192 protein-coding genes, 4 pseudogenes, 2 riboswitches and 1 other annotated feature (1 of these 199 only partly in view) are annotated in these 230686 nt (G+C 47.0%); of the genes and pseudogenes, 135 read left to right on the top strand and 61 right to left on the bottom strand.

Annotation, left to right across the window (positions count from 1 at the left end; translation table 11 throughout):
• The 9 genes from I2H74_RS11305 to ehuB form a co-directional block, all read right to left on the bottom strand.
• Nucleotides 1–1068, bottom strand: a 1068-nt coding sequence (locus I2H74_RS11305) for a hypothetical protein (protein ID WP_229106589.1), incomplete at its 3' end; no start/stop codon positions are given.
• Nucleotides 1069–1344: 276 nt separating this feature from the next.
• On the bottom strand, nucleotides 1345–2244 hold the full coding sequence (thpD, locus tag I2H74_RS11310) for an ectoine hydroxylase (RefSeq protein WP_195574093.1): 900 nt from the start codon (nucleotides 2242–2244) through the stop codon (nucleotides 1345–1347).
• Nucleotides 2245–2364: 120 nt separating this feature from the next.
• A complete protein-coding gene (locus I2H74_RS11315) occupies nucleotides 2365–2748 on the bottom strand; it encodes an ectoine synthase (RefSeq protein ID WP_195574094.1) in 384 nt (127 codons plus the stop codon).
• A gap of 51 nt (nucleotides 2749–2799) precedes the next feature.
• A complete protein-coding gene (gene ectB, locus I2H74_RS11320; RefSeq protein ID WP_267490732.1) occupies nucleotides 2800–4113 on the bottom strand; it encodes a diaminobutyrate--2-oxoglutarate transaminase in 1314 nt (437 codons plus the stop codon).
• A gap of 54 nt (nucleotides 4114–4167) precedes the next feature.
• Nucleotides 4168–4671, bottom strand: coding sequence for a diaminobutyrate acetyltransferase (gene ectA / locus I2H74_RS11325; RefSeq protein ID WP_195574095.1), 504 nt, complete (start codon nucleotides 4669–4671; stop codon nucleotides 4168–4170).
• A gap of 60 nt (nucleotides 4672–4731) precedes the next feature.
• Complete coding sequence (gene ehuA, locus I2H74_RS11330; RefSeq protein ID WP_229106625.1) at nucleotides 4732–5538, bottom strand: ectoine/hydroxyectoine ABC transporter ATP-binding protein EhuA; 807 nt, start codon at nucleotides 5536–5538, stop codon at nucleotides 4732–4734.
• Between the two features lie 47 nt (nucleotides 5539–5585).
• A complete protein-coding gene (gene ehuD, locus I2H74_RS11335; protein ID WP_195574096.1) occupies nucleotides 5586–6248 on the bottom strand; it encodes an ectoine/hydroxyectoine ABC transporter permease subunit EhuD in 663 nt (220 codons plus the stop codon).
• Between the two features lie 7 nt (nucleotides 6249–6255).
• Nucleotides 6256–6942 carry an ectoine/hydroxyectoine ABC transporter permease subunit EhuC gene (gene ehuC, locus I2H74_RS11340; protein ID WP_324254052.1) on the bottom strand — a complete coding sequence of 229 codons (687 nt, stop codon included), beginning with the start codon at nucleotides 6940–6942 and terminating at the stop codon, nucleotides 6256–6258.
• The gene (gene ehuB, locus I2H74_RS11345) at nucleotides 6908–7789 is read right to left on the bottom strand and encodes an ectoine/hydroxyectoine ABC transporter substrate-binding protein EhuB (protein WP_195574419.1); all 882 of its coding nucleotides are present in this window, start codon (nucleotides 7787–7789) and stop codon (nucleotides 6908–6910) included. Before ehuB ends, ehuC begins: the two co-directional genes overlap by 35 nt.
• Nucleotides 7790–8530: 741 nt before the next feature.
• Nucleotides 8531–8640, top strand: a riboswitch (TPP riboswitch).
• 85 nt (nucleotides 8641–8725) lie between these two features.
• Here ehuB and thiM point away from each other — a divergent pair.
• The 3 genes from thiM (at nucleotide 8726) to thiE (ending at nucleotide 11161) form a co-directional block, all read left to right on the top strand.
• Nucleotides 8726–9535 carry a hydroxyethylthiazole kinase gene (gene thiM, locus I2H74_RS11350; RefSeq protein WP_195574097.1) on the top strand — a complete coding sequence of 270 codons (810 nt, stop codon included), beginning with the start codon at nucleotides 8726–8728 and terminating at the stop codon, nucleotides 9533–9535.
• Nucleotides 9536–9632: 97 nt separating this feature from the next.
• Nucleotides 9633–10481 (top strand): bifunctional hydroxymethylpyrimidine kinase/phosphomethylpyrimidine kinase, encoded by an 849-nt coding sequence (gene thiD, locus I2H74_RS11355; RefSeq protein ID WP_195574098.1) that lies wholly within the window; start codon nucleotides 9633–9635, stop codon nucleotides 10479–10481.
• Nucleotides 10478–11161 (top strand): thiamine phosphate synthase, encoded by a 684-nt coding sequence (gene thiE, locus I2H74_RS11360; protein ID WP_195574099.1) that lies wholly within the window; start codon nucleotides 10478–10480, stop codon nucleotides 11159–11161. Before thiD ends, thiE begins: the two co-directional genes overlap by 4 nt.
• 161 nt (nucleotides 11162–11322) lie before the next feature.
• Here thiE and I2H74_RS11365 read toward each other — a convergent pair whose 3' ends face one another.
• From I2H74_RS11365 to I2H74_RS11385, 5 genes are all read right to left on the bottom strand, one after another.
• Nucleotides 11323–12009, bottom strand: coding sequence for an ABC transporter permease (locus I2H74_RS11365; protein WP_195574100.1), 687 nt, complete (start codon nucleotides 12007–12009; stop codon nucleotides 11323–11325).
• Nucleotides 12002–12925, bottom strand: coding sequence for an ABC transporter ATP-binding protein (locus I2H74_RS11370; RefSeq protein WP_195574101.1), 924 nt, complete (start codon nucleotides 12923–12925; stop codon nucleotides 12002–12004). The genes I2H74_RS11365 and I2H74_RS11370 overlap by 8 nt, the downstream gene beginning before the upstream one ends.
• A 143-nt stretch (nucleotides 12926–13068) precedes the next feature.
• Nucleotides 13069–14004, bottom strand: coding sequence for a sensor histidine kinase (locus I2H74_RS11375; protein ID WP_195574102.1), 936 nt, complete (start codon nucleotides 14002–14004; stop codon nucleotides 13069–13071).
• A gap of 1 nt (nucleotide 14005) precedes the next feature.
• Nucleotides 14006–14716, bottom strand: coding sequence for a response regulator transcription factor (locus tag I2H74_RS11380; RefSeq protein ID WP_195574103.1), 711 nt, complete (start codon nucleotides 14714–14716; stop codon nucleotides 14006–14008).
• Between the two features lie 169 nt (nucleotides 14717–14885).
• Nucleotides 14886–15062: a hypothetical protein gene (locus I2H74_RS11385; protein ID WP_195574104.1), complete on the bottom strand. Its 177-nt coding sequence runs from the start codon at nucleotides 15060–15062 to the stop codon at nucleotides 14886–14888.
• Between the two features lie 152 nt (nucleotides 15063–15214).
• On the opposite strand from I2H74_RS11385, the gene I2H74_RS11390 reads away from it, so the two are divergent.
• Nucleotides 15215–16042 carry an SPL family radical SAM protein gene (locus tag I2H74_RS11390; protein WP_195574105.1) on the top strand — a complete coding sequence of 276 codons (828 nt, stop codon included), beginning with the start codon at nucleotides 15215–15217 and terminating at the stop codon, nucleotides 16040–16042.
• A gap of 67 nt (nucleotides 16043–16109) precedes the next feature.
• Here the strand turns inward: I2H74_RS11390 and I2H74_RS11395 are convergent, their stop codons facing one another.
• Genes I2H74_RS11395 through I2H74_RS11410 form a run of 4 tightly spaced genes read right to left on the bottom strand, consistent with a single transcriptional unit; the run spans nucleotide 16110 to nucleotide 20212 of the window.
• Nucleotides 16110–17213: a GerAB/ArcD/ProY family transporter gene (locus tag I2H74_RS11395; protein ID WP_195574106.1), complete on the bottom strand. Its 1104-nt coding sequence runs from the start codon at nucleotides 17211–17213 to the stop codon at nucleotides 16110–16112.
• 1 nt (nucleotide 17214) lies between these two features.
• Nucleotides 17215–17466 (bottom strand): hypothetical protein, encoded by a 252-nt coding sequence (locus I2H74_RS11400; RefSeq protein WP_195574107.1) that lies wholly within the window; start codon nucleotides 17464–17466, stop codon nucleotides 17215–17217.
• Entirely contained in the window at nucleotides 17463–18677 is a 1215-nt protein-coding gene (locus tag I2H74_RS11405; protein WP_195574108.1) for a Ger(x)C family spore germination protein, read from the bottom strand. The genes I2H74_RS11400 and I2H74_RS11405 overlap by 4 nt, the downstream gene beginning before the upstream one ends.
• Before the next feature lie 17 nt (nucleotides 18678–18694).
• Complete coding sequence (locus I2H74_RS11410) at nucleotides 18695–20212, bottom strand: spore germination protein (protein WP_195574109.1); 1518 nt, start codon at nucleotides 20210–20212, stop codon at nucleotides 18695–18697.
• A gap of 206 nt (nucleotides 20213–20418) precedes the next feature.
• Between I2H74_RS11410 and I2H74_RS11415 the strand changes: the two genes are divergently transcribed.
• Together I2H74_RS11415 and I2H74_RS11420 are read left to right on the top strand one after the other, a co-directional pair.
• Nucleotides 20419–21303, top strand: coding sequence for a helix-turn-helix domain-containing protein (locus I2H74_RS11415; protein WP_195574110.1), 885 nt, complete (start codon nucleotides 20419–20421; stop codon nucleotides 21301–21303).
• A 203-nt stretch (nucleotides 21304–21506) separates the two neighbouring features.
• On the top strand, nucleotides 21507–22223 hold the full coding sequence (locus I2H74_RS11420; RefSeq protein WP_195574111.1) for an AAA family ATPase: 717 nt from the start codon (nucleotides 21507–21509) through the stop codon (nucleotides 22221–22223).
• A gap of 90 nt (nucleotides 22224–22313) precedes the next feature.
• Here the strand turns inward: I2H74_RS11420 and I2H74_RS11425 are convergent, their stop codons facing one another.
• Complete coding sequence (locus I2H74_RS11425) at nucleotides 22314–23711, bottom strand: sensor histidine kinase (protein ID WP_195574112.1); 1398 nt, start codon at nucleotides 23709–23711, stop codon at nucleotides 22314–22316.
• A 1-nt stretch (nucleotide 23712) separates the two neighbouring features.
• Nucleotides 23713–24417 (bottom strand): response regulator transcription factor, encoded by a 705-nt coding sequence (locus tag I2H74_RS11430; protein ID WP_195574113.1) that lies wholly within the window; start codon nucleotides 24415–24417, stop codon nucleotides 23713–23715.
• Nucleotides 24418–24576: 159 nt separating this feature from the next.
• Here I2H74_RS11430 and I2H74_RS11435 point away from each other — a divergent pair, with 159 nt between their 5' ends.
• From I2H74_RS11435 to I2H74_RS11455, 5 genes are all read left to right on the top strand, one after another.
• Entirely contained in the window at nucleotides 24577–25191 is a 615-nt protein-coding gene (locus tag I2H74_RS11435; RefSeq protein ID WP_195574114.1) for a hypothetical protein, read from the top strand.
• A gap of 289 nt (nucleotides 25192–25480) precedes the next feature.
• Nucleotides 25481–26347 carry a carbohydrate ABC transporter permease gene (locus tag I2H74_RS11440; RefSeq protein WP_195574115.1) on the top strand — a complete coding sequence of 289 codons (867 nt, stop codon included), beginning with the start codon at nucleotides 25481–25483 and terminating at the stop codon, nucleotides 26345–26347.
• 18 nt (nucleotides 26348–26365) lie between these two features.
• On the top strand, nucleotides 26366–27229 hold the full coding sequence (locus tag I2H74_RS11445; protein ID WP_195574116.1) for a carbohydrate ABC transporter permease: 864 nt from the start codon (nucleotides 26366–26368) through the stop codon (nucleotides 27227–27229).
• A gap of 53 nt (nucleotides 27230–27282) precedes the next feature.
• Nucleotides 27283–28416: an efflux RND transporter periplasmic adaptor subunit gene (locus tag I2H74_RS11450; protein WP_195574117.1), complete on the top strand. Its 1134-nt coding sequence runs from the start codon at nucleotides 27283–27285 to the stop codon at nucleotides 28414–28416.
• Between the two features lie 88 nt (nucleotides 28417–28504).
• On the top strand, nucleotides 28505–29845 hold the full coding sequence (locus tag I2H74_RS11455) for an ABC transporter substrate-binding protein (RefSeq protein ID WP_195574118.1): 1341 nt from the start codon (nucleotides 28505–28507) through the stop codon (nucleotides 29843–29845).
• Nucleotides 29846–29984: 139 nt separating this feature from the next.
• Here the strand turns inward: I2H74_RS11455 and I2H74_RS11460 are convergent, their stop codons facing one another.
• Nucleotides 29985–31196: a GNAT family N-acetyltransferase gene (locus I2H74_RS11460; RefSeq protein ID WP_229106627.1), complete on the bottom strand. Its 1212-nt coding sequence runs from the start codon at nucleotides 31194–31196 to the stop codon at nucleotides 29985–29987.
• A 304-nt stretch (nucleotides 31197–31500) separates the two neighbouring features.
• On the opposite strand from I2H74_RS11460, the gene I2H74_RS11465 reads away from it, so the two are divergent.
• Nucleotides 31501–32502: an N-acetylglucosamine kinase gene (locus I2H74_RS11465; protein ID WP_195574119.1), complete on the top strand. Its 1002-nt coding sequence runs from the start codon at nucleotides 31501–31503 to the stop codon at nucleotides 32500–32502.
• 108 nt (nucleotides 32503–32610) lie between these two features.
• Nucleotides 32611–34785 carry an aminodeoxychorismate synthase component I gene (pabB, locus tag I2H74_RS11470; RefSeq protein ID WP_195574120.1) on the top strand — a complete coding sequence of 725 codons (2175 nt, stop codon included), beginning with the start codon at nucleotides 32611–32613 and terminating at the stop codon, nucleotides 34783–34785.
• A 169-nt stretch (nucleotides 34786–34954) separates the two neighbouring features.
• Here pabB and I2H74_RS11475 read toward each other — a convergent pair whose 3' ends face one another.
• The gene (locus I2H74_RS11475) at nucleotides 34955–35539 is read right to left on the bottom strand and encodes a DUF3238 domain-containing protein (protein ID WP_195574121.1); all 585 of its coding nucleotides are present in this window, start codon (nucleotides 35537–35539) and stop codon (nucleotides 34955–34957) included.
• Between the two features lie 200 nt (nucleotides 35540–35739).
• On the opposite strand from I2H74_RS11475, the gene I2H74_RS11480 reads away from it, so the two are divergent.
• On the top strand, nucleotides 35740–36171 hold the full coding sequence (locus I2H74_RS11480) for an N-acetyltransferase (RefSeq protein ID WP_324254054.1): 432 nt from the start codon (nucleotides 35740–35742) through the stop codon (nucleotides 36169–36171).
• A 145-nt stretch (nucleotides 36172–36316) separates the two neighbouring features.
• Here I2H74_RS11480 and I2H74_RS11485 read toward each other — a convergent pair whose 3' ends face one another.
• Both I2H74_RS11485 and I2H74_RS24590 read right to left on the bottom strand, forming a co-directional pair.
• Complete coding sequence (locus I2H74_RS11485; protein ID WP_229106590.1) at nucleotides 36317–37420, bottom strand: helix-turn-helix domain-containing protein; 1104 nt, start codon at nucleotides 37418–37420, stop codon at nucleotides 36317–36319.
• Between the two features lie 209 nt (nucleotides 37421–37629).
• Nucleotides 37630–37788: a hypothetical protein gene (locus I2H74_RS24590; protein WP_229106591.1), complete on the bottom strand. Its 159-nt coding sequence runs from the start codon at nucleotides 37786–37788 to the stop codon at nucleotides 37630–37632.
• A gap of 316 nt (nucleotides 37789–38104) precedes the next feature.
• Here I2H74_RS24590 and I2H74_RS11495 point away from each other — a divergent pair, with 316 nt between their 5' ends.
• From I2H74_RS11495 to I2H74_RS24595, 5 genes are all read left to right on the top strand, one after another.
• A complete protein-coding gene (locus I2H74_RS11495) occupies nucleotides 38105–38842 on the top strand; it encodes a PIG-L deacetylase family protein (RefSeq protein WP_195574123.1) in 738 nt (245 codons plus the stop codon).
• Between the two features lie 403 nt (nucleotides 38843–39245).
• Nucleotides 39246–40865 (top strand): Na/Pi cotransporter family protein, encoded by a 1620-nt coding sequence (locus I2H74_RS11500; protein WP_195574124.1) that lies wholly within the window; start codon nucleotides 39246–39248, stop codon nucleotides 40863–40865.
• 414 nt (nucleotides 40866–41279) lie between these two features.
• Nucleotides 41280–42785 carry a glucose-6-phosphate dehydrogenase gene (gene zwf, locus I2H74_RS11505; protein WP_195574125.1) on the top strand — a complete coding sequence of 502 codons (1506 nt, stop codon included), beginning with the start codon at nucleotides 41280–41282 and terminating at the stop codon, nucleotides 42783–42785.
• A gap of 60 nt (nucleotides 42786–42845) precedes the next feature.
• Complete coding sequence (gene gnd, locus I2H74_RS11510) at nucleotides 42846–43739, top strand: phosphogluconate dehydrogenase (NAD(+)-dependent, decarboxylating) (protein ID WP_195574126.1); 894 nt, start codon at nucleotides 42846–42848, stop codon at nucleotides 43737–43739.
• Between the two features lie 249 nt (nucleotides 43740–43988).
• Entirely contained in the window at nucleotides 43989–44096 is a 108-nt protein-coding gene (locus I2H74_RS24595) for a hypothetical protein (RefSeq protein ID WP_229106629.1), read from the top strand.
• Here I2H74_RS24595 and I2H74_RS25135 read toward each other — a convergent pair.
• Nucleotides 44068–44244, bottom strand: a complete 177-nt coding sequence (locus I2H74_RS25135) for a hypothetical protein (protein WP_195574127.1) — start codon at nucleotides 44242–44244, stop codon at nucleotides 44068–44070. The genes I2H74_RS24595 and I2H74_RS25135 overlap by 29 nt on opposite strands.
• 348 nt (nucleotides 44245–44592) lie before the next feature.
• On the bottom strand, nucleotides 44593–45279 hold the full coding sequence (locus I2H74_RS11525; RefSeq protein ID WP_195574128.1) for a transposase: 687 nt from the start codon (nucleotides 45277–45279) through the stop codon (nucleotides 44593–44595).
• Between the two features lie 1054 nt (nucleotides 45280–46333).
• Between I2H74_RS11525 and I2H74_RS11535 the strand changes: the two genes are divergently transcribed.
• Nucleotides 46334–46975 carry a hypothetical protein gene (locus I2H74_RS11535; RefSeq protein ID WP_195574130.1) on the top strand — a complete coding sequence of 214 codons (642 nt, stop codon included), beginning with the start codon at nucleotides 46334–46336 and terminating at the stop codon, nucleotides 46973–46975.
• A gap of 55 nt (nucleotides 46976–47030) precedes the next feature.
• Nucleotides 47031–47828 carry a hypothetical protein gene (locus I2H74_RS11540; RefSeq protein ID WP_195574131.1) on the top strand — a complete coding sequence of 266 codons (798 nt, stop codon included), beginning with the start codon at nucleotides 47031–47033 and terminating at the stop codon, nucleotides 47826–47828.
• Nucleotides 47829–47971: 143 nt separating this feature from the next.
• On the opposite strand, the gene I2H74_RS11545 is transcribed toward I2H74_RS11540, so the two are convergent.
• From I2H74_RS11545 to I2H74_RS11550, 3 genes and pseudogenes are all read right to left on the bottom strand, one after another.
• On the bottom strand, nucleotides 47972–48865 hold the full coding sequence (locus I2H74_RS11545; RefSeq protein WP_420707447.1) for a transposase: 894 nt from the start codon (nucleotides 48863–48865) through the stop codon (nucleotides 47972–47974).
• An 18-nt stretch (nucleotides 48866–48883) separates the two neighbouring features.
• Nucleotides 48884–49231: pseudogene (locus tag I2H74_RS25280) on the bottom strand (transposase); the annotation flags it as partial.
• Between the two features lie 698 nt (nucleotides 49232–49929).
• A complete protein-coding gene (locus I2H74_RS11550; RefSeq protein ID WP_195574132.1) occupies nucleotides 49930–50274 on the bottom strand; it encodes a hypothetical protein in 345 nt (114 codons plus the stop codon).
• A 391-nt stretch (nucleotides 50275–50665) separates the two neighbouring features.
• Between I2H74_RS11550 and I2H74_RS11555 the strand changes: the two genes are divergently transcribed.
• The 29 genes and pseudogenes from I2H74_RS11555 to I2H74_RS11690 all read left to right on the top strand — a co-directional run bounded on the left by I2H74_RS11555 (nucleotide 50666) and on the right by I2H74_RS11690 (nucleotide 83765).
• Nucleotides 50666–51649: a metallophosphoesterase family protein gene (locus I2H74_RS11555; RefSeq protein ID WP_195574423.1), complete on the top strand. Its 984-nt coding sequence runs from the start codon at nucleotides 50666–50668 to the stop codon at nucleotides 51647–51649.
• A 699-nt stretch (nucleotides 51650–52348) separates the two neighbouring features.
• On the top strand, nucleotides 52349–54010 hold the full coding sequence (locus I2H74_RS25140) for a discoidin domain-containing protein (protein WP_324254055.1): 1662 nt from the start codon (nucleotides 52349–52351) through the stop codon (nucleotides 54008–54010).
• On the top strand, nucleotides 53991–54254 hold the full coding sequence (locus I2H74_RS11565) for an acyl carrier protein (protein WP_195574134.1): 264 nt from the start codon (nucleotides 53991–53993) through the stop codon (nucleotides 54252–54254). The genes I2H74_RS25140 and I2H74_RS11565 overlap by 20 nt, the downstream gene beginning before the upstream one ends.
• Before the next feature lie 39 nt (nucleotides 54255–54293).
• Entirely contained in the window at nucleotides 54294–55562 is a 1269-nt protein-coding gene (locus I2H74_RS11570) for a hypothetical protein (protein WP_195574135.1), read from the top strand.
• A 26-nt stretch (nucleotides 55563–55588) separates the two neighbouring features.
• Nucleotides 55589–55975, top strand: coding sequence for an acyl carrier protein (locus I2H74_RS11575; protein WP_195574136.1), 387 nt, complete (start codon nucleotides 55589–55591; stop codon nucleotides 55973–55975).
• Nucleotides 55976–56026: 51 nt separating this feature from the next.
• Entirely contained in the window at nucleotides 56027–57319 is a 1293-nt protein-coding gene (locus tag I2H74_RS11580) for a twitch domain-containing radical SAM protein (RefSeq protein ID WP_195574137.1), read from the top strand.
• Nucleotides 57319–58071 (top strand): SDR family NAD(P)-dependent oxidoreductase, encoded by a 753-nt coding sequence (locus I2H74_RS11585; protein WP_195574138.1) that lies wholly within the window; start codon nucleotides 57319–57321, stop codon nucleotides 58069–58071. The genes I2H74_RS11580 and I2H74_RS11585 overlap by 1 nt, the downstream gene beginning before the upstream one ends.
• Nucleotides 58072–58113: 42 nt before the next feature.
• Nucleotides 58114–59388 (top strand): beta-ketoacyl-[acyl-carrier-protein] synthase family protein, encoded by a 1275-nt coding sequence (locus tag I2H74_RS11590; protein ID WP_195574139.1) that lies wholly within the window; start codon nucleotides 58114–58116, stop codon nucleotides 59386–59388.
• Complete coding sequence (locus tag I2H74_RS11595) at nucleotides 59378–60604, top strand: beta-ketoacyl-[acyl-carrier-protein] synthase family protein (protein WP_195574140.1); 1227 nt, start codon at nucleotides 59378–59380, stop codon at nucleotides 60602–60604. The genes I2H74_RS11590 and I2H74_RS11595 overlap by 11 nt, the downstream gene beginning before the upstream one ends.
• 28 nt (nucleotides 60605–60632) lie before the next feature.
• Nucleotides 60633–62132: a class I adenylate-forming enzyme family protein gene (locus tag I2H74_RS11600; RefSeq protein ID WP_324254056.1), complete on the top strand. Its 1500-nt coding sequence runs from the start codon at nucleotides 60633–60635 to the stop codon at nucleotides 62130–62132.
• Between the two features lie 12 nt (nucleotides 62133–62144).
• Nucleotides 62145–62597 carry a hotdog fold domain-containing protein gene (locus tag I2H74_RS11605; RefSeq protein WP_195574142.1) on the top strand — a complete coding sequence of 151 codons (453 nt, stop codon included), beginning with the start codon at nucleotides 62145–62147 and terminating at the stop codon, nucleotides 62595–62597.
• A 19-nt stretch (nucleotides 62598–62616) separates the two neighbouring features.
• The gene (locus I2H74_RS11610) at nucleotides 62617–63813 is read left to right on the top strand and encodes a glycosyltransferase (protein WP_229106593.1); all 1197 of its coding nucleotides are present in this window, start codon (nucleotides 62617–62619) and stop codon (nucleotides 63811–63813) included.
• On the top strand, nucleotides 63800–64213 hold the full coding sequence (locus tag I2H74_RS11615; protein ID WP_195574144.1) for an acyl-CoA thioesterase: 414 nt from the start codon (nucleotides 63800–63802) through the stop codon (nucleotides 64211–64213). Before I2H74_RS11610 ends, I2H74_RS11615 begins: the two co-directional genes overlap by 14 nt.
• Complete coding sequence (locus I2H74_RS11620; protein ID WP_195574145.1) at nucleotides 64210–64668, top strand: 3-hydroxyacyl-ACP dehydratase FabZ family protein; 459 nt, start codon at nucleotides 64210–64212, stop codon at nucleotides 64666–64668. Before I2H74_RS11615 ends, I2H74_RS11620 begins: the two co-directional genes overlap by 4 nt.
• Nucleotides 64669–64676: 8 nt before the next feature.
• Nucleotides 64677–64970: pseudogene (locus I2H74_RS25285) on the top strand (4'-phosphopantetheinyl transferase family protein); the annotation flags it as partial.
• The gene (locus tag I2H74_RS24605; protein WP_324254057.1) at nucleotides 64971–65387 is read left to right on the top strand and encodes a 4'-phosphopantetheinyl transferase superfamily protein; all 417 of its coding nucleotides are present in this window, start codon (nucleotides 64971–64973) and stop codon (nucleotides 65385–65387) included.
• 2 nt (nucleotides 65388–65389) lie between these two features.
• Entirely contained in the window at nucleotides 65390–66313 is a 924-nt protein-coding gene (locus I2H74_RS11630; protein WP_195574147.1) for a serine hydrolase domain-containing protein, read from the top strand.
• A 13-nt stretch (nucleotides 66314–66326) separates the two neighbouring features.
• Nucleotides 66327–68114, top strand: a complete 1788-nt coding sequence (locus I2H74_RS25145; protein WP_324254058.1) for an ABC transporter ATP-binding protein — start codon at nucleotides 66327–66329, stop codon at nucleotides 68112–68114.
• The gene (locus I2H74_RS11640) at nucleotides 68111–69904 is read left to right on the top strand and encodes an ABC transporter ATP-binding protein (protein WP_195574148.1); all 1794 of its coding nucleotides are present in this window, start codon (nucleotides 68111–68113) and stop codon (nucleotides 69902–69904) included. The genes I2H74_RS25145 and I2H74_RS11640 overlap by 4 nt, the downstream gene beginning before the upstream one ends.
• Before the next feature lie 55 nt (nucleotides 69905–69959).
• Nucleotides 69960–70607 (top strand): PIG-L deacetylase family protein, encoded by a 648-nt coding sequence (locus I2H74_RS11645; RefSeq protein WP_195574149.1) that lies wholly within the window; start codon nucleotides 69960–69962, stop codon nucleotides 70605–70607.
• A 19-nt stretch (nucleotides 70608–70626) separates the two neighbouring features.
• Complete coding sequence (locus I2H74_RS11650) at nucleotides 70627–71592, top strand: NAD-dependent epimerase/dehydratase family protein (RefSeq protein ID WP_195574150.1); 966 nt, start codon at nucleotides 70627–70629, stop codon at nucleotides 71590–71592.
• Between the two features lie 39 nt (nucleotides 71593–71631).
• Complete coding sequence (locus tag I2H74_RS11655; RefSeq protein ID WP_195574151.1) at nucleotides 71632–72951, top strand: nucleotide sugar dehydrogenase; 1320 nt, start codon at nucleotides 71632–71634, stop codon at nucleotides 72949–72951.
• Nucleotides 72952–72966: 15 nt separating this feature from the next.
• Nucleotides 72967–74481, top strand: a complete 1515-nt coding sequence (locus I2H74_RS11660) for a class I adenylate-forming enzyme family protein (protein ID WP_195574152.1) — start codon at nucleotides 72967–72969, stop codon at nucleotides 74479–74481.
• 28 nt (nucleotides 74482–74509) lie between these two features.
• Nucleotides 74510–75223 carry a class I SAM-dependent methyltransferase gene (locus I2H74_RS11665; protein WP_195574153.1) on the top strand — a complete coding sequence of 238 codons (714 nt, stop codon included), beginning with the start codon at nucleotides 74510–74512 and terminating at the stop codon, nucleotides 75221–75223.
• A gap of 156 nt (nucleotides 75224–75379) precedes the next feature.
• Entirely contained in the window at nucleotides 75380–76339 is a 960-nt protein-coding gene (locus I2H74_RS11670) for a helix-turn-helix transcriptional regulator (protein ID WP_195574154.1), read from the top strand.
• 170 nt (nucleotides 76340–76509) lie between these two features.
• Nucleotides 76510–78823 (top strand): annotated as a pseudogene (locus tag I2H74_RS11675) (ATP-binding cassette domain-containing protein).
• 294 nt (nucleotides 78824–79117) lie between these two features.
• A complete protein-coding gene (locus I2H74_RS11680; protein WP_195574155.1) occupies nucleotides 79118–80419 on the top strand; it encodes an alpha-glucosidase/alpha-galactosidase in 1302 nt (433 codons plus the stop codon).
• A gap of 103 nt (nucleotides 80420–80522) precedes the next feature.
• Nucleotides 80523–82052, top strand: a complete 1530-nt coding sequence (locus tag I2H74_RS11685) for a glycoside hydrolase family 31 protein (protein ID WP_195574156.1) — start codon at nucleotides 80523–80525, stop codon at nucleotides 82050–82052.
• Between the two features lie 699 nt (nucleotides 82053–82751).
• Nucleotides 82752–83765 carry an SH3 domain-containing C40 family peptidase gene (locus I2H74_RS11690; RefSeq protein ID WP_195574157.1) on the top strand — a complete coding sequence of 338 codons (1014 nt, stop codon included), beginning with the start codon at nucleotides 82752–82754 and terminating at the stop codon, nucleotides 83763–83765.
• Nucleotides 83766–83974: 209 nt separating this feature from the next.
• Here I2H74_RS11690 and I2H74_RS11695 read toward each other — a convergent pair whose 3' ends face one another.
• Together I2H74_RS11695 and I2H74_RS11700 are read right to left on the bottom strand one after the other, a co-directional pair.
• A complete protein-coding gene (locus I2H74_RS11695) occupies nucleotides 83975–84874 on the bottom strand; it encodes a phytanoyl-CoA dioxygenase family protein (RefSeq protein ID WP_195574158.1) in 900 nt (299 codons plus the stop codon).
• 153 nt (nucleotides 84875–85027) lie between these two features.
• Nucleotides 85028–85810 carry a helix-turn-helix domain-containing protein gene (locus I2H74_RS11700; protein ID WP_195574159.1) on the bottom strand — a complete coding sequence of 261 codons (783 nt, stop codon included), beginning with the start codon at nucleotides 85808–85810 and terminating at the stop codon, nucleotides 85028–85030.
• 173 nt (nucleotides 85811–85983) lie between these two features.
• Between I2H74_RS11700 and ssuE the strand changes: the two genes are divergently transcribed.
• The 5 genes from ssuE (at nucleotide 85984) to I2H74_RS11725 (ending at nucleotide 90753) form a co-directional block, all read left to right on the top strand.
• Nucleotides 85984–86508 carry an NADPH-dependent FMN reductase gene (ssuE, locus tag I2H74_RS11705; protein ID WP_195574160.1) on the top strand — a complete coding sequence of 175 codons (525 nt, stop codon included), beginning with the start codon at nucleotides 85984–85986 and terminating at the stop codon, nucleotides 86506–86508.
• A 295-nt stretch (nucleotides 86509–86803) separates the two neighbouring features.
• On the top strand, nucleotides 86804–87481 hold the full coding sequence (locus I2H74_RS11710) for a response regulator transcription factor (protein WP_195574161.1): 678 nt from the start codon (nucleotides 86804–86806) through the stop codon (nucleotides 87479–87481).
• On the top strand, nucleotides 87478–88857 hold the full coding sequence (locus I2H74_RS11715; protein WP_195574162.1) for a sensor histidine kinase: 1380 nt from the start codon (nucleotides 87478–87480) through the stop codon (nucleotides 88855–88857). Before I2H74_RS11710 ends, I2H74_RS11715 begins: the two co-directional genes overlap by 4 nt.
• A gap of 85 nt (nucleotides 88858–88942) precedes the next feature.
• Nucleotides 88943–90049 (top strand): ABC transporter permease, encoded by a 1107-nt coding sequence (locus I2H74_RS11720; protein ID WP_195574163.1) that lies wholly within the window; start codon nucleotides 88943–88945, stop codon nucleotides 90047–90049.
• Nucleotides 90049–90753: an ABC transporter ATP-binding protein gene (locus tag I2H74_RS11725; protein ID WP_195574164.1), complete on the top strand. Its 705-nt coding sequence runs from the start codon at nucleotides 90049–90051 to the stop codon at nucleotides 90751–90753. Before I2H74_RS11720 ends, I2H74_RS11725 begins: the two co-directional genes overlap by 1 nt.
• A gap of 183 nt (nucleotides 90754–90936) precedes the next feature.
• Here the strand turns inward: I2H74_RS11725 and I2H74_RS11730 are convergent, their stop codons facing one another.
• On the bottom strand, nucleotides 90937–91320 hold the full coding sequence (locus I2H74_RS11730; protein ID WP_195574165.1) for a glyoxalase: 384 nt from the start codon (nucleotides 91318–91320) through the stop codon (nucleotides 90937–90939).
• Nucleotides 91321–91507: 187 nt separating this feature from the next.
• Between I2H74_RS11730 and I2H74_RS11735 the strand changes: the two genes are divergently transcribed.
• The 12 genes from I2H74_RS11735 to I2H74_RS11790 all read left to right on the top strand — a co-directional run bounded on the left by I2H74_RS11735 (nucleotide 91508) and on the right by I2H74_RS11790 (nucleotide 104595).
• Nucleotides 91508–92251, top strand: coding sequence for a YheC/YheD family protein (locus I2H74_RS11735; RefSeq protein WP_195574166.1), 744 nt, complete (start codon nucleotides 91508–91510; stop codon nucleotides 92249–92251).
• Between the two features lie 107 nt (nucleotides 92252–92358).
• A complete protein-coding gene (locus tag I2H74_RS11740; RefSeq protein WP_195574167.1) occupies nucleotides 92359–92898 on the top strand; it encodes a glycerol-3-phosphate responsive antiterminator in 540 nt (179 codons plus the stop codon).
• Between the two features lie 138 nt (nucleotides 92899–93036).
• Nucleotides 93037–93750 (top strand): glycerophosphodiester phosphodiesterase, encoded by a 714-nt coding sequence (locus I2H74_RS11745; protein ID WP_195574168.1) that lies wholly within the window; start codon nucleotides 93037–93039, stop codon nucleotides 93748–93750.
• A 17-nt stretch (nucleotides 93751–93767) separates the two neighbouring features.
• Nucleotides 93768–94586 carry an HAD-IIA family hydrolase gene (locus I2H74_RS11750; RefSeq protein ID WP_195574169.1) on the top strand — a complete coding sequence of 273 codons (819 nt, stop codon included), beginning with the start codon at nucleotides 93768–93770 and terminating at the stop codon, nucleotides 94584–94586.
• Nucleotides 94587–94616: 30 nt separating this feature from the next.
• Nucleotides 94617–95474: a metallophosphoesterase family protein gene (locus tag I2H74_RS11755; RefSeq protein ID WP_195574170.1), complete on the top strand. Its 858-nt coding sequence runs from the start codon at nucleotides 94617–94619 to the stop codon at nucleotides 95472–95474.
• A 23-nt stretch (nucleotides 95475–95497) separates the two neighbouring features.
• Complete coding sequence (locus tag I2H74_RS11760; RefSeq protein WP_195574171.1) at nucleotides 95498–96586, top strand: ABC transporter ATP-binding protein; 1089 nt, start codon at nucleotides 95498–95500, stop codon at nucleotides 96584–96586.
• Entirely contained in the window at nucleotides 96583–97455 is an 873-nt protein-coding gene (locus tag I2H74_RS11765; protein WP_195574172.1) for a carbohydrate ABC transporter permease, read from the top strand. The genes I2H74_RS11760 and I2H74_RS11765 overlap by 4 nt, the downstream gene beginning before the upstream one ends.
• Nucleotides 97456–97469: 14 nt before the next feature.
• The gene (locus I2H74_RS11770) at nucleotides 97470–98300 is read left to right on the top strand and encodes a carbohydrate ABC transporter permease (RefSeq protein WP_195574173.1); all 831 of its coding nucleotides are present in this window, start codon (nucleotides 97470–97472) and stop codon (nucleotides 98298–98300) included.
• 25 nt (nucleotides 98301–98325) lie between these two features.
• Entirely contained in the window at nucleotides 98326–99642 is a 1317-nt protein-coding gene (locus tag I2H74_RS11775; protein WP_195574174.1) for an ABC transporter substrate-binding protein, read from the top strand.
• A 330-nt stretch (nucleotides 99643–99972) separates the two neighbouring features.
• Nucleotides 99973–100509, top strand: a complete 537-nt coding sequence (locus tag I2H74_RS11780) for a CueP family metal-binding protein (protein WP_195574175.1) — start codon at nucleotides 99973–99975, stop codon at nucleotides 100507–100509.
• Nucleotides 100510–101011: 502 nt separating this feature from the next.
• The gene (locus I2H74_RS11785; protein ID WP_229106636.1) at nucleotides 101012–102367 is read left to right on the top strand and encodes an MATE family efflux transporter; all 1356 of its coding nucleotides are present in this window, start codon (nucleotides 101012–101014) and stop codon (nucleotides 102365–102367) included.
• 215 nt (nucleotides 102368–102582) lie between these two features.
• Nucleotides 102583–104595, top strand: coding sequence for a Na+/H+ antiporter (locus tag I2H74_RS11790; RefSeq protein WP_195574176.1), 2013 nt, complete (start codon nucleotides 102583–102585; stop codon nucleotides 104593–104595).
• A 130-nt stretch (nucleotides 104596–104725) separates the two neighbouring features.
• On the opposite strand, the gene I2H74_RS11795 is transcribed toward I2H74_RS11790, so the two are convergent.
• From I2H74_RS11795 to I2H74_RS11825, 7 genes are all read right to left on the bottom strand, one after another.
• Nucleotides 104726–104941 carry a DUF2536 family protein gene (locus I2H74_RS11795; protein ID WP_195574426.1) on the bottom strand — a complete coding sequence of 72 codons (216 nt, stop codon included), beginning with the start codon at nucleotides 104939–104941 and terminating at the stop codon, nucleotides 104726–104728.
• 84 nt (nucleotides 104942–105025) lie between these two features.
• Nucleotides 105026–107086, bottom strand: a complete 2061-nt coding sequence (locus tag I2H74_RS11800) for an acyltransferase family protein (RefSeq protein WP_195574177.1) — start codon at nucleotides 107084–107086, stop codon at nucleotides 105026–105028.
• A 552-nt stretch (nucleotides 107087–107638) separates the two neighbouring features.
• Complete coding sequence (locus I2H74_RS11805; RefSeq protein WP_195574427.1) at nucleotides 107639–108022, bottom strand: DUF350 domain-containing protein; 384 nt, start codon at nucleotides 108020–108022, stop codon at nucleotides 107639–107641.
• Between the two features lie 97 nt (nucleotides 108023–108119).
• A complete protein-coding gene (locus I2H74_RS11810; protein ID WP_195574178.1) occupies nucleotides 108120–109436 on the bottom strand; it encodes a glutathionylspermidine synthase family protein in 1317 nt (438 codons plus the stop codon).
• 5 nt (nucleotides 109437–109441) lie between these two features.
• A complete protein-coding gene (locus I2H74_RS11815) occupies nucleotides 109442–109858 on the bottom strand; it encodes a YgdI/YgdR family lipoprotein (RefSeq protein ID WP_229106594.1) in 417 nt (138 codons plus the stop codon).
• 1 nt (nucleotide 109859) lies between these two features.
• Entirely contained in the window at nucleotides 109860–110345 is a 486-nt protein-coding gene (locus I2H74_RS11820) for a hypothetical protein (RefSeq protein WP_195574179.1), read from the bottom strand.
• On the bottom strand, nucleotides 110342–111370 hold the full coding sequence (locus I2H74_RS11825; RefSeq protein ID WP_195574180.1) for a potassium channel protein: 1029 nt from the start codon (nucleotides 111368–111370) through the stop codon (nucleotides 110342–110344). Before I2H74_RS11825 ends, I2H74_RS11820 begins: the two co-directional genes overlap by 4 nt.
• A 273-nt stretch (nucleotides 111371–111643) precedes the next feature.
• Here I2H74_RS11825 and I2H74_RS11830 point away from each other — a divergent pair, with 273 nt between their 5' ends.
• The 3 genes from I2H74_RS11830 (at nucleotide 111644) to I2H74_RS11840 (ending at nucleotide 114825) form a co-directional block, all read left to right on the top strand.
• Nucleotides 111644–112465, top strand: a complete 822-nt coding sequence (locus I2H74_RS11830; protein WP_229106595.1) for a GTP pyrophosphokinase — start codon at nucleotides 111644–111646, stop codon at nucleotides 112463–112465.
• Between the two features lie 145 nt (nucleotides 112466–112610).
• Nucleotides 112611–113540 carry a manganese-dependent inorganic pyrophosphatase gene (locus I2H74_RS11835; protein WP_195574181.1) on the top strand — a complete coding sequence of 310 codons (930 nt, stop codon included), beginning with the start codon at nucleotides 112611–112613 and terminating at the stop codon, nucleotides 113538–113540.
• A gap of 151 nt (nucleotides 113541–113691) precedes the next feature.
• The gene (locus I2H74_RS11840) at nucleotides 113692–114825 is read left to right on the top strand and encodes a GNAT family N-acetyltransferase (protein WP_195574182.1); all 1134 of its coding nucleotides are present in this window, start codon (nucleotides 113692–113694) and stop codon (nucleotides 114823–114825) included.
• Nucleotides 114826–115006: 181 nt separating this feature from the next.
• Here the strand turns inward: I2H74_RS11840 and I2H74_RS11845 are convergent, their stop codons facing one another.
• The gene (locus I2H74_RS11845; protein WP_195574183.1) at nucleotides 115007–116203 is read right to left on the bottom strand and encodes a Calx-beta domain-containing protein; all 1197 of its coding nucleotides are present in this window, start codon (nucleotides 116201–116203) and stop codon (nucleotides 115007–115009) included.
• Nucleotides 116204–116565: 362 nt separating this feature from the next.
• Nucleotides 116566–117867 carry a serine--tRNA ligase gene (serS, locus tag I2H74_RS11850; RefSeq protein WP_195574184.1) on the bottom strand — a complete coding sequence of 434 codons (1302 nt, stop codon included), beginning with the start codon at nucleotides 117865–117867 and terminating at the stop codon, nucleotides 116566–116568.
• A gap of 660 nt (nucleotides 117868–118527) precedes the next feature.
• Between serS and I2H74_RS11855 the strand changes: the two genes are divergently transcribed.
• From I2H74_RS11855 to I2H74_RS11875, 5 genes are all read left to right on the top strand, one after another.
• Nucleotides 118528–120597: a bifunctional aldolase/short-chain dehydrogenase gene (locus I2H74_RS11855; RefSeq protein WP_195574185.1), complete on the top strand. Its 2070-nt coding sequence runs from the start codon at nucleotides 118528–118530 to the stop codon at nucleotides 120595–120597.
• A 244-nt stretch (nucleotides 120598–120841) separates the two neighbouring features.
• On the top strand, nucleotides 120842–121612 hold the full coding sequence (locus tag I2H74_RS11860; RefSeq protein WP_195574186.1) for a DeoR/GlpR family DNA-binding transcription regulator: 771 nt from the start codon (nucleotides 120842–120844) through the stop codon (nucleotides 121610–121612).
• 108 nt (nucleotides 121613–121720) lie between these two features.
• Nucleotides 121721–122464, top strand: a complete 744-nt coding sequence (locus tag I2H74_RS11865) for a (Fe-S)-binding protein (protein ID WP_195574430.1) — start codon at nucleotides 121721–121723, stop codon at nucleotides 122462–122464.
• On the top strand, nucleotides 122451–124052 hold the full coding sequence (locus tag I2H74_RS11870; RefSeq protein ID WP_195574187.1) for a LutB/LldF family L-lactate oxidation iron-sulfur protein: 1602 nt from the start codon (nucleotides 122451–122453) through the stop codon (nucleotides 124050–124052). The genes I2H74_RS11865 and I2H74_RS11870 overlap by 14 nt, the downstream gene beginning before the upstream one ends.
• Nucleotides 124036–124803, top strand: a complete 768-nt coding sequence (locus tag I2H74_RS11875) for a LutC/YkgG family protein (RefSeq protein WP_195574188.1) — start codon at nucleotides 124036–124038, stop codon at nucleotides 124801–124803. Before I2H74_RS11870 ends, I2H74_RS11875 begins: the two co-directional genes overlap by 17 nt.
• A gap of 402 nt (nucleotides 124804–125205) precedes the next feature.
• On the opposite strand, the gene I2H74_RS11880 is transcribed toward I2H74_RS11875, so the two are convergent.
• Nucleotides 125206–127305: a DUF2325 domain-containing protein gene (locus I2H74_RS11880; protein WP_195574189.1), complete on the bottom strand. Its 2100-nt coding sequence runs from the start codon at nucleotides 127303–127305 to the stop codon at nucleotides 125206–125208.
• A 343-nt stretch (nucleotides 127306–127648) separates the two neighbouring features.
• Here I2H74_RS11880 and I2H74_RS11885 point away from each other — a divergent pair, with 343 nt between their 5' ends.
• The 6 genes from I2H74_RS11885 to I2H74_RS11910 all read left to right on the top strand — a co-directional run bounded on the left by I2H74_RS11885 (nucleotide 127649) and on the right by I2H74_RS11910 (nucleotide 137722).
• Nucleotides 127649–130351: a putative bifunctional diguanylate cyclase/phosphodiesterase gene (locus I2H74_RS11885; RefSeq protein ID WP_195574190.1), complete on the top strand. Its 2703-nt coding sequence runs from the start codon at nucleotides 127649–127651 to the stop codon at nucleotides 130349–130351.
• A gap of 63 nt (nucleotides 130352–130414) precedes the next feature.
• Entirely contained in the window at nucleotides 130415–131383 is a 969-nt protein-coding gene (locus I2H74_RS11890; protein WP_195574191.1) for a glycosyltransferase family 4 protein, read from the top strand.
• 275 nt (nucleotides 131384–131658) lie between these two features.
• On the top strand, nucleotides 131659–134046 hold the full coding sequence (locus I2H74_RS11895) for a helix-turn-helix domain-containing protein (protein ID WP_195574192.1): 2388 nt from the start codon (nucleotides 131659–131661) through the stop codon (nucleotides 134044–134046).
• A gap of 106 nt (nucleotides 134047–134152) precedes the next feature.
• Complete coding sequence (locus tag I2H74_RS11900) at nucleotides 134153–135052, top strand: ABC transporter permease (RefSeq protein ID WP_229106596.1); 900 nt, start codon at nucleotides 134153–134155, stop codon at nucleotides 135050–135052.
• A gap of 51 nt (nucleotides 135053–135103) precedes the next feature.
• Complete coding sequence (locus I2H74_RS11905) at nucleotides 135104–135991, top strand: carbohydrate ABC transporter permease (protein ID WP_195574194.1); 888 nt, start codon at nucleotides 135104–135106, stop codon at nucleotides 135989–135991.
• A gap of 48 nt (nucleotides 135992–136039) precedes the next feature.
• Entirely contained in the window at nucleotides 136040–137722 is a 1683-nt protein-coding gene (locus I2H74_RS11910) for an ABC transporter substrate-binding protein (protein ID WP_195574195.1), read from the top strand.
• A 152-nt stretch (nucleotides 137723–137874) separates the two neighbouring features.
• Here the strand turns inward: I2H74_RS11910 and I2H74_RS11915 are convergent, their stop codons facing one another.
• Complete coding sequence (locus I2H74_RS11915; protein WP_195574196.1) at nucleotides 137875–139089, bottom strand: MFS transporter; 1215 nt, start codon at nucleotides 139087–139089, stop codon at nucleotides 137875–137877.
• 212 nt (nucleotides 139090–139301) lie between these two features.
• Here I2H74_RS11915 and I2H74_RS11920 point away from each other — a divergent pair, with 212 nt between their 5' ends.
• Nucleotides 139302–140225: an AEC family transporter gene (locus tag I2H74_RS11920; RefSeq protein WP_195574197.1), complete on the top strand. Its 924-nt coding sequence runs from the start codon at nucleotides 139302–139304 to the stop codon at nucleotides 140223–140225.
• 26 nt (nucleotides 140226–140251) lie between these two features.
• On the opposite strand, the gene I2H74_RS11925 is transcribed toward I2H74_RS11920, so the two are convergent.
• A complete protein-coding gene (locus tag I2H74_RS11925) occupies nucleotides 140252–140989 on the bottom strand; it encodes a TIGR02206 family membrane protein (RefSeq protein ID WP_195574198.1) in 738 nt (245 codons plus the stop codon).
• Between the two features lie 310 nt (nucleotides 140990–141299).
• Here I2H74_RS11925 and I2H74_RS11930 point away from each other — a divergent pair, with 310 nt between their 5' ends.
• The 3 genes from I2H74_RS11930 to I2H74_RS11940 are packed head-to-tail and all read left to right on the top strand — an operon-like array spanning nucleotide 141300 to nucleotide 143606.
• On the top strand, nucleotides 141300–141995 hold the full coding sequence (locus I2H74_RS11930; protein ID WP_195574199.1) for a response regulator transcription factor: 696 nt from the start codon (nucleotides 141300–141302) through the stop codon (nucleotides 141993–141995).
• Between the two features lie 2 nt (nucleotides 141996–141997).
• The gene (locus I2H74_RS11935; RefSeq protein ID WP_195574200.1) at nucleotides 141998–142990 is read left to right on the top strand and encodes a sensor histidine kinase; all 993 of its coding nucleotides are present in this window, start codon (nucleotides 141998–142000) and stop codon (nucleotides 142988–142990) included.
• Between the two features lie 19 nt (nucleotides 142991–143009).
• The gene (locus I2H74_RS11940; protein ID WP_195574201.1) at nucleotides 143010–143606 is read left to right on the top strand and encodes an AAA family ATPase; all 597 of its coding nucleotides are present in this window, start codon (nucleotides 143010–143012) and stop codon (nucleotides 143604–143606) included.
• A gap of 107 nt (nucleotides 143607–143713) precedes the next feature.
• On the opposite strand, the gene I2H74_RS11945 is transcribed toward I2H74_RS11940, so the two are convergent.
• On the bottom strand, nucleotides 143714–145759 hold the full coding sequence (locus I2H74_RS11945; protein ID WP_229106597.1) for a methyl-accepting chemotaxis protein: 2046 nt from the start codon (nucleotides 145757–145759) through the stop codon (nucleotides 143714–143716).
• A gap of 289 nt (nucleotides 145760–146048) precedes the next feature.
• Between I2H74_RS11945 and I2H74_RS11950 the strand changes: the two genes are divergently transcribed.
• The 8 genes from I2H74_RS11950 to I2H74_RS11985 all read left to right on the top strand — a co-directional run bounded on the left by I2H74_RS11950 (nucleotide 146049) and on the right by I2H74_RS11985 (nucleotide 158897).
• Nucleotides 146049–146819: an ABC transporter ATP-binding protein gene (locus I2H74_RS11950; RefSeq protein WP_195574203.1), complete on the top strand. Its 771-nt coding sequence runs from the start codon at nucleotides 146049–146051 to the stop codon at nucleotides 146817–146819.
• On the top strand, nucleotides 146794–148716 hold the full coding sequence (locus tag I2H74_RS11955; protein WP_195574204.1) for an ABC transporter permease: 1923 nt from the start codon (nucleotides 146794–146796) through the stop codon (nucleotides 148714–148716). The genes I2H74_RS11950 and I2H74_RS11955 overlap by 26 nt, the downstream gene beginning before the upstream one ends.
• 482 nt (nucleotides 148717–149198) lie before the next feature.
• Nucleotides 149199–150587, top strand: a complete 1389-nt coding sequence (locus I2H74_RS11960; RefSeq protein ID WP_195574205.1) for an alpha-L-fucosidase — start codon at nucleotides 149199–149201, stop codon at nucleotides 150585–150587.
• 630 nt (nucleotides 150588–151217) lie between these two features.
• Nucleotides 151218–152996 (top strand): proline--tRNA ligase, encoded by a 1779-nt coding sequence (locus tag I2H74_RS11965; protein ID WP_195574206.1) that lies wholly within the window; start codon nucleotides 151218–151220, stop codon nucleotides 152994–152996.
• Nucleotides 152997–153180: 184 nt separating this feature from the next.
• Nucleotides 153181–155097, top strand: a complete 1917-nt coding sequence (locus I2H74_RS11970; protein ID WP_195574207.1) for a beta-N-acetylhexosaminidase — start codon at nucleotides 153181–153183, stop codon at nucleotides 155095–155097.
• A 295-nt stretch (nucleotides 155098–155392) separates the two neighbouring features.
• Nucleotides 155393–155595, top strand: a binding site (T-box leader).
• Nucleotides 155596–155692: 97 nt separating this feature from the next.
• Nucleotides 155693–157108 (top strand): Na+/H+ antiporter NhaC, encoded by a 1416-nt coding sequence (gene nhaC, locus I2H74_RS11975; protein WP_195574208.1) that lies wholly within the window; start codon nucleotides 155693–155695, stop codon nucleotides 157106–157108.
• Complete coding sequence (locus tag I2H74_RS11980; protein WP_195574209.1) at nucleotides 157105–157971, top strand: MBL fold metallo-hydrolase; 867 nt, start codon at nucleotides 157105–157107, stop codon at nucleotides 157969–157971. The genes nhaC and I2H74_RS11980 overlap by 4 nt, the downstream gene beginning before the upstream one ends.
• Before the next feature lie 299 nt (nucleotides 157972–158270).
• On the top strand, nucleotides 158271–158897 hold the full coding sequence (locus I2H74_RS11985) for a DsbA family oxidoreductase (RefSeq protein WP_195574210.1): 627 nt from the start codon (nucleotides 158271–158273) through the stop codon (nucleotides 158895–158897).
• 185 nt (nucleotides 158898–159082) lie between these two features.
• On the opposite strand, the gene I2H74_RS11990 is transcribed toward I2H74_RS11985, so the two are convergent.
• Nucleotides 159083–161539: a glycosyl hydrolase family 18 protein gene (locus I2H74_RS11990; RefSeq protein WP_420707444.1), complete on the bottom strand. Its 2457-nt coding sequence runs from the start codon at nucleotides 161537–161539 to the stop codon at nucleotides 159083–159085.
• A gap of 232 nt (nucleotides 161540–161771) precedes the next feature.
• Between I2H74_RS11990 and I2H74_RS11995 the strand changes: the two genes are divergently transcribed.
• From I2H74_RS11995 to I2H74_RS12010, 4 genes are all read left to right on the top strand, one after another.
• The gene (locus I2H74_RS11995; protein ID WP_195574211.1) at nucleotides 161772–162374 is read left to right on the top strand and encodes a GNAT family N-acetyltransferase; all 603 of its coding nucleotides are present in this window, start codon (nucleotides 161772–161774) and stop codon (nucleotides 162372–162374) included.
• 65 nt (nucleotides 162375–162439) lie between these two features.
• Nucleotides 162440–163198: an alpha/beta hydrolase gene (locus I2H74_RS12000; RefSeq protein WP_195574212.1), complete on the top strand. Its 759-nt coding sequence runs from the start codon at nucleotides 162440–162442 to the stop codon at nucleotides 163196–163198.
• Nucleotides 163199–163359: 161 nt separating this feature from the next.
• Entirely contained in the window at nucleotides 163360–163977 is a 618-nt protein-coding gene (locus I2H74_RS12005) for a CmcI family methyltransferase (protein WP_195574213.1), read from the top strand.
• Nucleotides 163978–164114: 137 nt separating this feature from the next.
• Nucleotides 164115–165398, top strand: a complete 1284-nt coding sequence (locus I2H74_RS12010; RefSeq protein ID WP_195574214.1) for a globin-coupled sensor protein — start codon at nucleotides 164115–164117, stop codon at nucleotides 165396–165398.
• Nucleotides 165399–165620: 222 nt separating this feature from the next.
• Here I2H74_RS12010 and I2H74_RS12015 read toward each other — a convergent pair whose 3' ends face one another.
• The 3 genes from I2H74_RS12015 to I2H74_RS12025 are packed head-to-tail and all read right to left on the bottom strand — an operon-like array spanning nucleotide 165621 to nucleotide 168876.
• Entirely contained in the window at nucleotides 165621–166703 is a 1083-nt protein-coding gene (locus I2H74_RS12015; RefSeq protein WP_420707445.1) for an ABC transporter permease, read from the bottom strand.
• Nucleotides 166700–167716 (bottom strand): ABC transporter ATP-binding protein, encoded by a 1017-nt coding sequence (locus I2H74_RS12020; protein ID WP_229106598.1) that lies wholly within the window; start codon nucleotides 167714–167716, stop codon nucleotides 166700–166702. Before I2H74_RS12020 ends, I2H74_RS12015 begins: the two co-directional genes overlap by 4 nt.
• Nucleotides 167716–168876, bottom strand: coding sequence for an NEW3 domain-containing protein (locus I2H74_RS12025; protein ID WP_195574215.1), 1161 nt, complete (start codon nucleotides 168874–168876; stop codon nucleotides 167716–167718). Before I2H74_RS12025 ends, I2H74_RS12020 begins: the two co-directional genes overlap by 1 nt.
• Nucleotides 168877–169143: 267 nt before the next feature.
• Here I2H74_RS12025 and I2H74_RS12030 point away from each other — a divergent pair, with 267 nt between their 5' ends.
• The 4 genes from I2H74_RS12030 to I2H74_RS12045 all read left to right on the top strand — a co-directional run bounded on the left by I2H74_RS12030 (nucleotide 169144) and on the right by I2H74_RS12045 (nucleotide 172110).
• Nucleotides 169144–169728, top strand: a complete 585-nt coding sequence (locus I2H74_RS12030) for an RNA polymerase sigma factor (protein ID WP_195574216.1) — start codon at nucleotides 169144–169146, stop codon at nucleotides 169726–169728.
• Nucleotides 169721–170548 carry an anti-sigma factor gene (locus I2H74_RS12035; RefSeq protein ID WP_195574217.1) on the top strand — a complete coding sequence of 276 codons (828 nt, stop codon included), beginning with the start codon at nucleotides 169721–169723 and terminating at the stop codon, nucleotides 170546–170548. The genes I2H74_RS12030 and I2H74_RS12035 overlap by 8 nt, the downstream gene beginning before the upstream one ends.
• A 319-nt stretch (nucleotides 170549–170867) precedes the next feature.
• A complete protein-coding gene (locus tag I2H74_RS12040; protein ID WP_195574218.1) occupies nucleotides 170868–171341 on the top strand; it encodes a hypothetical protein in 474 nt (157 codons plus the stop codon).
• Nucleotides 171342–171408: 67 nt separating this feature from the next.
• Complete coding sequence (locus I2H74_RS12045; RefSeq protein ID WP_195574219.1) at nucleotides 171409–172110, top strand: AIM24 family protein; 702 nt, start codon at nucleotides 171409–171411, stop codon at nucleotides 172108–172110.
• 100 nt (nucleotides 172111–172210) lie between these two features.
• Here I2H74_RS12045 and I2H74_RS12050 read toward each other — a convergent pair whose 3' ends face one another.
• Nucleotides 172211–174028, bottom strand: a complete 1818-nt coding sequence (locus tag I2H74_RS12050) for a glycerophosphodiester phosphodiesterase (RefSeq protein WP_195574220.1) — start codon at nucleotides 174026–174028, stop codon at nucleotides 172211–172213.
• A 240-nt stretch (nucleotides 174029–174268) separates the two neighbouring features.
• Between I2H74_RS12050 and I2H74_RS12055 the strand changes: the two genes are divergently transcribed.
• Nucleotides 174269–175129: a VOC family protein gene (locus I2H74_RS12055; RefSeq protein WP_195574221.1), complete on the top strand. Its 861-nt coding sequence runs from the start codon at nucleotides 174269–174271 to the stop codon at nucleotides 175127–175129.
• Nucleotides 175130–175200: 71 nt separating this feature from the next.
• On the opposite strand, the gene I2H74_RS12060 is transcribed toward I2H74_RS12055, so the two are convergent.
• The gene (locus tag I2H74_RS12060; RefSeq protein ID WP_195574222.1) at nucleotides 175201–175827 is read right to left on the bottom strand and encodes a nitroreductase family protein; all 627 of its coding nucleotides are present in this window, start codon (nucleotides 175825–175827) and stop codon (nucleotides 175201–175203) included.
• Nucleotides 175828–175965: 138 nt separating this feature from the next.
• Here I2H74_RS12060 and I2H74_RS12065 point away from each other — a divergent pair, with 138 nt between their 5' ends.
• Nucleotides 175966–176868, top strand: coding sequence for a hypothetical protein (locus I2H74_RS12065; RefSeq protein ID WP_195574223.1), 903 nt, complete (start codon nucleotides 175966–175968; stop codon nucleotides 176866–176868).
• A 169-nt stretch (nucleotides 176869–177037) separates the two neighbouring features.
• Here the strand turns inward: I2H74_RS12065 and I2H74_RS12070 are convergent, their stop codons facing one another.
• Nucleotides 177038–177514, bottom strand: a complete 477-nt coding sequence (locus tag I2H74_RS12070) for a glutathione peroxidase (protein ID WP_195574224.1) — start codon at nucleotides 177512–177514, stop codon at nucleotides 177038–177040.
• A 207-nt stretch (nucleotides 177515–177721) separates the two neighbouring features.
• Between I2H74_RS12070 and I2H74_RS12075 the strand changes: the two genes are divergently transcribed.
• The 3 genes from I2H74_RS12075 (at nucleotide 177722) to I2H74_RS12085 (ending at nucleotide 181714) form a co-directional block, all read left to right on the top strand.
• Complete coding sequence (locus tag I2H74_RS12075) at nucleotides 177722–179851, top strand: DNA topoisomerase III (RefSeq protein ID WP_195574225.1); 2130 nt, start codon at nucleotides 177722–177724, stop codon at nucleotides 179849–179851.
• Nucleotides 179852–180174: 323 nt separating this feature from the next.
• The gene (locus I2H74_RS12080) at nucleotides 180175–181038 is read left to right on the top strand and encodes a polysaccharide deacetylase family protein (protein ID WP_229106599.1); all 864 of its coding nucleotides are present in this window, start codon (nucleotides 180175–180177) and stop codon (nucleotides 181036–181038) included.
• A 19-nt stretch (nucleotides 181039–181057) separates the two neighbouring features.
• On the top strand, nucleotides 181058–181714 hold the full coding sequence (locus I2H74_RS12085) for a YkyA family protein (RefSeq protein WP_195574226.1): 657 nt from the start codon (nucleotides 181058–181060) through the stop codon (nucleotides 181712–181714).
• A gap of 337 nt (nucleotides 181715–182051) precedes the next feature.
• Here I2H74_RS12085 and I2H74_RS12090 read toward each other — a convergent pair whose 3' ends face one another.
• A complete protein-coding gene (locus I2H74_RS12090; protein WP_195574227.1) occupies nucleotides 182052–182261 on the bottom strand; it encodes a hypothetical protein in 210 nt (69 codons plus the stop codon).
• A 273-nt stretch (nucleotides 182262–182534) separates the two neighbouring features.
• On the opposite strand from I2H74_RS12090, the gene I2H74_RS12095 reads away from it, so the two are divergent.
• The 10 genes and pseudogenes from I2H74_RS12095 (at nucleotide 182535) to sdaAA (ending at nucleotide 194476) form a co-directional block, all read left to right on the top strand.
• Complete coding sequence (locus tag I2H74_RS12095; protein WP_195574228.1) at nucleotides 182535–183512, top strand: ROK family protein; 978 nt, start codon at nucleotides 182535–182537, stop codon at nucleotides 183510–183512.
• Nucleotides 183513–183641: 129 nt separating this feature from the next.
• The gene (locus I2H74_RS12100) at nucleotides 183642–184274 is read left to right on the top strand and encodes a bifunctional 4-hydroxy-2-oxoglutarate aldolase/2-dehydro-3-deoxy-phosphogluconate aldolase (protein WP_195574435.1); all 633 of its coding nucleotides are present in this window, start codon (nucleotides 183642–183644) and stop codon (nucleotides 184272–184274) included.
• A gap of 265 nt (nucleotides 184275–184539) precedes the next feature.
• Nucleotides 184540–184650 (top strand): annotated as a pseudogene (locus tag I2H74_RS12105) (BclA C-terminal domain-containing protein); the annotation flags it as partial.
• A gap of 160 nt (nucleotides 184651–184810) precedes the next feature.
• The gene (locus tag I2H74_RS12110) at nucleotides 184811–185944 is read left to right on the top strand and encodes a glycosyltransferase (RefSeq protein WP_195574229.1); all 1134 of its coding nucleotides are present in this window, start codon (nucleotides 184811–184813) and stop codon (nucleotides 185942–185944) included.
• Nucleotides 185941–187593, top strand: coding sequence for a glycosyltransferase family 2 protein (locus I2H74_RS12115; RefSeq protein ID WP_195574230.1), 1653 nt, complete (start codon nucleotides 185941–185943; stop codon nucleotides 187591–187593). Before I2H74_RS12110 ends, I2H74_RS12115 begins: the two co-directional genes overlap by 4 nt.
• A gap of 208 nt (nucleotides 187594–187801) precedes the next feature.
• Entirely contained in the window at nucleotides 187802–190129 is a 2328-nt protein-coding gene (locus tag I2H74_RS12120) for a helix-turn-helix domain-containing protein (protein ID WP_195574231.1), read from the top strand.
• Between the two features lie 185 nt (nucleotides 190130–190314).
• On the top strand, nucleotides 190315–191481 hold the full coding sequence (locus I2H74_RS12125) for a M20 metallopeptidase family protein (protein ID WP_195574232.1): 1167 nt from the start codon (nucleotides 190315–190317) through the stop codon (nucleotides 191479–191481).
• Between the two features lie 77 nt (nucleotides 191482–191558).
• Complete coding sequence (locus I2H74_RS12130; protein WP_195574233.1) at nucleotides 191559–192755, top strand: MFS transporter; 1197 nt, start codon at nucleotides 191559–191561, stop codon at nucleotides 192753–192755.
• A gap of 80 nt (nucleotides 192756–192835) precedes the next feature.
• A complete protein-coding gene (gene sdaAB, locus I2H74_RS12135) occupies nucleotides 192836–193498 on the top strand; it encodes an L-serine ammonia-lyase, iron-sulfur-dependent subunit beta (RefSeq protein WP_195574234.1) in 663 nt (220 codons plus the stop codon).
• An 84-nt stretch (nucleotides 193499–193582) separates the two neighbouring features.
• Nucleotides 193583–194476, top strand: coding sequence for an L-serine ammonia-lyase, iron-sulfur-dependent, subunit alpha (gene sdaAA, locus I2H74_RS12140; RefSeq protein WP_195574235.1), 894 nt, complete (start codon nucleotides 193583–193585; stop codon nucleotides 194474–194476).
• Between the two features lie 136 nt (nucleotides 194477–194612).
• Here sdaAA and I2H74_RS12145 read toward each other — a convergent pair whose 3' ends face one another.
• Complete coding sequence (locus I2H74_RS12145) at nucleotides 194613–195338, bottom strand: HAD family hydrolase (protein ID WP_229106600.1); 726 nt, start codon at nucleotides 195336–195338, stop codon at nucleotides 194613–194615.
• A 434-nt stretch (nucleotides 195339–195772) separates the two neighbouring features.
• On the opposite strand from I2H74_RS12145, the gene I2H74_RS12150 reads away from it, so the two are divergent.
• The 3 genes from I2H74_RS12150 to I2H74_RS12160 all read left to right on the top strand — a co-directional run bounded on the left by I2H74_RS12150 (nucleotide 195773) and on the right by I2H74_RS12160 (nucleotide 201040).
• Nucleotides 195773–196693 carry a transglutaminase domain-containing protein gene (locus I2H74_RS12150; protein ID WP_195574237.1) on the top strand — a complete coding sequence of 307 codons (921 nt, stop codon included), beginning with the start codon at nucleotides 195773–195775 and terminating at the stop codon, nucleotides 196691–196693.
• 413 nt (nucleotides 196694–197106) lie between these two features.
• The gene (locus I2H74_RS12155) at nucleotides 197107–198357 is read left to right on the top strand and encodes an alpha-L-fucosidase (protein WP_195574238.1); all 1251 of its coding nucleotides are present in this window, start codon (nucleotides 197107–197109) and stop codon (nucleotides 198355–198357) included.
• 229 nt (nucleotides 198358–198586) lie between these two features.
• A complete protein-coding gene (locus I2H74_RS12160) occupies nucleotides 198587–201040 on the top strand; it encodes a glycosyl hydrolase family 95 catalytic domain-containing protein (RefSeq protein WP_195574239.1) in 2454 nt (817 codons plus the stop codon).
• 111 nt (nucleotides 201041–201151) lie between these two features.
• Here I2H74_RS12160 and I2H74_RS12165 read toward each other — a convergent pair whose 3' ends face one another.
• A complete protein-coding gene (locus I2H74_RS12165; protein WP_195574240.1) occupies nucleotides 201152–202603 on the bottom strand; it encodes an amino acid permease in 1452 nt (483 codons plus the stop codon).
• A gap of 129 nt (nucleotides 202604–202732) precedes the next feature.
• Nucleotides 202733–202923: riboswitch (Lysine riboswitch) on the bottom strand.
• 344 nt (nucleotides 202924–203267) lie between these two features.
• Between I2H74_RS12165 and I2H74_RS12170 the strand changes: the two genes are divergently transcribed.
• Nucleotides 203268–205250 (top strand): methyl-accepting chemotaxis protein, encoded by a 1983-nt coding sequence (locus I2H74_RS12170; RefSeq protein ID WP_195574241.1) that lies wholly within the window; start codon nucleotides 203268–203270, stop codon nucleotides 205248–205250.
• A gap of 105 nt (nucleotides 205251–205355) precedes the next feature.
• Here the strand turns inward: I2H74_RS12170 and I2H74_RS12175 are convergent, their stop codons facing one another.
• Nucleotides 205356–206492, bottom strand: a complete 1137-nt coding sequence (locus tag I2H74_RS12175) for a virulence factor (protein WP_195574242.1) — start codon at nucleotides 206490–206492, stop codon at nucleotides 205356–205358.
• A 500-nt stretch (nucleotides 206493–206992) separates the two neighbouring features.
• On the opposite strand from I2H74_RS12175, the gene I2H74_RS12180 reads away from it, so the two are divergent.
• Nucleotides 206993–207160: a hypothetical protein gene (locus I2H74_RS12180; protein ID WP_195574243.1), complete on the top strand. Its 168-nt coding sequence runs from the start codon at nucleotides 206993–206995 to the stop codon at nucleotides 207158–207160.
• Between the two features lie 193 nt (nucleotides 207161–207353).
• A complete protein-coding gene (locus I2H74_RS12185) occupies nucleotides 207354–208502 on the top strand; it encodes an MBL fold metallo-hydrolase (protein WP_195574244.1) in 1149 nt (382 codons plus the stop codon).
• Nucleotides 208503–208789: 287 nt separating this feature from the next.
• On the opposite strand, the gene rsgA is transcribed toward I2H74_RS12185, so the two are convergent.
• Entirely contained in the window at nucleotides 208790–210004 is a 1215-nt protein-coding gene (gene rsgA, locus I2H74_RS12190) for a ribosome small subunit-dependent GTPase A (RefSeq protein WP_229106601.1), read from the bottom strand.
• Between the two features lie 565 nt (nucleotides 210005–210569).
• Here rsgA and I2H74_RS12195 point away from each other — a divergent pair.
• Nucleotides 210570–212186, top strand: coding sequence for an ABC-F family ATP-binding cassette domain-containing protein (locus tag I2H74_RS12195; protein WP_195574245.1), 1617 nt, complete (start codon nucleotides 210570–210572; stop codon nucleotides 212184–212186).
• A gap of 545 nt (nucleotides 212187–212731) precedes the next feature.
• Here the strand turns inward: I2H74_RS12195 and I2H74_RS12200 are convergent.
• On the bottom strand, nucleotides 212732–213724 hold the full coding sequence (locus I2H74_RS12200; protein ID WP_195574246.1) for an ABC transporter substrate-binding protein: 993 nt from the start codon (nucleotides 213722–213724) through the stop codon (nucleotides 212732–212734).
• Nucleotides 213725–213900: 176 nt separating this feature from the next.
• On the opposite strand from I2H74_RS12200, the gene I2H74_RS12205 reads away from it, so the two are divergent.
• From I2H74_RS12205 to I2H74_RS12240, 8 genes are all read left to right on the top strand, one after another.
• Nucleotides 213901–214911 carry a FecCD family ABC transporter permease gene (locus tag I2H74_RS12205; protein ID WP_195574247.1) on the top strand — a complete coding sequence of 337 codons (1011 nt, stop codon included), beginning with the start codon at nucleotides 213901–213903 and terminating at the stop codon, nucleotides 214909–214911.
• Entirely contained in the window at nucleotides 214908–215948 is a 1041-nt protein-coding gene (locus I2H74_RS12210) for a FecCD family ABC transporter permease (protein WP_195574248.1), read from the top strand. The genes I2H74_RS12205 and I2H74_RS12210 overlap by 4 nt, the downstream gene beginning before the upstream one ends.
• Nucleotides 215949–215975: 27 nt before the next feature.
• On the top strand, nucleotides 215976–216776 hold the full coding sequence (locus I2H74_RS12215) for an ABC transporter ATP-binding protein (RefSeq protein ID WP_195574249.1): 801 nt from the start codon (nucleotides 215976–215978) through the stop codon (nucleotides 216774–216776).
• Between the two features lie 449 nt (nucleotides 216777–217225).
• Entirely contained in the window at nucleotides 217226–218326 is a 1101-nt protein-coding gene (locus tag I2H74_RS12220) for an amidohydrolase/deacetylase family metallohydrolase (protein ID WP_195574250.1), read from the top strand.
• A complete protein-coding gene (locus I2H74_RS12225) occupies nucleotides 218304–219416 on the top strand; it encodes a DgaE family pyridoxal phosphate-dependent ammonia lyase (RefSeq protein WP_195574251.1) in 1113 nt (370 codons plus the stop codon). The genes I2H74_RS12220 and I2H74_RS12225 overlap by 23 nt, the downstream gene beginning before the upstream one ends.
• Nucleotides 219409–220164 carry a 2-dehydro-3-deoxy-phosphogluconate aldolase gene (gene dagF, locus I2H74_RS12230; protein WP_195574252.1) on the top strand — a complete coding sequence of 252 codons (756 nt, stop codon included), beginning with the start codon at nucleotides 219409–219411 and terminating at the stop codon, nucleotides 220162–220164. The genes I2H74_RS12225 and dagF overlap by 8 nt, the downstream gene beginning before the upstream one ends.
• Nucleotides 220157–221173 (top strand): sugar kinase, encoded by a 1017-nt coding sequence (locus tag I2H74_RS12235; protein WP_195574253.1) that lies wholly within the window; start codon nucleotides 220157–220159, stop codon nucleotides 221171–221173. Before dagF ends, I2H74_RS12235 begins: the two co-directional genes overlap by 8 nt.
• 9 nt (nucleotides 221174–221182) lie before the next feature.
• A complete protein-coding gene (locus I2H74_RS12240) occupies nucleotides 221183–221896 on the top strand; it encodes a GntR family transcriptional regulator (protein ID WP_324254060.1) in 714 nt (237 codons plus the stop codon).
• 567 nt (nucleotides 221897–222463) lie between these two features.
• Here I2H74_RS12240 and I2H74_RS12245 read toward each other — a convergent pair.
• Nucleotides 222464–222928 carry an ArpU family phage packaging/lysis transcriptional regulator gene (locus I2H74_RS12245; RefSeq protein WP_195574254.1) on the bottom strand — a complete coding sequence of 155 codons (465 nt, stop codon included), beginning with the start codon at nucleotides 222926–222928 and terminating at the stop codon, nucleotides 222464–222466.
• A 325-nt stretch (nucleotides 222929–223253) separates the two neighbouring features.
• On the opposite strand from I2H74_RS12245, the gene I2H74_RS12250 reads away from it, so the two are divergent.
• Nucleotides 223254–223916 (top strand): HD domain-containing protein, encoded by a 663-nt coding sequence (locus I2H74_RS12250; protein WP_195574255.1) that lies wholly within the window; start codon nucleotides 223254–223256, stop codon nucleotides 223914–223916.
• Nucleotides 223917–224238: 322 nt separating this feature from the next.
• Here I2H74_RS12250 and I2H74_RS12255 read toward each other — a convergent pair whose 3' ends face one another.
• Entirely contained in the window at nucleotides 224239–224961 is a 723-nt protein-coding gene (locus I2H74_RS12255) for a MerR family transcriptional regulator (RefSeq protein WP_195574256.1), read from the bottom strand.
• Nucleotides 224962–225207: 246 nt separating this feature from the next.
• Here I2H74_RS12255 and uvrA point away from each other — a divergent pair, with 246 nt between their 5' ends.
• Nucleotides 225208–227718, top strand: coding sequence for an excinuclease ABC subunit UvrA (gene uvrA, locus I2H74_RS12260; RefSeq protein ID WP_195574257.1), 2511 nt, complete (start codon nucleotides 225208–225210; stop codon nucleotides 227716–227718).
• 107 nt (nucleotides 227719–227825) lie between these two features.
• Here the strand turns inward: uvrA and I2H74_RS12265 are convergent, their stop codons facing one another.
• Nucleotides 227826–229025, bottom strand: coding sequence for an alpha/beta hydrolase (locus I2H74_RS12265; protein ID WP_229106602.1), 1200 nt, complete (start codon nucleotides 229023–229025; stop codon nucleotides 227826–227828).
• A 223-nt stretch (nucleotides 229026–229248) separates the two neighbouring features.
• Between I2H74_RS12265 and I2H74_RS12270 the strand changes: the two genes are divergently transcribed.
• On the top strand, nucleotides 229249–229848 hold the full coding sequence (locus I2H74_RS12270) for a class I SAM-dependent methyltransferase (protein ID WP_195574258.1): 600 nt from the start codon (nucleotides 229249–229251) through the stop codon (nucleotides 229846–229848).
• Nucleotides 229849–229995: 147 nt separating this feature from the next.
• A protein-coding gene (locus I2H74_RS12275) for a sugar-binding protein (RefSeq protein ID WP_195574259.1) crosses the window boundary here: on the top strand, nucleotides 229996–230686 show its 5' portion. 281 nt of this gene lie beyond the right edge of the window; 691 of the gene's 972 nt are visible here — the first part of the coding sequence; it begins with the start codon at nucleotides 229996–229998; its stop codon lies off the right edge, out of view.

Below are 230686 nucleotides of genomic sequence, written 5' to 3' on the forward strand. Positions count from 1 at the left end.
GCCCGTATCTCCAGTGGCCCCAGTCGCTCCTGTGACGCCCGTGTCGCCTGTGCTGCCAGTTGCCCCAGTAGCGCCTGTCGTTCCAGTGGCCCCGGTACTGCCAGTCGTTCCGGTTACCCCCGTTGCACCTGTATCACCTGTGGTACCCGTGCTTCCTGTCGTGCCTGTGCTGCCCGTGTCACCCGTCACACCCGTCGCTCCAGTCGACCCTGTTGCGCCGGTATCTCCAGTCGTGCCTGTACTGCCTGTGATACTAGGCCCAGTAGTTCCTGTAGGTCCGGTCGCTCCGGTCGCTCCTAACAGACCTGCGGTTCCGGGTCTACCGATTCCCGTCTCACCCGTCGCTCCCGTTGGACCTGTTGGGCCAGTCGTCCCTGTCGCTCCCGTACCACCGATATATTCTCCAGTAAATCGGTAGAAATCTGCTACAAAAGCAAGCCCAGCAGTGTTAATCGCACCAAGATCCAAGTAGTTGCTGACTTCAAAGGAAAGAACAAACCGAATGAGACGGTCGGACGGAATCGCCGTCAACGATACGGGAATGGAATAATATCGGATCTTTTGCCAATTGTACGGATTCTTCGTGTCTGTAGTGATCCCGGTGACCGGATCAAGTGAGCCGTCCAACAAGCTGATGCTTGTTGTAGAAGAAGGGATAATGGTCAGGGTAAGGGCATCCACAATGTCAATTCTCGCGGTATGCGCATTGTCTGCGAAGACAGCCAAGGAAATGACGAAGTCCGCTTCCGTATCCTCTTCAATAAGAAGAGGGGACGTCATGGAAGCAAAGCCTAATATCTCGCCTGGAGTGGGGGTTAGATTGTTCCATATAAATTGCGGCTCTGGAACGTCGCTAAATGGAAGCTCAGGTAAAGTAGTAAAGGCGGGAGCATTGTTATTATCATTGGTGTATTTATTTAATGAAGGCCAAATAAGAGGAGCATTCCCAACATTCACTACGTTGGGCGGCGCCCCTGATAAGATGCTCGATATTGCTTCAAGCTGTGTGGATCCGTACACGGTATTATGGGTTTGGCTAGTAATGCGCTGCAGATTGATTATAGACAATCCAATTCCTCCTATCCTTTATTCGTATCCTATATCCTATAGCCATCCTATGCTGGATGTATCGCGTTCATTTAACCTCGGCTAAAATAAGTCCTCTTTCCTGTAATCTGATCGTTTAGAATCAGAACAGTAGGTCAAGGGTGTTTGCAGGAACTACCCTATCGTGAAAACAAAAAAACTGCGCCAACTATCCGAAGATAGGGACGCAGTAACAGCGTTAACAGATAAATATGATCAGTGATCTGCTATAAAGCGAATGAGATAGGATTGGGGATGTTAGGTGTTTCGACTTGCAATATATGGTGGACGCGGCTGTTGTCCTGAGAACGGTGCTGCAAGCGGATTCTCCACACTATTGTAAACCATGAATACATTGCTTCTTGGGTATGGTGAAATATTGCTGCCTGATCCATGCATGATGTTGCAGTCGAAGAGGAGCACGGAACCAGCTCTTCCGATTGGCATCTGTATGCCGCCTTCTTCGGCAAGCTTTGTCAGGCTGTCTGGGTCAGGTACCCCATATTCCTGCTTGCGAAGCGAGTCCTCGTAATGGTTTTCCGGTGTAGCTCCTACACAGGAGACGAAGGATTTGTGAGACCCGGGAATGACCATGAGTGCACCGTTAAAAGGGTTGTTGTCTTCAAGCGCGATTGAGCAGCTAAGCGCTCGCATGAGCGGCATTCCATCCTCGACATGCCAGGTCTCAAAGTCGGAGTGCCAGTAGAACTCTTTTCCCTTGAATCCGGGCTTGAAGTTGATTCTGGACTGATGAATGTATGTCTTGGAGCCAAGCAGGTATTCCACGATCGCAGTCAGTTTCTCGTGCTTGGCTAATGCCTTGAAGACAGCATTGTTCTCGTGGACGGCGAAGATGGAGCGTACTTCATGGCTTCCTGGCTCGCGTATGACGTGGTCTTCGTCCTGTTTTTGATAAAGGCTTTGAAGCCGCTTAAGCTCGGACTTCCACACATGAACCTCTTCTTCAGTGAAATACTCCTCCAAGAAAAGATAGCCATTTTTCTCATAGAAGTCGGTTTGCTCTTTGGTCAGTGGACTTGAATCCGTCCATGGGTTGTAGACCACAGGATCTTTACGTGTCGCGATACTTGGTGTATCAGCTACTCGAGATGGATACATATCGTTTGCCTTAGGGGTAATGCTCGCTTCGACTTTCATTTGCAATGACCTCTCTTTTATGGAAATGGGATGGATTCTACCAATCTTCTACCTTTGCAGGAGTCTGAAATCATCCATTGCTAGTGGGTATGCCTCTACGAATATAGGCAACTTGCAAGCTTACCGCTCGATGAGCGGGTATACGCCTTCTGCATCATGAACCTCTCTTCCGGTTAACGGCGGGTTAAACACACAAACCATGCGCATTTGGCTTTTCGCACGAAGCAAATGCTTCTCATGTCCATCCAGAGCGTACAACGTTCCTGGACGAATCGGATAAGTCTCGCCATCGACAACTTCAATCTCTCCTTCACCTTCCACACAATAGACAGCTTCTATGTGGTTGCGATACCAAATCAATGTTTCGGTGCCTGCCTTGATTAACGTGTCATGCATCGAAAAGCCCAACTGGTCTTTCCTTAACAGCAAACGGCGGGAATTCCACGTTTTTGTATCGATATCATCCTGGGTATTTACAATTTGGTTGAGATGCTTCACGATCATGGTTCAAATTCCTCCTTGAATATTTATAGATAGGGGAGTCAACGGTTTAATTTACGCGTTTGCCGAAACTTTCCCTTTCATCTTAATTGAGCTGAACATCGAATGAAGAGCGTCTTCGATCCGTTCGAGCCCTTCATGCAGGAGCTTCTCTTCGATTGTAAGAGGCGGCATAATCTTGGCTACTTCATCACGAGGGCCAGATGTCTCCAGTATCACGCCGCGGTCGAAGGCTTCAGCACTGAGCATACCGGCATGAGCAGGTTCAACAAAGGCAAGTCCTTGGATCAGTCCCTTGCCTCGGACTTCACTTAGCTGATGGGGGTAGGCTTTCAACATCCGCAAGAGAAAACTTCTGATGATCTCTGATTTCTTCGTCAGCTGCTTCGTGAAATCGTGGTCAGTCCAATACTCCAAGGCCTCGCTTGCAGCAATAAACCCAAGATTATTGCCCCGAAACGTGCCATTATGCTCGCCTGGTTCCCATTGGTCATATTCCGGCTTGATAAGAGTCAACGCCATTGGCAAGCCATATCCGCCAATGGATTTGGATAAGCAGATCAGATCGGGATTGATTTGAGCCTCTTCGAAACTGAAGAAGGTGCCCGTTCGTCCACAGCCCATCTGCACGTCATCGACGATAAGCAGCATGCCATGCTTGCGGCAGATGTTCTCTATCTTTTGAAGCCAAGCTGTACTAGCTGCATGTAATCCGCCTTCGCCTTGAAGCGTTTCGAGGAGCACGGCAGCAGGCTTATCGATACCGCTTCCCGGATCATCAAGGAGCTTATCCAGCATTTCGGATGTATCGATGGAGGAGCCAAAGTATTGGTCATAAGGCATAAAGGTGGTATTGCCCAGTGTTACACCTGCACCTTTGCGCTTGAAGGAGTTGCCTGTTGCGGATAAGGAACCGAGGGACATGCCATGGAAGGCATTGGTGAAGCAGATTATATTGGTGCGTCCCGTAACCTTGCGAGCGATTTTTAACGCGCTCTCGACAGCATTTGTGCCTGTTGGACCGGGAAACATGATCTTGTAGGACATGCTGCGCGGCCTCAGAATCAGATGGTGAAAGCGCAGCAGGAAGTTCTCCTTGGCCTCTGTAGCCATATCGAGACTGTGGGTGACGCCGTCCTCTAGCAAATATTGAACAAGCTTCTCACGAATGCGAGGATTGTTGTGACCATAATTCAGAGCCCCTGCTCCCGCAAAGAAATCAATATAGGCTTTATGATGTTTATCCCATAAGATCGCATTGCTTGCTTTGCTAAATACTGTTTGGAAGCTTCGGCAATAGCTTCTTACTTCAGATTCCATTTGATTAAAGACATCCAATTTGGGGTGTTTCCTTGCAGTTTGCTTCAATAGAGCGGCCTCCTCGTTAATCGTTTTTGGCAAACACTTCGAATGGCTTATCTTCTATGACAGCAATGGCCCGATGCGATACAAGAGCTCAGCATCGTGGGGAGTATCCGCAGGGAACCAATTCGGTTCATAGTGATTTGCAACAAAGCAAGGGGTGTCTAGTTCATCAGCTAGACGTAGAAAGAGCTGTCGTGATGCGGTGTTGTTAGGACTAATTGTAGCCTCTACATAATGAATGCGATGATGTTTCTCCTGCTGGATTACGTTCTTAAGCAGCTGTTTGCCAATTCCTTGCCCCCGATAGACAGGGTCAATGCCAATCTGCCATATAAATAGAGTATCTGGGTGCTGTGGCTTTCTGAATCCTGTTGCAAACCCGACTACATCGTCATCTACACAAGCGACGGCACTGGTGTCGGCGAACATTTCACAGGCCATCAGGTATGCATAGGGGGAGTTCAGATCAAGCGACCCAGCATGTTTGACGAGCTGCCAGACGGCGGCTCCATCTTGTGGAATGGGCTTGCGAATTGTAATCTTACTAGAACATGAATGCATAGCTTACTCCTTTCAAAAGCGCTGGTCCATAGCCGTGCTCTCGTAACCACCCCGATAGATCTAGCGAAATCGTTTGAGAAACGACAGGAGCCTTTCACTTTTTGGCTGTTCAAAAATGTCTTCTGGCGAGCCTTGTTCCACGATGCATCCCTCTGCACCAAAGATCACACGATCCGCCACATCTCTTGCAAAGTCCATCTCATGGGTAATCAGCATCATCGCCATATCGCTGTCAAAGGCAATTTCCTTAATCACCTCAAGCACTTCTCCAACGAGTTCGGGATCAAGTGCCGAAGTGACCTCGTCGAAGACCATGACCTTTGGCTGCATGACGAGTGCTCTTGCGATGGCGACCCGCTGCTTCTGCCCGCCTGATAATCGCGAAGGAAATTCGTCAAGCTTATCTCTCAGTCCTACCTTGGAAAGCATCTCAACAGCACGCTGATAGGCTTCCTCCTGTGATAGCCCAAGCACCGATATCGGCGCCAAGGTGACATTGCGGAGCACACTGAGGTGAGGAAACAGATTGAAATGCTGAAATACCATTCCGATTTTCTGGCGCATCCTGCGAAGATGCTTTTCATTTGCCCGAACAAGCTTGCCAGAAGAGGTCTTCATCTGCCACAGCGGCTCGCCATCGATAAGAATGGTTCCGGTCGTAGGCTCTTCTAAGGTCATAAGCATACGGCCTAACGTTGTCTTGCCGGAGCCGCTCGGGCCGATGAGGGCCATTTTCTCGCCAGGATACAGATCCAACTCGATGCCCTTAATGACTTCCAAATCACCAAAAGTCTTTGTGACGTCTTGGTATTGAACAATTGGTATGCCTGGCGATTTCGGTTTAACTGATTCTATTGGCAGTGTCATGATAGCGTTTTTTTCTGTGCTCGATTCACTCATTTATGATCCCTCCTTTAGGTGGTATGACGGCGGTGAAGCTGCTTTTCAAGCCTTGCCATGCCAAAGGACAGGATTAAGCTGATGACTAGGAACAAGATCCCTGTTAGGGTATAGGGCTCAAATACCCGATACGATGCAGAAGCTGTATTTTTTGCAGTCAGCAGCAGTTCGACCAAGGTAATGGCGGACAAGGTCGGTGTTTCCTTTAGAATGACAATGAGGTAATTGCCCATGATCGGAATAATCGGCGGCACCGCCTGGGGCAATATCACGCTAAACCAAGTGCGGGCAGGGGATAAATCAAGTGCCGCTGCTGCCTCCCACTGCCCTTTAGGAACAGCGTCAATACCTGAACGATACACCTCTGACAAATAGGTGGCGTAGTGAAGCCCGAGCCCGATGACACCAGTGGTGAAAGCAGATAGAGATAGGGGGAGAAGCATTGGCAGACTGTAGTATAAAAAGAATAATTGTACAAGCAAGGGGGTACTCCGTATAAAGTTGATGATCCCTTGCAGCGTGAATCGAAGGATCGCAAACCTTGAACGTCTGCCCAGCGCCAGAAGAATCCCCAATACGGAAGCCAATGTAAATCCGGATAGGGCTGCTCCAATCGTAACGAGAAGCGCGTTCAGCAGCGCAGGCAGAATGTCGGCTGCGTAACTCCAATTCCACATGACGTGCTCACCTCCATGCCGTTAATTTGCGCTCTAGGATGCGCATCGTGATCGAGATTGAGGAGGATAGCACAAAGTAAATCCCAAGCAGCAAGCCAAAAATGTAAGGGGTATAGCTATAATAGTTGTTGCGGATAATCATCGCCTCGTAGGTGAGGTCTGACAGCGTGATGAAGTACACAAGCGAGGTCGATTTCAACAGTTCTATCAACAGGTTGCTCATGGGAGGAATCATTCGGACGACCGCCTGAGGGATGATGATCTTCCACGTTCTCTCTGTCGATGTTAGATTGAGCGCCAAGGCTGCTTCATATTGCCCCTTAGGAACCGCCAAGATGGAACTTCTAACAATCTCTGCACCGTAGGCGCCGATATTCAGTCCGATTGCAAGTACGCCCGCCCACAGCTTTGACAGTTCCACACCGACAAAGGGGAGGGCAAAATATACCCAGAACAAGAGAACAAGCAGCGAGCAAGCGCGAAACAGCTCGATGTAGGTTCGACTGGCGAATCGAACGATGGTGATCGATGAAGTGCTTCCTAAGCCTGCAATAGCGGACAAGCACAGAGCTACTGCAATCGAAAGCAAGGCGACTTTGATTGTGATGAGTGTTCCTTCCCCAAGCAGCGGCAGCCAATCCAGCCAAGGGATATTCATCTTAGCTTCCGCAAAGCTCAGCTGTAGTGATATCACCTGGAAGCTCCTGCTCGGTGAAGCCGAATTGCTGTAGAATCAAGAGCAGCTCTCCAGATTGTTTCATCTTAGCGAGTTCCTCGTTGAAGGCGTCGCGAAGGGAGGCATCTTCCATGCGGAATGCAGTTGCACCATACCCGCGGACGCTTTTTCCATCCACGCTCGGCTGCTCAAAGTCCATCACACGCTCAAGGGAATCGTCGCCTGCGGCATCTAGTCGCGATTGAAGCGCTGGGCCTGTCATCGTAATGGCATCGGCGCGATCCGACTGCAAGGCACTGATGGCTGCATCCTGATCAGGCACGATGACCATTTGATTATCTGAGACGCCGGATGCCTTCAAATATTCGATCTCAACGGCCCCAGCCATAACGGCGATCTTAGCGTCCTTGTTCTCCGCGATGGAAGCGTAGCTGTTCAGCTTCAGCGGATTGCCCTTCTTGACAGCGATTCCTTCTCCGATGCTGTATTCCGGATTAGCGAAGAGAACAGCCTCGCAGCGATCTTCTTGAATAAACATGCCGGCAGTAATAAGGTCAAAGCGCTTTGCTTGCAGCCCAGCAATCAAGGACGAGAATTCGGTCAACTCGCCTCTTACCTCGTTGATTCCAAGCCGCTTCAAGATTACTTTTGCAATTTCGACGGCCTCACCCGTCAGCTTGCCGTCTGCTGTCTTGTAAGCATAGGGGTTCTCATTCGCAAAGCCCACGGTTGCATAACCTTGAGCCTTCAGCTTCGCAAGAGTGTCTTCTTGTCCACCTTGTTCGACAGCTGCCTTGTCTCCCGCATTGCCGCTTCTCCCGCTTGATTCTTGCTGTGAGCAAGCACTCAAGATGAGGATGGGCATTAGCAGGAGGATCACCCAACTACGTTTCACTCATTCTCACGACCTTTCTTTTGTTTTTTACACCTAATAGGCTAACATCAAATGGATGGGAGGTCATTTCCAGTATTCTGGGATTATCATGCATATTTATGGATATTTTTGGATCGATAGGCGTGACTGACGGGGTCCATCCTTTTCCTTCCATATCCTGCAAGATAGTCTGGAATGGTCAGGTTTACAGATGGTGCAGATGTATGATATATAAATTAACCTTATATATGTTGAGCGATATGTTAAGGCTCTTATTACGCTTTTTAATTTTATTGACTGATAGAAAATTAGTTATGTTGGCAGAAGTAACAAGGTTAAGATGCGGCGTGAAAGTCGGCGCGTTCATTTCCCACAGTCTGACAATAACAAGTTAGGGAAAATGGGAATCCTTTATGCAGCAAGAGATTTGTCTGAAAATGTCGTATCCCCATTCTTTTTGAGAAATATTTTTCATTATTAAAAGTGAGCAATAGAACCCTTGTAAGGAAGATAAACTCCTGAGTAAGACTTATTATGGACACATTGGATAAGTAGAAATGTAAATATAAGATTCATTAATAAATGTGGTTAATTTTCGGGTAATAAATCTACACTTGATTCGAAGCTATAGTTCAGGGGAATGAGAACCAGAAGAACTTCAGATCGTTGCTTGGGAATGCTCCTTTACAAAGCAGCATCGTGGAGGTAGTATGGTATCAAACCGAATAGATGTTGATCTACTAGGGGGGCCCATGCTTGGGCTGAGAGGGAGGCAAGGAGCCTCTTGACCCTTTGGACCTGATCTGGCTAGCACCAGCGTAGGAAAGTAGGGGCACATTCATTAGATTGTTAGCGGGAGTGAAGCCAGGTCCAGACATGGATTTGGCTTTTTTTGCATGCATCGAATTCTCATTTAGGAGGCGGATTATGAACTACACCGTGATTGGACAACGATTAGAGCAGTTAAGAGAACAAAGACCTTTGGTGCACAATATTACAAATGCTGTTGTCACAAACTTCACCGCAAATGGATTGCTGGCATTGGGGGCTTCCCCAGTGATGGCTTATGCTCCGGAAGAGGTTCACGATATGGCGAAGATCGCAGGTGCATTGGTGCTTAATATCGGTACGCTGACAGAGGCAGAGGTGCGTTCTATGCTGATTGCAGGTCGATCTGCCAATGAGCACGGTGTCCCGGTCATTCTCGATCCTGTTGGAGCAGGAGCAACGGCTTATCGTACAGAGACGGCGCAAATGCTCTTGAACGAAATTGATATTTCAGTCGTCCGAGGAAATGCTGCCGAGATTGCTAATGTTTATGGCGAAGAGTGGGAGATCAAGGGTGTAGAGGCAGGAGCAGCGACTGGAAGTCCGGTTGAATTGGCGTCTCAAGCTGCGAAGGCATGGGGGACAATAGTCGTGATTACAGGCAAGGAAGATATCGTTAGTGATGGTACAACGACCTATGCTGTTCACAACGGTCACGAATTGCTGACACGGGTCACGGGAGCAGGTTGTCTGCTTTCGTCGATTGTTGGCGCCTTTGCGGCTGTGACGGATGAGCTTGTTGAGGCAAGTGTCGCTGCCGTTTGCGTGTATGGCGTGGCTGCCGAGAAAGGCGCTCGGCTAACTGCAAAGCAAGGTCCGGGATCTTTCCAAATGGAGCTGTTGAATCAACTGTATCAAATGACGGCAACGGATGTTGAGAACCAAGGGCGTGTGAAGAGGCTTTCTTAAGCATAATTTAGGGTGAAACGTTCGTATCTTACAGAGGCTGCGCTTTTGCCTGAGCTTTCACACGATACATCTATCTTCTAAGGAAGTGAGCCTTACGATGACGACGAGTCAGGTGTTTAAAGCATTAACAATCGCAGGATCAGACAGCGGCGGCGGTGCGGGCATCCAGGCGGATCTTAAAACCTTTCAGGAGCTTGGGGTATTCGGCATGTCCGCGATCACGGCGATTACCGCACAGAATACACTTGGCGTTCAGGCTGTCTATCCGATGTCGGCCGAAGCTGTTACAGCCCAGATTCATTCCATTGGAGAGGATATCGGTACGGACGCCGTGAAGACGGGGATGCTGTTCAGTGCTGACATCATACAAGCGGTAGCGGAGCAGATTCGACATTATCGATGGAATCAGGTTGTCATTGATCCTGTTATGATTGCTAAGGGAGGGGCTTCTTTGCTGCAGCAGGAGGCGATCACCGCGCTGCTTACGCACTTGCTTCCACTGGCAACGGTTATTACGCCTAATGTTCCTGAAGCAGAAGAATTAACGGGGTTAACGATTCATTCTGTAGAAGATAAAAAGGAAGCGGCCCGGATATTAAGCGGCTATGGAGCAAAGGTTGTGATTATAAAAGGCGGACATGATGCCCATCCTGAGGAGTCAGTCGACCTCCTGTATGATGGCGAGGCCTTCCATACCTTTGTTGGCACTCGGATTCCAACTAAAAATACACATGGCACGGGATGCACCTTTTCATCCGCAATTGCGGCAGAGCTTGCGAAGGGATCTGATGTGATTGACGCGGTACATACCGCAAAGCAATATATCCAGGCTGCTATTGAGCACCAGCTTGAGATTGGACATGGTCATGGACCAACCAATCATTGGGCGTATCGGTCACAAGCTATGGCGGCTAATCGCGATCAAGGAGGTGTTCCGATAGTATGACACGCCTTGTTCAAGAAGACTTGCGCCAGCAGTTAAGAACGTATCTTGTGATGGGAAGTGCTAACTGCTTGGTAGATCCGGCCGCGGTGCTGGAAGAGGCGATTCGGGGCGGCATCACGATGTTCCAATATCGTGAAAAAGGCAGCGGTGCTCGCCAAGGATCGGAGCGGCTTGCGCTAGGGTGGGAGCTGCGTGAGCTGTGCCGCACGCACGGCATCCCTTTTATCGTCAACGACGATATCGAGCTGGCACTTGCGCTCGAAGCGGATGGCGTTCATATCGGGCAGGAGGATGAGCCTGCTGCGGATGTGCGGAAGAGGATAGGACGCCTCATTCTGGGCGTATCCGCGCATACGGTTGACGAGGCCGATCGAGCCATACAAGATGGCGCGGATTATCTTGGTCTTGGGCCGATCTATCCGACAAGCACAAAGCTTGACGCTCGGCCTGTCCAGGGGCTTGAGCTTATTCGCAAGCTAAGGCAGCAAGGCATCACGATTCCGCTTGTAGGCATAGGCGGGATTACACCGGACAATGCTAGTCCCGTTATTGCAGCGGGAGCGGACGGTGTTGCTGTTGTATCTGCGATTACGCAGGCTGCCAATGTAAGGGAGGCTGCAGGATTGTTAAATGAGCAAGTTATGCGTGGAGCATTAGAGCATCCGGCAAACTTGAACTAAGGCTCATCACTATAAGAGATTGGATCTTGCTGAGTTGAAAATTTGGATACAGCTCTTTTAGCTTCTTCCTAGAGTTTAATTCATAAAATAAAGCGTGGTGAAGGACGAGCAACAATGGCTCGCTTTCAGCACGCTTTTTCAATGTATGGCCAGTAGAAGTGCTACAGAACATCGCGCTCCTCAATATTTTTGACACTCAAGTAAGCAATGCTTGCACCGATCACTGCTAAGGTGATGGGGATGAAGATAATGGTGTTTAACGAGAAATCGCCAAAGTTCTGACACACCAACAGTACAATAAGCAGCGAAGATGAGATCGTTGTCGTTGTGGAATACTTCTTCATCCCAAAGTACAACGGAATAAGACTCATGAGGCTTGCCGATAGCGCGTTCATGAAGATGCTAGGAAGTTGGTTTAGAATCATCTCGGCCGTTACGTTTACCGAGAACGTGGTTATAAATGAGCTAATCAGCGAGTATAAAGTCAACACGATAAGCTGGGATGCGATAATGGAGCAAAAGGCGAACAGAACGATGATGATGAGCTTGGCTATCATTAGCTTCTTGCGATTGACCGGATATGTGAACATCAAGGTGATCGTCTTGCTCCTGAATTCCTCGATGACAAATTTGGAGATGAGAACAGATGCAAATACGATAAATGTAGCTCTGACCATCGTATCAGTAAAGAGAAGCACCATATCCTCTGTAAAGATTTCATTTTCGAAGGCTGCGATATATCCCATCGAAGTGATTAATCCTAAAATGAGGAGGGTAGCAATAAGTGCGCCTCTAATAAACCATCCAGCTTTAAACTTTTGCATTTCCAGCTTGATCAGCTTAAGCATCGAACTCACCTCTATTCAGCAAGGTTAGGAAATAATCTTCCAATGAACGATTTTTCTTTGTGATTGATTCGATGTTGACCTCATTCAGGATTAATGTCTTGGTTACTTCACTTTGAGAAATGGATGTATCATAGATTCGAATCGCGTGATCATCCATGATTTTCATATTGGATATGTTCAAATGATGAGACAGGATGTAAGAGGCTTTCCGACAGTTATCCGTCAAGAGTTCCATGTATTCGGCATTCTGTTCCATCACCTGCTTCATCGATACCTCTTGAATGAGCTGGCCATGATTGATGACGCCAATGGTATCAGCTACCAGCTCAACCTCGCTTAATAAATGACTCGATATGAACAAGGTAATGCCGTACTCTTTGCTTAACATATTGAACAAATCCCGTAGTTCCTTGATTCCTAATGGATCAAGTCCGTTGATCGGCTCATCCAAGATCAGCAGCTCTGGCTTTGTGGTTATTGCTCTTGCAATGCCAAGGCGCTGCTTCATGCCGAGTGAGAATTCTTTGATCGTTTTTTTTTCGATATTGGTTAGCTTTACTAGCTCCAGTGCATCGTCGATCGACTTTTTGTTATGGAAGCCCATGTATTCGCAGTGCAAATTCAGATTCTCTCTTGCGGTTAGCTTCTCATAGAAGATCGGGTACTCAATGATGGAGCCCATTCTTCCAAGCAAGGCGTATGAGTTGCTCGTTAATTTCTCTCCAAAGATCTCGATCTCGCCGCTCGTTGGCTTGACGAGGTTCGTAATCATTTTCATGATGGTCGTCTTTCCTGCGCCGTTTGGCCCTAGAAATCCATATATCTCGCCTTTTCGAATGTTTATGTTGACGTTTGAGACGACTTCTTGGCCCATAAAGGCTTTAGTTAGTTGATGTGTCCTTAGCACATAGCTCATTGCAAGTATCCTCCCGTTTGTTGATACCTTTATTCTAGAAGCCAAAATACGCCTTTTTCCTTACACAGTTCTTACTTCTTTCTTAAGTTCCCGCTTCAAATGAAAAAGCCTATAGCTCGGACATGGTCCCGAATGCCTATAGGCTAAAATTGCAGGCGTTTGAAACGAACTGCAAAGACGGTACGCTCGTTTGGCGGGCTAGTTACATGGATGGTACCACCCATTTTTTCAACGAGACGCTTCGTAATGGTAAGGCCAAGACCGCTGTTCTGATAAGAGCGATGTCTTGAATCCTCCATCGTATATAAACGTTCAAAGATACGATCCTTATGCAGCTCGTGAATGCCTTTTCCATGATCCCATACTTCTATAATGACTGCTTCTTCATCAGGCTTTAGGGATAAACCGATCAAGTATCCATCACCGCCATGCTGAATAGCATTTGAGATGAGATTGTTTAAGATACGGTTTAGGGCTTCTTCATTTCCGAGGATAAAAACGGGTTCATCCGGAATCTCGATCTTAACCTGAAAGTTCTGGGCGGTAAGGATATCGTAGAAGGATAGAATATTATGCCTGCAAATCTCGTTGACATCGATTTGAGCCAATGGAATCTCCTGATCGCCCGATTCCAACTTTGAAAGATCAAAGAATCTGCGCATCAATTCCAAGACCTCCAGCGTCTTGTTGTATACTTTGCCGAGCAAGATGGTCCGTTCTGACGCGTCCATCAGCGGGTTCATATGGATGGTCTCGATATAGCCGAGAATGACCGTAAGCGGGGTCTTCAGGTCATGGGACATGTTGGCGATCATTTTCTTAGTTGCGATTTCCATTTTCATATGATCGGCGGCTGTTGTCCGGCTGTAATCCAGCAGATGATTGATCTCAATCAGCATGTTCTTCAGCTCTTTATCGTCCGTGATCATCAGTAAATGTTCATCGGTTTGGTCGTTCATGATGCGATGTAATTGATCATGAAGCTGCTGCAGCTGCTTGCTTCTTGACCGATTCAAAGCATATTGATACAAAATAACGACTAGCAGCAAGATGATGATGGTGAAGAGGAACCAGCCCATATTAGTGCCACTCCCACTTATAGCCGATTCCCCACAATGTCTTTAAGTATTGAGGACTAGAGGGCTGATCTTCGATCTTTTCACGCAGTCGCCGGATATGGACATTAATGACATTTTCATCGCCATAATAATCATCCTGCCATACAAATCCATAAATCTGTGCCTTGGTGAACACTCTTCCTGGGTTTGTGGAAAATAGCTTCAGCAATTCAAATTCCTTTGACGTCAGCTTGATGTCCAGGCCATTTTTCACTACTGAAAAGTTGTCCAGATCAATGCACAGGCTCTGATTGGCTATCACTTGTGATTCATGTTTAGGCGATGCATTCGCTTGGGCTGCTGGCGCCGCATATTGGGTTGCTCGTCTTATTACGGCTTTCACTCTCGCGGACAATTCGATTAACGAAAAGGGCTTGGCAATATAATCATCAGCCCCGAAGCCAAGTCCGAGCGCTTTGTCAACCTCGCTGTCCTTTGCGGATATGACGAGAATCGGAATATGGCTTCTTTCTCGGATCCACTTGATCACTTCGATTCCATCCAGCTTTGGCATCATGATATCGAGTACAATAAGATCAAAAGAATCATGGAATGCGGCAATGCCTTCCTCACCATTCTGTGCGGTTGTAACATGGTATCCGTCTTTGGCCAAATGGACTTGGACCATTTCAATGATGGAGGGATCATCCTCCATGAGTAGAATCTTCTGCATCTCGATCGAACCTTTCTAGAAATCATGGGTAGTATTTGGTTTAAGATGTAGGGATCAAAGGCTATTATAGCTCGTTTTGCAAGGTCTGGAAATGTTTGAGACAGCATCTCATGCGTTGAAAATAAAAATAGCCGCTAGCTTCAATTACTGAAGCGCGGCGCTCATTCGCTTATTTTTTTCGTGCCATCGTCATGCTAACACCTGAAATGGCGCCGATGACGATGGAGCCTAGTATATTAATTAATTTCTCTGGATGGCCAGTTATCCCATACAGAATGAAGTTAAGAATAAGACTAGCTAAGCAGATTATAAAAATCCATTTCATGACATGATGTAACGACATCATCCACTTCCTCCTTGTGATGAAAAATATTAGATTAGGTTGGTTATTCTCTTTTACTTAAGTTAAAGCATGAAATGTTCTATTTTTCTTACTCGTTTCTTACAAATCTCTTAAGTTGAGCTGGCGGGTTCCGCCAGGAAAGAGGGGGATCGTTGATGCCAGAATTACAATACAAGCAGCCCAAAAGCTTATTGAACAAGGGGACAGGCTTTTTGAATGGTTATACCTATTCTCTAAATCCTTATGGGGGCTGCAGCTTCGGCTGCTCCTTCTGCTACGTCAGACAGATGCCGATCCAGCTGTTTCGTAAGCAAGAGTGGGGCACATGGATAGATGTAAAGCAGGGGGCAGCTTCATTGTTGAAAAAGGAGCTGATGAAGGCGAAGAGCAAGGGGCCGGTGACGATCTTTATGTCGTCTAGCACGGATCCTTATCAGCCTGTGGAACACAAGGAGCGTCTGACTCGTTCGTTGCTGGAAGTGATGGCAGAGGATGAGCCAGACTTTCTATTGGTGCAGACAAGAAGCCCGCTTGTGACGAGAGATATTGATTTGCTACTGCAATTAAAGGATAAGGTTCGCGTCAGTATGACGGTTGAAACCGATCGCGAGGATATTCGCAGGCACTTTACACCTGGTGCGCCTCCGATTGGAGGGCGCATGCAGGCCCTTCAGCGATTGCGTGAGGCAGGGGTACCCACACAGGCCACGATTGCGCCCGTGCTGCCAAGCAGCGAGCAGTTTCCTGAGCTTCTGTCCAAGGCAGTAGACCGCGTATGCATCGATGATTACTTTATGGGAGACGGAAGTGGAGGGAAGCGCACCGCTCGCATGGGGTTAAAGGCTAAGTATGAAGAGCTGCAACTGCTGGAGTGGTACGAACCGTCAGCTTACCGGATGGTTTATGAGCGGCTTAGAGCCTATTTTTCAGCAACCCAGATCGGCATTAGTCAGGAAGGCTTCAGCAGGGCTTTCACCGAATGATAGGAGCTGGCCCCCCATTTTCCACCAGGAAAGAAGTCCCGACATGCGAACATGGGGGTTTTTGGTGCTATATAAGCCTTCTCATTCTGCCAATAAGCAGGACGAGAATCGGGATGCCGATCAGGAACACAAGCGAAATCATGGGCCACAGGGTGTTCTCCCATTCAATCCAATCCGAAGTATTCGGAAAGATATAGAAGGATAATATGAGCAGGATCAAGGAGAAGGGAATCGTTAGAAGCTGCTCATTTTTGATACGAAATACGTGGGCCAGCCCACTAAGACTGAACTTAAAATAAAAAATGAGCTTGATGTAGATGGTAATGAACCAGCTGGCAGCCATTAATACCTCGACTCTCGTAAAAAAGTTGCCTAAGTTGATCCGCTGTGCGAGTGCATAGCTTGGATAAAGGGTTGTTGCTGTTAATTCATATCCCATCACTAAGGTACAGAAAAAGACTATGATGAAGAGATAGGAACTGCCTAATATAGCACTGAAGACCAATGTTTTGCTTGCCTGCTTGGGCTTGCTCATGTACTTTGGAAAGAAAGCAAGCAGCGCAATGAGCGAAAAGCCCGTAATGCCGCAGTAATTCCAGACGGAATACAGCATAGGCTTCCAGCCCACCTCGAAAAAAGGCGCCAATTTGATTGCTGAAGGATCTTCCTTCATCTGGGGAATCACCGACAAGATTAGGGTGAAAAAGAGAATGTTGAAGATGTAAAACAAGATTTCTCCTGCTCGGGCTAGAGTCTTAAGACCAAGCTTTACCCCAACGACAACGACAATAATAAACATGAGCCCAAATGTCCATTCGGGCGTCTCAGGCATGATCTGCGTAGTAATAAAGCCTTGGGTAAAGTTGAGTAGACTGGCAAAGGCGATAAAAGCAACGATCCAAACCAGCACGAGAATCAAAACAGTGCTCAGCCATCGCCCTAGGATGAGATCCATGAGTTCAAACAAGGAGAGCCCAGGATGCTTTCGAAACAGGTGCATAAGCAAATAGGAGGCAAGTATGCAAACGAGAGTGCCAATGATGACAGCCTGCCAAGCCTGCTGTCTCGCCGTATGAGCCAAGAATCCAGGAATAAGCACGACACCGTAGCTGATCATATACATCGTAGCCAGAAGCATGAATGGTTTGGATTCTATCGTTTCGGTTCGCATTTTAGTTGGTTTCTCCTGTCAGCGAGGTATAGGCCAGTTGTGCAAGTGGATATAACCAAGACGTAAAGGCTTGGTAAGGGCTTGGTATGGCTGCTTTATAGACGTATAGATAACACATGGCCAAAGCGATGCATAGTGTTGCACCGTATAGGACCACTTCTTTTCGCGTACATTTCAGATACAGCTTAGGCAAGTCCCAGAATACAAGACCTAGGCACAAGAGAGTGATGAAAAAAGATGCAACGATCTTCATGATTGAACCTCCCTTAATTGTTCTTCGTACCGCCATTTCATAGAATTGACTTGTGTACCGATTTCCTTAATATGAACGTTGACATGGATGATGACTTTTAGCGTTGGGAAAATGTCATCCCAGTGACGCGCGTTCTTCTTCCAGTACTTATGATCAGCGCGTCGTATCGCATTCCCAAAGCCTAGGATGTCAGAGTTGTACTTTTTCTGAGCTGCCACTACAGTACTGTGCAGCACTCTAGAGATAGTTTCTGAGCCTTTTTGCTCTAGATTCATAATGACGTCTTTGTCAGCCAGATCCACTTTGCAGTTAATTTCTGAGATTTTTGTTTCGATTTCGTTATAAATATGGATTTCCGGCTTTCCGTTCACGACTTTCCCCTTCATCTTTGTGCCCGAATGAATGATTTCAAGTGTCGCGTTTCCGTCTTTGCAAGAAACGACTCCAATTGTGGATTTGACGGTATTGAGAATATAGTTATAGCCTTTGCTTTCCGATTCATTAAGATACCCAATGAGCTTATCCTTTTTAAATACGGCTATGGACGGGATTTTGATATAGGGAACCCTGAATGTTTTTTTATACATATCTATGGAAGTGCCTGCTTCGGGCGCACCGATAATTTTGACGCCGGTTGCAACAGGCTGTCTCCCGAGACTAATGGCTCCTTTAATGAAATTATCCAAATGGACACCGATTGTAGGCGCCCAGTTGGCTTGAGACATCTCGATTGACTTGAAGAGCTTATTGGCAGGCACCTCTTCCAAACGAGGAATGATGCCTAGGATTTTATTAGCTCGACCCTGTTCCGCAATGACCATGAACGTGTCTCCTCGCATTTCATGATCCCTAACCAGAAAGTCGATAATATCCACTAGCCCCCCTCGGGCTACGTCTTCACCAAACACTACCATGCGCAAATGGGCCAGATAGACCTTGCGCGGAATTTGGGTCGTCATGCGTCGAAGGGCTTCTTGGATGGTTTTTCCACGCTCCTCAACGACATATACCGGGGCTTCACCGGTTCCTTTCTTGCTGCTGATAGCCACAGGGTTGACGATCTGCACGGAGACAAGATATTCCTGTTCGGATAATTTATCAATTCCTAATGCTGCGGCAATGCCTAGCGTATCAAGCTCCGTACGATTCCAGCAGCCAGTAGTGACGAGGAACGAAGCGATACATAAGAAAAATAGCATGGATCTTCTCACAACACTCCGCTCCTTTGTTAAGAGTCATTTCTAGATGCAGATGCGGGCTCTTCCTGACTAGGACGTCGCCAATCACGCATCCGCCATGGCATTCTAAGGACATTATCTCGCTGAGCATTCCAACTTACGGGAGCAAAGGGAGAGGTGAAAGGATAGCCAAACGATTCTAGATGTGAAAGATGCAAGATAATCAGAATGATCCCAAAAAACATGCCGATTAGCCCAAACGATGCGGCAAGCCCCATCATACCGAATCGAAGAATTCTTAAAGAGATGCCGACTTCAGGATTCGGGAAAATCTGGCTTGTAATTGCTGTTATCGATACAATAATGACCATAGCGGCAGAGATTAGGTTCGCCTCAACCGCAGCCTGTCCGAGGACGAGCGCGCCCACAATGGAAATTGCGGAACCTACTGCTCTTGGCAGTCGAATCCCTGCTTCATACAGAAGAAGAAATGTCAGTTCCATGATCAAGGCCTCGATAAAAGCAGGAAACGGAATTCCTTCACGTTGTGCAGCGATGCTAATCAATAGCGTCGTTGGCAACATTTCCTGATGATAGGTCGTTAACGCAATGAACAGGCCAGGTGTAAGCAGGGTAATCATGTAAGAAAGGTAACGCAGCAATCTTGTTAAACCAAAATCATATCGATGATAATAATCATCAGGCGACTGAAAGAATTGAGTGAGAAGTGCCGGAACCATCAAGGCAAAGGGAGTGCCATCCACCAAAATGACGACCCTGCCTTCCAATATGGCTGATGCCGCCACATCGGGACGTTCTGTGTTGTTCACGGTCGGAAAGATGCCGAATGTGCTGTCTTGAATGGATTCCTCGATATAATTACTTTCTAGAATAGCTTCAAGCTTCATATTTTGGAGGCGTATGCGTACTTCCTGAAGCAGTTCAACCTTTACCTTGCTTTTCAGGTACATGAGTGTAATATTCGTATGTGTCTCACTGCCAAGCACCATGGATTCCGCCCAAAGGTTAACATTTCGAATGCGTTTGCGTATTAAGGCGATATTAATTTGAAGGGTTTCTGTAAAGCCCTCCTTTGGTCCACGAATCGTGGTTTGGGAGGTAGGCTCGGACACAGCGCGGTGCTCGCCTCCGCTTGTATTGATCACGAGGCAGCCTGAAGCTTCTCCTTCTAAAAATAGAATGGAGCTGCCGTTTAGGATGCTGGACAGCATGCGATCAAGGGAGGACTCTACCTTAACATCTCCTGATTGAATGCCGATCTCATATACCCAAGAGGGGACGGTAGTGCCGTCAAAAGCTCGCACATTGGTTTCAGCCACCTCTTTTCCTCCTGTTTGCAGAGATAAGATCAGTCGATATATTTTCTTGTCATCCACAAGGCCATTGAAATAGATCACTCCGACGCCAATCTTATGGTCTCTGCCTAAGGTCAAGCGTCGCACGATCAGATCGGAGCTTGATCCAAAGATCTGAACGATCTGCTCAAGTGTATAGTCTAAGGATGGGGGTGTTTGATCTTGATTGCTGTTAGTTGAATGGTCTGTCATGACGTAACCTCATCATTCGATGTTCTTAGTTTCCTTTGGTATGCCCCTAAAAATGGAAAACTATCCGAGTTCCGGCTCTTGCTGTTAATGGCATATCTCGCTTGCGTGCACCAAATCCTGCTTGTGAGGCTCATAAATACCGCAAAAATGATCAAAACGCGCTCCTTTCGATTCGCTATGCTTGACACAAGGAGGTGATCCTGACGATGCAAGATGAATGGCTCATTCAGAAGACGATTCGATGGATAGAGCAGCGGCTGCATGAACCCATTTCTCCAAGAGAGATTACGAAGGTAACGGGGTTATCCAAATACCATTTTCACCGCATCTTCCAGGCACACGTCGGCATATCCACGGCAGCCTACATAAGAAATAGGCGGCTCGCGAAGGCGGCAGGGGATTTGCTTTATACGAAGGAGCGGATTCTCGATATTGCGCTGCTGTACCAATTCGAATCACAAGAGGCCTTCACACGAGCGTTTAAGAGAAGGTATCACCTGCCGCCAGGACAGTATCGGAAGCTGATGACTTCCGCTGCGAATCAAAGCCGTAAGGAGGCGTATACGATGGTAACAAAGGTAAAGGGATGGATATTAAGCGGCAGTCACCCGTTTCATTATGAAATGGGGGTAGATGGGGAGCAGGTTCATGAGGGGAAGGTGTCCGGTTATCTAAGATCTCGGACGGTAGAGCAGCAAGGGGAGTTTGCTACTATGATGCAGCAGTTCAAGGCAGATAAGTACAGGGGCAAGCGGATGAAGCTGTCCTGCTTCATAAAAGCCGAGCAAGTAGAATCCTTTGCAGGCTTATGGATGAGAGTGGATAGTGCGTCTGATGAGGTGCTTCAATTTGACAATATGAGCAATCGCCCGATCAAAGGCACGCAGGAATGGAATCATTATTCTGTAGTGCTTGATGTGTCAGCACATAGCGCAGTTATCTCGTTTGGCGTCCTTCTCACGGGTACGGGGCAGGTATGGATGGATCAATTTCGCTTTACAGAGGTAGATTTAAGCGTTCCTACAACGAATCTGGATACGACTGCGGATCTCCATGAAGAGCCTGTTAATTTGTCCTTTGAAGACGTTTAAAATGATGGATTATTAGAAAGAAGAAGCGGTTCCCGAGAAACAGGGAGCAGCTTCTTTTTGGTTGGACATCATAGGTGTATTTCCATGTTATAACTAGCTTTTTTATCCTTGAAGAGTGAGGGAATTGGCTTTCCTTTCCTTTATGATTCGAGTATGGTGGAACATGTAGTGCAATGTATAGAATAACAGCTGGAGTTGATGATATGTTTTTACGAGGAATTGAATTGCTGCGTCGCGAGGGAATCTCTTACAAGGAGTATCCGTATTCCATCCCGACCATTGCACACCTCTCGAGAGTGGAATTCCGAGGAAACGTCACCTTCCTGGTTGGAGAGAATGGATCTGGGAAATCGACGCTGTTGGAGGGAATTGCTGATCAATGCGGGTTTCATACTGCAGGCGGAAGCAAGCATAATAGGTACGAGGTGGATGCCGCCGAATCGGCTCTAGGCGAACATCTTAGACTCTCTTGGCTGCCTAAGATTACGAACGGCTTTTTCCTGCGCGCAGAAACGTTCTATCAATTTGCCTCTCACTTGAATACGATGCCCGAGAGTTTAAGATATTATGGAGGACGTTCCCTTCATAAGCAGTCTCATGGTGAAGCGTTTCTATCCCTATTCGTCCACCGCTTTGGGAAAAAGGCTATCTATTTGTTAGATGAGCCTGAAGCCGCTTTATCGCCAGCTAGGCAGCTCTCTCTCCTTCGCATTATTAAAGAGCTTGAGCATGAAGCACAGTTTATTATTGCGACGCATTCTCCGATTCTACTTGGATATCCTGATGCACAGATTCTGAACTTTGATTCTGCGCCCATAGAGGAGATTCGATATGAAGATACGCTGCACTATGTGCTGACGAGAAGATTTCTTGAGAATCGAGCGGCTGTACTGCGGGAAGTGTTTGAGAATGATGAATAATAACTTGCTTGCAGATGAACAAACGGGGCTGTACCTACTATCATCACCATGCTGATGATGTAGGTACAGCCCTCGTTTCATATAATGGGCCTATGCTTGACACACAGGAAAGTCAAAGTCCAGCTTGGCGCCGCCTTGCTTGTGATTGCTTGCGGAGATTTGCCCTCCGCAGCGCTCGACGATCGCTCGCGCGATGGCTAGTCCTAAGCCAGATTCGCCGCCTTTGCCTTTGACAAAGCGATGGAACAAAGTAGGGAGCAGCTGCTCTGGAATGCCATTGCCATCATCCTGCACGGTAATCAGAACCCGATCCTGTGCTTTACGGACATATACATGAATGTCTTTCTCGGCATAACGTGTTGCATTGGTTACCACATTCAGCAGGGCTTGCAGCAGCTTATCTCGATCAGCTCGGATGTATAAAGCTGTATGTTCCTTCATTAGATAGTGAACATGAAGCTTCAGTTTCTTTTTAACGAGGATAGGATTGACTCTCTCTTCCGTTTCAAGCAGCATGTCCCTTACAGGAACCTCGTTAAAGTGGAAGATGTCCTCCTCGCTGTCGAGCTTCGCCAGCAGGGTCATCTCGGTCACGAGCTTCTTTATGCGATTGCTCTCACTCGTGATGATATCTAGTCCTCGCCGCATACTTTCGCCTTCAAATACACCGTCCCGAATCCCCTCAGCATAGCCAGAGATGGACATTAGCGGGGATTTGAGCTCATGAGAGGCATTTTGAAAAAATTGCTTTTGCACTCGGTTGTAGCGATCCAGCTCTCCTGCCAGATCATACACCGTCTCTGCTACGACTCCAATCTCTCCGCCAGCCTTGATCAACTGCACTTCGGAGAATTGTCGGTTCTTCACTTTCTTCAGCTCTTCTCTTAATCTCATGAGAGGATTAATAAGGCGCTTCGTAATGAAAAGACTAAGCAGGAATACGAGCACAAAGCCGATGCATAGCACAATGATCAATTGGGCAAACAGCTTTTGTTCAATTTCTTTGATTTTGTTTACCGGAGACAGCAAGGTGATATAACCGTCCTCCGTTGTTGTCGTGCTTGTAAGATAGCGATCATCTGTGCCATCTACGATCTTTTGCATCGCTTTGGATAGGGGAATGGCAGCTATAGCAGCTTCATTCTCGATTATCTTTGTAAATGGTATAGCTTCCAGTTTGGTTATCGACAGCTCCTCCATAGGGACAAGCTGATACTGCTTATCGGTCACAATGGCGCTTATATTGCTTGCCACAGGTAAGGCAGACATTCGAATCAATACCCCGTCTGACCTATTCAACGGTGTAGCTTGTCCCGTTTGAACCGTGTTGATAGATTGTGAGATAGAGGCACTGAGGTTATGCAGCTCCTCTTGCTGGGTTCCCATAAAATGATCCAGCAATACGTTATGAATAATGACGGCGGTGACCGCGAAAACAAGTGCAAGCAGGACGCCGAAGGCAAGGTTGATTTGGTGTATGAGCTTCATTCTAGCATTCCCCTCCATTCATCCGATAGCCATGCCCCCATACCGCCTCAATAGGCAGCTCCTCCATTTTCTTACGAAGCCGCTTTACAAGGTGGTCTACAGCACGATCGCTTCCAAAGTAATCTTCTCCCCATATAAGATGGAGAATTTCATCCCGTGCAAAGGCTCGATTCGGCCGCTCCACGAATAGCTTCAGGAGATCGAACTCCTTGCTGGTCAGATCGATCTCTGCTTCATGCCAGATCGCACGCCTTTCATTCAATAAGAGACGAAGCCGACCAAGCTCGATATAATCATCCACGTTATCCAGAGTTGAGGCATCCTCTCTAGGCTGAAGCTTCTGCATGCGCTGCAGCTGCCGCTTCACGCGAGCTACGAGCTCTCGCGGGCTAAAGGGCTTAACCAGATAATCATCACTGCCAAGCTCGATCCCAAGAATCTTGTCCACCTCATCATCTCGAGCAGAGATCATAATGATTGGAATCTCTGCGACGCTCCGAATTTTTTTGCAGAATTCAAAGCCGTCCATACCAGGCAGCATAATATCCAGCACCCACATGTCCGGAGGCTGATTGCTCCACAGCTCCCATGCTTCCTCTGCTGATTCTAGTCCAATCGTCTCCATGTTTTCCTTTTGTAAATAGGTTTCTACTAATTGTCTAATATGTTGATCGTCATCGACGACGGCGATTCGATATGGATTCATTCCTCGACCTCCTCCAATGTTGAGGTCATTATAGCAGAAGGAGCTTAAGGAAAGCTGAGTTGCCATTCTTTTTACATAATTACGGACATGTCATGCCACACTTCCTGTCCATAATGGGTTTTGTAAACAACAAGCCATCAAACAAGGAGTGTATGGAATATGAAAAAACGTATGATTCAAGGTGCTGTATTATCTGCTTTGCTGTTAACTTCTGTTGCTGCCCCTGCTTATGCTAGTCCACAAGAAGGTGTGACTGCAAAAGAAACGATAAAAACAGAGCTTGTCACATCTGAAGCGAAAACAGCCTCCTTCTATCCGCTTGAGCTTGCGAAGAAATACGCCCCAGAGACAGTAAAGGACTGGGAGGAAGTCTTAAAGAACATGAACATAACGGTGGCATTCACGGTTGAGCCTTCAAGTTCTAGCGAGAAAGGGGAACATCAAAAGCTTGAAATGAAGGTTATTTCCGAAGAAGATATCGATTGGTCCAAGGTTAAAGACGCGGCTGAGGGAAAAGGTCAAACCAAGGGCATGATCGCCATTACGAAAATTGCTGAAGCCGTGCCAACAGAAGCTTCAGATAAAAAAGAAGCGGCCCTTGTAAAAGTCGTTGATTCCGAGATCAACGATCCGCAGGCTAAAGCTTTCATGGAGACCTATAAGGAGCTCAACGCCGCTGTAGACTCCAAGGATACAGATGCGATCAAGACAAGCCTAGCGAAGCTTCTTAAGCTGTATCAAGAGCAGGGGCTGCCAACATTAGATACCAAGTAAGCGGATAGGCAGGGAGAATTCGAAATATATGATAAGGATCAAAAGGGCCCAGATACACGGCTAAGTGTATTTGGGCTTCATCATTTTTCTTGAGCTGAGAGAGCGTCGGGATTGGCAGATATTGCAGGACGAATAGCTGAGCGGCATATGAGAAGCTGCTGCTGCCATACTTTTTCCACACTTTTGCAGTTGTTTTGACGGAGACATTTCCTATTCTATCAATAGCTTAATTATGTCTGGACGCGGCATGAAAGAAGAGCGAAGGCTAATGTACTGGAGGATAGGCAAGATGCAGCATATACGCATGGCTCAAAAGGAGATCGTTGTCGCGCTTTGCTTTCTCGCCCCGAGCTTGATCGGTTTTTCTTTGTTCTACGTCATACCCTTTGGACAAAGTATCATTCTATCTCTGCAGGATCGTGCTGATCAGCACTTTACCCTTATGAATTATCAGGAGCTCTTTCAAAGCGGCTCCTTTCACAAGGCAGCTGCTAATACAGCCTTGTTCACGCTGATCGGTGTTCCCATCATCGTATTGCTGTCTTTGGGGATTGCTTTAATGCTGAATCAGCGAGTATTTGGCAGAAAAGCGATGCGAACCGCTTATGTGTTGCCGCTTGTTGTGCCGGTGGCTTCCTTAGTATTGCTCTGGCAGATTCTATTTGATTGGAACGGCACAGTAAATACCATTCTTCAGCACTTTGGCAGCAAGCGGGTAGATTGGATGCAGTCTGACGCCGCCATATGGGTCGTCATCCTCATGTATGTATGGAAGAATCTCGGCTATAACGTCATTTTATTTTTAGCAGGGCTTCAGAATATCCCGGACCAGTATTATGAGATCGCGAATATGGAAGGCGCGGGTCCCATACGAAGATTGTTTGGCATTACGTTTATCTATTTGACGCCAACAACCTTTCTCGTACTGCTGATGTCCATCGTGAACTCCTTTAAGGTGTTCCGTGAAACGTACCTCGTAGCGGGTGCTTATCCGCATGACCGAATCTACATGCTTCAGCACTATATGAACAATATGTTTTTATCCCTTGATGTACAGAAGCTGTCAGCTGCAGCCGTGTTGATGGCTGTTGCCATTCTCTTTTTGGTTCTCGTGCTGTTCCGGGGGGAGCGAGCATTTCGATCTTTCATGGAGTAGGAGCTTAAGGAGGAACTTATGAAGCATACCAAAAGTCTCGTACTTGCCCTGATCCGCACCATTCTGCTAGGGCTGATTGCTGCGCTCGTCTTAACCCCCGTGCTGCTTGCGATCATCAACTCTCTTATGACGGAGCAGGAGATTGTTGCAAACTACGGCTCGCTTGGCAAGACGGATACCAATATCTTTGTGAATTTGAAGTTAATACCCGATTGGGTTTCCTTCGAGCAATATTACCGTGTTCTTATCGCAACGCCTGTATTTCTTCGGATGTTTTGGAACTCAGCAGGCTTAGTCGTGCCCATCATTGTCGGACAAGTCATTGCCGCGACACTGGCTTCCTTCGCGCTTGCAAGGCTTCGGTTTCCTGGGAGGGATGCACTGTTCTTTGTGTATCTCATGACGATGATGATGCCCTTTCAAGTTACGCTGGTTCCGAACTACATGATGGTTGAACGGCTGGGGTTAATGAATACACCAGGAGCAATAATATGGCCTGGCGTCTTTAGTGCCTTCGGCGTATTCCTTCTGCGGCAATTCATGCTTCACATTCACTCTGCATACATAGAGGCGGCCAAGATGGATGGAGCGGGCTATGTCCGAATTTTTGCTTCAATCGTGCTCCCTATGGTGAAGCCGGGAGTCGCAGCACTTGTCATTCTACTATTCGTTGATTATTGGAACATGGTCGAGCAGCCGCTTATCTTTTTGCAGGAGGCAGCCTATCAGCCGTTGTCTGTCTTTTTATCTGTCATTCAAAAGGACATGCTGGGAATTTCATTTGCCGCATCGGTAATTTACATGATTCCTATGATGCTCTTGTTTCTGAGTGCAGAGCATTACCTGATTGAAGGCATCCAGCTGTCAGGGGTAAAGGGCTGAATCGGATCAGTGGAACAACGATTATTCGTGAAACTGAAGAAGGGGTTATCAAGATGAAGACATCGCAAAAAAAGATTATTTCCATTCTGTCCATATGCTTTCTCGCGATTATGGTTCTCTTAACGCTGCTTAGCAATACCATTGAAACGGCTCTTCTGCCAAAGGTAACGACAGAACTTCCTTCAACAAAGGTATTGACTCACTCCTTGGAAGGCAGAGGGGTTGTTACCCCTCGCAAGAAGAAAGAGCTGGTGAATGAAAGCGGATGGAGTGTGGAGAAGGTGCATGTAAAGAAGAATGAACGCGTCAAAAAGGGGCAGGTGCTCATCACTTTTGACCACTCATCCGCGGAGCAGCAGATCGAGGAATTGAAGCTTCAATTGAAAAAGCAGGAGCTCAATCGCATCGCCATAAAGGAGCAGTACGTGGAAGCAAAGCGGATGGGAGATGAGGAGGCGATCAGAAAGGCAAAGCGTGCGCTCGAAAGCGATGATCTGGATCGGATAGGGATAGAAAACAAAATCAAGCAGCAGCGAGAAGAGATAGACAAAAAGAAGACGCTTAAAGCGCCTTATGAAGGGAAGGTAACAGAACTAGTTGCGGAGGATGGCATAGCAGTCGCGATGGGACAGCCATTATTAACACTTGTTAATACCTCTGAAGGCTTTGAATTCACCTTTACCGCTCCAGATCATGTCGCCTCCTTTTTGAAGTTGAATGAACGCTTGCAGGTAGAGATACCCGAATCGAAGATGAGGCTTGAAGGTAAGATCGAGGAGATCAAGTCGGTATCCGAGCCTGGTGGAGCAGGTGGTGGCACCATGGGAACTGGAGGTTCTGATTCCGATACGCCAATCTCACAAAGACAAGTTGTAGTCACCCTAACCGATCCTAAGCTTCAGGGAGGAGAAGAGGCAGCCGTTCATATGGAGAAGCAGGCGGAACAGCAGGGCTTGGTGATTCGAAAAGAGCTCTTGAAGAAGGATGGAAGCGGCAGCTATGTGTTTGTCGTACAGGAGAAAAGAAGTCCGCTCGGCAACACGTATACGGTCCAGAAGCGGTCTGTGAAGACAGGAGACGAGAGTGAAGAGGAGATTGTGATTCTAGACGGCTTGTATCCGCAAGACAAGATGATTTCGGAATCCAGCGAGCCGCTGCAGGATGGCAATCGCATCCGCTTACAGTAGCACCTCATCCGGCAAGGAAAATAAAAAGATCGTGCTTGCAGGATAAGTCTGTATGACCCAAACCTATAACTTATGAAGGATGATGAGGATGAAAAAGAAGCTTTCATTTATACTGTTAACCGTGTTTCTGCTGCTTAGTGCGTGCAGCACAGGGAATTCGAACTCTGCCTCGGAAGATGGAGAGGCACCCTCTGGGGGGCAAGTCGATATTACCGTTTCTGTTATGAGGAAAATGCCATTTCTTGAAACGGCCGCGCGCAAATTTCATGAGAAGCATCCTAATGTAAACATTCACTTTAAAGAAAATATCGCCGTGACTGAGGTAGAAGGTGAAGGGGGCATGATGGCTGCCGTTTCTACGCTGGATATTGAAAAATACATTCAGACCGTAACGACCGAAATTCTAGCAGGAAAGGCATCGGATATGATCTTGATGGATAGCTTGCCTCAGGACAAGCTTGTACAGAAGAATGCTCTTGTAAACTTGTACGATTGGATGGAGAAGGACGTGACATTTGACAAGTCTCAATATTACGGCAATATAATGAAGGCGGCTCAAGATAGTGAGGGGCTTTATGGCCTGCCGCTTAGCTTTTACTTAGAAGGTATGATTTCAGGAAATGAGAAGCTGCTGAAGGAAGCGAATATTACGATTGATGATGAACACTGGACCTGGGACCAATTCAAGGATATCGCGAAAAAGCTGAGAGAGGTGACGGGAGAGGATACAGAGGTGCTCAGCAATGCGTTTCCAGGCGTCTTGCTCTCAGATTTTATTGAGGGTAATTATGCAAAGCTCGTTAGCAACAACCAAGCAAACTTTGATTCTGAGCTGTTCCGTGGCATGATGAATCAGATCAAGGCGATGTTTGACGAGGGGATCTTGACGGAGAATTTTTCTTATGATCAGAATGCTGCCCTCTTCACTCAAGGCGGGTATACAGAGCCGGAAACAGCTATTCAAGATATGCTTCGAGAAGATGCTGTTTTCTATAAAAAGCCAACGTATGATGGTCAATCCAATGGCATTTCCTATCGATCGGGACTTACTTTGGCAATAAATAGCAAATCCAAGTTCCAAAAAGAAGCATGGGAATTCTTGAAGTTCCTGCTGTCTGACGAAATGCAGGCCTCGACAGAATTGGGCGGATACCCGATTAATAAAGCGCAGGCTGCAGCAAAGCTTGAAGCCACTCGCAAGTCGGTGGAGAAAGAGCAAGGCATTGATGATAAGAAATCGAAGGCGCTGGACGAAGGCATCAAGCAGTTGAATGAAATGCTGGGGCAAGCGGGCACGAAGGCAACAAGCGATATGAAGGTTATTATGACAGCCATGAATGAGTTCCAAGCATTTATAAGCGGTCAAAAGTCGGCAGAAGATGTAAGCAAGCTTATTCAGAATAAGGTGAATACGTATTTGAATGAATAAGCAAGCATATATAGAAGATATCGAATAAGGTTAAAAAACAGAATGTGCTTGAACGGAACAAAACCGCCTCGTTCTATCGGGAAAGTCCCAACGAACGGGGCGGCTTTTTATATTAGGCTTGATGCAGCTCTATTGCACCTTAGAAGTAATCAGCGAACCAAGGGACAGCATCAGGAATGATTTTTTCCAAAAAGCGCACATCATGACGATTCCCGTTTATTCGGCCAATCTTGTGCAGGTACAACGGGCGTTTATAGCTAAGCAGCATCGTCGTGAGCGTCTGAATCGTTAATGAAAGATCAGGCTCAGCCTCTCCTTGGGTTATCATGAGCTGGCCATTCGAATCGGAAGCGATCGTAAAGCTGCCGTTGTTCCAATCCAGCAAGGGGTCTTGAACATGCAGCACGATCTGCTGACCTGGCTTTAGGTTAAATGGATATCGCTCTAGGAACGGCTTAACATCTACAATTCGTCCCATATAATACGGAGAAATGCGCTGCTCGATCTCTCCATCTTCCAATAGAAAGGCCAGTGTCTCGCTGTTATAGAGCCGCCCCTTAACGTGGTAAACCATCGATAAGTGGGCGCGAATAAAGTTCCAAAGGCCCCTGCGCGCATCCTCGCTTAGGTAAACCATTTCCTTAATATATAGAATTTCGTCTTCAACTTTGTAGAAGAGGTACCCTGCAGGTGTATCGACTGCTTCGTAGTAGATGGCTGCTGCTAAGTCCTCGCTTTCCCAGCGGAATCGCTCTTCCCATGCGAGCTTATCCCGATACAAAGCAGCGTTTGCTGTAGAGGCAAATTGCTGATACACCTTTCGAATGTCCTCATGGTCGAGATCTTCCCGAATAGTTCTGCCATGCACAGGCATGATCTTCGGCAGTTGTGTATCTCTTACCTTGAAGTCGATGACGTCCGAGATGATCTCCCATCCCTTTTTACGATAAAAAGGAATCGAGTAAGGAAATAGGTAAGCGATCGTCTGACCACGTTCCTTCATCCGAGTCAAGCTCTCGAGGATTAAGGAAGACACCAATCCGTAGCCGGAGTATTCCGGATAGGTTCCTACTCCCGTTACGCCGCCCATCGCGTATTTAACACCATGAATATTAACCTCAAACGGATAGGTCATCACTTGGGAGACCAGCTTCTGCTTATCGAACCAACCGATAACGTCACAGGCAGAAAGCAGCAAGCGCTTCTGGGTATGGACATAGTCATCGCCAAGCTCTTCAATATCGGCATTCGTCACTTGAAATACATAATTCATCAGATCATAAAATTGCTCAATATCGGAGTCAACAACCTCACGCATTTGAAACAGATTGCGAAAATTCGTCGGTGCCATCATCTAAGCTCCTAACCATCATTTGTCTCTTACCAATGTGCCCGCGTCGTCATTCAGCTATTCTTCTATAAAGAGGTGAAATGGAATATAATATGTGAATATATTCACGATATAGTCCTGTTATTGTTTCTTTGTTGGCTGAAGGGCCTCCTTAATTATACAAGAATGTGAGATCACGGAACAAATACATGCCTTTTCAATAAGATTCGCGTAAACTGGAGTCAAGAAGAATGAGAGTAACTCGTTATCATCTCTATCTCAACATTATGAATCAAGCCATAATCAATAGAGGAGGCTTAATGAAATGAAGCATATGCATATCGCTTTTACACACCAGGATTCTAAGCGCATTGTGATCGGTATCGATGGGGGAGGTACGCACACACGCGCTATCGCTGCGCGAATGGATGGGACGATTATTGGTGATGTACAAACGGGCTGTTGTAATCCGAACAAAGATGAACGAGCTGAGGAGCATGTAAAAGACGCGATTGTTTCCGTTCTAGAGAGAGCTGACGCAGTAGCTGAGGATGTGGCTGGCTTATGCGCTGGTCTTGCTGGTATTGAAACAGAAGAGGATTTGTCTTGGGCAGAATCGTTTACGAGCGTTCCAGGCATTGCCTGCCCTAAGAAGCTGGTAAACGATTCTTACGTTGCTCATGCTGGCGCATTCTTAGGCGAAGCAGGGATCATGGCGATTTCCGGGACAGGCTCCGTTGTATTTGGACTTAATGAGCAAGGGCGGTTGCTTCGTAATCAGGACTTTCACCATTATGCGGGTGCGGCAAGGCACCTTGCCTTTGACTGCGTATATCGAATACTGGCGGGGTATGCAGGCGAGGAGGATCAAGGCTTGGTAACAGAAGTTCTGCACTACTGGAAGGTGGATAGCGTAGCGCAGCTTTATGAACAGGGGATGGAAGGCTTTGCCCTTGGCGTTCATGAGCAGATGCGCATGTTTGGGAAAATGGGCCCTATCGTTACGCGTGCTGCTAAAGAAGGAAGTCCCTTGGCTATGCACGTATGCACGCAGCTTGCAGACGCACTGGATATTGGCGTTCGCCTTATTGGAGCGGGCTTTGCCGAAGAGCAGGTTCAGGTAGCCTTTATGGGAAGCGTCATTCAAGACGATTACATAGCTGGGTTATTGACGGAGAGGCTAATTCGGCATATTCCAGGTTCCAAGCAGTATCAAGTTGTCCAGCCTTGTCTGTCACCAACGATTGGCGCTGTGTGGCTCGCCCTTAAGGAATGCGGTGCTTCGATTGATGCTTCTGTTATGAATCATCTGGAGCAGGGATGCTGACCTAATGAAAAAAGATTTCCACTTCTAATGATAAATACCATTAATGAATGATTGTTTCTCACAGAGATGGTAGAATACGATTCAGAATCATCTCGTCTGGGGGAGCACATGAAGACCTTAATTCTCGATAATTATGATTCCTACACATACAACTTGTATCAATTGATTGCGAAGATCAATGGGATAGAACCGATTGTGATATACAACGACGCTTACACTTGGGAGGAAGTAAAGGCGAAGTTTCAATTTGATAATGTGGTGATTTCACCTGGACCGGGCAGTGCCGATGTAGCGAAAGACTTCGGGATCTGCAGGGATGCGCTATTGGAAAAGTCGCTTCCTATTCTAGGCGTTTGCCTTGGTCACCAGGGGCTTGGATATGGGCTAGGAGCTTGTATTGTTTCATCGCCTGAGATTGCCCATGGGAAGATCAGTCGCATTCAGCATCAAGGAGACCGTCTGTTTGAAGGAATACCCTCTCCGTTCTCAGTGGTGCGCTATCATTCTTTGCTGCTTGATGCCGATCTTCCAGATGGGCTGGAGCCGATTGCCTGGACAGAGGAGGGGCTGTTAATGGCCATTCGTGCTCTAGATAGACCACATTGGGGCGTTCAGTTCCACCCTGAGTCGATAGCAAGCGAGTATGGAGAAGCGCTGCTGAGAAATTTTATGGCGTTAACGAAAGAAGCAATGCTTCAATCTGATCACAATCAGTCTGCATCAGGGAAGGAATTGCTTGATTCCGAGGATGGAACGGTCCGTGAACCATTAGAGATACAGCAAGTGGTTGCATCTGCTTCGACTGCTTCGAACTCCGCTTCACGAGTGATGTTCCGTAAACTATCCAATTGGTATGATGCGGAGCAGGTATTTATGGAGCTGTATCGTTATGCTGAACCTGCCTTCTGGCTGGACAGCAGCCGTGGCGATGGAAATATGTCTCGCTTTTCCTTTATGGGAGATACCAGAGGGCCGCTAAGCAAGCTCGTCACGTATGACGCAGTAAGCGCCAGCGTTACCGAGATATCGAGCAATGGAACGCGAACGGTCTCCACAGATATATTTGCTTATCTGGATCAGGAGCTTGCGCGTTATGCAGCAGTGACGCCGGAACTGCCTTTTGACTTCAACAGCGGGTTTGTGGGTTATTACGGCTATGAGGCGAAAGGGGATATGGGGGTTACAGGACCACGAGCATATCCTGATGCCATATTCATGTTGGCAGATCGTTTTATTGCTTTTGATCGTGAGACAAGGGAAGTATTCCTTGTATGCCTGACGGAGAGTGAGCTGGATGCGCTGCATTGGTTTGATTCTATCGAGCAGGAGCTCGAGCACCTCGCTAATAAAAGGCAGGCACAACAGGATGAGTTGGCCGATTCCCAATTGATCGATGATGTGGAGTCTGCTGAGTTCCAGTATCATATCCCTTACGAAGAGTATTTGAAGAGCATCGAAGCTGTAAAAGCTTATTTGCGCGAAGGGGACAGCTACGAGATTAACCTGACCAATGAGCTTCGGACTGAAGCAGATCTTGATCCGGTAGAGTTATACCGAAATGTTAGGCGTATGAATCCAGCGCCATACTCCGCTTACCTGACGTTTGGGGAGGATCTGCAGCTGATCTGCTCCTCGCCAGAGCGCTTTATTCGAATCGGGCGTGAGCGGCAGATCGATGCCAAGCCGATCAAGGGAACGATTCGCAGGGGCCATCATCAAGTGGAGGATGAGCAGCTAAAGGAGCAGCTTCGAGCAAGCGAGAAAGACTTTTCCGAGAATCTTATGATCGTGGATTTATTGCGCAATGACTTGGGGAAGGTATGTGAAGTCGGAAGTGTTGAAGTGCCGAAACTCATGGATATTGAATCCTTTGAAACGGTGCATCAGCTTGTGTCTACGATTACAGGACAGCTCAAACGAGAGGTAACGGTGAATGCGTGCATTAAGGCGGTATTTCCTGGGGGTTCCATGACTGGCGCACCGAAAAAGCGGAGCATGGAGATCATTGAGAAGCTGGAGAAGCGTCCACGCGGCGCCTATGCGGGAGCGATTGGCTTCTTGGGTCTAAATGGAACGGCGGATCTGAATATCGTTATTCGAACGATCGTAAGACAAGGGCGGCAGCTTTCGATCGGCGTTGGGGGAGCAATTGTTATGGATTCCGATCCTGAGCTCGAATTCCAAGAGATTCAATTGAAGGCAAGAGCGTTAGTCGAAGCCATTCAATGTACGTTGTCAGTTAAAGCACAATCGGCAGCGCTGTGCAGCACGGGGTTGAGATAGATGGGGAGCCGACTTTAAAAATGGCTTAAAGTGGCCGCCGGACATAACCGGAGGCCAGTTGTGCGATTTCTCAAAGGAGCAGTCAAGACATCTTCGCATCATTCAGAGCGGCAACCAAGTTGCAAACAAAGCTGATCCTTCTTCCATTGATCTTCTCGTTGATGTTATGTTACTTCGTTAATTCAAAGCTGTATTCCATATCGCCAGCCATAGCTGCTGGAGTATTGCCCGTTGCCGCATAATCATGCTGATACAGCGTCTCGAAGTCGCCAAAGTCGATCTGCTTATAGAATTCGAAGCAGGGGAATCCATCATGGGCGCCTTTTAGGGTAACATTCCCGTCAGGATACACTGTCACTTGTACCTCATAATCCACAGGCGGTGCTTCCGCACGAAGCGGGTTGCGGGCGCTTGCTCTCATCAGAAAGCTCACCTGATCATTCGTCCAAGTCTCATGCAAGACTTGAACCGTGTCAGGGCTTGCTTTTCCTTGCTCATAGCTCACCGTTCCATCTATTGTCTTCTTCATCACCGTTGTTCCCGTATCAGCATACGCAACGATCCTTCGCTTTACAAAGTCCACGGTGACCTCCTGCTCTACGCGGGAACGTCCAGTGTGGGCGGTGTTGGGGTGGAACCCACGTGCATCACCTTGATAGGAAATCATGGCCTGCTGTTTAGGATCAAATACGGGCTCGAGCCATAGGATGTGACCAATGAAAACACTTGCTCTAATCTTTACGAGTTCAGCCATTGCCAATACGCTCCTTTTAAATGGAATGTGTAATCTTATAAGTGTGCAAGGTGCAGTATTTATCTAATCTTAAACCATAGGAAAGTTGTGGTTTTCTATATAAATAGTAACATAATTCTAGAAGCAGCAACGTTTAAAAAGGAGCAGAGAAAAGATAAAGTATCTAGTCCAAAACGTTGTCCTTGAAAGGGGAGGTTTCCGTGATCATTAGAGAATTTCAAGCAGAAGACATGCCGGTAGTCATGGATGTATGGCTGCGTTCCAATATGAGCGCCCATTCCTTCATACCCGAAGCGTATTGGAGAAGGAACCAAAAGACGGTAGAAGAAGTGTATATGCCTGTTGCGAAGACGTATGTAACAGAGCAGGACGGACGAGTCATGGGGTTCATCAGTATCATTGAAGGCAATTATATTGGTGCCTTATTCGTTGACCCCCATGAACAGGGGAAAGGGCTTGGAAAAGCACTTCTTCAATATTGCCAGGAACGATATGCTCGACTTGAGCTTGGTGTGTATGCGGATAATGAGCGGGCGGTTCAGTTTTACAAGCATTGCGGCTTTACCATTAAAAGCGAGCAGCCAAATGAAGACTCAGGACACATGGAATATACCATGTACTGGGAAGCATAGTCATTCATTGAGCGTTCAAATGCCGTATATCGTCATTCCACTGCACATGAAATGACGACATACGGCCAATAAAAGCACCCCGGCTATAATTGAGCAGGGGTGCTTTGCTGTAAGCTAAAGAAATATGCGTTTAGCAATGGTCTTGCTATGACTTTTTAATGAAGTTAAGAATAACCTTGCTTAACATATCTTCTCCTGCAAAAGGCGCAAGCTTGACGACGAGATCAGAGTTTATCGTACCGTCTTGAGCTTTGGCCAGCAGCAGTTCAAGATGTTTATCCTCAAGGAATGGAGCGAGGCTTACGATTTGGTTGGCTTCTATCTCCCCTTCGACTGTCTGCTCGACAAGCCATCCCAACGTTTCTTCCTCTAAGAATGGTGCGAGCGAGACCACCACATTCCAATCGAGCTTATCCTTAACAGAATGCCTTACAATATGATCAAGATGCTCCTCCGACAGGAATGGCGCAAGACCGACTAGGAGCTTCGGCTCTAGCGTCTGATTTATGGCTTGTTCCACTAACCATTCTAAAGTATCGTCTTCCAAGTGCGGCGCGAGTGACATAACAACATTCCAATCCAATTTATCAGTTACCGCATAACGTACTAGTTGATTTAAATGCTCAGCCTCAAGGAACGGTGCGATGCTATGAAGCTGGTTCGGGCTTATGCTTTCCTTCGATAAACGATTCACGATTAGATCCAAAGAACGGCCGCTTAGAAACGGCGCAAGGGAAGATAGCTGCTTCCAAGGGAGCTCTTCCTCCGTTCCTTCCAGCATGTCGGTAACAAGCAAATCCAGATCCTTGTCGCTAAGGAATGGCGCAAGACCGATCAGGTGCTCGAAGTTCAATCGCTTCGCATCCATTCCTTTCACGACCTCGTGCAGGGAACTGCTTTTTAGCATTGGAGCTGCCTCTAGCAAGGCTTCCGGCTCTACCTGACCTTCGTTCATCATCTGTGTAATATGTTCAGGCTTATTATCCGCCATTTCCTTTACAATCGTACCAACCTGATGTGTCTTCGTTCGTTTGGGCTCTTGGCCTGCATGAAGCAAGTCGTCAATGGTGACATTGAAGCGCTCCGCAAGCATGGGGAAGATGCTGATGTCTGGCAGGGATTCTCCACGCTCCCATTTGGATACGGCTTGATGACTGACATTGCAGTACTCTGCAAGCTCCAGCTGGGTCATATCTTGTTCTTTCCGCAGTCTTGAAATATATGCACCGATCTTTTGAATATCCATCATTCATTCCTCCTGTTGGGTAAGGTGGCGGGCCCGATATCAAAAGCATAGCATAGGATCTTCGTAGAGACGATCAAGTATTGGTTGAATCGCTAATAAATCGCGATATCGGTCATTCAACCAGTTGTTGAATGAGGGATCATGCTGCGGCAGTAGCATCAGGCCCTTATCGTTTTGCTCATATTGATTTGAAGCGTGTAATGCCATTTATATTATTGAAAGGGATAAAAGTACTTCTGGTATTCATATTGATCCTTGTTTTTCGAATCTTGACATGGTGGTGCATGAACCACTTCAACATGATTCCATATCGCTGGCTGTTCTTCCTTCTGCAATCCCAAAATGAGAGCGGCGATCTTCCATAATCCCATCTCGACTTCCTCCAAATAAATGAACTTGCGGGCCCGATGAAGAAAGCTTAGCATGGGAAGGTCTGAAAAACGATCAAGCGTTAGTTGAACGACAGGGAATCTTGCTTTATCCTCATTCAATCATTCATTGAATCTCGTGCATCTCCTCATGAGACTAGGAATAAGGCAGCTCTTTTTCAAGAAAAGCCATGTTTTTTGTGAAAGTCCTAAATGTTGGTGTGATAACTAGGTGATTGGGTAAATATGTCTATGATATAGTATTACCAAGGGGAAAGCGTTCAGGATAGATGCCCCTTCAGGAGAGGAGCGGCTTTGTATGAAGAAGCTATTGTTTGTATATGCCCACCCGGACGATGAAACGTTCGGCAATGGGGGAACCATTGCCAAGTTACATGAGCAGGGAGTCGAGGTATCTTTGATTAGTGCCACGTCAGGCTGCAAAGGGAAGTCGGGGGAATATACGTTTGAAACGAGGGAGCAGTTGGCTCAGCACCGCGAAGGAGAGCTTCGCAATGCCTGCGATATATTGGGTGTAAAGAATCTTATTCTGTACCGTTATCCCGATGGGGGTCTTAAGGATGTGGATCAGGATGAACTCGCGGAGAAAGTGTATCAGGACATCATCAAGCTAAAGCCAGATATGGTGGTGACATTCCCGCCGGATGGCGTTACGGCTCATCTCGACCATATTGCGATTTCCTCAGCAACCGATAAAGCTTTTCTGCGTGCAGAGCAGGAATATCCGGCTGATGCGCTGCCAACCTACTATTATACGGCTGTGCCAGAACGCGCGAGACAGCTCATGGGACTTGCTCCAGGTTTGCCGCCGACTGCGCGAGTAGATATGACTGCCTATCGCCACGTCAAAGCCGAGGCGCTTCGTCAGCATCGGACGCAGGTCTTCTCTGTGAATCGCGGGTATCCGGGTGTGATGGAGGGGGATGATTCCTCAATTGGCAATGAAGAATACTATACGCTTGTACGAATGAATGGACAGCAGGTAAATATTCCGAGCAAGGAAGCCTCGGATCTTCCTTATCTTGATATTTTATAAATGACCCTTAATGAATAGCCCAGATGAAGCATACAGCTGGTTCGCATGATGTTTCTTTCTTGTAGAAGGGAAAGGAATCATGCGAGCAGCTGTTTTTTTTTGTATGGAATGACAGAAATGATGGTATATAGCTGAAAAATATGGATCGGTAATTTATGGGGAGGAACGGAAGGGTGGAGCCAGTTTCTTCATTACAAGGGGATATGAAGAAAAGATTAAATAATAACTTACATAACAAGTGCAAAACGATATATGAATACTTACATAATAAAAGAAATTGGCTATTTTTTGTCATAATGATGTGAGGAATGTAAATGAACGCTTCCCTGCAAGTTGTCTATATTTATAGCTGGACATTTTTACACTTGCACAATCGATAGACAACAAGGGGAGGAATTACAGCTTGGATTGGCAGGATATTTTGTTTAAATTTGTTGGAGGTCTGGGTATCTTCTTATTCGGCATTAAGTATATGTCGGACGGTTTGCAGAAGACGGCGGGAGACAAGATGCGGAATCTGCTAGCAACTTATACCTCTAACCCAATCAAAGGCATTATTGTTGGTATTGTCGTGACCATCTTGATTCAGACCTCAACCGGGACGACCGTTATGGCGATCGGCTTGGTCAACGCAGGCTTAATGACACTGCGGCAGGTAATTGGTGTCATATTAGGGGCCAACATTGGAACGACGATGACTGCTTTTATTGTAGGGATTAAGATTGAAAGATTTTCTCTGCCTATTATCGCGATTGGTGCGATCTGCTTGTTTTTTATCAGCAAGAAAAAAGTGCAGTACATCGGTCAGATTATTTTTGGATTTGGGATGCTGTTCCTCGGCTTATCTACAATGGGAGGCGGCTTGAAGCCGCTGCAAGGACTGCCCGTCTTCAGTGATTTTATCATTCAAGTATCGGAATATCCGGTTCTTGGTGTACTGGTAGGTACCATCTTCACGATGATTGTGCAAAGCTCCAGTGCAACGATTGGTATTCTACAGACCATTGCGGATGAAGGAATGATCGATCTGTTGGGAGCTTTGCCTGTCCTATTCGGTGACAATATCGGAACGACGATCACAGCTGTGCTCGCAGCGATTGGCGCTTCGGTTGCAGCGAAGCGGGCAGCGCTCGTTCATGTAATCTTTAACGTGGCGGGGACAATCTTGTTCACGCTGGCGCTTCCAATTGTACACCAAGCGGTATTATGGCTCGGTCAAGACGTCAACATTCGGATGCAAATTGCGTATGCTCACGGTCTGTTCAATGTAACGAATACAATCATTTTTATCCCTCTTATTCCTGTGCTTGCTTGGATCGCAACCAAGGTGATCAAGGGGACAATGACGGAGATTGAGTTCAAGCCGAAGTTTCTTGATAATCGCTTCCTCGCTACGCCAGCCGTTGCGCTCGGACAAGCTCAGCATGAGATTCTGCGCATGGGGGCATATGCACGCGAGATTCTGCATGATGCTTCTGAATATTTTTTCCATAAGGATGACAAGGTGGCGAATCTTGCCCTGCAGAAGGAACAGCTTGTTAATGAACTGGAGAGCAAGATCACAGAATATATGGTCAAAATTCAGCAGAATGGCTTGCCAGAAGGCGAGTCCAACAAGGCTTCAACGCTGATGCATACCATTAATGATATTGAGCGGATTGGGGATCATGCCGAGAATATCGTGGAGCTGTCAGAGCTTCGTATCTCGAACAAGGTGGACTTTTCAGAAGACGCGGAGAAAGAACTCAAGGAAATGCTGGAGCTTGCAGATCGGACGGTCGAACGAGCGCTGTTCGCGCTTGAGCACAGTGATGCGGAATCAGCCTCTGAGGTGCTTGTGTATGAATCGAAGCTGGATCAAATGGAAGAGAGCTTCAGAAAGAATCACATTATGCGTCTGAATCAAGGCCTGTGCACGGGAACATCTGGTGCTATTTACCTTGATATTTTGAGCAATCTGGAGCGTGTAGGGGATCACTCGAAAAATATTGCGCAGTTTATTATTCAAGAGGAACAGCACTAGTTTATAGCGATGAGCCGTCCTGCGGGGCGGCTTGTCATGCGTGTCCATCTGGGAAGTAGGTAAGGCATGAACGATGAAACTTCAAGAAACTCCTTCTGAATATCCGGAAAATGACAAAATTTTCAGTTATTCAATGAAAAAGATCATATAGATTTCAAAATCTCCATTTACTTTACTAACTTTCTGTAATAATCTAAAAGTATCGTTTTTAGCCCTCCTAATGTGTTCGTTATAACATGCGACTGGGGCGCAGACATAAGCAGCTTGATATGCCTGAATCCTTGAATTCTGTATATAGGAATACAGGGGGTTATGTTTATACATCGATAGGGCTGTTCCGAGAAATCGGGATGGCTTTTTGTTTATTACCATACAAAGAGTTTCTCGTGGAGATAACGGATAGGAGGAAGAGAGATGGAAGCAGCAAGCATAGTTTTGTTTGGAGCGACAGGAGATCTTGCAATGAGAAAGCTGTATCCTGCGCTTTATAATCTATACACGGATGGGAAGATACCTTCCACCTTCTCCGTTATTGGGCTCGGAAGAAGAGAGTGGTCGGATGATTACTTCCAGGAGCACATTGCGAAGGCACTTCATGCCTTCTCTAGACGCAAGCCTGACGAGAAGCTCGTGCGTCAGTTTGTACAAGCTTTTCGTTACTGTGCGCTCGATGTGAATCGTCCGGAGGATTATGTTCGTTTGAACCAGTTGGTTGCAGAGAGAGAGAACCAACTAGGTCTTCCAGGCAACCGCCTGTTTTATTTGTCCGTAGGACCAGAATATTTTGCTACCATTGCGGAGCAGCTTATAGAGAGTGGGCTTGGCGAGACAAAAGGCTGGAAGCGCCTTGTCATTGAAAAGCCATTTGGCCGCGATCTTGCTTCAGCTCGCGAGCTGAATGAGAAGCTGAGCCAATACTTTGCGGAAGAGGAAGTTTATCGTATTGACCATTATTTGGGCAAGCCGATGGTACAGAATCTGGAGGTGCTGGAATATTCCAACCCTGTGATTCATGCGCTGTGGTCCAATCGATATATTGCAAATGTGCAGATTACGGCTGCTGAGACAGTTGGTGTTGAAGAGCGTGCAGGCTACTATGACAAGACGGGCGCGATTCGGGATATGTTCCAAAACCATATGCTGCAGCTGCTGATGATGACAACCATGCACCTGCCTAACCCAAGTACGCCAGATGAAGTGCGACGAAACAAGAAGAGCGTGCTTGAATCGCTTCGTCCGCTTCACAAGGAGGATCTTGCGCAGCACGTCATCCGTGGTCAGTATGCGGAAGGTGAACTAGCAGGAAAGCCGGTTAAAGGCTATCTGGAGGAGCCAGGCATTGAGCTTGATTCACAAAATGATACATTTATCGCAGCAAAGCTCTGGATCGACAATCATTTCTGGAAAGGCATTCCGATCTATATTCGTACCGGCAAGAGAATGCAGGAGAAATCCACGCGCATCGTGGTGCAGTTCAAGGATCCGATGGAATCCTATAATGATCCAAGGCACGTATCCGCTGAACCGAACCTACTCGTAATTGAGATCAACCCGAATGAAGGCATTTCGCTTCAGCTGAATACAAAGGATGCATCCAATCCGGGTCAATATGTGCCTGTGCGAGCGAACTCGATGACGGATGCAGCCGATATGCCAGAAGCGTACGAGAACTTGATCTATGACGCGCTGCGCGGAGATGCGACCTTCTTCGCACATTGGGACGAGGTAGAACTGTCTTGGGAGTGGGTACAGCCGATTCTGGACGCCTTTGAAGCAAACGAGGTGCCGCTCCATCGCTATCCAGCAGGCTCCAACGGTCCAGAAGCCGCACATGAGCTGCTTGGTGATGACAAATGGTGGTTGGATAAGGACCCGCAAGCGGAAGCGAAGAAGGATCAGGACCAGCTTGTACAAGTGTAAGCAGAAGTAACATGGAAATAAACAGACAACTAGAGAACGTTAGCGGAGGGAATAAACAACATGAAAGTCGGTTTAATTGGACTGGGTAAAATGGGTTTGAATTTGGGACAGAATCTGCTCGATCATCAGCATGAGGTGGTCGCCTTTGACCTGAATGAGAAGGCCGTAGAGGAGATGAAAGGATACGGAGCTGCTGGTGTGAACAGCCTTCAAGAGCTCGTTCAAGCGTTGCCGACTCCTAAGGTTCTGTGGTTGATGATTCCCCATACAGTCGTCGACAAGGTCATGGAGGAACTCATTCCGCTGCTGTCACATGGAGATATCGTGATTGAAGCAGGCAACTCTCATTACAAGGAGTCTATTGCACGCTACAATCACCTGAAGGAGATTGGCATTCATTTGATGGATGTGGGTACTTCTGGCGGTATGGCTGGCGCTCGTCATGGAGCCTGCTATATGGTTGGCGGAGACCAAGAGGCCTGGGCGCAAGTGGAACCGCTGTTCCGCGATACATCCGTGGAGAACGGGTATTTGTATGCAGGCCGTGCGGGCTCCGGCCATTTTCTTAAAATGGTTCACAACGGCATCGAGTACGGCATGATGGCTGCAATCGGTGAGGGCTTCGAAGTGCTTGAGAAGAGCGACTTTGACTTCGATTATGAGCAGGTAGCGAAGGTGTGGAATCATGGTTCGGTCATTCGCTCATGGCTGATGGAGCTTACGGAGAATGCATTCTCGAAGGATGCTAAGCTTGATGAGATCAAAGGCGTCATGCATTCGTCCGGTGAAGGGAAATGGACCGTAGAGACGGCTCTTGATCTTCAAGCAGCCACTCCAATCATGGCACTGTCCCTGATCATGCGCTATCGTTCGCTCGAATCCGATACGTTTACTGGGAAGGTCGTTGCTGCGCTTCGCAATGAATTTGGCGGTCACGCTGTTGAGAAGAACTAGGCTGCGACAATCGATGTAATAAGTGTTATATGAATATTTGAAAAAGGATGTCTCTAGTTAGTGGATGCTTCTGCTTGCAGAGCATCCTTTTTTTGAAATGCAGGTCTTGAGAGTTCTTGAGTGAGGAGTTTTTGAACATGGGGAGTATAACCAAATCTCGAGCGGTGCTGCTCATCGCTTTTCTTGTGACCGTGTGGGGGAATTAACTGGCCGCTGTCCAAGATTGCGCTTTCGTATACGCCGCCAATCCTGTTCTCCAGCATGCGAACGCTGCTTGGAGGGCTTATGCTGCTTGCTGTCGCCTTGCGTCATCGTGAACGACTTCAATTCAAGCGGGTCTGGAAATATCCAGCTTGACCTTTTTTCCGTTTACGTCTGTGGTTCTCTCTCCTTCATGCAGCTTGACTGTTTTCGTATTGTCTTTGGTATGAAACATGACCTCACGTGTCTTTGGATCATATGCGAATACAAGCCATGTAGGGTCCGTTAATGCACGTATTTTCACAAGTGTACGTCCTTCAACGATAATGCCGTTGTCTTGATACTGCCCATTGACGAAGATAGCTGAAGCGGCAGATGCGATTAATGGTAGCGCTAATCATAAATTTTTACCAAAACTTCAATATAGTCACATCCCCTAGTTCCATGAATTTGTTCTAATAGAGCCTGTTCAAAAAGGCTAGTCATGAATGTAAATGCTAATGCCTAACTCAGCAAGATGAGCTCCAGAATTGGAAATGAGAGGAGGAAGTGATGTCATATGCATCATGTCTTCACTGGATATGTCTTCCACAGCTTAATTTAGACAGACTTATCCCGTGTACGAGGGGACTCTCTTTTTTTGAGTTAGCCTTTAAGCGACCAGCGGCAGTGATAACTGCTCCACTTGCATCTCCTGCTGTCTTTTGATGTTAGCTACGTGGTTCACCGGCATCACGATTACCCGAACATGCTTGATCATTCGCTCGATTAAGCGGAATGCATCGCTAAGGATGAACCACTTCTCGACACGTACTGTTGTGCGAACCGGTACCTTCTTATGTTTCATGACCGAGGTTAATTGATGTGACTCTTGCTCAAACACCAGTTCAACTTGCTTTCGGAATTTCAGCATCCCCTCTTGCAGCACGCTATCTTGCGGCATCGGTCCATAGAAGAAGTGATTTTCTTCAAAGGGATAACCAAATTGCTTATTGCAAAGCTCTTGCAAGGGACAGGTGGAACATTTCGTATCGTCCCCGCGAAACCATGCCGTGTACGTATCTTCATCGAATCCATCAAACACAAGGACATGGCCCTGCTCACATTCCGGTTTTCCTTCCGGCGGGCAGTGCTCAGGTACAAGGGTATTTTTCTTGATTTCCGTGACGACGGCCACATCATGTGCCAGTAGGGCTGTCTTTTGATCTTCAGCATCGAAGTAACCCAAGTCAGCCACCAAATCATCAACCTTCAGCCCTTCGATTTTCTTCATCATTTCTATGAGCGGCAGCATCACCTTCACATCTGCTGTGTTATTAGGCAGGATGATCGAGAACAAGACGATGGTACCCTTAGGACTTGGACAGACAATGGAATGCTACGATAACCGATGAAAAACTTGTTCTGATTCGCCTTCGTTCTCTGCACGCCACAAGTCGCATTGGGATCGGAATAGGTTTTTTCGCAAGCACAAGCCCTTTGATCCGCACAGTCGCAACGTTTGTGTTTATAGTCGTTGACGTTAGCCCATACGGGCTTGGAATCAATACCCGTGAGCATCGGCAGAAAAAAGTCCTTTAACTTTAAAGCTTGCGCGATAAGATCGAATAGAATCTCATAAAACCATTCAGCTGTGACTTTGTTTCTGAAAAGATTCAGAGTATTATGCACAGGCACCTTTTCGATGTTAGGGACACCAATGAAATTACGCCGAGCCAGATTTTTAGGCTCCTTTAACTGTCTCACCAATTCTCGAAATGAGGAACTCTCAGGGCGGGTGAAGTACAAATAGTGCATCTGAAAGCAGACTCTTGAGGATGACCGCCATTCTTGTACAGTGGCGCAATTTTCTCCAGCACAATAGCGTCATCGACGTGATTGATATAATCGATGAGTTCAGGATCGAAGACAAGTGTGTTATAGTAGTGATAGGGTAGCAGTTCTAACTGCAACTCCATGAAAATGCACCTCGCATATTGGTATTTTGGTGGTCGGGACACCTCCATTTTACCATTTAATGCATCGGTGCATTTTTGTTTTTTATCTGAAATTGAGAGCTTATTGAACAGGCTCTTAAAGTATTAAGAACAGTAAGAGTACTAAAAGTTTTAAGTGAAGAAGGGTAAGAGAGTAATAAGTGCATGAATAGTAACTCAAAGAGTGTTAAAGAGAATATCTCGCGGAGCCTTTCCAATAAATTATTATGCAGATGACTTCGTCAGATGCTTGGATTTTCCTGTAAGCTAAAACAAATAATCCCCCATAAGATAGAAACTTAAGTATCAAATATTTCCTTTATTTACTGATATTTGATTCTCTAGCACTATTGCAAGTAAATTATTAATATTGTTAGGATTATTATGTAAATATATAAAAATCTAGGAGGTGTTCTTTTGAAGAACTGTTTAAAAGTCGTCGCTTTATCTGCAGTTATGTCTGTATTTTTCTCAATCCCAGCATTTGCATCAAGTGCTCAACCTCAAGATACGGTTAATAACCGTCCCCCTGTAGAAAGCTATAAAGATGGGCGGTTGTATTTGGACGGAATTCCAGTACTCACCGACCAATACCTCCAAGAAGTGGACGCAAAAAATGCCGTACCAACGTATGTCCCTAAAGCCAACCAGAGTGGCATCGGTCCATATGGAGTTAATTCATGGACAAAAGTGGCTGAAGCTAATCAATACTCCGGCCACGACTGGGATCGGTACACTAATAGTGGTGCATCTTCTGTAGAGAGAACTCTTTCGACCACTTCTAAGTTCACCATTTCTATAAGTGGCGAAACGAAGTTTGGCTTCAAGGATTTTGTAGAAGTTAAACTTGCTGGTAGTGTTGGGCAGGAGTTTACCAAAAGTAAAACTGAGAAGTACACCATTCCTGCTGGATGGATATACGAACAGAAATCGGCAATAAAAGTCCTTCAGGAAGATTATCGTTATACAGACACAGGCATCTTCTGGGATACTCAATATAACGCCTCATCTTTTGACTACAGAGGGCTTGAAACTTGGCTGTGGTCTAATCCTATTTAAATTTTTCAGGGCGGGTATATCCGCCCTGAATTTTATTATTTTCTTGGAGGAATACATGCGGAAATTCACACTCGTTTTTATTCTTCTTGTCTTTGTATTAGTTGGTTGCGATACCCTGAAGGAAAAAGACCCAACGAGCAAGTCAGAACTAACACCGTTGTTTAATGAAAGCACTGACTATACAAAACAATTAGAGCAATTAGAAAAAATTAGTATTCATGAGGAGTATCATTACTACCCTGTAAAGGAACTGTCGATTTTCTTTACCCATGCAATTGACCTTATTCAAATACAAGAAGTCGAACTACTTTCTGAAGAATCTTCTGTTGCCGTAATAACTGGGTCTGATAACATTTCCGTAAAAGATAAAAATTTATTGATTTTAAAAAATACGCCCCTCTTAAGCCATTTTGATACGGTGGTTATCAAAGAAGGTCGGACTCAAAAGAAAATTAAGATTTTTGTAGGGGATTACTATTTTTCGGGTCATGCTTACCAAGATCAGCTTGTGACAGGCAAAGAGATGTTCGTAAGAAAAAACCATTACAAACAATCGAATGGTAAAATTACCTATAAAATTAGTTTTAATAATATTCCTGAAAGTGATATTCAATTTACCGTCCCTGATTCATTAAGTCGAATTGCGACTACAGAACAAAAGTTAATTTCAAAAGATTCAAGCCTTATTACCTATCAATATGAGGTCTTCATTCCTAAGAGTTACTTTGAAAAACAGAAGATTTCTGGATTTAATTTTTCTCTCCATGCTGACCAGGTTAATTCAAATTCAAGAAAAACTATTTTTGAAGCTTTTATCCCTTTAACAGCAGCTGATTATTTAGCTGAAGACTGAGTGTTATATATTTCCTGGATTTGTGATAACTGTATATACTATGCCATTTTTCCTTGAAAAGCTCGTTTAATTCGTTAGGTCAGTTTGTATTTGAGCAATTTGCATAATTCCGTTTTTGAAAAATACGCTGTAGAATCCCTGTCTTAGTAGAGCAAATTTTTCAGTTTTATTGACTTGAAAGATAAAAATGAGCAGACTTGCAGAATTTTCTGGTGAATCAAAAAATTAAGCTGTAGAGCCATAGCTAGCGCAGAAGTGAGTAATACAATGGCGTTCAGGTATTGGTGTGTTGTCACCTTCTGAATGCCCCAGACGTGCAAAGCATCTGCGGTTAGATAGGTTTTCAATCGGGAATTACAGCGTTCCACACTTGTTCTTTCGTTATAGAGTTCCTTCCAGTATTTCGTGTCCCGATGTGGGCTCGAATAGCGCCGTAAATCACTCTTCGTATCGACCTTGACGACCATTCCATAGTTGGAAGCTGAGCATGACGCCATACCGAGCGGACAGTCGACCTTACCTGTGGCATGGGGACATCGAAATTTCAGGTGATCTCCATCAGCCCCCCAATAGGTCATCGGGAAACTCATCGAGCAGCAAGGCGTTCCATTGGATGTCATGCTTGCAGGAGGCTCCTTCTCATTGCGGAGATTCATCGGAATAATGGCTTGAGCCTTGACATTCCGTGCTGCTTCATAATTTTTCAGTTGGTCATAACCAGCATCAAGTATGAAGAACTTCACTTTCGTTTCCTCAGCCACTTGTCCGATGAGTGAAGGAGCCATATCTCTGTCGTTGACATGAGCCGGCGTAACACAGAGCGCCATCGGTAGCTCACTTGCTGTGTCAACAGCAAGATGAAGCTTGTAACCGAACCACTTGACCTTGTTACCAAACGAGTCGAACTTCGCGCCCCAATTCGCATTGCCAGTCCGTTCGCTTTTTCGTTTTGGCTGCTTCATCTCATAAGCATGAATCGCTGCACTATCGATCGCAATAAGACTTCCGTCGATGATTTCTTCCTTCTTACATTGCACTACAAGATCTTCAAACAGACGTTTAGCTAACCCCTTGCTAGTTAATTCAGCGAACACACGGCTTAATGTCGCAATCGAAGGAGCTTCACGATCTAGTCGAAGCCCACATTGATAACGAAAGCGAAGGTCGAAATGTAAACGACGATGTAGTCCCGTAAATGTATCGATATTCTCAAGTGGTGCAACAAGCAGTGCACGAAGAATCCCTTGCCTGCAATGCCCGTCGGCACCTCGGGGTGAATGACTTCTCAATTCTTTGGCATAGGGGCGTAAGTCTAAGGCGCTGAAAAAGAGAGGTAACCGTTCTTTAGATTCAAGTTTTTGAAGCTCAATAAAGGAAAATAGGCTTTCTTGGAGAATATACATAGTGACTTCACTCCCTTGGGTTTTCTGGTTTGGTCACTTGAAAACTTCTCCAAGTTGGGGTGAAGTTCCTTTTTTATGTCTAGAAATCCTTGTGTAGCAAGGGCTGAGTTTTATGCAAAATGCTCATTTAATAAAGATGATGTTTATGTTGCATTGACGAGCACGCCTGTTGGAGTTCTAGGTTCATCTCCAGAGTATTCGCTAATTAGCTAGTAAAACGTCGTCACAGCGTCGATTGGATATCCTATTATTGCAGCATCCTCAATAGTGGCAAAAGCGTTGGTTCCTTGGCTTTAATAGTCGAGGAACTTGTGCTTTTCATGAAATAATACCTACTAATTTGTAGTTTGGAATCGATTATTCCAACACGCAGCAAAATAAAGCAATGTAACCAATATGTTTTCCTCTTTTAGAAAGGTGCTTTGAGTGAAAAGTTGTTACTGCCAAAGCATAATGCCCAGAGACTGACGGTGTAATTTGTCCTGCTGATGACGGTCTTTCTTTCCAACTCAGTATAAAAGGAAGGGAGAATCAAGAATCTCCCTGGATAACACGCTTTATCATATGATCGTTAATGAGACATTGATCTATATAAGTTGAACGAATGATGCTCTCCCTGCCACTACAAGGACAAAAGATCCTTACGATCGCTGTTGTTTGATCCTTTCTTGATTGGATATAGGCTGAGGTCGTTCAATTTATATAGCATCCGTGCGCTTCTCTCCTTCAATCGGAAGCACGAGAAAGCCCCTTCTACTCCGGTGAAATTTGCCTAACTCTGTACCCCCATCAGGTGTCATTTTACCGTAGGTAAACTGACCTCCCATAAATTCATCGAAAAAATAGACAAAGTTCTTGTTAAAGTTCGGTTTTGTTCCCCATTCGCGCTGCGCAACTGAATCATTCTGCCACTTTACTACAGCCAGCCCTTCTTCATTGACTTCATAATACCGTTCGCAATAGCCTGATTCATCTAAGGTAAAACGTAAAGCTTCTCCTTCATGAAGTGTGACTGTTTTTGTATTGTCTTTGGTGTGAAACATAACTTCGCGTGTCTTAGGATCATACGCGAATACGAGCCAGGTAGGGTCGGTTAGTGCGCGAATCTCCACTATGCAAATACTAACCGACAGAATGGTAGACGAAAACGAAAAAGACAGAAGGTCCTGTAGAAGCGTGATCGTTCGCCTTTGATTGAACCTTTCCTCCTCTACTTTAGATTCAATTAAGAAAGGTTTGAACAACAGCGATTGAAAGGGCCTTCTGTCTTGTAGCGGCAAGAAACATTTTATATGTTTAACTATATCTGCACAGGGATTTTAAAGTAAATATTTCATGTACGAGACAAGGAATCGCACATTGGATCTCGAAATGCTTTTAATGAAGGAAGATGCAGGACTAGCAATAGCCACTTTGAACAAAGAGGGTGATTTTTTGTCCAGACCATTGAAATTCCGGGAAGATGGATCATTTGTTATCGTCCAATTTTCCGATGTAGAGCTATTGGATTCATATGATTATGATCCGGATACGCCAGCCTATGATGAGGCGACCATCGCGTTGATGGAACGGATCATCGAGGCAGAGCAGCCGGACCTGATCGTATATGCAGGGGACGTTGTTGCAAGCAACCGCGCGAAAGATCCCATTGATTCTTTTCGCCGAGCGATCGGGCCTGCGGAGCGGGCAGGAATCCCATGGGCTGCCGTATTCGGCAACCACGATTCCGAAGGCGAAGTGAAGCGCTCAGCCATGCATGAGTTCCAGCTGCAGCAGCCGCATTGCGTCGCGAAGCCAGACCCGGAAGGGGTAGCGGGAGCAGGCAACTATGTGCTCACGATACAAGGTGAAGCAGGGCATGATGACGCCGCGCTGTACTTCCTAGACAGCGGGGATTATTCACAGTTCGGCAAGCGCGTCGGCGGCTATGACTGGATTCATCCAAGCCAGATTCAGTGGTATATGAATACTTCCAAGCAGCTTGCGAAGGATAATGGAGATGAGCCGCTCCCGGCGCTTGCTTTCTTCCATATTCCGCTACCAGAGTACAATGAGCTGTGGAATGAGCATGTATGCTATGGGCATCGCTACGATAATGAATGCTGCTCACCTGTTGTAAACAGCGGCATGTTTGCCGCGATATTGGAGATGGGCGATGTGATGGGCACCTTCGTCGGCCACGATCACGGCAATGACTTTACAGGCACGCTGCATGGCATTCGCTTAAGCTATGGTCGTTCGACTCGTTATGTAAGCTTCGTTGATGGCGTCCGCCATGACCTTGTGCCAACGGGCGCTCGCGTGATTCGCATGAAGCAAGGGGAGAAGAACTTCGATACCTGGATTCACGAAAATGACGGCACGCAAGTCTATGAGCAGCCAGAGCATCAGCCTGAGGGCAAAAAGGTGCAGGTTTAAGAGCAAATGATGTAGAATTGTTATTACCCCACAATGTTATCCATAACATCATCTAATTAATAAGTCATAGAAGCAGCTGTAGATTAATGAATCGACAGCTGCCTTTTTTTATTTGAATCATCCTTATATACGACCATTATGGATATTTGTAATCATGATGAATGTATCAACAATTCTTTGTCTTAAAGATTTGACTCCGTATAAAAGCAACGGTAAGTATAAAAAATCGTTGGTTACTATTATTGTTTGGAAACTTCACTATGGGTATAGTATTTGAAAAGCATTTCAAAGTATAAAAAATCGTTGATTATTAACATTGTTGATAAAATGAATTTTATATATAATTACTACATAATATACTTATATTGGTATTTGAGGTTGTTATTGATGTCGTAAAGTTAACATCTCTCTAATGACCTTCCAATAACTTAAAGTTTCCTCTCAAATCCTGAGTACCTAACAATAAGAAATTACTCCTCTCTAGAGTCAACAGAAAACGATTTGATCTATTTCATCAATCCCAATTGCTATTTTTCACCTGTTACATATCCAGATGATTCATTCTGGATATTATTTGCATCACAATAAACGTAATCATCAATCATTTAAAGATAGGATAGAGCCTTTTTGGAGCCATATTTGTCTTTTGAAGACGATCCTTATGTTTGTAAGGATTGATTGAGATGAGGTGAGAATAAGGTGGAGGTTTTTTCGAACCTTTTATTTTATAGTTATATGAATTGTCGCAAATCTCAGGTATTAAGACAGATAAGTAAAAAAGTACCCGTGGAATTTCTATTTCATAACGCTTATGAACTCCCTTCACATATTTATCAAGAGATAATGGTTAAGGGGAAGAATGGCTGGATCTACCCTTGGAAAGTCCAGATAGAAAATAAGGCGTTAGGTGTAACGCTGGTTGAACAAAAATTTGAAGATTATCAGCAGGCTAGGTCATATATTATTAACTGCCTGAAAAATAACACGGAAGTATATATATGGACGAAAAATAAATGGATTCCTCACATGGAACTAACGAATAGTGACCCAGAAGGTGAACACTCCCTAACGCTGACGTCGTATGAGGATGGAACTTTTAGTGTAGTCGATTATCCTTTTGAACAGGCATATGCGGAGCATGTTATTAAAGATGGGTTTGATCATATTCCTACAGATGGAAGAGTTGTGATGAGCTTTATCATCGAAGAAGTATCTCCTCATCAAGATATTATTGATCCTATTAAGCAGCTTTTTAAAGAAGGAATGCTTGCTGTTAAGGAGGATTTTTCCTTATACGATAATATTGTAAGGGGTTACAGTCAGTTAGGGTTTGAAACGTGGCTGAATCGTTCCATTCAAGTGTTCGGGGTCATTTCACTTTCGCGCTTGTTAACGTCAATCTTCATGCGGCATGCCTACAATTCCGAAACGACGATAAGGCAAATGCAGAATATTTCTAAAGCAGCGGAGAATATAAAAAACTACTTGATGAAGAGTTCTTTTGCTCCCCAAAAATTCGATATTGCAGATTTTCAACAAAGGTGCACGATGATTCGGGAGCTAGAGGAAAGCGCTTTAATGGATCTGCAACATGAACTGCTAACAGGAATAAAGAACAATCGATTGCAAGCGAAGCTTAACCCACCTTCCCAATGTAGGTTCACTTATACAACCGACACGAGCTTATGGTTGGAATGGAAGGATGAACAAAGAGAGTACGAACAGATCGAGTATGAGATTTGGCTAAATCACACACGGGTCGGCTTGACTTCAGGGACTCAATACACGGTAGGAGGTTTAGAACCTTCCCATGATTATACCATTACAATCAAAGCGAAAAATCAACTTGGACAGTTCAGTGAAGGGGTTCAACTTGAAGCCAGAACTTCGGAAATGATGGTGTGTGGCAATTTAGCTTTATATAAGCCTGTAAAGGCATCATCCACAGAAACTGTCGATTTCGCATGCAATCATGTCGTTGATAATGACCCGTATACGCGATGGAGCAGTGATTATCGAGACGATCAGTGGATTTATGTAGATCTTGGATTGAGTAAAAAAATCAGCAAGATAAGGCTCCATTGGGAGGGAGCACATCCGAGCAAGTACCGAATAGAATCCTCAAACAATTCAGAAGACTGGGAATTGATACATGATGAAGCAGCAGGATGCCCAGGGGTGTTTGAGTTAGACAGTTTAGACTTGATTGGTAGATTTGTCCGCGTGACGTGTATAAGTCGGGCTACGATATTCGGATTCTCTCTCTTTGAATTTTCAGTTTTTAATGAATCAAACAAACCATTTTCTATTCAATATGATAGGAGAAACGAGGGATTAAGAAATGGATCCAACAACAGTTGAGAAGCTTAAGCAAATTATTGCTTCCTGTAAAAAGCAAGTTGTGGAGGCTAATATTCATCAGGACGCTGACTTAATGCGTGATTTTGGATTTGACTCCATGAATTTTATCCATTTGGTAACCGAAGTGGAAATGGAATTTGATATTGAAATTGCAGAAAGCGAGATCGATCTCGCTAAACTATCAAGCTTTAGTCGATTATTAGAAATGATTGAAGGAAAAATAGCTGTTAAAGCAGATTCATAGTTCAAAAAGAACAGCATCTAAGCGATGGGAGGTATGCTGATGGTACCATTAGCCGGACTTAGGGGGCTGCTTCAAGAGGTATCTCAAAAGGTTCCCTTCTATCAAGAGACGGTTTCGCGTCACATTCATGATTTACAGTGCAACGATGAATTCCTTCTTAATATCTTTCATGAAATACCTATCATTAGAAAGCAAGACATGAAATCTAACATGGAACAGTTTATAGATGCAGATATCGCTTCACAAGGCTTAGACGCAATCTTGAATATGGATAAAGACTTTAAAAAAGAGTATATCTTTACTCTTCCTCATACCCAAATTGCAGTAGAATATACAAGCGGTTCAAGCGGAGTCCCGTTTGCATCATTTAAGACATTAAATGAGCGAATGTCATTAGGAAGAAGCCTCTGGAAGCTGCGAAATTCCATATACACAGCAAGGCCAGATCACTTTTTTTATTTCATTCATACTTTTCGTGACACATTATATCCTTTTCCATTTGAGGAGCCTAAGGTGGAGAAGGATAAGATCGTTACGGAACTTGATTACTTAGATCAAAGCACAAGCAGTTGGTGGCATGTTAATGGTTATATTCTGGATTATTACGACAGTTATTTAAATAGCAACGAGCATGCATATCGATTCAATCATTTAAAAGTGATTGAGAATAATGGTTCTTTTATTTCAACAGAAGATAAAGCGAGATATAGTCGTACTTTTTCGAGTGTGGTCGTGAACAATTATGGCTGCCGCGAGGTCTGGGCGATTGCCTATGACTGTCAGGAAGGGCATCTTCATATTAATGACGATTCCATATACTTTGAACTGGTTGATGAACAAGATCAGCTCATCCACGAGGCTAATCAGATTGGGTACGTTGTGGTCACTTCATTGAAGCAAAAGAGTATGCCGTTTATTCGCTATAAAACTGGAGATTTTGCATACTATCTTGAGGGTGAATGCACCTGTAATAAGAAGAGCAGAAGGATCTTTGTTTGTCCTGGCAGACAGATGATTGCAGGGACTCAAATCTACGGTAACAAGGTGTTCAAGGATATTATCAGCTACGTAAGCCTTCAGTTTAGACTTACCAATTATCATTCCATTAGTGTTCTCCAAGAAGACTATGATCACTTCGCTGTGAATGTTAAAGGGATGAAAGAGGATAAGTCGCGGTTTGAATCTTGTTTTAAAGAAGCGGCCTGGTTTGTGACGCGTAATGAGAATTACCAATTCTCATTTACGTATATAGATTCACTAGAACCTAAAAGCATCTTTGCTGTAAAAATGAAAAACGCAACACACTAAAGATCATTAAAAAGGGAGCGATTGCGATGTTAACAATGGAAAACACAGAAGAGAAAGTGAAAGCGGTATTATCAGAAAGCCTAGATATCGAAGTGGATGAAATTGAAATGAACCATCTGCTCTTCTTGAATTTTAATATTGAATCCACAGAAATTTTGGAGATTACGTTCAGACTAGAACAAGAGTTTAACTTTGTAATGGGAGACGATGAATTCTGGAATATCGCAAGCAAGATTGCAAACGAAGGGTTGTATAATGGAACGTTCTCTGATGAGGCTATCCGCCTGATTCAAATGAACTTTAATATTTCTGAAGAAGTGATTCAAGGACTAGATAGCCCTTTCAGCCTTTACAATCATATCACGGTCCAGGATCTCGTGAACTATGCGATGAGCAAAGCGAATAGCCAATAGGACTAAGTGAGCATTAGCACCTGTCAAGCGCTGAAGGGAGTGCGATAAAATATGAGGGATAAAGAAAAGGTCGAGCGGTTAGTGGCTGAAGGGAAGCATTTCTGTATGGTTCCGTGGGTACATCTACATACGACGGCACTAGGAAACATGTCACCATGCATGAGTCTTGTCGAAGGATCGGAAGCTTCTGGTTATGGAAATCTAAACGAGAACTCCTTTCATGAACTATGGCAGGGTGAAAGAATCAGAAAGCTGCGCTTAAGAATGCTTGAAGACAAGGCTAGTTTTAACTGTAAAAAATGCTATGAACGAGAATCGGTAGGATATTGGAGTCAACGAACGGATGCCAATAAGAAGTATGGGCATTATCTCGATTGGGTCGTTAGTACAGATGAAAAAGGCTACGCTCCAGATGCAAAACCGATATATTGGGATATCCGCTTCTCGAATCTATGTAATTTAAAATGTCGGATGTGCAGCTATAGCGCAAGTTCAGCGTGGTATGAAGATGCGATTGAACTAGGTCAGATTGACCCGAAAGAAGTAACGAAAAAAGTAAGCGGTGTCGAGAATACAGCACCATTGCTCGATGAATTAGAGCAGTATATGCCTCACCTTGAAAAGGTGCATTTTGCCGGTGGAGAGCCTTTGCTGCTTAATGAGAATACACACATCTTAGAAAGATTGAAACATTATGAGAAATTCGATACGGATATCAAGTACAATACCAATCTTACAACGCTGAAGCATAAAGGAAAGAACATTACAGAGCTATGGGAGCCATTCAACAACATTAAGCTGAATGTCAGCATAGATGGCGTCGAGAAAAGATGTGAATATGTCCGGAAAAACCTAAAATGGAATACGTTCGTTCAGAACATTGCAGAGGTCAAATCCAAAACGAATGTAAAAGTCATTATTAATATAACCGTTAGTATTTTTAATATATTGCAGCTGAGAGAGATTCATCATTATATGCTTGAGCATAACTATATCGAGATCGATCATATTTGCCTTAATTTGCTGCACAGCCCTGAAGAGTACAGTATAAAAATCCTCCCTATTGAGGTAAAGGAAGTCGTCACATCTCAATTGCAAGAGCATGTCTCGTGGTTGAAAGAGCAAGAGCCGTACAAAAGCAATTCTAGCGTGGAGAATACGGAGTCTTTAGAACAATGGGAGGCTATCATATCGTACATGAATTCTGGTGATTGGAGTTCTCTAATTCCAAAATTCATTGAGAGCACGGCTAAGCTTGACTTGCTGCGTGACGAAAAATTGCTGGATGTATTCCCTGAACTAAATGTTCTTTATATGCATAAAGAAGCTGGAGTGAGTGTTTAATGTATACAGATTTGCAAGGGAAAGTTGTCGTTGTAACTGGTGGAAGCAAAGGGATCGGCCGAGGATTGGTCGAGGCCTTCGCAAAGGCTGGCAGCAAAGTGTATTTTACGTATCTGTCGAGCGAAGCACAGGCGAAGCAAATCGAAGATCAACTGTTGAGCGAGGGCTGGTTTGCGAGAGCGGCTCAAGTAGACGGAAGTTCTCTAGAGCACGTTAGAGCTTATATAAATGAAATTATTGCTGCTGAAGAGAGCATTGATGTTCTTATTAATAATGCAGGCTTTATTCCGCGCGGTTTGTTTTTAACGACTACGGATAGCATTATGGACAAGACCATGGATACTAACTTTAAGGGTGTTTACAATTACTGCAGTGTAGCATTGAAGTACATGGTTCTAAAAAAACAAGGTGTCATCTTAAATATGACCACTTTGTCAAGCTACCTGCCTGCTAAAGGACAATCTGCATATAGTGCCTCTAAGGCGGCAATTGAATCGTTAAGCAAAGTGTTGGCAATAGAGTACGGAAAATACAATATCCGAGTGAATACGGTTGCCCCTGGTCTTATTGAAACAGAGATTGTAAAGAGCATCTCCGATCAAGTAAAATCTGATATTTTAAGCAAAACACCATTGAATCGATTGGGGAATGTAGAAGATGTATCCAATGCGGCTCTTTTTTTGGCGAGTGATCAGGCTAAGTACATTACAGGGGTTCAGTTGTTAATTACAGGGGGAAAGCATCTTTGCTAAAGTAATTTATGGGCTCAATGAAGCAGAGTGATTGGAGGCTTTATGAAAAGAAAAGCTGTGATTACAGGCATGGGCTGCATCAATTCCTTAGGTGAGCATCCTGATGAGATCTGGGATGCTCTCCATCATAAAAAGATTGGCATTACCCGAATGGATGCTTACGAACAGGAGCCCTATTCTTGTTCCTTTGGTGGAGTTGTGCAGCAGTTCTCCGCTAAAATGCTGGATATATCGGGAAAGAATATGATGAATCGCGCTAATCAGCTTGAATTGTATGCAGTGATTCAAGCGTGTACCCAATACGGAGCGTTAGACGTGGAGGAGCAGATAGATTGCGCGGTTTACCTAGGAAACCAGCTGATTCATATCGACTATGAGACGATGACTATTCTTGTTAATCATTGTTTGGAGGACGGCTGTCTGGATTTCACACGTCTTGGCGAGCATATTCGAAAAATACCGCCGCTAAGTGGAGTGAAACTGCTGCCCACCGTTCCTTCGCACTTTATTGCAAAGACCTATCATGCCCATGGGGAAGGAAATCTTCTATATAACGGAGAAATTTCGGGCTTGCTTAATGTTATTCAAGCAGCCCAAGACATAGAAATGGGAACGGCCGATCGGATCATCGTAGCTTCTGTATTTAGTCCGTTTCAACCGCACGAGTATTTATGGCTGTGTGATGAACAGATGGTGCGTACTACAACTATAGATGATGATTCGAGTCAACTCATGTTTCCCTTTGATGAACGCCATCAAGGAATCATTTACGGGGAAGGTGCGGCAGCACTCATTATCGAAAGTGAGGAAACAGCAAGAGCCAAGAATAGAACCATTCTTGGCTACGTAGAAGGTGGATCGATCAATATGTTCCCCGGTGAAACCTTCTACTCCTTGACTGCTGAAGGCTTCAAGAAAAATCTGTATCATACACTTGAAAAGTCGGAGCAGTCTATAAAAGATATAGATCTCATCTATGCTCACGGATGTTCGAGCCGCGAGTGGGACAATGCCGAGCTTGAAGCGATTTATTCGATCTGGGAACATTCCGATATTCAGATCAGATCGAGTAAAGGAAATATAGGTTACACAGGATGTGCTTCTGGGATTATGGATTGCGTACTGGCCATTCAATCCATGAGGCATAACGCTGTGTTTGATACGATCAATTATCAACGGTCAGAGCTTGATCAAGATGTATCAGCATACTTTAACGGCGAGCTGTCAACTGTAGAAAGATGTCTCATCAATAACGCAGGTCTAGGAGGTAGTTACTGCTCCGTTGTACTGGCAAAGGGGGATTCGTATGGGAAGTAAAGTGGTGATTACCAAGGTAAGCGCACTGACACCACTCGGAAATAACATACAAACCATAGCAAATCACCTGAAAAATGGTTATTCGGGCATCAAATATATTACGAGATTTGATACAGGGAGCTTTGGGGTTAGACATGCAGGTGAAGTTGATCTTTCTGAGTTAGCAAATTTCTCATATCCCGAAGAAGCTAACTTGCAATTTAAAATGTTTTACTATTCACTAACTCAACTGTATCAAGAACTGAAGCACTCGTATGCAAGTGAGCGTATCGGTTGTTTTATTGGTACCGATCCCAATATCGCTACGACAGCCAATCTAGGGTCGATGTTTGAACGGTATTTGACAAAAGAGCAAGGCAGATCGCTCATAACAGATCGAGTTAAAGTAATTAATCCATCCCTGCTTTTGTATTATGCAAGCAAGGATTTCCATATTCATGGCCCAGCTTATTGTAATTTAGGAACTTGCTCCGCATCGACTCAGGCTATTGGTGCGGCGTATAAGTTGATAAAACATGGTGAATTGGATATGGCTATCGTTGGTGGAGTATCTTCAAAGATTGATCCCGTTTCGATGTCGAGATTAAGCCGGTTAGATGCTCTAGAGGAAACAAAGGAAGATATTCGAGATAATTGTAGGCCTTTTGATAAGGAACGCAGAGGCTTCACCATGTCAGAAGGCTGCGTTCTCTTTGTAATAGAAAGCGAAGAAGCTGCAAAGAAGCGAAACGCAACTATTCTATGTGAAATCAGTGGCTATGGAGCGGCATTAGATGGATATTCCATAACGGACCCTCATGAAGAGGCGACAGGAATGATGTTATCTATGAAAAGAGCGATCCAAGATGCTGGGCTTCATATGAATGATATCGATTATATCAATGCTCATGGAACTGGAACGATAAAGAACGACAAGTATGAAACGATGGCCATCAAGCAGTTGTTCGGTGAACAGGCCTATAAGCTCGATATTAGTTCTACGAAGTCTATGCATGGACATTTAATGACGACTGCGGGGGCAATGGAGGTGTTAGTCTGTATGCTTGCCATTCAGCATGAATTTGTACCACCGACGATCCATTATGCCAATCCAGACGAGCATTGTGATCTAAACTACACACCACGAGAACACAAAAATAAAAGAATTAATCATGCGCTAACCAATTCATTTGGTTTGGGTGGACAGAACGCATCGTTGATTGTCTCCAAATACTGAGTGCATTCAATAACGGTTTGTAGATGGAGTGGGTTGCTTGAATTATACCGATTTGTTATTTAATCATAGCTCCAACGATGCAGCCATACAGCAAGACAGTCAAGTGCTATCGTATGAGGAGCTTAATGTAAGAATTTTCAACATGGTACAATATTTGCGCTCGGTTGGTATCCATAAGAATGATCATGTTGCTATTAAGATAAACGATCGGCTGCAATATATCGTGATCTTCCTAGCTCTATGGAAGATGGATGCGACCATTATCCCTATTGATTCACAGGTAAATGCTCAGAACTTAAGCGACATGCTCCATGATGCGGATTGTATATTTTTTATTACGGAATCACATGATCGAATCTCAAAAAAATACATTGAAACCTGTTTGAAGTCTGAAGAAGCAAGAGTCGTCGAGCTGAATCATGCAGAACTTCTGCTTGTTACTTTGGCTGACAGTAAGCCTGATAATCATTGTTCTTGGATTGAACACATGGGACTGCCAAAGGATCAGGGTTATATGATGCTTTATACATCAGGAACAAGTGGGAAAGTTAAGGGGGTACTGCTTAGAAAAGCATCGCTTATAAATAATATTAAAAAAGTGATTGCATATACGGAGTTGACCAAAGAAGATTCCATATTGCTTACACTTCCACTTTCTTATTCATTGGCTATCTCTCAAATGCTGGCTCATCTTATTGTAGGTGGAAAAGTTGTACTTACGGATCAAGCAAAGTCTAGCTTAGAGATTCTTCAGCAAATCAAATTACATCAAGTCACGAACTATGCTTCTACCCCATACTTCTATGAAAACATAACCAAGACCATTCAGTATGTTAATGAAGACTTCCTTCATAATCACGTGAGATTCTTTATGAACGCAGGCGGATATGTATCAAAATACACGATAGAGGAATATATGAAACTCTTTCCCCAAGCAGCGTTCTATAATAATTATGGACAAACCGAGGCCTCTTCCCGACTTTGCTATAACAAAATTACAGGACCAGATTGCGGTGCCGATCATGTAGGGATTCCCTTGCAGGGTGTAGATATATGTATATTCGACGATAATGGCAATCCCTTGGAGAAAAATAGCATCGGCGAAATAGGGTTTATTTCAGAGGACATGATGGTCGGTTATTACAAGCAATCTGTGCTTAATCGAGAGGAATATTTTTTAACTGGGGACCTTGGTTATATAAATCCTGAAGATAAACTTGTTATTGTTGGTCGGAAAGACTCCATGATCAAGATAAATGGAAGGAAAGTATATAAAAATGATATAGAGGATCAACTCCAAGCGTTAAGCTTTGTTCAAGCAGCAAAGTTTAAAAAGGAAGTTCATCCTAGCTTAGGCGAGTATTTCGTGGTCTATGTTATTTTGAAGGCAGGAGTGGAGGAAGAGAAGGCGATAAGTGATATCTATACATTTTGTAAGAAGCGCTTTAATAAATATATAATTCCGAAGAAGATTATTCATTGTAATGAGTTTGCGTTGACATCGAATCATAAAGTGAAAATTCAATAGAGGGATAACCAAATGAATTATATGAAAATGATTCACTTTGTTCACACATCGTCCACAGAGGTAACTTCGAAATTCATCTATAAAGAAAGCGAAGAGTTCAGTGAAGTGGACAAACCTTTTATTGTGCCTAGCTATTTAATATTAGAAGCAATGTTTCAAACAGCCGGAAAAGTAGCAAGAGAGTACTCCAACCATCAAAGCGGGGGAAGTATTGTGAGCTTTGGGAACTGGCACTTTAAGCGCCCCGTCTTCAGCAATGAGACGATGTCGATTCGAGCACAGTTTCTTTCTTTTCATCCGACAAAGCGTTGTTTCTTTATTAAAGTGAGTATGGACAGTGATTCTGAAAATATTATTTCTTCAGGAGAGGTCATTATTATGCAGGATCAAAGCATCGAGAATCAATATCTTAACAATACGGATCTTGAGATTAAGAGCCAAATCCTAAGCAAAATGGGCTTATAGAATGTGGGGATGAGGATAGATGCTTCTGCTGAACATCATATGTGCTTTGATATTCTTAGTGCCGTTAATGCTGGCAGCTGTGTTTCGATACCGCAGAAAACAAGTGCTGAGCAAGACCGTCAAACAAGCCTATACGCCCAATGTAACAGTGATTGTTCCTTTTAAGGGTGAAGATTATAACTTTGAAAATACAATAAAAAGTCTGATTCATCAAGATTATCTTGGAAAGTACGAAGTGATCTTTGTCAGCTCAGATCAAAGCGGTAGATCAATCGATCTATTACAAGCCGTGAGCAAGTCCTCGCAGCGCATCTCTTATGTTCGAGCTGAGAGTGCAAACAAAGAGAGAGGCGACAAGATAAATAATATGTTGACGGGAATTCACCACTCGAGTTCAGATACTGAAGTGTTCTTGTTTATGGATTCGGACATGGTTGCTCATAAGAAATGGATTACAAATATGGTATTGCCTCTTCAAATAGAGGATTGCGGCTTATCATCAGGGACAGCGTGGGTTGTAGCAAGAACGAAAAGTACTTGGGAGCTTGCAACAAGATTTTGGGATTTCCTAGCAGCGACGCAAGTGGCCTTCCCATTTACGAGCTTTGCAAGAGGGCTGTCAATGGGGATTCGAAAGGATACTTTTATTCGCTTGAACATCGAAAAAGTCTGGAATACAGCCTTCCATGATAATTTCACCTTATCCAAGGCTGTTCGCAAATATGGGTTGAAGATATATTATGCACCGTACTGTGTCATTGAAGAACATTTTGAACTCACTTCTTTCGAGTGGATTAGTTGGGTTAAAAGACAGTCGGTACACACCAAATCTCACTATAAAAAATTATGGGCATTTGGTTTCTTTTTGGTTACGCTGCCTAGGTTGTTAGGTGCAATCTTATTTTTGACCGTAGCTTGCCTAAGTATTTTTCAAAGTGAGCTCCTTACGGAGTACATTTCTTTTACATTGTGGCCTTTGTTTCATTTCGTCAATGCACTAGCAATCGTATACGCTGTGTATCCAGACACAACTTATATTGAAATGAGCAGAGGGACTCACCTAGAGAAGATGAAGCTTGTGTTAGCCTCCTATTATTCGATTCTTCTCTCGCTAGGTTCTGTGTGGGCTGTCTTCTCCAGCAAAATCGAATGGCGGAAAATCAAATATAAGAACAATGTCGCTGTAGGAGGTGACCATCGCAATGAAAACTCCTGACCTCATGCATACGATTAGGCATCGCGTGTATTTCTGTGATACGGATGCTGGATCTGTTGTCTATTTTGGAAATATGGGCAAGTACATTGAGATGGGGTTTACCGAATGGTTCAGGCATTATGCGGAATCATTGCAAGCTATGAATAAGCGCCATCGCATTTTCTTTGTCGTAAAGGAATCACATCAACACTTCCGTAAATCGCTGCACTACGATGAGGAAATCCAGATTACAACGGCATTAAAAAATATGAAGTTTTATACGATGACATTTACTACGACGGTTACCGTGAATGAAGAAGTGCGTTTTATCGGAGAAACGACATTGACACCTATAGATCCAGTGTCGAGCTTGCCGGTAAAGCTTCCACAAGAAATAATGCAATTAAAGGTGATAAGATGAGAAGTTTATTGGTGGATCGTGTATTGGAGATGAATACAACCTCCATTTTAGGTAGAAAGTATCTTTCCATTAATGAAGATATTTACGAATATCATTTTCCAAAAAATCCAGTCATGCCTGCTGCCTATATGGTTGAGGGAGCGGTGCAACTTGGGAGAATACTGGTTTGGAAGCAATCGCAATTTCAACATACAATAATCCCTTTAATCTTCAAAAAGTTCAAATTCCATAAGATGTTGCGACCAGGTACAACACTTGATACTTCCTTAACATTCATGGATGTCTCAGGTGAATATCAATTGTTGGATGAGATTAAGGTGAAGGTTGTAGGCACATCAAATGAAGAAGTTGTTTTTGAGGGCAGCTTTGTTTGTAAAATTGTTGATTTTGAAGACATCCACCATTTAGAATCATCGGAAAATTATGTACAATATTTATTTGAGGAGCAGCATTAATTATACTTATGCAGCCTTCTATTGATGTTTATTGTGTTCCTTTATGCAGAAATCTAACAGACAAAGAATTTGAGCTGCTTCTATCCTTAGTTAAAGAATTAGAACGCCATGAAGCGCTGCTTCCGAGATTTCGAAAAGCCTCGGAGCGTTCTCTAGTTGGATCGCTATTAGTCAGAATGGTACTCGCTAATCGCTTTCGTTTGAACCAATCCGCGATTTCATTTCATAAAAACATGTATGGCAAACCCTTCCTAATGGAACCTAGCCATATTTTTTTTAATGTCTCTCACTCGGGGGATTGGGTGACTTGCGCCTTTGGCCCCTTTCCGATCGGGATGGATATTGAGAAGATTCAAACCTGCAAACCAGAGATTGCGGAACGCTTTTTTACGAAGGCAGAACGAGAGGCTTTGCTGCAGAAGAAGGGGAAGGAACGCGACTTGTTCTTCTTTGGACTGTGGACGATTAAAGAAGCCTATGTAAAAGCAATAGGAAAAGGACTTTCCATACCCTTAAACTCCTTTTCGATTCAATTCTGCGGTGAAAAAATGTACATACACGATCAAAGCGGTTCAATGACCTATTCGTGCATACAAGTTTTTATTGCAGAGGGATACCATTCCGCAGTATGTTTTCCAGCTCAACCATGGAATGTTATAGCAAATGTCCATTATGTAAGCATGGAAGATATTATATCTTGTTGTCTTGAAGGAATATAACGATGAATAAGACGCTATATTTAATTTTGCATGCCTTGTTTAATCAACCTGAACCACTGGATCTGCAAGAAAGTCGATTGAGAAGATACCTTAGCAAAAATCAAAATGTTAAACGTGTGCTTATTTCACGTAATCAATCCATCATTTTTGACTATTCGGCGGATCATCATGTCGACGAATTATACGATTTGAAATCCATGACAAAGAGCATACTCTCGCTTTTAATCGGCATTGCCATTGATAAAGGTTTTATTCCATGCTTAGATCAGAAGATGATGGATTACTTTTCTGGACATAGGCATCGGATTAAGGATCAACGCATTCATCGTATCACGTTAAGGCATTTGCTAACGATGTCGTCCGGCTTCCCTTATGCGTTTAGTCTAACCAGCTACAATCACTTCAAAACGCAACCGGATCTCATCCTATCTAATCTATCATCTACACTTCAATTTTCACCTGGAGAACAATTCAATTACAACGAGATTGACCCTCATTTTTTATCGATCATTCTTACAACAGCATCAGGACGAAGTGCGCTTGAGTTTGCGCATGAGTATTTGTTCAGGCCTCTTGGGATTGAACAGGCGCAATGGAATGCAGATGCGAACGGCTATAATTACGGCGGAGTAGACTTAAAACTGCGTGCGGATGATTTAAATCGAATAGGGGAGATATGCCTGAATCGTGGACTATTCCAGCAGTCTCCGATTATATCGGAACAATGGCTCGTTGAATGGGCTCAGGTGCATATTCAAGGAAAGGAACCCCTAAATGAAAAATACAGTTTGTTATGGTGGATAAGCTCGGTGATGGACCATCCTGCAATCTTTGCATTCGGTGCAGGGGACCAATTTTTATATCTAATCCCAGACTTAAAAGTAGTGATTAGTATATTTACTAACTACACAGAACCGGATAATTAAGGGGATGAAGTAAGTGGTTTTTTCTAAAAAGATCAATGTCTTTTACTTGATCAAAATCGTATTCAGAATCTCACCAGTCTACGCTTCTTTGATATTAGCGCAGCGGATCATAAAAGCATTGATTCCTTCCATTCAAGTTTTTATTGTTGCCCAATTCATTAACTCGGTCATCGAGGTTGTAACCTTAGGCAACTCTATTCAAACGATATACGGGCCCGTTGCGGGCATCATCGCAACATTAGCCTATCTTATGATTTCCGATAAGCTGATTCACTTTATTCAAGTGAAAATGCTGAATGAGATCAGAGAGGAATACAGCCTCACACTTTTCTATAAAAAAGCGAGGCTATCATATAAGCATATTGAGGATTCCAAGATTGCAGATCTGATATCCCGTGTGACTGAGAAGCCCGAGCAGGAGATTTCAGAGGCTTATAATCATTTTACAAATTTCCTGGGCTTGATCATTACGGTATCGAGTATTGCCGCCATCTTGCTAACACAGGTTTGGTGGGCAGCCCTCTTGTTGATTGCTATTTCTATTCCCTTGTTCTGGTTAGCAGTGAAGAGTGGTAGGGCAAATTACGAAGCGAGTCGAGAGGTTTCGAGGCTGAGCAGGGAATATCAATACCTTGGGGAGGTTTTAACGGGGCGCGAAAGCGTAGAAGAGCGTTACTTATTCGGCTACGGGACGAAGATTAACCATGTATGGTTCGATCGTTATGAGCGTGCAAGAAAGTTGTTGTTCAAGACGGAGCTTAAATGGTTCGCGAAGATGAAGCTTGGCGGTCTCGTTACCTCTCTGTTGTCCTTGATCATGATTATTGTACTCTTGCCCTCTGTATTGTCGAAGGCGATGTCTATTGGACTCTTTATTTCGCTTGTAAACTCAACGAATAATCTAGTGAATCGAATGACTATAGATCTTACTCAAACGCTTGATAGTCTGGCTCGGAACGCAGAATACGCCAAAGACCTTCAGCTATTTCTGGATCTTGATGAAACGGCAGGAGCAGCAGATGCGACTCTTTCAGAGGAATTCCGTTTTGAAACACTCGAATTTGTTAACGTAAGCTTCAAATACCCCAATACCCAAAAAATGATTTTGCAAAATATGTCCTTCAAAATTGAAAACAGCAAGCACTATGCCTTTGTTGGGTTAAATGGGGCAGGCAAAACAACGATTACGAAGCTGATTACGGGACTATATGATGAGTTTGAGGGAGCCATCCTTATTAACGGCAAATCCATTCGTGAGTATACGCAAGCTCAAATCAAATCGATGTGCGCTGTGGCTTATCAAGACTTTGCGCGATACAGTATCTCGATGAAGGAGAATATCGCAATCGGTGATGTCAATCGATTCGATGATCATGAAGCGAATCTCTGGAATGCGATTAAAGCGCTAGAATTAGAGCCGTTGGTCGAGAGACTCCCCCAAGGCTTAGATACGTACCTTGGAAAGATTAAGAAAAGCGGCGTGGATTTATCAGGTGGTCAGTGGCAGAGGGTTGCATTGGCCCGATTTATGATAAACCGTGGTCCGCTCAGAATACTTGATGAGCCAACCGCTGCTCTTGATCCCGTAAGTGAGAGCAGGCTTTACGAAAAGTTCGAGGAGTTGTGCCGGGGGCAAACGACGATATTTATTAGTCATCGACTTAGCTCCATCATGCTTGCTGATGAAATATTCGTCATGGATCAAGGCAGAGTGGTTGAACAGGGAGCTCATGCCGAACTGATGAGTAATCAAGGACTATACGCCCAACTATACGACAGCCAAAGGTGTTGGTATCAATGATACAAAGAGAGAAGGGGAGATCTTCCTCCGATATCTCCTTTTTTGAAATCATATGGAAAGTATTAAAAATGGCGTTTGCGGCAGGACCGATTTATATCATTGTGAACAATCTGATGGCCATCATGAATGGTGTGTCTCAGGGTGTCATTACCTATATGACGCAAATTTTTTTCGATTCTGTATCCGATGCCGTTACGATGAATACGGGAGCAAGGCAGGTTATCATGTTCGCCATAGCCTTGTTCCTTACGGTTATCGTGTCACAGATTATTAATGGACTTAATAATTTTATGGGAATGAGCTATTTCAAGAAAGTAATTGGCTATTTTAATCAGAAGATTAATCTAAAGGCATCAAAAATTCATCCGATTGCTTATGAGAATCCAGAGACGTTGGACGATATCAATAAGGCATCCTTAGGGGCAACAAATAGTCTAGGATTGTTATTTACAACAACGACGATTTTTTCCTATTACTTGCCTTATTTTTTGTTCATGTTTTTTTACCTCTACTCCTTAGATCCTGCTTTAGCCATTACACTCATCTTTGTTTTTGTACCCGTTGCCTTATCGCAATATATAAGAAGCGCGGTATTTACAAAACTTGAAGATGAGATTGCGCCAGTACGTCGTGAATATGATTATTATTCGAAATCAATTGCGGAGAAAGAAACGCGTATTTTGGGTGCCTTCTCGTACTTTAGAGATTTGCTTCGTGGTTCGGCCAGATATCTAAACCAAGCAACCTGGAGGGCCGAGAAAAAAGCAGGGATGCTAGAGTTATCGATGAGTCTCGTTACTCTTCTTGGATATGTTGGAATTCTTATCTTATTCGTTCGTTCTTTGCTTAAAGGCAATATAACCGTTGCAGCCTTTGCAGCCGTTTTTGCTTCTATTGACACGATGTTTGGGACAATGAATGCGATTATTAGCACGCATATTGCGAATCTAACCAAGGATTTAGGGACGATAAAAAATTTTATTCGATTCTTAAAAATGCCTGAACGTGGTGGAGTAGAGAAAAAGAAGGGAGAAGACCATAGTATTTCTGTGTCTAATGTTTCCTTTCGGTATCCAAATGCGGAAACGGATTCATTGAAGCATGTGTCCCTTTCCATTAAAAATGGTGAGACCGTTGCAATCGTTGGTGAAAATGGTTCAGGGAAATCGACGCTTGTTAAGCTGATCCTTGGCCTTTACGAACCGACAGAGGGTAAAGTAATGGTTGCTGATGCCAATACAAAGGATACAAGCATGGGATCCTTATTTTCAAGGACATCAGCTGTATTTCAACACTATCAAAGATATAAGCTGACACTGGAAGAGAATATTCGAATGAGTGACCCACATGCAGCAGAGCAAGCGGAGAAGCTGGAAAAGGTTATGGAGAACGTTGGTTTGGATAAACATAATCGTTCGTTCCCAGATGGATACCAAACGATGCTGTCCCGTGAATTCAATGGGGTTGAATGTTCTGGCGGCCAGTGGCAGCGGATTGCCATTGCACGAGGCTTATACCGTGATCATGACATCATCGTGCTGGATGAGCCCACTGCAGCCATCGATCCGATAGAAGAAATGAATGTCTATCAGAAATTTGCTGAGATCGCAGACAAGAAAACCGCGATTATCGTCACCCACAGACTGGGTTCCGCCAAGATTGCTGATCATATTATTGTGATGCATAGAGGAGAGATTTTGGAACAAGGCACCCATGATGAATTGATGAGCAAAGGTGGGAAATATCAAGAAATGTTCCATTCGCAAGCAAAGTGGTATGTCATCGCGTAAGCCAAAGGGGCGCTATGCGCCCCTCCATGTTTAAATGTAAAGGAAGGGATGTCTATTGCATTTTGATCCAAAAGACAAGCTGCTTATTATTTCACCGCACACTGATGATGAAGTGCTGGGCTGCGGAGGGCTGATGCATCATTTCCAAAGCGAACATATTTACGTTGCACAGCTGACAGCAGGCAATGAGATTAGACGCAGAGAATTCGAAAGCGTCATGCAGTACTGCCGCATCCCCAACTATTCGATCTTATTTGAGGATCATCTTCATTTAAGACTTGATACACTGCCACTTAGCACAATCATCCATTCTTTTGAAGCCATCATAGAGCAATTTAAGCCTTCTCTTGTTGCAATACCCTTTCCATCTTTCAATCAAGATCATGAAGTGGTGTTCCGTGCTGGTATGGCTGCTTTACGCAGCAAAAAACGGGCACAGCATTTTCCGAAAATGGTCATTCTCTATGAATATCCTCAGATCAATTGGATCAGCCTTGGCGGAAGATTCCAACCAAACTTATATCTAGATATCTCCAATCACCTTACAGAAAAGATCGAAATGCTGAAATTGTATGAGTCTCAACTTGTGGATGAGGAATACGCCGTTAGCATTGATGGCATGGTCAGCTTGGCCAAATATCGAGGAAAAGAGATATCTGTGGCTGCAGCAGAGGCTTATGAAGTAAGAAGATGGATTATATAGATCTATAAGGGGGATTCGAATGAAAGTATTAATTACTGGTGGTGCTGGCTTTATAGGCTCCCATCTCGTGGATGCTTTTATGGCAAGGAATGATCAGGTTATCGTAATTGATAATTTATCGACAGGATCAAGACAGAACATTAATCACCATGACGGAAATGCCTCCTTTCATTTTATCTGGAGCGATATCACAAATTGTCCGGATCTTCATGAGCTTTGCAGGGATTGCGATCTTATTATTCATCTGGCTTCATCTGTAGGGGTGAAATACATCATGGAGAACCCTCTAAATAGCTTAGAATCCAATGTCCTTGGTTCTATTCAGATTATGAAGCTGGCTGCTGCTTATAAAAAAAGAATCATTTTCTTCTCAACATCAGAAATCTATGGCAAGAGCAACGCAACCCATTTGCGAGAAGATGATGATCGAATTCTTGGACCATCCTTTCGATGGAGTTATTCGGCCTGCAAGGCGGTTGGGGAATATTATTTGTACGCTTTAGGGAAAGAAGAGGGCTTACACTACAACATTTGTCGGTGTTTCAATATTGTTGGGCCTAGGCAAGTTGGCAATTATGGCATGGTGCTTCCTCGATTGGTTCAGCAAGCGCTTAACAATGAGGCAATGACAATCTATGACGATGGCACTCAGATACGAACATTCACTTATGTATTGGATGTCGTAAAGATGATTATGCATATCGCTGACCATCAGGAGATCAACCAGCAGACATTCAACATCGGCTCTGAAAATGTCATATCGATTATCGAATTGGCACACAAAATTAAAGCTCACACGAACAGTTCATCCTCATTCGTATTCCTGCCATCGAAAGAGGTATATGACGAAGCTTTTGAAGATATTCAAGTACGGGTACCGAATATTGACAAACTAACAGCACTTGGTGTCCTCTATGAGCCTATGGATATCGATCGTATTATTGCGAACGTGGTAGATTACTACAAAACACCAATCGTCCATTAGGACAGGAGCGTACATTATATCTTAAAGGTGTGATCGTTTATGGATATTATTAATGACTTACTATGCGGAAAAGATCGGGTATCCGTCATTGGGTTAGGCTACGTCGGATTGCAGCTTGCCATTGAGTTCGGAAATAAATATTCCGTTATCGGTTATGATACGAACGAAGATAAAATTAACGCCTACAAGCTGGGTGCTGATCCTGCGAATGAAGTCCACCCATCTGAATTTATTCAGGCTCGGGTTGAATTTACTACGGATGCCCATTTGCTATCTGCTGCTAGATTTCATATTATTGCTGTTCCAACACCGATCAATCAAGATAAGTCACCAAATTTAGAGTTTATCATATCAGCGACCCAAACTGTCGCAAGGCATTTATCAAAAGGTTCCTTTATTGTATATGAATCTACGGTATATCCGGGCGTGACGGAAGAAATCTGTATTCCTCTTATTGAGGATATCTCGGGTCTTCGATGTGGAATTGACTTCAAGGTAGGCTATTCACCAGAACGGATTGTTCCAGGCGAGAAACGATTATTTTCTAATATAGTAAAGGTTGTTGCTGGTATTGATAATGATGCATTAAAAGAAATTGCGCAAGTGTACGGTATGGTCATTGGTCCAGAAAACATCTATGAAGCAGAGAGCATAAAGGTAGCCGAGGCGGCAAAGGTGACAGAGAATACTCAGCGCGATCTTAATATTGCCTTGATGAATGAATTATCGATGATATTCAACAAAATGGGGATTGATTCAAAGGCTGTGATCAATGCTGCAGCTACCAAGTGGAACTTTATACAGATGCAGCCTGGAATTGTGGGTGGTCATTGTATTAGTGTAGATCCTTATTATTTAGTGTATAAGGCAGAGCAAATTGGATATGCACCTGAACTCATATTATCAGGCAGGAAGACAAATGAGCGTATGGCAAGCTATATTGCAGAGCATACCATAAAGCTTTTGATTGACTCCAACCGCAGAATTAAGGGGTGCAAAATACTCGTCATCGGATTTACTTATAAAGAAAATGTGGCAGACGTTCGTAATACAAAGGTAGCTGACATCGTGAGACAGTTAAATGATTATGGTGCAGAGGTCTATGTAACGGATGTGCTCGCTAATCCTCATGAAGCCTATTATGAACACGGCATATCGCTATTCCCCTTTGAAGAAGTGAACGAGATCGATGCTATTATTTATGCGGTCCCTCATCAAGACTATAGTACTCTTACACTTAAAGATCTAAAGAAAAAATATCGTACGGATTTGCATGAAGCCTGTGTATTTATTGATCTTAAAGGACTCTATGACAAAGAAGAGGCTGACCAGATGGATATGCTCTATTGGAGCTTATAAGCTTGTCATTTTCCATTGAAAGAGGCGTATAGATTGAGAAGCATAGTTAGTCTTCTGAAGATAGCGGCAGAGGAAGACGGTGATCGTTCCTTTCTTGTTGACCCAAGCGGGAGAGCATGGACTTATAAAGAACTGCTCAGCTATAGTAACCAGATAGCAAAGTTTCTCCAGCTCTATAGAACAAAGACTAAGGAACATGTAGGATTATACTTCAATAACAACGCTGACTTTGTTGCCTCCTTTTTCGGAGTATTGATGGCAGAATGTATTCCTGTTCCGATCCCTTATAACAGCAAAGATCAGGAAATTCATCATATTTGCAAGATGGGTGACATCTCCTTTTGCTTAGCGAATGAGCCCGTTCCTTCATCCATACAAGTTTTGAATATTGCTTCTATTGATGATGTCGATCTTCCACATGATGAACCAGAGTGCATGGATGAACGTTCTGAAACGGGTATGGCGCTCTTGTTCCCTACTTCGGGAAGTACCGGTAACCCTAAACTAGTGATGCTATCAAATGAGAATGTGGTTACTAATGCGGCTGCACACAGTGAGGCCTTGTCTTTGACAGCCGAGGATCGTTTCATGCTAACCATGCCTATCTATTTTAGTTCCTCGATCACAACTCAGCTGCTCTCCTGTCTAATAACGAGAACGCCGTTGATATTGTTTAATAACCCCTTTATTCCGAAGAAAGTGCTCAAGGTTGTGACGGAGCGTGAAATTACGTGTCTGGCGCTTGTACCTACAACCTTAATGCTTTTAACTCATAGCTTGGAAAAACAACGTAATCAGACAATAGGTACAGTGAAAACGATTGTGGTGAGTGGTTCCCCTTTACATAAAGAATTGTATGAGCGAGCCCAATTCTATTTCCCTCATGCTAAGATTCTGCAGACTTATGGGTTATCTGAAGCCGCTCCGAGAGTAAGTATCATGAGTAGACTTGACTCAGAGCTTTCTTGCGGGAAACCGGTAAGAGGTGTTGAAGTGAAAATTGTAGATCAGCATAAAGGAGTAGAATGCGCCAATTTGGAAACGGGAGAGATATATGTTAAAGGCCCTAACGTCATGCTGGGCTATTATAACAACCCAACTGCAACAGATCAAACGATCCACAATGGGTGGTTGGCAACTGGTGATATAGGGTATAAGGATCATTTCTCGAACCTATACGTCGTAGGAAGGAGAAAGAACGTGATCCTTGTTGGCGGAACGAATGTATACCCTGAAGAGATTGAGGAGGCCCTTACTCGTATTGAGGAAGTGGAAGAGGCCGCTGTTTCTGATGTGGAAGATGAGCTGATGGGGCAGATTCCGGTCGCAGTGATTGTTTTTAAAGAGGATAAATGGTTAAGTGAGGATGAATTGTTCCAGGTACTTAAAGATCAATTGTCCAACTACAAGATGCCAAGAGCATGGCTTATTATAGATAACCTGCCTAGAACTTCAACAGGGAAAATAAATCGAAATTCATTAAGGGATCTATGTAAAGCGAAGGTTGAGATGTATCAATCTCAAGATTAGGAAACCATTGTAAAGGAATGTGAAAATAATGAGAACACTGATGTATAATGAGTTTCAACAGGTCGGCGTTAACTTTGACGATGAAGCGAAAGTGAGCAGTTATGATGAAGAAATGGGGACATTTCGTGATTTTCAAGAAGAAGCGGAAACGATAGCGAATCACATTGGTTTAAAGCCTGAACACACCGTAATCGAGATGGGTACAGGGACGGGGAATTATGCCATTGAAGCAGCTAAGTTATGCAAGCATGTATACGCCGTAGATGTTTCTCCGTCTATGCTGAAGAGAGCAAAAGAGAAAGCTGCTGCAAAACAAATCACGAATATTAGTTTTATTCATGCGGGATTTTTGAGCTACGATCATTCTTCCTATGAACCCGCAGACGCGATTGTTACAGATCTGGCCTTGCATCATCTTCCGGATTTTTGGAAACAAATCGCAATACTTCGAATGAATGCTATGCTCAAGATCGGAGGAGCTCTTTACTTAGCTGATCAAATGTATTCTTTCCCGATTCAGGCCCATCAAGAGAAGCTGAACGAGTGGATTGATCTGAACTGGGAAAGGAGCCGTAATACACAATTCAAACAGGATGTAGAGCAATGTATCGTAGAAGAACATGCAACGTTTGAATGGGTTATGGATGGAATGCTTGAGAGAGCGGGTTTCTCTTTTTATAAGGTGCCGAGCTCCGAATTCTTTACGATTTATGTGGCGAGAAAGGAAAAAGAATTAATGTAACTAATGATGCAGGTATATGGATGTATTAAGATTGCGCCGATGTTCTGATTGATAGACATCGGCTTTTGGTTCTTGTTTTAAATAAGACAAAGTATGTCGTAATTTAAGGGTATACTATCTTCTATAATAAACGAATGTATTGAGAGGATAAGAGAAATGTCCAAATCAACACGACTCATTGATATTTGGATGTACATCAATCGAAAATCTGCCTTTACAGCTCAAGAGTTGGCTGATGAGTTTCAATTGTCAGTGCGCACGATTCAGCGTTATCTCAATGAGCTGAGCAGCTTGGGGGTGCCGATGTACACGGAGCAGGGGCGGTACGGGGGCTATCGGATGCTGAACAACCGGGCACTACCGCCGATCGTGTTTACGGAGGAGGAGGCCATCTCCATCTTTTTTGCCCACCAGGCGCTTCATCGGTACGAATCGCTGCCCTTTGACGCGGAGACGAGGGCGGTAAGCGAGAAACTGTACCATCAATTGAGTCAGGATGCGAAGAACAGAGTGGATCGGCTGCGTCTTCATCTTGCCTTCTGGAATCCCGAACGAACGGTAACCTCGCCGGCGCTCGTCCCTCTCCTTGAGGCGGCAATGGAGGGCTGTGTTGTATCGATGAAGTATGAATCGAAGGACGCCGTTAAACCCAAACGAATCACGCCGCTTGGCGTCTACGCTCAAAATGGCTTCTGGTACTGCCCGGCATATGATCATCAAAAACATAAAATACTGCTCTATCGGGTAGATCGCGCTCATTCGGTCATCAAAGAAGGCGTGGATGAGGAGAAAAGAGTGCATCTGGCGGAGTGGCTGGAACAGGAATATGACGAAGAAGATATTACGAACCCTGTTAAGCTCCATATACGCTTGGATCGAGAAGGGGTGCGCCAATGCAAAAGCCATTCTCATCTAGCAGAAGGGCTTGTCGTGGATGAGAACGGAGCGGGTTCTGTTCACATCGACATTGATCGGGAACTAGCAGCGGACTATGCTTCCATGTTCTATTTGTTAGGAGAGCATGTCGAGATACTAGCGCCGCAAGAGCTGCAAGAAATGCTCTATGAACGAGCAGAGAAGCAGGCTCAATATTATCGTGATCGTTATAAAAAGTAGAATTATTTATCTTGATTAGCTTAGGCGGATTTCTCTGCAACAACAGAGGGATCCGCTTTTTTGTTTATCGCAGGATGTCCACCCTTTAGTTAAGGGAGAAACGGACAAATCCTGTCGTATATGAGCGGTACGATAGAACAAGAGTCAAAAGTGATTGGAGGCGTGATGAAATGAGTGTCTTACAGAGTCGATACGAGGAACGTGATTTCGATGAACAGAATGCGCTGCGTATTGTTGGTGCACGAGAAAATAACTTGAAGGATGTATCGGTATCCATTCCAAAAGGGAAGCTGGTTGTATTTACAGGCGTATCGGGATCGGGGAAGTCCTCGCTTGTATTTGATACGATTGCAGTCGAGTCGCAGCGGCAGCTGAATGAAACCTTCTCTTGGTTCGTGCGCAATCGCTTGCCGAAGTACGAGAAGCCTGACGTAGAGGCCATGTACAACTTGTCCACTGCCATCGTCATCGATCAGAAGCCAGTCGGAGGCAATGCGCGCTCGACGGTAGGAACCATGACAGATATTTACTCTCTGATGCGTCTGTTGTTCTCGCGAATCGGGGAACCTAGCGCTGGAGCATCTACCGCTTATTCTTTCAATGATCCTGCAGGCATGTGTCCACAGTGTGATGGACTTGGACACGCCATGCAGGTTGATCTTGATAAGCTGCTGGATAAAAGCAAATCGCTCAAAGAAGGCGCGATTCAGTTTCCTATGTTTGGACAAGGGACGTGGCAGTGGCAGATATATGCGAATTCAGGCTATTTCGATTTAGATAAGCCTTTATCAGCTTATTCCGATCAGGAATGGGACAATCTGCTGTATGGAAAAGGGGAAAAGGTTCCGATCAAGAGCAGCGGCGGGGTAGCACAAGTGGCCTATGAAGGGCTGATTCATCGCTTCAATCGGCTTTATCTTAAGCGTGATGTCAGCACGCTCGCGAAAAAGAATATGGAAGCTGTCATGAATGTGGTTGCAGAGCAAGATTGCTCCGCCTGTCATGGCGCTAGGCTGAATGAGGCAGCTCTAAGCTCTGTCGTCAATGGACATAACATTGCACAATGCTCGATGATGGAGATCGCAGATCTGATCGAGGTGTTAAAGGAGATTCAGGACTCTATTGGCGGCCCTGTAGCTTCTGCTATCATTACTCAGCTTGCGGCGCATATGCGATATGGGATTAGGTTACCTATCCCTTCATCGTGAGACCTCGACATTGTCTGGAGGAGAGGCTCAGCGTCTTAAAATGGTTCGACATTTGTCGAGCAGCTTGACCGGAATGACCTATATCTTTGATGAGCCAAGCGTGGGCTTGCATCCTCATGATGTAGAGAGGCTCATACATTTGATGAAACAGCTTCGGGATAAAGGGAACTCTGTCCTTGTGGTTGAGCATGATCGGGATATCATCGAGATTGCAGACTATGTGATTGATATGGGGCCTCGCTCAGGTAGAAACGGCGGGGAAGTTGTGTTTCAAGGTAGGGTGGAACAGCTAGTAGAGGCGGATACACTCACTGGAAAGTATTTGCGTCATCACGTCCCGATTAAAGAGGACATTCGGGAGTCGCAGGGCTGGATTGAGATTGAGGATGCGACACGGCACAATCTCAATCATGTTCAGGTTGATATCCCGATTGGGGTGATGACCGCTGTCACGGGTGTGGCGGGCTCCGGAAAGAGCACGCTGATTAGTGATGTTTTTGCTGCTACCCATCCCGAGGTGCTGATCATCGATCAGTCGGCGATTGGTACGACTTCAAGGTCATGTCCGGCCACTTATCTTGGCATTATGGATGATATACGAAAGCTATTTGCAAAGGAAAATGGTGTAGATGCCAGCTTATTCAGCTTTAACTCGAAGGGCGCCTGCCCTGCATGCGAAGGTCGAGGAGTGATGACGATGGATATGGCATTCATGGACCCCGTTACTACCACATGCGAGCATTGCGAGGGTCTTCGATATAAGGAAGAGATTCGTCAATATCGGTTAAGAGGGCAATCTATTGTGGATGTGCTGGCCATGACTGCAGAGCAGGCGGTTCCTTTTTTTACCGAGAAAAAGATTCATCATAAGCTAGAGACGCTGGTGGATGTAGGGTTAGGCTACATTACGTTAGGCCAAGTCGTAAGCTCCATGTCGGGAGGAGAGCTTCAGCGGTTGAAGCTTGCGACGGAGCTGCATCAGACAGGCAGCATTTTTGTCATGGATGAACCAACGACAGGGCTCCATATGGCTGACATCGAATTTTTGATGAAGCTGTTGAACCGGATCGTAGATAGCGGCAATACGCTGGTGGTGATTGAGCATAATCTGGATGTGATCAAGCAGTGCGATTGGATTATTGATATGGGTCCTGGCGGCGGCAAGCATGGGGGAAACGTGATATTCGAAGGCACGCCAAAGCAGTTGTTGAAGCATCCGACATCTTTGACGGCAGCATGCTTGAGAAAAGAATCGATACAGGGGCCTAACCATTAGGCCCTGTTGATGAGATCATCAAAAACCCCAATAAACCTCCAAGAACCAAAAAAACTCCCCCTGTATCGTGCTACTCTCATTCTATCTCCATATGACGAAGGCGTTGTATCCAAGTCTTCTTTCCCTTCTCTGCTAATGTTTCGATCAGGTTCGCTGCTCATAGAGATAGGAGCAATTTCTTATAAAAATACTACATTAATCCATATACCTCTAGATTCCTTCCATACTCAATTCCAACTGCTCTGTCTATAGTTAAGGCATCAGCTCACATTGATAAAGATAGGAGAGATGGACATGAGTAAGATTACATTTCTAGGAGCAGGAAGTACGGTGTTTGCTAAAAATGTCCTTGGCGATTGCATGCTGACGGAAGCACTGCAGGGTTTTGAGCTTGCACTCTTCGATATTGACCACGAACGCTTGGAGGATTCGGAGCGGATCTTGAACAATCTGAAAAAAACGTCAGGCAGTCCCTGCATTATCAAGTCCTATAAAGACCGGAAGGAAGCGCTGCGGGGCACGAAGTACGTTGTGAACGCGATTCAGGTTGGTGGGTACGATCCATGTACGATCACAGACTTTGAGATTCCTAAAAAGGTTGGACTCCGTCAAACGATAGCCGATACGGTCGGTATCGGCGGCATCTTCCGCAATCTGCGCACGATTCCAGTTATGCTGGACTTTGCCGCGGATATGAGAGAGGTATGTCCGGATGCTTGGTTCCTTAACTATACCAATCCAATGGCTGTATTGACGAATGTCATGAATACTTATGGGGGCATCCGCACAGTTGGTCTATGCCATAGTGTGCAGGCTTGTATTCCAGATTTGTTCCACCAGCTTGGCATGGATAAGACCGGCGTACAGGCAAAGATCGCGGGCATCAACCATATGGCATGGCTGCTCGAAGTAACGAAGGATGGCGTTGATCTTTATCCGGAAATTAAAAAGCGTGCAAAAGAGAAGCAAAAGGAAAAGCATCACGATATGGTTCGGTTCGAGATGATGCTGAAGTTTGGCTACTACATTACCGAGTCATCCGAGCATAATGCCGAATATCATCCTTACTTCATTAAGAAAGCGTATCCCGAATTAATTGAACGCTACAATATTCCATTAGACGAATATCCTAGACGCTGTGTGAATCAGATCGAGGGCTGGGCGAAGATGCGTGAAGATCTGCTTCACGATCAGGATCTGAAGCATACGCGTACTCATGAATATGCTTCGTATATCTTTGAAGCGATGGAGACGGATAAGCCCTTTAAGATCGGCGGCAATGTGATGAACACAGGAGGGCTGATCTCTAATCTTCCAAGAGAAGCTTGTGTTGAGGTTCCGTGCCTTGTTGATCGCAGCGGGGTTACCCCGACCTATGTAGGGGATCTGCCGCCACAATGCGCAGCGCTTAACCGCACCAATATCAACACACAGCTGCTGACGATTGAAGCAGCGATTACGCAGAAGAAAGAGCATATCTATCATGCTGCGATGCTTGATCCGCATACTTCAGCAGAGCTGTCGCTCGATGATATTGTTTCATTGTGTGATGACCTGATTGAAGCCCACGGAGACTGGCTGCCAAAGTATCGATAAGAGAGAAGCCTGAACGTATGAAATAGGAATAGAGGCCATTGTCCTCAGAGATCTAAGAGATCGTTTGTTAATTACACCAGGAGATAAAGATGGAGGACAGCGTATGAAGCGATTAGAACTTCCTTTGTTGGAACACGAATATTGGTGGGGCGGGCGTGTCTCAGATGGTCAGTTGATGCCGTACCGTCTTGACCGTGCCTTTAGCGTGGATTTATCCCATAACCTTATGGATAACCAAGCTTGTCCGCTGCTGCTATCGAGCAAGGGGCGTTACATTTGGTCGGAACGTTCCTTCTCCTTCCAAGTGGAGCATGGCGTGCTTACGGTAGTGAGCAACGGCGATGAGCTCATCCTTAGCGAGGGGCATGACAATCTAAGAGGAGCGTTTCGCCACGCTTCATCGGCATACTTTCCAGCAGACGGCGAGCTTCCAGATGAGCTATTGTTCACAGCACCGCAGTATAATTTGTGGATCGAGCTTATTTATCATCCGACGCAGGACAAAGTGCTGGAATATGCGGAAGCCGTGCTGGCGAATGGCATGGCTCCTGGCGTCATCATGATTGATGACAACTGGCATGAGCCTTACGGAACGTGGGAATTCCACCCTGGCCGCTTCCCAGATCCGAAGGCCATGGTTGATCGCCTACATGAGATGGGCTTCAAGGTCATGCTTTGGCTATGTCCGTTTGTCAGCCCGGACAGTCACACCTTCCGGGAAATTGAGCCGCTAGGGTATTTGCTCAAAGATGCTGAAGGGCAGACCGCAGTGAGACGCTGGTGGAACGGTTGCAGCGCCATTCTGGATTGCACGAATGAGCAGGCAGTGGAATGGCTGCATGCTAGGCTTCACCATTTGCAGACGGCATATGGCATTGACGGGTTCAAATTCGATGCTGGAGATCTAACCTATTATCGATCAGATGATCAGGCTGCCATACCGATGGACCCCAACGGACATTGCGAGGCATGGGGGAAGGTTGGGCTCTCCTACAAGCTGAATGAATATCGGGCATGCTGGAAGCTTGCAGGCAGGCCGCTCGTACAGCGTCTTCGCGACAAGGGACATTCCTGGGAAGGAAATGGCCTTGCAGCCCTTATTCCAGACGCGTTGGCTGGAGGAATGCTGGGATACGCCTTCATTTGCCCAGACATGATCGGGGGCGGAAGCTTTACTGATTTCTTAGGTGATCTTACTCATCTGGATCAAGAGCTCATCGTGCGCTCAGCCCAGTGCTCGGCTTTGTTCCCCATGATGCAGTTCTCGGTAGCTCCGTGGCGTGTGCTTGATCAGGAACATCTTCAGTACTGCATCGATGCCGCTAAGCTGCATGCTCGGTTCGGAGCGTACATTTTAGAACTTGCGAAGCAAGCGGCAAGAGATGGCGAGCCGATTCTTCGGCACATGGCATACGTCTACCCGAATGAGCAGCTGGAAGAAGTCTATGATCAATTTATGTTGGGAGACGACCTATTGGTTGCCCCGGTGTTGAAGAAAGGTCAGCGCTCTAGAATGGTTGTTTTCCCTGCTGGAACGTGGGAGGATGATCAGGGTGCCCGTATACAAGGGCCAACTGTGGAAGAAGTGGAGGCACCGCTTCATAAACTCCCTTGGTATCGAAAAGTTAATTAGAGTGAGTTCCTACTCATACTCTGGTAAACCCCGTTCATGCTTATGCAGAGCGGGGTTTTTTGATATGCAGTTAGCCATGAAGGAAAGGAATCATGCAAATGATATGTATTGAATTGATAGATGTTAGTGCAGTTTATTTAGCGGCGAAAAAATAAATAGAAATAGATACATTAAAGTATGTGTAATTCATATAGCGAAAATGATAGAGCTTTAATTGTATATTTCCTGTATAAGAAATCAGCTTTGATGATAGATTAAATCGCTTTCTTTCGTATATCAAAGAGATATAAGCGTAAAAAGTGTGATGTCTAGAGTAATAGTTCACGAACACTATGAACAAATGAGTATATATACCTATGAATCTATAAACTAATATTTAGGAAAAAACAATCTACTTTTACAGTTATGAGAGTATAAGTATGGTTATGATCCCAAGTAATTCAAATATATTACGGATAATAGGAGAAAAAATGACGATCGTCCTAGTTTTAAAAGTTACAACTTCGTCATTTTTAAGCACATAGTCCGATGTTCCCGGATTTTATAGCTGATATAGTTAATAGCGTAAATGGAATTTGATTTATCATTCGTCCTGCACTTTGAAAAATTGAATAATAATTACAAATTTATGAATAAAATTTCATCGTTGCCGAATCACGTGATCACGCGTGCTGCAGCGGACATCAAGGAGGATACAACATGAAAAAAGTATTGCTAGGTTTGTTAATGAGCACGATGATGCTGCAAACAATGGGAGCTACCGTTGGAGCTCAAGCAGACAACTCCAATTATGCCAGCACCTACAGCGCGTCGAGCAAAGTGGCGGCTGGGGCAAAGCTTGCAACGACCAAGTCAACGGTCAATCTTCGCGTTGGACCGTCAACATCGACGAAGGTCATTCGCAATCTGCCAAAGGGCGAGGATATTATTATTTTGGGACAAGCCAATTCGAGCTGGTATCATGTGCAGGATAGCAAGGGCAATATTGGCTACATGAGCACGTCAAGCAAGTATTCTCGGGTTACCGGTACGGCGAAATCCGGCGTCATCGTATCACGTGTGAATATGAGAACCGGCCCATCCACATCGAACTCGGTCATGAAGACGCTTCAGGCGGGTCAGGAAGTTGCCATCTTGAAAACAGTTAACAGCAGCTGGGTTCAAGTATGGGATGGACAAGGGCAAGTCGGATACATAAGCTCAAGCAGCAAGTATCTGAATCAAGGTGGGACAAGCACACCGGACCCTTCTCCAAGCGAGCCTTCTGCAAGCAAAGATGTTGAGAAAGTCATCAGCACAGGGATGAAGTACTTGGGTACTCCATATGAATACGGCTCTGATCGCAACTCAACCAAGACCTTTGATTGCTCGGCATTCGTACGCCAAGCCTATAAAGAGGCAACAGGTATTGTGCTGGGGTCCGATTCCCGCAAGCAAGGGGAGTGGGTGAAGCAGAATTCAACGGTGAAGAAGAGCATCAGCTCCTTGAAGCGCGGCGACCTCATGTTCTTTATGTCTTACAAAGGATCGAGCGCATCCAGCTACTCCGGTATCAACAAGGACAAGCAGACGATAACGCATGTCGGCATTTATCTTGGCAATAATCAAATTCTTCATACGTATTCCAAAGATTCCGGCGGCGTTCGCATTGATAATATCAAGGGCAAGCACTGGGAATATCGCTTCCTGTATGGCGGCAGCGTCATTCAATAAGCCGAAATGACTCAGTAGTCATCATAAACGACTCAGCCATAATTGACATGATGATCGTGAATATTGATGTGAAAAGTATAAAAAACTCCGATGCCACAAGGGTGGTGTCGGAGTTTTTGTATGAACAAAAGACTTATAATCTTCAGAGGTCTGTCTAGACTAGGGCGATGCCTGTTTTTATAGACAGAGGGTTTGTAACTAGTTTCAACTTACACGCCCCATTCTTGTCGAGCTTCTTCAACGGACTTCATGGGCTTGCTGCCCCATGCGTAGTGCCCTTTGGGCTTCTGTCCAATCCAACGTTCATCTACGGGCTCAGATGCTAGCTGATATCTCGTATCCGAGCTGATGCGATACTGGTTCGTGGAATTGTTCAGCGAAGCATGCATCATGAACATCCCGAAGATTATGGCATCCCCAGCCTCGAAGGCGGTGGTCGCCCACTGTCCGCCATACGTGTCTACGATCTCGATCGGATCTTCGCTGAACCAGCCGGTTGCTACATGGTCGCGGTCAACGTCCATCTCGCCGTATGTTTCCTTGATCTTGGCATAATGCTGTGAACCGAGCAGCATCGCGAGTGTGCCTTTCTCTAGCGAGACATCATCGAATGGCGTCCACATGGTATACACTTGCTTCGTGCCTCTGCCCATATACACGATATCGTAATGGGCGCCCGTATTGCCGCCGTGACCGATCGCACGCGGCCATTTGAAGTCGTAGGTCATGGCAGGGCCGCCAAGCAGCCGTTCGAAGAAGCTCATCACATTTGGATGATTCACAATGCTAAGAAATTGTGGAAAGTCTGCGCTCAACTGATCCGTGCTGCCTCCCCACATGGCACTTTTATTTTCCTTCGCGATGACGCCTTGTTCCAAAGGAGTGCCTGGAGCGATCCTGCCCATGGATTCCAGCTTCCTTAAGAATTCCATGCGTGCTTGAAGGACTTCTTCACGATTGTGAAAGCCTCGAATGAACAGATATCCATCCTCTTGAAGCCTCTCTCTCAAAGCTTTGGTATCCTGCAAGATATCCTTTGAGCAGCGCAGCTCTGTTAGATAACGGCTTCCCATCTCAAGCTGACGTGATCCCATCGTATACGTCTTCATGCTAGCTCCCCCTCAAACTAATAAAATGGAAAACAATAACTTCTTGATCCAAGCATAAGGGAAGACATGCTGGAAGTCGTTAGCCAAAACGATACGGGATTTACGCAAAAACCAACCTATTTGCCTTTAAGAGATGAACTATATACATGTTGGCTAATCATGATACAGCCGTTGACGTGTGCGCCATTCAGAAGGCGGGCAGCCCTCCATCTTTTTGAACCATAGCGAGAAAGAATGCAGCTGCTCAAACCCCACCAGGCTTGAGATCGATTGGATATCTTTGTCCGAGCTCGACAATAGCCACTTGGCCTCGCTTAGCCGGCACCTTTGCTGATAGTGTTTGGGAGTCATGCCGTACACTTTAAGAAATTTTTTGCGAAAGCCTTCTACAGTAAGGCCAGCCATCTCCGCAAGCTCCGAAACCGGAATCGATTGCTGCAGGTGCTCTCGAATGTAGTCTCCGATCGAGGAGATGGACAAGGCTTGGTGGCCGTCATAGCAATGCTCTTGTAAAAATAGAAGCAGAATCTCCATCCACGCTTTATAATTCCGCTCCGGCGACTTCAGCTTCGTCGAGCGAATGCGAAGCCATTCTCTGAACAAGCGCTCATAGTGATCGCGGTCCAGTCGGGACAAAGCGATGATGCGCGGCTTATGATCCACAATCATACTGTCGAACAGTCCCTGAACGTCATCGGGAACTTGGTCCATCAGCAATACACCGAATCGGATGGGCGTTACGGCATGAAAAGAGTGGGCCACATGAGATGGAATGAGCACGACATGTCCCGCCTCTACGCTCTCCTCCGTATTCTCAAGCTGAAAGCGTCCGCTTCCGTCCAGAATCATCGTGACCTCAAGATCGCGATGCGTCCACAGCTGTTCATCCTCCCAGTTCTGATCATGGGTGCCAATAAAGCTTCGAATTGCTGCCAAGGGAAGTCAGCCTCCTTTGTAAATCGTTTATCAACCGTTCAATTGTGAAAAAGGTGTGATAGCTGACCAACACTATACCTCGGAATCGATGAACTTTCCACTACAAAACAAGCCAAGTTATGGTACCATCAGAACAGGTATTTAAATATTGAAGGATGCAGGAGGCGTAGGCGATGTCAAACATCGTGATTATATCTGGCAGCTCCTACTCAGGATCTCGCTTATATGGATTGATTGAAGCTATTCAGAATCAGCTCAAGGAACTTGGTCATCAGGTATCCCTGATCGAAGTGGCTGAGCTTCCTGCAGAGGATTTAATTCGCGCCAATTGGAACAGTATTGCGGTCAAGGATGCGCTTCATGTGGTAGAGGATGCAGAGGCAGTTGTGATTGCAAGCCCTGTGTACAAAGCATCGTATTCCGGGGTGCTGAAGACCTTTTTGGATCTGATTCCGCAAAAAGGATTGGAGCGCAAGGTGCTGCTGCCTCTCTTTATAGGCGGAAGTCTCGCTCATTTGCTGACTATTGACTATGCCCTTAAGCCGGTGCTGTCTTCGCTAGGCGCAACGCATATCCTGCAAGGCGTGTACGCTGTTGATCAATGGGTGGAGAAGCGTGAAGACGGTGGGTTTACCCTGTCAGAGGATCTCTTGGCCCGTACACTAATGGCGGGAGAACAGCTTCATAGCGTTCTGTAATGCGTAACACCGGACTTGCAATAGTGGGCGCAGCCTGATGGATTGGGATTATGATTGTGATGTCTCGTGGTCACCGTCCAAACGTGATTTCAAGGAGCTTCTGCATGCTTCGGCGTATCATAGCAGGAAGACGATGAGTGCTTTACATGGTTATTCACCGCTTATTTAACAGGGTTAAAGATGTTAAGTAAGCGGTTTTTTGTGCTGTGTTCCAAGCCATACCCTTCTTATTCGCAAATCGATAAAAGTTCGTGTAGGATAGACATCAAAGAAAACAAAGCGAGGGAACACAGTTATGATTCATATCTTAATAGCCGATGATGATGCACATATTCGAGAGCTGCTTCGCTACAGTCTTCAGCAAGAAGGCTATGAGCTGTATGAGGCGGCAGATGGGGCGGAGGCCTCGCGTCTCCTTGAAGAGCATGCCATCAATCTGGCGGTGATTGATATAATGATGCCGAACAAGAATGGCTATCAGCTCGTAGAAGAAATTCGCAGCTACTATGATATTCCTGTCATTCTCCTTACTGCTAAGGATCAATTGGCGGATAAGGAGCGGGGCTTTGCGGTCGGGACGGACGATTATTTGACGAAGCCCTTCGAGCCCAAGGAGCTGTTGTTTCGCATCAGGGCGCTGCTTAGACGCTATCAGCAGGTAAGCGCGGACAAGATTAAGCTGAATGGAACGACGCTTGATCGCAGCAGCTATGAGGTATATACCCAAGGAAAGCTGCTGCTGCTTCCCATGAAGGAATTCGAGCTGCTCTTCACGCTCGCAAGCTATCCGGACCGGATCTTCTCGCGGGACGAGCTGATTCAGTTGATCTGGGGAGCGGACTTTGACGGAGACGAACGCACGATTGATGTACATATTAAGCGGCTTCGCGAGCGCTTTGCGAAGAGCGCGGATGACTTCACGATTCGTACTGTGCGTGGAATCGGCTATAAGCTGGAGGCGGCGAAGCCATGAAAACCCTGTATCTGCGGATATCGATAACGATTATCGTGGTGATGCTGGCAAGCAGCGTGACCTCTTTTTTGCTTGCCAACGTGTATTATCAGTACAGCCTGAAGCCTTACAACGATCAGAAGATTACGCATATGGCAGAGGATATTGTTGATTTTTATGAAGAGAACCCCGAGGTTCGGCTTGATCAATATTTGAACCATGTTGGCGATCTTGGGTACCAGATCTACCTGGTGGATGCTTCAGGCAAGGGCGTCGCTTATGGTGGAGCATTCCGGGACCAAACGCTGTCTGACAAAGTGATTGAGCAGGTGCTAACGGGGAATGTATATCACGGCATTCGGGAACTGGATTCAAAGTTCTACATCACCGGATTCTTCGATAATGCGCTGGAGAACTCGATAGGCATGCCGATGGTTATTGGCGACGAACCGCATGCGTTGTTTTTAAGGCCGAACATTGAGCAGCAGTTTGGAGAGCTGCGCGTCTTTTTTGCGAAGATTCTTGTCATGACCCTTATTCTTAGCGTGCTCTTTGCGCTTATCAGTACCGTATATGTAGTGAAGCCAATCCGCAAGCTTACAGAAGCCACGAAGCGGATTGCTAGAGGGCAGTATCGGATTCAACTGAATGTAAGGCGCAAGGATGAGCTCGGACAGCTCGCATCCCACTTTACGCAAATGGCCAAAGGCTTGGAGCAGCTGGAAGCGATGCGGCAGGAATTCGTGTCCAATGTTTCTCACGAGATCCAGTCTCCGCTGGCATCCATTCAAGGCTTTGCCGAGACGCTGAGGACAGGGAAGCTTCCTCCAGAACAGCAGGAGCACTATCTCGCGATTATTGCAGAGGAATCAAGACGCATGTCGCAGCTCAGCAAGCAGCTGCTTACGCTGGCCTCTCTTGATAAGGAAGAAGAAGTGATTGAGAAGAGCAAGTTCGACCTTGCGGAGCAGATCAAGCAGGTTGTCTTTATGACCGAGTGGAGCTGGCGCGAAAAAGATATTGTAATCGAGATGGAGCTGCCGTCAACCTTGATCTATGCGGATAAGAAGCTGCTGCATCAAGTGTGGGTCAATCTGATCACCAACAGCATTAAGTTCACGGGGGAAGGCGGCACGATTGCCGTTTCGCTTCATCCTCAGGAGAACGGGCTTCAAGTTAAGGTCTGGGATACGGGAATCGGGATCTCGGAGGAGGATCTTCCGAACATTTTTCATCGTTTCTATAAAGGGGACAAAGCCCGCAATCGCGAGGGAGGCAGCAGCGGCTTAGGCCTTGCCATTGTTCATAAGATTGTGGAGCTGCATGACGGACATATTGATGTTAAGAGCAAGCTCGGCGAGGGCACTACCTTCACGATTTGGCTTCCACGGTTGTAATCTATCGTTCATTCTCCGTTCATATTGCAAGCCTATACTAAGCCTATGTAAAAGGATTGCGCTTAGTAAGGAGATGAGAAACGAGATGTTTTTAGCCCTGCGTGAAATGAAGCATGCCAAGCTGCGTTACAGCTTAATAGGTTTGATTATGGTGCTGATTGCTTGGCTGGTGCTGTTCGTGTCCGGCCTTGCTGCAGGCCTTGCATCGGATAATGCCGCTTCGCTCCAGCATATGAATGCGACCCATCTGGTGCTTCAAGAAGAGTCGGATCATCGTCTCACACGTTCCGCGATGGAGTTGTCTGCTTTAGATGAGGTGCGCAAGATAGTAGGAGAGCCTGACTCCGCAGCTCTTGGTGTTAGAATGACCACGCTCACCAAGGAAGGCGAGACGAAGAAGACGGATGCGACCTTCTTTGCCGTTGATGCAAATGGAAGGCTTGCACCTAAGATTACAGAAGGCAGCATGATTACCAATACGACAGAGACCGAAGTCGTTGCGGATGCATCCTTGAAAGAGGAAGGGTTCCGACTAGGAGATACCATCCATGATCAAGCGACTGATCTGAAATATAAGATTGTAGGCTTTACAGAAGGACAATCATTCAGTCATTCTCCTGTCATTTTTATGAACCTTAAGGCGTGGGAACAAGTTCAGCCGAAGCATGGCGGAGCAGAGGCAGGACCGCTCATCCAAGCCATCGCGCTGCATACGGACAACGATACGGCAGCGAAGATCGCTTCTGAGCTTGAAGGCGTTGAAGTGATTACTAAGGCGGATGCCATGCAAGGCATCCCTGGCTATAAGGAAGAGCAAGGGTCGCTGCTCATGATGATTGCCTTTTTATTCGTGATCGCGGCGTTTGTTCTCGCTGTATTCTTCTATGTGATGACGATTCAGAAGATGAATCAGTTCGGTGTGCTGAAGGCAATAGGCGCCAAGACAGCCTATCTCGCCCGCAATCTCATTGGCCAGGTGCTGCTTCTCTCCCTAGTGAGTCTCGTAATCAGCATTGTGCTGACCTACGGGGTGGCTTATATGCTGCCTGCCAGCATGCCTTTTGATCTAAGCCCGATGCTGACGCTGGGCTGTTCAGCCCTATTCTTAGTGGTAGCCCTGCTAGGTTCCTTGCTGTCCCTATATCGGGTAGCGAAAATTGACGCGATTGAAGCGATCGGGAGGGCTGCATAATGAGCACACAATTGCTGTTAGATAAAGTTACGAAAGACTTCGGCGATGGTGATACAACCGTTCAGGTATTGAAACATGTCTCACTGGAAGTGAAGGCAGGGGAGTTCGTCGCGGTAGTTGGCCCATCGGGGGCAGGCAAGAGCACCTTTCTTTCCATAGCGGGAGCGTTATTGTCGCCTACCAGTGGACGAATTGTAATCGGGAACCAAGATATCAGCACACTTTCAGATAAGCAGTTGAATCGTATTCGATTGCAGCGCATTGGCTTTATCTTTCAATCTGCGAACCTGATTCCTTATTTGACGGTTCGGGATCAGCTGCTGCTGATTGCAGAGCTTGCAGGCAGTCGCAACAAGGAGGCAGAGAATCGTGCGGATGAGCTGCTTCTTAGACTAGGCCTTGCTCATCGGACGGACCATTATCCTGAAAGCTTGTCTGGTGGGGAGCGCCAGCGTGTTGCAATAGCGAGAGCTTGGATGAACAATCCAGAGATCATTCTAGCCGATGAGCCAACGGCGAGTCTTGATTCCGAGCGAGGTCGTGATGTCGTTGAGATGCTTGCCGATGAGGTAAAGTTAAGACAGAAGGCAGCTGTAATGGTGACGCATGATTTGCGTATGCTTGATCTCTGTGATCGTGTCGTATACATGGAGGATGGCATGCTGTCAGAGCGTCCAGCCGAGGTGCTTCATCCGATCCATTGATTGTATGAGGGGAAGGATTTGCAAGTGCTTTTCAGGAAAGAGTCTGTTTATTCTATACTAAGAGAACGCAATAAGATATAAAGAAGCGTTAGCTGTATGAAGAGGGATTCCCTCTTTCATGCAGCTTTTTTATTTTCTCCTAAATGAAAGATGTACAATACATCAAGGCCAAACTAAGCGGCGTCAATATGAGTTCTCTTTTTCTAGAAATTCAAGGCGATTGCCGAAAGGGTCATGGATGTAAAAGCGACTTACCCCCTCATCCAACCTTGTCTCATCATTTATTACGTTTAGGTTATGGTTCAGTAAATGCTGGCGAAGTGAATTCAAATGCTGGACTTCAAATGCAGGGTGTGCTTTTGTTGCAGGAGTGAAAGTAGGCTGTACCCCGATATGAACCTGGTGCGTACCGCATTGGAACCATACTCCACCACGATTTGCTAAAGGCTCTGGCTTCGGAACTTCCATCCATCCGAGCAAGCCTCCGTAGAAACGTCGAGCAGTAGTCTCACAATGCTCAGGGGCGGCAAGCTGAACATGGTCAATACCCATAAATTGAAACGACATGAACACTCCTCCTTTTATTCCATTATATGAAACTCGGTTCCAAATTCAAACCGAAAAAATACAAGAATCCTTATTTTTATTTCGAAAAACAATCAAATGAGAACAACAGGCGCTTGCTATGCATAAAAAGGTTAAAGCAATCCTGATAACTAGAAGCCATTGGGTAAAAGAAGGTGGAGATAGAAGAGTGAGACATCGATACGTAACGAGCAAAATGAAAAAAACAAAGCCGCTGCTTGGACATCGTGCAGTTGCCAAACATATACCGGCAACACATTGGTATACGCCTGCAAGGCTGATCAATATGCTCTCCTTATATCCCGTCTTGTACATTAAGCCAGATCGGGGCTCCTGCGGAAAGGGGATCATTCGAGTCAAAAAACAAAGTGCCAAGACAAGCTTGATCTCCTGCAATAAGACATCCATTAAGGTGCCCAGCAAAGACCTTGTAAAAGAAATCGAAAAGCGAATGAGACGTGGAAAGAACTATGTGATCCAGCAGGGAATCACACTGGCTACGTATCGAAATAAGCCATTTGACCTGCGGATCGTTCTGCAAAAGCCAGCTCAGAAATGGCGTCTTACTTGGATGAGCGCTAAGGTTGCCTCCAGCTCTTCGTCAATCGTTACCAATGTCGCACAGGGTGCCCGGGACGCCAAGATCGTGCAGGTGCTGCGGGGCTCCGACCAATCGCTGAACACGCCTCGCGTGCTTAATGATCTGAAGCGGATATCCACAGAGATCGCCTATACATTAGGCTCGCGATTTCCATTTCGAATCATCGGCTTGGATATGGCGGTCGATAAGCGCGGGAAGGTATGGTTTATTGAGGCCAATTCCAAACCAAGCTTTCATGGCCTAAGATCATTCGATCCGATCCAATATAAGCGATATTTGCGGGCTAAAAAACAAATTGAAGCGAATCCATAATGAAAAAGAGAAGCTGAAATTAACAGCTTCTTTACATAGCGATGATATAGACCTAATAATTCTGTTCTACCATTAAGGCAACAACTGATAGAAACGAGGACTTGCTCATGAAGAATTATCCGATCATCGCCTCCATCACGGTAGACGAACAAATCGCACAGGCTGTAGCCAGCGATGTGAAGCGAGTCATTCTCATGACAGGGAACATTACAAATCTTAGCTCGATCATAGACAGCCTGCATCTAAGCGGCAAACAAGTCTATGTTCATACCGAGATGGTGTCCGGCATTGGCCGGGATGCTTCCGCCATTCAATATCTGGCCGACGTATTTAGGGTCGATGGCATCGTGACGACGAAGAGCAACGCGGTTGCCGCAGCAAAGCAAGCAGGATTGTTAAGCATTCAGCGCATCTTTGCGATCGACACGGCAGCCGTAGAGACAGCGATTCGCATGATTACGAGCTGCAAGCCTGATGAGGTAGAGCTGATGCCAGGGCTGATGCCCCGGGTTATTGAGGAGCTGAAAGAGCGCATCTCGCAGCCATTGATCGTAGGAGGGCTCATCCGACACGAGGAAGAAATCCAGCAAGCGTTAATGAGCGGGGCAGATTTTGTTTCGATAGGCCATGCGAAGTTCTGGTCTTAATTCTATATATCGATCCTTGGGTGGAGACGACGAGAAAACCCAGTGGTCAGTAAATCAACACAACTTTGGTGTCAAAGGAGGGTGGTTTGCTACTGGGTTTTTTGTGTTGTCTAAAAACGTAATCGGAGGGAATGGAACATGACCGTTCAAGCAGTGGCCCATCGCGGCTATCCAAAGAAACATCCAGAAAATACGTTGTCTTCTTTTTTAACAGCAGTAGAACTTGGCTTCACGCATCTGGAGCTGGACGTTCATCTTAGCAAGGATGGCATCCCAGTTGTCATTCACGACCACACCATTGATCGAATGACAAATGGAACAGGTCGAGTGGTTGATTATACGGCCTCGGAGCTGCGCTCTTTTCAAATGGAGCAGGATGAGCACATTCCAACCCTTGATGAGGTGCTGCATGCCCTAAAAGGCAAGATCCAGCTCAACATTGAGCTTAAGCAGATGGGACACTATTATCCTGAGCTGGAGGAGCGAGTGCTTGATGTGATCACGAATCATGGCATGTTGGATGAGGTCGTCATCACGTCGTTTGACTTCGATGCTTTGGAGAAGGTAAGGCGACTGTCTAGCGATGTGCGGATCGGACTCATCACCTTCAGCTGCTCGAAGGCCATCCTTCAATGGTCGCACGAGGTGCATGCGACATTCTTGTCTATGCACTATGGCTTTGTGACGGACCTTTACATTCAGCAATGCAAAGAGCAGGGCATTCAACTGATGGCTTGGACGATCAACGAGCCTTCCATCATGACAACCTTTTTAGCATACCCATCGGTATGGATATGCACAGATGAACTGGAACGCTTCATGGACGTATTGGAGCCTTCCACCCCATTGTGAGCAGGCAGGAGAGAGCTATGGAAGACTTGTATGCTTATGATGCCTTTTGCTTTGACTTAGACGGGACGATCTATATTGATCAGATGAGATTGCCTGGTGTTAAGAGCTTTATTAGTGAATTGCGGGCACGCGGCAAACGCCTGTTGTTCCTTACCAATACGTCCGTTCATACCCGAGAGGATTGTTACACACGGCTGCTCGGCTTGGATGTTCCTTGTCAGCTGGAGGAGATTCTGACGGCAGGCTACGTGTCAGGGATGTATCTTGCAGAGCATGCGCCAGATGCCTGGGTGCTGGTCATCGGAGAAGAGGCTCTGAAGAAGGAGCTTCGTTCGTTCGGACTGACTATCACCGAGGATCCGCATCGATCCACGCATGTGCTTGTGGGCATGGATCGGCAGTTCCACTATGACAAGCTTCATCAAGCGGCAACAGCAGTACGCCACGGCGCTGTTCTGCTTGCGGTTAATCCAGATACCTGCTGTCCTGTCCAAGGGGACATCATCCCAGATACGGGGTCCATCCTAAAGTCCATTGAGGCGGCAAGCGAACAAGAGGCAGCTGTCGTGATCGGGAAGCCATCCCGCTATTATGCGGCAAAGGCGCTTCAGCTTCTGGATGTAAACAGCGGGCGATGCCTCATGATTGGGGATCGACTAGAGACAGATATTTTATTTGGGAAACAGAATGGAATGAAGACAGCGCTCGTGCTGACGGGCATTGCTTCAAAGGAAGATGTGGAGGTTATGGATATCGTTCCAGATTATATATGGTCATCTTTAAACGAACGCAGCCTGGGGGTCTCGATTCATCCCATTCGCTCGACGGCGCTGTAGCTTTAGGGTTCACCTGATAGGTGTTCCAACATGGATATGGGGGTGGCGTTTATGCGTCTAGCATTGCTTGGTGATTTTCACTATTCAAACATGAGTCACGGTACAGAGGAAATGAAAGCTTCGCGAGCTCGAGTCTATCAGCAAATGCTTAAGGCTTTTCTGGAGGAGGAGGCAGACCTTCATATCTCGATCGGAGATCTAACCCATGAAGGAACGGAGGAGGAGCTTCAGTCGATCTTCGCCATTCTTTCGGAGAGCGGGCGATCCTTCATTCATGTGCTGGGCAATCATGACACGTATTCGATTCCGAAGCGGGAAATTGCTGCGATCACGGGTCAAGAGCGCTACCGAGCAATCGATACGCCTCACGCCAAGCTGCTGTTCTTGGATACCACGCAAGAAATGAACCATACCGACTGGGGCGGTGAGCTGGATGAAGAGCAGTTGTTGTGGCTTACGCGCCAGCTAGAGGATTCACAAGAAAAGCAGGTATTTATCTTTGGCCACCACCCGGTATTCGATACAACCTCACGCTCGACGCTCGACAAGCTGTACATTCGTCCACGAGATGAGATGCGAAGTGTACTGAATAGGAAGCTGGACGGAGGCATTTACTTCTGCGGACACAATCATATGAATTCCATTGTAAAGCAAGGAGATTGGCATTACGTGCAGACAGCAGCTTGTCTTGATGTGCCGGCATATCGCGTCATTGAGATTCAAGAGAATGACGTGACCGTGTCCCATCGGATTATTCAAAGCGATGGTCTCGTCGAGGATATTCAGAGCTTCTATCACGATATGCCGGGCTTCGGTCCTTCCGTTGATGCACTTGGCAAAGAGAGCGACCTTGTCCTAACCGTCCATCGGGCATCTGTCACACGATAACGCAAAAATAAGAGGTGAGTGGTATGGCACAAATCGTGTTGAAGCAGATCGAAAAAAGCTTCAAGCAGGATAAAGTCATCGAAGGTCTTAATCTGACCATCGAAAATGGCTCCTTTACCGTATTAGTTGGTCCATCAGGCTGCGGCAAATCCACAACGCTCCGTATGATCGCAGGGCTTGAGAAAGAGTCTGGCGGCGAGATTTGGATCGGGGATCATTGTGTAAATGACGTAGAGCCAGGCAAGCGGAATGTTGCCATGGTCTTTCAAAACTATGCGCTGTACCCGATGATGACCGTCAAAGAGAATATTGAATTTGGCCTTGTGAACCGCAAGGTGCCTAAGCCGGAGCGTGAGCGGCTGATAAAGGAGATTACCGAGATTGTAGGCTTGGCCGAATATTTGAACAAAAAGCCGCAGGCCTTGTCCGGCGGCCAACGCCAGCGGGTTGCCCTTGCCCGGGCGATGGTAAAGAATCCTGCGGTCTTCCTGATGGATGAGCCGCTGTCCAATCTGGATGCGAAGCTTCGCCATCAGATGCGCACAGAGCTCATTCAGCTCCATAAGCGGCTGGGTGCTACCTTCGTCTTCGTAACCCATGATCAAGTCGAGGCGATGTCGATGGGAGATCGCATCGTCATTATGAACAAAGGGCGTATTCAACAGGCGGACAGCCCAATGAAGATCTACGATGATCCTGACAATGTGTTCACGGCTCAGTTTATTGGCACGCCGCCTATGAATGTGATGAACCGTGAGCAGCTCCTGCCTTATATGGACGGACAGCTGCATGGGGATATTGCACATATCGGCTTCCGGCCAGAGAAGGCGATCATGACGATCGAGAAGAAATTCCAGCCTGGATATGTGCAATTCCCGGCTCGCATTCTGACACGCGAGACGTTAGGCGCAGAGATCATCTACCAGCTGGAAACGAAGCTAGGCGCAATTGCCGTAAAGAGCTTTCTAAAGCCGTTGGAGTTTGCTTCAGAGGTCCACATCTCCGTATCCATGCAGGATCTGTACTTCTTTGACCGCAATGGTACGCGTGCTCGCCAGCACGAAAGAACGGAAGAGCGAGAGCTTATTGCTTTAGGAGGGGGATACGCATGACCGCTTGGTCTAGGCTCCGTCCTTATGTGATGGTTGCCCCCTCGATTGTGGTGTTCTCAATTTTTTTCATTTATCCGATCTTCTATATGATTTTCTTAAGCTTCTATAACTGGGATTTCATTAATCCCGTAAAGGAGTTCGTTGGCTTTAACAACTTTGTCGAGTTATTTGAGGATAACAAGTTTCTTCAAGTACTGAGCAATTCCTTGAACTACACGATCCTATCGGTATCACTCTCCATCGTGATTTCACTTCTGCTTGCGATGTGGCTGAACCGAGAAGGGGCGTGGTATGGCTTCGTTCAAGGCGCTCTCTTCAGTCCGCATATTATCTCGCTTGTATCCGTGTCACTGGTGTGGATGTGGCTGATGGACCCGAAGTTCGGCTTGCTTAATGCCTTGCTTGATATGGTGGGCTTGCCAAAGCTGGAATGGCTGAGCAGTCCTGACAGCTCCTTGCTGTCACTCGTGCTCGTCGCCGTATGGAAAGGCGTCGGCTACAATGCCCTCATCTTCATTGCAGGCCTCCAGAGCATTCCAAAGGATATGTACGAGGCCTCGGCTCTCGACGAAGCCAATTGGTGGAGAACATTCTACAAGATTACACTGCCAATGCTCTCGCCAACACTATTCTTCCTGATCATCATTAATTTGATCGGGTCATTCCAAGTGTTTGAGACCATTGCGATTATGACCAACGGCGGTCCAGTCAATTCAACCAATACGCTCGTGTTCTACATCTACGAGTATGGCTTCCGCTACTTCAAGATCGGCTATGCGTCAGCAGCGGGCGTTGTCCTGCTCGTCGTGGTAGGCCTTCTTACCTTAGTCTACTTCAAGCTGCTTAGCCGCAAGGTCCACTACCAATAGAAAGGAGAAGGCAAATGCCCATTGCAAGCAAATCTCTGCTGCGTGTTCTGAATATTGCTGCCACGATAGTACTGGTTGCGATCTTTGTCATTCCCTTTCTATGGATGATCTCAACCTCATTGAAGTCTTACTCGGAGACGGTAATCTTTCCGCCAAAATGGATTCCGTCGAAGATCATGTGGAGCAACTTTCAAGCAGCGTGGGAATCCGGTCCTTTTTTGAAATATTTAATGAATAGCGTGATTGTCTCGGTCAGTATACTCATTTTCCAATTCACGACGATCATATTGGCGGCCTATGCCTTTGCCAGATACTCATTTAAGGGAGACAAGCTGTTGTTCGGCATTACGATGGTGACCTTGATGATTCCTGGTCAGCTCATCTTCCTGCCTGTGTATCTGTTAATGAGCAAGTGGGGCCTCATTAACAATCTGCTTGCACTTATTCTGCCGTTCTCCTCCAGCGCCTTCGGGATATTCATGCTCAGGCAGTCCTTCAAGCAGGTGCAGGAGGAGCTTATTGAGGCAGCTCGGCTCGATCAAGCACCGGAATGGAAGATCATTCTTAAGATCATGGTGCCGATGGCTCGCCCGACGCTTGTTACCTTTGCCTTGTTTAGCTTTATCGCCCATTGGAATGACTATTTCTGGCCGCTCGTTATGACAACCTCCGATGCAGCGCGGACGCTTCCGATTGGAATCTCGAAGCTTCGTGAAGTAGACGGGGGCGCAGCATGGCACATTTTGATGGCTGGAAACATGATCTTGGTCGTTCCCATCCTCATTGTATTCTCGTTTGCACAACGCCAAATCATTAAAGCATTTGTCTATTCAGGTGTAAAATAATCCATCGATTACGGGAGGCTTACCTGTGAAAAAATTCGGGTCTATTTTGTTAGCGACTACGCTTGCTCTTACCTTGACGGCTTGCAGCAGCTCCAATTCCGCCAGTTCGAACAACGAAGCTGCTTCTTCTGGCAGCAGCACGAACAGCACGGCTAAGAAGCCAGTAGAGATTACGTATTGGTATTCATGGGGCGACAAGATCGCAGAGAACAATGAGAACTTGGTTAAAATGTTCAATGAATCACAGGATGAAGTGATCGTGAAGGCTGAGTACCAAGGCTCGTACGCGGATCAGCACTCTAAGGCGCAGGCTGCTTTCGCTGCGGGTAATGCCCCAGAGGTATGGCAGAACGAGATTGCTTCTGTTGGCGTATTTGCGGAATCGGGCATGACGCAGGATCTGACTCCTTTTGTTGAAAAGGATCAGGTTGATATGAAAGACTTCATCCCTGGACTTATGGGGAATTCCTACGTAAACGGCAAGTTGTACGCTCTTCCTTATCTCCGCAGCACGCCGATCCTGTATTTGAACCGTACGATGCTGAAGGAAGCGGGGCTTGATCCTGCGGGCCCTAAGAATTGGGCGGAGTTTGAGGATTATGCACGCAAGCTCACCATTAAGGATCAGCGCTACGGCATCTCGATGCCGATCGATATTTGGTTCTATGAAGGCTTTGTGAGACAGAGCGGCGGCACCATGATCAGCGAGGATGGGAAGAGTGCGGCATTCAACAACGAAACCGGCATTGAACCTGTGAAGCTGTGGCTGAAGATGAAGGAAGAGGGCATCATGAATATTGGCACAACGGATGATGCAGGATCGCAAGCAAAGACAGACTTTCATAACCAGCGTGCTGCGATGATCTTTTCCTCAACAGCGGATTTGACGAATAATATGAAGGTTGCAGAAGAGCAGGGCTTTGAGCTCGGAACGACGTTTATGCCGGCAAACCATACGTACGGGGTACCAACAGGCGGAGCGAACCTGGTCATGACCTCCGGTCTGTCTCCTGAGAAGCAGGAGGCGGCATGGAAGTTCATCAAGTGGATGACTGACAAGGAACAAACGATCTATGCAAGTTCCTTCACTGGCTATCTGCCTAGCCGAATCAGTGCGGTGGAGAGCGATGAAATGAAGAAGCTATATGAAGAAAAGCCACTGTTCAAGGTTGCAGTAGACCAATTGGAATATGCCGGCCCTCGCCCAATGCAAAAGGTATACCCTGAGATCGCGGAGATTATTAAGGATGAGATTCTTCGCGCGGTTGTCGATCCATCCATCTCAGCGGAGGCAGCAGTGGCGGAAGCAGCGAAGAAAGCGGATGCTCTTTTAAATAAATAAAAGTATAATCTCCATGTCATCTCTCTATGGTATGGGGGGAGAAGGTATCGTTCTTCTTTCGGAGGAGGACGATGCCTTTTTGTCTATTGCAGAAGCCTATGATTGACGAGAATGCTTGCAGCTTGATATCACCTGCCTCAGGACTCAAGTTCTAACGATTATTATCCCTCGAATCGAACAAGAAGGTGCGGTTAAAAATGTTCAGATAATAGATGAATTTAAACGTTTGTTCTATGCAGCACGACATGCTATGATCCGATTGATAGGGTTTCATTTACAAGCGGCATAATGAAGATCCGAATAGGAATTTGAACAAAATGGAGGTTAGTGATGAAGAAGCTAATGATTGGAGTCACTGGATTTGCCGTTATTGCGCTTGGAGCATTTTGGTATACGAGCTATCAGGATAAAGAGACGGCGAGCACAGTCGTGTCAGGTGACATTAAGCAGATCGTACAGGATTTTAGTTTGGGAAAAAGTTCGGCTAAATCCGCTTCTATTACATCTAGCGAACTAAAGGTCGTAAGTCAGGATTCCAAAGCAACGGTCTATGATTTGCCTAAAGATGAATTTTTCGTCTCGATCGCTCCATTCGTCAATGAGACACATCCTTGCGCTATCCACAACTTAGCTACATGCCGCGGAGAAATGGCGAATGAGGATTTCAAGGTGTATATTGAAGACGGCGATGGCAAAGTCGTGCTGGATCAAACGATGAAGTCTCAGCCTAACGGCTTCATTGATCTATGGATTCCACGCGATCAGAATCTCAAAGTAAAGATTACGCACGATGGCAAGACCGCTGAATCGGAAATCTCTACTTTTGAAGATGATAATACTTGCATCACGACGATGCAGCTCATATAGCGTTATATAATCGGATAATCATGGAAAGACATAACAAGAGCCCAACCTTATTTTTAAGAGGTATGGGCTTTCTTCTTTTTACCCTAGCGTATCAGCTCAGCTTCATGATTCTTATCAAATTCAATATTTACATCATCTTGATGAATGGGATGGGAATGTATGTTTTCATTCAAGGGAATAGATGGTAAGATGAAACAAGACTATATGCCCCTTTGGTCATATGTACAGGAATCATGTGCACGTTATTTTTGTTGTTTGAAAGGTGGAATGTAAAGCTAAAATGGATTTTTCCATTGAAAATTCATAGATCAATAATGTATTATCTAAAAATGGATAAACAAATAGTCATGTTGTTTGTTTCTTGAATGTGAAGGAGTTGTATAATGTGAATTCCCCGGAACAATCCCATGCCGAATCACATGCTTCAGGCGGGCATGATCAAGCACAGGAGCTTCAGACCTCAGGTTCAGGCGCGGCAGCTCAACAAGCAAAGCCTGGCGGCATGCAGCATAATCAGACATGGAAGGCCATGCTCATCTTTCTTATACCTTTAATCTTGAGCAATTCTCTTCAATCCATCGGGCAGCTCATCGGCAGCGTGGTTGTAGGCAGATGGGTCGGCGAAGATGCGCTTGCTGCAATCTCAGCCTTCTTTCCACTGTTCTTTCTCTTGGTTTCATTCTCGATTGGAGTTGGCTCCGGCAGTTCAATTCTGATCGGGCAGGCATTTGGTGCGAGAAATGAAGACCGCATGAAGGCAATTATCGGTACAACACTGACCTTCAGCTTTATTCTGGGTATTGTACTGGCGATAGTTGGCGGTATTTTTGCAACCGACATTCTGCGTATGATGGGAACTCCTGAGAATGTTTTGGATATGAGTGCTCATTACGCTCGGATCTTGTTCTTCTCGATGCCGATTATGTTTATTTTCAACGTCTATACCACCTTTATTCGAGGAATTGGAGATTCGAAGACGCCGTTTTACTTTTTGATTGTATATACAGTACTGAATGTTGGACTTCTTCCATTCCTCATCTTCGGTTGGCTCGGTTTACCAGAGCTTGGACTATACGGCGCTGCTTATGCGGGCCTAGTATCTGTTGTCATCACCGTTATTGTCATGCTGGTCTATCTGAAGGTGAAGGAGCACCCGCTGCGCTTTGACGCCTCGGTTCGAAAGCATCTCAAGATGGATGGACAGATCTTGAAGCTGCTCTTGAGACTCGGCGTTCCTGCCAGTGTCAACATGATTCTGATCTCGTTGTCGGAGATTGCTGTTATTTCCTTCGTCAACGTGTTCGGTTCTGAGGCGACAGCCGCTTATGGAGCGGTCAATCAGGTCGTCAGCTATGTGCAGATGCCGGCTGTAAGCTTAGGGATCGCGGTATCGATCTTTGCTGCGCAAGCGATTGGCGGCAATCAATTTGATCGTTTGAAGCAGGTTATTCGTGCAGGCGCCATTTTGAACCTTATTATTGGCGGGGTGCTGATCCTTCTCGTTTATGTATTCTCAAGAGATATCCTCTCTTGGTTCCTGACCAGCGAGAATACGATCAATATTGCGCACAGTCTCGTCATGATTACGCTGTGGAGCTATCTCATTTTTGGTCAGGCGCAGATCGTTGGTGCTGTCATGCGCGCCAGCGGTACGGTATTGTGGCCGATGCTGTTCAGCATCTTCTCGATTTGGCTCGTGGAGGTGCCAGTAGCCTACTACCTTTCTAAGCACACGGCCTTAGGCATTGAAGGCGTATGGATTGGGTATCCTGCAGCCTTTATTGTGAACCTGATTTTGCAATATGGCTATTACCAGCTTGTGTGGAAAAAGAAAAAGATTACGCGGCTTGTCGAGTAGAATCCAGCATTCGCATGGTCGTCGTTTGAATCTTTTTAGAAAATCGTGTATAAAGGATAACAGGCAATTCTCACTTGACGGTAGTTAGGTGGGAGGCCTGTTTCTTTTTTTACGCAAACAACAGCAGTGTTTTTCAAAATGGGTATATTTGATCATTTAATCAACATTTGGGTATACATATACCAGAGCTTTTTAGAAAAAGGAGGAGGATGCCTGTGGAGGTATTGGAAGCCGTACTGCTGATGATTGCCTTGCTTGGCGTCTCGCAGGTCATCAATCGCTTCATTCCATCGGTCCCCATCCCGATCATCCAGATCGCGCTAGGGACTATCGTTGCTCTTATTCCGACAGGAATACATATGCCGCTCGATCATGAGCTGTTCTTCTTATTATTTATCGCTCCATTGCTGTACAATGACGGCAAGCATTATCCCCGCAAAGAATTATGGAGGCTAAAAGGGCCCATACTTCTGCTTGCAATTGGACTTGTCTTTATCATCGTGATTGCCGTTGGCTACGCGATTCATTGGATGATTCCCACGATTCCGCTCGCCGCTGCCTTTGGTCTCGCCGCTATACTATCTCCAACGGATGCGGTTGCCGTAAGTGCTATGGCGAAGCGCGTTCAGATGCCTAGAAGCATCATGCGGCTTCTAGAAGGGGAGGCGCTGATGAATGATGCATCAGGGCTTGTTGCCTTTAAGTTCGCGATTGCGGCAGCAGTCACTGGCGTATTCTCGATCGCAGAGGCAAGCATAAGCTTTGTCCTAATTGCAGTCGGCGGCTTGCTGGTAGGAGCGCTGCTGGCGCTTGTCATCAGCTGGACGCAGGTGCTGCTGCGCCGCTTTGGAATGGAGGACGTGACGATCCACGTCATCATTCAGATTCTGACGCCATTCATGATCTATATGGTGGCAGAGAACGTCGGCGTATCCGGCATTTTAGCTGCGGTGGCTGGAGGGCTCGTTCATGCGATTCAGGAGGAGCGGACCGAGAAAAGCATGGTTAAGCTCCACATTGTCGCTGCAAGCACATGGTCCGTGCTGCTGTTTGTGTTAAATGGCCTCGTGTTTGTATTGTTAGGACTTCAACTACCAGAGGCAATTGGAACAATCTTCTCTGATCCGCTCTACAGCAACAAGCGTGTCTTTAGCTTTATTGCGGTTATTTATGTGCTGCTGTTCGTGCTGCGATTTGCTTGGGTTTATCTCTACTCCAGATGGATGGCCTCCACGAAGGGCAGCTCCGATATTCCAAGCTTACGTCACGTCCTGATCACTTCCGTGTCCGGTGTGCGCGGAGCGGTGACGCTTGCAGGTGCGTTTTCGATTCCCTTCTTCCTTGCGGATGGGTCCCTATTCCCTGAACGCAATCTGATGATCTTTTTGGCAGCAGGCGTCATCTTGCTGTCATTGATCGTGGCAAGCATTGTGCTGCCGCTCATTACGAAGAAGTCAGAAGGCAGCGAGAAGCAAGAGGAGAAGCTTGAGAAGGTTACGCAAATCTTAGGCATGCGCGCTGCCATTCATGCGCTTCATGAAGCCAAAACACCGGAGAATGCGGCTGCTGTTGGCGTGATTGTGCGTGAGTATCGGCAATCGATTCGTCAGCTCTCTAGAGAGCCGTATCGATTTGGCAGCAAGAAGGCGTTAAGGAAGCAAACGCTTGAGTTTAGAAAGCAGGCGCTCGAGGTGGAACGCGACGCCATTAAGCAGCTAGTTGCTGACCGACAGGTGAATGAGGCTGCTGCGAACCGGCTGCTGCTCATTCTGGACAAAAGCGAATCGGTGCTTAGTGATAGAAGCTTTATGTGGAATATGATCAAGAAGGGAGTCTTCACTCGATTTGTGAAGGGCGTAAATCGACTGAAGCATGAGGAGCCAGAAATGAATCGTGAAGTTGCTCAATTGAAGCTTCAGACGGCTCAGCAGGCCATCAGCCGCCTAAAAGACGTTCGAACAAAAGAGAACGCTCAAGCGGTAGATCAGATCATCGCGTTTTACAGCTCGGTGGTCGATTCTATTCAAGGCCGGCTTGGCACGAATCGACCGCTTGACGATGAATGGGAGATACAGCTGAAAGAGCTCCGTCAACTCGGCATTCAAGCAGAGCGCGACGAGGTTCAGGCTCGATTCGAGCAAGGGCAGATTCCGCGCAAGCTTGCGAACAAGCTGCGCTTCTACATCAGCTACCGGGAATCGTATATGCTCGGCAAAGGCGAATTATAATGTTGTAAGGCGAAAGAAAAGAACCTTCAATGCCATCCGGTAGAAGCATTGAAGGTTCTTTTTGCAGTTCTGCTTCAGGAGAAGACAGCCTGAGGTTATGCTGGCATGATATAGTCGCTTATACTTCCCTCTAGTTCGCCTTGCCTTTCCCCTTAAAGTGAACAACTGCCGTATATAGCATTTTGTTGCGATTCGGATCAAACGTCACTTGATGCTGAATGTGATGAACATCGAGAAGGAGTGCTTTATTGATCTCGATCTGCTCCTCGATTTTACGTTCCAGCGTTTTTAGATCATAAGCTTCGTACAGCTCGATCTTCGTCTCCATATTTTCAAGAATAAACATGCGGAAGGAATCACCCTTTATAGCCATGATAAGTTCGAGCGTTATTGCTTGCTCACCCTCATTATACACAATGTTGCGGACTCATTACGAAGCTAAGTTTTTGATGCAGCTTGCAAGCAGCTCGGCATAGGCTTTAGCGCCCTCAGCTTCGAGATGCACGCCATCAGGCGAGAAGTACGAATCATGATCGGCACTTGCGGAATACCAATCCACCAGCGTTACATTTGGCATATCAGCGGCAATTTCATCGAGCGCATCGTTCACGCGATCTTCCCAGTTGCGCGGAACACGGGTGTTGACGAGAATAATAGGACGATCACCCAAGGATTCGAGCATAGCTCTGAATTGCTTGGAGTTGAAGGCGCCATTCGTTCCAAGCGCAATAATGACGCCATTGCCGAGTTTGCCGCTCTCTTTATAGTCATGTAAGACCTCTCGTGCCGAGGACATCTGGCGACCGATCTCCGCATCAACGACGATACCTGGCAACAGCTCTTTTAAGTACGGGCTCGTGTCCAGCATGACCGAGTCTCCAACGGCTGTAATGCTCCATCCCGTTGAGGACTTAAGCGTTGAACTGTTGTCGTCATCATCCGAGGATTCACCGGTTGGCTCTTCACGTGGTAGTTTACCCTCCTTAGCAGACGCAGTACCGCTAGTTGGAGACGTGTCTAACGCATTCGTTTCTTGATCGCCTTCTGCATTCGATTCTTTTTGCGAAGCTCCATCTGCTCCATCAGTTGGTTGAGAACCGCCATCGGAAGCGGACTTTGATGAATCTGTCTCTCTAGGCGACGCTGGTTTCTGTGGTGAAGCAGCATGATCATCTTCTGATGGCTTCGTTGAAGCAGATGCATCCGGGTCTTGCTTCACGTTCTGCTCCGATCCAGCAGAGGTTGCACTTGTTTGAATGGAATGGGCGGACGCCATCGGCTTATTGACCGTCATGCCATATCCGAAGATGGCAATAAACAAGGCGGTGCAGCCAACTGTCATCCACTGTTTAAATGTAATACGATGAAGGCGCCAATGAATATCCTTTAGATGCTTGATATACATAGACAGTGCGCCTTTTCGAATCGGTGTTTCGACAAACCTCCACGACAGATCCGCAATCAGGAAGCTCGCTGCTACCTGAAGGATAGCTCTCGTCCAGCTGAAGCCATGTGTGTTGACGAGTGGTGTCGTTAGGATAATGATCGGATAATGCCATAGATAGATGCCATAAGAACGTACACCAATCCACTTTAATGGCTTCAAGCTGAAGATTCGATTATAGACACTGCCTGGATATGCAATCGCTGCGATGAGCATCACCGTTGCGACAGACAATAGGACGAATCCGCCACGATACAGAAAATCACTGTATTCATCAATGGTCCACAGCAGATAAAGCACCGTGACCAAACCAACCGTTCCGATGAGATGAATGCCAAGCTTGGTCGCGGGAGCAGCTTGCCCCGACGATTGATGATTGGGTTGAACAATCGCAAGCAGCGCGCCGATCAGAAGCGCAAATACTCTCGTATCGGTTCCATAATATACCCGGCTTGGATCTATGCCCGGCTCATACAGAACAGCCATTAATACCGCTGATAGGATTGCCAAAGCGAATGTCCATGCGGCAAACTGCCAGCGCTTCGGCGTAAAGCGGAGGCCAAGCATGACAAGAAGCGGCCATAGCAGATAAAACTGACCTTCTACAGCAAGCGACCATAGATGCAAGAAGGGCGACGGGTTCGCGAAGCTTTCGAAGTATGAGACATTGTGAAACAGCAGATACCAGTTATTCGCATAGATCAGGGAGGAGATGACATCTCCACGGAAAGAGGCTACACGATCTGGTGAGGTGATGGTCATCCATACCACCGTGCCGATAAGCATGAGAAGAAGGGCTGGAAGCAAGCGCCGCATGCGCCTAATCCAGAACTGCTTGAGATCAAGCCTTGCACGCCCGTCTCGTTGGACAAGAAGCAAATGCGTAACCAGATAGCCGGATAGAACGAAGAAGATTTCAACTCCGAGAAAGCCGCCTGATGCAAATCCAAGATTCAAATGATAGGCAATGACGGCAAGCACGGCGATGGCACGCAAGCCATCCAGACCCGTAATATAGCGGACTTTTGCATCATTAGGCGAAGGCATGGTCGAATCCCCCTTCAAGATGGTGCGCGGGCTTTAATACGTTTTTCAATCTATATGTACTCCAGCAAAAGGAGTTCAATTCCTGAATAGAAGAGAAGGGTGGACGTGATGAGAACATAAGCTATGTAATCCTTTCATGCTTGATACAACGAGATCAATTTCAAGCTGTGATTCACGACAAAAAGCCCCATTTCGATCTTGAGATGGGACGAACATGAATACATCTTACACCTGTTGACTGCTGATCTTTAATTTATTTTGCTGTGCTGTTGAATGAAACAAATCTATTATAATCCTTGCTTGGCTCGTAATCGTAACAACGGAATGACAGATAAGTATCAACCGAGTAACAGACCTGTATCAAACTGTCACTCCATCTGTAAATTCCATATCAACTATTAATACTCAAGAAAATAAAAAATGTAGCGGTATAAGAAGGGGAGGATTGTGCTGGAAATTCCTTACGGCTCCAAATCCAACAAAAAAACTCCCCTGAATAAATAACTCAAGGGAGCTTAAGGCGTGGATTAAGGATGATGCTCACGGTTAAAGCTACATGAGAAATGTACCAATAACAACGGATACGCCGATAATGAGCGAGCGCAGCAGCTGTGCTACAGCCATATTGCCTTTGGCAATCTCTTCACAAACCTTCGTGCGCGGCGTTACCCAATCAAATATGAAATAGACAAGACATAAGATGATGATGCCGACGACCGACCAGATCAGCATCGCGATCCAAGAGTGAGTGCTGAATGATACCATGGCGACGATGATGCATAGGCCCAGTAGCTTGCTGCCCATGTACAGTCCTGCTGCTTCATTGCCTTTGGCAAGCTCGTCAGAGTCGTTGTAGCGGGTCAGCTTGCTGAATACAAGGGCACCTACACCTAGAATGACAAATAATAGGACGATACCAATGCCTACATTTAGCATATCGAATCCAAAATCTTTCACGATTATATCCTCCTTATGAATGGTTCTGCCAACTAGAGCGGCAGCTTATTACCTTTTTCATGATGATCAAAAAGGTCTATGGTAGAGGCTTCTCTACAGCTGCGGGGCAGTAATAGGCCATGTCTCCGGTAATCTTTCCGCCTATTCGTGGAAGAAGGCCTGCGTACTGCCCACCGATTACATAAGCACCTAATAGAAGAGATCCAGTATAGGGTCCTTCTTCTGTGATCAGCTCAAGCTCAGTCATCGGGTGGTGCTGCTGATAGATCTTAGGCTGATTCGTATAGTAATCTCGAATATCGGCCTGTTCTTCCTGCTCCGCGCCCCATTCGCTAAGCTCCAAGATACCGTCTCCACCAAAGATGGCCGTTCCTTTTCCTTCGCGTCCCCAGTAGCTCTTTTCAACATAAGGGATATGGGAAAGTTGAAAGACCGAAGGATCAAAGTAAGTAGGAAGGAAGTAAAGCGGGATTCGCTGAAGTTCCTTCTCTTCGAACAGCTCAAAGCCGCACAAGCGTGTTGTTTCCTCATAATGCTCATATAAAGACCAGATCAAGGCCATAAAGCCTTTGCTTTGTGTAATCATGCTTTGCGGAGGATTCATGATGCCAAGCTTGCCGTTCATAATCAATTCTAGAAGATCTTCTCCGACAGGACGGTCGTGAATCTCGTCTCGATCGTGTACGAGATACTCTAATGGATACAAGCGATAGAGGATCGAGATTTGCTTGCCTTCGACATACAGTCCTTCTCCAGGTATGATCTCAAGCTGGTCCAATGGAACGAAGAAAGCGGGATATCCAAGCTCCTCTACAGCATGAAGCAGGTACATGGTGTTCGTCAGATCTTCAAGATGGGAATCATAGCACGTAAAGGCAATGCCACCGTCCAATCCTTGCTGCTGATAATAATCGATCAAATGCCGGAAGGCTTGCTGAATATGATTGCGCATATCTTTGGATGCTGTGCAATAGTCGGTATACCCTTCAACAAGGGCCTCTGCTAAATAGGCTGTCTCCGGTATCCCTGTTGGCGTATCGGTGTTGTTCTCGATACACTTCAACCCGTGCTCATGCAGTATCCAGTCCTGTCTCGATACGCCATGGAACGGAACCTCAATGCGCGCGCTATCGATCAGGGCAGGGTGAAGTCCCAATTGCTCGATCAGAAAGGTATCGGGCATGTAGCGCTGGACAAACCGAAGCACTTTCCAATAGATGCGGTCAACCCAATAGGCGGCTTCCGCGATCGCCTGAGATTCGTGAGACTCGAGCACCGTCAACGAGGGAAGGCAGTATTGCTTGCCGTACATGCGATGATAGGGGATGCGAGCTGCAACCTCTCCTTGAAACACCTCATCATGCTTGTAGGGAAGATTCATGATGCTAGCCATTCTCACTAACCTCCGATACTGCTGCTTCCACTGCTGCCAAATCCTTTGAAGGAGCCGCTCTTAGAAGTCGACTTGTAGGCAGAGCTTGATTTGTAAGAAGAATAAGTGCTTGGCTTCGCCCTGTAGCGCTTATTCGTGCTGGACACGTAGTAGAAGCCTCCGTCATCATCCTCGTAATAGCTGCCTTGGGGGCACTCCTCATAGGTGATGGTGTCATCATTATTGGTATCATAGCAATATTCATCATAGGCTTCTTCGTCGCTGCCGCAGCCAGCAAGCAAAGCTGGGACGGTCAGCAGCAGGGCAAGCGCGGCCATCTTATGAGGCGATACTCGCTTTCTTTTTATAGCCGAGTTCGAATTCTTTGCTGTCGTATGAGGCGAGGAAGAATCGTTCTCGGGGTGATGATGTTGATCTTTCATGTTATACATCCACTCCTTTAAGGAATAGGTTGACCTTGCGGCGGTCCAGATCAAGCACGCTGTACACATGCTCATACGTATGGCCGCGCTCGACGTAATAGTGATCAAGCAGCAGCTGAGCTAGTTCTAGCGTCTGATAGGCTGGTCTTAAGGGCTCCCTGCGATTGAATTGTCCACGTTCCCAGTAATGCCAATCGGCAGCCAGCACTGGAGCGATATCGCAGTATTCAAATAGAGCATGCTTGATGGGCGAGCCATAGGGCTGCAGCTCCATCTCCTGAAAGGGCTTCATGTAAATGAACTGTCGCTGACCATCCTCAGATTCATGGGAGGTATGCTCAAAGCATTGGTTCCGAATGACGGTTGCATTGACGAGCTTGCGAACAAAGAGCTCTTCGTCTGAGACCGTCTGTTCCAAGATCGTCCGAATGACCTTCGATTCGGCCTCAGACCACTCTTGATAGGAGAGTGTGCGGAACGAATTCATGGCTTTGCCGCCTTTCCTTGTAAATTCTCAACATAGACTTGGGTATCACAGATGACAAAGAGCTTTGCTTCAGCAGGAATCTTATCCTTTAGCCTGCGGTTGATGCCCATATCGCTGCGATCCGAGATCAGGGTTGCCCCTTGCCGAAGCAGCTCATTAAAGGCATCCTCATAGGTAACCCATTGAGGATCTGTTGGAACCTGATAGATCTCGGCCCCATGCTGCCGGCTTAACAGCTGGTAGAAGATATCCATATTACCTTCCTCCAAGGCACTCTTTACCGCCAAGCGTGATACAGCGTCATGCGAGAGGATAAATTCGTTTACGTTAACATGTCTAAAGTTGTGAGTATGCTTCTCCAGCATCACTTCAACGGTCGTATGTACATGTGAGGCGAAGCTCTCAATGCTTGAAGCAATCAGCAGCGACTTGCCGTCTACAAGCGACGAATCGTCAATGCGTGGATCTGCAAAAATGATGGCTGCGCGAGCGCTCTGCATTCCCGCCTGATTCAAAACATCCACAGATGTTGGATCCCCGCTTACAAAGTGAACCTTTGGATGATCATAGGGATGCCTCGGACTGTCATCCACAATGACGATATCTGTAGTTGGACTCGAAGATAGCAGCTCTTCAATGGCGTACTGTGCTTTTCGACTCCAGTTCAGAATAATGACATGCTGTTTGCCATGAAACTTCAATTTCCCCGTCTCCCTTCTCCGATGCATATCTGCAACCCGATCAATGATCTTGCCGATCACTAAGCTTAACAAGCCGATTCCAAAGATATAGATAAAGATCGTAAGCAGCTTTCCAAGCGGTGTAACCGCATAATAGTCGCCGTAGCCGACAGTAGCCATCGTTGTCAGCACCCAATACAAGGCGTTAAACCAGGAGGTAAACGTATCGGGCTCAATGAGATAGGCTGTGCTTGCAGTCAAAAGCACAAAGAGAACGACAAGTACGGCTAAGATGGAGTTCTTGAGCCTAAGCAGCTTTATCGATAATCGGCGGATGAGAAACAAGGCTTCACCTCCTATATTAGGGTTGGAAAATACTTGAACAGATTGATTATACGTGCTTTCTTCCTATTCGGATGCAGAGGAAATCATAGTTTTTATAAAAAATTTGGTTAGGGTGGATAGGTGTAGCAGGATTGCCAGGACTAAAGGGGGCTGTATTTGCGAGTTGGCTTCACAAAGGTTAATCTAGAAGAAGAGAAAGATTGAACCTGAATTCGATTTGTACATGCCATTTTTATATACGGTCATCAATGCACATGTTGGAGGAGCAAAGCGATGGAGAATAATCAACAGAATGAACAGCAGGAAGCGGTACAGCAGGAAGAGAATAGCGTGGAAGTGAACAGCTTTCAAGAGATCGTTGACGTCAATACCTTGGTGGATACAGATCTGCCGGGAGGCAGAATGCTCGCAAACGTTATGAACAGCGGGATGATTCGCAGTCGCTTCAAGGACGGCAGCTTAAACCGTATGGATTTGTTTGAAATGATTCAGAAGTATTGGGACACGCTGTTTAACCAGTATGAGATGGCGCTGAATGAGCTGAAGAGCGACTTTCAGATCATCGATCTCGATTGGAAGACGAGATACGGTTATACGCCAATCGAGCATATCAAGGCTAGAATTAAGGATCCTTTGTCCCTGCTCAAGAAGCTCGAACGCAAGAACATTGCGCTGACGCCGGACATTTTCCACACGATTCAAACGGAGATCTTCGATATCGCCGGACTTCGAATTGTCACGACGTTTATCGATGACGTTTATGCGATGAAAGAGCACATTATGGAACGTGAGGACATTCGAGTTATCCGCATTAAGGACTACATCGAGAATCCGAAGCCAAGCGGCTATAAGAGCCTTCACATGGTGGTCGAAACGAAGGTCATTACCTCTTCGGGCATCCTGTGGGTGCCAGCAGAGATTCAGATTCGCACTTCGTCCATGGACTTCTGGGCGGCGACTGAGCACAAGCTGAATTACAAGTATGAAGGCGGAGACATTCCTGAGGATGCGAAAGAACAGCTGGTAGAGCTGTCCAAGGCATCGTTCGTGTGGGATAAGCAGATGTCGCTGCTTCGCAATCAGTTGCTAAAATAAAGCCATAGCGCTTTAATAGATGAAATACAAAAATATCCCATTAAAGGGATGGGAATAATCCTCAAACTGCGGTATAATCTTGATTGGATCATGGGACGAGGTTATACTTATATCGCCCTAAATAAACGTGTAAGGAGCTATATCAATGGAAAAAGTACTTGTATTCGGACATAAAAACCCAGACACAGATACGATTTGTTCCGCTATTGCTTATGCTGAATTGAAACGTGAGCTCGGCGTAGATGCTGAACCTGTTCGCTTGGGAAATGTGAACGGCGAGACGCAATACGCATTGGATACGTTCAAGGCTGAAGTTCCGCGCTTGGTTGAAACGGTAGCAAACGAAGTGAATGGTGTCATCTTGGTTGACCATAACGAGCGTCAACAAAGTGTCAGCGATATTGAAAAGGTTCAAGTGTTGGAGGTTATTGACCACCACCGCATTGCGAACTTCGAGACAAGTGCTCCATTGTACTACCGTGCAGAGCCAGTAGGATGCACGGCAACGATCTTGAACAAGCTCTACAAGGAGAACGGTGTTGCGATTAAGCCTGAGATCGCAGGTTTGATGCTGTCTGCCATTATCTCTGACTCCTTGTTGTTCAAATCCCCTACTTGCACAAAGCAGGATATCGATGCAGCGAACGAGCTTGCGGCACTCGCAGGCGTTGACGCAGCTGAATATGGCTTGAACATGCTGAAGGCTGGTGCGGATCTGTCCGACAAATCCATTAGCGATCTGATTACGCTTGACTCTAAAGAATTCACAATGGGCAGCTCCAAGGTTGAGATTGCTCAAGTAAACGCAGTTGATGTACAAGATGTGCTTGGACGTGAAGCAGAAGTAACAGCTGCCTTGAACCAAGTGATCGCGGACAAAGGCTTGGATATCTTCGTCTTTGTGGTAACAGACATCTTGAACAACGATTCCGTGGCACTTGTGCTTGGTTCCCGTACTGATGCGGTTGAGCAAGCGTTCAATGTTAAGCTTGTTGACAACAAAGCGGTATTGAAGGGTGTAGTATCCCGCAAATCGCAAGTTGTCCCTGTATTGACAGATATTTTAAGCAAGTAAGAGCATATGGAATGATAGATAAGAGCGACTGGCCTTCATGATGGAGATGAAGGTTCAGTCGCTTTTTATATGGATCGACATCACAGGATAAGCGTGGTAATGTCATCATAAACACGACCACACGCATCAGGTATGAGGAGGACGTTCCCTTATGGAATCGATTCGTTATGTTCACCAAGAAGAAGTAGTAGAAGCGGCAAAGCTTGCAGATATCACCTTTCGTAAGGAAGGCCAGCGGCCGATGGCTGAGGCGTTTCCGCTCATCTTCTCTGGCGTATATGAAGGTTCAGTCGGTGTATACGCTGGAGAGAAGCTGGTATCCTTTATGGGGCTAGTTCCTAGTCAAATAAAGATTGGGGCAGCAACGGTACCCTGCTATTCGTTAGGATCCGTTTGCACGGATGTGGATCATCGAGGCAAAGGTTATGCGGGACAGCTTTTACAGAAAGTGTTCGAGCATATTGAAGCTTCGCAAGGCTCTCTATTGTTTGTATCTGGCGACCGCAGTCTTTACACTCGTCAAGGCTGCGTCTACTTCGGGGCGATTCAGCACTTCAAGCTGACACCAGATGCTGTAAAGCAGCTTCAATCGCTTGGGAATCGGTCGGTCCGCGAGGCTGAAGAGCGGGATCGATTGGAACGTCAGCGGTTAGCTGATGCGAGCAAGGTTCGGTTTGACCGAGGGCTCTACGAGCGCGCTGTGCTGGAGGAGGCGAGCGCTCAGGCAAGCCTCGCTAAGCTTGAACAGCGGATCTATGTTGCTGAGCAGGAGGGCATGATTGAAGCCTATGTGATCCTTGGTATAAAAGGAGAGGTCGAGTCCGAAGCGACGCCAGTCGTCATTGATTGGGGCGGGGATGCGGCTGCAACAGCGGCGATGCTTGGAAGCCTGATCACAGAGCTGTCTTTGCCGGAAATTCGCATGGCTGTGCCTTGGCACGAGACGGCTATGCTTGAGCAGTTGAAGAAGATTCCATCCACAGCAGGCAACAACCAAGGTACGGTGAAGCTTGTGAATCCGGTGCGATTCTGGGATCAGCTCCGCCCTTATTTCGAATCCATCGATGAAGGAGCGTTAGCCCATATTGATGTGCTTGAGGTGAAGGGAGAAGACAAGGTGGAATTGCATGTTGGGGGTAAGCATGTGATTCTATCCACAGCCGAATTTACGTCCTTATTGTTTAATCGAGATTCGGATGCCGCACCTGAGCTGAACGCCTCTCTATGGCTGAAGAAGCTGCTGCCGGTTCCTTTGCCGTATACAGCGGGCTTGAACTTTATTTAGTGATCCATTAGAAGCTGAAAGAGTACAGCAATCATTTTTAATGATAAATGTAAGTGAACGGCTCCAATAAAAAAGCTGCTTCCGTTATTTGCCGGAAGCAGCTTTTTTTCGTTCCCATACACCAAGATTTTATTTTGGCAGCCGTTGATCTATTGGCAGTGACACTTATGCTTTCATCACATTAGTTGGAGCGTTTTTCATTGTCGAGTATCGTTATGGTTGCTTGCTGCACGGACCCGAGCACCGCTCCTCCTTGAGCATCGCTGAGCTTTAAGGTGAACGTCTCATTGCCTTCCCATGATCCATCATCAATGATATAAAGGTTAATGACAGCGGATTGTTGTCCTGGCGCGAAGGTTACTCTTACAGGCTCGAAGCCAAAGTCTTTATCGCGTTTCGCTGATCCGTTTGCTGTACTTACGAATACGGATACTTCTTTTGTAAGGTTGCCAGAGCGCGTAATGGTAACAGGGAGCACATTGATATATTCCCAGGTGGAATATGAGGATTGCTGCAATTGGATGGTGGCGCTGCTGCCGCCATCATTGCCGAGGATACGGAACTCGATGGAAGATGGGCCGTCAATCTGAGCATTGGGAGAGGTGATGTTCATTTTGAAGGTTTCGGTGCTTTCAAGCTCGCTATCGTTTAGTACTTCAACCCAAACGTACTCGACCTGTGAGTTCAACCAATCCAGCACATAATCATCATGAAATTCAGTTGGAAACGCTCCCTCTGTAGGCGAAATTATATAATCTGAAGGCTGCGCTGTGACGGGAGTATCCGTTATTTGATAGGAAACAGGTACAGACAGATCTCCGAGCCTTTTGATCTCAAACATTTTCTCCGAGCCCTCAGCTAAGTCATACGAAGCTTCTGCAGGTCGAATTCTTAGCGTTGGCGGTTCATTATCCAAAATATACAGCAGAGCCTCGTGCCAGCCATCCTCTTCATAAAAGCATACATTTGGAGATGGATTGCTCAATTGAATGTACAACTCTCTAATGTTTTCATTTAAAATGTTATCGTCTTGAATGGGAATTTCGACAATTTGAGTGGGGGCTTGATCTGTAAAGGTAACCGTAAAGGAGTGTAATGGCTCATCATTTGCATTTCGATCGCCATACACATTTAGAACGACGGAACCTGATTCATTTGGTTTAGGCGTATAAGCTGTAAGCTTAATTTGTTTGACTCCGATATTCTCCTTCGCTAAAAACTTCCCTCCCGGGAAATCCAAATTGGTAATGTCGTACTGAAACCCTACATAGAACGAACAAGTAGAAGCTTCGGCTTGCTTGGGACTTGACACGATAAGCAGCATAAGGATACTGACAACGAGTGACAAGGTCAATTTCTTTCCGATGGATAACGACATTCGATCACCTCCTATATTTTTAGATACAATATGTATCTAATACAAAATCTAGTCTAGTAACCGTATTCAGTCAACCGTATAAATTGCCGAAAACTGACTTCTTTTGTAAGGTAAATAAAAAACCGCCTTTCTAACTTAGGAATGGACCCTCCAATGATTAGCTATGCCAATCATTGGGGGCCATTCAAGCAGAAGGCGGTATTTTCATATTTGGGCTGTCATCTTTCGTCAGCGGTCATCATCATATGCATTAGCAATCGGTCGATTCTATAACAGCGTCGTTACGCTTTAAAATGACCTCAAGACGGGTATTCTCATAATCACACAACAAGAAAGATGCGTTGCTTTCGTTATGATGTAAGCTACTTCTGTGCGATCGCAGGAACAAGCTCTTTCATGCCGTTCATATAGCGCTGCAGCGCTAATGGAATACGAATTGTGCCGTCCTCCTGCTGATGATTCTCAAGCAGTGGAATCAGGATGCGAGGTGTGGCGACAGCCGTGTTGTTAAGCGTATGACAGTATCTCAGTTTGCCAGCTTGGTCCCGGTATCGAATCTGGGCCCGTCGTGCTTGAAAATCATGCAGGTTAGACGACGAATGGGTTTCCCCGAAGCTGTTGCGGCTTGGCATCCACGTTTCAAGATCATACTGCTTATACGTTTTCTGCGACATGTCTCCTGTGCAGACGGCCATTTGCTGATAAGGGAGCTCCAGCAGATGCAGAATCTGTTCCGCATGGCTGGTAATCTCCTGCAGCATCTCCTCCGACAAGTCGGGGTCTGCCTCGCACAGCACGACCTGCTCGACCTTGGCAAATTGATGGACGCGGTACAATCCATACACATCTCTGCCCGCCGATCCGACCTCGCTGCGGAAGCAATTCGACGCTGCCGCTAAGCGAATCGGTGCTTTCACATCAACGATCTCATTCGCATAGTACGAGATGAGCGGCACTTCCGAGGTTCCGACCAGCCATTTGTCATCGGAAGCAATTTGATAGGTTTGATCCTGCCCAAGCGGGAAAAAGGCGGTATTGGTCATCGCTTCGCCGCGTACCATCAAGGGCACATCCATCAGGGTAAAGCCCTGTTCCTGCAGATAGTCCATGGCCAGCTGCTGGACAGCACGGTGCAGAAGCACGCCGGTTCCTTTCAGGACATAGTGGCGCGTTCCAGCCATCTTGACGCCTCTCGACATATCGATCATATCATGCAGGCTGCCAAGCTCTACATGATCGCGCGCTTCGAAGGCAAAGGTTGGCGGAGTGCCCACCTGCTTCAACCGTACATTATCTTGATCCGACTTGCCGATCGGCGAGTCCGGCGATACCATATTGGGAACGAGGAGCAGCAGTTGGTTCACTTTCACATCTAGTTCCTTCAGTAGAGTCTCTCGTTCTTGCAGACCGTCATTGAGTTGTCTTACTTGCGACATGCGCTCTTCTGCTGCAGCATGGCTCGCTGTATCAGATCGTGCCTTTAGCTTGCCGATCTCTTGCGACAGTTGATTGCGCTTCGCACGCTCTTCATCGATCTGCTGCTGCAGCTGCTTCCGCTCATCGTACGTGCGAAGCACCTCTTCAATCGATACTTCAATTCCTTTTTGCTTCGCGATGCGCTGTACGTCTTGCTGATGCTCACGCATCCAATGAATGTCCAACATCGTTACCATCTCCTTAAAAAAATACAAAAAGCGCCCTCATCACTATGGGACGAGGAGCGCTTAGCCCGCGGTGCCACCCATGTTGATTGAACATGATCATGATCGTGTTCAATCCTCTTAGGTACCGCGATAACGGGCGGGTCCGGTTAACTTAGGGTGAAAGGGCGCGAGGATATGAGTCTATCTCAAGTCCTTCACCTTGACGAGAACGCCTCCGAGTGGGATGCTCTTCATTGGCCGTTTGCAATCGATATTAGATTAGGGAGTATTATAACGCACTCTATTTATGGAATGCAAGGGCGCCGCAACCGGTATGAAAGCAATGGGGGAATTCCATTGGGAGCATGGAGCATCTCTCATAGGCTTTGTTTCGGGTGAGCATAGGATGAACGCGGAAATTATCGATACGAATTGTATCAAAAAAGTGATGCGGAAATTGTCATGAAGGGAGTGGTTGTCTTTTATTGTCAAACACCTATAAGCGAAAATGGAATGAAAGCAAGCTGTAGATTTTGTTTATGAATAATAATAAATTTGAAAATCTTTATTTAAAAATAAAAAAACATATATACAAAAATAAACAAAACTGTGTTACCATAATTTCGTAAATAATAATCCAAATAAAACCAAGTCCATTCGAATACATGGGGGGATATCGACGTGGTAGCGAACTTATGGGAGAAGTCGAAAGCAGCAAGTCTTGAAAGCGGTTTATCCGAGCTTGTTTATCGTTCGAATCGTATTGGTGCAGATCGAGCGGTGTGCAACTGGGGTGGAGGCAACACGTCTATGAAGACGGTGGAGAAGGATTTCCGCGGTCGTGATATTGAAGTGATGTGGGTGAAAGGGAGCGGTTCTGACCTGGGGACGATGCAGAGCCAGCATTTTACAGGCTTAAGCCTAAGCGACATTGCGCCATTGTATGAACGCGACGAGATGTCGGATGAAGAGATGGTCAGCTATCTTGGCCACTGCATGATCGACAGCAAGCATCCAAGAGCATCGATTGAGACGCTGCTTCATGCATTCTTGCCGTTTAAGCATGTGGATCATACTCATCCGGACGCGATAATCAGCTTATGCTGTGCTCACAACGGCCGTGAGCTGGCCGACGAGATTTATGGCGACCGATATGTATGGGTCCCTTATGTCCGTCCAGGCTTTACCTTGTCTAAAATGATTGCGCAAGGCGTTCGCAGCAATCCAAAGGCTGAGCTTGTCCTGATGGAGAAGCACGGACTTGTGACGTGGGGAGAAACGTCGGAGGAGTGCTATAACAAGACGATTGCCATCATTCAAGAGGCAGAATCCTATATTGAGGCACGCGTGAATGAAGAGAAGCTGTTTGGCGGCAAGCAGCATGAGTCGATTCCAGCTGAAGACCGCGACCGTATTCTCGCAGAGGTGCTCCCTGTCATTCGCGGCGCAGTTATCGATAACAAGCATATGATCGTGAAGGTTGATGCTGAGGCGGATGTGCTTGCTTTCGTGAACAGCCGTGATGCGAAAACATTATCGCAGGTAGGAGCCGCTTGTCCTGATCATCTCGTTCATACCAAGATGAAGCCGCTCTATGTCGAGTGGAGTCCTGAAGGTCAAGATGTGGATGCTTTGAAGGAAGCTCTCCGCCTAGGCGTTGCTGCTTATAAAGAAGAGTATAAGGCTTACTTTGAACGGAATAAGCATGAGGGCGACGTGATGTTTGAGGCGGCTCCACGCGTCATTCTCATTCCGGGGCTAGGCATGGTGAATACAGGCAAGAGCGATGCGATGGCGAATATCAGCGGCGCCTTGTACCATCGGGCTATTGCCGTGATGCGCGGAGCAACGGCGCTTGGCGAGTTCGTGTCCTTAAGCGAAAATGAATCCTATAACGTCGAGTACTGGCCATTAGAGCTGTATAAGCTGACGTTGGCCCCGGCAGAAGCGGAATTCTCCCGCAAGGTCGCCTTTATCACAGGAGGGGCAGGCGGCATCGGCAGCGCAGCGGCTCGCAAGCTTCTTAAGGAAGGCGCTCATGTCGTGCTTGCTGACTTGAATCTGGAGGGAGCAACGAAGCTTGCGGAAGAGCTGAATCGAGAGTATGGGGAAGGCCGCGCGCTGGCTGTGAAGATGGACGTGACGAAGGAAGAAGAGGTGAAGGCGGCGTTCGATCAGAGTGCTCTTCATTATGGCGGCGTTGATATTATTGTGAACAATGCTGGCTTGGCGACATCGAGCCCATTCGATGAGACCTCCTTGTCCGAATGGAACTTGAATATGAATGTGCTCGCGACGGGCTACTTCCTCGTTGCACGCGAAGCCTTCAAGCAGATGAAGGCACAAGGCATTGGCGGCAGCATGGTATTTGTAGGCTCAAAGAACTCTGTTTATGCCGGAAAAAATGCAGCAGCATACAGCACAGCAAAAGCGGCTGAGATTCATTTGGCACGCTGCATTGCAGCAGAAGGCGGCCAATATGGCATTCGCGTCAATTCTGTGCTGCCGGATGCCGTGCTTCAGGGCTCCGCGATCTGGAACTCGAACTGGCGCAATGAGCGCGCTGCAGCCTATGGCATCGAGCCAGACCAATTAGAGGAATACTACCGCAAGAGAACAACGCTGCTCGTGAACGTATTCCCTTCGGATATTGCTGAGGCAATTGCGTACTTTGCTTCCTCGAAGGCGGAGAAGACGACAGGCTGCATGATTACGGTAGATGGTGGAGTGCCTGCGGCATTCACGAGATAAGGGCGGCGTAGCCGTATAGGCTTAACGAAAGGATGATCCAAACGATTAGGGCATTCTCGTTAACCAAGCGAATTCGCTGCTTGTGGTCAACTTGATCCTAGCTGTGCTTGTTGATGTCAAACTGTCATCAACACACGGCTAGTTCCCTCAAACCTTCTATTGTACAATGGAGCATAATGGATGTTGCTGCCAAAGGGTAATATGCGGCAGAGATAAATAGATAAGGGTAAAGAGAGGTTAGATCATGCTGATCGCAGAGAGATTGCAATATATTGTGGCTGCTGTAAATGAAAGAGGCAGTGTAAGAGTATCGGAGCTAAGCGTAGACTGCGGAGTAACAGAGGAGACGATTCGTCGTGATCTCGATCGGCTGGAGAGCGAGGGGAAGCTGCTTCGCAGTCATGGTGGTGCGGTAAGCGTAAAGAATGACCAAGCAGAGATTCCCTTTTCCGTTCGTGAAAGCGAGCATGCGGATCTTAAGCGCTTGATGGCAGAAGAGGCGGTCTCCCGCATTAAAGAGCATGACCGCATTCTGCTCGATGCAAGCACGACAGCTTGGTATATTGCGAAGCTGCTGCCAGACACGCCGCTTACGGTGCTTACGAATTCCATTCAGGTGGCAACGGCGGTTAGTCAAAAGGAAAAGATTCAATTGATCTCTACAGGAGGCGTCCTGCTTCCGCGCTCCTTGTCCTATGTGGGGCCATTAGCGGAACGCTCGCTCGATATGTATCACGTCGACAAAGCCTTTCTGTCTTCCAAGGGCGTGCATATGCAGCGGGGGATCAGTGAATCGAATGAGATGCAGGCCATGATCAAGCGGAAAATGATCAGCATCTCTGATGAGACGTATGTGCTTGCGGACCACAGCAAGTTCGGCGTCCAATCCTTGACGCAGGTTGCCGCTTGGACGGATATACACACATTGATCACCGATCATGTAACGGATCGGAATGATCTTGGCATCATTCAGGAACAAGGGGTTCAGGTTCTGTCCCTGCCCACTCCGGAATAGATGACCGAAGCCATCTTCAGTAAGCCAGGAGCGATGCTGTAGATGGCTTTTTATTTGCAGGTTCAAGTATTCGCCTTATTGATGCATTGGAGAGGAGTGACACTCATCATGAAAGTCTCCTTATTTATTACCTGCATTAGCGATGTGGTCTATCCTGGTGTAGCCACAGCGATCGTGCGCTTGCTTTCCCGTTATGGGGTAAAAGTGGACGTTCCCAAGACCCAGACCTGCTGCGGTCAGCCAGCCTTTAACAGCGGCTATTGGGATGAGGCTAGAGCCTCTGCCATGACGCTGCTCGATGCATTTGAGGACAGCGATTTTGTCGTTGCGCCATCAGGGTCTTGCACCGGAATGATTCACCATTATTACGAAGAGCTGTTCAAGAACGACCCGATTCGGCATGATCAAGCCATTCGCCTCAAGGAGAAGACCTATGAATTCACCCAGTTTCTTGTCCATGTGCTTCAGGTGAAGGACGTTGGAGCCGTGTTCCCGCATAAGGTCACGTATCATCCTTCCTGCCACGGTACGAGGCTGCTAGGTATAAAAGAAGAGCCTAAGCTGCTGATGGGGCATGTCCGCGGACTCGAACTGGTGCCTCTTCCTCATGGAGAGGATTGCTGCGGCTTTGGAGGAACATTTGCAGTGAAGATGTCGGACATATCGGGTGCCATGGTGACGGAGAAATCGGATCATGTGCTTGCGACGGAAGCAGAGGTGCTTGTCGGACTTGATATGGGCTGCTTAATGAATATTGGAGGGAATCTCGAATATCGAGGCCAGCCGGTACGCGTCATGCACTTAGCGGAGCTTCTGGAGGAAGGGGTGAGACGGGCTCATGAGCAGAACTAGTCTATCTTCAACCGATATTCCCAATACAGTAAAAGGGAGAGCTGATCTTGCGCTGAATAATGAATTTCTAAGGCGCGCGGTCAAGTTCACCACCGAACGGCTGAGGAGCGGCAAGCTTGCTGCTGCAGAGGAACATGGCAACTGGGAGGAATGGAGAGAACGCGGCAGACAAATTCGTCTTCATACGATTGCCCATTTGGACTATTATCTGTCTCAGTTCGTAGAGAATGCAAGAGCCCAAGGCGTACATGTTCATTTTGCAAGCGATGCGAAGGAAGCCGTCGAACTCACGATGCGGATTGCCAAAGAAAAGCAGGCTAGGAGTGTCGTAAAGTCCAAGTCGATGGTCTCTGAAGAGCTTCATATCAATCATGCACTCGAAGAAGCAGAGATTGAGGGAATCGAAACGGACCTTGGGGAATATATCATTCAACTGGCTGGAGAGACGCCGTCTCATATTATTATTCCTGCCATTCATAAGAATCGGTACCAGATTGCTGAACTGCTGTCGAAGGAAGCGGGAGAGGATCTGCCTCCAGATACAGCCGTATTGGCGGGCTTTGTTAGAAAGAAGCTTCGGGAGAAGTTTTTAGAAGCGGATATCGGGATGACCGGCTGCAACTTTGCCATTGCAGAGACAGGCTCCATGGTGCTCTTCGAAAATGAAGGCAACGGCCGTATGGTAAGCACCGTGCCCAAAACGCAAATTACGTTCATGGGAATGGAGAGGATTATTCCCACTCTAAATGATCTGGAGGTAATGGCAACGCTGCTCCCACGCTCCGCAACAGGGCAGAGGCTGACGGTATATATGTCGATTCTTTCTGGACCGCGACGTCAGGTCGATGGAGACGGTCCGGAAGAGATGCACATCATTATCTTGGATAACGGACGATCTCAACAGCTTGGGGATCCACAATTCCAAGAGCTGCTGAACTGTATTCGCTGCGGCGCATGCCTTAACGCTTGTCCTGTGTACCGGCATATTGGCGGCCATGCTTATGGAGGCGTTTACAGTGGTCCTATTGGTGCGGTGCTGACGCCGGCTTTGAACAAGAATATCGCGGAATGGGACGACATTGCCAATGCATCGAGCCTATGCGGGGCATGCTACGAGGCTTGTCCGGTTAAGATCCCGCTTCATGATATGCTGATCTACCTCAGACATCGCAAGGTAGAGGCAGGAAAAGGAGATCAGGTAGAGAAGCTTGGCATGCAGGGCTTCCGCTTCGTGATGGGAGATGCCAAGCGTCTGAAGACGATTGCAAAGCTTGGCAGATGGATGCAGAAGCCAATTGTTCGGGAAGGAAGAATCAAGACAAAGATCGGACCGCTTAAAGGCTGGAACACATACCGCCATATGCCTAGCCTTCCCGATCAGACCTTCCGCGAAGAGTGGGTGCAATTGGAGCAGGAACTGGATACCTCAAGAGTGGAGCTTAGTGATCAGGTGAAGCGCCGAATGGAGGAGATCGTCGCATCACGGAGATCATCTAGAGAGAAACGGCAAGATTCGAACGATACCTTTATAGGGGCTGGTAAGAACACAAAAATGCGAGGAGGGGAGAAGAATGACGTCTCATCATGAATTTCTAAGCAAGCTTGAGGAAGAATCCCGCAAGAAGCAGGAGGCCTTCTTCGGGCACATAGCTGACCGCCTTAAGCGACCTCGGCAGATGACCCCTCCGCCGCGCGTGATTAAAGGTGCACCAACGTATTGGGAGGCCTATGAGCGGTCAGAAGAGGAACGGATGGATCAGTTCATTAAGCATTGGCAGCTTGCAGGCGGCCATGCTCATACGTTTACCTCCATGTCCGAGGCGGCTTCATTCATTCTGGAGCTTGCTGAGAAGACACAAGCTGAGCGGCTGATTATGCAGGAGCAGGCGGAGTTGCTTCCGATCAAGCAGGCACTTGAAGCGCATCAATCAGGCGGGACATCGGTTAATGAGCTTCAAGTTACGGTATGGAATACCGAGCATCTTGATCGGGAGGGGAAGGCAGAACTTGTGGCACAAGCCGCTCAAGCGGACATTGGCATAACAGCTGTGCATGCAGCCGTCTCGTATACAGGCTCGATTGTCCTTACATCGTCGGCAACGACGGGGCGTACCGTCAGTCTTCTTCCGACCATGCTGATCGCCATCATACCGGTCTCGAAGCTCAAGACAAGGCTTGGAGAAGTGCTTCGGCCTATGGATGCATGGTCGAGAGCCGAACGTCCGGCAGGCATACATTTTGTGTCTGGACCCAGTCGATCAGCGGATATTGAGAACGATCTAACAATCGGCGTCCATGGCCCTGGAATCGTGCATGCCTTGCTTATCGAAGAGGAGTAGCATCCATACAACGCCAAAGAGCCATCCTAGCTCTTCTCGTCCTGCATATAGGATCGTGAGAAGAGCTTGGATGGCTCTTTTATTGCCAGATAAGAGGACTTTGTACTGAAAGCCACCATAAGCCCTATGGTGATGGCCAATCCATCAAGCTTATCTATAGCTTCCTTTTCCTATTATCAAAAGACCTCATGTGATGCTTATCCCTTTTTGACACGATGTATTATTATTACCCTTCTGTTTATTAAAATTGAAACGAATACAATGACTAATCATACTAGTAGGTCATATACGAGAATCGAATGCAATCCCTATTCAAGCATGTATGATTGATGCTTCCACCGTATCATCGCCTTTGACATATCTGTTTCTTCGGTCTCGCATTATCGCATATTGCATCATGAGCTAAGCTTCGATCGCTCTTCGATCCTCTTCATGGCAGCCCTGAATGAGATGTCGGTTCTCCCATAACAGTGCGCGCAGATTGGATTTGGAGCCTTGTATAACAAAATGAGGGATATGATGCTGCTTGGCAATCTCGACACAACTCCACGTCGCACGATGAGACGTTGCCGTCAATAGCATGAACAGGGCATTGGAACGACGAAGGGTGGACAGGATGCGTCCGGGATTCTCGCCGTTCTCGTGAATGAGCTCTGCTCCAGTATCTTTGACAACGGGCTCAAACCATTTCTGTTGTCCGCCGATAATAACTATACGGCATCCTTCAAGAAAGGGATCGCTCTGTGGCTTGGAACGAGGAAGGGCGGTAGTAGAGGATTTAGCCGCCGGCAGCTTGTTCTTCGTTAGAGGATCAGGGAGCATTTCTCGATAGATTCGGGAAATTCGCGCAATATGCTTCCCATCGGCAACGTTAAACAAACAGGCATCCCCGTCTTGTGGACGCTGGATCTGCACATCTTTGTAATGAAGTGGATAGCGAATGCTAGGGTCATTCAAATTGACACAATACCACGTCTGATGCTCGCCTGCTTGAATATAACCATCAAACTGCGTAATGGGGGAATGATCGTCGTCCCCTTGAAGAAGCAGCTCAATCTCATATAGGAGAGATCCTCCGCTTTTTTTATAAGGGGTACACAGTACCTCTGCTTCGTGCTGGAGTTGATGCTGATACACCATCGATTCGGTGATGTTAAATACCTTACCATCCTCGAGCTCAATGAATCCACCATGATCTCGGCGATAGAATGTACCGTTTAGGGCTTGCTGCTCCGCTTTCAAATCTATGGAAACCGTGTGTTCCTCAAGCTCTTCTTCACTTTGAATCGGCTGAGCCTGCTCAGAAGGGGCTTCCAGCGGAATCGTTGGAAAGAATTCATGCTCTGTTGCATCTTGCATCTGCTCCAGTGGGTCGTGAGCGAGCTCCTGATAGCGTTCCAACTGGTCAATAAGATCGAATCGAGTGCGAATGGAATGTCGAAGCTCAGCTCGATGGTCATGATCCTTGGAAAATTTGCTGCACAGCTTCTCTGACTCTTCCAGGAGCCCATTCAAGAGGAGATGAGCAAGGTTGATAGGCTGCTCAAGCTTGGATCGCTCCTCAGCTTGCAACTGCTTAAGCCTTCGGTGCTCGTGCTCTAAGGAAGCGATTAAGCCTTTATGCTCGCTCATCTCTTGCTCCATTTGGGATATTGTGGATTGAAGTGCCTTATATTCACCTTCTATCATTCGTTTTTGGTGTCGTAATCGCTTGTTCTCACTCTCCACTTCTCCTGCCCGCAGGCGTTGATGATGAAGCTCCTCGCGCAAGGTCGATTCCCGTTCAAGAGCCTCCTGAAGGTCTCTTTCCATTTTTCCTTTAATCGAATGAAGTTGTTCATTTACTTTGTCTTGGTGGCGAAGCTGCTTATGCAGCTGAGCAATCTCCTGCTCGAATTTCTGACGCTGCACCATTTCACGTTCAAGCTTGCGCTTTAAGAGGGCAGTAGCCTTCGACAGATGAGCAGGTTCTTTGGATTCATCCTCATCACTGCTGTCTATCTTAGGAGAATCTGCTTCCTGGGACTCATCTTGCGGCACTGCATCATGCTCAAGCGCTTTACGATAAACAACTTCCATGCGAGTATCCAACTCCTCGTCTCTCTCTGGCAATAGTCGCAGCGCCCAGTAATAGTGCCAGATGCCATATCGGTTAATCATAGCTTCCTGCTGCTCAAGCAAAGAGGCAGCGTTGTTCGCCTCCTCCAGCTCATACATGTCTGCGATTGCATATAGAATGCCAGCTAAGAGCTTTGGCCTGCCCTCCTTATGGTTGTACATGGATAAGATATGCTTATGAAGCACAGCTTGGGGGAAGGGCTTTTTCGAATAAATGCGAATCGGCAGTTTGAGCTGATGAATCAAGGTGCGTTTCTTCTTATCAGATAGCTCTTGTAAAAAATATCGTACAGGCTCTATTGGGAACGAAGCAGCACAATCCTCTTGAATGCGATGCAGGTAGGGCATTAACTCATCATCCAATACAGGCATATCTTTTGACATGGTAAAGCCTATCAGTTGAGACAGATCTTTGGTATCGATGATTATTCCCTCCTAATTGGTAATTTTACTGATGGATGAACATTCTACAAACTCGTCGCATATCCCTTTTTCAATCATGAAATTTAAGCAAATTTTTAAGAAGGAATGATCTCGATAGAGGCGGTTTACAGCTTGTCCATATATTGGAGTGAACAAAAAGCGAACGTTAGTTGTAATATTAGATGAGGAAAAATGGGGGATTCAGTACGATCTTCAAGTAGATGTCATCGGCTTGCATGCTACATACACTTAGACATGATATACGGAGAGCCGCCACGGTTATCTTTGTGGAAAGGTTGAATGAATGTTAAAGCGATCTTACAACTGGTATTTATATCTATATATCCTATTGTTCTCCTGCATTACCTTTACAGCTGACTTGTTTCAACTGCCGATGATTACGATCGGCTTAGACCTCATCATAGCCCCTGTGCTGTCTATCGGCTTGCTGACCGTGCTTCTGTTCACGCATGGAGGTACCGGAGAGAGAGACTTCGTTACAAAAAAACAAGCGACTTCTGTTATCTTTCTAGCTCTTATCTGGAGCTTGATCATATTCGTTGTAGAATTAGCGGTGCTCGAACACGGACTGTTTGGCTATCATATTGAGAATCCACATAAGTTCTACTCGGTAACGAAAGCCCTTAAGGTTATCTTCTTATTAATTCTTACGAAAAAAATTAGCAGCAAAATGGACAATGCCGTGCTTTGGTCTGAGATTGCGGTAATCGCGGCCTTCTCTTCGATAACGGTGATGCTGTTGCTAAAGTATCAATACTATTCCTTGTTCTCAACCTTGTACATTTTGATTGACCTGTATGCCATCTATATTGCCTTTCAGCTTGTGCTGCGCTTCCGATCCAGGCTCACAAAACCTGTGAAAATATTGCTCACGACTAGCTTGATAGTCTGCTTAATCTTGAATGTGGTGGAGTTCAAGCTTCCTGTAGCCTTTATAAACTGGTCAGTCCATTACATACTGTACGTCTATTACGAATCTTCTAATATTGTCCTCATCGCGGTATTGTTTATGATACTTAAGCCGCAGCAGCCGCTCGCTCCATCTACTGACATACAGGAAAAGGAATATGAAGAGCCGTACCTGCTGGCAACAACCATAAAGCAGATCTTTCCACTGTTCTGGCTGTTTGCATCCATTTATTATGGATGGCAGCTTCAATTTGATCCATTGACTGGCTGGTCTCTCTTTGTAAGCTGCTTTTTGGTCTTCGTTAGACAGATCTTAGTATCGATTCAGGATAACCAGTATCTTGTCCGATTCTTTCATTTGAACAACGACTTTGATGGGCTTTTGGAGGAACGGGCAGAGGAACTGCTCATCAACGAGCAGCGATATCAATCGCTCTTTGTACAGTTGGATGAACCGTTGATCATATTAGACAGTCACGGTCACATCCTATCGTGCAATCCAGCCTATACGCAGTTCTTGTCCCAATACTATCATGAGGATGATCCGGATCTTCCTTTTATCCGAGAAGAGGACCAGGACTTCTGGGTAGAGCGATTTATGCGAGCGCTTGAGAAGGAGAAGCAGGAATTTAAAATTGAAACGACGGACCGGGATGGATGCACGCTTCATTTGGACATGAAGATCGTCCCATACCTCTTGCGCAATGAGGTGCTGGGAGTATACATTATCATCCAAGACCAGACAGCCTTTGTCCTGAACCAAGAGCGTATACATGATCTTGCCTACTATGACCAGCTTACGCATCTGCCGAATCGGGTGATGTTCTATCACGAGGTGGAGAATCGACTAGAGGTATGTCCTCAGGCTGCTGTCTTCTTCTTGGATATCAATCGTTTTAAAAGCATTAACGACACCTTTGGACACGAAGTGGGAGACTATGTGCTGTGCGAGTTTGCTAGGCGTGTGCGAGGTGTTCTTGGCAACAATGGGATGGTATGCAGGCAAAGCGGGGATGAATTCATTATCTTTCTCCCTAGCACGGAGTATAAAGCTGCTGAGACTCTAGCAATGGAGATTGCGGAGGAAATCAAGATTCCGATGGAATACTTGTCTTATCGCATTCGCACGGGTGTAAGCATTGGCATCTGCATGTATCCGGAAGAGGGAGCAACTTTAACAGAGCTTATCAGCAATGCAGACAAGGCGATGTATGCGGCTAAGCAGGAGGGGCTGACCTGCTACAAATTCTTTAACCCTGAGCTTCGCAGCCTCGTGGAGCGGGACCTGATGATTGAACAGGGCCTCAGGCTGTGTATTGATAATATGGAGCTGTTCGTTTATTATCAGCCGAAGGTTAATGTGAAGAATGATGAGCTTATCGGTGTAGAGGGGCTACTTCGCTGGAAGCATCCGACACTTGGATTTGTATCGCCGGCTGAGTTCATTCCGATAGCGGAAGAGTCGGGAATGATCCATGCCCTCGGCGACTGGGTGCTTGAAAGCATCTGTCAGCAGCTGAAAAGGTGGGACGAGGAAGGGATTGAGATTCCTACCGCCAGCATGAATGTGTCCCTTAAGCAGCTTGAGCATATGGAATATATGGAGAGGCTTCTAATGACGCTTCAAAAATACGGCATTCACCCTTCTCGAATCGAGCTTGAGATTACAGAGAGCATCGCGATGTGCGACCAGGATCATATATTGCAAACGTTAAATGAGCTTCATAAGCACGGCTTGCTGCTGTCCATGGATGACTTCGGGACGGGATATGCCTCCTTATCGTATATTACACTCTATCCGCTGAATACGTTAAAGATCGATCGCTCCTTCATAGACGCAATCACGGCATCTGATCAGATCAAGCTTGTTGATATTATTATCTCCATGGCCCATCAGTTAGGCGTTGAGGTGATCGCTGAGGGCGTGGAGACGCATGCACAGATGGAATATCTTAGGGCAAGAGATTGCGTCATGATGCAGGGCTATCTGTTCAGCAAGCCGCTTCCGGCCTGCGAACTTACCGATTGGCTGTATCGATATCAAGCTTCTCGCGAGCTTGTCGACATGAATCCTTAAAATTTGTTTACTCGACAGCGGATTCTCGACTTATGTATAATAATGAAAAACGCTGGATATTAAATGGTGGTGATTCCAATATTTTACGCACTGGCCTTCATCTTGTCTTTCATCATTGTGTATGTATTAATTCCGCCGCTTGGGAAGATGGCGTTCCGCATTGATTTTGTGGACAAGCCTCGCCCTGACGCGGAACGCAAGATCCATCGACAGCCGATCCCATTGACGGCAAGTTATGCGATCTTTATTGGCTTCATGGTTTCCTATTTGATCTTCACGAATGAATACAGCATGGAAACGGTAGGCGTTCTCTCCGGGGGATTCCTGCTTCTGATCATAGGAACGGTTGACGACTGGTTTAAAACGAAAGGCAAGGAGCTGCCTGCACTGCCGAAGCTGGTCGTTCAGGTTGCCGCAGCTGTCATCGTATTCTTTAGCGGCATCGCGTTTACGGGATTTGTGAATCCCTTTACGCATGAATATGTGCTGCTTCCAGGGTGGCTTCAATTTATCCTAACGATCTGTTGGATATTTGGAGTAACGACTGTCATCAACTTTACAGATGGCATGGACGGGCTGGCTGGTGGATTGTCTGCCATTTCAGGAATTACCTTGTTCATCGTTGCAATCTCGATGGGTCAGACCAACTCCGCGATGCTTGCCATCGTGCTTGTTGGCGCAACGCTCGCTTATCTTCGCTTTAACAGAGCGCCTGCCCAAGTGTTCATGGGAGATGCGGGAGCGACCTTCATCGGGTTCATTCTTGCCGTCATCGCCTTGGATGGAGCCTTTAAGCAGGCGACGGTATTGTCCTTGTTTATTCCGATTTTGGCCTTAGGCGTGCCGATCTTTGACAACATCTATGTAGTGATCAGACGTTTCATGGATCATAAGCCGATCTATATTGCCGATGCGAGCCAAGCCCATTACCGACTGCTCCGTGCTGGTTTGAACCAGCGCCAGACTGTAATGGTTCTATATCTGATAAGTACCTGCTTGTGCCTCTCATCGATTATTTTACTGCTGTTATAGAAGTAAGCACTTATATCAAGCCGTATGGCTTCCTTGTATAAGCTAAAAGCCTCTCTTATTGCTGATAGAGCCTCCTGTCTATGGCTCAGCATCAGGCGATAGGAGGGGCTTTTTACTGTATTGAGGATGTACAGTTTTCGGTATGATGGAATGAAATGATCCTATGAATGGGCTATGAACTTTTTCGCCTTGAAGGGAAGAGGAGGGGGAATAGCGAAAAAGAAGAAATCAGTCCCATAGGAAAGTCGATCATCATGCATAAAAGGGGGAAAATCATGAAGCAGCCGACTATTTTTGGAAGCGTTTACATTAGCCGTCATTTGGAGTCGCTGTGGGCTAACCCGCATTATCGCCGATTGTGGATGAGGTTTTTGTTTCCTTATTTGCTCTTTCTCGGCTTAACCTTGATTGCGGGCTGGATTGCCTACCATGCTACGCTCTCCGCGTTCGAACGTGTTGTTCTGGAGCGCAACGCCAAAGCCATTCAGCAGGCTCAAGAACTGCTTGATGTTCGCTTGTCCGAGGTGGAGCTCATCGCCGAACAGATGGCGGAACATCCGAAGATTAAAGCCTTCCAGGTCGTTCGAAATCCCTTTGACGGCCATAACGTCCTGAAGGTGATGTCTACTCGTATGGCTTTAAAGGATTATGCGCCAAGCAACCAATTTCTAAAGGACTACTTTGTTGTGTTCAAAAATAGTGATTTGGCTATCACCCCTCATCGAGTGCAGAAGCTTAAGGAGTTCTATGGCGATCGGTATCAGGTGAACGGCTGGAGCCTATCGGACTGGAGAAGCCGGATGCTTGACCGCTACCGCTCCCAGCGTTATATGGCGAGTATGAATGTAACCTATCGGGATTCGATGGAACCAATGATCACCTATGTTCGCTCACTTGGTTATCCTGGCTACTACCAAGGAGTCGTCGTCGGTTTGATACCGAATGAGGAGGTGAAGAAGCTCCTTCCGGTCTTGAAGGATGGGTGGATCCAAATTGTGGATCAGGAAGGGCAGCCGATGGCCTTTTTCGGAAAAGAGGGAGAGGAGGCTCCTCATCATCTTGAACTGCCAGCAGCCCATGAATCGTCCTTGATGACGGTTAATGGCAAGGAGGTTCTCATTACGCAGCACGTATCTCCGAAGACGAAATGGACCTTTATTACGGCTCAGCCCACAAGTGAGGTTCTAAAGAGCGTGCTAGCGATCAAGCGGACAACGTTTACGCTGGCTGGCGTGCTTGCGGTTGTCATTATCGCATTGGCTCTATGGCTGTCAAGGAGAAACAGCCGCCCGATCCAGAGCTTGTACGATCATGTCATTCCGCTGGATTCGAATCGACGAGGCGGAAAGAAAAGCAAACCCAGCGATATCTTCAGCACGCTTAGAGAGGCTTATACCGATCTCGTCGATACGACTGCAACACTTCATCAAAAGCTGCTTGAGCGGCAGGAATATGCCAGGATCGCCTTATTCGGCAAATGGCTTAGAGGCGGTTATCTTCATGAACAGCAGCTTGAGGCTTCGCTAGGCCATGTTGGCTTGGAGCGGAACGCACATCTCTATGCTGTCAGCTTGCTGCATTTAGGTTGGCACGGCGAGGAATGGAGCGCCTCCATTCTGGAGGAGATGGAGCTTAAGCGATTCGTGGTGCGAGATGAGATCTATAAGGCATCACCGCTCGCCTTCGATCTGGTGGACATCGAGCAGGATCAGCTGGCTGTCATATTCTATGGGGATGAGCGAAGCTATCCCGAGAAAGAGCGATTTGCCATGACCATCGATGAACTCCTTATTCAATTGGATTACAGGCTCAAATCCTATCCGATCTACGTCATATGCAGTGTAGGAAGCATTGTATCCAATCGGCTTGCGGTCTCCCGCTCCTATCTGGAAGCCAAGCAGCTTATGGACGGGGTGGATCACGAGGCAAGCCGCACGATTGGCCGTGCTTCTATTTATACATGGTGGACCTATGAAGAGCAGGATCAGCATGGATTGTATATTTATCGTGATACAACAGAGCAGCAGCTTATTCATGCAATCCGCGGCGGCAACTCTTGTGAAGCTGAGAAGCTCGTCAACGAGATTTGGAAGGAGAATGGGGCAGATGGAGCCATAACCAGCTCGATGAAGCGCTGGCTGCTTGCAGATCTGTATGCGACGGTGATGAAGCAGGGCATATCCTTGGACATTCCGCTGCTCGCTGATCCGCATCAGATACAAAAGCGGCTGATGAAGCAGACCGAATCCCCAACGTCATTGTTCCGTATGATTGAAGCGGAAGCTGTTCACTTGAGCAAGAGCATTCATGAACGGAAAAGAAGCCGCAATGATGTGCTGCTCCAGCAGATGAAAGCTTACATCGATGAGCATATTGGCGACCCCGCCTTATCGCTAGTGGCGGTTGCAGATCATTTGCAGGTATCAGAGGCTTACGTCTCCGCTTTTTTCAAGGAACAGCAAGGAGTGAATTTCTCAGACTACATCGAGCAGATGCGATTGACGGAAGCCAAGTCGCTTATGGAGCAGGATCTTCCTCTAACTGCAATCGCGGAGCGGGTAGGCTACAATTCCTTGAATTCCTTTAGCCGTGCCTTCAAGCGTGTACACGGGATGAGCGCATCGGATTATCGAAAATGGAATAACGGCTTAAAAAAAGAATAATGCCTATTCTAAAGCACGGCATACTCCTAAAGAATGGATTCTTGTCGCCAACTGGGCGCTGGCCTATGCTATGAAGCATATCCGAAACGGACAGGAGGTGACGAGGATGAGCTATATGAAGCGTTCATGGAGACTGTACCTCATTTTTGCGCTTCCCCTTGCCTATATATTGCTGTTCAAATATGGACCGATGGTGGGAGCGCAAATCGCATTCAAGGACTATTCCGTCGTAAAAGGCATGTGGGGCAGCGACTGGGTAGGACTAAAGCATTTTATTCGTTTCTTTAACTTCCATGATTTCTGGACCATTATGAACAACACGCTGATTATTAGTGTGTATTCCTTAGTTGTCAGTACGCCGCTGCCTCTTTTGCTTGCATTAAGCCTGAATGCCGTTCGCCAGCGATGGTTTAAAAATACGGTGCAAATGGTCAGCTACGCCCCGCACTTTATATCAACCGTTGTCATCGTAGGCTTGCTGCTGCAATTCATGGATCCACGAGCAGGCATGATTAATCAATTGGTCGGGCTGTTTGGGATCGATCCAATTCATTTTATGGGAGAGCAGCGCTATTTCACCTCCATCTATGTATGGTCTGGCATCTGGCAGCATGTTGGCTTTTCTTGCATTATCTATATCGCGGCTTTATCGACGGTCGACCCTTCCCTGCATGAAGCGGCCGTTATCGATGGAGCAGGAAGAATGAAGCGAATCCTGCATATCGATCTTCCGGCCGTGCTGCCGATCGCGACGATTCTGTTAATTCTAAACACCGGTCAGCTGCTGGACACAGGCTTCGAGAAAATTTACCTCATGCAGAACCCGCTTAATTTATCAACTTCAGAAGTGATTGACACGTATGTGTACAAGATCGGCTTGTTGTCTCAAGCGATGAACTTCTCTTATGCGACGGCTATCGGATTGTTCAAGTCTGTCATCTCTCTTTTCCTGCTGTGGACCGTCAATCGCACGGCAAGCAAAGTAGGACAAGAAAGCTTATGGTAAGCACAGAGGCAGACTGGCAAGAAGCAACCAATCGAGAAGAGGAGGGGAAGCATGGACAAGTTGTCTTCCACCAGCGATCGTGTGTTTGAGATGATCAATTTGCTGATACTTGGCTTATTCCTTATTACCGTTCTATATCCTTTAATTTATGTTGTAAGCGCTTCATTCAGTTCGCCAGCAGCAGTGATCGGCGGCAAGGTATGGCTGTGGCCTGTCGATCTATCGTTGGACGGGTATGCGGCGGTGTTCCGTCATCGGCTAATCTGGACCAGCTTCATGAACACCATTATCTACACGCTGCTCGGCACCGCGATCAGTCTCATCATTACGATCCTTGCGGCGTATCCGCTGTCGCGTAAAGACTTCAAGGGACGCAAAAGCTTTACGCTGCTGTTCGTGTTCACGATGATGTTCAATGGCGGATTGATTCCGATGTATCTGCTGGTCAGAAGTCTCGGCATGCTCGATACGTTGTGGGCCATGGTCATTCCATCTGCTCTTTCCGTATGGAATGTGATGATCATGGTGACCTATTTCCGCACAAGTATTCCAGATGAGCTGCTGGAATCCGCTCAGATCGATGGCTGCACCGACTTTACGTATTTAATTCGAATTGTTCTTCCTTTATCAGGACCAATTATCGCGGTTATGACCTTGTTCTACGGCGTAGATCAGTGGAATCAGTATTTTAACGCTCTTATTTTTCTAAAAAGCGAACAGCTCTTTCCACTGCAGTTGGTCCTTCGAGACATTCTCATTCAGAATCAGGTATCACAGGAGACGCTTGGCGATGTCAGTACAGCTGCGGCACGGCAAGGCTTAAGAGAGCTGCTCAAATATTCGTTGATTGTCATTTCTTCCGTACCGCTGTTGGCTGTATATCCGTTTGTGCAGAAGTTTTTCGTGAAGGGAATTATGATCGGCTCCATCAAAGGATGAGCTGTTAAGACGATGATGACTATGCATTCAATAAGGGGGAATTCAGAAATGAAGGGTCAAGTTCGCTTTTCGCGTGCGCTGCTCATGATGTTGATTGCAATCATGCTGGTGGTCTCGGCTTGCTCCGGCGGATCTAGTGGGAAGGAGGGAGCAGGATCGACGTCGTCGGAACCATTAGAATTGTCAGAGAAGGGAACCTTTCCATTAGTTAAGGAGAAGATGACCTTAAAGGTGATGATTCCGTCCAACTCGCTCGTAGAGAACTTTGAAACGAATGAGTTTACAAAGTGGTATGAGGAAAAGACAAACGTGCATGTGGAATGGATCATCGTTCCCCAGCAAAGTGCTTCCGAGAAGCTTAATCTCATGTTGGCTTCTGGGGATTACCCCGATGTGATTATGGGCATGGGGGTTACGGCCGCCCAGCAAATGATCTATGGCAAGCAGGGCGTGTTCCTGCCGCTTAATGACTATATCGATCAGTCCAGCGTGAACTTTAAGAAGGTGCTGGAGGAGCGGGAGAATCTTAAAGCCAGCATCAGCGCGCCGGACGGAAACATTTACGCACTGCCTGAAGTTAATGAATGCTATCACTGCTCGATGGCACAGAAGCTGTGGATCAACCAGGACTGGCTGGATGCGTTAGGTCTTGAGATGCCGAAGACGACAGATGAGCTGTATCAAGTCTTGAAGGCCTTTAAGGAGAAGGACCCGAACGGCAACGGCAAGGCCGATGAGATTCCGTTATCAGGAGCGCCTCAAGGCAGCGGATGGCTCTCTTCGATCGATGCGTTCCTTATGAACGCCTTTACGTACAATCCGGTCTTCAGTACGTCGCGCAATCATATGTACACGAAGGATGGAAAAGTACAGGTTGCCTATAATCAGCCAGGCTGGAAAGAAGGTCTGCTCTATATGCGCAAGCTGTACAGTGAAGGTCTCATTGATCCTCAAATCTTTACACAGGATAGCGATCAGCTATTGAAACTTGGCGAAGGAGCGGATACGCCAGTGCTTGGAGCTGCTGTCGGCGGACATACAGGCGTTTTTACGCAGATTGGCGGCGAAAGCGGACGCTGGCTGGATTATGCAGCCGTTCCAGCGCTGAAGGGACCTGACGGGACGCAGTATGCGGCTTATGACCCTTACGGCTTCTCAATCGGCAAGGTTGTCATTACGAAGAATGCGAAGCATCCAGAGCTGGCATTCCGTTGGGCGGATGGCTTCTATGACGAGGAAACTTCGCTTCGTACCACGATCGGAAGACCTGATCAGGAATGGCGCGAAGCTAAGGAAGGAGAGATCGGCATTAACGGTGAGCCTGCGAAGTGGGCGAAGCTGGTGGAGTACGGTCAGATTCAAAATGTCCACTGGGAGCAAACAGGCCCAACTTACCGTTCCAATGAGCTTCGCTTAAGCCAAGCGGTCACCGACGACAAGCCGAATCTGGAAGTGCTGTTGTATCAAGCTACAAAGAACAATTACGAGCCGTATAAGCCGAAGGATGTTACGTTCTTGCCGTCGCTCTTCTTCACGGAGGAGCAGGCTTCAGAGCTGTCTGATCTGATGAAAACGATCAATGATTACGTGGATCAGATGACAGCGAGCTTTGTGACGGGAGAGTCGGATATAGACCGTGATTGGGATAATTACTTGAAGACGCTGGAAGGCATGAATCTAGCGAGACTGCTGCAGATTCACCAGGAGGCCATTGATCAGCGGAAGGAATAAGGAAGCTTCACCAGCTCCGAAGCATGCCTTCCTCATGATTGCGCTGCAGCAGATAATGAAGAATGATCCTGCCGTGCAATAAAAGAAAGAACCTTCATTTCCACTAAGGTGGAGCTGAAGGTTCTTTTGGTCGTTTCATATCGATATCTATATTAGTTCATAGGTGTCCCTGGCTGTATGGAAGCTTGTTTTTTGGCCCAGACAATGGATATAAACATTCCAATCATCAGCACGATGGCTCCAAAGGTATAAGGAAGATTCAAATGAACATCAAACAGTATGCCTGCAAAGATCGGACCGAAGATGCTTCCGATACTGTTATAGGTATTGTTAAGACCTGCTACGAAGCCTTGCTCATTGGCGCCTGCCATTTTGGAGAGCAAGGTATTCATCGCTGGACGCATTAAGGATACGAACGTAAAGAAGCAGATGCTCATCGCGAGTACATACCAGAATTGTCCGGACAAGAGCAGCATAATCATCGACAAGGCCGCTCCAATCATCGTATAGCGAATGACCTTTTGTTCGCCGAAGCGGCCTACAAGGCGGTCAATCAGCCAAGCTTGCGTGAACACGCCGATCAAAGCTCCAGCAGTAATCAATACGGAGATTTCTTTAGCTGTGAAGCCGTAGCGATCCGCAGCAAAGAGCGGGAAGACGGTCTCGTAGTTCATAAGTCCAAAGGACATGATGAAGATTAGAATTAAGATGACAAAGTATGGTGCGGTGACCGATTGGCTGAGCTGCTTGGCCATTGAGATCTTTGGCGCTTGGAGGGTGCCCATCTCCTTCTTCTTCTCTTCTGTCAATGTTTCAGGAAGAATAAGCAGAGAGAGGAGCATGCCGACCATGCCTAGGCCGAAGGCAACAAAGAATGGTGCACGAATGCCGTAGGAAGCAAGCATTCCGCCTATCCCAGGGCCAATCGCGATGCCAAGGTTCATCGCTGCGCTCAGAAGACCCATGCCCTTTGCGCGTGTCTCCATCGTAGTAATATCGGCAACATACGCCATAATGGAAGGAATCATAAGTCCAGTACCGATACCACCAAACATACGTGCTACATATAGAAGCCATACCGTCTCCGTGAGTGCTGAGAAGAGATGTGACATTCCTGTCAAGATCAAGCCTGCTACAATCATAATCTTTCGACCATAACGGTCAGACCATCTTCCGCCGATCGGAGACAGCAGAAACTGTGCAACCCCGAAGGTAGCGACCAAATAACCGGCGGTCGAACCGCCAACGTCAAAGTACTTTAAATACTCAGGAAGCACCGGAATAATAATCCCGATTCCCATCAGTGCGATAAACATATTCAGCATCAAAATGTAAAGCGGCATATTCTTTTTTAACCTAGATTGCATGCATGTACCTACCTGTTCTTCAGAGTGATGTTTCGCTCAGTTTCTCTATTCTACTTTAAAAAAGTAAGAAAATCTACGATAGAAACCAAACAAAAATTGGACGGTATTGAGGAGGAAATGCCCGTCGATATCGTTGAAATGGTATCTGGTCTCTGTCAAATGTGATATATATAGAAGGTACAAAGAAGAAATAAATCCCAGTAGGTGAGTGCATGCACATTTTTCTGCATATTTTATTGAACAATGTCATTCCGATCTCAATCGTGATTGGGATCGGTATTCTATTGCAGCGATTATTCCAATTAGACATTCGGACTTTATCCAAGCTTAACTTTTACCTGTTCTCGCCATGCATCATGTTCGAATTGCTGTATACAACCGAGCTGTCGATTCAGGTTATTGGCCAGGTTCTGTTATTCTTCATGATCTTTATGCTTTTGCAATACGCCGTACTTGAGGCCGTCGTAAGGCTAAGAGGATATCAGGGCGGCATGCGGGCTGCGATGCGAAACAGCGTGCTGTTCTATAATAGCGCCAATTACGGCATCCCTATCAATCAGCTTGCGTTTGCAGGCAACACCTACACACTGTCGATCCAAGTATTGATCATGATGATGCAGTCGCTCGTTCCGAATACATATGGCATTTATAGTGTTAATGCCCACAAAGCTACCATTCGCCAGATTGCAAAGACGATATTAAGCATGCCGACCATATATGTGATACCGCTAGCATTCGGGATGAGGGGCTACCAGATCCCTATTCCAACCTTTCTGGAGATACCGATTGGCTATATTGCGGATGCTTTCTTTGGCATGGCGCTGTTTACGCTAGGGGTGCAGTTGGGCAGCATGTCCTGGAAAATGAATCGGCAGCAAGTGCTTGATGTCAGCCTATCGAGTGTGCTGCGGCTTGTTGCAGGCCCTATACTCGCCTTTCTCGTAGTCTCTTTGCTTGGCGTCGATAAGATGATGGGAGCAGCACTGATCGTATCATCGGCGGTGCCGACCTCGCTCAGCAGTGTGCTGCTCGCTGTAGAATTTGATAATGAGAAGGAATTCTCCTCGCAGACAGTGCTCGTATCGACCATGCTTAGCATGCTGACCGTGTCGGTCGTCATCTTCCTATTGCAGTGAAAGAGGGAGAAGCAACCCCATAAGAACTATGGCAAATGGAGGCGCTGCCTGCTCCTCCTTGGGTTCTTCGTAAAGGCAAAGGGAAGATACAAGATGACAAACATGACTAGCGCAATGCCTTCCAAGGACAGCAAGTACCATGGGTATGGACCTAATACATCAAGCAGAGAAGGTGTTTCGGGCTTGCCGGATATAAACATGTAGTTGCTGCCCAGCATGGCGTTGATTGCACCAATGACGACTAGCAAGACATTGAGATACAGCATCGCGATGCCAATTGCTTTCCATGATGGACGGTATTCCTCCACCCATACCATATACAGCGCAGCAAGGATAATGGCGATATGCGCTGCAAAGAACTCGATGAATCGGTAGTGGGGGAAGTCATAGGACAGGGCAGGGGTTAACAGCGCCTGCAGGGCACCAGCGATTCCTGTAAAGTAGACGAGATGCGCAAGCCATTGGCTTCGAAGCAACAGCATGGCAATGCTCAAGTACAAGGATAGCGTACATAATTCTAGTGGAAGTGTGTCCTTAACGTTGTACACGTCCTCAGATACGTACCAGATATTTAATGTAACCTCACAGATGACAAGAACGATCAAGATGCTGAAGCGAAGAATAGTGTTCGGCAGCCCGTATCGAAAATAATACCGGAATAGATAAAGACCGATGATCAGTATGGCTGCAATGGCTAAAGCAGTAACGTGCGAAGCTCCATAATGAACAAAGCTCTCGGGTGCATAAGCATCAAGCCATGACATGATATTCTCCTCCTTATCCGCTTGAAGAGATTCGAGATCTTCCTCTTAATGTAGCAGGTGGTCAAGGCTTGCTGTCAAGGAAGAATTTGTCGAAGGGCTAAAAGCGGCCAATCCGTCTTCCTCTCGCGATGGAGGGGTGCTGCTGAAATAACTCGTCTATACAAAGGTGGCATACGCCTGTTATATCGTGTAAGGTGGATGTTAGGGAACTGTAACTTTAAGGTGTAAGAGAAGGAACAGCTGCTCTTGCACTGCTCTTGTGCATGCTTGCGTTTGCGTCTAGGGAACTGTGGTAACAGGAGGAATGACAATGAATACGATTATGATCGTAGAGGACGATCCGAAGATCGCTAAGCTGCTTCAATCCCATATTGAGAAGTATGGCGATGAGGGAGTCATTGTAGAAGACTTTAGCCGGGTGCTGGATCAATTTCAGGAGATACAGCCGCAAGTCGTGCTTATGGATGTGAACCTGCCGAGCTATGACGGCTACTATTGGTGCCGCCAGATTCGTACGCTATCAACTTGTCCAATCATCTTTATTTCCGCGAGAAGCGGAGAGATGGACCAAGTGATGGCGCTTGAGAATGGAGCAGATGATTATATTACGAAGCCATTTCCCTTTGAGGTTGTCATGGCGAAGATCAGAAGCCAGATCCGAAGAGTGTACGGGGACTATGCGATGAAGGAGCGCACGATCGAGCAATTTGGCTTAGCGCTCTATCCCGAGCGAATGGAGCTTAAGCTGAAGGACAAGTTGATTGTGCTAACGAGGAAAGAGGCGCTTCTGATGGAGGTACTGTTGACGAAGTGTCCGCGGATTGTAAGCCGTGAGGCGATTCTAAGCAAGCTGTGGGACGATGATCATTATGTGGATGACAACACGCTGAGTGTAAATATTACAAGGCTTCGCAAAAAGCTGTCGGATATCGGAATCGAGGAAGCTTTGGAGACGGTGCGTGGCGTAGGCTACCGGTTGAATATTACTTGGCGGGAAGAAGGGTAAGCATGCGACTTTTTATAAAGGACCATCTTCCGCTTGTTGTCTTTAATCTGATTCAGCTCATCGTCGTGCTGATGGTGTTCTGGTTCGATGGCTATGATGATGGGCTGACCGCCTTTTATGCTTTGTTTTTAGGCACCTTTCTCCTGCTTGGCTTCATCCTGTATCGTTACTTTACGATCCGCTCCTATTATGAGAGTCTATCGCACCCCTCCGTTGATCCTCCAGAAGCAAGGCCAAAGACGATTGCCGCTGTGCCCGCTGCGCTTCAGCATCTGCTTGTCGTGCAGTTTCAGCATTATCAAGGCAAGCTCCGCGTATGGGAGCGTAAGCAGCAGGAGCATCAGACCTTTATGAATCACTGGGTTCATCAGATGAAGACGCCGCTATCTGTGATTGAGCTGATCGTTCAGAATACCGATGATTCCGAGGTTGAGAGCATTGCGGAAGAGGCGGATCGATTGCGGCAGGGGCTCGATATGGTGCTTTATATGGCAAGGCTCGAGACCTTTGCACAGGACTTTCACGTGGAGCAGGTGGAGCTTCGGAAGCTGGCGCATGAGGTCATTCAAGAAAATAAGCGATCCTTTATACGCAACTATGTATACCCCGTTATCGAGATTGACGAGCGGCATAAGGTTGAAAGTGATGCAAAGTGGCTGAGATTCCTGCTGCAGCAAGTGTTGTCTAATGCGATTAAATATTCAGCGGGCACAAGAACGCAGATCAAGATAGGGGCTTATGAACATGGCAATGATATCGTTCTTACCGTGCAGGACCATGGTGCAGGAATACCAAAAACAGACCTTTCGCGGGTGTTCCAGCCCTTCTTCACGGGCGAGAATGGAAGAAGGTACAAGGAATCGACCGGCATGGGACTCTATCTCGTGCGGACAATTGCAGAGAAGATGCATCATGAGGTAACCATCGAATCTGTGGTTGGAGAAGGTACAACGGTGTATGTAACCTTCCATAATACGATGCAAGCCAATGCGTGAATAGGAGAGAGGAGAGCCTATGATCATTTGGATTAACGGAGCCTTTGGTTCTGGCAAGACCTCTACAGCCTTTGAGCTCTATCGCCGATTGCCGAATTCGCATGTGTTTGATCCGGAGGAAGCAGGCTACTATATTCGAAAAAATGTGCCGAAGGAAGTTGCGAAGCGTGATTTTCAAGACTTTCCGATGTGGCGTGATATCAATTATCAGATGCTTTATCACCTGTCCCAGAATTATAAGGGGGTTGTGATTGTGCCGATGACCATTGTCGACCCGCTTTACTTTGAGGAGATCGTAGGCCGACTTCGGGATCAGCAGGTATCGGTGCATCATTTTACGCTATGGGCAGAAAAAGAAACCTTGCAGAAGCGCCTTCGCAAGCGTGGAGAACGGAAGGGCTCTTGGGCGGAGCAGCAGATTGAACGCTGTCTAACGGGGCTGTCGCATGAATGCTTTGAAACGAGAGTTTCTTCTGAGCAGATGAGCGTTCAGGAACAAGTCGAATGGATTGCCGATAAGCTTGCATTAAAGCTGAATCCAGATACGAGAGGGCCCATGAAGAAGAAACTCGATCAATGGCGAACACAAATTCAGCACATCCGATGGTTTCAATGACGATAAACGGCCATTATGATAAAAATGAGAATATGCCAAAAAGCCTCCCAAATCCATATGGATCAGGAGGCTTCTTTTTACGGACGATAAAACATTGACCTGCGAAGTTACAGCTTGAACTTCTTCATCTCCTCTGCCATGCGCTGAGTCATTTGAGAGAGCGATTCGCTTGTCGCTTGCACTTCCTCAGCGGACGCTGCGGTCTCCTCAGACGTAGCGGCAATCTCTTGCGAGGATGCAGAGATTTGCTCTGCAATAGAGGAGGAATCAGAGATTCTTCCGATCATCTCATCCTTCATTGCAATGATGGCATGCGCATTCTCCTGAAGCATCTCAAGACGAGGTGTAATCAGCTCAATAGCCTCTACAATCTGCTTGAAGGATTGAGTGGAAGTGTCGATATCCGTGAACTGCTCCTCAATCGATTGCTTCATATTGTGAGCTGTCTCAAGCATGGTGCCTGAATCAGCAGATACTTGCTGAATTCGCTCCGTTATCAGCTTCGCGGAGGTTTGCGATTGCTCAGCCAGCTTGCGGACTTCCTGTGCTACAACGGCAAAGCCTTTTCCGGCTTCGCCCGCACGCGCGGATTCAATAGCAGCATTAAGCGCAAGCAAATTCGTTTGCTCCGAAATATTGTTGATGACATCCGTCATTTGGCTAATTTGCTTGAAGCTTACGCTCGATTGCTCAATGCTTGTAATGAATTGCTCGAATCGATGCTGCATCTCCTTAACCGATACATCAAGCTTCTCCATGTTGCTGTTGCTTTCATTAGCCATATTCGAAATGTGGTTGCCTTGGTCGCTTACTTCTGTAATGGCATTCGTCATCAGCGTAAGCTTGTCGCCATAATCATTCATGGCTTCATTGATATGAACGAGGTCCTGCGTTTGCGATTGCACGCCAGTTGCGACCTCTTGAATGGACATGCTGACCGACTCGGTAGCGGTTGTCATTTCCTCAGCGGCCTGATTCAGCTGAATAGAGGCCTGATCGATATGATTGGACTGTGTTTGAACCGTTCCAAGCAGGGTGCGAAGCGAATCCTGCATCTTGTTCATCATCACTGCCATATCGCCGATCTCATCTTTGCGAGCAAGCAGCTTTGGATGAACCTGGTGAGTAAGATCGCCGGATGCTGTTGCATTAATGATATTGCTGAAAGAGTGAAGCGCTCGAGATAAGCGATTAGAGAATACGACAACGAGAGCGGATCCCACGAGAATACCGATAATGGACATCATAAACAGCAGATTGCGCACTTGCTTCGTTCCTGCGAGCACCTCGCTGTCATCCAGATAGATACCCACGGAGCCGCCTGTCTTGCTAACGGGCGCAAAGCCAACACTCTTTATTGATCCCTCATAGGAGTAGTTTCCGAAGCCTACTTCTCCTGCTACCATGCGCTTTTGAACTTCTGCTAAGCTGGCATATTGCGGATCTTCCTTCGCCGCTTCGATAGAGTTGAATTGCTGCTTGACGAGTTCATTGTTTTCGTGCGCGGTGAGGGTGCCGTCTTTGCTTGCGAAAAAGGCATGTCCCGTTTCACCTACATGAATATCAAGAGCAAATTGTTGAAGTTCTTCAGCTGACGTTTCGTAGTAGAGTACGGCTACAACCTTGTCGTTATTGTAGATCGGTGCAGCATAAACCATGCTGATGTAATCAGATTTAACGTCTCGGAGCATGTCAGAGGTGTTGACTTCTCCTTGAAGCGCCTTTTTAAAGTAATCTCGGAAGGAAAGATCAAGTCCTTTGTCTGGTCCCAATACTTTTTTTCCCGATGTATTGAGAACTCCCCAGTTAATGGCGCCGTACTCGTCTAAGTATTTTTGAATGGTCTTTTCAACGGTGGCTGCCTTGTCGGAATGCACCATTTGATTGAAGTTCTCGAATTCATTCAGTTGAGCGAGATGCTCTGCAAAGTCCAGGCTCTGGGTGAGATACTGGTCATACAACTTGGCTGTCTGCATCGCCATCTGAGGCAGAAGCGTACGATTGGCATCGTCAAGTTCATTCTTCGCACTGAAGTACGAGAAGAGGGACAAGCTTAAGCATAGAATCAATATAATCGTACCAAAGGTCAAGATTAGCTGCTTTTGAATCGAGAATTTTTGAAACAGACGTAGTTTCTTCATATTGAAGCGCATAAAAACCCTCCAGTGTCGTCTATGTAATTGAAGTACAACACTCTATATATCGTTGTTTAAATGGAGAAGTTTATCACAAAAATATAACAGCGGCGTTTATTTCTGTAAATTTTCATGGAAATTTGTGAAAGTTGTGTAACAAATGAAAAGTTTTTTCCCAATCCCCTTTCATTTTGACGGCTGTATCTACTCTTACAAGCTTGTAAGCTTCGTGAAAGATAGCGCGATAGGAGCTTAGCCCCTATTCGAGTACACTGAAGATAACAATGAGGAAAAAGGAGAATGAGTCATGGAAATGGTTCGCGTTCGGGACTTGTGCAAGACGTACAACGAAAAAATGCCTTACACTGCATTAACAAATGTAGATATGACTCTTCAAAAAGGGGAGTTCGTCGGCATCATGGGGCCGTCAGGCAGTGGGAAGACTACACTTCTTAATATTGTATCCACAATCGATCACCCTACCTCAGGGGAGGTTCAGATCGAAGGAGTCAATCCCCATCAGATGACGTTAGAGGAGCTTGCGATTTATCGCAGAAGGGAGCTTGGGTTCGTGTTTCAATCCTTCAATCTTCTCTCTACGCTTACAGTTAAAGAGAATATTATGCTTCCATTGACATTGGACGGCTCCTCCATAAGGGAAATGAAGCTGCGGGTGCAAGAGGTTGCGGAGAAGCTTGGCATTACGGAGATTCTTGATAAGCGCACCTTTGAAATATCAGGTGGTCAAGCACAGCGCACAGCTGTTGCGAGAGCACTTATTCATAAGCCTAAGCTGGTGCTTGCAGACGAGCCGACAGGGAATCTGGATTCTAAAGCGGCACGAGATGTCATGGAGCTCTTAAGCAAGCTCAATAAAGAAATGAATACGACGACGATGCTGGTCACGCATGATGCGATGGCTGCAAGCTTCTGTGACCGAGTGATCTTTATTAAGGACGGACAGCTTCATAACGAGATTGTGTGCGGGGACAACCGTGAAGTGTTCTATCAGCGAATTATCAATGTGCTGTCTTTATTGGGAGGATTCCGTCATGACTTTTCGACAGTTCGCGTTTAATAATGTCATTCGCAATAAGCGGATCTATGTTGCCCATTTCTTAAGCAGTTCCTTCTCTGTTATGGTCTTCTTCGTCTATGCGCTGCTTCTCTTTCATCCGAACCTACAGGGAGAGCTGGAATCGACGAGCGAAACGATGAGCAAGCTTGCGCAGATGGGGATGAATGTGTCTCAGTACTTGATCTTCATCTTCAGCTTTTTCTTCTGTATGTACTCCGTAAGCGCTTTTCTTAAGACAAGAAAGCGGGAATTCGGCATTCTGATGGTGCATGGCATGTCCACCAAGCAGCTGCACCGCTTAGTATTTGTCGAGAACCTGATGATCGGCCTTGCGGCTATTGCAACAGGAATCCTCACGGGTCTTGTCTTTGCTAAGCTTACGCTGCTCATCAGTGCGAAGGTGCTGTATATTCAGAACGGGCTTCCTTTCTACTTGCCTTGGAAGGCTGTTGCGGTAACGGCGCTTGCTTATGCGGTCATGTTTTTTCTGGTATCGCTGTTCACCTCAAGAACAGTGAAAGTAACCCAGCTCGTAGAATTGATTCGTTCAGAGGAGAAGCCAAAGCCAGAGCCTAAAGCTTCGCTGCTATTATCCATACTCGGTGTTTCTCTTATTGCGTTGGGTTACGCCTGTGTGTTTTTCTTTGTACTGGCAAGAGCTTTCTCCCTTCCTTTGCTTGTGGCAGGTGTAGGCTTAACCGTACTTGGAACCTATTTCGTCTTTACGCAGCTTAGCGTCTATGCGATTCGCTGGATGAGGAAGAAGGAAAGTTTATTCCTGAAGAAGACCAATCTGCTCACCATATCAGAGCTTGCTTATCGCATGAAGGATAATGCGACGATGTTTTTCATGATCGCGATTATTTCGGCAGTCGCCTTTACAGGGATAGGTGCCTGTGTCGCGATTGCAGATCCCGGTTTAGTCGAGATGGAAACGCCGTATGCGTTTACGTACTTTTCCAATACGATGAATGACAAAGAAGAAGAGCATATTGAGCTGATTCAAAAACGGCTGAAGGAAGCAGGCTTTACCAGCCATATGGCTTCCTATATGCCCAAATACATGGATGATGGCGGCATGCTGATCAAGCTGTCAGAGTATAATGCATTGATTAAGGCCCTTGGCTATGAGCCAGAGATTTCACTTGATCAAGATAAGGTCATGCTTGTCCCAGTGAATTATTATGAACGGGATCAATTTAAGAAGCCATCGGTGAGACCGTCCGAGGTATCATTTGGTATTTACGGCAAGGAACAAATAATGCCCGTGCAAATGGCCTCCCCATACATGGTATTTCCCGGGATGTATAAGGCATTTGTGGTGAACGATGAGGTCTTCGATAGCTTCGTGGTCCCCAAGGAAGAGGAAGAGAGCCGCAGCAAGATGTTCCACTTCGTCGTGCCGGAGTGGGAGAAGACATTGCCTGTTACGAAGCAGCTATTTGAAGAAATTCCGATGAGTACGGAAGGCGGTTATTATTTCAGTGCTCTCGTGGAATATTGGATGTTATCGAAGCAGCAAAATGGGATTCTTTTTATCCTAAGCACACTCGTAGGGGTTGTATTCTTTACTTTTGCTGCAAGCTTCCTGTACTTCCGTCTGTATACGGATCTTGACCGAGACCAGAAACAATTCCAGCTCATCTCAAAAGTAGGGCTGACGCGTAAAGAACTTAAAAAAATCGTTTCTCAGCAGCTGCGACTTATGTTCTTCCTGCCGATGGTCGTGGCCGTGATTCATAGTTCCGTTGCGTTCCTAGCGCTTCAGCAGCTGGTAGATTACTCTATCCTGCTTGGCTCCATAGCGGTAATCGCTGCGTTCCTAATCATTCAAGTGCTGTATTATATGATGGTGCGCTCGCGTTATACAAAGAGATTGCTGCTGCATTTTATGTAAGGTGATACTGAATGATAGATTCCATGGCTGTTATTCCAGATGAATAATAGAAATGCAATGCTATAACATCATGGTGTTTAGATGATGTTCGTTTGTTATATGTAAGGGCTTCAAACTAATAGTTTTCATTAATACAGATAATAGTATCAGGCTGCCCCATACCTAATCGTATAGGGCAGTCTTTAATTGCATCTGTGAAGCGCCTTTACACGGAGTAACGACATAATCCCTCTATTTTAAGTTATCAATTTCACATGAATAAATATTTGAAAACAACCGATGTTACAGGAAATTTTACATCTGTCGAATGTAATTTTCATGAATCCAAAAGAAAATGAGCATATGCAACTTTTGCTGTTGAATTTAAAACGCATACATGATATGTTCAGCTTGAACAAAATTGTTACCCATAACATTAATGGGGGATCAAGAGTTTAGCACTCGTGTAATACCGATAGACAAGGATCAAGGAGGCACACGACATGTCAGAGGAATTGAAGCAAGAGCTAGAGCAAGAAGAACAGCCGGTTGTCGTGCAAGGCGTACACAACTATAGCAGTGAAGACCATTACGTACGTCCTGAAGAACCTGAATTGCAAGAGAGACTAGAATGGTTCCAAGATCAGAAGCTTGGCTTGATGATGCACTGGGGAACATACTCCCAGATCGGTCTAGTAGAATCCTGGGCGCTTAGTGACGTGGATGTAGAATGGTCCCGTAATGAAGTAGACTGGGATGTAACGGACGAGGACTTGAAGCGTCAATATTTTGACCTGAACAAATCATTCAATCCGCTTCGCTTCCAGCCTGACAAATGGGCTGAACTCGCAGCTGAGGGCGGCTTCAAGTACTTAATCTTTACAACGAAGCATCATGACGGCTTCTGTATGTGGGATACCCATACGACGGACTATCGTGTGACGCATAAAGACTGCCCATTCCACGGCCATAAATATGCGGATATTACGCGTGAAGTATTCGACGCATTCCGTGCGAAGGGAATCGCCATTGCAGCTTACTTCTCCAAGGCTGACTGGCATACGCCAACGTACTGGGCGCCAGGCATGGAGCGTGGAACGACGACTTCCCGTGGACCTTCCTACGATCCTGAGAAGTATCCATGGCTTTGGAATGACTTCATTCAATTTACACATGACCAGATTGAAGAATTGCTTACACGCTATGGCCGCATTGACATTCTGTGGCTCGATGCAGGCTGGGTAGGCAAGGGCAAGCAGGACATTCTGCTTGGAGACATTGTAGATCGCATGCGCCAGCATCAGCCTTGGCTCTTGGTTGCAGATCGTACAATTGGCGGCAAATACGAAAACTACGTAACACCAGAGCAAACGATTCCTGATCGTCCGTTAATGGTGCCTTGGGAAAGCTGCATCACGATGGGAAGAGCGTTCTCCTTCCGTTATGATGATGAATACAAATCGACTCGTGAGCTCATTCATATGCTGCTTGAGATCGTGGCTAAAGGCGGCAACTTGGCGCTTAATGTTACACCTCAGCCAGATGGCCGTCTGCCTGTAGAAGCGATCAACCGCATGAAGGAGATTGGGGCATGGATGGAAGTGCATGGAGAGGGGATTTACGGTACTCGGGTATGCGCTCCGTATGTTACCGATAACGTCGCCTTTACACATAAAGGCGATACGGTATATGCATTCCGTATGTATGGTGATGGCGAGCAGGTTTCTCGTACTGTGCATCTTCCTTACACTGAACCTGTTAAGCAAGTGGATCTGCTTGGCGGCGCACAAAACCTTGCTTTTGAGAAGACGGACAAAGGCATTACGGTAACACTGCCAGCGGATACAGACGTAACAGCAGCTCCAATTGCTCACGGCTTCCGTATTCGCTAATCGGTTTCATCCTTCTTCAGTAAGCGTAAGCCCTGTTCCTCACATTGTGGGGGCGGGGCTTTGCCATGCTGCAAGAAGGATCTTGAGAATGCGAATGGAACATGATACACTACTTTCCAATACTTCAAACCTGATTGAACAGCAATCATCAAGGATATAGGCGCATACACGTGTCTTCCAGAGAGGTACCTGAATGGTGAGAGGGTACAGTCAACGATATGTGCTTCCTGCCTTGTAGCTGCGCGGGACCGTTACTTGCATGCTTGTGTGCGACAAGAACACAGGAACCTAACCGCTGCCGGACCTGGCCGTTATCCAGCTAGAGCACAAGAGAAATCAATCATGCATGGTTGATTGATGCTTGCTTCTATAAGCTGATCTCCTTGTGACAAAAGGGTGGTACCACGAGCGCATTCGTCCCTGACGAGTGCGTTTTTTTGTTGCTTGAAGAAGGGGATAGGCTTTGAAAGTTAAGGACTGAAGAAGCCATCCAAATAGCAAAGTGCTAGACCAAATTATTAGCTCCAACGATGATTCATCGTTTCAGCAGTTCAAATGGCTGAGGGCTGACGCAATCAGTCAAATGCAATCTTTCTATGGTTCCAATTGAAAAGGAGGGTGAATGCCATTATGAGACAACGTACACTGTTTGCACCAACATTAAGAGAGGCGCCTAGCGATGCAGAAGTTGCAAGTCATCAGCTTTTGCTTCGCGCTGGCTATATACGGCAAGTCGCGGCTGGTGTGTATCATTATTTGCCGCTTGGCAGAAGAGTGCTCCGGAAGCTTGAACAGATCATTCGGAATGAAATGGACGGCATCGGCGCGCAGGAGCTGCTGATGCCGGCCATCCAGCCAACGGAGTTATGGCAGGCTTCCGGCCGATATGACGTGTATGGTCCGGAGCTTATTCGTCTGAAGGATCGCAGCGGGCGCGAGTTTGCACTGGGCCCTACTCATGAAGAGGTTGTGACCACACTTATTGGCCAGGAGATTAATTCGTATCGCAAGCTGCCGCTGACTGTCTATCAGATTCAGACTAAGTTCAGGGATGAGAAGCGTCCAAGGTTTGGCCTGCTGCGCGGCAGAGAGTTTCTGATGAAGGATGCTTATTCCTTTGATATCGATACTGAAGGCCTAAACACGCAATACTGGCACATGCATGCTGCCTATCATCGCATCTTTGAACGTGCGGGACTTCGCTATCTAGCAGTAGAGGCTGATGCAGGAGCGATTGGCGGGGATGGGGACACTCATGAGTTTATGGCGCTAACGGATATTGGCGAGGATACCATTGTAACGTGTTCGTCCTGCGACTATGCCTCCAATCTGGAGCGTGCGCATGCGAAGCACGAGCAGGCGGCCTTAGATGCTTATGCTAATGATTCGGAACGGAAGGCTCAAGGGGATTCGTCCGTGGATTCCACTTCTATGATGGAATCCCTCTTAACAGCATCCATTCCTCCGATGGAACGGATTCATACGCCACAAGTTAGAACAATAGAGGAGCTTGCCCAGTATTTCAACGTTCAACCTGCTCAATTGATAAAGACCATGATTGTGTTGGCGGACGGTAAGCCAGCGGCAGTGCTCCTTCGCGGCGATCATGAGATGAATGAGACCAAGGTGAAAAATGCCTTGCAGGCAAACGAAATCGAGCTCGCGGATGAGGAGACCATTCTGCAAATCACGGGTGCTCCTCACGGGTTTGCAGGCCCTGTCGGGCTGAGCGTGCCCGTGCTCGTAGATGCTCATGCGGCAGAGCTCCAAGAAGCCATCATCGGTGCAAATGAGCAGGACTATCACCTGCTGCATGCCGTACCGGGCAGAGACTTCAAGTGGACTCACATAGGGGATTATCGCAATGTGGTTGAGGGCGATTGCTGTCCGCATTGTGAGGGCACGCTTCAGTTTCAGAAAGGAATTGAGGTCGGTCATATCTTCAAGCTCGGTCAAAAATACAGTGAGCCGCTGCATGCAGCATTCCTGAACGAACAGGGCCGCGAGCAAACGATCACGATGGGCTGCTATGGCATCGGCATTTCTAGGCTGTTAGCGACCAGCGCAGAGCAGCAGCACGATCAGCATGGTCTTGTATGGCCAGCGGCCATTGCGCCATTCCATGTGCATGTCATTCCGGTGTCCATAAAGGACGATGCCCAGCGCGATGCGGCAGAACAGCTGTACAAGGAGCTTGCGGCTGCGGGCGTAGAGGTTCTCTTCGATGATCGAGATGAGCGCATCGGCGTGAAGCTGAAGGATGCGGATCTGATCGGTATTCCGCTTCGTATTGTGCTGGGTCGCGATCTTGAGCAGGGATTGGTGGAAGTGAAGAAGCGTGCTGCATCCGATAAGCAGTTGATGAGCATTCCAGAGGCGCTGCAAGCAGCGCTGAGCTTAAGATCTTAAGTATTTAATTTGAGAATCACATAACATCGAAAACGAGAAGGATTCCCATTTCTATGTTGCAGAATCCTTCTCTAGCATTCATCAAAAATATTAAACCGCTTATCTTTTTTCTCCCCAAGCGAATCTTTTTCCCATATAATAGACTCATATGCACTCATCACAATCCTGCAAGGGGGATTCAACTATGAAACTGCGCTTTGATGGAGATATTCAGCTGCTAGAACAAGGGATTCGGGAATTAGCCCAAGAGATTCCTTTTGAACGCTCAGATGATGGTATTCCTGTAGTGGTGGAAGCGTCACCAATAGGTGATTTGGAAGTCGGCTTCAATGGTCAGGAGGCGTACATTCGATACGCTCAGAAGCATCAATTTTTCAGAGGTCTAGGCTTGCTTGTGCAGCGTGGGCAGGGAGGGGAAGCCTTCCAGCACCAAGAAACGCAGCGATTCGACTCGGTCGGTCCCATGTTCGATCTTTCCCGCAATGGCGTCCTTACGGTTGACAGCTTTAAGCTGATGCTTCGCAAAATGGCGTTGATGGGCATGAATACGGTCATGCTGTACATGGAGGATACCTATGAGATCGAGGGTGAACCGTACTTCGGCTACATGCGGGGCAGATACACCCAGGAGGAGATTCGGTCGATCGATGATTATGCGGATCAATTCGGAATCGAAGCCTTCCCTAGCATCCAGACGCTTGCTCACTTGGAGGAATTCCTGAAGTGGGAGCCTGTGAAGGAATACAAGGATACGAAGGGGGCGCTGCTTGCGAATGACGAGCGTGTGCTGGATCTCGTCGAGCGCATGATTGAAGCTTCCAGTGCGCCATTCCGAAGCCGCAAGATGCATATCGGTATGGATGAGGCTGAGGAGGTTGGCCGTGGCAAGTATCTCGATAAGAACGGCTACGCTGAGCGGTTTGATATTATGGTCAGCCATTTGGACAAAGTGCTCGAGATTGTACGCCGCAAAGGGCTGGAGCCGATCATGTGGAGCGATATGTTCTTGAAGCTGGCGTCGAAGAGCAGCGAGAACGAGCATTTTAGTCATGATACCGAGATTCCGGAGGAGATGGCAAGCCGCATTCCGAAGGATGTTGAGATGGTGTATTGGGACTACGCCCATATCGGTGAGGAGCATTATGAGCAGCTGATCGAGAATCATCGTCCGCTTGGAACGAAGCTGTCGTTTGCAGGCGGGGTGTGGGTGTTTAACACATTCGGCGTCAATTATGGCTTGTCCTTGCTGGCAACGGCAGATGCCCTCAAAGTGTGCAAGCGCGAAGGCATTCGCGATGTGTACGCGACGATGTGGGGCGATGACGGCATGGAAAGCAATCCGTATATCGCGCTGCTCGGGCTCCAATTCTATGCAGAGCATGCCTATACGGAAGCGGATGTGGATCAAGCATGGCTGGAGGAGCGTGTGAAGTTCTGTACAGGAATCGACTATGATACGTTCCTGCTCGTCAAGGATTTGGACGAGACACCAGGCTCAGAGCCAAACAATCGGAAGCAGAGCAATCCTTCCAAGTTCCTTTTGTATCAGGATGTGCTGCTCGGCTTATTCGACAAGCAGATCGAGGGTCTGCCGATGAATGACCATTATGCGGCGCTCGAAGCTTCGATTCAGGCCAAGCGCAACAGCGAGGCGGCTCTTGATTATATCTTTGATGTTCCAGAGAAGCTGTCTCGTGTATTGAAGCTAAAAAGCGAGATCGGCATTGATCTTAAACGGGCATATGACGCGAAGGATCATGAGACAATGCGCTCTATTGCATTGGACACGCTGCCGAAGATTATTAGCGCTGTAAAGGCGCTTCGCGCATCCCATCGATCCCAGTGGCTCAGCATGTTCAAGCCGTTTGGCTGGGAAGTGATCGACATTCGCTATGGCGGGGTCGTACATCGCTTGGAATCCGCAGCGGATCGAATCATGGATTATGTGGAGGGACGCATCGAACGAATCGAGGAGCTAGAGCAGGAGCGCCTTGTCTTCAGCACTCGCAATCGATTCAATCATCAGGGAATTGGGTGGTCCAGCTATTATTTGCGGATGGCATCGCCTAACGTCTTTTTCCATGTAATGAACCCGTTCTAAATAAACATGCTAACGGCCTGTTGTGAGCATTATTCATGCTTGCAGCAGGCTTTTTTTATATTATGGCTCTGCCTAGAATGATGGATTCGTGTGTTATATAATGGAAAATTGGAGTTGGCAGTTAAGCCTGATTTATCGCTTCAGCAATAGCTATTCATCCTTTGATAGGAAGTCAATTGCACAAAATATTAAGCGCTTCCAATGTGATTGTGTGGAAAAAACATGAAATTTATTTTGTGTTGACAATCAAAAAGATAGGTCTATAATGTGATTTAATACAAAAAAGCAGAATAGCAGAAAAGCGTTGAACTAACAGAGTAGCTGCTCGCAGCGGGAGCAACAGAGACTTAGTGGTGGGTGCGAACTAAGCCCGAGCAATCAGTGAATTACAGTTAGGGAGCTGACAGGATATGTCCGGCCTATGCCGTTAATGTGATGAGTGAGCAAACCCTTCGGGTTTGCTAATCAGGGTGGTACCGCGGAACTTCCGTCCCTATTTTGGGATGGAAGTTTTTTTATTTATATAACCATTGTTCAACAAGTCGACTTAAGAACAACAATCATGACAACTAAGACGTAAGGGAGTGAAATGAACATGAAACGACAAGTATCCATCAGTTTAGCGTTATTGCCTATTCTTGCGCTAATGATTGCGGGTGCAGCTTCCATTTTGGTTTGGAAAGCTGGAATGTTTATCCCGCTTATCATCGGCATCATCGTCACCGTTCTCGTAGGGGTGATGAATGGCTATCGCTGGGACGAGCTTCAAGACATGATGGTGAAAGGCGTAGCCAAGGCACTGCCTGCGATCTTTATTCTGCTCGTCATTGGGATGATCGTCGGCACCTGGATCTCAAGCGGCGTTATCCCCGCGATGATCTACTACGGCTTATCTTTTATTCATCCATCCTTTTTCGTTCCTGCTGCTGCGATTGTGACGGGTATTGTTGCCGTTACGGTTGGCAGTTCCTTCACTTCCATTGCAACGATTGGACTTGCATTCATGGTCATAGGTGAAGGAATGGGATTCTCTCCCGCTCTCATCGCCGGAGCTGTTATTTCAGGAGCCTTTTTCGGGGATAAATTGTCGCCTCTTTCCGATACAACAAATATTGCGCCAGCAATGGCGGATACAGACTTGTTTAGTCACGTTCGCCATATGCTGTGGGACACGATTCCAGCCTTTCTGATTGCGATTGTGCTGTACCTGATTATCGGTCACGGTTCAGCAGCGCAGTCGGTCGATACGGGCAACATCGACACGATACTGACAGGAATTGAGAACATCTTCCTGATTCATCCGCTGCTGCTGCTTCTGCCGGTATTCACTATCTTCTTGATGATGAAGCGGATGCCCGCATTGCCAGCCTTGCTGTTTGTGGGCTTGCTGGGAGGCTTGATCTCGATCTTTGTCCAAGGCGATACGATAGCTGGAATGGTGAATACGATGACCTCAGGCGTTCATATCGAATCTGGTGTAGAGGCAGTCGATTCTTTGCTTAACGGCGGCGGGATCGTCTCCATGCTCAATACAATAGGACTCTTGACGATTGCGACTGCGCTAGGGGGCCTCTTGGAAGGCACACATATTTTCGAGGCGCTGGTTCGTCCGTTCGTTCATAAGATTAAATCATCTGGTTCGCTAATTGCGACTACGATTGTCTCAACGTTTATCGTTGCATTTGCAAGCGGAGCTCAGTTTCTTGCCATCATCCTGCCAACGAGAACCTTTGTGCAGACATACAAGGACTTGAACATCGATACGAAAAATTTATCCAGATGCGTTGAGGCTGCAGGGACAGTAGGCATCACCTTAGTACCTTGGGGAGTTCCGGCGGTGTTCGCCGCCAACATGCTGGGCGTACCGGCTGAGGAATTCATACCTTACATTTTCTTTGCATTCTTGGTTCCGCTAATCAACATTTTATACGGCATAACCGGATGGACAATTACGAAAAAAGACTACACGTCTGTTGCAGAAAGCGGACAAGCTAAGGAGGTAGCATCATGAGCAGTGTTATCGTTACCATTGTAGGGACTGCACAGGACGCAGGTGTTCCGCATCCCAATTGCTTCTGTGGCCATTGCAAGACCGCGATGGAACTGCCTGAGCGCCGACGCTTCGCATCTTCTCTAGCAGTCGTGGAAACAAACACAAAGCAGTGGCATCTCATTGATGCCACACCCGATCTAAGAGAACAACTCGCGATGATCCAGTTGAAATACGGCTGGTTCGGTCAATTAATGGAAAGTATTTGGCTGACTCATGCACATATCGGTCACTACCCTGGGCTCATGTTCTTGGGGAGAGAAGCGATTGGAGCGAAGGGGATTCCCGTCTTCTGCGGCGAGAAGATGAAGCATATGCTTGAAAATGATGCACCGTGGAAGCAGCTTGTGGCGTTAAACAATATTCGTCCGCAGTTGGTGCAGCAGGAACAAGTGATAGAACTGTCCAAGCAAGTGCGCATCACTCCAGTAGAAGTTCCGCATCGCAATGAATTCTCCGAGACATTTGGATTCTGGGTCGAGGGACCGTCTCGCAAGCTGCTTTACATTCCGGATATTGATCGCTGGGAGGACTGGGCTTACGATATTCACGACATGGCAAAGGAAGCAGATATCTGCTTGTTGGACGGCACCTTCCATTCTATCGAAGAGATAGAAAAGATGGGGCGCAATTATAAAGAAATTCCGCATCCCGTCATTACGGAAACCATGGATCGTCTGCAGGATCTAGTAGATAAGACTGCTGTGTACTTTACGCATTTCAACCATACGAATCCTGTGTTGGATGAGACGGATCCCTTTGTGAAGCATGTACTGGAACGCGGTTTCCATCTCGCTGTGGAGGGACTGGAGCTTCCATTATAAGAGCACTGCAAGTAAGTATAAGAGAATAGCAAGTAAATCCATAGGCGATGGCGGCATCATGATTCTGTGTTTTAGAACACAGTGATGTTGTCATCGCTTCTTTTTCGTACGATAATCCCTGGAAGAAGGTTTCTCTTCTAAGCTTTGTATCATGATGATCATCTATGGGGAATAGTTAGTTAATAAGGTACGGAGAAATTATTAATAACTTTATAAAATATACTTACATTTAGTAAGTTGTTGTGATATACTAATGCCATTGAACCATTACAACGCGTTCGTTCAAGGAGGTATTACAAATGAAGATAGATTTATTTGTTGATATTGTATGTCCATGGTGCCGTATCGGCAAGCAGCATTTGTTCCAAGCGATGGAGCAATGGACAGGCGAACCAGTAGAAGTGAACATTCATGCCTATCAATTGGATCCGAGTATGCCAACTGAAGGGATGAAGCTGTCCAAGTATTTTGAGAAGTTTGGCAGCCCTGGCATGGTCAAGCAAATGACGGATCGTGTTTGCGAGGCAGGTGAGCAATGCGGCTTGCATTTTGATTTCAATCATGTCGATCATATGCCGAATACCCTTCGCAGTCACCAATTAATCAAGGTCGCACCGCCTGAATTGAAGCTTGCCGTGTTGGATGGCCTTTATGACGCTTACTTTACTAAAGCGTTGGATGTCTACAACCTCGATGTTCTTCTCGACGTTGCGGAGCAGGCGGGCATGGATCGCGAAGCGGCTCGCGCGAGCCTTGAAGCAGGTCAAGGTGTTGAAGAAGTGAAGAAAGATTTGTCTTTTGCCCGTGAGGTGGGCATTCAAGGCGTGCCGTTCTTTATTATTAATGATAAATATGCGCTTTCTGGAGCACAGCCTGTAGAAGCCTTCTTGGATGCTTTTGATAAAATTGCGGCTCAGTCATCATAAAGGCTGCATTTCCTCAGGATTATCATGTTTAATAAAATGGAAGAGTGGCCCGATCAGATCTTTAAGATCTCGATCGGGCCATTTTTTTACCATATAAAATATATAAGCGATGCTTCTTGAATCTCATCTAATTCTATATTAGCGATAAGAACAACCTCTAAACGCTGCAGCTTATCTTTAAGGACTTATTTCTTCATCCAAAGCGCCGGTACAGCTGGGGGCTCCCATCCAGTCAGTGAGGTGTGCGCGATTCTGCAAACGTATACCACGTTATTGTACGAGACTTCTTGACCCACTGTGTATGCTGTATTCGGTGCCCAAGCTGCTGGGCCTGTGGATGCGGACTCGGTTGTGACGTTAATCGCAGTGCTGCTTGGCGATTGGTTGCCAGCCGCATCCTTTGCTGCAATTTGAATCGAGTAGGTGGTCACCTTTGCAAGTCCAGTCAACGTATAGCTTGTTGTTGTACCTGCAGTTGAGGCTGCCTGGCTTCCGTTCACGTAGATAACATAGCTCGTTACCCCGACGTTATCTGTGGATGGACTCCAGCTAAGTGAAATGGTCGTATCCGTACGAGCGGTAGAAGCGAGGTTTGCTGGTGTTGTCGGCGGAACGAGGTCGTTTTCTGCGAGTGTTGAGATGGTTAGTTTTTTACTGAGTGCTGATGTATTGCCAGCCGCGTCTTTCGATTTGATCTGGAAGGTATAGGCGGTATTTGGTGCAAGGTTGGACACGGTATATGTCGTCCCTGTGACCGTGGCTGCAAGATTGGTGCCATTATAGACTTCGTAGGCTGCGACGCCTACATTATCGGTGGCCCCGCTCCAGGTTAGCGTCACACTCGAATCCGTGATAGCTGCTGAGGTCAAGATTGTAGGCGGAGTAGGTGGTGTCGTGTCAGCGGATGCGGGAAGTGTAGTGAATGGAGCAGGCGCGCTGCTGCCAGAGAGATTGCCAGCTGCATCCTTTGCTTTTACAGTCACCGTATAGCTCGTATTTGGGCTTAGTCCGCTTAAGGTCGCGGTAGTTGATGCAACCGACACGTATAGGGCGTTCCCAAGGTAGACATCGTAGCCTGTCACGCCTACATTATCTTGGGAAGGTGTCCAGGACAGCTGAGCAGAGCTGCTTGTTATATTGCTTGCAGTGACTCCGGTTGGTATTGTTGGAGGCAGCTGATCACCAGATGGAGCACCAACACCCAAGTCCTGCGTCACCCGGCCAAGCAGCGTATCTCCTGAGCATGCATATTTAGGACTCGTACGGCAGTCCATGCTGATATCCCAGATCATGGCCCCGCCAAGACTCTCACTCTTGATATAGGCCGTCTTGTAGCTAATGGACTCCAGATCCTCATAGCTGATAAAGGTTCCTGTACTTGGCTGGTACAGATAAGGTACTTTTGCGGCATCATTCCAATATCGGGTGTATCCGTTCTTGTTGACCATATTGGCAATCAGGTCGCCGTAGTCGAACATGCCCGTTGAGCCTGTTTCATAATTGTCCCAAGTCCCTCTAGCAGCTACATCACCATTGTAATCCGGTGTGCAGGCTTGATATAAACCGTCCTGATTCGGTCCTTTCGCACAGTTCTTCCAGCCTCGACCATAGAATGGCAGGCCCAGCACGATCTTATCACTCGGAACGCCTGCTTGCTTATAGGCTTTCACGGCATAATCGACGTAGAAGCCTGTGCTGGAAGACGGATCATGAGGGTCGCTGTAGAGCGGGGCGTTATGATTGGTTGCCTGCTCCCAATCTCCATGAAAGTCATAAGTCATGATGTTCATCCAGTCAACGATGCTTGCGACCTGTGCGATTTCCGTTGTTCTTAAGTAGGATTCATTTGCTCTTGTAGCAATCGTGAGAAGGTAAGTGCGGCCATCTTCGCTGCCGGCTTGATTGAGCTTCGCACGGACATCCTGAAGGAGCAACGTAAAGTTCTGCTTATCCTCTGGGCGGGCACTGTTGCCAGTAAGCCCCCCTTCAACAGGGTATTCCCAATCTACATCTATGCCGTCAAAACCGTAGGTGCGGATGACATTGACAGCGGAGTTGGCGAAGTTCTGGCGAGCGGTAGGATCGGCGGCTACATCGGAGAAGCGGTTGGACCAAGTCCATCCACCTACAGATAGAAGGGTTTTGAGATGAGGATATTTCGCTTTCAACTGCTTGAGCTTATAGAAGTTGCCGCAGAGACCCTTTGAGCATTCCTCCCATTCAAGTGGAATGCCGTCATCATGATTGACGTCCGCCCATGGATCGCCCAGAACAATAGCGCCATTAGGGACGTTTCCGGTTTGGGTAGGTACGCCGCTGTCTTTGCAGGGCCAGGTTTGTTTGTTCGGATTGTCTTTCGCATTCGATGGATTGCCGTGCCGTCCGTTCCAACATACATCTGCAAAGGCATAATTCAAGTGAGTCAGCTGACTTCCATCGATATGCTCAACCTGATAGTTCTGATCATAAATGGCCCACTCGATAAAATATCCTACTGACTTATACGTGGATGCTGCAGCTGCGGCGTCTGCTTTGCTGCTGAATGACGGATAGACCATCGATAGGACCATGCAGAGCATGATTCCTAATAGCCACCCCCTCTTCCCCTGATATTTCGCTCTTGTAGCGTTCGATTGAATCACGGTTACTCCTCCTTTTCAAATTAAATCCCTTTCATTTATATTTAGAAAATTTGATTTTAGAAAAGGTAGCCGCAATTTATTTTAGTACTGAATCATTTGGAGAGCGAAGGAAAGAAAATCAGAATGTAAAACAAAAATAAGATAGAATATAAATAGAAGAGATTCACAGCAGCGATAGAATCGTTAACAGATTAGGGTGCTATGCTGGGCATTCGAGGAGGACAATTGAGCTATGATGGAGAGCTACACGATTAAAAGCTTCGCTCAGCTGAATGAGGAGGAAAAAAAGCAGGCTACCGAGGTCTTTGTAGAAGGATTCTTCCCCCAGCTGAAGCTTCTTTCAAAGGATCGAGAGAAGCTCGTCCGTCTATTTCAACCGACTTTTTCGCTGGATCAGGTGTTTGTGTGTGTCTATCAATCTCGCATCGTAGGCATTGTGGGCTATTCCACAACGACTGGCCGTGCACAGACCTACCAGCGAGAGAACTTCATAAAAGAACTCGGATGGTTTAAAGGCAGATTCATCTATAAGATGCTTAGTCGAGAGGTGGAGTCTGTGATTCAACTGCGTGATAAGCAGTGCTACATCGAATCCTTAGCGACAGCGGAGAATATGCGGGGAAAAGGGGTGGCGACCGCATTGATCTCTTATCTGCTCGTGCATCTAGACGAGTACGAGCATATGCTGGAGGTGGCGGATACCAATCAATCTGCCATCCAAATCTATGAACGATTAGGCTTTGAAGTTGATAAGATAAAGCCCTTAAAGCTATTTCGCTGGCTGGCGGGGTATAATGCTCTGCTTTTTATGAAATATGTGCGCAGCGTGGACTAAGCATAGCAGCTTTACTGGCTGATTTTATAGACGGAAGCGTCCTAATGGAAGGGAGGGGGCTGTTCATGAAAAAAATAAAAGGCTCATGGCAAGAGGATAAAGCAGCTGGAAGACGGCTAACTATCTATCTTCCGCCGTCTTATGCAAAGTATGAGCAGCGTTATCCTGTCGTATACTTGCAGGATGGCCAAGACTTGATCGATCCAGCTCAAAGCGACGTCATTCCTAGAATGGAGAAAATGATGGCGCAGCATAAGCTGCCCGAGCTCATATTGGCAGGCGTAGAGCCCTGTCATCGCTTGAACGATTACTCCCCTTGGCCAGCCAAGGCGATGGGAACCAGATACAGCCGCCATGACTTTGGCGGCCAGGGGGATCTGTACCTTCAGAAGCTGACTCAGCTTATAAAGCCTCATATTGATGCAACCTATCGGACGAAGCAGGAAGCGGAACATACCGCGATAGTAGGCGTATCCCTTGGTGCTCTAATCAGCTTGTATGCCGCTTATACCCATCCGCAAACCTTTGGGAAGATTGGCTGCTTATCAACATCGATCTGGTATGAAGGCTTCCTGGATTATATGAATGCGCATTCAATTCCTACCGAGCTTAGAATCTATATGGATATCGGACTGCAAGAAAGCAGAGCTTCTAATGATCAAGCAAACGACCTCCTCCAGCTGACGGAAAGAGCATATCAGCAGGTAAAAGCATCAGGTGTGCCGGATGACCAAGCGATCCTTGTAAAGGATGAGCAAGGCAAGCACCGACCCTCTTCCTTTATACGCCGCCTGCCCGGCGCTCTGCAATGGCTTTTTGACTAAAAGAGTCATATAACTAATCAAAACATTTCCTATAAAACAGGCACAACAAACATATCGGATTCCCCCAAGCAAGATCCTGTTCTGCTGCATTTACTATGAATAACAGAACTGAAAGGTAGAGCTAGAGGTTCTAGGTTCTGAATCGTTAAGGGGGGAACCATATGAAAGATTTCATGACGCCGTTTTATCTTCATTACTATAACAGCAACGTATGGAGCAATACTTATTGGCTGGGTCAACGTGTATTGAAGTGTCCACTCGATATGATTCTATACCAGGAAATTCTGTACAAGCTGAAGCCGGATGTCATCATTGAATGTGGAACGAATGAAGGGGGAAGCACGCTGTTCCTGGCCAGCATTTGTGACTTGCTGAATCACGGCAGGATCATCAGTTTGGACATTATGGAAAAGGAACGACCTCAACATGAGCGCATAACTTACATGCTTGGCAACTCGGTCTCGGAGTCAGTATTTAACAAAGTAAAGCAGATGATTGCTCCAGAAGATACTGTACTGGTTATTCTAGATTCCGATCATTCGCAAAAGCATGTGTACCAGGAAATGAAGCTCTATCATTCCCTCGTAACGGTGGGCAGCTATCTGATTGTCGAGGATACGATTATCGGACATCCTGTTGTTCCTCAATTGCTTCCTGGTCCGATGGAAGCGGTGTTTCAATTTTTGAATGAGAATGACGATTTCCAGATTGATGAGACGAAGCATAAATTCCATCTCACTTTCAATCCTAACGGCTATCTGCTGCGTGTGAAAAAATAAAATTAAATAACTCACTTGGTATATATACCCATATGATCTCAGTCATGTTATGATCGCGTTATACGAATTTATTTGAACTAATAGGCTTAACACAAGCTCATCCTGTAATAGGACGAGTACATCCGGGGGGAATGACATTGATAGCAGGAATTCGTAAAAAGAGAGTATCGCTGCTTAGCGGCTTGTCTGCTGCTGAGGGGCATATTCAGGTCTCAAACGCGATACAAGAACAGCTTGATATGATTGGATTGACGGAGCTTGACCTAGGAGCATTGGCAAGATTGAAGCCGTACGCAGAGGAAAGCATTGATAAGACGATCGATTATTTTTATGAAATGGTAGAAAAGCAGTCGGATTTGAAGGCAATCATCGCGCATCACAGCCATACTGAACGCTTGAAGCAAACGTTAAGGCCGCACCTCCTTCAAATGTTTGAGGGCAGGCTGAATGAAGAATATATAAGAAGAAGGAAGATGGTGGCTCATATTCATGTCCGCATTCATCTTCCGACGAAGTGGTATATTGCCTCCTTCGAGCTTCTGCAGCACTCCATTGGCCAGCTGGTCAGCAGCTTAGAACTGCCGGATACCGAAGTGCACCTGATTCTAGAAGCGCTTAATCGAATTTTGAATCTGGAGCAGCAGCTTGTGCTTGAGGCTTACGAGGACGAGAATGACCGTATTCGCGCTGAAGCGGCAAAGGAGAAGCAGAATGTGCAGCAGGTGATCTCCGAAGCTTCGAAGAAGCTGACGATCAGCACGACGGATACGATGAAGGCGCTGAACGAGCTTCTTAATCGTTCAGATGAGATGTTCGGCAAGGTGCGTAACAGCCGCGAATCTTTCAGCGAGGTCGCGCATCTTTCCCAAAATGGCAGCCAAATGCTGCATACACAGCAGGCGCAGATGGATGTCATCGCATCCTCGATGAATGAAGCGATGAAGCGCATGCAGGAGCTGATTGCGATCTCCCAGGAAATTCAGGAGATCATGACGATCGTCAAGGGCATCTCGGAGCAAACGCAGCTGCTCGCTTTGAATGCGACCATTGAAGCGGCGCATGCCGGAGAGATGGGCAAGGGCTTTGCTGTCGTCGCGAAGGAAGTGCGCCGAATGGCGGAGCAAACCAATGCTTCATCGGGAGTTATTCAGAATCTGATTGAGAAGACGAATGAGAAGATCGACAGCATTCATGCGATCATTCAGGATGTGGACGGACAGATTATGAATAGCACGGGTGAGACTGGAAAAGCCAATCATTTCTTCGCCCATATTCATCACCGTATCGAGGATAATCAGCGTCAAGGCGAAGAGCTTATGCAGGACGTCGAGGAGCTGACACAGTGGCTTGAGGATATCCGCAGTGCCGCAAATAGTGTCGGCCTTCAGGCAGAGTCGCTGAAGGGAATGCTGAATGAATAAGAAAGCGAGCATCGTGTAGAACGACGTTGGCTTACACGCGTGAAGAGCTGCTGTCATAAGCCTCTTGTGTACACATGTGGAGACTATTGTGAAAATGTTCGTCTTTCAGATATCATATGTGGATTCATCAGGAACTCCAGGGGAGTAGACCATATAATGAAGAAACACAAAAAGACCGTTCTTAAGCTGGACAGCTTGAACGGTCTTTTTCCATTGATATCATCAACTTCTGGAACGAATCTCTTGGCGCATAAACAGCAGATAAGACAAGCCAAAGCAGATTATGGTTGCGGCCAATAGTCCTGTAAGCTGCGGCCATACGAGAATGATGCTTTGCGACAGCGACAACGGGCTTGCGATCGCTCCAACGAGCTGGTCCATCGTGAGCGGTCCGAGCGAACGGACGCCAGGCGACAGCATCGTCGTGATGGTCTCGGTAAACAGCTCCGTTGGCGACAGCCTGTTCAGCGTCAGAATGAAATTCATCTGTCTAAGCTGCGTAGCCGCATCGGCGGTCTGAGAAACCGCAGTCGCGCTATTGATCAAACCAATAATCATGCTGTAGAAAATGGTGAAGAACAGCCAGCTTGCGATTGATGCGAGTGCGGATGTCGCGGCTTGGCGGAAGCGAATCGAAAAGAGAATTGATAGATTCAGCCAGAAGCCGATGTAGACAACGGCAATGAGCAAGAAGACGATAATCCGCATAAACTCCTCGGGTGTAGGCGGATAACCGATCGTTAATAAGCCAAGACCCATCACGAGAAAGCCAAGTGAAAAGACAACGATGGCAATCAGGATGAGGGAAGAGACGAACTTGGCGATGATGAAATCATCCCGGTAAATAGGTTGCGACAATAGGCGTCCAAGTGTTCCCTTGTTGCGCTCGGAATTGACCGCATCGAACCCTAGCGCAATGCCTAGCAGTGGCCCAAGCCAGGAAAGGAATGTGGCAAAGGAAGGTACTGCTAGGGTAGAACTGGTCAAGGTAAACATGCGTAGAAACAAGAACGTGTCGCTTGCCATTTGCTGATCGGCACCCCCGCTTCGTATAGCACCGATGACAGAGTAGATCGAGCCGATACAGGCAAGGACAATGATGCCGATCAGGATGCCGAAGCGAAGGCTACGAATATGATCGCCGATCTCCTTTTGGACCATCACCCAGAAGGGGGATGACGAAGCTGCTGAGCCGCTCTCTTGCTTCGAGCCCTCCCAAGACGATTTAAGCTGGCCAAAGCGATCCTTAATTCGTGGCACGATGGAATTCCATTCGATCATGCCAGATGATTTCGACTCATTCATTGCTCGGATTCCCCCTTCCGTTCGAAATAGCGATGATAAATATCATCCAGTCCATAATCCTTGCGGCGAAGATAGACCAGTTGAGCCTGACTTGCTAGAACGGTTTCTGCAATCTTGGATGTCATCTCTTGATTGCACATAATCGAGACGATCGGCACACCCTCGCTGTTCTTTTGCTCCTCTTCATGATAAAGCGACAGCACGCCGTCAAGAGCTTGAATCGCGCTTTCAAGCTGAGAGGTCCAAGGGGATGCTCCGACTTCAATATGCAGATGGCCCTCCTGATGAAGTTCCTTCGCCAAGGTCTGAATATCCCCGCTAGCAATAAGCTGGCCTTTTACGAATAAGCCTACACGGTCGCAGATCTGCTGAACCTGGTGCAGATGATGGGAGGACAGCAGCACGGTGAGCCCTTCATCCCGACTGAGGGAAGAAATAAGCTCAAGCAGTTCCTTAACCCCCTCCGGATCAATACCGAGCGTAGGCTCATCCAGAATAATGACCTCTGGATTCTTAATCAGGACATCGGCGAGACCGAGGCGCTGCCGCATTCCTCTTGAGAAAGCGCCTGCCTTTTTTTCAGCATGCTCGATAAGTCCGGTCTTTTTCAGCAGAATAAGGGCACGATCACGTGCTTCCTGCTTGGAAAGGCCGTTTAGTCTGGCTGTGTAAACAAGGTTATCGAGCGCGGTTCGATCATCGTAGAAGCCGATGTCATCCGGCAAATATCCAACTCTGCTCTTGATTTTTAAGGCTTGTCGGGTCGGATCTAGACCACAAATGACCGCTCTGCCTGACGTCGGCTCTGTCAGACCTAGCATCATAAGGATGGTCGTCGTTTTCCCTGCTCCATTTGGACCTAGCAGTCCAAAAATTTCTCCTTTATGAATCGTTAAATTCAACTGATCCACAGCCTTGTAATCTCCATACTGCTTCGTCAGCTGCTGAAGTTCAATAATCGGCTCCTCTTCTCGGATGTAATCCTTCTCCTGATAAAGAGTCATGTTCATCATTATCGTCTCCCGAACTTACGGAACAAATAATAGATGCCTGCAAATACGGCGAGGATGATCAAGACACCGATCCAGCCCCACAGCACAGAGGACTTCACCGTTACTCTTAGATCAGCAGACGCGCTCTTATTGGCGGAAGAGGAGGTCATGCTGACAACATAGTCTCCAGGCAGCGATTTACCGCTGGACTTGATCGTAGCCTGCACGCTCTTGCTCTCTCCCGGTGCAATGGATGACACGGTAGAAGGCTCAAAGGATACTTCCCAGTCGGTCGGCGCGTTAGCTGAGAAGCTTAGATCCTGGAGCTCGGCTGAACCGGTATTGTGCACAACCATCGTCAGCTTGCGCTCAGAGCCTGCCTTGACATCTGTGCTTAATCGATCATCAGAAGTGGTAAGCATCATGTCATACGAGCCTGTAATTACAGCTTCAATCTTGGCCGTCGCATTCGTATCCTTGCTTGTTGCAGCGATCGGAATGCTGTAGGAGCCAGCCTCTACCTTCTCAGGCGGCTTCACTTCGATCGTGATGGACTTTTCGGCATTCGGCTCAACTTCAACCGAAGTTACACTGTTGCCGTCCGCCTTGAAGCGCACATCGAAGCCGCTGTCCGCTTGGGCGCTAAAGGCATAGGTTTGCTGCTGATTGGTGCGATTTCTAAGAACCGCACTATACGTAAAGGTAGAATCGGCATGGCCTTCCATATTGGCCTGATCCACACTCAGCTCCGTCTTAAAGGTTCCTTGCTCAGATACATTTACAACTAAAGGCAAAGAGGAGTTATCGGCTCTTAGCGTGAAGGTGTAGCGGCCTTTATTGATCTCTAGCGGCACATGGAGCTGCAGGTTGATCGTTTGGGCCTCGCCCTTTTTAACCGCAACCTTGGTAATGTCGCGGCCTCCCGCCGTCAATGAATAATCCCATCCCTTAGCAGCAGTCTCAAAGGACAGGCTTGCAGAAGCAGTCGATGAACCGTTATTGATGAGATCAATGGAATACGAGATCGTCTCGCCTGGTGCCGCTGACCATTCGAGATAAGGCGTGTACAACTCCAAGGAGCCTTGAGCTTCAGCTTTTGATACGGAGGTAAAGGTACCTCCCATAAGGGTGATGACTCCGATGAGAAGCATCGCAAGCCATTTTTGATAACGCAAAGCCATGATCATTTCTTCCTCCTATATCTTCATGGTGAAGGCGCCTGCATAATGACAGGTTGATGGGAAGAAGCTCTTGTCGGTGAACGATGGGCCCCTCGCACAAACAAGATATCTCGCCCGATATATGGTGATCATTAACGGTACGAATGAGAACGTGCTTTGGATCTACCCGAATCTAAAAAATTTTTCATGATGGCTGAATGCCTTTTCAAAGCGATCGGAATTTGGTACAACAAAAAATAGAATTTATTGTTCGGGAGGGGAAAGCATATGGACCTGCAGCATGAAGAGATGGCGTTACGGTTAAGGGAGATGTGCGAGGGCTCAGTGCCTGCGTTTGATCTCTTTTATGAGACATACTCCCCTTTTGTGATGCAGGTTGCTTACAGGCTGGTTCAGGATCGGATGGAAGCAGAGGATGTGTGTCATGAGGTCTTTCTCGAAGTGCTGAGGAGGGGCAAGGACTATGACGCAAGCCGGGGCTCGATCAAATCATGGCTTGCTGTCATGACTCGGAGCAGAAGCTTGGATCGTATGAGGAGAAGCAAAAAGGTGCAGGTAGGCATTGAGCAGGAATGGCCGGAATCTGCAATAGGCTCAGTCGAAGAGAAAGTGATCGCCTCCTTTGAACAGGAAGCGGTACGGCGAGCGGCCTGCAAACTGCCGGAATCGCAGAAGAAGGCGATTATCGGGGCTTACTTTGGCTATCAGAGCCAAAGGGAAATGGCTGAGAACTGGCAAGTGCCGATCGGAACGGTAAAGTCTTGGGTACGATATGGACTTTCGAATATGCGCAAGCAGCTGGAAAGACACGGATGGCTGAATGATATGGAAGGAGGGAAGAAGGATGAGTGATCACCTGAACATGAACAGACTGCATAGGGATCCGCAGCATGCTCAAGAGCAGGGGAAGCAGCATGAGCACTTTACGGAGACGGAGTGGATCGACTATATCCTTCAAAGCCTCCCTCAGGATAAAGCCCTACGCATGACCAGCCATCTTGCCGATTGCAAGACATGCATGGAACATCACGAGTACTGGATGGAGCTTGTTGGAACTGAAGGGATGTTGAACAGTGCGGGTACAACGCATGACGACTTGACCGAGCTTGTCCCTCCAAAGTGGATAAAGCGCCGGCTTCATTGGCGAGTGCGCCTGACGGGACTCATGCATAAGCTGCGTGAAGGGGTCCAAGCACCTAAAAAGCGTAGGCTGTTTGGAGCAAGCGCTTGTGTGGCGATTGTGTTAATGGCGGGCATTATCGGGTGGCAGCAGCAGTCATCTCCTTGGGATCACTATGTTCAGCAATATGAGCCGGAGGCCGTCTCCGTCATGTCCAATCCGCAAAGCGAATCCTATCCAATCGAGATTGGGCAATTAAAGCCAGATTCAAGTGTGGTTTGGTATAATGCGAACTCGCGGGAGATGTTGATGCTGTTTGGCGGATTGATGCCAAAGGACAATGAGTACGTACGGGTATGGGCGATGCATGAGGGCACAAGGCAAAATCTTGGCGTATTGAAATATCATGCCTACCGAGCGCATTTGTATGTGAAAGGCCAGCGTTTGGATGAAGCCGACCACTTCTTTATTACGATTGAGCCTAAGCATGGATATGCAGATCAGAATGCAGTCGAGACCATTTGGTTCGAGCTCCCTGGGATGAAGAAGTAGCATGTCATATCGTAATATGGAAACTCCGGTTGTTAAGTTAGCGATAAAGAGCCTGTCCAAGGGATGGGCTCTTTTTTGTTCGTCCAATCGATGAAAAGGGGAATAGAATACAAATCAAGGAGATTAGACAAGGATCATGCCGAACTTTGGCAGAAATGCAACCAATAATCGACAAGCATCGTATTGTAGGTGTGAAACATGTTACGATAAGACAAAACATGTTGAAAAAGTGCTAAGCAGGTATTGAGATATACACTCGATTCATCCTATGAATGACAGGTGATGACGATATGATAATGGACCAAAAGGAGCGGGATACATGAAGCTTATGCAACGATGGCATCGGCCGATGCAGCTGTTGATGCTGCTGCCTCTCGTGCTTGTGATCAGTCTTGGCTCCCCTTCTAGTGCTGAAGCTGGATGGTGGGATTGGTTAACAGGCATAAAGCAAATTCCTTCCGAATTTGACGAGCTAAAAAGCAAGTATGACCAGATGGAGCAGTCTTTCCAGGAAACGCAGGAAAAGTATAAAGAGATGACGGACAAGTTCCGCTCAGAGACCGATATGCTTAGGGCTCAGAATGATCAGCTCTTAGAGCAGAATTCGGAGCTGAAAAAGTACAATCAAGAAATGACCGACAGGCTGCTGCTATTAGAGCAGCGGGATCAAGCTCAGCGGCAGCAGACGAAGCGAATCGTCACGGTTGTGATGGTCGCGATTGGGCTGCTGGTGCTGTACTTTGTTCTTACACGGGTCCTGCGTGTACTGGTATGGGAACGCAGACGCTTATAACGAATGACAGCAGTCCAACGATTACAAGAATCGGAAATAAGGCTGCAAATAGAGGAGGTGGAAGGTCATGCACATTGTTAGTGACCAGCCGACCGCGCTTTCCCAGGCGGTGACGGTACAGCTTGAGCCTGAGGAGGCGGTATATGTGCTGCATCCGCAGCAAATTATTAGCTTTCAAGGGCAATCCGAACAGCGCGAAGATCGCTTTATGGATATCGCGGGCATGTATCGGAAGCGAAAATTTATTCAGTCCAAGATTACAGGACCTTCCTCCTTTTTGATTGGGCTGCCAGCGGGATTCTGCATTCAGATGATCCCAATCACCGAGGGGAGCGATCTGCTGTTTGAATGGAAGCACATCCTGTTCTATACCGAAGGCATGAAGGTGGAGCGTCGAATCCAAACCTTTAAGAATGCAGTGATTACCCGCGAATTGGTTAAAATGAAATTCAGTTCGCATGATGGTGTCCTTGGCATTGTATCGAACGGACCTTTGTATATGATGGAGCTTGATCCTGACAGACCGACCTTTGTGGATGTGGGCTGCTTGGTTGCTTACCCAGAGAATGCCACGCTGAAGCCGCGTGTATACGGCAATACGCTGGCGAGCCAATACATGAATTATCATTGGGAAATGACTGGCAGAGGGTATGTTCTGCTTCAGACGGGCAAGAGTGATGCGCAATTCGCGAAGGATATAGAAGGGGACGGCATCGTGAAGCGAGTGCTGCGAGAGGTTATTCCGTTTGGCAGTGTAATTATCAAATGACACGCGATGTTTTTAAATATAATTGCAAAAAGCCTGCAGGAGCCGCGTGAGTTCCTACAGGCTTTTTTATGCATTTCGTAAGGCAATAGAATCTTGATGGTTAAAATCCAACTTTCAGAATCGGCTCCATCAGCTCATTGATGACCTGTCTTGCGTCAGAGGTGATATCCGTAATAATCCCGTCTACGCCAAGCGTATAGAAGTGCTGTACGGCATCAGTGGAGTTGACCGTCCATACATAAAGCGGTCTTCCAGCAAGCTTCGCGGAGGCGATGCGGCCTGCATTCACAAAGGATTCTTCAATAACAAAGAAATCCGCACGGAACGAATGAAGCTTCGGTGACAACGTTGCAAAGATGACATACCCGACTTTAAGGTCCGGTGCCATATCCTTAACGTCCTGAACGATATCGTATTCCACGCTCTGAACGATAATGTCCTGCTCTGCTTGGTAACGTCGGACCGTGTCAACGAACGTCTTCACATAGTTCGAATCTTCCTGTCCGTGGATCTTAAGCTCGACATTCAGTTTGATGCGGCCTTGCAGGACCTGAAGCACTTCTTCGAAAGAAGGAACGTGGCCTATGAATCCATTTTCAGATAATGGAATCTTCTGCAGCTCTTCAAGCGTTAGGTCATATACGTTTACGTTGCGTCCAGCGAGTCTCTTCAGATTCGTGTCATGGATGACCGCAAGCTTCCCATCTTTGGTCTGCAGAAGATCGAGCTCAATAAGATCAGCCTCGGCACGAATCGCACCTTCGAACGCCTCCATCGTATTTTCAACACCAGAGCGAATATCGCCTCGATGCGCCATGATGACAAAGTCATCTGGCGGTTCTCCGATCGTGTTCCATACGGTTGTGATACCCCAGCTAATGGCGATCAGGACTGCGAGCAGAAAGGTAACGAGCTTGCTGCGGTTGCGCTTCACGAACAGCTGCGTTCTAGCCCCGCGCAATGACGAGTGGCGATCAAGCTTCCGCAGGCTGGGATCAATATCATTCGGATCGCTGTAGCGGCGATACAAGCACGTAATAAAGGAAATGAACAAAGGCGTAAAGAGCAGGGACAGCCCGTAGAGCCCGACACTCACAAGCGTGCTGAGCAAGAAGCCAGTCCATACTTCGCTAAGGCTCTCATACGCAAAGAAGAGCACAATGCCAAAGATCATTCCGACAATGATAAGTCCAGCAATTACGGTCAGCAGGAACCACTCAATCATGACTTTGATTAAGCTCCATTTGCTTCGCCAGAATAGACGGGCGCTCTTTTTCATTGCTGGCCAGAATCGTTCAGACTTCTCCAATACGAGAATCGGAAGCGCATAGATGCTGACCAGATTCAAGATGAAAATGACGAAACCGACGGCAGATAGCAGAGCAATGCCTGAGCCCGTCTTCATAAGCTCGCCTGTTATAAAGTTGGGTATCTGAATCCCAGGAAGCAAGGACGCGCCAAAGCCTACATCAAGCAGCGGGAACAGAAGCAGCAAGTATAGAATCGTGCCTAACGTACCGAATCTCCATACTCTAGGTAATCGAATAAGCACCTGCTGAAGTACGGCCCGTATTCTTGCCGTCTTGCCTAATGCGCCGTAGTAGGCGATGTAGATTAAGACTGCAAATTCAGTATAAATGAGCAAGAATGCGATAGGTGCCATAACGACAATGCTGATCAGTCCGTATCGGCTAAAGACGAAACGCAGCAGATCGAAATTCGCAATCGCGTTAAAATCTCCCCAATCTAATATTTTGTTGAATAGAACAGATAATACAGGTAGAAAAACGACGATCGTCAATAGTTTGTAGACGAGTTCGAATATAAGAAATGGCTGGAGGGCATGCTTCCATAGCGCAATCATCTCTCGCGTGAATTTGAAGCGAAACAGCTTCCTCCATTGATTGAGTTTCCGCATCGTGTAATAGTCCCTTTATTGATGAAATGTTAACAAAACCTTTTTCCATTATAAATCAAGAGAGGGGCAGTTCCAAAATGAATGCCGAAAAGTCTAAGGAATGGAGCATGAAGAGATTGACAAAGCATGATTACCGCAATATACTTACTTACATAAAGTAATTAATTATAATAAAAATAGTTTATTTGATGATTGTAGATTTATCATAGGACATGTAATAAGCAGAGGAGGCAAATAGCCATGAGTCAAGCCATTCATCCAAAAACCGCAATCGGTCATGTTCATCTAATCGTGAATCAACTGGAAAACATGGTGGATTTTTATACCAACATAATCGGATTTGAAGTAATCAAGCGAGAAGAGCAAAAGGTTTTTCTAGGAACTGCTCTTAAGGAGGTGCTCCTAGTGCTGGAGCATCAGCCAACTTATGCGGTGAAGCCTGTACGCACAGTTGGTCTCTACCACTTTGCAATTCTGCTTCCGACTCGAGCGGATCTGGCACGAGCACTCATGCATTTGGCGGAATGGAGAACGCCGATGCAAGGAGCATCAGATCATGGCTTTAGCGAGGCATTGTATCTGGCAGATCCAGAGGGAAATGGAATTGAGATCTATGCGGATCGCCCGCGCGAGCAATGGGAAGGGCGTGTAGACGAGGTTGGCACGACCATTGCGCTGGACATTGAGGATCTGCTTCAATCTGCAGCAGGCAATGAAGAATGGAATGGTTTGCCTGAGGGTACTGTTATCGGCCATATTCATCTGCATATTAGCGATCTGGCGCAAGCAAAAGCCTTCTACGTGGATCAGCTTGGCTTTGAGATTATGACCGTGTATGGCGGTCAAGCACTGTTTGTAGCAGCAGGTGGTTACCATCATCATATCGGGCTTAACACTTGGGCAGGCACCGCAACAGCACCAACGCACAGCACAGGGCTGTATGCTTATGGACTTGTCTTTGACTCCGAAGCAAGTCGTGCAGAAACGCTCAAACAGTGGGAAGCTACTCAAGTCGAGGTGGTTCAAGCAGGTGAGACGTCATTCATTGTCGATCCATGGGGGAACCATATCGAGTTGCTGGTCGGTAAGAAGACGATCTAAGCATGAAAATCACATCATAAAGATAGCGAAGGGGCAGATGATTCTGCCCCTTTGTGTTGTATGTACTTCGATTAGAACTGGTTATAGCTGACAAACTCACGCACCGGTTTGCGGTAGCCTCTTGGACGAATCTTGGATTGATCTTCTTTGCCGATTACGATGAGCATCGCAGGCACATAGTTGTCTGGTACTTGAAGAAGCTTCATCATTTGCCCCCCGTCAAAGCCGATCATCGGGCAGGTGTTCCAGCCTTTATCCTGCGCGATCAGCATGAACTGCATAGCGGACAAACTGGCATTGCGAATGGCTTCATCATACAAGAAGGATTCGCCGCGCTGTTCGTAGAATTCAGTGGTATCCTGGACCATGAGATCGTATTCTTGCTTGGACAGAATGCCAAGATGCTTCATGCCCTCGTATAGTCTCGCAACATCTTGATAAGCATGTTTATTACCAAGGACGAGGATCGCAGCGGAAGCTGATTTAACCTTATACTGCTTGTAGGCTGCCTCATAGACTTGTTCCATCATCTCAGGCTCATTGATGACAACATAGTGCGTATGCTGCAGATTAAAGCAGGATGGAGCAAATTTGACTAGGTTGAACATCTCATCTAATTCTTCGCTGCTGATTTTAATGTCAGGCAAAAATTTGGTTGCGGACCTGCGATTTTTGATGACAGACTCAAGGGTATTCATGATGGATTCTCCTCTTCAATATAATTGCATACATCTTATCATAGTTACTGAGTATAAGTAAGCTAATTAATTCCTTTTAAAAGAGAAAAAATGATGAAATAATGAACAATTATGATAAAAACGTGGGAGGCTATCGACATGAAGACAGAATCGCATCTGGAACGGGCAATCGCATTTATGAAGCGGGGGGCACGACCGCTTGAACGAGCGAGGTACGAATACGAATTTGAGGGTGGAAACAAGGGCTCCGTGCTTCATGCCCTGAAGCAGTATCAGAATGAAGATGAGGGCTTTGGACGCGGGCTTGAGCCGGACATACGGCTTCGTGATTCCTCTGTCATTGCTACGACCGCAGCGCTGCAGATTCTGACCGAATTGAAGCTCGATCCTGAGCATCCCATGATTACAGGCGCTATTCGTTATTTGCTTGATGTGTACAATACGGGCAAGCAGGGATGGGATATCGTTCCTTATCATGTTGATCAAGCTCCTCATGCACCTTGGTGGGAATATCGCGAGATTTACGATGGCTGGGGCAATCCGAATCTTGAGATCGTAGGCTGGCTGTATCATTTTCCTCATGGCCCGCTTGAGTTCAGGGAGAAGATAACCGAGCATGCTGTACAATATCTGCTTGAGCGCTCTCCGCTCAATGATGCTCACGAGCTGTTGTGTGCGCTGCGCATGCTGGAATATGTCCCACAGGAGATTGCTGAACAGGTGACCCCTCAAGTTGATGAGATGGTCACACGTTGTGTGTCCAAGGATCCTGAAAAGTGGAAAGAATACGTGCTCATGCCGCTGCAGGTCGTGAATAACCCTGAAGCTAGATATTACCCACTTCTCAAGGAAAGCATCCGAGATAATATCGAGCATCTGCTGGCTGAACAGCAGGAAGACGGTGCATGGCATCCCGTGTGGAGCTGGGGGCAGCATGAGGAAGAATGGGAGCAGGCAAAAGAAGAGTGGAAGGGTATTCTGACGCTTGATGCGATTCGTTCGCTGAAGAAGTTTGGAACGATGACGAAGGAACATACATAATGACTAATAGATGGAGTGGCTGTGCAGCTTCCCGATAGGGGCGCGTACAGCCTTTTTAACGATATCGGTAGAGGTTTCTTCTATGAAAAAGAGCCCCTTCCTTTCTACATAAGGAGGAAAAGGGGCTTTTGCGCTTAAGGGATTAGGAACGGTTCTCTTAGGACATCTCTTACAGCAGCTTCTCAATATCCTTTGCGATCTTCGCCGGGTTCGTCTGAGGTGCGTAGCGGTCCACGACTTCACCTTGGCGGTTGATGAGAAACTTCGTAAAATTCCATTTCACCTCTGTGCCGAGCAAGCCTTTCTTATGTTCCACGAGGTGCTTGAATAAGGGAGATGCATTATCCCCCTTTACATCGACCTTGGCGAACATAGGGAAGGTTACGCCATAATTCATTTGGCAGAATTGAAGCGTCTCGTCCAGATTATCGAACTCCTGATTCGCGAATTGGTCACAAGGGAAGCCTAGAATCACCAGGCCTTGATCCTTATACTGTTCGTACAACTCCTGCAGTTCCTTGAACTGAGGGGTGAAGCCGCACTTGCTCGCTGTATTGACTACAAGAAGGACTTGTCCTTTGTAGGCTTGAAGGGACTGCAAGTCTCCGCGAGATGTCTTCACCTCGATATCGTAAAGTTGTGTCATGGCTGATTCAGCTCCTCTCTAAGAAAAAAATGGATGATGTGATTGAAGCATAGCACGTCTGATCGCTGTCTTCAATCTAAGGCTCTTCTATAATGAAGCCCGTATGCATGGCGTGTCAGAAGCAACATGAAGTTCATGCTATAATGAAAAGATCAGAACAACGGAGTGAAGCCCATCGTGCACACTCCTGTAGGAAAGGATGTACGAATGAAGTCACTAGTACTGGCGGAAAAGCCGTCTGTTGCACGGGAGATTGCTCGTGTGCTTGGTTGTCGGAATAATCATAAACAATATATAGAAGGTCCTGATTATGTTGTAACGTGGGCGCTTGGCCACTTGGTCGGGCTTGCAGAGCCTGAGGATTATGATAAAAAGTATCAGCAGTGGAAGCTTGAGGACCTTCCGATGATGCCGGAACGAATGAAGCTTACAGTGCTTCGGGAATCGTCTCATCAATTCAAGGCGGTGCAGCATCTGTGCAAGCGGGATGATATCAAGGAGTTGATCATCGCGACGGATGCGGCGCGTGAAGGAGAGCTTCTTGCTCGCTGGATCATGCAAATGGTGAAGTGGAAGAAGCCGTTCCGTCGCCTGTGGATCTCTTCACAGACGGACAAGGCGATTAAGGAAGGCTTTAAAAAGCTGAGACCCGGCTCTGATTTTGATCGTTTATATGAATCTGCTCGCTGCCGGGCAGAGGCGGATTGGCTGATCGGCTTGAATGTCACACGCGCGCTTACATGCAAATTCGAAACGCCATTGTCGGCCGGGCGCGTACAGACTCCAACACTGGGCATGCTGATGACACGCGAGCAGGAGATCAAAAACTTCCGTTCGCAGGAATACGACATGCTGATCGCAGATTGCGGCGGATTCGAGGCGATATGGCGCGGAAAAAATGGCGATGCGAGACAATTCAATCTCGATGATTCGCATGCGCTGATGAAGAAGCTGAGCAGCCAACCTGCTACGGTATCGGAGCTTAAGAAGACGAAGAAGCAGGAGCCTCACCCGCTCGCTTATGACTTGACGGAACTGCAGCGGGATGCGAACCGCAGGTATGGCTTCTCTGCAAAGCAGACGTCCAATGTTCTGCAGCGCTTGTATGAGCAGCATAAGGTGGTCACATATCCGAGAACGGACAGCAGATATTTGTCCTCGGATATGACAGGCACGCTTAAAGAACGCTTGTCTGCGATGGCGGTAGGACCGTATGCGCCACTCGCCAAGCAATTGATGAAGCAGCAGCTCGTCGTTACGAAGCGCATTGTCGATGACAGCAAGGTTACGGATCATCATGCGATTATCCCGACGGATGAGCCGCTTCGTTTGGCGAATCTCTCAACCGACGAGCGCAAGCTGTATGACTTGATTGCTAGACGCTTTCTGGCACTATTCCTGCCAGCTGCTGTCTATGAGCAAGTCGTGCTAACGCTGTCGATTGGCCAAGAAACGTTCACCTCCAAGGGACGTACCATGCTGTCCAATGGCTGGAGACAAGCTTATGATGATTCTTGGCAGGAGGAGGACGACGCTGACAGATCAGCCAATGAGCGCGAGCAGGAGCGCATCCCGCAGCTTGCTGTGAACGATAAAGTCAACGTGAAGCGCATCTATACCCAGCGTGATCGTACAAAGCCTCCTGCGAGATATACTGAAGCCTCGCTTCTGACGCAAATGGAGAAGCACAGCTTAGGCACACCCGCTACGCGAGCGGATATTATTGAGAAGCTGGTAGCAAGCGATACGATTGAGCGAGAGGGAGGGCACCTTAAGCCGACAGGCAAAGGCGTGCAGCTGATCGAGCTCGCCTCGCCAGAACTGCGAACGCCAGAGCTTACGGCGAAGTGGGAGCAGGAGCTTGAGCATATTGCCAAAGGCAAGGGCCGCTCTGGAGAGTTTATGAAGGGCATCCGTCAGATGACCGAGCAGCTCGTAAGCGGGGTGAAGACGAGCGAAGCGACTTATAAGCCGCATAATCTCACGCATAGTCACTGCCCGAACTGCGGGACAAGGCTCTTGGAGAAGAAGACGAAGCGCGGCAAGATTCTCGTTTGCTCCAATAAAGAGTGTGACTACAAGCGCAGCAATGAAAAGCAGCTGTCGAATCGCCGCTGTCCGCAATGCCATAAGAAGATGGAAATCAAAAATGGCAAATCCGGCAAGTATGTACAGTGTCTCTCCTGCAACATCGTAGAGAAGCTTGAGGGCGGAAACGGCCGGTTGAAAAAGCACGAGGAGCGCAAGCTGATCAAGAAATACGAGCAGAAGGAATCGATCGGGTCCAATCTTGGCGATCTCCTGAAAGCGGCGCTTGAGAAGCAGTCCGAGTCGTAATGTGCTAGATTTAGGCGATGATCGGGTATATTTGTTCAGTATCTTTCGTTTATCTTTTGAAAGAACACAATTTTAATATTTTCCAATTCAAGGACAATGAATAGATTGTAACCTACCCGAATAGAGCTTCAAGGAATCGGCGAGACACTCTCAGCCTAGGTTCCTTGAGGCTTTTTTTGGTTAAGAATCTATAGGGTGATTTTGGAGGTTTAACTAAGTTTTGTTGAAATTGTTGTAACATTTCTGTAACGCGAGTATCGTAGATTCATAGTATAGTTATGTCGAAGAATGTACTATGAAGTCAGGATTAGGAAGTGAGTAAATTGGACGGTCGTAACGTACTATCCCGAAGCTCCCGTCATCGGAAGAAAAGAACATTAGGCAAGATGTTTATGCTGCTCATTATGCTGGTAATCATTGGTGTCGGCGCATTTGCAGGTGTGAAAATGCTTCTTAACGGTGATTCATTAGCTTCAGCTTCATCGGTACGCGAAGACTTTGTGGTTACCGAAGTTGCCGCTATGGGTTCCGCAGCTAAAGACAAAGCAGCGCCTACCTTGTATAACGGGATGAAGCGTAAGGTCGTATATCTAACTTTTGACGACGGGCCAAATGTGCACACGCCGCAGTTGTTGGATATTTTGAAAAGCAATGACATTAAGGGAACCTTCTTTATGCTCGGTGAGAATGCGAAGGAAAACCCTGAGATCGTGAAACGTATGTACGACGAAGGTCATTATCCAGGTCTTCACAGCATGACTCACGATTATGCCAAATTGTATAAGAGCGGTGGTTCCAAGAACTTTATTGATGAGTTCAAAGAGGCGCAAGGCATTGTGAATGACATTATCGGATATAAGCCAACGTTGATTCGCGCACCTTACGGCAGTGCTCCACAGATCGGCGAGGAATTCAGAGGAGACATTGCGAATGCAGGCTTTAAGATGTGGGACTGGACGATCGATTCTTATGACTGGAAGTATCCAGGCAATCCAGGTGCAATTCTTAGTCAGGTGCAATCGCAACTGACAGAGGATACTGAAGTTGTGCTGATGCATGATCGTGAGCAGACGACTCAAATTCTGCAGCAGGTGATTGATTATATTCGATCCGAAGGCTATGAATTTGAAGTATACAACCCAGATCAGCATTTTGTATGCAATTTTAGACATGATGAACGGCTGTAATGGTTAGGGAGGCAATAGGATGTTTAAGCGTAAGATGATCAGCTCCGTAGCGGCTATTCTCTCCATCATGGTCATACTGGCGGGCTGCGGCACACCAGCAATTGATACGTTTATTGACCATGTAGAGAAGGCATCCGCAGCTGAGACAGAAATTCCAGCGTTGTTCGAGCAGTTGAAGAAGCTGGAAGAGAAGGACCAAGCGCAATATGCTAACATTTTGGAACAAGGACAGAATTCTAATGAGAGTGTGCTCTCGTTAATTGATAGCAGCACGAAGGCTTTGGACGAACGCAAGCAGGCAATGGACAAAGCGAAGCAGCAGTTGGATGAAGCGATGAAGCAGCTTGGAGATATGACGGGCACTGTCAAGGACATCAAGGATGATGCCTTGAAGCAGCAGGCACAAGATGTGCTGGGGGCATACAATGGTCGCTATGAAGCATTCCAGCAGCTGTATAAGAGCTATGACGAATGGGTGAAAGCAGAGCAAGCCGTCTATGAGCAGTTGAAGTCATCCGATACGAAGCTGAAAGATATTCAAGAAGTGATTGCGGCTCGCAATAAGGCCTTTAAGCAGGCAGAGCAGTTTAAGGAACAGTTTAATGGTTACACAGAGCAATTCAACATGAAGAAGCAGGCGCTTTATACTGCAGCGGGTGTTCAGCAGAAAGGTTAATCGCGACCTACTGTAAAAGAATAAATGGATTTATCTATCATTTTTCATAATAAATACGGCACGATCAACATGAGGCTCTCTCGTCAATCGAGAGGGCTTTTTTATATGATCGATGTGAATGTAGCGGATATTCCATTGCCTATGCGATTGGGTGGTATGTGTTCATGATCGCATGGATGTTCCTTGGCTTGGAGATCAGACTGAGGGGAGCTGTGTTTATTCCATCATCTCATTTGATAGATGTAGAACATGTTAAAAGGCCGATGCTTATGCGTCGGCCTTGGTTGTTGCATGGAATCCTAACTTTGTTGGAGATCCATTCTGTATGCTCTTAAGACTAGTTCCAGGTTCGCGCTACAAAGTCTGCTACGAGTATGAACGCAATATACGAGATAATCGCGGATGCGATATATGTAACTCCAGTCTTCGTCTTCTGCTGAAATAATCGTACAATTCCAAGGCTTACTAGCGGACAAACGATTAACAAAAAGAATAGCACCGTTACAAAAAGCTGCGGGCTGATGCTGCTAATATCAACGTAAGTCAATTGAAACCCACCTTTCGGTTAGCATCCAAATGTTCATATCATGTACCGAATTGGAAGATGAAGCAGAAAAGTGTGATATAAATCATAAAGAATATTATATCGCGTCATTCCATGATCGTGTAGCGCTGTCCATTCCAAAATGTGTCAATTTATCGTCAATTTTATGTCGGGGACGATTACGCTTACATTTACATCTCTCTCAAGGACTTAATGATGCTATAATGGATCGCAGAGTGAATTTATATCCGGTTAATGGTTAGAGGAGGAGCATTTATGCGTTATATGGTAGGCATTGATCTCGGGGGAACCAATATCGTAGCGGGTCTGGTAAATGAGCAATATGAGCTTGTGTTAAAAGTGAAGCAGCCGACAGAAGTTACGAAGGGAAGCGACTACGTACTAAGCAAGATGGCAGCAATGGTAGATGAGCTGCTGGAGCAGGCTAATATTTCACGCCAGGATCTGATTGCAGTTGGAGTAGGCTGCCCAGGCATTCTTGATCCGATTCAGGGTATTGCTATCTTTGCGGCAAACCTGAAATGGGATAACATCGAAGTATCACGCATCCTTGGGGAGAAGGTTGGCGTGCCTGTATTTATAGACAATGATGTTCGCATGTACGTGTACGGAGAGGCGATGAGCGGGGCAGGCAAAGGCGCCGAGGTCGTTCATGGTGTTACGATTGGTACAGGCTTAGCCGCTGCTACGGTCGTGAACGGAGAGTTGTATTATGGCAGCAAATTCATGGCAGGCGAGCTTGGCCATGTTACGATTGAAGGCGAACATACGCCTTGCGGCTGCGGACTGAAAGGTTGTCTTGAAACCGTTGTATCCGCAACAGGGATTGCGCGTCAGGCTCGTGAAGCGCTTGAAGCGGGACGTGAAAGTGTGCTTCGTGAAGTTTATGAAGCAGGCGAGTTAACGGCAGCCCACGTCTCACAGGCCTATGACGAGGGAGATGCACTTGCTCAAGAAATTCTCCATTATACGGGTAAGGTGCTTGGTAAAGGTCTAGCCTATTCGATTACACTATACAGTCCGGATGTTGTCGTGATCGGCGGAGGTTCTGCCCTTGCTGGCGATCGCATTCTGAATACCACTCATGAGACACTCAAAAAAATGGTGTACAGCGGATATATGAACAATGTGACGATTAAGATCGGCGAATTGATTGACGATGGCGGTGTCATTGGCAGTGCGGCATTCGCGAAGAGCCGTGTGGAGAAATTAGAAGCGGTTTCTCAATCATAGCTGGAGCAAGGGATATTGAACATTTGAATCGTATAAGTAGCTGGGGGTGAACAGATGTCGAAGCGCTTGCAATCGGATGATCAAGGTAATTTTTCCGAATCGAATGGCAGCCAGGAGCCTGCTCAGGATATGACTAGCCTTTTGTTAAAGGAACGAATCGTAGCGATCTTCAGAGGCTACACAGGGGATCAAGCAGATGCTTCCGCAGAAGCGTTGATTCGAGGAGGAGTGAAATTAGTAGAAGTAACGATGAACACAGATGGTGCTAGAGACATCCTGTATCGCTGGCGTGAACGGTTTGAAGGAAGAGCTTGGATTGGGGCGGGCACTGTACTGGATGTTGATATGGCGAAGCTCGCTATCGAAAGCGGAGCACAATATCTCATTTCACCCAATCTGGATGAGAATGTCATCTCCTATGCTGGGGAGCTGGGGATTGACGTATGGCCTGGCGTGCTGACTCCAACCGAGATGGTAAGAGCTTGGAAGGCCGGTGCGAAAGCGCTGAAGCTGTTCCCGCTTGGAGCACTTGGTCCTGAGTATATTCGTGAAGTAAGAGGCCCGTTGTCTCATATTCCGATCCTGGCTACAGGCGGAGTAGACCTTAGCAATGTAGATGCATACTGGCAGGCAGGAGCCTCAGCATTTGGCCTTGGATCGAAGCTTGTCCGTGCTGATTGGATAAAGGCAGGGGAGTATGACAAGCTTGAGGAGCATGCTCGACACTGGGTCCGGAAGGTTAACGGGTTGTCCCGTTCTTAAACTGAAAGAATGCAGTCCCCAGATAGAGGAAAGGCAGGTTGCTTCATGCAGCCTGCTTTTTTGTTGTTAGTATGGGCCTGGTCATTTTATTCATTTCTAATTGGAAGTCAATAGGTGCATATTCAATACGAAGGATAAGCACATATATTGCGGTAAGGGGCTTGTTCTGCTTTCTATGAAAGACAGCGTGTTAGGATGTTTTAAGAAAGAACCATTGAACGGAAGCCGGTGAAAAGGGGTGTGATCATGGATATTTACTCAAACAACCCTTAATGCAGGAGACACCATTACCTTGCAATTGTTCGGATTGTTAGGAGCTGCCACTCTTCTCTCCAATAGTGCTGGAGCGGCCCTCACGATTATCCGTCTAAGCTAAAACCTATTCGAGTCGCGAAAATAGCGGCTTTTTTTGTTTTTTAGTCACCGTTATTTACTTTCTAGGCGCATTGGTTACAAAATATTCGATCATCGAATATACATATAACCATGATCCATAATCGATAAAGGTTATAACGGTAAGAGAAGGGGGGAGCCCGGTGATTACGGTAAGTCTTTGCATGATTGTCAAAAATGAAGAGGATACGCTGCCACGCTGCTTGTCATCCGTTAAGGATATCGTTCAGGAAATCATCATTGTGGACACTGGTTCAACAGATAAGACAAAGGAAGTCGCATGCACGTTTACGGACCATGTTGTTGATTTTAAATGGATACATGACTTTGCTGCAGCTCGCAACCATGCTTTCAGTCTCGCTACTCAAGAATACATTCTGTGGTTGGATGCGGATGATGTATTTTGTGAGAAAGACCGGGTGAGGCTTAAGAAATTGCTTTTGAACCTAGATCCTATCTATGATTCAGTCACGATGGAGTATCATCTTGCGTTTGATGAATATGGCAATGTCACGTCACGCAATCGACGCAATCGCCTGGTTAAGCGATCCAATGGGTTCAAGTGGATTGGAAAGGTTCATGAATACTTAGAGGTGTGGGGTTCGATATTCAACAGCGATGTAGCGGTTACGCATGCAAGTGTACGTCACGATCATAATCGCAATATATCGATCTATGAGGAAGCGCTTCGATCAGGGGAATCATTCACACCAAGAGATCTCTACTATTATGCCAATGAATTGAAGGATCATGGGCAGTATCATAAGGCGATCGAGTACTATAATCAATTTTTGAATACGGAAAAAGGCTGGATTGAGGATGTGTTAGCAACCTGCGGTAAGCTGGCAGACTGCTACCATGCCTTGAAGGATGGGGATGGAGAGCTATCCTCGTCCCTTCGTGCACTTCATTATGCAGCACCAAGACCCGATACTTGCTGCCGCCTCGGCTATTACTTCCTGACCAAAGGAGATTATCAATCCGCAATCTTTTGGTACGAGAATGCTGTAAGAACATCTGTCAGCCGAGAGAACCTGGGCTTTGTTAATGTCGCTTGCAGCACATGGCTGCCTCATCTCCAGTTGTGCGTCTGCTATGATCGAGTGGGTCAGCATCAAGCTGCGTATGATCACAATCAAAAAGCCCTCCAATTCCGGCCGAATGACAAGCGAATGCAGCATAACAAGGCCTATCTGGAAGGCCTATTAGGCATTGGGGATTCCGCTGATCCCGCTTCCAATAATCAAAAAGATTCCATGCTTGAGGAACAGGTATGAGTAAACCGAATCCATTCTGTTCACCAGTGTCATCGCTGAAGCGTGTGCTCATTGCAAGTCCGATCCATCAGAAGCCGGAAATATTGGAGCTCTTTCTTAAGTCCCTATCTAGGCTTCAGAGAGAGGGATTAATCTATTCCTATGCGTTTATTGATGATAACCAGGATGCGCGTAGCAAAGTCCTGCTTCAACAATTTCAGGCTTTTACACCTGATGTCATGATTGAAGAGTCTGGGAAGCAGGACGATTATGTACGAAATGAGAAGACACATTATTGGAACGAGGCATTAATCTGGAAGGTAGCCGGCTTTAAAAATAAGCTTATTCAGCAGGCGCTACGGCTTCAAGTGGATTATCTCTTTCTGGTTGATTCCGATCTTCTGCTGCATCCAGGCACGCTGGAGAAACTCATCGAAGCGAAGCGCTCGATTATTTCCGAGATCTTCTGGACGGCCTGGCAGCCGGATGCCATGCAGCAGCCGCAGGTATGGATGTCTAATGAATATATACAGTGGGAGCAAGGTCGCGGAGAGCGGCTTAGCGATGAGGAAACACAGCGCAGATTCCATCAGTTTCTTGAAAAAATGAGGGCTCCAGGCATTTACGAAGTAGGTGGACTCGGAGCGTGCACCTTAATCGCAAGGGAAGCCCTCTTGTCTGGCGTTCATTTTTCCGCGATTAAAAACGTATCCTTCTGGGGTGAGGATCGGCACTTCTGCATTCGTGCCGCAGCTTTAGGATGGCCACTCTATGTGGATACGCACTATCCTGCCTTTCATATTTACCGCGATACAGATCTCGAGGCTGGCAGAGTTTTTCTAGATCAGCATGAGTCAAACATCAAGCTAGAGGAAGAACACGGTCATCAACCCAATCACGAATCGACTGACCTCCATGTGTGCAAGGCTGAATTGGAATCTTCCCCAAGCCCAGCACCGTACGTTCTTCGACACCCCCAGAAGCTGACGCTCAGTATGGTGGTCCGCAATGAAGGGGATCGTTATTTGAGACAGGTGTTAGCCGAGCACCGTCAATATATAGATGCGGCTGTTATTATTGATGATGCGAGTACAGATGATACGGCAGCCATATGTTGGGAGGAGCTAAAAGGGATTCCGGTTCGGTTGATTCAAAATCGGACCTCTCAATTTCACCATGAGGTGGAGTTGAGAAAGCTCCAGTGGAAGGAGACGATTGCTTCTGACCCGGGATGGGTGCTGAATCTGGATGCAGATGAACAGTTCGAGCACAGGTTTTCAAAAGAGGTAAGGGCGCTATTGGATCAATCCACAATCGATCTCTACTGCTTTCGCTTATATGACTTCTGGACACCTACCCAATATCGTGATGATGCATATTGGAAGGCACATCATCTTTACCGTCCTTTTCTCATGCGTCATGTTTATGGGTTTCAAGCGAAGTGGAAGGAGAGCGCTCAGCACTGCGGCCGCTTTCCAGAGAATATATTTGAACTAAGCCACGACCTCTCCCCGATAAGACTAAAGCATTTCGGATGGATGAATCCAGCACATCGTTTGGAGAAATATGAGCGTTACCTCAAGCTTGATCCATCGGGAAGCTATGGCTGGCCTGATCAATATCGTTCGATCATGGACGAGGAACCTCGCTTGATCGATTGGGTCGAATAGGGCAAAAAGGGGTACAATCATGGATAGAGAAGCCTTCTTCCCTTTCTAAGGATAAGGCTTCTTCTTCATGCGGCAGGAATGTCAAGAACTTGCTGTAGTCATGGTGAATCTTTGTAATCTATGATACTACGAGAAGCTTTTCTTTTTCAGAGAGATGATGACCCAGACCATTCTATATAAAGTACCACGATTTAAGGAGGGAGCATTGATGAGCAGCGAATGGCCTTCGTCAATCCAGCTATCGCTTGTCCAACTGAAGACGATGTCTGAGCAGGCTTTGGATGAATTGATCGTATTGCTCATTTTAAGAGGACACGTCCATATTCAGCTCTTGGGAGAGAGCTATCAACTGAAAGCAGATGATGTCATCGTCATTCATCCTTATGAGAGCTTTGCGATGCAAAGCGACAATGAGACGCTTATGCTTAAGCTTACAATCTCCCGCTCCGGAATGGAGCACTATTTGAAGCGTTCATGGAATCCCCGGTTTGCATGCAACTCCACGATTGCTAATGAAGGAGAGCAGGATACCTATCGCATGCTTCGCGAAACGCTGACATATCTCATGCTGGCTTATTATCGTCAGCAGGACAGTCTGCCTTTTGAAATGGGAAAATACATGTTTGAGCTGCTTTCTATCCTCACGACTCATTTTCAAGAAATACAAGATGAGATGGCATTTGAAACAAACGGGATGAAGAATGAACGCATCCTAAGCATTCTTCACGTGGTTGATCAGGAGTATCGCTCACCGCTGTCACTTGAGCAGTTTGCACAGCAGGAATATGTGTCTTTATATCACTTGTCTCGTTTGTTCAAAAAGACGGTTGGCATGACCTTTACGCAATATGTGAACGAGGTTCGCTTGAAAAAGGCGGTTCCAGAACTGCTGCATACGGAGCTTCCCATTCTGAAGGTGGCTATGAATCATGGCTTTGCCAATGTAAAAACGTTCAATAAGTGCTTTAAGGAACGCTACGGCATGACCCCCAGCGAATTTCGAGGCGAGCGGTTGAAGGGAACTGCGGTACAAGAATCACCTCCCATCATGCAGGTATCCTATGAAGTCATTGATCCTTCCGCAGCCATTGATGAACTGTCGAAGTATATGGTGAAAAAGGATTTGAATGATCATACAAATGAGATACGTGAGAAGTTCGAGCTTATGGCTGATAAAGAGGAAGCTGCCGTGCTTGCAAAACCTCGGAAGATTATGAATATTGGACAAGCCTCAGAGCTTTTGGATCAGGAGGTGCGAAGTCAGCTTCAATGTGTACATCATGAGCTCGAGTTCCATTATATTCGAATGATCGGATTCGGCATTGAGCATGAACGGAAGGAAAAGAGCAGCATGCTGATGGAGCGACCGAATAACAATCGAATCTTTGATTATGTCGTGAAACACAACATGAAGCCGATTATTCAATTCAAGGCAGAAGAGGTGCTGGCTTCTCTATCGAGCAAGAATGAGGAAGACACCTTTCTGGATATCGTTCGATACATGCTGAATCGATATGGCAAACGCGAGCTTGAAACGTGGTGCTTCGAGCTCGTGCCGGGGTCCTTGAAGGGGAATGAGACGATTCCATTAGCCTACGAAAAGCTCTATGACGAGTTGAAGTCGCTTCATCCAAGACTCCAAGTCGGAATCCACATTCTATCCTCATTGGACCAGGAGGAGACAGACCGATTCAAGCGCTTTGTGGATTACGCCAAGCGTAGTCAGCGGGTACCGGACTTTGTAACGCTGACCGCTGATCCGTCAGAAGAAGAGGATGCGCGGGACGAAGACGACTTGTTCGAGTATTATCGAAAATACCAGCAGAATCTTGTTCAGCATATGAAGCAGGAATTTGAGCTGGCAGGCGTTGAACAGCCGCGCTGCTTTATTACGGAATGGAACACGCTGGTCGGGCAAGGCGATGTGCTTAGCGGTTCTTTCTTCCGTGCTGCCTTGATTATCGAGACTTTGGCTGATCTGGCGAGCGAGGTTCAGGGCATTGGCTTCTGGCTGAATATAAAGTTAAAGGAGAAGCTGACTAGCGTAAGGCAGGATAGCTGTTTGTCTGTCTTTTTATACGAGAGACTGAAGCGTCCGTTGTTCTTTGTCCTTCACATGTTCGATCGCCTTGGAAGCGAGGTGCTTCATCTGGAGGAGGGCTGTATTTATACCCGAGAGGGAGAGGAGCAGCAGCTGCTGGTTTACAATGCATGCTATATGGATCCTTTTTACTCCATCGATGATTTCTTAACGCGGGTGCGCAATAAGCGAATGGAGGTCTCCTTGTCGGGGCTGCCTGCAAGAAGCTATCAGATGAAGCAGTATCTGTTGGATAAGGATCACGGCGGAATCTATCATGAGTGGATCCGGCTTGGTGCGCCAAGAGAGCTGGATGCTGAGATGCTGACTTATTTGGAGCGTAAAATTCTCCCAGAGGTTCGGACGGAGCGCAGATTCCTGCCAGACGACTTGAACTTGCAGGCAAGTCTTACGATGAATGCATGCAAGCTCTATGTGATTCAGCCATTGCTATGATACGGACTGTAGATAAGATACAACCGCAAAAATAGCAGGTTGTTTTTTGCTTCAAATCTAAGATGTGCACGACAAGGTTATAAATCGCCCTTTATTGCAGCAAATTGCGGCAAGTCAACAGGGGCGATTTTTTTTATGATATAACTGTAAGCGTTTTCTAATATGTCCTGACGGAGGGAATTAACATGACAAACTGGAGAGAGCAAATACCGACGGAGGAAGTCATCCAATGGCGCAGACATTTTCATCAACATCCGGAGCTATCCTTTGAAGAGATAGAGACGTCCAATTATATTTACGACGTTCTAAGTACGTTTCCGAATCTTGAGTTATCGCGGCCAACCACGAACAGTGTAATTGCGAAGCTGACAGGCAGTGCACCAGGCAAGACGATTGCGCTTCGAGCAGATATCGATGCCCTTCCGATTGAGGAGGAGGCAGATGTCGATTTCAAATCGAAGAAGCCCGGTATTATGCATGCTTGTGGACATGATACTCACGCTGCGATGCTGCTAGGCGCTGCCAAAGTGCTTTCAGGCATGAAGGATCAACTATCAGGCGTCATCAAGTTTATCTTCCAGCCTGCTGAAGAGGTGCCGCCAGGCGGCGCGAAAGCTATTGTGGACGCAGGCGTGCTCGACGACGTGGACTACGTGTTTGGCATTCATATCTTCCCTAAGCTGCCGGCAGGAATGATCGGCACCAATGTTGGCGCGATGACTGCAGCCCAAGATATCTTTGAGCTTAAGATTCAAGGCAAGGGCTCTCATGGCTCTACACCAGAGCTGTCCATTGACCCGATTACAATCGGCGCAGAAATCGTAACCAATCTGAACAACATCGTTTCAAGACATGTATCTGCACTGGACAATGCGGTGCTTTCGATCGGTCAGTTCACAGCTGGAGAAGTATTCAACGTGATTCCAGATACCGCAACCCTCAAGGGAACAGTTCGCACAACGAATGCCGAAACACGCAAGTTGATGAAGAAGCGCATTCACGAAGTCATTGATCATATCGTAAAGGCTTATAACGGAACCTACGAGCTTCATTATCTAGATGGATACAGCGCAGTCGTGAACCATGAGGTAGCGACCGACATTGTCCGCCAAGCAGCAGATAAGATCGTAGGCGAGCAGCAATTTACTTGTCCAAAAATGATGGGCAGCGAGGACTTCGCAGCCTACACCGATGTCACAAAAGGTTCCTTCTTTGTTTTAGGCGGCGGTACAGAAGAGGAAGGCTGTGGCTACATGAACCACCATCCCAAGTTCAAGATCAATGAGGACGCGCTCGCTGTTGGCATGCAAATGCATGTTCAGATCGCGCTAGATGTACTTGGCAAGAAATAGTCCTACTCACTATGGAGCAGTCAATGGAAGGTTAGATCCTCCTTTTGTTGACGCTCCCTCATAACAGGAGGTCAGCAATGGATAAGCCTAAAAACAAAAATCCTTATCTGTTAATCTTTGCTCTAATGGCCGGTTATTCCATGATTTATATGGATAAGAACATGGTATCTACGGCAATTATTCCGCTAGCAGATGAATTTAGCCTTACGAATTCGCAAACGGGACTTATTATGAGTTTATTCTTCCTTGGTTACTCGATTATGCAGATTCCAAGCGGATGGCTTGCGGATAAGTTCGGAGCCAAGAAGGTGCTGATGACATCGCTTGCGCTTGTTTCTATCTTCTCCTTCTTCTTCGGAATGGGAGCCAGCTTAATCGCCTTTGTAGCCATTCGATTCTTTGCTGGTGTTGGACATGCGGGTTATCCGCCAAGCTGCTCGAAGACGATTGCAGATCATTTTCCAAAAGAAAAAAGAACGTTCGTGCAGTCTCTTATTCTTTCAACGTCCGGCATTGGCGGAATCCTGGCATTCACTCTTGGAGCTCAGCTAATCGCAAACGATTGGAAGCTTGGTTACTATGTGCTTGGCGTATTGTTTGCCGTAGCGATGGTATGTGTATTCCTGTTCGTTCCTAAGGATTATAAAACACCGGCTCAGCTTAACCATGACGCACCGAAGATCAAGTTTTCTGAAATTGCAACGAATCGTGACGTGCTTATTTTGTTTGTGGCGATGCTGCTGCTTAACTTCCTGTTATACGGCAACATTTCATGGCTTCCAACGTATTTGAAGAGCCAGTTCGGAATTGGAATTAGTCAAGTTGGTACGATCCTTGCCATCAATGCTGTTTGTACGACTGTGGCGACCATGATCGTGGGTGGACTATTGTCAAAATGGTTCCTTGGCAAAGAGAAAGCATTTGTCATCTCAACCGCGATCATTGTATCGCTCTTGCTAGTCGGCTTTATCTTCTCCACCCATCTGATCGCATCTTCGATTCTGTTGATTCTGATCAGCATGGTATCGGTCGGAACCTTCACGGCTATCTTTACGTGGCCGCATAAATTGTTCGATCAATCCATTATTGGGTCCTCGATCGGCATAATCAATACGGGCGGTACCATCGGCGGCTTCCTTGCTCCAATGATCTTGGGTGCTTTGATTGACAAGAGCGGCGGCTCCTTCGGTTCAGCCTTTGCCTTTATGGCGATTGCCGTATTGTTGTGCGGACTCACAACGCTGCTGCTTCGTACACGCAAGCCAGCGGCATAACGTTAACTAAACATGTTTCAAAATCATTCAGGATATGAAGTGAGCGCATTGCTCCTGATGATGGATAAAGGAGTTCAGACATGAAATACCGCAGTGTATATGACATTATTGGACCTATTATGGTAGGCCCTTCAAGCTCACACACAGCTGGAGCGGCGTCCATCGGTCGACTTGCAAGAAGCATCTTTGGAAGACAGCCCTCTCACGTTGAACTTATGCTATATGGTTCCTTTGCGGAGACGTATAAGGGGCATGCGACAGATGTGGCCTTGATTGCAGGTTTGCTTGGGTATGAGACGGATGACCCACGTCTGCCGGAATCGCCACGATATGCGGAAGAAGCAGGTGTAGAGGTGGTGATCACGACCATGGAGGCCGTTCCAGATCACCCCAATACGGCACGCATCCGAATGAGAGATGAGCAGGAGAAGATGGAGGTTGTCGGCATCTCGATTGGTGGCGGCAAAGTGGAAATCACAGAGCTCAATGGATTTGAGCTTCAGCTTTCTGGTCATCATCCTGCGATTCTCATCGTCAATCATGACCGCTACGGCGTGGTTGCCAATGTGACAAGCATCTTGAGCAAGGAGCAGGTCAACATTGCGAACATGAAGGTATCAAGACGAGAAAAGGGTGAGCTTGCCCTTATGGTCATCGAGATCGACGAGCGTCTTGACGGCCGCATCCTGGAGGAGATTCGAGCGTTGTCAGGCGTCAATCGCGTCTTGTCTATGGAGGACTAAAAATAAGAAAGAATAGCAGCCGTTCCTGTGTAAAGATGTCAGCATAAGGGAGCGGTTGCATGCATGAAGAAAGAGGGCATGACAATGTTTCGTAATGTAGCAGAACTAGTTGCGTTGGCTGAGGAGCAGAATGGCTCGATTGCGGAGATCATGGTTAAGCAAGAAACGAAGGTGTCAGGCAGAACAAGAGAACAGGTTCGTGACCAGATGGGCCGCAATCTGGACGTGATGGAGCAGGCGGTAGAGCGAGGCTTAAGCGGCGTTAAGTCGCATTCCGGATTGACGGGCGGAGATGCGGTCAAGCTTCACGCCTATATCTCATCAGGTCAGGGCTTAAGCGGATTTACGATCTTGGATGCAGTCAGCAAGGCAGTTGCCACCAATGAAGTAAACGCAGCAATGGGCTTAATCTGTGCAACACCTACAGCGGGTTCTGCTGGTGTTGTGCCCGGAACGCTCTTTGCTTTGCGCGATAAGCTGAATCCTACAAGAGAGCAAATGATTGACTTTTTGTTCACCTCAGGTGCATTCGGCATGGTTGTGGCTAACAATGCGTCCATCAGCGGCGCAGCAGGCGGCTGCCAGGCTGAGGTAGGCTCTGCGGCAGGCATGGCAGCCGCTTCTATCGTGCAGCTTGCAGGCGGCTCACCAGCTCAAGCTGCACATGGCATGGCCATTGCACTGAAGAACCTGCTCGGGCTTGTTTGCGATCCCGTAGCAGGACTTGTTGAGGTCCCCTGCGTAAAGCGCAATGCCATGGGAGCAGCGGTGGCGATGGTCGCGGCCGATATGGCCTTGGCTGGCGTCACAAGCAAGATCCCTTGCGACGAGGTGATCGAAGCCATGTTCAAGATCGGGCTATCGATGCCATCCGCACTTCGTGAGACGGCGCTTGGCGGGCTCGCGGATACGCCAACCGGCAGAAGATTGAAGCAGGAAATATTCGGGGCTGCTCAAAAGGATAAGAAAGAGCAGTAAGGATGTGCTTTTCTCTTGAGGAAGCAAACTTACCCTAACAAAAGCGATAACGATAGATCAAAACAAAACGACACATGCCCAAGCTGTATGAGCAGCAGGACAGGTGTCGTTTTGCTGAAGAGGGGTTCTTTACATCTTATGAAAACAAGATTCGAGAGATGTCTTCATAGGAATGAGCTTCATGATGCGGCTCATGTTGGCTTTCTCTTGCTGCGAAGCGATGATTGAACCAGATCATGCGCCAACCTGCACCTAATGCGCCGATTACATCATTGCGCCACGAATCCCCTATATAGACAGCCTGCTCAAGATCCACCCCGGTCTCCTGCAAGGCATGCTGGAAGATGCGAGGATCGGGCTTGTCCCAGCCAACCCTTCCTGTGATATAGATGTGCTCTTTGGGGACAAGCTTGTCAAGGGCAAGCGCCCCAAGCTTCTTCACTTGGTGCGCTTCGGCCCCGTTCGTAATAATGCCAACGGCATAGCCATCTTGCTGCAGTCTGAGGATCGTCTCGCGAGCGCCATCGAACAACGCAATATCATATTGGCGATCGACATAATCCTGCTGCAGCCGCGCGGCTTCTTCCATGGACACTTGAATGCCGAATTCCTGCAGCATCAGCACAAAGCGCTGTACTCTCATCTCACGCTGGCCTTCCACGTTATGTGCCGCAAAGGCATTCTCCTGCATAGCAGCGAGGTGATCGCTGTAGTAGCGGAAGCGTTGGTAAGCCTTACGATGGTCAAATGCATCAGGAAGCCGAAGCTGGCTCGTTAACGTGTCCTTCAAAGGGGTTAAATGATCATACAACGTATCGTCCAGGTCAAAAAAGACACCTGCACAAGCTGTTCTCTCCGTCATATCCATGCCTCTTTTCTATCTTAGAACGGTGTTTGCATGTATCAGTAAATGCAATAATTTCGTATGTTTCTTTCTTTACGTTACCCTAAGCATGCGTTTTCAAGCAACCACCAAGTTCATGCAGGAATGCTGCGCATCAGTCCACAAGGGGGAAGACCATGCACGGTTTTATGAGGATTCAAAATTTTCTTTAGTCATTTCCTGTGGGCATTCGCCACAAATCCTGTCCAAGACCAGCATCATGCAGATTGCTAGGCTGGGGGACTTTGGATAACCGAATCACGCCCTGACACTCCATGTCGAGTGTGCGCGAATGGGCGGTTTTTGCGAATGTGAAGCTGCCCCCATAACTAGACAGTCTTCTTCGAATCGTTGTGATACGATTACGATCACCACATAAGCGGGTACTTGTCCTTAACGGGAGGTGATCAAGGATGAAGGATAGCAACCAACCGGAAACCTATATGCTGCAAAGACCACAATATCGTTCACCACTGTCAAGACGATCGACCAAGAAGGTGCAGAAGAAACGCGTTCAAGGACTCATGGTACGCTGGGTGCTTGCAGTAACCATATGCAGTGTAGCCATGACTCAGGCGGTGCACTGGTCGACAGTAGAAGCGGAGTCCTCCAAGAGAATGTTTCAAAGCGAGAGCCGCATGAGACAATATGTAACGGAGCAGCTGGCTCAGCGTGAAAGCATGTTTACCTTTGAATACGAAGGTGATACTAATACGCTAACAAAGCTGCTTAGCGCAGTCATGGACCAATCCTTGCGTTCAGATCCATTTATTCGATATAACGTAAGCCGCTATTCCTTTCATTGGAAGGGGACAGAGACGGCGGCGCTTATTACTGTGTACGTCAACTATCGGGAGACGCTTGAGCAAAGCCGGTTCGTAAGAAGTGAAGCCAAACGTATCGTGAAGAGAATCATCCATGATCAGCAAAGCGACTATGAGAAGATTAAAACGCTGCATGACTATGTTGTGAAGAATGTTGCTTATGATGAGAGCATGAAGCATTTAACCGCCTATGAGGCGCTGACGGTGAAGCAGACCGTATGTCAAGGCTATGCGCTGCTCCTGCAGGCCTTGCTTGAGGAAGCAGGGATTCCTTCAATGATTGTGGAGGGAGAAGCGGGCGGAACGCTGCATGCTTGGAATATGGTACAGCTTGGTGGAAAGTGGTATCATGTGGACGCCACATGGGATGATCCCGTTCCGGATAAAAAGAATCAAGTCCGATATACGTACTTCCTCCTGTCCGATAAGGAAATAGCGGAAGACCATACGTGGGATTCCTTGAAGACGCCGATTGCAGACCACCTATATTTGAGTACACACGGAGGATAAGCAAAACGAAATCCCCTATACATGCTCAAGTCTTGAGGATGGAGGGGATTTATTGTTTTATGGAACATGTCGGCTTCGCGAAATCTCCTTCTTTTGTGAAAATAGGTGTTGTACTTTCGATGCGCTTCAAGTACGATGAGGGTAATTGCAAGTTGATCTTTCAACGCCATTTGTAAGCGCTACCTTATTGGGCGTGATGAGAGCTGAGGAATTGTTTGGAGCAGTAGGATGAGAGGCCTTACGAGAACAGACCAGAAGCACTACATCTGATGGTGCTGAGACCAGTCTGCTAATCATGTTCGAACATGAAGTCTCCTTTGCTGCTATCTGCTATTTCGAAAGTTCAGTCATCCTAAAAAGGTTAGCGATAACATTGCGAAAGATCCAAACATCTTCTAAAAGGAGTGTTGGCCATGACAACATCCACTAAGTCCATTAAACCAACAGCAAGGCAGCTTGAATATCAAGACCTGGAATTCGGTTTATTTCTTCATTTCGGCTTGCGCACGTATTATGAAGGCTACCGCGACTTTGATGATCGCTCCATGAATCCTGCAACCTTCAATCCAACGGGCTTGGATTGTGAGCAATGGATCAGAACGGCGAAGGAAGCAGGAATGACCTATGCAGTGCTGACAGCGAAGCACCATGACGGCTTCTCGAACTGGCCAACGAAGTACTCTAACTTCTCCGTATCTTCCGCTGAATGGAAGAATGGTGAGGGAGATGTTGTTCGTGAATTTACGGATGCATGTCGGAAGTATGGGCTGAAGGCGGGACTATATTATTCTCCGTTTGATGGCTCTGCTGATTTTTACAATCAAGATGAAAAAGCCTATGATGATTACTTCGTCAATCAAATTCATGAGCTGCTTGGCAATTACGGCGATATTGATATTTTGTGGTTTGACGGATGCGGATCAGAAGGCCATGAATACGACTGGCCTCGAATCATTCGTGAGATTCGCAAGCTTCAGCCCAATATCCTCATTTTCAATATGGGAGATCCGAATTTCCGCTGGGTAGGCAATGAGGATGGTCTGGCTCCGATCCCATGCTGGAATGTCGTTGACTCTACTGATTTTTCCATTTTGACAGATGAAAAGGATCAGCTTGGCGAGCATATGTGGCTGCCTGCTGAATGCGATGTTCAGCTTCGCTCGAATTGGTTTTATAGTGAGAGTGACCAGTCGATTAAAAGCGTAGATCAGCTTATGGGACTGTATTATTTATCCGTAGGACGCGGTGCCAATCTGCTGCTTAATATCGGTCCAGATCGGGAAGGCCTGCTGCCTAAAGAGGATGCCGACCGTCTATTAGAATTCGGAGAAGAGATCAGACGCCGCTTCGAGCAGCCGCTTGATGTAGTAGAATCCTGCGAGATTCAGGATGAACGCTATGTGTACAGTATGCCGTCCGCCAAACTTATTGATCATATTATTCTGGAGGAAGATCTGACAGAGGGCGAAGCGGTGAGACACTTCTCGATCACCATCGTAACGGAGAAATCCCATCAGCGTGTGCGTCTCTATGAAGGACGCAACATTGGGCATAAAGCCATTATTCGTCTACCTGCTGTGAAGGTAAGAGGCATTGAGATAGACTTCTTAGAGACAGACGGCGAGCCGAAGCTCAAGCGGATGTCGCTTATTTATGCCGGCTAAAAGTGGCGGCGAGCTAGGCTGAAAGAATTGGCTGTTCGTGATTTTGAATGGCAGCGTGCTGCTGAGTGAGGCTGAATTTTATTTTTGCAACAAGGATTGAAGCAGCAGATATCAGCTATTCTTTCATGTCCTAATTGAACACCATGATTCACATTCATCTACGTTTACCTTATCATGATCTGCTGCGCAGTTGGTCGCATGTAAGTTGATTACGAGAGGATGTTGAACCTTGGAACATAGGCTCTGGTATACAAAGCCGGCGGGGAATTGGGTGCAAGCCCTCCCTGTCGGCAATGGTCGATTCGGCGGGATGATCTTTGGAGGGATCCAAGAGGAACGTCTCCAATTAAACGAGGATTCTCTTTGGTATGGAGGGCCGAAGAAACGAGAGAGCCCAGATTCCATCGCTTCTCTGGAAATCATTCGACAGCTATTGTTTGAGGGCAAGCCTGCGGAGGCAGAACGGCTTGCTCTGTTATCGATGACTTCCTTGCCTCAGCATTTCAATACGTACCAGCCGCTTGGAGATGTCATTCTCCGATGCCATGGCATGAACAGTGAACCACATGGTTATATGCGCGAGCTTGACCTTTCTACAGGCGTCCATTCTACTGTATTCCAGCTTCACGATACGGTGTATCGCAGAGAATGCTTCGCAAGCGCCCCGGATCAAGCTGTTGTCCTCCGCTTGACAGCATCTTCACCAGGATCGTTAAGCTTGGATGCCTCTTGGAGCAGGCGTCCATTTGAAGATCAGATTGAAGCCATCGGCCAAGATATCTTGATCATGAGTGGACAATGCGGAGCTGATGGAGTACACTATGCAGCTGTCTTGAAGGCAGTCGTAGAAGGTGGACACGTTCGTACAGCGAGCAGCTTCCTATCTATTGACGGTGCAGATGCAGTTACTTTTATTGTGACAGCGGTGACGAGCTTCCGAGAAAGCGATCCTAAGACAGCTTGCCTAGGGCTCGCTGCAAATGCTGCTAGCAAAGCTTACGAGGGCCTTCTTCAAGCGCATGTCGCTGAGCACCATGAGCGGTATCAAAGAGTCAGCCTGGAGCTGTCTTCGAAGCTTAAGTATGCGGATACAGGTTCTGCTGCAAAGCTTGCAGTTTCGCTGCCTACGGATGAACGTCTTGCGAGACTCCGTGAGGGGGAGGAAGATATAGAGCTCCTTGCGCTATTCTTCCAGTATGGACGCTATCTGTTGATGGCAAGCTCAAGGCCCGGCTCTTTGCCTGCGAATTTGCAGGGCATATGGAATGACAGCTATACGCCTCCTTGGCAGTCGGATTATCATCTGAACATTAATCTGCAAATGAATTACTGGCCAGCCGAACTGTGCAATCTTGCGGACTGCCATGAGCCTTTGTTCGATTACATGGAACGATTGGTGGAGAATGGACGCAGAACGGCAGCTAGCATGTATGGCGCACGCGGATTCGTAGCCCACCATGCGTCCGATCTATGGGCGGATACGGCGGTTCAAGGTCTTTATACCTCAGCCGTATTCTGGCCAACGGGCGGCGCATGGCTTGCGCTTCATGCCTGGGAGCATTATCGATTTGGGCAGGATCAGTCTTTCTTAAAAGAGCGGGGCTACCCGATTATGAAGGAAGCTGCGCTGTTCTTCTTGGATTTCCTTGTGGAGGATGGAGAAGGAAGATTGGTCACGGTTCCGTCCTTGTCGCCTGAAAATAAGTATCGGCTGCCAAATGGCAACATCGGCGTGCTCGCCATCGGTCCATCGATGGATTCGCAGATTCTCCATGAGCTGTTCAGCGGCTGCATACAAGCCTGCGAAGCTCTGCAGGTGGATGAAGCATTCAAGGAGCAGGTGATGGAGGCAAGAGATCGTCTTCCTAAGCCTCAGATTGGCCAATATGGACAGATCATGGAGTGGGCAGTTGATTATGAGGAGCCGGAACCTGGGCATCGTCATATCTCCCATCTCTTTGCCTTGCACCCCGGCTCTCAGATTACGAAGCGCCATACGCCGGAGCTTGCTGAGGCTGCGCGTAGAACCTTGGAGCGCAGACTTAGCCATGGCGGCGGCCACACGGGATGGAGCCGCGCTTGGATCATCAATTTCTGGGCAAGATTAGAGGAAGGCAATCTTGCCTATGAGAATGTGCTTGCACTGCTGGAAAAGGCGGTTCATCCGAATCTGTTCGGCGATCATCCTCCGTTCCAGATTGATGCGAACTTCGGCGGAACAGCCGCCATTGCAGAAATGCTGCTTCAATCCCATGCTGGTGAACTGCATCTGCTGCCTGCATTGCCTGAGGCGTGGTCTGCAGGTAAGGTCAAAGGGCTTCGTGCACGTGGAGGCTTCGAGGTGGAGATGGCTTGGGAGAACGGTCAATTGGCTTCAGCTGTGATTGCTTCTTGCTCGGGTCAGCCCTTGGTGATTCGTTGTTCAACACCTCTGCAATGCTTGAAGCATTCTGATGATGGAGAATCAGCCACGAAGAGCGTGCTTGCGAGTATGATCGAATCAGGAGACTCGCTTAATACTGATTCTTCCTCACGAAGCACACACAGAGAGGACGATCAAGATAAGGATACCGCCAGCAAAAGGGCAGCATATGTCCTTTCAGTGGAAGCGGAAGCAGGCTGCACATACACGCTAAGCCCGGTTCCGCTTGCGGCTAGCATACAATCGAGCCATAGATCATGAGGTGGTCTGGCATAGGTTAGCCAATCATCCATCATGAGTTCGCATTTATGAAAAATAAAAAAGGCCGCTGTCTTGGAATGCCAAGCACAGCGGCCTTTTCTCATTTATCTATTAATCAAACTTGCATTCATCAAGCGGAATAATCTTCGTGCGATGTTTGATCTTATAACCCAGCCATACGGCGATAAATATCGGAACGCCCAAGTATGGCATCAGGAAGTTCGCAAGCTGCGGAGTCTCTGCATTCAGCTCTGGCAGCCATTGGCCAAGGACGACGATCAGACAGAGTATAAAGGCAAAGATCGGTCCGAATGGGAACCAGCGAGCTCGATAAGGCAGCTCTTCAATCTTATGTCCTTGCTTCACATAGGCTTTGCGGAAGCGATAATGGCTGATCGCGATGCCGAGCCAAGCAATGAAGCCGCACATGCCGGATGCATTCAGGAGCCAGAAGTACACAACGCCATCTCCGAAGAAGGAAGCCAAGAAGGCGAGCATGCCGATTGCGCTAGTCAAAATCAGCGCGTTAACCGGAACACCTCTCTTGCTGAGCTTACCTAGGAAGCGAGGTGCTTTGCCTTCATTCGCCAGCACCCACAAGATACGCGTGGAGGCGTACATGCCGGAGTTCCCCGCGGACAGCACGGAGCTAAGAATAACGGCATTCATCACAGAAGCGGCAAACGCAATTCCTGCTTTTTCAAAGACAAGGGTAAATGGACTTACACTAATATCCGTAACGTCTCCCTTTAAAAGGTTTGGATCTGTATAAGGGATGAGCATGGCGATAACAAAGATAGCAAAGATATAGAACAACAGAATGCGCCAGAAGATCTGGCGAATAGCCTTCGGTACGCTCTCGCGCGGATTGTCGCTTTCACCTGCGGCGACCCCGATCAATTCCGTGCCTTGGAATGAATAACCCGCTGCCATGAACACACCCAGCAAAGCAAAGAAGCCGCTATGGAATGGCGCGTCGCCAATCGTGAAGTTGTCAAACCCGATAAAGCCCGTATGACTGCTGCTTCCAAGGATGCCGAAGATCATCAGAACTCCGATCACCAAGAAGATGATTACAGTTGTGATCTTAATTAAAGCAAACCAATATTCCGATTCCCCGTAGCCTTTAACGGAGAGGTAATTCAGAAAGAAAATAATGCCTAGGAACAACACACTCCATAGGAAGGAGTTGCTATCTGGGAACCAGTACTTAATGATTAACGTTGCTGCTACAAGCTCGGAAGCAATGGTAATGGCCCAGTTGAACCAGAAGTTCCACCCAAGGGCAAAGCCTAGGGCCGGGTCTACAAATCGAGTGGCGTAGGTACTAAATGATCCCGATTCTGGCATATAGGTTGCCAGTTCGCCGAGGCTTGTCATTAAGAAATAAACCATTATGCCAACAGCAGCGTATGCGAGCAGCGCCCCGCCAGGACCTGCCTGTGCGATCACACCTCCACTGGCTAGAAAGAGACCTGTTCCGATGGATCCGCCTAGGGCGATCATCGTCAAGTGTCTCGTTTTGAGATTGCGCTGAAGCTGACCTTGATTCTCTTGACTCATGATGTCCAGTTCACTCCTTAGTTGTATGAATCTAGTATGAGCTGGAAAGGGAAAGGTTAACAACAAAAAAACCGTACATGCAATAATCTGCGTGAACGGTTCTCTATGCCGTCCCCATCATACCCTTCCAAAAAAGATAGCGCATCATGCAGAAGACGGGTAATCCCTGCATGACAGTGCTGCGCCTTTCGACAACAGCCCCAACCCGTCTGCCGGAAGTGGCATAAGCGGACTTCGGCGGTCGTTCCTTTCATGCTGATTCGATGGCTCTTCCTGCCTCCTCAGCCTTACTTATAACGATCGCGACCTCTACCTCACCATGGAAATATGAATGAGGATTTATTTGCACTATGTAGATGCCAAAGCATCATTGTCTTATTACCTCCCCTAGTATATAGAAGAGCCAAAGAGGGTGCAATATTCATTTTTTGACAACCATAATTGTCCCAGCACGCCTAATCTTTGTGCAACAGGCTTAAGCGTCAGCGCAGATAAGCCTGTTGCACAAAGAAAAATAGGGTGTAAGACCTGATGGTTCATATTACCACAATGTATAAGCGTATATCTTATTCACTCCAATAGGGTTCCTGCCGATAATTGAACAGTTGATATCATACCAAAGACCTATTTTTGTTAAAGATATGGAGATGAAAGGGGCAGATTCATGAAGTTTATGCGCAAGAGCAGAAAGTTGCGTGAATCCTTGAATGCGAAAATGGTGGCCATCATGATGGTGCTGATCATGCTTCCATCCTGGGGCATCATTTATGTTTTCACTGATATTGCGGCTAATCAGACGAAGCATTTGCTTACGGAAAGAACGGAAGTTATGACAGAGTCATTGAATTTCCTTCTTGATGAGACTCATGGTGAGGTCGCTTATATGCTAACAAGCCTTAGCAATAGCATCGATACATTGTCGAAAGAGAATCGAGATCAATTGACGGAGCGATTAAAGCAAACGAAGTCTGATGTAGAGGCCGTCATGGCAGTATTTGCAGTTATTGACGGGAAGACCTATTATAGCGATGACTTGGAAGAAGAGGTGGATGGCACCGGTAGAGCGTGGTACAGGGCTGCCTTGCAGGATGCGGAGAACATCGCTGTATCTCAGCCATATGAGGATCTCATAACCAACCATACGGTCATTACGTTCTCGATGAAGCTTCCTAAGCACGAGGGAGTCGTAGGGATCGACCTGGCGATGGACAAAGTGATTGCAAGCGTAAGCAAGCATCGTTTTGGTGAAGGAGGCTTTGTAAGCCTGATAGACAATGACCAAAAGGTCGTCTCTCATCCTTATTTGGAGACTGGAACTTTGCTTGAGGAGAGCAAGTATGGGCATATGAAAGAAAGTCAGCAAGGAACCTTTTATATCCATGACAATCAATCAGATTTGTTCGTGTCCTACAATAAGCAGAATGCTTTGAATCTCAGTGTGATGGCAGTGATTCCGGAAAATGAGATCACAGGTATTTCAACATACATGCAAAAGCTAGGCCTTCTTTTTGTGGGTATTCTGATTGCTTGTATCTGTTTATGCGCTTGGGTATTCTCAAGACATGTCATTACCCCTATTATGCGTGTTCAGAGGCTAAGTTCCAAAATTGCGGAAGGAGATTTAACGAATAAACTTCCTGTAGAAGCAAAGCGCAACGATGAGGTGGCCAAGATGGTCGGACATATGAATGGCATGGTGGATCAAATGTCAGGCATGCTTCGAAAGCTTCAGGAGTCATCCGCAAGCCTTGCTGCTTCCTCCCAGCAGTTGTCAGCCAATTCGGAGGAGAATGTGGCGTCTATTCAGCAAATGGCGGATTCCATTGGAGAGGTAAATGAACAGACCCAAGCAACCAGCGCTCATATGAACAAGGTTCATGAGATGGCAGAAGCAACGGACCAAGGTCTTCAAGCAGTCGTCAACTTCGTGCAACGCTCGAACAAGAACGCACATCGGATGCATCGCTTTGCCATAGAAGGCGAGGAATCATTAATCAACGTCACGGAGCAGATGGATCAGATCAGATCGCATACGGAAGAAGCCGTGCAGGAAACAGCTCGATTGAACCAGGAGATGAGTCGCGTTCAGAATATGACGGTCTTTATTCAGCAGTTGGCGAAGCAAACACATTTGCTTGCGTTAAATGCGGGGATTGAAGCGGCGCATGCGGGAGAGCACGGCAAGGGATTTGCCGTTGTGGCCGAAGAGGTGCGGAAGCTGGCAGAGGAGACTCAACTTGCAGCAAGCGAGATTACCGGTATTGTAGAGCATATCTATGACTGCTCCTCCTCGGTATCCCAGGCTATGACCAAGAGCAGCAAGTCCGTCAGCAACGGACAGAAGCTTACGGCTGCAACTTCGGAGCGGATTCATGCCATATTCGATGCCATTCAGGGCATGAATCAGCAGCTTGATCAGCTTCAAGCCAATAGTGAGCAGCTGCTTCGCTCGAATCATCATATGGTAGAGGCTTTTCGAGCTTCTATGGATGAGTCCAGCAGGATAACGGAAGAGATGGTGACGCTAGCAGCTATCAGCGAACAGCAAAATGCCTCCATGCAGGAGATCGCCGCCTCCGCGCAGCAACTCGCTTTGATCGCGGAGCATCTGCAGGAAATGACTACTACATACAAGCTTCATGACTAAGTGACTGGATGAAATAAAAAACAGACAGTGCTGAAAAGAAACTTTTCGCACTGTCTGTTTTACATTGAACAGAGAGCGATATCGCTGTACTTTAATTAGGCTCTGTTATTCCCCAGATTGGCGAGAACGTGCCATTTGCTGCCATACGGTGCCCGCGGCCTCTTCGCCAGATTGAATGCGTTCAAGCGCCATGCGGGCTTGGAGCGCAACTTCGAACTCGGTGTCCTGAAGGGCTTTTTCAAGGGCAGGAATCGCAGGCTCATCTCCAACCTCATAAATGAATCTTGCGGCTCTCCAGCGAACAAGCTTGTTCGAATCTGACAAGGCTTCGATCATCGGCTCAAGCGCAGCGGCATTGCCGATATCCGATAACGTATCTCCAGCGGTACGGCGTACGCTTACGGAAGAGTCCTTCAACGCCTCGATCAAGAGTGGCAGCACCTCATCCGTGCCGACTGCACCTAGATCAACGACCACTTGTCTTCTGACTTGGCTTTGTGAGTCGTGCAATAGCTTCTGATACAGCGGAATACGAACTGGCTCTGGCGCAATCTGCTCAAGCGCTGCATAGCGCTTATGCCAATCGGCATCCTGCAGCATCGTTTGGAGTGTATCCTCATCCCACACGATACGTTCTTCAACGAAAGGCTGATCGGCGCTCTTCGCTGCGATAGCTTGCTCAACGAGCGATCTAAGCCGCTGATCATCATAAGTGGCCTCAAGCTCAGCTTCTACCTCGCGGGCGATATCCTTAAGATCACCGTAACGAATGCCATAATCACTTAGCTTGCGCTCTTTGATTAAGGTAGCGCTAGCAACCTCATGTACAGCCTTCGTAAAGCGCTCGGAAAGGCTGATGCGCTCTTCGCTCCCATCAGCTTGTACCCGAATCTGCATCGGAATGCCTCTGAAGTACTGCACATACACCCTTGCTTCACCGAAGCTGTACGTCGGAATATCCTCATTTTGAGAAGAGGCATCCTTCGTCCAGCCAAAGGCTTCTTGAACCTTCGATAAGATCGTTGCCCAGTCCGCGTTAGGCTTGCGGTCTAAGGCGATAAAGTCAGCCGTATGGAAAATGCTTTTGACTCCATCAATGTCCAAGAGCTGCTGGATCAGCACCGGCGCATTCGATCTATGCTCACGAGTATAAGTCCGTCGTACTCCATCAGGAAGCGTTGTATCCAGATGAAGCTTCATGGAGTTGGGACTTGGTGTTGGTTCAATGCGTAATAATTGCAAAGTGTTTCCCCCCTAATCATGCAGCTATCAGTAATTCCCATTTTAACTTAATCGTAAAAAGGACTCAATGAATGGAGCGTTGTCCCATACTTGGAAAAGCACCGCTTAAGCTCCTCTTGATGAGATATCTCCTCTCATTACCCTTATCATAACGCTTGAATCAGGAAAGGGCTATGGTGACAAGCTATACTATCCTTTCAGCACGAAGCGAGCACATGATCATTTACATAAAGCTTCATGAAGAATAAGTAAGGCGCTTTCTTCATGTTTAGTTTGCAGCATTCTGCCGTATAAAGGTAGTAGGGAAGGAGATCACTTTGGTTCTTTTCAGATCAACGGGTATAAGCATGATCACGGCGTCAGAAACAAAAAGTGCCCAGTGGCAAGTCAAGCTGAATCTCGATATACTGAGGGTACGTTTGTAATTTTTTGATCCTTTGCTAAGCTATGATTAGCTTCATTAAAGATAAACATATGGAAGAGCTTCAGGTTGTTGAACGGTGAAGCTTGCAATTGTATCTTATAAAAGAGGAATCTGTAGTAAAGCCATGATTCTAACACAAGCAGCGGCTGTTCGTGAGCAGATGTTAACCATAGAGAAAACGAGGAAAGGCACTCTGTTTGCAGCGGAAAGCTTACTTTACGAAATCTTCAATAATGAAATGTGAATGAGATTTCGCTTCTACATCGAGAATTCTGTACATTCTGCACATTTATATAGGAAAGCTAGGCCTGTTCTACAAAAAGCAATCCAGCACCGTGCAGCGCCTGGAATGCTTATGATCCATAATTCAACCTACAGAGTTGTTCATTCTGTCATTTGGTCCGTGACATGCATAAGAGAAGAGGTGCCGCAATACTATGCTACGTGAAACGTTCCGCAATTTGGATGATGTCTCTACGATTAAGCCGTGGCAGCAATTTCGGCGCTGGCGTAAAGAGCGTCATATTCGATTAAAGCAAAAGGATTATACCTTTGTCGTGCCGCGCGTGGAGCCCGATCTTGAACGATTGTCCACAAATCGAACGGATACGACATATACATGGGTAGGCCACTCTACTTTTTTACTGCAAATGAGTGGATTGAATATCGTTACGGACCCCGTATGGGCCACATCGATGGCGATGGTGAAGCGTTTATCTGATCCGGGCCTTGCTATAAAGGACGTGCCTACAGCGGATTTGATTCTGATCTCGCATTCCCACTATGACCATCTGCATCTGAAATCGCTCCGCATGCTGTATAAGTCGAATACCCTGCTGGTCGTTCCGACTGGCTTGAAAAATAAAATGAAGCGCTTAGGCTTCAAGCAGACGATTGAAATGAAATGGTGGGAGACAAAGCAAATCGGAGATCTTTACTTGACGTTCGTTCCTGCCCAGCATTGGACACGGCGTACGTTAACCGACACGAACCGCTCGCACTGGGGCGGATATGTGCTTGAGAATGAGAAGGCTTATCAAGCTAGACTTGAACGTGAACGACAAGGCGAAAGCAGTAAAGCATCGGGAAACGCCTTAACTGTCGAAAAGTCGGCGAAGCCCGGATTGAAGGTGAACATTCGATCTCTCGCGGATGCGGTTGCGCAGGATAAGAAGGGTGAGGCCGGAGGAGGCGCAGCTCTAAAGCAGCATTCTGCTAGAAAGCCTGGAGCAGAGACGCTGTACTTTGCAGGGGATAGCGGTTATTTCCGTGGCTTCCAATTGATCGGCGAGCGCTTTGATATCGATATTGCGTTTATGCCGATCGGCGCTTACGAGCCGGAATGGTTTATGAGCGCCCAGCATGTTAATCCTGAGCAGGCGCTTCAGGCCTTCATTGATTGCGGGGCGCGCTTTATGATTCCGATGCACTACGGTGCGTTTAAGCTTGCCGATGATACCCCGAAGGAAGCGATGGATCGGCTGATTGCGGAGCAGCAGCGAAGAGAGATTCCTAGCGAGCGCATTCGCTTTGTGATGCTAGGCGAGACGATCGATATGGCAAGCATGCCGAAAGTGGAAATATAAATGTTGCGGCGGAAAGCTTACTTTACGTGGAGTGTTCGTTCCTTAAGCAGAAACTAAAGGACGTTTAGATTCATTCTAGCTGCTGCAAGCAAAGCGAATGCGAGTAAACGACTTTCGACTTTCGTTACATTTACTTCATAATGCTTCTAAAGAAGCCTCCAACACCACGCTGAAAGTGGGATGGAGGCTTTTCGTTTGTTGTATTATCTCTAGCTACTATCGAAAAGATGAAACAATGGCATAGAGATAGCGTGCTTGGCTCCTTGAACTCTAGAACAGAAGGGAGCTCATCTTCCCTTGCGCGATCGATGGCTGCGCTGAATGGCGTTGTAGGCCTTCGAACGCTGTTTAGTGAAACGTTGGTGCTGCTGCCGCACACGTTCGTCCTCACTCCGCTTCATATAAGCGTATTCGCGTTGAAGCTTCATATAGGAGCGGTATCGGGAAGCATCAAGCTCTCCCGCTTCGATGGCTTCAAGAACAGCGCAGCCTGGCTCATGCTGGTGCGTGCAGTCCTGAAAGCGGCAGGATTTGGCATAGCCTTGAATATCCTCAAAGGCATGGTTCATGCCCTGCAGGCCATCATTGTCGCCAAGCGTGACGACACCTACTTCCCGCATGCCGGGCGTATCCAGAAGCAGCGCGCCATTCGGAAGAGGGATTAGTTCACGGTGTGTGGTCGTATGGCGACCTTTACCGTCTCCCTCGCGAATCGCCTGCGTCTCCATATGGGACGTCCCGGTCAGCGCGTTTGCCAGCGTGGACTTTCCTACGCCGGAGGAGCCGACCAGGACGCAGGTCTTGCCTGGCGCGAGCACAGCCTGCAGCTCGCTCATGCCTGCTCCTGTCTGAGCGGAGACGGGGTAGACGCTGCACCCCGGCGCGGCAGACATGGCCTCTGCGGTGAAGGTGGCGACATCCGCCTCGTCCGCCACCTGATCGGCCTTCGTCAGCACGATGACGGGCTCCGCGCCGCTGTCATAAGCAAGCGCCGCATAGCGTTCGAGCCGCCTTGGCTCGAAATCCTGCGTCATCGAGGTGACGAGGAGCGCAAGGTCGACATTGGCTGCGACGACCTGCGCACCACGGCGCGTGCCGGCGACCTTGCGGGCGAACACGCTTCGTCTTGGCAATACGCCGACGATCGTGGCTCGCCCTTCGGATGGCCGTGGCGAAGCGGCCACCCAGTCGCCAACGCAGGGCCAATCGCTTGGCTCAAGCATGCCAGCACGCGCTTGGCCTGAAGGCTCGGCGAGCCATTCGCCGCCGTCGCCGATGACCCGGTACAGGTGCTTGTGGGCAAAGGCCACGCGCACCGGCACCAAGGCATCCCCGAAGCGGCGTTTCACCGCTTCGGGCAGCTCTTGAAGCCACGCGGTCCACATGTCGGACCAGCGTTCATCCCAGCCGAGAGCGGCTAGGTCCATGCCTTTCTCGGCAATGCCTTCTATGGAAGGCTCCTCCTGCTTACCGCGAGGAGCTGCTTCAGCTTGTGCATCCAAGCAGGACGGTATGACGCTGCTTGAATGCGTCAGATTATCGTTAATCTCGGTTCCCTGATCGTCATGCTTAAGACCAAGAGGACCATGATGGTTTTGATTATGGTTGCGGTTGATTGAGTGATCGGTTTGGTGTCATGTCTGAGCTCTCCCTTTTTAACGAGGATAAAAAGTCTTCATGTTCTGCCTTTATGTCCTCTTTATTTGATGGTAATGGTTTATTCCCATGGGAGCAGACATCCGTGTCCTACGAAAGAACGTTACCCGGCTTATTATGAAATCGAATCCATCTCCTTATGAATAGAAGAACATAATTCTGATGAGCTGGGCGCGGAACGGAAGCTCTCCCATCCTTTTGCAAATCGATTTTTCATAAAACATCACTCGCTTCCTTAAAATGAATATAACGAAAGTTTGGCTTGAAACGTGCAGCTATGTCTTCGTTTGATCCCATTATATCGAGCCCGCTTCGGCACTGTATATGGAAAAAACACTTATAATATGCATGCTCCAAATAACTATGCTATAATAATGGCTTGAAACTATTATGTTAAAGGACGGGAATGCCATGATCAGTACAACAGGCGTCACGCTCCGCTATGGCAAGCGCGCGCTGTTCGAGGATGTTAATATCAAGTTCACTCCGGGCAACTGCTACGGTCTGATTGGCGCGAACGGAGCGGGCAAATCTACCTTTTTGAAGATCTTGTCTGGGGAGATTGAGCCAAACAATGGAGATGTGAACATTACGCCTGGAGATCGCCTCTCGGTGTTGAAGCAGGATCATTATGCCTACGACGAACATAAGGTGTTGGATACCGTTATTATGGGTCACCAGCGCTTGTACGATATTATGAAGGAAAAAGATGCACTCTATGCAAAAGCGGACTTCACAGAGGAAGACGGCATGCGTGCAGGGGAGCTTGAAGGGGATTTCGCCGAGCTTAACGGATGGGAAGCAGAAGCGGATGCTGGCGAGCTCTTGATCGGCCTTGGCATTCGTCGTGATCTTCACGAGAAGCAGATGTCTGAGCTGGATGGTAATGAGAAGGTTCGTGTCTTGCTGGCACAAGCGTTGTTTGGAAGTCCGAACATCCTCTTGCTCGATGAGCCTACCAACCACTTGGACCTGGAGTCGATCAACTGGCTGGAGAATTTCTTGATGGATTATGAAGGCACCGTTATTGTGGTATCCCATGACCGTCACTTCTTGAATAAAGTATGTACGCATATTGCGGATATCGACTTCGGTAAGATTCAGCTCTATGCGGGTAACTATGACTTCTGGTATCAATCCAGCCAACTGGCTCAGCAAATGATGAGAGACCAGAACAAGAAGAAGGAAGAGAAGATCAAGGAGCTTCAAGCGTTTATTCAACGCTTTAGCGCGAATGCGTCGAAGTCCAAGCAAGCGACATCTCGTAAGAAGATGCTCGATAAGATCACGCTTGATGACATTCGTCCTTCGAACCGCAAATATCCATTTATCAACTTCAAGCCAGAACGTGAAGCAGGAAAGCAGCTCCTTACGATTGAAGGCTTGTCGAAGACGGTGGATGGCGAGAAGCAATTTGAGAATCTTCACCTTGTCTTGAACAAAGGCGACAAAGTTGCGCTTGTAGGTCCTAACGGTCTTGCCAAGTCAACCTTGATGCAGATCTTGATGGGCGAGCTGGAGCCGGATGCTGGCTCTTACACTTGGGGCGTAACCACGACTCAAGCCTATTTCCCTAGAGACAACTCTGAATATTTTGATGGCGTGGAATTGTCCCTTGTGGACTGGCTGCGTCAATATTCGAAGGACCCCGATGAGACGTTCCTTCGCGGCTTCCTTGGCCGCATGCTGTTCTCCGGTGAGGAGGCGCTTAAGAAGGCAAGCGTATTGTCCGGGGGCGAAAAGGTTCGCTGCATGCTCTCCAAGATGATGATGACAGGAGCCAATGTGCTCTTGCTTGATGAGCCTACGAACCACTTGGATCTCGAATCCATTACCGCGCTCAACAACGGCTTGATCGACTTTGACGGAACGATGATCTTTACGTCCCATGACCATGAGTTCGTACAAACGATCGCGAACCGTATTGTTGAGATTACACCAAACGGCATCATTGATCGCTTAATGACGTTCGATGAATATTTGGAATCCGACGAAGTGAAAGCATTGCGCGCTGAGCTTTACGCGTAAGAAGGAACAGCCGGATTTCGGTACAAGGATTTTACGGCAGATGCTGATCTTACGGATGCATGCTATGTGACATAGCTCATATTGCAGCAGCCATAAGACCGTGCTATAGCAGGCAGACTCTCTAGAAATAAAGAGTCTGCCTGTTTTGTATGTAAGAGTTGTTTTATGTGGCTTCCATGTTCTCAACCGTTGTTCGGAATGGACAGCATGTCTAATGTAGTCATGTAGAGAGACAGCATATTTTTATACAAGGATGCGTAGAAGACTTTATCACGAGGTGTATATTGTTTATTAATGCATTCTCCTACAGCATCGATATGGATAAGAAAGATGCATGCTGCTTAAAGCGTTGATATGTTTTTGCAGCAGTGGTGAAGGACGCTGATCCGGGGAAGGTGCACAAGAAATAGTAAAAATAGGGAAGGGACGCTAACCATCAGAATATGTAAGTATATGAAGATGGATAAGCAGGAAAGGGATAAAAAAACAGCCTCCTATCACATGGTGAATGAACCATGAATGGAGGCCGTTTTGCATTGTCTGGATTATTTCTGCAATTCGTATATATTGTAAAGCTCATCGACCATCAGGTTAGCGGCAAGTACCCCGCCCGCCGTATTGAAGATAGCATCATCAACCTGATAGGCTTTGTTATTCTTCACGGCATTTAGGTTTTGCCACAATGGATCCTTCATAAATTCTTCCGCCTGCTTCGTTCCTTTGTTATCGCCGGTTTCATAAGTGAAATACAGAATGATGTCAGCATCGGCTTCAGGGATACGCTCCTTCGTAATTTCCTCTACGAACGTATCTTTGTAGTTTGTTTGTGGACGAGCAATGCCAATTTGCTTGAAAATGATACCTGTAAATGTATCCGACAAGTAAATCCGCGTCTTGCCACCCATGAATCGAACAACGGATACTTCCTCTTTAAGCTTGTCTCCGGCTTTAGTCCGGAAGTCATCGATTTTCTTATCGAAATTAGCTAGGATTTGATCGCCTTCAGTTTTCTTGCCGAGCGCTTCTGCGTATAAGCTGAAATTGGTTTTCCACTCTCCGCGCAGTGTCTCCGAGAATACGGTTGGGGCTATTGCGCTTAGTTGCTGATAGACCTTTTCCTGGCGCATTTTATTGCCGAGAATCAGGTCAGGCTTTAGACTCGCGATTACTTCAATATTCGGCTGCGATTCTTCACCGAGAACGGTGACGCCTTCCATTTGATCTTTAATATGATTATACCAAGGGTCACCCGTAAATGACTTTACTGCGCCCACTGGCTTGATTCCTAGTGCAAGCAGCGCCTCTGTTCCTTCATTGGTAAGGACCACGATCCGCTTTGGAGTTCCTTTAATCGTTGTTTCTCCCATTGCATGCTTAACGGTATAGGATGCCGCTGTTGAATCTGCGGCCGAAGCAGGGTTATCTGCTGCATTCGAATCTGAAGCCGTTTTGCTACCGCATGCGGTGAGCACAAGAACGATGGCGCTTATTAAGGCAAATATTTTCATAAAATGAGACTTATGTCGTACTGAATGCATGCAAGGATTCCCCCGTCTATGATTGATAATGATTATCATAGGTGATGAGTAGAATGGTGTCAATAAATTATTGATAATGATTTTCAAATTCATTGACAGCGAACATGATGTTTTTTACAATTTAGCTTGATCACATGCAAAATTTTAAATATCGAAGTCAGACGGGGTAGATCACAATGAACAGAGGCGTATTGACGCAACCATACAAAATAACGGGACTCTTCGTCTTGGCAGCTGCCGTTGTTGTGGCGATGATCTGCAGTGTGCTGTTCGGTGTCACGCACATTTCCTTTCAAGATGTGCTTGCATCTTATACAGCATTCAACGGTTCAAATGAGCATTTAATCATTCAAAATACACGCGTGCCCCGGGCGCTTATTGCGGCTTCGGTCGGTGCTGCGCTAGCGGTAGCAGGCGCTTATATGCAAGGGCTTACTCGTAATCCCCTGGCTTCGCCAAGTATACTTGGGGTGAATTCCGGAGCAGCTTTTTTTATTATCGTGTCGTACATGCTGTTCTCGGACATCTCCATGAATGTGCTGGTATGGATTGCATTTTTGGGTGCAGCTGTTGCAGTTATGATTGTCTACTTTCTCGGTTCCCTTGGCAGAGACGGAATGACGCCGATTAAGATTACGCTCGCAGGAGCAGCGATGACGGCGTTTTTCTCTTCTATGACGCAGGGGATTCAATTAACGAGCGGCAAAGCATTTGAGCAGACGCTGTTCTGGCTGGTTGGGTCGGTTGTTGACCGCGACCTGAGCATGCTGACAGCTGTTTTTCCTTATATCGCCATTGGATTGGTGCTGGCGCTGTTCATGGCAGGACAGATGAATGTGCTCAGCATGGGAGAAGATATCGCGATCGGTCTTGGTCAGCGAACAGCTGTCATTAAAGTGATGGCCGTGCTTATTATTCTGCTGCTCGCTGGGGGATCGGTTGCAGTCGCTGGCCCTATTGCCTTCGTAGGCATCATTATTCCTCATATTTCACGTTATTTGGTCGGAACAGATTATAAATGGGTTATTCCCTACAGTATACTGCTTGGCGCACTTCTACTCCTTGCAGCAGATATTGCTTCTCGGTTCATTGTGATGCCGAAGGAAGTGCCGGTTGGTGTCATGACCGCGATCATTGGTATTCCTTTCTTTGTGTATATTGCGCATAAAGGGGTGGATGCCAAATGAAAAAGTTCATCACGGTTCGTGGACCGTTTTATTCTTTTCTGCTAAGCCGGAAAACCTTAAGGGTGAGTGCACTATTGCTTGTAACGCTGCTAGGCGTAATCGTTGTTAGCGTTGGGATGGGCAGTATACGCATTGGCATCATAGATACGATCTTAACCTTATTTGGGCATGCCAAGGATAGCATGCATCAAGTTATTATCTTTGATCTGCGCTTGCCGCGGATCGTCATCGCGATGCTGGTTGGAGCATCCCTTGCTGTATCGGGCGCAATTCTTCAAGGCATGATTAGAAACCCTCTTGCCTCTCCTGATCTTATCGGGATCACAGGCGGAGCAACGCTTGGCGCCGTGCTTTATTTTTATTTCTTTGCTGGAGCGGTCAGCATTCATATGCTGCCAATCGGCGCCGTCATAGGTGCATTCCTATCGACGTTCATTATTTATCTGCTAGCATGGAAAAAAGGAGTATCGCCACTGAAGCTCGTGCTGATCGGAATCGGAATGAATGCGGCATTTACATCCATCACTTATATGCTGTTGATCTCTGCACCGTTTTTGTTGGCGCAGAAGGCGCTGACGTTTATGACTGGGAGTATCTATGGTACATCTTGGCAGAATGATGTGCTGCCGCTGCTGCCTTGGGTACTCATTCTGATACCGGCTGCGCTGCTTTATGCGCGCCACATCAATGTACAAGAGCTAGGCGATGATGTAGCTGCTGGCCTCGGAAGCCCCGTGCAGAAGCATCGGCTTGTGCTGCTGATTCTAGCGGTTAGCCTTGCTGGAGCCGCTGTTGCCATAGGCGGAGCAATCGCCTTTATCGGTCTAATGGCGCCGCATATTGCACGCAAACTCGTCGGACCTGCCTTTGGAGGCGTGCTTCCCGTGTCGGCCTTGATCGGTGCCTTGCTGCTATTAATTGCCGATTTTGTCGGCAGAACGATGTTCACACCGCTCGACATTCCGGCAGGAGTATTCACGGCGATCATCGGGGCGCCTTTCTTTATTTATTTGCTCTATCGTCATCGTAAAGCATAAATCGTGTACAACAAGGGGGTTCGGCCTATGATCGCCATGGAAACAAAGAATTTAAGTCTTGCGTATGGTGATGCGCTTATTTTTGATGAACTGAACTTTGCGATTCCAAGAGGCAAGATTACGGTTTTTGTTGGCAGCAATGGCTGCGGGAAATCTACCCTGCTGCGTTCCTTGGCGCGCTTAATTAAGCCAAAGGGAGGCTCTGTCCTGCTTGATGGCAGCGAAATGCCGAAGATGTCAACGAAGGAAGTGGCGAGACAGCTAGCCATTCTGCCGCAGGGCCCCGTCGCGCCTGAGGGATTGACAGTATTACAGCTCATTAAGCAGGGACGGTATCCTTATCAATCCTGGCTGCGCCAATGGTCGCAAGAGGATGAGGATATGGTAAGGATGGCATTGGAAGCGACAGGGATGGCGCCGTTCGCAGAGCGGACCGTGGATTCCTTGTCTGGAGGGCAGCGTCAGCGAGCATGGATTGCCCTAACGTTGGCGCAGCGGACAGATACCATCCTGCTGGATGAGCCTACAACCTATTTGGACCTGACGCATCAGGTTGATGTGCTCGATTTGCTCTATGATTTGAACGAACGAGAGCAGCGCACCATAATTATGGTGCTGCATGATATTAACCTCGCATGCCGATATGCGCACCATATGGTCGCGATTAAGGATAACCGTATCTGGGCGGCAGGCAAGCCAGAGGAAATTGTAAACGGCGAGTTTATGTCCACTGTATTCGGCATGGAGTGCGTCATCGCGCAGGACCCGTTGTTCGGCACACCGATGGTGATTCCACACGGGAGAGGGCGCAAGCCTTTTTCAGAATAATTGAGAGCATATATGTGGAGACATATATAGAAAGAACGAAAATGAAAAGCCTGGAGCACTGCTTCAGGTTTTTTTGCATCGATAAAAGCTGCCTCTTATAGCGAGCGCTCCTCTTCGGATGCTCTCAACAGATGCCGTCCCACTAATCTAAAACCTCTACAAGCATTACAACCTATCACCAATCTTTTGATCACGTTATATGCGAGTCGATAGGCTCTGTCTAGGACATCCAATGAGCTCACTTCTTTAAAGTCGAAGATGATTCTGTTTGCAAGCCATTGGTGCATTAGCGCAAATTTTAATAGAGTTTGAATAAAAAAGTAAACATTATAACGTTATATTGACGATGGCGTGGAACGGTGATACGATAAGCCTGAAGTTAAACATTATAATGTTTAAATGTAGTATCGGTACGTGTACAAGAGGATATCTTGGAAAGGTGATACGTCATGAAGGAACGAATAGTATTACGTGAAGTAAAGCGTGTAAATGAAGAAGCGATCGATATTGTTCTGGAGGACGGCGTAATCGTGGAGATTGCGGAGGCGGGGAAAGGCCAAGGCGCTCAGGTGCTCGATTATGCGGGGACTTACGTATCCAGCGGGTGGATCGACTTGCATGTTCATGCTTTTCCCGAGTTTGACCCTTATGGGGACGAGATCGATGAGATTGGTGTCAAGCAGGGCGTGGCCACCATCGTGGATGCAGGCAGCTGTGGAGCCGACAGGATCGGTGATTTAGCTCTCAGCAGTGAGCGCTCGGATACGAACGTGTACGCTTTCTTGAATATCTCACGCATTGGCCTTAAGCGCATCGACGAATTGTCCGATCTGTCTTGGATTGATAAGGAGCAGGTACTCAAGGCGGCAGAGCAGTATAAGGACTTTATTGTTGGCATAAAAGCCCGGATTAGCCGAAGTGTGGTGCTGGACAGCGGCATAGAGCCTCTTAGGATGGCGCGTGACTTTTCAGAGGAGACAAAGCTCCCGGTCATGGTGCATATCGGGTCAGCTCCTCCACAGATTGAAGAGGTCATTCCTTATTTGCAGAAAGATGATGTGATTACCCACTACCTGAATGGCAAAGCCAACAATTTGTTTAATGAGCAAGGTGAGCCTTTGCAGGTGCTGAAAGATGCCGTAGCCCGTGGCGTGCACCTTGATGTAGGGCATGGAACGGCAAGCTTTTCCTTCAAGGTTGCCGATGCGGCGAAGCAGCATCATATCCCGCTTCACACGATCAGCACAGACATTTACCGCGGCAATCGCTTGAATGGCCCTGTGTTCAGCATGGCAAATGTGCTGTCCAAGTTTCTCTATCTGGGATACTCCTTGGAGGAAGTGATCGCAGCGGTGACGACGAATGCGGCGGCATGGCTGAAGAAGCCGGAGCTTGGGCGCATTCAGGTCGGGGATCGCGCGAATCTGACGCTGTTTGATGTGGTGAAGGAAACGATTGAGCTGATCGACTCCGAAGGCGATGTTCGCGTGGGAGATCAACATATTGTAACCAAGGGAGTGTTTGTGAATGGGAAATTCCTTGAATGCTAAGTATGGCTTAAAGCGCGTTATTAATGCCAGTGGCCGCATGAGTATCCTTGGTGTATCTGCGCCAACCGATACCGTCATGGACGCGATGAAACATGGCGGTCAAAACTATGTGGAAATCGCTGATCTCGTTGACAAGGCTGGCGATTACATTGCGAACATTCTCGGTTCCGAGGCCGCTGTCATTGTGAACTCTGCTTCAAGCGGCATTGCTTTGTCGGTTGCTGGCATCGTGACGCAAGGAAACCGAAGACTAAGCGAGCGCCTTCATCAAGAACCGATTGCAAAAAATGAAATCATTATTCTTAAAGGTCATAACGTGCAATACGGAGCTCCGGTCGAAACGATGGTCTACTTGGGCGGGGGCAAGCTTATTGAGGTGGGTTATGCAAACGAAGGAAAGGCTGCGCATATCGAGGATGCCATTTCCGAGAAGACAGCAGCCATTCTATATGTAAAGTCTCATCATGCGGTACAAAAAAATATGATTTCTGTAGAAGAGGCTTGGGATGTAGCGCAGCGCAACCAGGTTCCGCTTATCGTCGATGCTGCAGCGGAGGAGGATCTTCAGAAATACGTGAAGGTGTCCGATCTTGCGATCTACAGCGGATCCAAAGCAATTGAAGGACCGACATCGGGTATCGTTGCCGGCAAGCGCCAGTATATCGAATGGGTAAAGGTTCAATTGCACGGCATCGGCCGCAGCATGAAGGTCGGCAAAGAGTCCTCTTTCGGATTGCTGCAAGCGCTTGACGAGTATATGGTGAAAGTTGATCGCAGCGAGCAGGAGAAAGAGACCCTTCAAGCGTTGATGCCGCTCAATGAAGTAGAAGGCGTGAAGGTGTCCATCGTGCAGGATGAAGCCGGTCGGGCGATCTTCCGTGCGCGCATTCAGATTGATTCGGCATTGGCAGGCACGACAGCCAAAGAAGTTGTTCATGGGCTGCAGCATGGTGATATCGCGATCTATACGCGCGATTACGGTGTAAGACAAGGCTATTTTGACATCGACCCGCGTCCATTGATGGGTGATGATATAGAGGTTATTGCAGATCAAATTCGCAAACTTGTAGGAGGAGTCCAACATGTCTAAATTGGAACAGCGTTTATACAAAGGCCGCGCAGCACTGAATGTGCTTGCAAACAGTGTGGAGAATGCAAAGGAAATATACGAAGCGGCTGAGAGCCATGTGCTGGTGGGTGTCCTTTCGAAGGATTACCCAACGGTTGAAGCGGCTGTAAAGGCGATGAAGGAATACGGCGCAGCGATTGAGGATGCGGTGTCGATTGGCCTTGGCGCTGGCGACAATCGTCAAGCTGGTGTCGTGGCTGAGATCGCGAAGTATTATCCAGGCACACATATCAATCAGGTGTTCCCTGCTGTAGGGGCTACACGCGCCAACCTTGGGGATCAGGACAGCTGGATCAACAGCTTGGTGTCTCCTACAGGTCAAGTGGGCTATGTCAACATCTCAACAGGTCCGATCAGTGCGGCACAGCCTGAAAAAGCGATTGTTCCGATTAAGACAGCGATTGCGCTTGTTCGTGATATGGGCGGCAATGCACTCAAGTATTTCCCAATGAACGGACTGAGTTGCGAGGATGAGCTTCGCGCTGTAGCAAAGGCTTGCGGCGAGGAAGGCTTTGCGCTTGAGCCTACAGGCGGCATTGATATGGATAATTTCGAGCCGATCCTGCGAATTGCGCTTGAAGCGAATGTACCGCAAGTCATTCCGCATGTGTACTCTTCTATCATTGATAAAGCTACTGGCAAGACAAATGCAGAAGATGTTCGCACCTTGCTTGACATCATGAAGAAGTGGGTCGATCATCATGCCTAAGAAAATTGCTGCTTTTGGCGAGGTCATGATGCGTCTGCAAGTACCAGGCTATGAGCTCTTGAGCCAAGCAAGCAATTTGAACTATTCATTCTCTGGAACAGGCGTGAATGTGAGTGCAGCGCTTGCTCGCCTGGGCCACAAGGGTTATTTGATCTCGCGTTTGCCGGACAATCCGATAGGAGACGCAGCAGAAGCGCATTTGCGCAAGCTTGGCATTCTGCCGGACTTCCTGACCCGTGGCGGAAAGTACTTAGGCATGTATTTTCTCGAAAATGGATTCGGGGCACGGGCAAGCCGCGTCACCTACAGCAATCGTCAAGAAAGCAGCTTCAATACTGCACCGAATGAGACGTACGACTACAGAGAGATCGCGAAGCAGATTGATGTTGTTCACTTCTGCGGCATTACGCTCGCGATGAATGATCTTGTTCGTCAGCATATGAAAGCCTTAGCAAGAGCGGTTAAGGAAGCTGGTGGACTTGTCGTCTTTGATTGCAACTATCGTCCCGCTCACTGGGGCGAAGGCGGCTATGGCAAGGCAAAGCCGCATTACGTAGAGATGCTTCATCTTGCCGATATCGTCATGATGAACGAGAAGGATGCGATGCTGGTGCTCGGAATGGACACGGATAAGACGGAGCGTTCAGAGCAGTTGCGGGATTTAATTCCAAAGGTTGCGAAGGAATACGGCATTTCGGTCCTTGCAGGAACCCATCGCTCCATTAATGGCGATAATACACACTCGCTTCGAGGCTATATTTACAAAGACGAGGCCTTTTCCTTCTCTGAACTGCTTACGTTCGCCGTCTATGATAGAATAGGGGCTGGGGATGCCTATACATGCGGCATTATGCATGGCGAATTCCAAGGCTTCTCCCCAGAGCAAACGGTAGCGTTCGCCGCAGCATCCGGCATGCTTGCCCACACGATCGTTGGCGATACACCGATGTCATCCGAAAGAGACATCCTTCGCGCCATGGTGGATGCGGTGGGAGATGTAGAAAGGTAGGCTTTTCAGGTGAAATTGTCTCGCAACAAAAGACCTTTGTATGTGCAAATCATGAATATCATTAAGGAGCGCATTCTTCACGGCGTGTATCCGCTCGGCACCAATATTCCTTCCGAACCGCAGCTTGAGGAAGAGTTCAATGTAAGCAAGATTACAGTCCGGAATGCGATCATTGAGCTCGTGCAGGAAGGGTATCTGGAGAAGAGCAGCGGCAAGGGGACGAAGGTCATCCGCAATACATCCGTATCCAAGCTGTCGAAGTGGAAACGATTCACCGAGGTGTTAGTGGAGGAAGGTCATCAGATTCGAAAGCGCCTGATTCGAGCTGACATCGTGACGAATGAGGAAGGGTCGGGCGTTCATCAGTTGTTTGGCGAACGCTGTCTATGCATCGAACGGATGTATGATCTGGACGGCAAGCCTTACATTCACTATACGCATTATGTCACGAATCAACTTGCCTCGCTCGATCTTAGCGATCTCGACTCTCAATCGCTGTATGAACGGTTGGAGGAGCACAGCATCTCTCTTGGCAAATATCGCGATGAATTTGCGGTTGCGCCTGTGCCTCGCGCGGTTCGGGAAGCGCTGCTGGTCGAGGAGGGAGCCTTGCTGCTCAAGCGATCCCGCTACTCCTATGATGAGGCAGGAGAGCTCATTGAGTATAGTGAGGGCTATTACAATACGGCGATGCACAGCTATGTTGTGAATTATGATATTTAGCATTTGGAGAATGAAAAAGAGAACCTACAGTGCTGTAGGGACGGGAGTAACGGAGCTATTCTTTTCGTAGAGCCCAATACTGGGGGAAAGAAGTCTCTCCGCATCCCAATGCAGCAATGGCACTCGTTCTGGGGATATATGATCAATAGATAATATAGAAACATAGATTAGATATAGATTCGGCCAACATAAAAAGAAGGCCCAGCGTAAAGATCATTCGATACGACAATTTCATAACAGCCGCTTTCCTTTATCGTCAAGACGCAAGACTTTGTTCAGCTGCATAGCATGCAGCGCTGATATATGCGATCTTGCTCGGAGCAGATCGATAGCTCTCCTTCTTTCACTCTCTATGGGAGTGGACCGAGGATGGGGAGCTATTCTGCTTGGGAAGCGGCTGTTTCTTATTGGCTGGATGAAAGAGAGCTGCTGGTTAACGAATAACTGATCGATAACGGCAAGACGGAGCCGTCCAAAAATATATGCCTATCCCACTATCTCAACAATCAATGAGGTAAATAGGATAGGCACGGTTAAGGAACGTTATCGATAATCGATGGGGAGATATTACTCCTGACGCGGCTTAGGAAACGCGAATTGAAACGCATGAAGCAGCTTCTCAAATGCACGCTTGCGGATTTGACCGTAGGTCACTGCACTGATCGGGGGATCGAAGCTGAAGCTGTATACCTTAGTGTCTGTCATGCGGGCAGACTTCATATATCGTTCGCGTATCAACAGCTGCTCATCCATCTCTAGTTCGTTCACGATGGATTCAATAAGCTCACAGAAGCGTAAGCATTCGTTCGCCTTGTCCGTATTATAGACCGCAACCTGTGCGGTAGGATCACCTACTCGATTCGTTGCTCCGTTCTCTCTCGCCTCATAATTCGTCGTGATCCGAGCCTCCCTCACGGCGAACTTCATCACCTTGCACATTCTATACTTGGAAAAGACCTCTTCAATCTGAGCCTTCACCGCTTTGGGATTCAACTTGTCCATATCAGGCGTCTTCAAAAAGTCCATTGACATTGATGCATGTCCTCCTTCATTTCCATCTGAACTATGGAACACCGTGGCAGGTGAATTCATTATAACACAAAATAGGAACATGTGTTCCTATAATTTGAAAAATAGTTGAATTCTCTCTGCTTGAAGATAATATCTTCTTTATCATCATTGGATAAGAAGCGAACTGGATAAGGGATAATGGGCTATGTAGGGTATAGTGTCATTGCCAATTTACCTATAACGAAGTGAGAATCTCCTTCAAGTTCTTTGTGAAAAGATCTATAATCTACTCTATATCCTGCGATGATTGAACGGAAATGTTGAGCAAGAAAGAGGAGGAGTAAGGATGGCTACGGATAACGAGCTGCGTGAAAGCGTGGTAGCCGCCGCAGAGGCGTTTGCAAAGTCTGAGCTGGAGCACGACCCGACGGGCCATGATTGGTGGCACGTCTATCGCGTGGTGAAGATGGCGGAGCATCTCGCGCTTCAGGAAGGAGCCGAAGTTGCCTTGTGCAAACTGGCGGCGGCGCTGCATGACGTCGCGGATGAGAAGCTGAACGATTCGAAGGAAGCGGGGCTTGCCAAGGTAGGAGAGTGGCTCTCACAGCAGCCGCTATCAGAGAATGAGCAGGCGCATATCATGGAGATTATCTCAACGATGTCCTATGCTGCCGGCAAGAACCCGCCGATGCGAACACTTGAAGGCCAAATCGTTCAGGATGCGGATCGGCTTGATGCGATCGGGGCAATCGCGATTGCACGGACCTTTTTGTATGCAGGCTGGAAGGGCGATCCGATTCATGATCCGACCTTGCCGATACGCGAATCCATGACGATCGAGCAGTACCGAGGAGAGAAGAGTACCGCAATCAACCATTTCTATGAAAAGCTGTTAAAGCTGAAGGATAAGTTGAACACGCCCACTGCGAAGCAGCTTGGCGAGGAGAGGCACCGATATATGAAGGGCTACCTGGAGCAATTCAAGCGGGAGTGGGAAGGAGAAGTCTGAGGGATCCCGCTGATCCCTATACCCAAGTATCAGTAGGAATTGACCGATTACAAAATGAGATTGAAGAGATAGTCAATCTAAGAAAGAATAGTAGGCCGTTTTGAATCTTAGAAGTTTACTTTTACCCCTCGTGTAATATAGAGGGGTTATTTCATATTAGAATGCAGCATGTATAAATAGAAGACAGCAAGTTTGGTCTCCTGCTATTATGCAATATCTCGCAATAACGCGAATTTCCCGCCATGGTGGCGCCTTTTTACTAGCGATTACAACTTCATCTACTTAGAGCTGCTTGTATATGTTTCATATGAAAGAGTCCTTCTTATGGCTTGACTGGCGGCTCAATGAGATTCAGGTATTGCGAGAGCTGATAGAGCGCATGGACGCCGCGAAACTGCGCCTGGCTTCGTTCATTCAGATGCTTAAGGGATATTTGCGCGGCCTGCTTCACTTGATCGACATGCTGATGATCGAGCTCGCTCAGCACATCTTTGATCACATCCAACGACCATACAGACAGCCGCAACGTGCGAATAAGCAGGATCTGTCGCACATGAACGGCGTTAAACTTCCGGTAGCGATTGTCTTCCTCCCGATTCAGGCTTAGCAAGCCTTGTTTCTCCCAATAACGAATGGCAGAGGTCGGGACACCCGTCTCGCGCGAGACTTCGCCAATGGTCATCCAAGTGCGTGAGCGATGAGAGGGCAGCTGCTCCAAGGCTTGATTCTCCAGCATCTGAAGCGTGCGATCCGTCATGAGCTTGTCCTGATGAAGCTCAGCTTGCACCGCATGTATGCGCCATAGGACGGTATCGATCTCCCCTCGATGAATATAGGGCATCATCTCAGCTGTAAACTTCATGCCAAAGCCCTGCGACATCCACCAGATGCATTCAAAATAATAAACATGCTCTTCGGTATAAATGCGATAGCCGTTTGCTCCCCGCTTAATAGGGGGGACGAGCCCGTGCGCTTCATAATTTCGCAGGGTGGCAGTGCTGATGCCAAGTCGAGCTGCAATATCGATTGGACGAATGGGTTTCATGACTTCCCTCCGTTAAAAGCTTGTGTATAAACATTATGATCCTATTTAAGGTTTAGTCAATAGAATGCCTGTAAACAAAGGATAATAACAGCTAAACCTTAAGACTTGCATTAATGTAGTATGATAAGGGTCTAATTCGATAAAGTTGCAAAATGGTCTACGAGAGATGACCGCTTCACGCATTGTGACGCTCTACGCACATTTCACGCTTTAGACTTCCGCAACACCATTTAAGGAGGGATAGCCTTGTTTGAGACCATTAAGATTAAAGGGGCAAGAGAGCACAATCTGAAGAACATTACACTTGAGATTCCAAAGCATAAGCTGGTTGTGCTGACCGGGCCATCTGGTTCTGGAAAATCCACATTAGCGATGGAGACCTTGCAGAAGGAGTGTCAACGGCAGTACATGGAGTCGATGGGCATGATTACCGACTCATTCACGAAGCCGAAGGTGGACTCTATTACAGGTCTTTCTCCTTCGATTAGTGTTGGCCAGCATGTCACCAATCGCAATCCGCGCTCGACGGTGGGGACGGTTACGGATATTCATTCCTTCTTAAGATACGTGTACTCACGAATCGGGAAGCGCCCATGTCCGACTTGTGGAGAGATGGTAGAGCAGGCAGCGGATATTGGCGTTGATCAGGGGATGAATGAGGAGGAAGAACGGGAAGGCCTCGTGCCCTGTCCTTCATGCAGTACTTCACTCCCGAAGCTTACAATGCGTCACTTTTCCTTTAATACACCCGAGGGGGCTTGTGCACACTGTGCTGGGTTGGGTGAAGTGGCAACCTTGAACGTAGAAGCGGTGTTTGATCAAGACAAAAGCTTTCGCGAAGGCGGCGTTGTATTCTTGAACGAAGGCCTGATCGAGTATTACGGCAATGTGCTGGCAGCAGCAGGAAAGTATTATGGTTTTGAATTTGATCTTAACCTTCCACTTGAAAAATATACAAACGCAGCAAGAGATCTTCTTTACTACGGTGCAGAAAGCGAGGAATTTTCCCGTCACTATCCGGATGTTCAACCTCCAAAGACCGTCTCCAAAGGAAAGTTCGAAGGGATCATCACTGGCATGTGGCGCAGATTCAAGGATAAGGATGGGGACGCTGCAGGAGCTTCCTACGGGCACTCCGGCACCTTTTTTACCCAGCAGACCTGTGAGGTTTGTCAAGGAAAGAGGCTGAACGAGGAAAGCCGATCCGTTCAGGTATACGGAGCTTCTATCGCTGATTTATCCAGCTGGTCGCTCTCGGATGTTCATGAGTGGATGACCAAGCTGACAAGCCAGCTGAATGAGCAGGAGCGCATCCTCCTTGAGCCGGTCATGGAGGATTTGCCGAGCCGCATCGAGCGAATTGTCAATGTAGGGCTAAGCTATCTGTCCTTAGACCGACAAACGATTACCTTGTCAGGAGGCGAAGCACAGCGCTTAAGACTTGCAACGCTGCTTGGTTCAGGGTTAACCGGCGTGCTGTACGTATTGGACGAGCCGTCGCGAGGACTTCACCCGAAGGATACCGAAGGACTTATTCTTGTGCTGAAGCAGCTTCGAGATCTAGGCAATACGGTACTCGTGATTGAGCATGATCCAGAAATGATGCGTGCTGCTGACCATGTCATCGACATGGGGCCAGAAGCCGGAAGCCGAGGCGGAATGGTAGTTGGCGAAGGCACTTTGGAGGAGCTGAAGGCCATTCCAGAATCCGTCACCGGAGCTTATTTAAGAGCTGAAGAGCTTCCCGCTTCTCCACGCAAGCGAAGGAAAGGGAATGGAAGCACGCTGACGATTCGAAATGCACATCTCCGCAATTTGCGGAATATCGATGTCAGCTTTCCATTGGGTGCCCTGTCCTCGGTAACAGGGGTATCCGGCTCCGGCAAATCAACGCTCATGTTTGATCTGCTTGCTGAAGGCGGAATTGAGCATGCCAAGCGTCCTGGGTGTGACCGGATTGACGGCTTGGAGCATATTGAAGAGCTGATTCTTGCCGATCAATCTCCGATTGGACGCATGCAGCGTTCGAATGTGGCGACGTATACCGATGTATTTACCCAGCTCCGGAACCTATTTGCAGGTCAGCCGGAAGCCAAGAAGCAGAAGCTTACTTCAAAGCATTTCTCCTTCAACACAGCTGGCGGGCGCTGCGAGAACTGTCAGGGACTCGGCGTCGTAACGCTTGATATGAATTTCCTTCCAGATATGGAGGTTACCTGTACAGTATGCCATGGACGCCGCTTCAAAGAGGAAGTGTTGGCGGTTACGTATCAAGGTAATTCGATCTCCGATCTGTTGGACATGTCGATTGAGGAAAGCCTTGAAGTATTCGCTTCGGAAAAGAAGATTGCCAGCATGATCGAGCTGCTGTGCGAGGTCGGACTCGGATACTTGAATTGGGGGCAATCGGTGCGAACGCTCTCAGGCGGAGAAGGGCAGCGTTTGAAGCTGGCGAAGGAGCTTAGCAAGCGAACGAAGAAGCATACGCTGTATTTGCTGGATGAACCGTCGACAGGGCTCCACCCGAAGGATGCGGAGCGGCTGCTGGTGCTGCTGCAGAAGCTGGTGGATGCGGACAATACTGTTATCCTTGTCGAGCACAATATGGATCTGGTTCGCGAGTCCGACTGGGTTGTTGATCTTGGACCAGAAGGCGGCGAAGCGGGCGGACAGCTGATGGCTATGGGAACGCCGGAGCAAGTGGCGGAGGTTCAAGCTTCACATACGGGACGGTTCTTAAAGGCTGCGTTAAACTAAAAAGTTTTCTACTGAAGATCAAAAAGGGGCAGTCGGAAGACTGTCCCTTTTTAACGTTATCGTGATAAAGCAAAAATGATCAATGATCTCCATATCATCAATGGCAACTAAGTGTTATGAGTAATAAACTGCTGGATGGTGTGTTTATACGTCTCATAATCGACTTTGATAGAAGCGCCATGGTTGGCTTGAGCCGGGAAATACTCCTCATAGCGAGCGTTGTTCCTGTTGCTCTGCTTGCTAAGGATAAGCATTTCGGTTGTTTCTTTAAACGGCACCAAAGTATCGGATTGTCCGTGAATAAATAAAACAGGCAATGTTGTCGTACTCATCGCATTTACGGCAGACACCGATGTTAGGACGTCACGGTCCTTCTCGGACAGCTCATATCGTTCATTAAAAACATGGAGAAAGCGATCGAATAAATAATCAATGTCTTTCTCGTTGATCGGGACATTAAGGTTCACTCCTGCAAGGTTGCGCTTGAACTTGAACGCACCGCCTTGGCCTTCCAGCTTCGTTAAGATAGAGTTCTTCAAATGATGGAACGGGATATTAAGGTCAGCATAGCCGCAATCTTCAATTAGTAGCTTCACATTCGAAGGCAAGGGTTCGCCTGCTGCCATCATCATGGTAGCGGCCCCCATGGATCCGCCGTGCAAATAGATCTCTGCGTCCGGACCAATCCTCTCGATGACCTGTTGAATCCAGCCATGCTCATTCGTGTAATCCTTCTTTTCCTGCAGGCCAAATGAGATGAAATTCCCCTCGCTCTTGCCATGCGCTCTTGCATCTGGCAGCAGGACATTATAGCCAAGATCGTAATACATCTTCCCCCAAGCGCCATATTTATCGCCGCTCAGTCCAAACCCATGCGCAATAATGACGGTCTTGTTTGTTTCCTGCTTATTCTTTAGGTAGTAGGCATTCAATGTTATGGAATGATTGATCTCTTTGGCTGATGTTCCTTCGCCTAGATAATAGGTTTCCGTTGTTGATTGCGACCAGTTTACAACGTTTCCCTGTGCAATTTGCTCTTCAAACCACTTCTGACCGTCGTTAAAAATCTGGTAGTCTTTGCCCTCTTCAGGGGTTGCAAATCCTGTTTCAGCCTTTGGCAGCAGCCTTTGCTTTAATTCATTGCCTTCTTTGGATAGGATAATGGCGTTAATTCTATTGGATACGACATAGAGACCGTATTTTTTAAATCCGATGAGCAATGTGACAAACAATATTCCGACGCAGATCAAGATGATGAAGATCCTTCTCAAAACAGCATCCTTCCAATCTTTATCTTTTCTCTCCAAAATCTAGCTTCCCCTATTATAAAGTAGAAACTTTCATTCTATCAAATCATCCATATGATGAGAGATAGAGCAATCATGGCTAGACTACCCATACGCGGCCTGAGAGAAGGAACTAAATGGGGGAAGATCCGTATTAATAGCTATATTTAAAGCGATGGAATGGGATCATGATATAGATGACTATCCGATATACATAAATATATATCCCTAAGGAGAGATTGCGTTGGAAAAGGACAAGCAGATTCGGATATTTGATAAACAGGCGGCTCAATATGATAAACGCAGAGAAGACCCGCTGCAGCGAAAATGGAGAGAGAAGCTTATAAGCACGGCCGAAGGCAAGGTGCTGGAAGTGGCAGTCGGTGCTGGGGCCAACTTTCCATACTATCCCGCTTCAGTATCGGTTACGGCTACAGACTTTAGCGAAGCCATGCTCACAAAGGCAAGACGTGCTGCATCCGCCTATCGTTCGGATGTAAGCTTTATTTGTTCAGACACAGAGGAATTGGCATTCGAGGCTCATTCCTTTGATACGGTGATCTCAACCCTATCGATGTGCAGTTATCCGAATCCGATAAAGGTGCTTCATAATATGCGGCGTTGGTGCAAGCCAGGTGGAAGGCTGCTCCTGATGGAGCACGGCATAAGCTCAAAACAAGCGGTATCCGTGATACAAAAGACACTGAATCCACTGCTGTATCGTTATACGGGCTGTCATCATACACGTGATGTGATGGGCATGATGCATGAAGCAGGGATTACGATTGAGCGGGAAGAGCGCTACTGGCTCGGTATGGTTCACCTAATCTGGGCGAGGCCTTGATGAAATAAGGTCGCGCAATCGGGAATAAATAAATACGAGGTTCTTAAAACAATCGTTGTATCGTGTGAAAGGCTTCATTTTTCATTTGGCATAGAGATGAGTATAATGACTTCTATACCTTTCGTGAAATGACATAAAGGGGGCTTCATGTCAAAACAAAAATGGATTATCAGCCTCATTGTTCTGATTAGCGTATTCGGCTTTGTTCTGTTTCAATTCCTGTCTTCAACCTTTGCAGTAGGCCGGCTGGTTGATGAATTGGAAGCGGGAACAGGGCGTCCCGATGAACAGAACGTGTCTATGAAGCACGTTGTGCTCATTGCACAGGAACTGGATAACCCGTTCTGGAGAACGATTGAGCAGGGAACGAAGGAAGCAGCAGCTCAGTCTCATATGGAGATCGAGTATGCAGGTCCGATACGCATCAATCCGGAAGAGCAGCTTAATCTGCTGGAAAAAGCGATTGCATCAAAGCCGGATGCGATTCTGACGCAAGGCATGAATGATCATAAATATAACGAGCTTGTCAGCAAGGCCATTGACCAGGGCATACCCGTGGTTACGGTGGACTCCGATGCTCCGAACAGCCGCAGGTTTGCGTATGTCGGAACGGATAATCTTGAGGCGGGCAAGCGAATGGGAGAGCTCGTTGTGACTCGTGCCAAGGCGCACGGGAAGATTGGCGTCATCATTGGCAGTGAGCAAGCAAATAATCAGAAGCTCCGGCTGGAGGGCTTCATGTCGGTGATGGAGGAGCATCCGGACTATGAAGTCGTGGAAGTGCGTTCTTCAAATATATCTCGAATTGAAGCAGCGAGGCAGGCGCAGGCGATGCTCC

The sequence above is a fragment of the Paenibacillus sp. 1001270B_150601_E10 genome, from assembly GCF_015558675.1.
GTDB lineage: Bacteria > Bacillota > Bacilli > Paenibacillales > Paenibacillaceae > Paenibacillus_B.

Bases quoted from the DNA above. Each gene is read 5' to 3' on its own strand.
- thpD (WP_195574093.1), bottom strand. From the start codon at position 2,244: ATGAAAGTCGAAGCGAGCATTACCCCTAAGGCAAACGATATGTATCCA.
- I2H74_RS11315 (WP_195574094.1), bottom strand. From the start codon at position 2,748: ATGATCGTGAAGCATCTCAACCAAATTGTAAATACCCAGGATGATATC.
- ectA (WP_195574095.1), bottom strand. From the start codon at position 4,671: ATGCATTCATGTTCTAGTAAGATTACAATTCGCAAGCCCATTCCACAA.
- ehuA (WP_229106625.1), bottom strand. From the start codon at position 5,538: ATGACACTGCCAATAGAATCAGTTAAACCGAAATCGCCAGGCATACCA.
- ehuD (WP_195574096.1), bottom strand. From the start codon at position 6,248: ATGTGGAATTGGAGTTACGCAGCCGACATTCTGCCTGCGCTGCTGAAC.
- ehuB (WP_195574419.1), bottom strand. From the start codon at position 7,789: ATGCCCATCCTCATCTTGAGTGCTTGCTCACAGCAAGAATCAAGCGGG.
- thiM (WP_195574097.1), top strand. From the start codon at position 8,726: ATGAACTACACCGTGATTGGACAACGATTAGAGCAGTTAAGAGAACAA.
- thiD (WP_195574098.1), top strand. From the start codon at position 9,633: ATGACGACGAGTCAGGTGTTTAAAGCATTAACAATCGCAGGATCAGAC.
- thiE (WP_195574099.1), top strand. From the start codon at position 10,478: ATGACACGCCTTGTTCAAGAAGACTTGCGCCAGCAGTTAAGAACGTAT.
- I2H74_RS11365 (WP_195574100.1), bottom strand. From the start codon at position 12,009: ATGCTTAAGCTGATCAAGCTGGAAATGCAAAAGTTTAAAGCTGGATGG.
- I2H74_RS11370 (WP_195574101.1), bottom strand. From the start codon at position 12,925: ATGAGCTATGTGCTAAGGACACATCAACTAACTAAAGCCTTTATGGGC.
- I2H74_RS11375 (WP_195574102.1), bottom strand. From the start codon at position 14,004: ATGGGCTGGTTCCTCTTCACCATCATCATCTTGCTGCTAGTCGTTATT.
- I2H74_RS11380 (WP_195574103.1), bottom strand. From the start codon at position 14,716: ATGCAGAAGATTCTACTCATGGAGGATGATCCCTCCATCATTGAAATG.
- I2H74_RS11385 (WP_195574104.1), bottom strand. From the start codon at position 15,062: ATGATGTCGTTACATCATGTCATGAAATGGATTTTTATAATCTGCTTA.
- I2H74_RS11390 (WP_195574105.1), top strand. From the start codon at position 15,215: ATGCCAGAATTACAATACAAGCAGCCCAAAAGCTTATTGAACAAGGGG.
- I2H74_RS11395 (WP_195574106.1), bottom strand. From the start codon at position 17,213: ATGCGAACCGAAACGATAGAATCCAAACCATTCATGCTTCTGGCTACG.
- I2H74_RS11400 (WP_195574107.1), bottom strand. From the start codon at position 17,466: ATGAAGATCGTTGCATCTTTTTTCATCACTCTCTTGTGCCTAGGTCTT.
- I2H74_RS11410 (WP_195574109.1), bottom strand. From the start codon at position 20,212: ATGACAGACCATTCAACTAACAGCAATCAAGATCAAACACCCCCATCC.
- I2H74_RS11415 (WP_195574110.1), top strand. From the start codon at position 20,419: ATGCAAGATGAATGGCTCATTCAGAAGACGATTCGATGGATAGAGCAG.
- I2H74_RS11420 (WP_195574111.1), top strand. From the start codon at position 21,507: ATGTTTTTACGAGGAATTGAATTGCTGCGTCGCGAGGGAATCTCTTAC.
- I2H74_RS11425 (WP_195574112.1), bottom strand. From the start codon at position 23,711: ATGAAGCTCATACACCAAATCAACCTTGCCTTCGGCGTCCTGCTTGCA.
- I2H74_RS11430 (WP_195574113.1), bottom strand. From the start codon at position 24,417: ATGAATCCATATCGAATCGCCGTCGTCGATGACGATCAACATATTAGA.
- I2H74_RS11435 (WP_195574114.1), top strand. From the start codon at position 24,577: ATGAAAAAACGTATGATTCAAGGTGCTGTATTATCTGCTTTGCTGTTA.
- I2H74_RS11440 (WP_195574115.1), top strand. From the start codon at position 25,481: ATGCAGCATATACGCATGGCTCAAAAGGAGATCGTTGTCGCGCTTTGC.
- I2H74_RS11445 (WP_195574116.1), top strand. From the start codon at position 26,366: ATGAAGCATACCAAAAGTCTCGTACTTGCCCTGATCCGCACCATTCTG.
- I2H74_RS11450 (WP_195574117.1), top strand. From the start codon at position 27,283: ATGAAGACATCGCAAAAAAAGATTATTTCCATTCTGTCCATATGCTTT.
- I2H74_RS11455 (WP_195574118.1), top strand. From the start codon at position 28,505: ATGAAAAAGAAGCTTTCATTTATACTGTTAACCGTGTTTCTGCTGCTT.
- I2H74_RS11460 (WP_229106627.1), bottom strand. From the start codon at position 31,196: ATGGCACCGACGAATTTTCGCAATCTGTTTCAAATGCGTGAGGTTGTT.
- I2H74_RS11465 (WP_195574119.1), top strand. From the start codon at position 31,501: ATGAAGCATATGCATATCGCTTTTACACACCAGGATTCTAAGCGCATT.
- pabB (WP_195574120.1), top strand. From the start codon at position 32,611: ATGAAGACCTTAATTCTCGATAATTATGATTCCTACACATACAACTTG.
- I2H74_RS11475 (WP_195574121.1), bottom strand. From the start codon at position 35,539: ATGGCTGAACTCGTAAAGATTAGAGCAAGTGTTTTCATTGGTCACATC.
- I2H74_RS11485 (WP_229106590.1), bottom strand. From the start codon at position 37,420: ATGATGGATATTCAAAAGATCGGTGCATATATTTCAAGACTGCGGAAA.
- I2H74_RS24590 (WP_229106591.1), bottom strand. From the start codon at position 37,788: ATGGGATTATGGAAGATCGCCGCTCTCATTTTGGGATTGCAGAAGGAA.
- I2H74_RS11495 (WP_195574123.1), top strand. From the start codon at position 38,105: ATGAAGAAGCTATTGTTTGTATATGCCCACCCGGACGATGAAACGTTC.
- zwf (WP_195574125.1), top strand. From the start codon at position 41,280: ATGGAAGCAGCAAGCATAGTTTTGTTTGGAGCGACAGGAGATCTTGCA.
- gnd (WP_195574126.1), top strand. From the start codon at position 42,846: ATGAAAGTCGGTTTAATTGGACTGGGTAAAATGGGTTTGAATTTGGGA.
- I2H74_RS11540 (WP_195574131.1), top strand. From the start codon at position 47,031: ATGCGGAAATTCACACTCGTTTTTATTCTTCTTGTCTTTGTATTAGTT.
- I2H74_RS11550 (WP_195574132.1), bottom strand. From the start codon at position 50,274: ATGTTTCACACCAAAGACAATACAAAAACAGTCACACTTCATGAAGGA.
- I2H74_RS11565 (WP_195574134.1), top strand. From the start codon at position 53,991: ATGGATCCAACAACAGTTGAGAAGCTTAAGCAAATTATTGCTTCCTGT.
- I2H74_RS11570 (WP_195574135.1), top strand. From the start codon at position 54,294: ATGGTACCATTAGCCGGACTTAGGGGGCTGCTTCAAGAGGTATCTCAA.
- I2H74_RS11575 (WP_195574136.1), top strand. From the start codon at position 55,589: ATGTTAACAATGGAAAACACAGAAGAGAAAGTGAAAGCGGTATTATCA.
- I2H74_RS11580 (WP_195574137.1), top strand. From the start codon at position 56,027: ATGAGGGATAAAGAAAAGGTCGAGCGGTTAGTGGCTGAAGGGAAGCAT.
- I2H74_RS11585 (WP_195574138.1), top strand. From the start codon at position 57,319: ATGTATACAGATTTGCAAGGGAAAGTTGTCGTTGTAACTGGTGGAAGC.
- I2H74_RS11590 (WP_195574139.1), top strand. From the start codon at position 58,114: ATGAAAAGAAAAGCTGTGATTACAGGCATGGGCTGCATCAATTCCTTA.
- I2H74_RS11595 (WP_195574140.1), top strand. From the start codon at position 59,378: ATGGGAAGTAAAGTGGTGATTACCAAGGTAAGCGCACTGACACCACTC.
- I2H74_RS11605 (WP_195574142.1), top strand. From the start codon at position 62,145: ATGAATTATATGAAAATGATTCACTTTGTTCACACATCGTCCACAGAG.
- I2H74_RS11610 (WP_229106593.1), top strand. From the start codon at position 62,617: ATGCTTCTGCTGAACATCATATGTGCTTTGATATTCTTAGTGCCGTTA.
- I2H74_RS11615 (WP_195574144.1), top strand. From the start codon at position 63,800: ATGAAAACTCCTGACCTCATGCATACGATTAGGCATCGCGTGTATTTC.
- I2H74_RS11620 (WP_195574145.1), top strand. From the start codon at position 64,210: ATGAGAAGTTTATTGGTGGATCGTGTATTGGAGATGAATACAACCTCC.
- I2H74_RS11630 (WP_195574147.1), top strand. From the start codon at position 65,390: ATGAATAAGACGCTATATTTAATTTTGCATGCCTTGTTTAATCAACCT.
- I2H74_RS11640 (WP_195574148.1), top strand. From the start codon at position 68,111: ATGATACAAAGAGAGAAGGGGAGATCTTCCTCCGATATCTCCTTTTTT.
- I2H74_RS11650 (WP_195574150.1), top strand. From the start codon at position 70,627: ATGAAAGTATTAATTACTGGTGGTGCTGGCTTTATAGGCTCCCATCTC.
- I2H74_RS11655 (WP_195574151.1), top strand. From the start codon at position 71,632: ATGGATATTATTAATGACTTACTATGCGGAAAAGATCGGGTATCCGTC.
- I2H74_RS11665 (WP_195574153.1), top strand. From the start codon at position 74,510: ATGAGAACACTGATGTATAATGAGTTTCAACAGGTCGGCGTTAACTTT.
- I2H74_RS11670 (WP_195574154.1), top strand. From the start codon at position 75,380: ATGTCCAAATCAACACGACTCATTGATATTTGGATGTACATCAATCGA.
- I2H74_RS11680 (WP_195574155.1), top strand. From the start codon at position 79,118: ATGAGTAAGATTACATTTCTAGGAGCAGGAAGTACGGTGTTTGCTAAA.
- I2H74_RS11685 (WP_195574156.1), top strand. From the start codon at position 80,523: ATGAAGCGATTAGAACTTCCTTTGTTGGAACACGAATATTGGTGGGGC.
- I2H74_RS11690 (WP_195574157.1), top strand. From the start codon at position 82,752: ATGAAAAAAGTATTGCTAGGTTTGTTAATGAGCACGATGATGCTGCAA.
- I2H74_RS11695 (WP_195574158.1), bottom strand. From the start codon at position 84,874: ATGAAGACGTATACGATGGGATCACGTCAGCTTGAGATGGGAAGCCGT.
- ssuE (WP_195574160.1), top strand. From the start codon at position 85,984: ATGTCAAACATCGTGATTATATCTGGCAGCTCCTACTCAGGATCTCGC.
- I2H74_RS11710 (WP_195574161.1), top strand. From the start codon at position 86,804: ATGATTCATATCTTAATAGCCGATGATGATGCACATATTCGAGAGCTG.
- I2H74_RS11715 (WP_195574162.1), top strand. From the start codon at position 87,478: ATGAAAACCCTGTATCTGCGGATATCGATAACGATTATCGTGGTGATG.
- I2H74_RS11720 (WP_195574163.1), top strand. From the start codon at position 88,943: ATGTTTTTAGCCCTGCGTGAAATGAAGCATGCCAAGCTGCGTTACAGC.
- I2H74_RS11725 (WP_195574164.1), top strand. From the start codon at position 90,049: ATGAGCACACAATTGCTGTTAGATAAAGTTACGAAAGACTTCGGCGAT.
- I2H74_RS11730 (WP_195574165.1), bottom strand. From the start codon at position 91,320: ATGTCGTTTCAATTTATGGGTATTGACCATGTTCAGCTTGCCGCCCCT.
- I2H74_RS11740 (WP_195574167.1), top strand. From the start codon at position 92,359: ATGAAGAATTATCCGATCATCGCCTCCATCACGGTAGACGAACAAATC.
- I2H74_RS11745 (WP_195574168.1), top strand. From the start codon at position 93,037: ATGACCGTTCAAGCAGTGGCCCATCGCGGCTATCCAAAGAAACATCCA.
- I2H74_RS11750 (WP_195574169.1), top strand. From the start codon at position 93,768: ATGGAAGACTTGTATGCTTATGATGCCTTTTGCTTTGACTTAGACGGG.
- I2H74_RS11755 (WP_195574170.1), top strand. From the start codon at position 94,617: ATGGATATGGGGGTGGCGTTTATGCGTCTAGCATTGCTTGGTGATTTT.
- I2H74_RS11760 (WP_195574171.1), top strand. From the start codon at position 95,498: ATGGCACAAATCGTGTTGAAGCAGATCGAAAAAAGCTTCAAGCAGGAT.
- I2H74_RS11765 (WP_195574172.1), top strand. From the start codon at position 96,583: ATGACCGCTTGGTCTAGGCTCCGTCCTTATGTGATGGTTGCCCCCTCG.
- I2H74_RS11770 (WP_195574173.1), top strand. From the start codon at position 97,470: ATGCCCATTGCAAGCAAATCTCTGCTGCGTGTTCTGAATATTGCTGCC.
- I2H74_RS11780 (WP_195574175.1), top strand. From the start codon at position 99,973: ATGAAGAAGCTAATGATTGGAGTCACTGGATTTGCCGTTATTGCGCTT.
- I2H74_RS11785 (WP_229106636.1), top strand. From the start codon at position 101,012: ATGCAGCATAATCAGACATGGAAGGCCATGCTCATCTTTCTTATACCT.
- I2H74_RS11795 (WP_195574426.1), bottom strand. From the start codon at position 104,941: ATGTTTATTCTTGAAAATATGGAGACGAAGATCGAGCTGTACGAAGCT.
- I2H74_RS11800 (WP_195574177.1), bottom strand. From the start codon at position 107,086: ATGCCTTCGCCTAATGATGCAAAAGTCCGCTATATTACGGGTCTGGAT.
- I2H74_RS11805 (WP_195574427.1), bottom strand. From the start codon at position 108,022: ATGCTAAATGTAGGCATTGGTATCGTCCTATTATTTGTCATTCTAGGT.
- I2H74_RS11810 (WP_195574178.1), bottom strand. From the start codon at position 109,436: ATGGCTAGCATCATGAATCTTCCCTACAAGCATGATGAGGTGTTTCAA.
- I2H74_RS11815 (WP_229106594.1), bottom strand. From the start codon at position 109,858: ATGAAAGATCAACATCATCACCCCGAGAACGATTCTTCCTCGCCTCAT.
- I2H74_RS11820 (WP_195574179.1), bottom strand. From the start codon at position 110,345: ATGAATTCGTTCCGCACACTCTCCTATCAAGAGTGGTCTGAGGCCGAA.
- I2H74_RS11830 (WP_229106595.1), top strand. From the start codon at position 111,644: ATGGAGAATAATCAACAGAATGAACAGCAGGAAGCGGTACAGCAGGAA.
- I2H74_RS11835 (WP_195574181.1), top strand. From the start codon at position 112,611: ATGGAAAAAGTACTTGTATTCGGACATAAAAACCCAGACACAGATACG.
- I2H74_RS11840 (WP_195574182.1), top strand. From the start codon at position 113,692: ATGGAATCGATTCGTTATGTTCACCAAGAAGAAGTAGTAGAAGCGGCA.
- I2H74_RS11845 (WP_195574183.1), bottom strand. From the start codon at position 116,203: ATGTCGTTATCCATCGGAAAGAAATTGACCTTGTCACTCGTTGTCAGT.
- serS (WP_195574184.1), bottom strand. From the start codon at position 117,867: ATGTTGGACATTCATTGGATGCGTGAGCATCAGCAAGACGTACAGCGC.
- I2H74_RS11860 (WP_195574186.1), top strand. From the start codon at position 120,842: ATGCTGATCGCAGAGAGATTGCAATATATTGTGGCTGCTGTAAATGAA.
- I2H74_RS11865 (WP_195574430.1), top strand. From the start codon at position 121,721: ATGAAAGTCTCCTTATTTATTACCTGCATTAGCGATGTGGTCTATCCT.
- I2H74_RS11870 (WP_195574187.1), top strand. From the start codon at position 122,451: ATGAGCAGAACTAGTCTATCTTCAACCGATATTCCCAATACAGTAAAA.
- I2H74_RS11875 (WP_195574188.1), top strand. From the start codon at position 124,036: ATGACGTCTCATCATGAATTTCTAAGCAAGCTTGAGGAAGAATCCCGC.
- I2H74_RS11880 (WP_195574189.1), bottom strand. From the start codon at position 127,305: ATGTCAAAAGATATGCCTGTATTGGATGATGAGTTAATGCCCTACCTG.
- I2H74_RS11885 (WP_195574190.1), top strand. From the start codon at position 127,649: ATGTTAAAGCGATCTTACAACTGGTATTTATATCTATATATCCTATTG.
- I2H74_RS11890 (WP_195574191.1), top strand. From the start codon at position 130,415: ATGGTGGTGATTCCAATATTTTACGCACTGGCCTTCATCTTGTCTTTC.
- I2H74_RS11895 (WP_195574192.1), top strand. From the start codon at position 131,659: ATGAAGCAGCCGACTATTTTTGGAAGCGTTTACATTAGCCGTCATTTG.
- I2H74_RS11900 (WP_229106596.1), top strand. From the start codon at position 134,153: ATGAGCTATATGAAGCGTTCATGGAGACTGTACCTCATTTTTGCGCTT.
- I2H74_RS11905 (WP_195574194.1), top strand. From the start codon at position 135,104: ATGGACAAGTTGTCTTCCACCAGCGATCGTGTGTTTGAGATGATCAAT.
- I2H74_RS11910 (WP_195574195.1), top strand. From the start codon at position 136,040: ATGAAGGGTCAAGTTCGCTTTTCGCGTGCGCTGCTCATGATGTTGATT.
- I2H74_RS11915 (WP_195574196.1), bottom strand. From the start codon at position 139,089: ATGCAATCTAGGTTAAAAAAGAATATGCCGCTTTACATTTTGATGCTG.
- I2H74_RS11920 (WP_195574197.1), top strand. From the start codon at position 139,302: ATGCACATTTTTCTGCATATTTTATTGAACAATGTCATTCCGATCTCA.
- I2H74_RS11925 (WP_195574198.1), bottom strand. From the start codon at position 140,989: ATGTCATGGCTTGATGCTTATGCACCCGAGAGCTTTGTTCATTATGGA.
- I2H74_RS11930 (WP_195574199.1), top strand. From the start codon at position 141,300: ATGAATACGATTATGATCGTAGAGGACGATCCGAAGATCGCTAAGCTG.
- I2H74_RS11935 (WP_195574200.1), top strand. From the start codon at position 141,998: ATGCGACTTTTTATAAAGGACCATCTTCCGCTTGTTGTCTTTAATCTG.
- I2H74_RS11940 (WP_195574201.1), top strand. From the start codon at position 143,010: ATGATCATTTGGATTAACGGAGCCTTTGGTTCTGGCAAGACCTCTACA.
- I2H74_RS11945 (WP_229106597.1), bottom strand. From the start codon at position 145,759: ATGCGCTTCAATATGAAGAAACTACGTCTGTTTCAAAAATTCTCGATT.
- I2H74_RS11950 (WP_195574203.1), top strand. From the start codon at position 146,049: ATGGAAATGGTTCGCGTTCGGGACTTGTGCAAGACGTACAACGAAAAA.
- I2H74_RS11955 (WP_195574204.1), top strand. From the start codon at position 146,794: ATGACTTTTCGACAGTTCGCGTTTAATAATGTCATTCGCAATAAGCGG.
- I2H74_RS11960 (WP_195574205.1), top strand. From the start codon at position 149,199: ATGTCAGAGGAATTGAAGCAAGAGCTAGAGCAAGAAGAACAGCCGGTT.
- I2H74_RS11965 (WP_195574206.1), top strand. From the start codon at position 151,218: ATGAGACAACGTACACTGTTTGCACCAACATTAAGAGAGGCGCCTAGC.
- I2H74_RS11970 (WP_195574207.1), top strand. From the start codon at position 153,181: ATGAAACTGCGCTTTGATGGAGATATTCAGCTGCTAGAACAAGGGATT.
- nhaC (WP_195574208.1), top strand. From the start codon at position 155,693: ATGAAACGACAAGTATCCATCAGTTTAGCGTTATTGCCTATTCTTGCG.
- I2H74_RS11980 (WP_195574209.1), top strand. From the start codon at position 157,105: ATGAGCAGTGTTATCGTTACCATTGTAGGGACTGCACAGGACGCAGGT.
- I2H74_RS11985 (WP_195574210.1), top strand. From the start codon at position 158,271: ATGAAGATAGATTTATTTGTTGATATTGTATGTCCATGGTGCCGTATC.
- I2H74_RS11995 (WP_195574211.1), top strand. From the start codon at position 161,772: ATGATGGAGAGCTACACGATTAAAAGCTTCGCTCAGCTGAATGAGGAG.
- I2H74_RS12000 (WP_195574212.1), top strand. From the start codon at position 162,440: ATGAAAAAAATAAAAGGCTCATGGCAAGAGGATAAAGCAGCTGGAAGA.
- I2H74_RS12005 (WP_195574213.1), top strand. From the start codon at position 163,360: ATGAAAGATTTCATGACGCCGTTTTATCTTCATTACTATAACAGCAAC.
- I2H74_RS12015 (WP_420707445.1), bottom strand. From the start codon at position 166,703: ATGAATGAGTCGAAATCATCTGGCATGATCGAATGGAATTCCATCGTG.
- I2H74_RS12020 (WP_229106598.1), bottom strand. From the start codon at position 167,716: ATGATGAACATGACTCTTTATCAGGAGAAGGATTACATCCGAGAAGAG.
- I2H74_RS12025 (WP_195574215.1), bottom strand. From the start codon at position 168,876: ATGGCTTTGCGTTATCAAAAATGGCTTGCGATGCTTCTCATCGGAGTC.
- I2H74_RS12030 (WP_195574216.1), top strand. From the start codon at position 169,144: ATGGACCTGCAGCATGAAGAGATGGCGTTACGGTTAAGGGAGATGTGC.
- I2H74_RS12035 (WP_195574217.1), top strand. From the start codon at position 169,721: ATGAGTGATCACCTGAACATGAACAGACTGCATAGGGATCCGCAGCAT.
- I2H74_RS12040 (WP_195574218.1), top strand. From the start codon at position 170,868: ATGAAGCTTATGCAACGATGGCATCGGCCGATGCAGCTGTTGATGCTG.
- I2H74_RS12045 (WP_195574219.1), top strand. From the start codon at position 171,409: ATGCACATTGTTAGTGACCAGCCGACCGCGCTTTCCCAGGCGGTGACG.
- I2H74_RS12050 (WP_195574220.1), bottom strand. From the start codon at position 174,028: ATGCGGAAACTCAATCAATGGAGGAAGCTGTTTCGCTTCAAATTCACG.
- I2H74_RS12055 (WP_195574221.1), top strand. From the start codon at position 174,269: ATGAGTCAAGCCATTCATCCAAAAACCGCAATCGGTCATGTTCATCTA.
- I2H74_RS12060 (WP_195574222.1), bottom strand. From the start codon at position 175,827: ATGAATACCCTTGAGTCTGTCATCAAAAATCGCAGGTCCGCAACCAAA.
- I2H74_RS12065 (WP_195574223.1), top strand. From the start codon at position 175,966: ATGAAGACAGAATCGCATCTGGAACGGGCAATCGCATTTATGAAGCGG.
- I2H74_RS12070 (WP_195574224.1), bottom strand. From the start codon at position 177,514: ATGACACAACTTTACGATATCGAGGTGAAGACATCTCGCGGAGACTTG.
- I2H74_RS12075 (WP_195574225.1), top strand. From the start codon at position 177,722: ATGAAGTCACTAGTACTGGCGGAAAAGCCGTCTGTTGCACGGGAGATT.
- I2H74_RS12085 (WP_195574226.1), top strand. From the start codon at position 181,058: ATGTTTAAGCGTAAGATGATCAGCTCCGTAGCGGCTATTCTCTCCATC.
- I2H74_RS12095 (WP_195574228.1), top strand. From the start codon at position 182,535: ATGCGTTATATGGTAGGCATTGATCTCGGGGGAACCAATATCGTAGCG.
- I2H74_RS12100 (WP_195574435.1), top strand. From the start codon at position 183,642: ATGACTAGCCTTTTGTTAAAGGAACGAATCGTAGCGATCTTCAGAGGC.
- I2H74_RS12115 (WP_195574230.1), top strand. From the start codon at position 185,941: ATGAGTAAACCGAATCCATTCTGTTCACCAGTGTCATCGCTGAAGCGT.
- I2H74_RS12120 (WP_195574231.1), top strand. From the start codon at position 187,802: ATGAGCAGCGAATGGCCTTCGTCAATCCAGCTATCGCTTGTCCAACTG.
- I2H74_RS12125 (WP_195574232.1), top strand. From the start codon at position 190,315: ATGACAAACTGGAGAGAGCAAATACCGACGGAGGAAGTCATCCAATGG.
- I2H74_RS12130 (WP_195574233.1), top strand. From the start codon at position 191,559: ATGGATAAGCCTAAAAACAAAAATCCTTATCTGTTAATCTTTGCTCTA.
- sdaAB (WP_195574234.1), top strand. From the start codon at position 192,836: ATGAAATACCGCAGTGTATATGACATTATTGGACCTATTATGGTAGGC.
- sdaAA (WP_195574235.1), top strand. From the start codon at position 193,583: ATGTTTCGTAATGTAGCAGAACTAGTTGCGTTGGCTGAGGAGCAGAAT.
- I2H74_RS12145 (WP_229106600.1), bottom strand. From the start codon at position 195,338: ATGACGGAGAGAACAGCTTGTGCAGGTGTCTTTTTTGACCTGGACGAT.
- I2H74_RS12150 (WP_195574237.1), top strand. From the start codon at position 195,773: ATGAAGGATAGCAACCAACCGGAAACCTATATGCTGCAAAGACCACAA.
- I2H74_RS12155 (WP_195574238.1), top strand. From the start codon at position 197,107: ATGACAACATCCACTAAGTCCATTAAACCAACAGCAAGGCAGCTTGAA.
- I2H74_RS12165 (WP_195574240.1), bottom strand. From the start codon at position 202,603: ATGAGTCAAGAGAATCAAGGTCAGCTTCAGCGCAATCTCAAAACGAGA.
- I2H74_RS12170 (WP_195574241.1), top strand. From the start codon at position 203,268: ATGAAGTTTATGCGCAAGAGCAGAAAGTTGCGTGAATCCTTGAATGCG.
- I2H74_RS12185 (WP_195574244.1), top strand. From the start codon at position 207,354: ATGCTACGTGAAACGTTCCGCAATTTGGATGATGTCTCTACGATTAAG.
- I2H74_RS12195 (WP_195574245.1), top strand. From the start codon at position 210,570: ATGATCAGTACAACAGGCGTCACGCTCCGCTATGGCAAGCGCGCGCTG.
- I2H74_RS12200 (WP_195574246.1), bottom strand. From the start codon at position 213,724: ATGCATTCAGTACGACATAAGTCTCATTTTATGAAAATATTTGCCTTA.
- I2H74_RS12205 (WP_195574247.1), top strand. From the start codon at position 213,901: ATGAACAGAGGCGTATTGACGCAACCATACAAAATAACGGGACTCTTC.
- I2H74_RS12210 (WP_195574248.1), top strand. From the start codon at position 214,908: ATGAAAAAGTTCATCACGGTTCGTGGACCGTTTTATTCTTTTCTGCTA.
- I2H74_RS12215 (WP_195574249.1), top strand. From the start codon at position 215,976: ATGATCGCCATGGAAACAAAGAATTTAAGTCTTGCGTATGGTGATGCG.
- I2H74_RS12220 (WP_195574250.1), top strand. From the start codon at position 217,226: ATGAAGGAACGAATAGTATTACGTGAAGTAAAGCGTGTAAATGAAGAA.
- I2H74_RS12225 (WP_195574251.1), top strand. From the start codon at position 218,304: ATGGGAAATTCCTTGAATGCTAAGTATGGCTTAAAGCGCGTTATTAAT.
- dagF (WP_195574252.1), top strand. From the start codon at position 219,409: ATGTCTAAATTGGAACAGCGTTTATACAAAGGCCGCGCAGCACTGAAT.
- I2H74_RS12235 (WP_195574253.1), top strand. From the start codon at position 220,157: ATGCCTAAGAAAATTGCTGCTTTTGGCGAGGTCATGATGCGTCTGCAA.
- I2H74_RS12245 (WP_195574254.1), bottom strand. From the start codon at position 222,928: ATGTCAATGGACTTTTTGAAGACGCCTGATATGGACAAGTTGAATCCC.
- I2H74_RS12250 (WP_195574255.1), top strand. From the start codon at position 223,254: ATGGCTACGGATAACGAGCTGCGTGAAAGCGTGGTAGCCGCCGCAGAG.
- I2H74_RS12255 (WP_195574256.1), bottom strand. From the start codon at position 224,961: ATGAAACCCATTCGTCCAATCGATATTGCAGCTCGACTTGGCATCAGC.